Genomic DNA, 192,798 nt, shown 5'->3' with positions numbered 1-192,798 from the left:
AAACTTGGCCGCCAGCACCGTCGTGATCGCCGCCGTCAGCGTCGTCTTGCCGTGGTCAACGTGTCCAATCGTGCCCACGTTCACGTGCGGCTTGGTCCGCTCAAATTTCTCTTTTGCCATTTTCAATTCCTAAAGAACAAACCCGTGTCATGGTTTAAGGTCTGCACCACACTGCTGATTCGCCCCGCACGGGGACAGGGCGGCGCGTGATCGCAGACCGGCTAAAACTTTGTTGGCCGAGGGCAGGCCACCTGCGGTGACCTGCCCCCAACTTTCTTACTTCGCGCGAGCAGCGACGATGGCTTCAGCCACGTTGCGCGGTGCTTCGGCGTAGTGCTTGAACTCCATCGAGTACGTGGCGCGGCCCTGCGACATCGAACGCAGGGTCGTGGAATAGCCGAACATCTCGGACAGCGGCACTTCGGCCTTGATGGCCTTGCCGCCACCGACCATGTCTTCCATGCCCTGGACCATGCCGCGGCGGCTGGACAGATCGCCCATCACGTTGCCGGCGTAGTCTTCAGGCGTCTCCACTTCCACGGCCATCATGGGCTCCAGGATCACCGGGCTGGCCTTGCGGCAGCCTTCCTTGAAACCGAAGATGGCAGCCATCTTGAAGGCCATCTCAGACGAGTCCACGTCGTGGTACGAGCCGAAGTGCAGCGTGACCTTGACGTCGACCACCGGGTAACCGGCGAGCACGCCCGTGGTCAGCGCTTCAATGACGCCCTTTTCCACCGCGGGGATGTATTCGCGCGGCACCACACCACCCTTGATGGCGTCAACGAACTCGAAGCCCTTGCCGGCTTCGTTGGGTTCGATCTTGAACACCACGTGACCGTATTGGCCCTTGCCGCCCGACTGGCGAACGAACTTGCCTTCCGAATCTTCCACCGTTTTGCGGATGGTTTCGCGGTAGGCCACTTGTGGCTTGCCCACGTTGGCTTCCACGCCGAATTCGCGCTTCATCCGGTCCACCAGAATTTCCAGGTGGAGCTCACCCATGCCGGCGATGATGGTCTGACCCGACTCTTCGTCGGTCTTGACGCGGAACGAAGGATCTTCGGCTGCCAGACGTTGCAGGGCGATGCCCATCTTTTCCTGGTCGGCCTTGGTCTTGGGTTCCACGGCCTGTGCAATCACGGGCTCGGGGAAGACCATGCGCTCCAACATGATGATGGCTTCGGGATCGCACAGGGTTTCGCCCGTGGTCACGTCCTTGAGGCCCACGCAGGCGGCGATGTCGCCGGCGCGGATCTCTTCCACTTCCTGGCGGTTGTTGGCGTGCATCTGCACGATACGGCCGATGCGCTCCTTCTTGCCCTTGATGGGGTTGTAGACCGAGTCGCCCTTCTTCATCACGCCGGAGTACACGCGCACAAACGTGAGCTGGCCCACATATGGGTCGGTCATGAGCTTGAATGCCAAGGCAGAGAACTTCTCGTTGTCATCGGGCCGGCGGCTGGTGACTTCCTCGTCATCGTCCGTGCCCTTGACGTCTTCAATGTCCACAGGCGAAGGCATGAGTTCGATCACGGCGTCCAGCATGCGCTGGACACCCTTGTTCTTGAACGCGGTACCGCAGAGCATCGGCTGGATCTCGACCGCCAGCGTGCGCACACGCAGGCCGTGGGTGATCTCTTCCTCGGACAGGTCGCCCTCTTCGAGGTACTTGTTCATCAGCTCTTCGGACGCTTCGGCCGCGGCCTCGACCATCTTCTCGCGCCAGATCTTGGCGGTCTCAAGCAGTTCGGCCGGGATTTCCTGGAACTCGAACTTCATGCCCTGGGATGCTTCGTCCCAGATGATGGCTTTCATCTTGCGCAGGTCAACCACGCCCGTGAAGTTTTCCTCGGCTCCGATCGGGATCACGATGGGCACAGGATTGGCCTTCAGGCGCAACTTCATCTGCTCGACGACCTTGAAGAAGTTGGCACCGGTGCGGTCCATCTTGTTCACGAAGGCCAGGCGGGGCACCTTGTACTTGTTGGCTTGGCGCCAGACGGTTTCCGACTGGGGCTGAACACCGCCCACGGCGCAGTACACCATGCAGGCGCCGTCCAGCACGCGCATGGAGCGCTCCACCTCGATGGTGAAGTCCACGTGGCCGGGGGTGTCGATGATGTTGATGCGGTGCTCGGGGAAGGACATGTCCATGCCCTTCCAGAAGCAGGTGGTGGCAGCCGACGTGATCGTGATGCCGCGCTCCTGCTCCTGCTCCATCCAGTCCATGGTGGCCGCGCCATCGTGAACTTCACCGATCTTGTGGTTCACACCGGTGTAGAACAGGATGCGTTCGGTGGTGGTGGTCTTGCCGGCATCGATGTGCGCGGAAATACCAATGTTGCGATAGCGCTCGAGGGGCGTGATGCGGGACATGGAAATACTCCGAAAAGGGATCGAGCCCGCCACCCTTGAAACAAGGGATGCGGGCTCTCGGTACTGAATGCTCTAAGGGGCGGTGGCCCGGATCAGAAGCGGAAGTGGCTGAAGGCCTTGTTGGCCTCGGCCATGCGGTGCACTTCATCGCGCTTTTTCATGGCGCCGCCACGGCCTTCGGTGGCTTCAATCAGTTCGTTTGCCAGGCGCAGAGCCATGGACTTTTCGCTGCGTTTGCGCGCGGCTTCCTTGATCCAGCGCATCGACAGCGCCAGACGACGGACGGGGCGCACTTCAACGGGCACCTGGTAGTTGGCGCCACCGACACGGCGGGACTTCACTTCCACCATGGGCTTGACGTTGTTGATGGCGACCGAGAAGATTTCAACCGGGTCTTTGCCGCTCTTCTTCTCAATTTGCTCCAGCGCGCCATAAATGATGCGCTCGGCGACAGCTTTCTTGCCACCTTCCATGATCACGTTCATGAACTTGGAGAGCTCGACATTGCCGAACTTGGGATCCGGCAGGATTTCACGTTTAGGGACTTCGCGACGACGTGGCATTTTTTCACCTCATATTGCTTCAGTTGGCGCCTGGGCAGGCACCGCGGAGGTCATTGGAACCCCCACTTACTCGACCCACACGGACAATTCCGCGCTTCGGGTCACTACGCTGATTCACCGCGCCACGCGGGAAACAGCACCTTGAATTCGAACCAGGATTACTTGGCCTTGGGCTTCTTCGCACCGTACTTGGAGCGAGACTGCTTGCGGTCTTTCACGCCTTGCAAGTCGAGCGAACCGCGCACGATGTGATAACGCACACCAGGCAAATCCTTGACACGACCACCGCGAACCAGCACGACGCTGTGCTCCTGGAGGTTGTGGCCTTCGCCGCCGATGTAGGAGATCACCTCAAAACCGTTGGTCAGGCGCACTTTGGCGACTTTACGCAGAGCAGAGTTGGGCTTCTTGGGGGTCGTGGTGTACACACGGGTGCACACACCGCGACGCTGCGGAGAGTTTTCCATGGCCGGGCTCTTGGATTTGGTCTTTTCGACCTCCCGGCCGTGGCGCACGAGTTGATTGATGGTTGGCATTGGAAACGTCCCTAAACGTTTGAAAAAAGCGAAAACGGAAAGCTCTTCGGAAAATTCCGAAAAGCCGACTAATGTAGCACGGGGTGGGCGCCCTGGCAATTCAGGGCCACAGAAGGATCACTGGATCCAGAGGCGGATGGCGTCCCAGGCACGGCCAAACACACCGCTTTCTTCCACCGTGTCCATGACGACAAGGGGAATTTCGGCCACTTTCGTGCCGTTGGCCAAGCTCACGCGCAGCGTGCCCAGAGCATCACCCCGGTTGAACGGCGCCACCAGCGGGTCGGGGCGAACCACCTCGGTCTTGAGCTTCGAGCCTTCGCCCGCTGGAACAGAGACGACCACGCCTTCGGGACGCCCCAGGCGGACCTGTTCGGACTTGCCCTTCCAGACTCGCGGCGTGGCCACGGCGCCATCCGCAGGAAACAGGCGCACAGCCTCAAAGGCGGTATAGCCCCAATTCAGGAGTTTCTGGGTCTCTGCAGCACGGGCGTTTTCGCTGGACGCGCCCAGCAGGATGCTGATGAGACGGCGCTGGCCCTGCGCGCCCTCACCCAGACCCGGCACCTGACGCCGCGCGGTCGCGACCAGGCAATATCCCGCCGCGTTGGTGTGACCCGTCTTCAAGCCATCAACGCTGGGGTCGCGAAACAGCAGCAGGTTGCGGTTGGTGTCGTTGGTCGCAGGCGTGCCGGGATAGCGATAACGCTGGATCGCATAGTACGGAACGTACTGGGGGAAGTCGGTCATCAGGCGGTTGGCCAGGGTCGCCAGGTCACGGGCGGTGGTGGTATGCCCTGCCTCGGTGAGACCCTCGGCGTTGCGGTAACTGGTCGAGTTCATGCCCAGGGATTTGGCTTGCGCATTCATGAGTTCCACAAAGCGCTCCACCGAGCCTGCCACGCCTTCGGCCAAGGCCACGGTGGCGTCGTTGCCCGATTGCACGATCATGCCTTTGACGAGGTCTTCCACAGGCACCTGCATCTTCGGGTCGATGAACATGCGCGAGCCGGGCATCTTCCAGGCGCGCTCACTCACGGGCATGGTCTGCGTGAGGCTGATCTTGCCGGCCTTGAGCGCGTCAAAAACAATGTAGGCCGTCATCAGTTTGGTCAGTGAAGCGGGCTCAACGGACTGATCAGGGTTCATGGCGGCCAAGACCTGCCCGGACGTCACATCCATCAACAGATAGGCCTTGGCTGCCACTTCAGGGGCTTGAGGCATTTGAGCTGAAGCAGGCAACACCGAGCCTGCCATCAGACAGGCAGACAGAAAGAGAGAAGAGAGACGACGCAGCAAAATCCGGTCCTTAGAGGAGAGTCAAAAAAGAGAACCTGCGCAGCCTCAGGCGCGCAGGTGACGCAACACCAGTTCCCGCAACATCGGGAGCTGGCCGTGAAAAAAGTGGCCTCCGCCGGGCACCACCAGCACCGGCAACACCTGGGGTCTGACCCAATCCATCACACTGGACAACGGAACAGTATCGTCCCGCTCCCCATGAACGACCAAGGTTCGGGCGTGGAGTTCCGCAGGCACGGGCGCAGCATCGAATCGGCTGGCTGCTGTACCAATGAGCACCAGTCGCTGGATGTCGCGCGACGCGTGCAACCGCACGGCCGCATGGCTGGTGACGAAGGCCCCGAACGAGAAACCAGCCAGAAACAGCGGGCCTTCGGCGGCATGGGCGGCGACCACGGCCAACAGATCATCGAGCTCGCCCCGGCCTTCGTCGTACACGCCCTCGCTGTTGCCCACCCCCCTGAAGTTGAATCGCACCGCGGTCAAACCTGCCAGCACACAGGCTCGAGCCACCGTTTGCACCACTTTGTTGGTCAGCGTGCCGCCATGCAGCGGATGAGGATGCGCGATCACCGCCACGCCTCGCGAGGCAAGCTCGGGCCTGTCAATGGCCAACTCGATCTGCCCCGCAGGGCCTGGCATCGTCAGGACTTCCGTTTGGGCGTTCATGCTCCGTCCTCGGGGTCTGGATTCACCACGTGATTTGCATGCACTGGAAGTTCAGCGCCCCACATCGGCCGGCGTCACCAGCCGTTGCACCACCACACCGTCGCGCAGGTGCGATTGCACGATTTCGTCGATGTCGTGCTCGTCGACATAGCTGTACCAGACGGCTTCCGGGTAGACCACGGCGATCGGGCCACCGGCGCAACGGTCCAGACAACCCGCCTTGTTCACGCGAACCTTGCCCGCGCCCAGAAGGCCGAGCGACTTGGCCTGTGATTTGCAGCGGTCGAACGCCGCCTGCGCTTTGTGATCGGCACAGCAGGCTTCGCCTTTGTCCCGCTGATTGAGACAGAAAAAGATGTGGCGCTCGTAATAAGACTTGTTTTCAGTCATGAATCGATTTTAGAGGTGCGTGCGGGCGCAGACGCTGAACGGGACACCGCCAACAACCCGAACACGAGCGCGGCGAAGGGCCACAACCAGCCCAGCCATTGGGACAAGCCATGGAATCGGATGAAACGCCCCTGCTCCCAAACCTCCAGAGATTGGGCGAAATAGGGGCTGACGGGCGCGCCATTGAGCAGGCTCAACGACACCGCCAAGCACAACAGCATGACCACGTTGCACATACGGCGTGGCAGGGCAACAAAAAGCACTCCCGCAACCAGGGCCGCTGTCAGGCCGAGCTGGGCCTGCGGCGTGATCCATGCCCACGCATGGTCGGGACCGTAGGTCAGTGCGGCCGACAAGCCTGCCACGCACACGGCGCCACCCAGCAGCAAGCCGCAGAAAACCGTCCGACGGGTCCGCGAACGCATGTCGGCGTAGCCCATGAGCAGGGGTGCCAACACGCTCAGGCTGATGCAGAACGCCTCGGCCAGCGGACTCAAAGGTGCGGGCGCCAACTCACGCACGGGCACCCACTCCAGAAACGGCGTGTCGACCAGCAGCGCGGTGAGGCCCGACTCCAGCCGGTCCCAGACATGGCCCAGGCCGAACGGCACCGGCTGGGGGTACAGCAGGGCAAAAGGCCAGAGCGCCAGCAGGACGAGGCTCCCATGGGCCGAGGGCTCGAACCAGTTGGCGCGGATCTGGCTCCAGCGGCGCAGCGCGCCCAGGCGCTCGATCAGCAGCGCCAGCGCCACCCCCAGCGCTGCACCTGCCACATTCAAAACCAGATCCACATTCGACGACACCCTCATGGGCAGGTAACTCTGCAACATCTCCACCGTCAAGGACAGCAACGCCGGCAAACCCAGTGCCACCACCCACGACCAGTGAGAGGAACCGGAACGCTGCAAGGCGAGCGCCAACAGGAAGCCCAGCGGAGCGTAGCCCACCAGGTTGGAAGCGACATCGAAACCAGTCCAGTATTGGGGGAAAGGCGCCTGCAAGAACGCCAGCGGCACCACGCCTTGATCTCGCCAGCCGGTGAAGGGGTACAGGCTGGCGTACACCACCAGACAGGCGAACAGAAACGCCAGAGGCCAGGCGGATGAGCGCGCTTTCAAAGCGTCAGAAGGGCTTGACGACCACCAGGACCACCGCGGCCACCAGCAGGATCACTGGCGCCTCGTTGAACCAGCGGTACCAGACATGGTTGCGACGGTTGGCGCCTCGGGAGAACTGCCTGAGCATCACGCCGCAGGTGTGGTGATAGCCCAGCGCCAGCAGCACCACGACCAGTTTGGCGTGCAGCCATCCACCCAGCGCGATCTGATCGCCAAATCCCAGCCACAACCACAGACCCAACCCCAACGCGGGCACCGCCAGCAAACTGGTGAAGCGCATCAGCTTGCGTGCCATCAAGAGCAAGCGCTCACGTTCGGCCACGCTCTCGGGCGGCACCATGGCCAGATTCACAAAAATTCGGGGCAGGTAGAAGAGGCCGGCGAACCAGCTGGCCACGAAAACGATGTGAAAGGATTTGACCCAGAGCATGCGGTCAGTGTAGTGCGCACCGCAATCATCGGCAGGGCGCCGTCTGCGGGCTCCGCCAACTGGCAACCAAAAAAAACCCGGCCAGTTGGGCCGGGTTGGGAAGCCTTTTTGCTGTCACACACTAAGGCACCCGCTCAGGGAGGAAAAGCGGGGAGCCACCTTTCAGCGGCCCGCTGAAATGGTACACCAATAAAAACGGATATCCAACTTTGACCTGTCAACTTTGACACTGAATCTGCCATCAAGACGATGTAGGCCAATCGAGTTACATCATCTTGGCCAGCTCGAACATGACCGCTGTGCCCAGCGCCTCACGGATGTTCCCGCGCCCGACTTTGGCCATGGAAAGATGATCGAAGCCCGACATGTCGAACGAGCTGTCGTCGGGCGAGATTTCAATGAAGGGGAACTCGAAGACCTCGCGAAGCAGTTCGCGCCGGAAGAGATCGAAAACGTCGCCCTTGATCCCTGCGTCCACGACGATCAGGTTCGGCATTCGGCTGCGAATCGCGTCACGGGCTTGCTCGAAATCGACGACGCTGTCAGACAGGACACCAATCTCGCGCAGGGCGTCGCGCACATCGGCACGAATCTGCAGCGCTGGCGAAATCGTCAATACATAGATGCCGGAGAGCGACTTGAACATCGATGAGTGGTCATCGGAGAGCTCCACGGCGGAGATGCCATCCACGGCCTGGACGGTGCGCGTGAACATGGCCGTGAAATTCACACCATCGTCGGTGGTCTCCCGGGTGATTTCGATGCCGCCAGCGGTCTGTGCAATCTGACGGATGAGCACCCAGCTCAAACTGTCCAACATGGTGGAACTGGATGGCGGCAGGCCATCGTTGGACACGCGAACCTGCAAGCGAGCATGCCTGGGCCAGGCGTTCAAGTCCATGCGCACGTCGATGCGACTGCCAAACGGCAACCCCCAGTCGAGCACCGCGTTCACGAAGGTGTAGGCCACGGTGGGGTCCACCAGCACCTCCACCGACTTGAGCTTTCGGCGCAGCTCGATACCGAGCACGCTGAGTTCGTTCTTGCGCTCCTGCAGCACACCCTCGACCAACTGGGCCATGTCGACCTTTTCGTGCGACTGGCGAATGCGACCACCGTAGAAGCGGTTGATTTGCTGAGCGCTGATGCCGGCGACCTTCAAGCGTTCGGTGGGGATGCTCAGAGCCCGGTGTTCCAAGCGCGTGATGCGCTCCTTCGAAAGCAACAGATCGATGCTGTTTTGAAGCGCGCTGACGCCCTCGGTGACCTGGTCGGCCAAGCGCGCCACCAAGGCGGGCCAATGTTCGTCCAGTGACCAGGGCAAATCGCCCTGGCCGCCCGACTTCGCGGCGGCAGGCACGCTGGCAATGTTCTTTTTGACTGAAAGCATGGTCGATGAAATGGGGCTGCACGCGGGCTGAGACCCGAAAATATCACCATCGGGTCCGTGGGAACCGTAGGGAGGTACCAATCATTTCTTCTTACTGTGGAGTTCAACACAATGCTGCCGACTTTCAGATCGCCCAAGCGCGCGCACGACCCTGAGCAAGGGGACCGAGCGTCACACGCAACGGTTTGCCGTTTGCCACAATAGGCCGATGCACAACCCCGCACCCTACCCCTTCAGCCGCCCCCGTCGCCTGCGCCGGGATCCGTTCACCCGCGATCTGGTGCGGGAACATCGGTTGAGCCCGGCCGACCTGATCTACCCGGTGTTCGTGCTCGACGGCGCTGCTCGGCGCGAAGCGGTGGGCTCGATGCCGGGCGTGGAACGCCTGAGCCTGGACTTGCTGCTGCCGGTGGCGGAGGACTGTGTGGCGCTGGGCATTCCGGTGATGGCGCTGTTTCCGGTGATCGACCAGTCGCTGAAGACGCCCGACGGCCAGGAAGCGCTGAACCCCGACGGCCTGGTGCCGCGCGTGGTGCGCGAACTGAAAATGCGTTTCCCGCAGCTCGGTGTGATGACCGACGTGGCGCTCGACCCCTACACCAGCCACGGCCAGGACGGCCTGCTGGACGAGCACAACTACATCCTGAACGACCCCACGGTGGAGATCCTGGTGAAGCAGGCGGTGACCCAGGCCCAGGCGGGCGTGGACATGGTCGCGCCCAGCGACATGATGGACGGGCGCATCGGCGCCATTCGCGCGGCACTCGAAGCCAAGGGTCTGGTGCACACGAAAATCATGGCCTACAGCGCCAAGTACGCCAGCGCGTTCTACGGCCCGTTCCGCGACGCGGTGGGTTCGGCCGCCAACCTGGGCAAGGCCGACAAGAAGGTCTACCAGATGGACCCGGGCAATTCCAACGAGGCCCTGCGCGAGGTGGCGCTGGACCTGGCCGAGGGCGCCGACATGGTGATGGTCAAGCCCGGCATGCCTTACCTGGACATCGTGCGCCGGGTCAAGGACGAGTTTGCCGTGCCCACATTCGCCTATCAGGTGAGCGGTGAGTACGCGATGCTCAAGGCAGCGGCCATCAACGGCTGGCTGGACCACGACGCGGTGATGATGGAAAGCCTGCTGGCCTTCAAGCGCGCGGGTGCAGACGGCGTGTTGACCTATTTCGCGCGAGATGCCGCCCGGCTGCTGCGCGGCTGAACACACCCCATGCGCGTCTTCCACATCCTGCCCGGCTCGGTGAGCGAGTCCACGAGCCTGCCGATGGTGCTGCCCGAAAAGGGCTACGTGTGGATCGCCAGCGGGCGGCGCGAGTTCGAGTTGGAGCAGGGCGCCGTGCAATCCACGCTGCAGGTGCTGTGCGGCATGACGCTGGTGGACCTGCACACGGCCGACCTGCTCAACAACCAGTTGCCCTCGCACTACGACTACACCTCGCAGTACGACATCCTGGTGTTCCGCCGGCTGGCGGCCGGTCACAGCGAAACCGATCTCGCTCACCCGGGCACGGTCCTCACGCAGTCGACCAAGCGTGGCGGCCCGCCGGTGCTGCGGCGCATCGACACCAGCCCGGTGGGTTTCGCGGTGTTCGACCGCGTGTTGCTCACCGTGCACCCCGCAGGCTGCCAGGTGCTGGAGCAATACACCACCCGCCTGATGTCCGCCGCCAGCGCAGCCTCGCGCGCGGCCGGGGTGCACCTGCCGCCCAGCCCGGCCGACCTGATGCTGCGCATCGTCAACCAGATGGTGGATGGCTACCTGGATCTTCGGCGCGAACTCACGCGCCAGCTCGACCACTGGCAAACCGAACTGCTCCAACCCAAGGCCCGTTTCAGCAACTGGGGCTCGCTGCTGGACGCGCGCATCTCGCTGCACCAGCTCGACGAGATCTGCGAAGACCAGCGCTCGGCCATCCAGGACTGGATCGAAGCGATCGCCACCTGGGAACCGAACGACTCCATCGGCGGGCAACGCGGGCTGGAACTGCTCAAGGTGCGATCGCGCGATGTGCTTGAACACATCGAACGCGTGGTGCACCACGTGCGCCGGCTGGAGCAGAACGCCGAGACCGCGGTGCAGATGCACTTTTCGGCGCAGAGCAACCGCACCAACGACATCATGCGCACGCTCACCGCGCTCACCGCCATCTTCCTGCCGCTGAACCTGATCGCCGGCATCTTCGGCATGAACTTTGAGTTCATCCCGCTGGTTCACCAGCAGACCGGCTTCTGGTGGGCGATGGGATCCATGGTGTTGACCGCCGTGGTGCTCGGCGTGTTCTTCTGGCGCAAGCGCTACCTGGTGCGATCAGGGCGCTGATTCCCCATTCAGGGTGTGGGCACGCCAAACAGCCGGGCGCCGTTGTCCCAGGCGATGCGCCGCGCCACATCGGCAGGCAAACCGCCGAGCCAGGTGCGGTAGCCCTTCATGAGCTCGTCGTAATACAGCCAGCGCTGGTTGACCCAGGTGTCGGAGCCGATCATGAAACGGTCAGGGTATTTGAGCAGCAGCGCGCGCCATTCGGGACAAAGCTGACCATCGACACAGGTGAGCCCCGGGCGATAGGAAAGCTCACCCATCAGCCGTGGGTACCGCGCGAACAACTCGTCCACCCGGGCAGCGGGCGTGCCACCGATACCGGTGTGCGCCCAGATCAAACGAAAGCCCCCACGCTCCGCCGCATCGCGGGTCGCTGCCTCCAGTGGGGGCTGATCCGGCCTGGGGCGGCCCGGCGCCCGATCGGCGCTGCCAGTTCTTGTGTTCGCCATCAACAGGTCGATCGCCACGTCGTCCACATGCGCCAGCACCGCCAGGTCCTTCTCCTCGGCCAGCGCCATGAGTTGTTTGGCCACCGGGCCGTTGGCGTTCGCACTGTCGTACAGATGAAACTCACCCAGGCCACGGTAGGGGCCGGCCGGTGTGCCGCGCGCCAACTCGGTGTTCACCATGTCCACGATGGTGGGGTCGCGGAACCAGTTGCTGTAGTCGGCGCGGTTGCGGTAGAGGCGCACGAAGGGCACCACGGCCACGCCGGCGGCGCGGGTCTGCTCGCGCGCGGTGGCCAGGGCTTTGGTGCCGTCGTTGGGCCGCGAATTGGCCACGATCGCGCGCACACCGCTCTTTTGCATGCGCTCCAGCACATCGGCCAGAGGATGTGGGCAGCCCGGCGCGGGCGCGTCGTGGGTGCAGGCCTCGTCGTTGTAATGCAGGTGGGCGTCAAACAGGGGGCCGCTGTAGTCGGCCGCCGCTGCGGCCGTGCATACGGCCATCAGACTGCCGAGCAGACCGACGCGCCGCATCGCCGTTCAGCTCAGGTGCTGCGCGAAGAACGCCAGCGTGCGTTCACGCGCCAGCTTGGCGGCGGCCTCGTTGTAGGAGCCGCGCTGGTCGCAGTTGAAGCCGTGATTGGCCTCGTACACGTGCACCGTCACGCCCGGTTGCGCCTTCTTGAACACCTCCACCGTGTCCATCGGAATCCAGTGGTCCTGATCGCCGAAATGCACCATCACCGGCACGGTCGGCTCACGCGCGGCTTCGGCAGCCGCGGTCATGCCGCCACCGTAGTACGGCACGGCGGCCGACAGACCCGTGAGCGTGCAGGCCGCGCGCCAGGTGAGCAGGCCGCCCCAGCAGTAGCCGACGATGCCGACCTTACCGGCCTGGGCCGCGTGGTCGATCGCGGCCTGGATGTCGGCCATCACGCCGGGTGCGGGCAGGCCTTCCACGGCGGTCTTGAAGCCGAAACCGGCGTTCATGTCCGCCTCGGTGTAGCCCAGGTCCACACCGGGCTGGACGCGGTGGAAGGTGGCGGGTGCCACGACAAAGTAGCCATCGGCCGCGTAGCCATCGGCCACGGAACGGATGTGTGAGTTCACGCCGAAGATTTCCTGCAGCACGACCAGACCGCCTTTGGCTTTGGGGTTGCCTGCAGGCCCGGCCACGTAAGCCGGAACGGTGGTGCCGTCAGCGGCCTTGAGTTCGATCATGTGTCCCATGGGATATCTCCTGTTGTCGGTTGAGAAAATTCAAGTGCGCAGTTTGCGCGCCACGAAGTCGAGCCGGTCCTGACCCCAGAACAGCTCACCTTCGATCACGTAGCTGGGTGCGCCGAACACGCTGGCGTCGATGGCCGCTTGCGTCTGTTCGTCGTAGCGTACCTGCACATCGGACTGCTCCGACTGGCCCAGCCGAGCCGCATCCAGACCGCACTCGGCCAGCAAGGCCGCCAGCGTGCCTGTGTCGGCGATGTCGCGCTCCTGCGCCCACACGGCAGCGGTCACGGCACCGGTCAGCTTCATGGCCGCATCGGCGCCGTCGTGCATGGCCACCGCAGTGATCAGGCGCGCGGCCGGATCACCCGCCACAGGAAAGAACCGCGGCTCGGGGTTGAGCGGCACACCAAGCGCTTCGCTGAAGCGACGCAGCTCCAGCAACCGGTAGGCCTGGCGCTGCGGTGCGCGCTTGGGCAGCGGCAGGCCGCCGGAGAGCGGAAAGATCTTGCCCAGGTCCATGGGCAGCACGCGCACGGTGGCGCCGGTCTCGCGCACCAGGGCGGCAAAACGCTCGTGGCCCAGGTAGGTCCAGGGACTTTGCGGCGCAAAGAAGTAGTCGACTGTGTGACGCATGCGGATCTCCTCGCGCTGTTGTAATGGTTGTCTCGTGGCGAGCCCGTGTTGTACGCGATGCCACCACTTTCTGCAGGAGACGGGTTATGGACCAGATGAGTGGGCGGGTGCTGTTGGTCACCGGCGGCGGGCGCGGCATCGGTGCGGCCACGGCGCGGCTGGCGGCCTCGCAAGGCTGGGCGGTGGCGGTGAACTACACCGCGAACTCGCTGGCCGCCGACGAGGTGGTGCGCGGCATCCGCGAGCTGGGCGGCACGGCCATCACGGTGCAGGCCGACGTGGCCGATGAGGCCCAGGTGCTGGCGATGTTCCAGAAGATCGACGCCAAACTCGGCCGCCTCACCGGACTGGTGAACAACGCGGGCGTGGTCGATGTGAGCGCGCGGATCGACGAGATGAGCGTGGCGCGCTGGCGCCGCATGTTCGACATCAACGTGATCGGCTCGATGCTTTGCGCGCGCGAGGCGGTGCGCCGCATGAGCACGAAACATGGTGGCGCGGGCGGTGCCATCGTCAACGTGTCCAGTGCCGCGTCGCGCCTGGGTTCGCCCGGCCAGTACGTGGACTACGCCGCGGCCAAAGGCGCGATCGACGCCTTCACCATCGGCCTGGCGAAAGAAGTGGCCGCCGAAGGCATTCGTGTGAACGCGGTGCGCCCGGGCCTGATCGAGACCGAGATCCATGCATCCGGCGGTTTGCCCACCCGCGTGCGCGACCTGCAGCACCTGGTGCCCATGCAGCGCGGCGGCACGGCGGACGAAGTGGCGCAGGCCATCGTGTGGCTGCTGTCGGACGCGGCGAGCTACACGACCATGAGTTTGTTGGACGTATCCGGAGGACGCTGAAGATGACCAACACACACATCAAGTACTGGTGGGAAGACCTCGTGGTGGGCGAGACCCGCGACCTGGGCACCATCACCCCCACCGAAGAGGAAACGGTGGCCTTCGCGCGCCAGTTCGACCCGCAGCCCTTCCACCTCGACGCCGAGGCGGCCAAGGCGTCGGTGTTCGGCGCGCTCAGTGCCAGCGGTTGGCACACCTGCGCCATGGCCATGCGGCTGATGGTGACGAACTTCCTGCATGAGAGCTCCAGCCTGGGTTCGCCGGGTCTGGAAAGCCTGAAGTGGCTCAAGCCCGTGTTCCCCGGCGACACGCTGCGTCTGCAGCACACCATCCTGGAAAAGCGGCCCATGAGCAAGCGGCTGGACGTGGGCCTGGTGCGCACCAGCTGGGAGATGTTCAACCAGCATGGCGACAAGGTGCTGTTCATGGAAGGCTACGGCATGTTCAGAAGACGCGAGCCGGGAACCCCCTAGCGCGCTTGCTTCGCCAATCCCCGAAAGGCACTGTCACCGACGCGAAATGCATCATCTAGGGCACGCGAGGATCCGGCTTCGCCGGTCCCAGCGTGCGCGCCCCCTGAGGGGGACGCACGCAGCGCGGCGGGGGTGGGCCACAATCACTCATGGATTTCAAGCCGCTCATCACCCTGCTGGCCATCGTCAACCCGCTGGCGATCGTGCCCTTCTTCATCCACTACACGCAGGGCTTCTCGCGCAAGCAGCGGCGGCGCACGGTGCTGATCTCGGCGTTCAGCGCCTTCGCGGTGATCGCCACCTGCGCCATCATCGGCCTGCAGATCCTCGCGTTCTTCGGCATCTCACTCGCGAGTTTCCAGGTGGGTGGCGGCATGCTGCTGCTGACCTCGGCACTGTCCATGCTCAACGCGCAACCCGCCGAAGCCAAGACCAACGAACTGGAGGTGAGCGACGCCTCGGCGCGCGCCTCCATCGCGGTGGTACCACTGACGATCCCGCTGCTCACCGGCCCGGCCACCATGTCCACCGTGGTGATCTACGCCGACCAGGCCAAGACCTTCTTCCAGCACGCCGCCCTGGTGGGCTACGGCGTGGTGATCGCGCTGGCCACCGCCATCTGCTTCACGCTGGCCGAGCCGATCGCGCGTTTCCTGGGCCAGACCGGCATCAACGTGATGACCCGTCTGATGGGACTGATCCTGGCCGCCCTGTCGGTGGAAGTGATGGCCACGGGCCTGGTGAAGCTGTTCCCAGCCCTCGCGGGCTAGGATCTTTTCACTTCAACTTTTGTGTTTCGGCGCGAAACTCCGCCAGCACACCGCGCGCGTTCTTCAGGCCCCGCGCTTCGGCCGCGGCCACCCACTTGTCTTCCAGCGCGGCCTGCTTGGCCTTGACCTCACTTACGAAGGCGTCGCTGGCCATCTGGCGCTGCACGCCGGTGGTCTTCTGGATGTCGCGCGACGCCGCGTCGGTGCGGTCCCAGCCGGCGGCGAACAGGCGCGCCGCGGCCTCACCCGAGACCTTGTCGACCGCCGCCTTGTCGGTGGCCGACAGCGCGTCGTACTTGGCCTTGTTCATCATGAAGACAAAGCTGGTGTTGTAGAGACCGCCGGGGAAGGTGGTGGCGTACTTCACCATGTTCAGGCGCATCGACTGCAGCGACTCGTCGGGGAAGAAGGTGCCGTCCATCACGCCGGTGGACAGAAGCTCGAAGGATTCGGTGGCGGGCTTGAGCGTGGTGTTCCAGCCCATGAGCTTGGAGAGTTCGTTGATGTTGCCGCCCCCGATGCGGAACTTGAGCTTGCCCGCGTCGGCGGCGCTGGTCACCGGCTGCTTGACGGTGAAGATGATGCCCGGGCCGTGCGTGAACACCGCCAGCGTCTTGATGCCGCGGTGCTCGCCCAGCGGTGCGAAGTACTTGTCGTAGATGCGCTGGTAGGCCACCGAGGTGGCGGTGGAGCTGTCGCCCAGGAACGGGAACTCGGCCACCTGCGTGAAGATGAAGCGACCCGGCGTGTAGCCGTCCACCGTGAACGACACATCGGCCAGGCCATCGCGCACCGCGTCGAAGGTGCCGGGCGGCGCCGACACCGCCTTGGGCAGCAGGTTGCACTTCACGCTGCCCTTGCTCTCCTTCTCCACCGCCTCGCACCACTGGTTTTGCGCCATGGTGGCGCCGTGGGCGGGCGGCAGCCAGGTGGAGACGCTGAGCACGGTCTGGGCGCCGGCCAGGCCGGTGGTGGCCAGCAGCGTGGCGGCGATCGGGGCGCGCAGGAGGGTGAAGGGCTTGCGGGTCATTGTCTGTCTCCGGTTTTCTAGGCCGTCACGGCCGGTTGGGGGGAAGCGGTGGCGGCGTTGCGCTCGGCCTGGACACGGGCTTCGAGCAGGCGCCGGAAGGCGATGAGCGCGGCGTCCATGGCCAGCGGCATCATGGGCAGCGCGGGGTTGAGCTGGATGTTGCGGTGCTGCGCGGTGATCATGTCGCGGTCTTCGTTGAACGCGCCCACCAGGCTGTTGAAGATGCTCTCGGTCACGCTGTCGTCGCCCTCGTTCACCGGGTGCGACTGCTGGAAGAAGTAGTGCGTGGAGCTGGCGGTCTCGGGCGTGAGCGTCTGGCAGCTGTGCAGCCGCACCGAGGGGCCGGGTGCGTCGGGCGAGGCGCCGGTGGGCCGCCCACCCGAGTGCATGAGCAGCGTGCCGGGCAGCAGGAATTCGTAGACGAACCAGCGGTCCAGGTTCGTCTCGAAGTGGCGGAAGCGCTGGTAGAACGGCGGCGGGGGCACGTCGTTCACGTGGCGCGAGACCTTGATGCCCATCTGCGGCCAGTCGGCCGTGGCGCCGGGCACCGGCTCGATCACCGGGCGCGACTGCGCGATGCGGGTGGAGCCCCCGAGCGACTTCTCGTGCACGTAGCTCAGGTGCGAGAAGTCGAGCAGGTTGTCGCAAATCAGCAGGTAGGGCGTGTCGTAGTGCAGGTAGCCGGGCTTGTTCTGCCATTCGGGGCTGTCGCAGCTGAAGTTGTCGGGCAGCAGCGCTTCGTCGGCCCCCGCGGGGTCGCCCATCCAGACTAACACCCAGCGGTTCTTCACGGCCACCGGGTAGCGGCGCACGCGCGCCCTGGCCGGCACGATCTCGATGCCGGGCGCCTCCACGCACTGCCCCCGGGCGTCGAACTTCAGGCCGTGGTAGCCGCAGCGCACGCAGTCGCCCTCGCGCCGGCCCGCCGACAGCGGCGCGTGGCGGTGACAGCAGCGGTCTTCCAGCGCCACCAGCGCGCCGGCCTGGGTGCGGTAGACCAGCACCGGCTCGCCCAGCACGGTGCGGGTGAAGAGCTGCGGCGCATCGGCCGCGGGGATCTCGTGGTCCCAGGCGATCACATACCAGCAGTTGCGCAGCCACATGGCCTGCCTCCTTTCGTATCGGGACAGCCCATGCTAGGCCGGGAGGTACCGCACCCCGTCCCCTTCGAGGGGGATGGACAGGGTCTTCAGGCCAGCAGGCGGGCCAGGCCCATGCGGTCGGCGGGCAGGCCGGCCTCGGCCAGTTTGAGGTAGGCGCGCTTGCGCAGCGTCACCACGGTCGACGGCGCCACGTCGAGGTCGGCCGCGATGCCGTCGGCGCTGAGGCCGCAGGCGATGCGCGCGCACACGGCGCGCTCGCGCGGCGAGAGCGCGGGCGCCAGCCGCGCCAGGCGCTGCGCGGCCTGCGCCACCTGGGCCTGGCGGTCGGCCACCACCGCACCCACCTGCAACGCGGCCTGGTGGGCCTGGCGCAGCAGCGGCGCCAACGCCAGCAATTGACCGATCTCGTCCTGCCGGAACAGGCCCTGGCGGTCGTCGCGGTAGAGGTGGATGGCCTGCACCGCGCCGGGCGCGGGCGCGTGCAGCAGGGTGAAGCGCTCGGTGAGGCGCTCGCGCACATAGATGTCGTCGCGCCAGCCCGCCACGGGCAGCTCGTCGGCACGGCAGTGCAACACCGCCACCTCGCGCGCGGGGCGCCAGGCCACCTGGTCGGCGATGCGCATCACCGCGTCGCTGCGGAAGTAGCTGCGGCGGTAGATGGCGAAACACTCGGCCACCACGTCGCGGCCTTGCGTGTCCCGCGAGCTGCCTTCGACGAGCTCGGGGGTGTCGCGGCGGAAGGCCACGAGCGAGAGGTATTGCACCGGCACCACCGCCTGCACGGCCTGCAGCAGGCGGGCCGCGCTCAGCGGCGCGCTGGCCACCTCGAGCAGGCCCTGAACGACCGGCGCCGGCACGGCGAGGCCGGCAGCGGGTGTATCGAGCGTCCAGGTGGAGGGCATGGCGGATTCTTCAGCGCCGGGCCGCGAACCGCCAGCGGGCTAACCCTGTCGGGCCGGCGCGTCCGGGTACAGCCCCAACGTCCGCGCCTGCAGGCGCGCGAGGCCGAGCAGCGCGTCGGTGAACGGCGTGGGCACGCCGGTGAGCTGGCCGAGCTCGCGCACCACGGTCACCAGCGCGTCGAGCTCCACCGACTTCCTGGCCTGCACGTCCTGCAGCATCGAGGTCTTGAAGGCACCCAGCTTGAGCGTGACGGCGTGGCGGTCTTCGGGTTGCTGGTCGATCGGGATGCCGATGCGCGCGCCGATGGCCTTGGCTTCCAGCATCACGCTGCTGATGAAGCCGCGCACCAGATCGTCGCCCAGGATGCGGTCGGTGGTGGCGCCGGTGAGCGCGCTCACCGGGTTGACCGTCATGTTGCCCCAGAGCTTGTACCAGACGTCTTTCTGGATCTGCGGCGACACCGTGGCGTTGAGCCCGGCGCGCTGCAGCAGCGCGGCCAGCGCCGCCACTCTTTCGCTGGCCTCACCCGAGGGCTCGCCGATGATCAGGCCGTTGCCGAAGTGGTGGCGGATCACGCCGGGCGAATCAACCGAACAACTGGCGTGCACCACCCCGCCAACGACATGGCGAGCGGGCATGGCGCGATCGATCTCGCCGCCGGGATCGACCGACTGCAGCCGGGTGCCGGCGCGCTCGCCGCCGAAGCCGTTGAAGAACCACCAGGGCACGCCGTTCATGGCGGTGAGCACCACCGTGTGGCGACCGATCAGGGGTGCGATGCCGCGCGCCACGTCAGCCAATGCCGGCGCCTTCACCGCCACGATCACCAGGTCCTGCACACCGAGGGCCGCCGCGCTGGGCGAGGCCTCCACCGGCGCGCCGATGAGGCGCCCGTTCTCGTGCAGTTGCAGCCCATCGCGCCGCAGCGCGGCGAGCGTCTCGCCGCGGGCCAGTGCGCTCACGATGCAGCCCGTGTGCGAGAGCAGCACGCCGAGCCACCCACCAATGGCGCCGGCGCCCACGATGGCCACACGCTGGAAATCCAGGTTCGTCACAAGCTCACTCCAGGTAGCTGCTGTCCAGGCGATTCACCTGCCGCACCAGTGCATCGAACACATCACGGCCTGCGCCGTGCCGCGGGTTGAACTGCAGCGCGTCGCGCGTGCATTGTGCGGCCACCGCCTCGGGCACCGGCAGCGCGGCAGCGGCGCCCCCCATGCTGAAGGTGGCGAGCTGGATCTCGCAGGCGCGCTGCAGCGTCCAGAGGATGGCGAAAGTCTGCGGCACCGTGGCACCCCAGGCCAGCAAGCCATGGTTGCGCAGGATCACGGCCGGCTTGTCGCCAATGCTTACGAGCAGGCGCGGCGCTTCTTCGGCGTGGATGGTGATGCCCTCGAAGTCGTGGTACGCCAGCATGCCGTGCAGCTGCGCGGTGTAGAAGTTGGTCTGCTGCAGGCCGTCTTTCAGGCAGGCCACGGCCACGCCGGCGGTCGTGTGGGTGTGCATCACACAGTGCGCGCCCGGCAGGCCGTCGTGGATGGCGGCGTGCACCGTGAAGCCGGCCGGGTTGACGGGGTGGGCCGAGCCATCGAGCACCGCGCCCTGCAGGTTGATCTTGACCAGGTTGCTTGCAGTGACCTCGGCGTAATGAAGTCCGAACGGGTTGATCAGAAACTGCTTTTCAACGCCAGCCACCGAATCGGGCAGCCGCAATGTGATGTGGTTGTAGATCATCTCCGTCCAGCCCAGCATGGCGAAGACGCGGTAACACGCGGCGAGTTCGACGCGCGCGGCCCATTCGTCGGCGTGCATGCCGGCGGGCGCGGCGGTGGCGGGTTGCATGGCGGCGTTCATCGGTGTCTCCTGGTGATCGGTTCAGTACACGCTGCCCTTGGCGGGCGCCGGCACGGCTGGCGCATCGGCCTTGAAACGCGCGGCCAGTGCGCTGGTCTGGCGCGCGAGGATCTGCGTGTCCAGCCCCACGGCGACGAACACCGCGCCCAGCGCCAGGTAGTGGCGCGCCTGGGCCTCGTCCGTGGTGAGGATGCCGGGCGCCTTGCCCGCGCGCAGGATGCGGCGAATGGCGTCTTCGATGGCGGCCTGCACCTCGGGGTGGCCCGGGTTGCCCACGTGGCCGAGCGAGGCCGACAGGTCGGCCGGGCCGATGAACACACCGTCCACACCCGGCGTGGCGGCGATGGCGTCCAGCTGGGCCAAGGCCTCGCGCGTCTCGGCCTGCACCAGCAGGCAGACCTGGGCGTTGGCCTCTTTCGCGTAGTTCGGGTAGCGGCCCCAGCGCGAGGCACGTGCGCCGGCCATGCCGCGCACGCCACCCTGGCCATCGTCCTGCGGGTAGCGGCAGGCGCGCACCAGCTGGGCCGCCTGTTCGGGCGTGTCGACCATGGGCACCAGCAGGGTCTGCAGGCCGATGTCGAGGTATTGCTTGATGAGCGCCGTGTCGCCCAGCGGCACGCGTGCGATGGCGTGCGAGCCTGGGTAGGCCGCGATGGCCTGGGCCTGGGCCAGCAGGTCCTTCAGGCTGTTGGGCGAATGCTCACCGTCGATCAGCAGCCAGTCGAAGTCGGCGCCGGCGCAGATTTCCGCGCTGTAAGGGTTGGCCAGTCCGAGCCAGAGACCGATCTGCACACGGCGCGCGGCAAGGGCTTGTTTGAAGGCGTTGGTGGGGGTTTGCATGGTGAGAGGAAATTCAGACGAATTGGAATGTCAGGCAACCCAGCGGGCCGTAGTCGGCCTCGAACAGGTCGCCCGCCTTGGCGGCCACCGGCCGCGTGAACGAGCCGGCCAGCACGATCTGGCCAGCCCGCAGCGATTCGCCCCAGGGCGCGAGCTTGTGCGCCAGCCAGGCAATGCCCACGGCGGGGTGCCCCTGCACGCCGGCGGCCAGGCCCGTTTCTTCCACCACGCCGTTCTGTTTCAGCACGGCACCGCACCAGGGCAGGTCGGTGGTGAGCGGGTCGGCCTGGTAACGCGGGTCGCCCGCGCCCAGCACGATGCCGGCATTCGCCGCGTTGTCGCTGATGGTGTCGAACACCTTGCGCATGGCTTTGGTGTGGCGGTCGAACTGCTCGATGCGCGCGTCGATGATCTCGATGGCGGGGGTCACGTATTCGGTGGCGTTGATCACATCGGCCACCGTGACGCCGGTGCCCTTGAGCGGGGCCTTGAGCACGAAGGCGAGTTCCACCTCCACCCGCGGCGCGATGAAGCGGCTGGCGGGAATCTCCAGCACCTGCCCGGCCTGCGCGGTGAACAACATGCTCTGCAGCAGCGTGCCGAAATCGGGCTCGTCGATCTGGCTGGCCATCTGCATGGCACGGCTGGTCAGGCCGATCTTGTGGCCGATGACCTTGTTGCCGGCGGCGATCTGCAACGCGACCCAGGCGCGGCCGATGCGGTAGCCGTCCTCGACGGTCATGCCCGGGAATCGTTTGGAAAAGTGCTCGAGCGGCGCGCGTGTTTTCTCGGACCGGTCGAGCTCGGCGGCAAGTTGCTGGATGAGGGTGTCGTCGAGCATGGGGTCAGGTCCGGTTGAACAGCGGATGCAGCGAGCTGGTCTTGCCGTCGAACACCTCGTTGCCTTCGTCCACCTGCACGGTGATGCCGATCGGGCGCGCGGCGAGTTGCGCGGCAAAGTTCGTCTTGACGCAGGCCTGCAGCGCGTCGCCCACGCGCTGGTGCGTCACTGCGCTGCGGCCCTTGGCCATGCGCACGTTCATGTAGACGAAGGCGTAGTCACCACCCAGCCCGGTGGCCTCGCCCGCCGCACCACCGTCGGCCACGGCGCTGTGAGCGGCGGGGTAAGCCAGCACGCGCGTGCCGCCTGTTGGAAACACCTGTTTGTCCGTCTCGTCTCGCACGGCCAGCATGGCGTCGCACAGGGCGCGGCACAGCCGGCTCATGTCGATGCCGCCTTGTGCTTCGGGCTTGTCGAGGTTGGGGGTGTAGAGGATGACGAGGTGGGGCATGTGGTCAGAGTCGGGAGACGGCTTGGTAGCCCTTGGCAGCCGACGCCTGCGCAGCGGGAATGGCGGCGCCGGTCTGCGGCGTGAGGGGAAAGACGGCGTTGATCTGGCCGGTGCCGGAGGCGCCGAAGTAGGGCGTGATGACTTCGGCTTTGCCGGTGTAGTCGCTCCAGCCGAGCGCGCCCAACATCATGGCGGTGTCGTGCATGAAACCCTCACCGTGGCCCTTGGCGGCGTACTCGGGCAGCATCTCGCAGAAGGCTTTCCATTCGCCCTGCTCCCACATCTGCACGACGCGGCGGTCCAGGGTTTCAAGGAAAGGGCTCCATATCTTGAAGGCGTAATCGGGCGCCAGACCGTTCTGTGCAAAGCGGTGGCTGAGGCTTCCGCTGGCCAGAAAGGCAACGGTGCCGTCGTAGTGGTCTTCCACCGCGCGGCGCATGGCCCAGCCCAGGCGCACGCTGTCGTTGAGGTAGTGGGCCTGGCACAGCGCGGAAACCGAGATGGCCTTGAAGTGCTGGTCGGCGTTCATGTAGCGCATGGGCACAAGGGTGCCGTACTCGGGGCCGAGGGTGGTGGCATCGTGGGCGAGGGTTTCGACGCCATGCTCGTTGCACACCTGGGCCAGCAACTGCCCGAGCGCGGGATTGCCCGGGATCTCGAACGGCATGTTGCTGATGAAGTGCGGCAGTTCGTTGCTGGTGTAGCGGCCCTCGAAGTGCGGTGCGCAGTTGAGGTGGTAACTGGCGTTGACGAGCCAGTGGGTGTCGAACACAACGATGGTGTCCACACCGAGTTCGCGGCAGCGGCGGCTGATCTCTTTGTGACCATCGATGGCGTCCTGTCTTGTTCCCCTTCTGGGTCCGTCGAGTTCGCTGAGGTACATCGAGGGGACGTGGGTGACCTTGGCCACGAGTGCTAGTTTTCCCATGTCTTGTTCCTCCTTGCTGCTTGCTGGTTGCTCCGTGGTTTGAAACCCTGGGGCGCCCACCTCCGCGAATGTCCCCCGGGGCCTGCGGCCCCTCCTCCTTTATTTCGCTGCGGTGAACACCCCAGGGTTTCAAACCACTGCGGACCGCGTGTGCGAAAGGAAGAACGCACACACGCTGCTTCGGATCGAGCGGGCATGGCGCTCTGCGCAGCGAAACAAAGGGGGAGGCGGCTCCAGCCGCCGGAGGACATTCGCGGAGCAGAGCGCCATGCCCGCTCGATCCCGCCAACCCGATGGAGCGAAGGCATATCAAACACCCCAATGAGGAATGTGATGCGACCCCAAAGACACGGCCACGTTCTTCGGCTCCAGAAACACCTCATAACTCCAGGTCCCACCTTCGCGCCCCGTGCCACTGGCCTTGGTGCCCCCAAACGGTTGACGAAGATCCCGCACGTTCTGCGAATTGACGAAACACATGCCCGCCTCCACAGCGGCCGCCACTCGGTGCGCACGACCGAGGTTCTCCGTCCACACATAGCTGGAGAGACCGTATTGAATGTCGTTGGCCAGCTCGATCGCATGCGCCTCGTCACGGAACGGAATGAGACAGGCCACAGGGCCGAAGATTTCTTCTTGTGCGATCCGCATGCGGTTGTCCACATCGGCGAACACCGTGGGCCACACGTAGTTGCCTTTGGCCACGCGCGACGACAGTGCCGAAGCGTACGAGGGCCGGTCCAGCCCGCCACACAACAACGTGGCGCCCTCCTTCGGGCCCAGCTCGATGTAGCTGCGCACCTTCGCCAGATGCGCCTGGCTGATCATCGGGCCGACGATGGTTTTTTCATCGAGCGGGTCGCCCACGGTGATGCGCTTGGCGCGCTCGGCGAACTTCTGCGCGAAGTCGGCGTAGACGCTCTGCTGCACCAGGATGCGGCTGCCCGCCGTGCAGCGCTCGCCGTTGTTGCTGAAGATCATGAACACCGCGGCGTCCAGGGCTCGGTCCAGATCCGCGTCGTCGAAGATCACGAACGGGCTTTTGCCGCCCAGCTCCATGCTGAACTTCTTCAGGCCCGCGCTCTGCACGATGCGGTTGCCCGTGGCGGTGGAACCGGTGAAGGAAATCGCGCGCACGTCTGGGTGCGCGCACAGCGGCTCGCCCGCTTCCTTGCCCATGCCATGCACCACGTTCAACACGCCCGGCGGAATGCCCGCTTCCAGCGCCAGCTCGCCCAGGCGCGCAGCGGTCAAGGGACTGAGCTCGCTCATCTTCAGCACCGCCGTGTTGCCGAACGCGAGGCACGGCGCCACCTTCCAGGTCGCCGTCATGAAGGGCACGTTCCACGGGCTGATCAACGCGCACACCCCCACCGGATGGAACAACGTGTAGTTCAGGTGCGTGGGCGTGGGGTAGGTGTGGCCGTCCACGCGGGTGCACATTTCGGCGAAGTAGTGGAAGTTGTCGGCCGCGCGCGGGATCAGCTGCTTGCCGGTTTGCGAAATCACCTGGCCGCTGTCGTTGGTCTCGGTCTGCGCGATCTGTGGCACGTGCGCGGCGATCAGTTCACCCAGCTTGCGCATGAGCTTGGCGCGTTCGGTGGCGGGCAGCCCAGCCCATTGGGGGAATGCATCTTTTGCGGCCTGCACTGCCGCGTTGATCTCGTCTGCACCACCAGCGCTCACCTCGGCCAGCACCTCCTGGGTGGCGGGGTTGATCGTCTCGAAGGTCTCGGTGCTCGTTACGGACTTGCCATTGATGAGGTGCGGGATCGTCATGCGGACTCAAGGGGTGAGGTGATGGTGTTGACCAGGTCGCCGATGCCTTCGATGGACGTGACGATCACGTCGCCGGGCTGGCAGTCGACCACGCCGTCGGGCGTGCCGGTGAGGATCAGGTCACCGGGTTGCAGGGTCATGAAGGTGCTGAAGTACTCGATCAGCGTGGGCACGTCGAAGATCATGTCGCGCGTGTTGCCCTGCTGCGTGACCTGTCCATTGACGGTGGTCTGCAACGCAAGGTTCATGGGATCGGGCACGTCGGCCGCGTCCACCAGCCAGGGGCCGATGGGTGTGCAGGTGTCGCGGTTCTTCACGCGCAGGTTGGGGCGGTACCAGTTTTCCAGGTAGTCGCGGATCGCGTAGTCGTTGGCCACGGTGTAACCGGCCACGAAGTCCAGCGCTTGCGCCCTATTCACGTGCCGGGCGGTGCGCCCGATCACCACCGCGAGTTCACATTCGTAGTGCATGTGCTGCACGCCCGCCGGGCGCAGCGTGAAGCCGCGGTGGCCAGTGAGGCTGGCTTCGCCCTTGAGGAAGGCGAGCGGTTCTTCCGGCGCCTTGAAAGCAAGCTCCCTGGCGTGGTCGGCGTAGTTCAGGCCGAGCGCGAGGATGGTGCGCGGGCGCGTCGGCGGGTTGGGCACCAGCGGAGGCAACCACACCACCTCGTCGAAGGCCACGCGGCGGCCCTTGAGCGCGGGCGTGAGCAGTTCCAGCTGGCCGCCGGCCTCCACGGCGTTGTGGACCGCGCCGGCCCAGGCGATGCGGGCGTGTTTCATGCCTTCTCCTCCGCCTGGAAGCTGTGCACGACCGGCTTGAAGCCGGTGGCGCTGATCTCCACCGTGTCGCCGGCGTGCACCAGCGGCCGTGTGCCGTCCGGCAGGCAATCGCTGCCCAGCATCAGCACGTCACCCGTGCGCAGCGACATGAATTCACCCACGTCGGCCAGCAGCGTGGCGGCGTCGCGCACCAGCTCGGCCAGCGCCGTGGTCTGGCGGTGCACGCCGTTGATGCGCAACTCCAGATGCAGGTCCGACAGGCCCGCCAGCCCACCCAGGCGCTGCAGCGGCACACACTCGGGGCCGACCCCGAGAAAGCCGTCCACACACTGGAACTTCACCGGCGGGCGGTAGTAGCTGTCGTGCGCGATCGCCACGTCGTTGAACAGAACGGCGCCGACCACGCCCGTCTCGCCCACCACCAGCCCCAGCGTGGCGGCCACCACCACCGGCTTGCCGGCGGGCAGGGCGATGCTGTGACCCGCAGCGGTGAAGGTGTTGGCGGTCTTGATGTAGAGCACCGGCGCGCTCGGGGGTGCCTTGTAGGGGGCTTCGCTCATGCGCGGCGCCCACAGCGCGTGCTCGCGCTGGAAGTTGAGCAACGTGCCGTAAACCGTGCCCTCGGGCATCCAGTGGGTGTTCATTCGACGTCCTCCTCCAGCGCCTCGACCTCGTCCGGTTGCTCCAGGGCAATCACCTCGTCGAGCAGGGCATACAGCTGCGCCAGCCGCGCCTTGCCCAGGCGCTCCTCCATCCACGCGTAGTGCGACTCGATGGTGCTGGAGAGGCGCTTGACCAGCTTGAGCCCGGCGGGCGTGGCGCGCACCACTGTGCGGCGGGCGTCCTGCGGGCAGCGACCGCGCGCGATCAGGCCATCGCGCTCCATGCGCGTGAGCACACCGGTGAGGCTGGGACCGAGCAAAAAAGCCTCGCGCGCCACGCGGCCGGTTTCCACACCACCGGGCAGGCGGGCGTGTTCGCCGAGCACGCGCAGCACGCGCCACTGCTGGTCGCTCAGGCCGTGTTCGCGCAGGCTGGGCCGGGTGTGCAGCATCACGGCCTCGCGGGCTTCGAGCAGCAGGCGCGGCAGGTTGCGGTGGATGAAGGGGGTGGGCTCACTCATTTAGTTAATATGTTAAATGATTGCGCTGTTACACGTTTGAGGGTTTACCCGGCGGTGGGCCGCGCGGAGAATGCGCGCATGAACGCACTCACCTCACTGCTCGGAACCGACGTCCCCTTGATCCAGGCGCCCATGGCCGGCGTGCAGGGGGCTGCACTCGCCGTGGCGGTGAGCAATGCCGGCGCACTGGGCTCGCTGCCCTGCGCCATGCTCACGCCCGAGGCGCTGGAGCGCGAGTTGACCGCGCTGGCGGCCGGCACCACGCGTCCCTACAACGTCAACTTCTTCTGCCACACCCCGCCAGTGCCCGATGAAGCACGCGAAGCGGCATGGCGCGCCTGGCTGGCAACCTACTACCGCGAGGCAGGGTTGGACATCGACGCCGTGCCGGCCGGCCCGGGACGCGTGCCCTTCAACCGCACGGCGGCCGACCTGCTGGAGCGCTTCAAACCCAAGGTGGTGAGCTTCCATTTCGGCCTGCCCGACCTGGACCTGCTGGACCGCGTGAAAAGCTGGGGCAGCGTGGTGCTGTCGTCCGCCACCACGGTGGAAGAGGCGCGCTGGCTGGAAGCGTTTGGCGTCGACGCGATCATTGCCCAGGGCGCCGAGGCGGGCGGGCACCGCGGCATGTTCCTCACCGACGACCTCACCACGCAGATCGGCACCTTCGCGCTGCTGCCGCAGATCGTGGCCGCGGTGAACCTGCCGGTGATTGCTGCCGGCGGCATTGCCGACGCCGCTGGGGTGGCTGCGGCCATGGCGCTGGGCGCCTCGGGTGTGCAGGTGGGCACAGCCTACTTGTGCTGCACGGAGGCCACCACCAGTGCGCTGCACCGCGCCGCACTGCAAAGCGAAGCGGCGCACCACACAGCCCTGACCCACCTCTTCACCGGCCGCCCCGCGCGCGGCATCGTCAACCGCGTGATACGCGAACTCGGCCCGATGAACCCGGTGGCGCCCGCCTTCCCGCTGGCCGGCGCGGCCATGGCGCCGCTGCGCGCGCACTGGGAAGCCAAGGGCAGCGGTGACTTCTCACCGCTGTGGTCGGGGCAGAACGCCAGTGGCTGCCGCGAACTGCCGGCGGCGGAGATCACACAAGCGCTGAGGGAGGGCTTCAAGCGCCCTTGAAAGGTCGCCCGAACGCAGCCGCAGCCTCATGCCGGGCGACTCCCAGCGAAATAGGCATCGGGTCGGTCGACTAAGATCACGCTCCTGGAGAATTGCCAGGTTTGCTAGTGGAAGAACAGCGTTTGCGATGAACAGCACCTACGAATCGAAAAAAATCGACAGCCTGTTGCTTCTTCTTGTCGCCATCCTCAGTGTTGCAACACTGGCATGGATGCTGAATTACAGCCGATATGGAATAGATTTCACGGACGAAGGCCTCTATCTCATCTGGGCTGCCAACCCGCACCAGTACGACGCTTCAGTCACTCAGTTCGGGTTCATTCACCATCCCCTCTACCTTCTGCTGAACGGCAACATTGCCCACATGAGGCAATTCAATGTCGGCATCACGTTTGGACTGGCATTCCTGCTGTGCCTCGCGGTGTTCGAGGTCACCCGCAGCGGCGACATTCCGCGGTTTTCAAACCTGGTGTCATCACTCGGACTGGCCACCGCGTCGCTGGTGGTATTCAGCCTTTGGTTGGTGACGCCCAGCTACAACAGCCTCAATCTTCACGCCTTGCTGATTTCCGCCGTGGGTATCGTCTGGAGTTCCTCCTCCACGTCCCGCTTGCGATTCGCTGGACTCATCGTTCTGGGCATCGGCGGATGGCTCAGCTTCATGGCGAAACCCAGCACGGCGATGGCCTTGAGCCTCGTGGCTGTCATTTACTGGGCTGCACATGGAAAGCTCCGATTCAAGCACCTGCTGGTGCCGATCGCTGTGGCGTGCGCCTTGCTTGTGGTGAGTGCCTGGGCCATAGATGGCTCGATACTGAAGTTCAAGGAACGCATTTCAAACGGTCTGGCAGTCAGTAGCCTGCTGGATGGAGGCCACTCGATCAAAGAGCTCATACGCGTGGACGAATTTGCGTTCAACGACTTTGAGTGGCTGCTGTTCGTGGTGGCAACGGTCATGCCATGGGCCGTTGCGCTGGCGCTGCGGTCGGCGAAGACGCCGCTGCGGTGGATAGGCATCGTCGCGTCCCTGCTGCCCGTTTTCTATGTCGCCGTCGCCATTTCGGAGGCGGCTTGGCATGCCTCGCCGCTGGGGTCCAACGCCGGGCTGCTCTTTCTTTCCCTCTCGATGGCTTCAGTGCTCTACGTGACCTTTGCTGCACTCGCCCGACCACATGCCTTTCGTCTCTCCAGGGACCGCCTGGCACTGGTACTGCTGCTGCTGTCGCTGCCTTACTGCTTCGCATTCGGCACCAATGGCAACTATTGGTGGTCAGGAGCCTTTGCAGGCTTCTTCTGGCTCCTCCCTGGGCTGGTCTTGGTCAACTCGCTCGGAGAAGAGCACGATCCATCCTGTTTTGTCGCCCTGCTGGCGATGGCCGCGACGGCATTCAGTGTCCTGATGCTGGGTATGGGCATGCAGATGCCCTACAGGCAGCCTCAGCCCCTGAGTCTGAATGACCAAGTGATTGAGGTGGGTCAACCGGGTTCGAACCTGGTCCTTTCGAAGTCGTATGCCAGCTACCTGCAAGAGGCAAACCATGCGGCTCGGGCAGCGGGCCTGGTTTCGGGAGATCCCATGATCGACCTGAGCGGCCAGTCCCCAGGCATCCTGTATGCGCTGGGCGCTGAGAGCGTTGGACAGGCCTGGATGATCGGCGGCTATCCCGGCAGCGCCAACCTGGCCAGCTTCGTTTTAAAGTCCGTGCCGTGCGAGAAACTCGCCGCAGCCTGGATTCTGGCCGAGCCCGATGGACCGCGCAGTCTGCCAGGCGCTGTACTGGCAACGTTTGGGGCGGTGTGGGCAACGGACTACGTTCAAGTAGGATCCTGGGCCACCGCAGCAGGTGCTGGCGGCTATGCCCAACCCAGAGTGCAGCAGCTCTGGAAGCCTGCCCGCGACATGGGCCGCGCCGCCGCGGCCTGCCGCGCCGCTCGCCCTGGGATGGTGCCATGAAGAAGGTTGCGATTCTTCAGTCCAACTACATCCCCTGGAAAGGCTACTTCGATCTGATTGCGTCGGTGGATGAGTTCATCCTGTACGACGACATGCAGTACACGAGGCGGGACTGGCGCAACCGCAATCAAATCAAGACGCCACAGGGCTTGCAGTGGCTCACCGTGCCCGTGAAAGTCAAGGGCAAATACCACCAGAAGATCCGGGAAACCGAGATCGACGGAACCGAATGGGCGCACGAGCACTGGAAATCGCTGACCCAGAACTACCGGCGCGCCCCCCACTTCGAGGCCATCGCGGACTGGCTGGAGCCGCTGTACCTCGGTCAGCAGGAGAACCACCTTTCCCAGCTCAATCGGCGGTTGATCGAAGCCATCTGCGGCTACCTGGGCATCAGAACCATCCTGCGCAATTCGTGGGAGTACGAACTCGTTGAGGGGAAGACCGAGCGCCTGGCCAGCCTGTGCGCGCAGGCAAAAGGCCATGAATACGTCTCAGGCCCCTCAGCGAAAGACTACATTGACGAAAAAGTGTTTCACGATCTGGGCATCCGCGTGATGTGGTTCGAGTACGGCGGTTACGCCGAATACCCACAGCTCTGGGGACCATTCGCCCACAACGTGACCATTCTCGATTTGCTCTTCAACTGCGGCAAGGATGCCCAGCGCTACATGAGGTACGTCCAGGCATGAAACTTTCCTTTGTTGCGACCTTGTACAAATCGGCGCCGCATCTGGCGGAGTTTCATGCGCGCGCCAGCGAGGCGGCCAGACGGCTCGTGGGCGAAGACTACGAAATGGTGCTGGTCAACGACGGTTCGCCTGACGACAGCCTGGAGCTTGCGATCGAGCTGACACGAACCGACCCTCATGTCACCGTGGTGGACCTCTCGCGCAACTTCGGGCACCACAAGGCGATGCTGGCCGGTCTAGCCCAGGCGCGCGGGGAGCACATATTCCTGATCGACAGCGACCTCGAAGAAGAACCCGAGTGGCTGGCAGAGTTTGCGCAACTGATGGAGGTCGAAGCCGCGGACGTGATCTACGGCGTCCAAGAAACCCGCAAAGGGAACTGGTTTGAACGCTGGAGCGGCGAGCTCTACTACACCGTGTTCAACTACCTGGCCAACATCGACCACCCGCGCAACATCGTCACCGCCAGGCTGATGTCGCGACGGTACGTGGATGCACTGCTGCAGTTCCGCGAACGAGAGATGGTGATCTCCTGTCTTTGGGTCATCACGGGTTTCAAGCAGTGCGCCCACCCCGTGAAGAAGCACATGGGAAGCACCACCACATACAGCCTGGCCAAGAAGATCGAGCATGCAACCAACTCCATCACCTCGTTCAGCGAAGTGCCGCTGCGGATGATCTTCTACGTCGGGTTGATCATTTTTGCCGGGGCGCTGCTCTACGCGGGCTATCTCGTTTTCCACAAGCTGGTGCTGGCGACTCCCATGGACGGATGGACTTCGGTGATGGTTTCCATCTGGTTGCTCGGGGGCATGATCATTTCCTTTGTGGGGCTGATCGGCATCTACCTCTCCAAAGTTTTCTCGGAAACCAAACAAAGGCCTTCCACAATCGTCAGAGCAATCCATGGCCAATCCACCCCCCAACATTGACAACAGTTACGAGCAGTTCTATGCGAAGCGGGCCGGACTCAAGGTCTACCCCACCGAGTTCGTCGTGCGCACCTTTCTGGCCAACTATCCGGGGCTGAGTTTTCGCAAGCCCAAGGCGGGCGACCGGGTGCTGGACATCGCGTTCGGTGATGGACGCAATACCGTTTTTCTCTGCGACCAGGGCTACGCCGTGAGCGGTATCGAAATCACCGAGGGTATCGTTCGCCAGACCGGTGCGCGCCTCGCGAAGCTGGGCCATCAGGCAGACCTTCGCGTGGGCCGCAACAGTCACATTCCATTCGACGATGGCCACTTCGACCATGTCCTGGCCTGCCACTGCTGCTACTACTGCGATGAGGGCGAATCCTTTGCCGACAACATGAAGGAATACGCCCGCGTCATGAAACCGGGGGCCTGGCTGGTGGCCTCCGTGGCCAGCTGCGAGTCGTACATCTTCAAGGATGCCATTGCACTGGAAGACGGGTCGCTGCGCATTCAGGCCGATCCCTACGGCAATCGCGACGGTTACCGCCTGCAGGCGTTCTCCACCAAAGACCAGATCGAGGCCTTCCTCTCGCCCTGGTTCGAGCAGTTTTCATTCGGCTTCGCGGACAACGATTACTACGGGGTCTCCGAACGCCTGTTCTGGGTTGTGTGTCAGAAACGAGAGGGTTCATGACCATTCATTCTTCCTACCGTTGCACCGAGCCCGCCTGCGCCCGTGCACCCCTGACGCAACGGCCCGAAGGCCTGGCATGTCCCAATGGCCACTTCTTCGCCTTTGCGGCAGGCACTGACGTGCCCGTGTTCGCCAGCGAACCCGAAGGCGCAAACGAGTATTCCAGAGAAAACGCGGCCGAAGTCCATGACAACGCGCTGCGCTGGGTGTTCAACACCTTCCAGACCGACGAGGAGGGCCTGCGGGAGCGCCTGATCGCGCGCATTGGCCTGGAGAAAGGCCAGCGCGTGCTGGTCACTGGTGCCGGCGCGGGCAACGACCTTCCGTACCTGGTGCGTGCGCTGTCCGGCAAGGGCGACATCCACGCGCAGGACATCGCGAAGGAGATGTTGCTGGCCGGTGTATCGCGCTACCGCACTGAGTTGGCAGGTTCGGGCGTGGGACTGCATTTCTCGGTCAGCGATGCCACCAACCTCCCATTCGCGGATGGTTACTTCGACGCGGCGTACCACTTCGGCGGCATCAACCTTTTTCCGGACATCGCCAAGGGCATCGCCGAGATGAACCGCGTGGTCCGACTTGGCGGCAACATCGTCATTGGCGACGAGGGCCTCGCCCCCTGGCTGGTGGACACCGAACTGGGCCGCATGCTGGTCAACAACAACGCCCTCTATGCCTGTCGTGCCCCCTTGTCGGCACTGCCGGAAACCGCTCGCGCGGTGAAAGTGACCTGGGAACTCAGCAACTGCTTCTATGTGATCGAGTTTCAGGCCAGCACCGAACCGCTGCCCGTCAACATCGACGTGCCTCATCTGGGCAAGCGAGGCGGCACCATCCGCAGCCGCTACTTCGGACGCATGGAAGGCGTGGATCCCACCTTGCGCGATCGCATCTACGAGGAAGCCGAGCGGCGTGGCATGAGCCGTGTGGCCTTCCTCGAGTCGGCACTTCGTGCGTCGCTGAACCGGGATTGAGTTCGCGATGACACTGCTCAATACCTTTGTTGCCAAGAGTCTGCCGTTTCCGTGGCGCAAGAGGGGCCGAATCTTCGAACCGGGGGGTGATGATTTTTCCCACGGCTCGCATCCCTGCGCGATCCATATTGTGGGCGACCGCTATGTGGTGGCCTTCACGCGCCGTGACGAGCGACAGCGTTCCCACATTTTTCTTTCGAACGCCATCGTCTCCGACGGTCAGGTGGAACTGCAGGGCAAGCCCAAGGCCGCCCTGTGGCCGGGTGAACCTTGCCATTTCGACTGCGATGGCGCCATCAGTGTGTGCTTCGTCAAGCATAGGGGCGCCATTTACCTCTACTACGTCGGCTGGCAGAACCTGCCCGAAGGCCTGTGGATCTGTGACACCGGGCGGGCGAAGCTGGACGAAGGCGAGCTCACGCTCACACGAGAATTTGCCGGCCCCGTGCTCGGCCGCGACAAGAACAACCCGCTGTTCGCGGCGGCCACCGCCTTCCACGTCTCGGGCGACCTCTGGCAGACCTGGTACAACTCCGGCCTTCGCTGGGAAAAGACCGCGCAGGGCTGGAAGCACCACTACGGCATTCACTACGCGCATTCGAACAACGGCGTGGACTGGGTCTGCCACCCTGGCATGTGCCTGCCGTTCAAGGACGAATACGAATACGCCTTCGGACGTCCCAGCGTGATCCACCGGGAAGGAACGTATTTCATGTGGTACGCGCACCGCGCCACGCGAACCACCGACACCTACCGCATCGGCTTCGCCTCGTCCGTCGACGGCAGGCACTGGGAACGCCACGACGAACTCTCGGGCATCGACGTGGCGCCCACGGGATGGGACAGCGAAATGATCTGCTACCCCTGCGTGTTCGAACACCGGGGCCAGATGTACATGCTGTACAACGGCAACGGCTATGGAAAGACTGGCTTCGGTCTTGCCGTGATGGAGGAAACCCCATGAAGAAGATCCTGCTGGCGGGCAACGCCATCACCGCCGAAATCCTTTGCGCCTACCTGCGACAGGATGCGCGCTACGAGGTCGCCGGCCTCACCGTTGACGACGAGTTCGTGGCGCAGGGTGGGCTGGGCGAATTCCGCACGGTGGGCCTGTCGGCCGTGGCCGATGCGTTTTCGCCCGACACGCACCGCGTGATCATGGCCATGGGCTACAACGACCTCAACCGCGCACGCGAGGCCATGTTCGAACGTCTCAGGTCCATGGGCTACGGCGTGGAAACCTACATCCACCCCGACGCCCGCGTCTACACCGATCAGCCCGTGGGTGAAGGCAGCGTGGTGCTGCCGGGAGCAGTCATAGAGCCCTATGCGCGAGTGGGCGCCAACACCATGGTGTGGAGCAACGTGACCCTGGCTCATCACTGCAGCGTGGACGACCACTGCTGGGTGGCCGCGGGCACCGTGGTCTCCGGGCAAGCCAAGGTGCTGCGCAACACCTTCCTGGGTGTGGGCTGCACAGTGGTCAATGCCATCACGGTGGGAGAATTCAACGTGGTTGGCGCGGGAGCCCTGATTTCGCGCGACACCAAATCCCACTCGGTCCACCTCGCTCGCTCGGCCGAGCCCTTCCGTTACTCGTCGGAAGACTACGTAAAGCATTTCGGAATCTGAACATGAACAACAAACTCGCAGAGGTGCTCGCTGAAGTCTTCGGACTGCGTGTCCCAGAAATCCAGCCTGAACTTCAGAAGTCCGAAGTGGGTACCTGGGACTCACTCAAGCAAATGGATCTGGTGTTGTCCCTCGAGCGGGAGTACGGCATTGAGCTGGACATCCCCGACATCCTGCGCATGACCTCGGTGGCTGAAATCATGGCCGTCCTCAAGGACAAGGGAGTAGACCTTGGAAGTTGAGGGCGCCGTCGCGCTGGTGACCGGTGGGGCGCAAGGCCTTGGTCTGGCGATTGCGCGCCGGCTGGCGGACGATGGCGCCACCGTGGTGGTGGCCGACCGGAATCCCCAGGCACTGGCCGCCCTGGCAGAGGGGCTGGAAGGTGTGTCCATGGACGTGACCGACCCCGAGCAGGTCAGGACCGTGGTGGCGGGCATCGTGGAGCGCCACGGCCGCGTGGACATCCTGGTCAACAACGCGGGGGTGATCTTCAGCGAACCTTTCGTCAACGTCATGAATTCGGCCGGGATCATGCATGACTATGGCCGGTTCCGCGCTTCGCTCACCGTGAACCTCGACTCCGTGTTCATCGTCACCGCCGCCGTGGTGGAGCACATGGTCAAGCGCCGGACCAAGGGCGCCATCGTCAACATCAGTTCCATCAGCGCATGTGGCAACGAAGGCCAGACGGCCTATTCCGCAGCCAAGGCGGGGGTCAACGCCATGACCGTCACCTGGGCCAAGGAACTTGGCCGCTGGGGCATCCGTTCCAACGCCGTGGCTCCGGGCTTCATCGGCACCGATTCCACCCGCCAAGCCCTCAACGAGACCGTGCTCAAGCACATCCAGACCAGCACGCCGCTGCGCCGGCTCGGGCGGGCCTCCGAAGTCGCGCAGGCGGTGATCGCCCTGATCGAGAATGACTTCATCAACGGCACAGTGCTCGACGTCAATGGCGGCCTGACGATCTGACATGGTGCGTTTGTCTCCTGCGCAGTACGCTGCCGCCTGCGAACTCTACCTTGGCCATGGCGCGTACTTCCCGCTGATCGCAGCGGTGCTGAACAACGCACAGGACGGCGCGATTTACGCCGACTGTGTGGAGCAGCCTGCGCAGGTCTATGTCGAACACGCCTTCGGCTTTGCGCAAGTATTCGGCAGAACAGTGCCGGCGTTCGAACAAGCCCTGCAGCGCTACCTGCTGGTCGACAAACAGTTCCTGTCCGCGAAAGTGCGGCTCTACACGCCGTGCATCCCCGCATTTCTGCAGCGCAGCGAATGCCATGAACTGCGCTCCTGGCGCCAGCATTTCCAGCTCGATCCCAGCGGGACGGCATCTACCGGTGCCGCCGTGGGCACACCTGCGAGGGACGCAAGCCTGGTAGCGGCCGATGCCAGCCATGTGGACCTGATCGAGCAGGCATTTGGCGTCGTGGGCCGCTTCTGGCGCACGCGCGAAGATTTTGCCAACCACTCCAACGCCGTCCTGGCCCTGGTGGAGGGGCAGGCTGCCGCTCTCTGCTACGCCGCGGCGGTCGCCGGCGACAGGGCAGAGATCGACGTTCTCACGTTGCCCGCCTACCGGCACCTGGGTCTGGCCAAAGCTGCAGTGCGCATGTTCAACCAGCGCTGCCTCGCGCAGAATGTGATGCCGTTGTGGGATTGCTTCACCAACAACACCGCATCCATGGGCCTGTGCCAATCAGTCGGCTTCCTCCCACTCGGGGAGCCCTACCCGTTCTTCACCATCAACCGATAGACCTGCACATCAGCATGTCCGCGAAGCCCCTGCACCACCACAACCTGGCCCATCTGTTCGACGAGGTGCTGACCACCCACGCTGCACGACCAGCGTTGCATTACGCCGAAGCCGAACACTCCTTCAGCGAGTTGGGCAGTTGGATCGACTCACTGGCCGCGCTGCTTCTGTCCAAGGGCCTTCAGCGAGGCGACGTCATTGCCATCGGGCACGACAAACATCCCCTGTCGTACGCCCTCATGCTGGCCGCGCTGCGGCTCGGTGTGGCGTATGTGAACATCGACGTCGGCTCGCCCATCGCGCGCACTGCCCGCATTCTGCAGGTCAGTGCGCCCGCGCTGCTTTTCTACGACGACGTCGCGTGCCACGAAGCGATGGCCGAGCTGGCCACTGCGCAGGGCTGTGAACTGCTCTTGCTTGAACCGTCCATGCTGCCGACGACCGACGAGGCAGACCGTGAGCTTCAGTGCCAGTGCTCGCGCTTGGTGGACGGCGCAACCATCGCCTACATCATGTTCACTTCGGGGTCCACTGGTGTGCCCAAAGGCGTGGCCGTGACACACCAGAACGTGCTGCACCTCATCGCGTGGGGCCACGAGCGCTTCGGCATCACCGAGCGGGACAACTTCGCCAACCTGAGCCCCATGTATTTCGACAATTCGGTCTTCGACTTCTACGTGGGCCTTTTTTGCGGCGCCGCCCTGAGCCCCATCCCCCGAGATCTGCTCACCAAGCCCTATGAGCTCGTGCCTTACGTCAGCGCACGCGCCTGCACCATCTGGTTCTCGGTGCCCTCTGCGCTCATGTACCTCATGGCCATGAAAGCCATCGCGCCGGGGACTCTGACCCACCTTCGGGCCATCGTCTTCGGCGGCGAGGGCTATCCCAAGATCGAGCTGAAGAAGCTCCATGACCGCTTTGCGGGCCAGGCCACGCTCGTCAACGTGTACGGCCCCACCGAATGCACCTGCATTTGCAGTGGTCACACGCTGAGCGCAGAGGATTTTCTGGACCTGGAGGGCCTGCCCACGCTGGGTCACCTCAACCCCAACTTCGACCACCGCATCCTCGATGACGACGACCGCGACGCACTGGAAGGCGAGCTGTGCCTGATCGGCCCGAACGTGGCGGCGGGCTATTTCAACGACCTGGAACGCACCGCTGCGGCCTTCCACACGCTCACGGATGCCAACCGGTTCATGAAACGCATGTACCGCACCGGCGATCTCGTGAAAGTGGTGAACGGCCGGCTGCACTTCGTGGGCCGCAAGGACAACCAGATCAAGCACATGGGGTATCGGATTGAACTCGAAGAGATCGAGAACGCCCTCGTGAGACTGCCCCAGGTGGACCAGGCTGCCGTGGTCTACCAGCGCACCCAGGCCGCTTACGGCAAGCTGGTGGCCTACGTGGCCTCCACATCCGAGCTGGACGACAAGGCTCTGCTGAAAGCGCTTGGGTCCCTGGTCCCCGACTACATGGTGCCCGCGCGGCTCATCGTGCTGCCCAGGCTGCCGAAGAACGCCAATGGCAAGGTCGACCGGCAGCACCTGCGCTCCCTGCTCGACCAATGAAACGATGAGCAAGGGCACCTTCAGGTCGACGCTCGGACAGGTGTTCCGCTACGGCGTGGTCGGTGTGCTCAACAACCTGCTCGGCTACCTGATCTATCTGGTGGTGACCTGGCTTTGGCTCGACCCCAAGGTGGCTGTCACGCTTATGTATCCCATCGGGGCGGTGACCGCCTACTTCGGCCATGCAAAATACTCCTTCGCCTTCAGGGGTCGCACCTCACACGGACTCGCTCGCTACACACTGGCCCATCTGATCGGCTACGGGGCCAACATCGGCTTGCTTTTCCTCTTCGCCGATAGGATGGGCTATCCCCACCAGCTGGTGCAGGCGGCCGCCATTGTCGTGGTGGCCGGTATTCTCTTCCTCCTGTTCCGCTACTTCGTTTTCCCCCATCGGCCCAGGCCCAACTGAATTCGCCATGATTGTCTGCCCTTCCTGCGGCGCCCGAAACATCCATGCTGTGAATGGATGCACGCAATGCGGCTTCGTGCCCGCGCGGGTGGACGGCTTTCTGGCCTGGGCACCGGAACTCGCCAGGCACAACGACGGGTTTCGGGCAGAGAGCTTTGAAGGGCTGGCGCGGGTGGAGGCCGGCAACTTCTGGTTTCGCGCCCGCAACGACATCGTGCTGTGGGCACTGCGCAAGTACTTTCCGGACTTTCAATCCTTGCTGGAAGTGGGCTGCGGCACGGGATTCGTGCTCTCCGGCATCACCCGGGCATTTCCCCATGCCCGCACCGCAGGCAGCGAAATCTACACCGCAGGCCTTGGCTTCGCAGCCAGCCGGCTGCCCGGCGTCGAACTGATCCAGATGGACGCGCGCAAACTTCCCTATCTCGCCGAGTTCGACGTGGTCGCGGCCTTCGACGTCATCGAACACATTCTCGAAGACGAACTGGTGCTGCAGAATTTCCACCGCGCCATCAAGCCCGGGGGTGGCTGTGTGATCACCGTGCCGCAGCACCAGTGGCTCTGGAGCCCGGTGGACGAAGCCGCCTGCCATCAACGTCGCTACAGTGCCGGCGAACTGCACGCCAAGGTGGAGGCTGCCGGTTTTCGCATCGTGCGCAGCACCTCCTTCGTCACCCTCCTGCTTCCCCTGATGCTGGCTTCGCGCATCGCTGCGCGCCGTTCCGGCGAAGCTGGCGGCAGCGAAGCGCTCGCCCTCAACCCCGTACTCGACCGCGTGCTGGAGAGCATCATGCGCATCGAACGCTTCGCCATCAGATGCGGAATGTCGCTGCCCATCGGGGGCTCGCGGCTGGTGGTCCTTCAACGCAACGATTCGCCATGAGAAAACCCAAACCCGACACCATCCCGTTCAACTGGCCCCACATGACGGGCAAAGAGCTCTATTACATCGCCGAGTCGCACTTCCATGGTCGCTTGGCCGGTGACGGCCCTTTCACCAAACGCTGCCACGCCTGGATCGAACAGCGCACGGGTTGCCACAAGGCATTGCTCACGCACTCCTGCACCGCCGCACTGGAAATGGCCGCGTTGCTGCTCGACATTCAGCCCGGCGACGAAGTCATCATGCCCTCGTACACCTTCGTCTCCACCGCCAACGCCTTCGTGCTGCGGGGCGGGGTACCGGTGTTCGTGGACATCCGCGAGGACACGCTCAACCTGGACGAACGCCTGATCGAGGCAGCAATCACGCCGCGCACCCGCGCCATTGCTCCCGTTCACTATGCCGGCGTCGCCTGCGACATGGACACCATCATGGACATCGCCAGCCGCCACGGACTCAAAGTGGTCGAGGATGCTGCCCAGGGGGTGATGTCCAGCTACAAGGGACGCGCGCTCGGCAGCATTGGCGACTATGGAGCTTTCAGTTTCCACGAGACCAAGAACGTGATTTCGGGCGAGGGGGGTGCGCTGCTGGTGAACGACCCGGCGCAAGCGCTGCGTGCAGAGGTCATCCGCGAGAAGGGCACGGATCGCACACGATTTTTTCGTGGCGAGGTGGACAAGTACACATGGCAGGAGGTGGGGTCGTCGTTTCTACCAGGTGAATTGATCGCAGCGTTCCTGTGGGCACAACTGGAAGAGGCCCAGTCCATCACCGACGACCGGATGGCGAGTTGGAACCGGTACCACGCAGTCCTGGCACCTCTGGAAGCCCAGGGCCGGCTGCGCCGGCCTGTGGTGCCGGACGCCTGTCAGCACAATGCCCACATGTACTACGTCCTGCTCTCTCCGGAAATCGATCGGCAGGCGGTGTTGTCGTCGCTCAAGGAGAACGACATTTCATCGGTCTTCCACTACGTGCCCCTCCACTCGTCGCCCGCCGGGCTGCGATACGGACGGGTGCACGGCTCGATGGAGTTCACCGATGCCCAGTCGGCTCGACTCATCCGCCTGCCGCTCTGGGTAGGACTAACGCCGGAGCAACAAGATCGAATCGTGGATGTGCTGACTCGCGCGGTCTCTTGATCTTTTTGATTCATGAGCATTGCACTTGGGTCCTTCGTGCTCATGCCGAGTCCCTCTGTGCGTTGAGCCAGCGCTTGAGCCGCACGCCATTCGTCACCTGTTCCAGGTCGTGTTCGATGCTGGCAAGTTCGGCCTCCAGGGCACGCGTCTGATCGATCCGGTTCTGCAGCAGCGTGTTGGCGTTGGGTGAGAGGCCGTCAGGCAGATCGAACTCGTCGGCCAGCGCGTTCTGGCGGCCGGCTCGCTCGCGCTCCAGCTCGGCCACCTGGGCCTTGAGCAGCAGGGTGAGCGAAGCCAGACGCTCGTCTGAGAGCTTGTGCACCGCCGCCGGATCGGCCAGTTCAGCGCGGCTCTGGATGTGCAGCAGCGTGACGAGGTCGCGCTTTTCATAGGCGGCATTGGCCTCGCTCATCAGCGCCGTCTTGCGCAGGCGGGCCTGCGGATCGGATTCGCGGTCGGGGTGCAGGGCGCTGGCCAGCTGGCGGAACAGGCGGCGCAGCAGCGTGTCGGCGTCATGCTGTTCGGTCTGCCGCAGCACGGCGCCGGGTTTCTTGCGCTCGCGCTTGGCCTGGGCGGCCTCGCGCTTCTTGTCCTGCTGCTCTTCCTGCGCGCGGCGCAGGCGCGCCATGCCGGCGCGAAGCAACTGCTCGGCGCTGAGGTCCTGGCCTTCATCGTCCAGCGGTTCGCCCAACACCGACTCCAGCCGCGCGCGCAGGGCGTCGGCGGCGTCCTGCCGGATCTGGGCGAGCGTGCGCGGGCTGTGGCGGTCGTGCAGTTCACGCATGCCCTCGCTGCCCGGCCCGCTGGCCTCCACCAGCTGGCGCGCGATCTGGCAGAGCAGCGCTCGCGCCACGTCGGCCTGGCCCCGGCTGAGCTCCTTGCCCTGCAGGAAACCGTCCAGCGCCAACGCGAGCTCGCGCTGGCTCTGCGCCAACCGGCGGCGCAGCGGGTCGATGGCGCCATGCAGCTCCTGGCGGTGCAGCTGGCCCAGGGCGTCGAGCTCGGCGAGCTGGCTCTTGAGCTTGTCGATGCGGGTGAGTTGCAGGTTGTAGGCGCGGGCCGCCGCGGACAGGGGCTGCGCGCTGGGCGGCAGGACGAGCAGGGAGGCGGCAGGGCGGCGTGAGGGCATGAGGGTGTCGACTATATTGCCCAGCACCATGGCCAAAGACAAAACCCAATTCACCTGCAACGAGTGCGGCGGCTCCAGCCCCAAGTGGCTGGGCAAGTGCCCGCACTGCAACGCCTGGAACACGCTGGTGGAATCGGTGGCCGAATCCACCGCGCCGTCGAAGAACCGCTTTGCCTCGCTGGCCAAGACCGCCGAGGTCACCACGCTGGCCGACATCGACGCCACCGACGTGCAGCGCACGCCCACCGGCCACGACGAACTTGACCGCGTGCTGGGCGGCGGCATCGTGGAAGGCGGCGTGGTGCTGATCGGCGGCGACCCGGGCATCGGCAAGTCGACCCTGTTGCTGCAGGCGCTGGACTCGCTGCAGCGCGCGGGCGTGAAGACGCTCTACGTCACCGGTGAAGAGAGCGGCGCGCAGGTCGCATTGCGGTCGCGCCGGCTCGGGCTCGATGGCTCGCAGGTCAGCGTGCTGGCCGAAATCCAGTTGGAGAAGATCCTGGCCACGCTGGACCATGTGCGGCCGGGCATTGCGGTGATCGATTCGATCCAGACCGTGTACTCCGAGCAGCTCACCTCGGCCCCGGGCTCGGTGGCGCAGGTGCGCGAGTGCGCGGCCCACCTCACGCGTGCGGCCAAGGCGAGCGGCACGGCGATCGTGCTGGTCGGCCACGTGACCAAGGAAGGCGCGCTGGCCGGGCCGCGCGTGCTGGAGCACATGGTCGACACGGTGCTCTATTTCGAGGGCGACACGCACAGCAGCTTCCGCCTGATCCGCGCGATCAAGAACCGCTTTGGCGCGGTCAACGAGATCGGTGTGTTCGCCATGACCGAAAAGGGCCTGAAGGGCGTGAGCAACCCGAGCGCGATCTTCCTGTCGCAACACAGCGAGCCCGTGCCGGGCAGTTGCGTGATGGTGACGCTGGAAGGCACCCGGCCCATGCTGGTGGAGATCCAGGCGCTGGTGGACAGCGGCGGGCCTTCTCCCCGGCGCCTGAGCGTTGGCCTGGACCGCGACCGCCTCGCCATGCTGCTGGCGGTGCTGCACCGCCACGCCGGCGTGGCCTGCATGGACCAGGACGTGTTCGTCAACGCCGTGGGCGGCGTGCGCATCAGCGAGCCGGCGGCCGATCTGGCCGTGATGCTGGCCATCACCTCCAGCCTGCGCGGCCGGCCGCTGCCCAAGGGTTTCATCGCCTTTGGTGAAGTGGGCCTGGCCGGTGAGGTGCGACCGGCGCCACGCGGCCAGGAACGGCTGAAGGAGGCCGCCAAGCTGGGCTTCAGCGTGGCGGTGGTGCCCAAGGCCAACCTGCCCAAGAAGAACGACAAGTCCTTCGAAGGCCTCACCGTGCACGGCGTGGACCGCATCGAAGAGGCCATGGAGCTTGCGCGCAGCCTGGCCTGAACCCGCGCGGCCTGCGTACAAACCGCAGCGGCGCGCCCGCCGCGCCGAAGGACAATCGCCCCATGCAACTCAAGAAATATCTCGTTCCCCTGGGCTGTGCGGCCCTGTTGGTGGTGGCGCACCGCGCCTCCGGCTGGCCCGGCGTGGCCGCCGTCGGCGGCGGCTTGCTGATGTGGCTGCTGCTGCACGTCACCCGGTTGATGACGGTGCTCAAACGCGCCGCCCACCGCCCGATCGGCCACGTGGACAGCGCGGTGATGCTCAACGCCAAGCTCAAACCCGGCGTCACGCTGATGCACGTGATTGCCATGACGCGCGCGCTGGGGGAGCGCCTCTCGGATGAAGGCGCCGAGCCCGAGGTGTACCGCTGGACCGACAACGGCCTGTCGACGGTGGAAGCCGAGTTCAACCACGGCAAGCTGGTGCGCTGGCAACTGATGCGGCCCGACCCCGAGGCGTCACCCCCGGCACCGGACTCGACCAGCCCGGCACCGTAAAATCGCCGGTTGGGCGGCCTTTCCTGTCGGCTGGGCGCCCCTCACGAACAATCCAAAGGACCCCCATGAGCCCCATCGTTCCCTCGATGTCCGACCGCGACGGCAAGATCTGGATGGACGGCCAGATGGTGGACTGGCGCGACGCCAAGATCCACGTGCTGACCCACACGCTGCACTACGGCTGCGGTGCTTTCGAGGGAGTGCGGGCCTACAACGCGGTGGGGGGCACGGCGATCTTCCGCCTTGAGGAACACACCGAGCGCCTGTTCAACAGCGCCAAGATCCTGCGCATGAAGCTGCCCTTCACCATGGAAGAAGCCATGGACGCCCAGAAAGCGGTGGTGCGCGAGAACAAGCTGGAGAGCTGCTACATCCGCCCGCTGACCTGGATCGGCGACAAGAAACTGGGCGTTTCACCGAAGGGCAACACCATCCACCTGATGGTGGCGGCCTGGGCCTGGGGTGCCTACCTGGGTGAAGAAGGCCTGAAGCGTGGCATCCGCGTGAAGACCAGCAGCTACACCCGCCACCACGTCAACATCACCATGACGCAGGCCAAGGCAGTGAGCAACTACACCAACAGCATCCTGGCCAACATGGAAGTCACCGACGAGGGCTACGACGAGGCCCTGCTGCTCGATGCTTCGGGCTTCGTGAGCGAAGGCGCCGGCGAGAACATCTTCGTGGTCAAGAACGGCGTGATCTACACGCCCGACCTCTCGGCCGGTGCGCTCAACGGCATCACGCGCAACACCGTGTTCCACATTGCCAAGGACCTGGGACTGGAGATCGTGCAGAAGCGCATCACGCGCGACGAGGTCTACATCGCCGACGAGGCTTTCTTCACCGGCACCGCCGCCGAAGTGACCCCCATCCGCGAACTCGACCGCATCGAGCTGGGCAAGGGCGACTACGTGGGCAGCCGTGGCCCGATCACCGAGAAGATCCAGAGCGCGTTCTTCGACATCGTGAACGGTCGCAATCCCAAGTACGCCCACTGGCTCACGAAGGTCTGACCATGAACACGCCCAAGATCACCCCGGCCATCGAGCTCAAGGCCACCGACCTGAACGCCCAGGGCGGCGTGTTCTGCCCGAACAAGCTGGCCGACATGAAGCTCTGGAACAGCCACCCCAAGGTGTACCTGGACGTGGGCCACACCGGCGAGGCCAAATGTCCTTATTGCGGCACGGTGTACCGCCTGAAGGCCGGCGAGACGGTTTCACACGGACACTGATCCGGGACGGGTATCTGCCGGAAACGGCGCTTTGGTGCAGATAATGCGTGGTTCATGGCGGCCCTCGGGTTGCCCCAAGATCGCCACCTTTAGGGAAGTTTCATGATTCTGGTCACTGGCGGCGCCGGCTTCATCGGCGGCAATTTCGTGCTCGACTGGCTGGCCCAGTCGGCCGAGCCTGTCGTCAACCTCGACAAGCTCACCTACGCGGGCAACCTGGAGAACCTGGCCAGCCTGCAGGGCGACGCGCGCCATGTGTTCGTGCAGGGCGACATAGGGGACAGTGCCCTGGTGGCCCGGCTGCTGGCCGAGCACCGGCCGCGCGCGGTGATCAACTTCGCGGCCGAGAGCCACGTCGACCGCTCCATTCACGGCGCCGAAGACTTCATCCAGACCAACATCGTCGGTACCTTCCGCCTGCTCGAAGCGGTGCGCGCGCACTGGTCGGCCCTGCCGGCGGAGGAGAAATCCGCGTTCCGCTTCCTGCACGTGAGCACCGACGAGGTCTACGGCAGCCTGGCGCCCGACGCGCCCGCTTTCACCGAAACTCACGGCTTCGAGCCCAACAGCCCCTACTCGGCCAGCAAGGCGGCCAGCGACCACCTGGTGCGCGCCTGGCACCACACCCACGGTCTGCCGGTGCTCACCACCAACTGCAGCAACAACTACGGCCCCTTCCATTTCCCCGAGAAGCTCATCCCGCTGATGATCGTCAACGCACTCGCCGGCAAACCCCTGCCGGTGTACGGCGACGGCATGCAGGTGCGCGACTGGCTCTACGTGAAAGACCACTGCAGCGCGATTCGCCGCGTGCTGGAAGGTGGTCTGGTGGGCGAGACCTACAACGTCGGTGGCTGGAACGAAAAGCCCAACCTGGACATCGTGCGCACCGTCTGTGCCCTGCTTGACGAGCTGCGCCCGCGCACCGACGGCCATCCCTACGCGAGCCAGATCAGCTACGTGAAAGACCGCCCCGGCCACGATCGCCGTTACGCCATCGACGCGCGCAAGATCGAACGCGAACTCGGCTGGAAGCCCGCCGAAACGTTTGAGAGCGGCATCCGCAAGACCGTGCAGTGGTACCTGGACCACCCCGAGTGGGTGGCGAACGTGCAGAGCGGTTCTTATCGACAATGGGTGCAGGCGCAATACGAGGCCACGATCACCGCCTGAACCACGTTGCGCTACCGCATCGTGTGGGCCACTAGACATCCGCCCAATACAGAAAAACTTCACATCCATGGACCAACACAGCCCCGCACACGCAGACGAATTCGAAGACTCCATCGATCTTTTGGATGTGCTACTGACCTTGGCTGAGAACATCAAGCTCCTGTTGCTGGGACCTTTGATTGCAGGAGCGCTGGTGTACGGTCTGACATTCCTTCTACCGCAGAAATTTCAGAGTTCCGCAGTATTGCGATCGGAAGCAGAAGTCGCCTCCTACATGACCACCGCCGCGGTTCTCGACGCGTCGCTGGCCAATCTTGGCTTTTTGAAGGATCTGTCTGAGGAAGAAGCGGAGGAAGCCCGCATTGACTTGACCAAGCGCATCACAACCCATGTAGGTCGCAACGACAAACTTGTCACCCTGAATGTAATCGCAGACTCACCGGGAGCGGCCCAAGGCATGGCCAACGAAATACTCAAAAATACCTTCGCCGGTCTCAGACCGAAAGGTGCCGAGTTGAAGCGATTGGAAACTCAAAAGGCCGCTTTGGAGCAACAGATCAGCGAACTGCAGATTACAAGCAAGACTGCGCAGAGACTCCTGGATGAGTCCTCCCCCGCTGGGAACATGGGTCTTCTGGCTGAATCCATATCCAGTCTTTCTGCAGGCGGGATCCGAATGCAAGAAACGTTGCTTATGGTAGAAAAAAAGATCGCGGGTTTGACCGCTGAGGATTTGCTGCAGTCCCCGACCTTGCCCAAAAAACCTTCGGCGCCCAAGAAGGGCCTGACCGCCATTCTCAGCGCGGTCGGGATCGGATTCCTCTTACTGGTGTTTGTTCTCGCGAAGCATTTCTGGATAACTGCCAACACGCTGGAGCCGCATCGGCACCGTCTGGATGCCCTGAAGCGCACGTACGGACTTGGTCGATGAGTCTCGTCCTGCTCTTGGGGCGAAATGGGCAGCTCGGTTGGGAGCTCCAGCGAAGTTTGGCGCCGCTGGGTGAACTGGTCGCGTTGGACCGGCGCAGCACAGGAAGTGACGGTGGTTGTGGTGATCTCAACAATCTGGAGGGTTTGCGCGAAACGGTGCTGCGGCTGCGCCCCGACGTGATCGTGAACGCCGCGGCCTACACTGCCGTGGACAAGGCCGAGAGCGAGTCTGAGCAAGCGCGCGCCACCAACGCGCTGGCGCCGGGCGCGCTGGCACAGGCCGCCAGCGAAGTGGATGCCTTGATGGTGCATTACTCCACCGACTACGTGTTTGACGGCAGCGGCACCGCGCCATGGAGCGAGGATGCAGTCACCGGTCCTTTGAGCGTGTACGGGCAGACCAAGGTGGAAGGCGAGCAGCTGATCGCTGCGGCCGGGGTGCGCCACCTGATCTTTCGCACCAGCTGGGTCTACGCCGCGCGCGGCGGCAACTTCGCCAAGACCATGCTGCGGCTGGCGCAGGAACGCGACCGCCTCACCGTGATCAACGACCAGTTCGGCGCGCCCACCGGCGCCGAATTGATCGCCGACGTGACGGCCCACGCCATTCGCCAGACCCTGGGCAACCCCGCGCATTGCGGCACTTACCACCTTGCGGCAGCAGGCGAAACCACCTGGAACAGCTACGCCCGCTTCGTGCTTGACACAGCGCTTGTCCTCAAACCAGACCTCGCGATCAAGGCCCGGGAAGTTGCACCGGTGCCCACCAGCGCCTTCCCCACAGCCGCCCGTCGACCGTTGAATTCGCGCCTGGACACGGCCCGGCTGCGAAACAACTTTGGCCTCACGCTGCCCGACTGGCAGCGCGGCGTGCGGCGTATGCTTGCCGAAATTCTTTGAGACAAGACGCATGACACAACGCAAAGGCATCATCCTGGCCGGTGGCTCCGGCACCCGCCTGCACCCGGCCACGCTGGCCATCAGCAAACAGCTGCTGCCGGTGTACGACAAGCCGATGATTTATTACCCGCTGACGACGCTGATGCTCGCCGGCATCCGCGACGTGCTCATCATCAGCACGCCACAGGACACGCCACGCTTCCAGCAACTGCTGGGCGACGGCAGCGCTTGGGGCATGAACCTGCAGTACGCCGTGCAACCCAGCCCCGACGGCTTGGCGCAGGCCTTCATCATCGGCGCCGACTTTGTGGGCAACAGTCCCAGCGCCCTGGTGCTCGGTGACAACATCTATTACGGCCACGACTTCACCACGCTGCTGGCAGACGCCGACACACAGGCCCGCGGCGCCACCGTGTTTGCGTACCACGTGAACGACCCCGAGCGCTACGGCGTGGTGGCCTTCGACGCACAAGGCAAGGCCCGCAGCATCGAAGAAAAGCCGGTCAAGCCCCAAAGCAACTACGCCGTGACCGGCCTGTATTTCTACGACCAGCAGGTGGTGGACATTGCCAAGGCGGTGAAGCCCAGCGCGCGCGGCGAACTCGAGATCACCGCCGTGAACCAGGCTTATCTTGACCTCGGCCAACTCAATGTTCAGATCATGCAGCGCGGGTATGCGTGGCTCGACACCGGCACCCACGACAGCCTGCTCGAAGCCAGCCAGTTCATCGCCACGCTGGAACACCGGCAAGGCCTGAAGATCGCGTGCCCTGAAGAGATTTCTTGGCGGCACGGCTGGATCGACAGCGCCCAACTGGAAGCACTGGCCCAACCCATGCTCAAGAACGGGTATGGCCAGTACCTTGTACATCTTCTCAAGGACCCGGTACTCCGATGAAAGTCACTCCCACCGCCATCCCCGACGTGCTGATCATCGAACCCAAGGTGTTCGGGGACGAGCGCGGGTTTTTTTTCGAAAGCTTCAACCAGAAGGCCTTCAACGAGGCCACCGGTCTGGATGTGAATTTCGTGCAGGACAACCACAGCCGCAGTGCCAAGGGCGTGCTGCGGGGGTTGCATTACCAAGTGCCGCCACATGCGCAGGGAAAGCTCGTTCGGGTGATCCGCGGAAGCGTATTTGATGTGGCGGTTGATATCCGCCAAGGATCACCACATTTGGGCCATTGGGTGGGAATGGAACTCTCTGAAGAGAATCACAAGCAACTCTGGATACCGCCAGGCTTTGCCCACGGTTTTTTGGTGCTGAGCACGTCAGCCGACTTTCTGTACAAAACCACGGACTACTACGCACCGCAACATGAGCGCTGCATCGCCTGGAACGATCCCACCATCAACGTGCACTGGCCCGAAGGCGTCATGCCACTGTTGTCGGCCAAGGATCAACTGGGGATGCCGTTTGGCAAAACCAGGCTCTGAATTTTTTCCCTTTGCACATGAATCTGAATCAGAAAACCATCGCCATCGTCGGGCTGGGCTACGTGGGCCTTCCGCTTGCGGTCGAGTTCGGAAAGCACCGCACGGTGCTGGGCTTCGACATCGATGCACACCGTGTGGACGAACTCAGGCAGGGCCGCGACCACACCCTGGAATGCACTCCGCAAGAACTGGCACTGGCCAAACACCTCAGCTTCAGTTGTGATGTCGACAACTTGCAAGGAGCTGAGGTGTTCATCGTCACCGTGCCGACGCCGGTGGACAAAGCAAACCGACCAGACATGACGCCACTGATCAAGGCGAGCGAAACAGTGGGACGCGCCCTCAAGGCTGGAGATGTGGTGATATACGAATCCACCGTTTACCCCGGCGCCACCGAAGAAGTGTGCGTGCCGGTGCTTGAACAGGTCAGCGGTTTGGTATTCAACCAGGACTTCTTTTGTGGCTACAGCCCCGAGCGCATCAACCCGGGCGACAAGGTCAACACACTCACCACCATCCGCAAGATCGTTAGCGGCAGCACTCCCGAAGTGGCTGACGGGGTGGAATCCCTGTACCAACAAATCATCAAGGCCGGCACGTGGAAAGCCAGCAGCTTGAAGGTGGCCGAAGCCGCAAAAGTGATCGAGAACAGCCAGCGAGACCTCAACATTGCGTTCGTCAACGAGCTTTCGGTCATCTTCGATCGCATCGGCATCGACACGCTGGAGGTGCTGGAAGCCGCAGGCAGCAAGTGGAACTTCCTGCCCTTCCGCCCCGGCATGGTCGGTGGCCACTGCATTGGCGTGGACCCTTACTACCTCACGCACAAAGCCGAAGAGCTGGGCTATCACCCCCAGGTGATCCTGGCCGGCCGTCGCATCAACGACAACATGGCGCGCTACGCCGCACGAAGCATCATCCGGCGCATGCTGCGCAATGGGATTGACGTGGCCCGCAGCAAGGTCGGCGTGATGGGCATCACCTTCAAGGAGAACTGCCCCGATATTCGCAACAGCAAGGTGGTGGACCTGGTGCGGGAGTTGCAGGGCTGGAACGTGAACGTGGTTGTCACCGATCCTTGGGCAGATCCGGGGGATGTTGAGCGGGAATACGGCATCAAGCTTGGACCGCTTGACAGGGAGCACCCAGTCGACAGCTTGATCGTGGCAGTGGGCCACAAAGAATTTCGCGAACTTGCACCCGAAACCTTGCGCTCGATCTGCACGCGGCACGAGCTGCCCGTCATCGGCGATCTCAAAAGCCTCTATGACCGCCACGCCCTTGCAGAACAAGGGTTCGACGTTTTCCGCTTCTGAACCATTCCATGAAAAACTTTGCCCTCATCGGTGCCGCTGGCTATATCGCTCCACGCCACATGCGCGCCATCAAGGACACGGGCCACCATCTGGCCGTGGCTTACGACAACAACGACTCGGTGGGCATCATCGACAGCATCTCGCCCCAGAGCGAGTTCTTCACGGAGTTCGAACGTTTCCTGGAATTCGCGCACCAGCTCAAACGCCAACCGCAGACCGCACTGGACTACGTGGCCGTCTGCTCCCCGAACTACCTGCACCATGCCCACATCGCAGCCGGCCTGCGCCTGGGCTGTGACGTGATCTGCGAAAAGCCACTGGTACCCACGCCAGAGCTGATAGACGAACTGGAGCTGGTGGAAAGAGAAACAGGGCGCCGTGTGTTCAACATCCTGCAATTGCGCCACCATGACGCGATCCTCAAGCTCCGTGACAAGGTGTCTGCCGCTCCAGCGGACACCAAGTTCGACGTGGAGCTCACCTACATCACCTCGCGCGGAAAGTGGTACGCCGAAAGCTGGAAGGGCGACCCGCGGAAGGCGTTCGGCGTGGCGACCAATATCGGCGTGCACTTCTTCGATATGCTGCACTTCATCTTCGGCAAGCTGCAACGCAACGTGGTGCACCACAGCGGAGAGGCCAAAGCGGCAGGTTACCTGGAGTACGAACGCGCTCGCGTGCGCTGGTTTTTGTCGATCGACGCCAATGACCTGCCCGATGACGTCAAAGGCAAAAAAACCACGTACCGCAACATCGACATCAGTGGCGAGCAGTTGGAGTTCTCGGAGGGCTTCACCGATCTGCACACCACCAGCTACCGCGAGATTCTGGCAGGAAGAGGCTACGGCCTGGACGACGCACGACACTGCATCGAAACCGTCAACGTGATTCGGAGCGCAGGTGTCGCGCCTGCCGGGCCTGATTCTCATCCCTACGTTGCAGCGCTCCAGAGATGAGCTTCACCGTCCACCCAAGTGCAATCGTCGACGAAGGCGCGGTCATCGGCGAGGGTTCGCGCGTCTGGCACTTCGTGCATGTGTGCGCCGGCGCCCGCATTGGGGCTGGGGTGTCACTGGGCCAGAACGTGTTCGTGGGCAACAAGGTCTCCATTGGTGACCGTTGCAAGGTTCAGAACAATGTGAGCGTCTACGACAACGTGACACTCGAAGAAGGGGTGTTCTGCGGGCCCAGCATGGTGTTCACCAACGTGTACAACCCGCGGGCCTTGATCGAACGCAAGAGCGAGTACCGCGACACACTGGTAAGGCGCGGGGCCACCCTAGGCGCGAACTGCACCATCGTCTGCGGCGTCACCATCGGCGAATTTGCCCTGGTGGGTGCAGGAGCCGTGGTCAACAAGGATGTGCCCGCATACGCATTGGTGGTCGGCGTTCCCGCTCGACAGCTGGGCTGGTGCAGCCAGCATGGCGAGCAACTGGACCTTCCCTTGAGTGGCAACGCCAGCGCCACTTGCCCGCACACCGGCCAGCGCTACTTGCTGATTGACGGAGTCTGTCAGCTGACCCCTTGATAGTCCCTTTCGAAACAGCCCATGGAATTCATCGACCTCAAGACCCAGTACCAGCGCCTCAAGACAGAAATTGATGCAGGTATCCAGCGCGTGCTGGACCATGGGCAATACATCCTGGGACCTGAAGTGGCCGAGCTGGAGGAGAAACTAGCTGCTTACACCGGGTCGAAGCACTGCATCACCGTGGCCAACGGAACAGACGCGCTGCAGATTGCGCAAATGGCGTTGGGCATCGGGCCGGGCGACGAGGTGATCACGCCTGGCTTCACCTACATTGCGACCGCAGAAACGGTGGCCTTGTTGAGGGCCACGCCGGTGTACGTGGACGTGGATGCGCGCACCTGCAACCTTGACCCCGCCCTGCTTGAAGCAGCCATCACGCCCCGCACCAAGGCCATCATTCCCGTGAGTCTGTACGGCCAGTGCGCGGACTACGACGCCATCAACGCCATAGCTGCCAGGCACGGCATTCCGGTGATTGAAGACGCTGCGCAAAGCTTCGGTGCCACCTACAAGGGACGCAAGAGCTGCAACCTCACCACCATCGCCTGCGCCAGCTTCTTCCCCAGCAAACCGCTGGGGTGTTATGGCGATGGGGGTGCCCTGTTCACCAACGATGACGAGCTGGCTCGTGTCATGCGACAGATCGCTCGCCATGGCCAGGACCGCCGCTATCACCACGTTCGCGTGGGCGTGAACAGCCGGCTGGACACGTTGCAGGCGGCAGTACTGTTGCCCAAGCTGGCCGTGCTGGATGCCGAGATCGCGCAACGGCAAACCGTGGCCGAACGTTATGCCCGTCTGCTGGCGCCATTTGAAGAGGTGACCACCCCGGCAGTCATTGCGCACAACCAGAGCGCTTGGGCGCAGTACACCGTCCAGGTTCAAGGCCGAGAGGCGCGACAAGCGTTGATGAAGCAACGGAACATCCCTACGACGGTGCACTACCCTTTGCCGCTCAACCAGCAACCTGCAGTGGCCGACGCGAGTGCTCGGCTGCCTGTGGGCGACCGTCTGGCAAGTCTTGTCCTGAGCCTGCCCATGAGCCCCACGCTCACCGAACAGGATCAGCAGAGCGTCGTCGAGGCGCTTTGCTCCACGGCGGGTTGAAGACTGTGGTCCCGTGAAACGTCCACCCTGGCTGGAACGCCTGACCACGCGAGGAGGTGTGCTGCGTTCGGTGGCGGTGCTCGTGGGCGGAACTGCCTTTGCACACGCCATCACGGCGCTGGCATTGCCTGTTCTCACCCGGCTCTACAGCCCGGCCGACTTCAGCGTTCTCGCCGTTCTCGCCAGCGTGTTGGCGGTCATCTCCGTGGCCGCCTGCCTGCGCCTCGACGTGGCAATCGCTCTACCCGAATCCGACCATCAAGCCTTCGATCTGCTGGTGCTGGCATTGGCCTGCGCTGCGGGTGTGTCCATGATGTGTGGCGCCGTTGTGCTGTTCGCTCCCGGGTGGTTCGCGTCCACGATCGGGCGCCCGGACATCGAATCCTACCTCTGGATGATTCCCATCGGGGTGTTGCTGGCGGGCGCCTACAGCGCCCTGCAAAACTGGTTCGTGCGCGAAAAGCAGTTCAACCTGATTGCACGAAGCAGGGTGGTGCAATCTGGCGCCAGCGCGGGCACACAGATTGGCATGTCTGGGCTGGCAAGCGCTCCCATCGGCCTGTTGGTCGGCTACCTGCTGAACACAGGCGCTGCCTGTATCGGCCTGGGCTACCAACTGGTGCGGCAACAGCGAACGCGACGCAACGGACAAGGAATAAACGTGGCCCGGCTGAAGCAGGCCTGGAAAGACCACGACCGCTTTCCCAAATACTCCACTTGGGATGCACTGTGCAACAGCGCTGCCATCCAGGTGCCTGTGATCATGATTGCGGCTCTTGCCGCAGGGCCCGAGGCTGGCTACTTGCTGCTGGCCATGTCGGTCATCCAGGCGCCCATGTCCCTGTTTGGCACAGCCATCGGGCAGGTGTATCTTTCACGAGCGCCGCAAGCCTATCGCGACGGGCAATTGGCCAGCTTCACTAAGCAAGTCCTGGGCGGACTCATCAAGGCGGGCGTCGGTCCATTGCTTCTGATGGGTGCACTCTCGCCGTTCCTATTTGGTTTCGTGTTTGGCGAGGAGTGGGAGAGGGCTGGCGTGCTGGTGGCCTGGATGACGCCATGGTTTGTGATGCAGTTTCTGGCGTCACCTATTTCGATGGCTATGTACATCACGGGAAAACAGCAAACTGTCTTTCTGCTCCAAGTTTCTGGATTGGCATTCAGAGTAATAGCGGTATGGTTAGCCTCAAAACTACCCAATGCCCCTTTGACTGAAGCCTATGCTGTCTCTGGCACTACCTTCTATGCAGTATACCTCTGGCTTATTTTGCGATCTGTTAAAGACAAGACGTCACATTGTCCAACGTTGACGCCAAACGAAGAAACACACTAATTTCAATAGCACACGTGTTCCAACCGATGCAAACACAGAACAGAGGTACCCACTCACAGGCAAAGATATGGAAGTCTTCCGAATCTAGAATCCCTCTATTTGGATGGGGCTTATTGTATGCATTTTCATTGCATTATTGCTTGACGAAATACGCAAGTATTTGGTGGTCCGAATACGGATTTTCTGATTCTGGCTTCGACCCATGGAAATGGTCTGCAGCGATTCTTTCCATCATGCTTTGGTCCTCAGTTCTTCCTAAGAGAATCAAAAATCCGTCATCATTGTTTTTGATCATAATTTACCATTTTGTTGGCATTCCTGCATTGGTTGCAATCATCAGCTTAGAAAATATATACGGGGTTGATCGAAGTGGCCTACTTCCTTCACTGACACTTGGGTTCTTTCTATCTTGCATGGTGCATAGACGACGTCCTTCAGCCGTTTCGAATCGAAAATTCTCTTCATGGTTTCCAGTTGTTCTGACCGTAAGCTGGCTTCTTTGCTCAGTTTTTTTAATCGAAAACTTCGCTGGCATTATGCAATTTGAAGGACTTGACAACATATACGCCCAACGAGAGGCCGGGAGGGCGGAAGGACTCATGCAAGGTTATGCACAAACCTATTTTGGATATGTTCTCTCTCCTGCAATATTGGCATTCGGTCTTTACCAACGGCGCCCTCTGTATACCCTTATTGGCGTAGCAGGCGCATTGATTCTCTATGCGATTACCGCCGAAAAAGCGGTGGTGATGTATCCATTGTTTATCAGTGCCATGCTTGTGCTGATGCGACGACTTGCAAGTCATTCCGTTTCCGCAATATCCATAACAGCACTGTTTACATTGCTGTTAACCATGGCCGTTACCTTCCACCATCAATCGGCTGTTGCCGAGTTTATATCATGGTACCTTGGCACCCGGACGTTACTCATGCCCGGAATTTTCGTTGTTCACTACTGGGATCAATTTTCAATCGATGGAAATACATTGTGGAGTCAACTTAGAGGCTTTAATCTAATTTTCCAAACCCCTCCTCAGTATCTCGGAGATGAAAGATGGCCCTCACTGGGGCTTATTGTTGGAGAGTTGCACTTGGGCGTGCCAGCATTCAATGTGAATGCTAGCTTTATCGCCTCTGATGGCATTGCAAGTTTCAGCGCAATAGGCATATTGCTGGCCTTTTTGGCATTTTCCATTTTTCTTGCAACATTAGACTATGTGTCCTACGGCTTCGATCCAGTCCTACTTATTCCTTTATTAGTACCTCTCAGCTTAAATTTAACGAATGGGTCATTGTTTACTGCACTAACCTCTTTCGGAGGTTTGTTCTGGATCGTTTGCTTTGTTCTTTTCACAAAGAGAAAAGTTGGTGCGAGCAACGATTTTCTTCCCATTCAAACCCAACTGAAGCCATGAACATGGACGTACTTTCCACCAACCTAGAGTCTATTAATTGTCCGTGCTGCGGCACGAATTCCAATACTCCGTGGGGCGAAGAACTCGGTTTCTCAGTGGTTCGATGCATCGAGTGTCGGCTACTTTACGTAAATCCGATTTTGAAATCCAACTGCATTGATGTAGCGGTTCGGGAGGGATTGCACTCCATTGGTGGTAATCAACTAGACGTGCGAAGCAGACGCGTACCTAGAAAGATCCGCTACTACCAGTCCAAACTGAAAGTGATGTTTTCAGATTTATGGCAGTCAGGCAAAAGAATCGATTGGGTTGATGTGGGCGCCGGCTATGGCGAAACGCTGGAGGCAGTGCGGGATTTGGCCCCACCTGGCAGCGTCCTTGTCGGTGTTGAGCCAATGAAATACAAAGCGGAAATGGCTCGAAAACAAGGTCTTGAAATCAGAAACTCGTATCTTGAACCAGGCATGTTCCAAGCAGATGTCATATCGATAGTTGACATATTCAGCCACATTCCGGATTTTCATTCTTTTCTTCAAATCGTGACAAAAAACCTCAAAACAGGGGGTGAAATCTTTCTTGAAACTGGAAATCTGGCAGATCTTGCCCTTCGCAGCGAATTTCCGAACGAGCTTGGATTACCAGACCACTTGGTATTTGCAGGTGAGCCCCAAGTGAGACGATATTTGACCGAAGCGGGATTTGATGTGATTCAGATCAAAAAGCAGCGTGTCGACGGATTCTTATCTTTTTGCAAATCTGTCGTCAAGAAGTTACTCGGGCGACCTGTAGTTTTAGGCATACCGTATGCGTCTCACTACAGACAATTATTGATCAGAGCGCGGCTGCGCTCTTGATGACGCATCAATTTCAGACATAACATCCGAATCAATTCCTCAAAAGAGCCAATGAACATATTGCACGCCTGCCTTTCTAATTACTATGTTGACCAATTCTCCTATCAAGAGAATGAGATTGTTCAGCAAAATGTGATTGATGGGCACAACGTGAAGGTCGTGGCTTCGACGGAAACCTTTGGCGAAAATCGAGAGCTGGTGTATGTGAGTCCTTCCAGTTATATCGGAGGCGATGGGGCTGAAGTCGTTAGATTAGCGTATAGTCGCCTTCTTCCTCATTCCATCATGCGCAAGCTGCGCATTCACCCTGGGTTCATGAAACAGCTTCAAGCTTTCCAGCCAGAGGTCATCCTTTTTCATGGAACTTGTGGCTGGGAGCTCAATACAGTTGTCAAATACAAAAAGCAAAATCCAAGCATTAAATTATATGTTGACAGTCATGAGGACTTCAACAACAGTGCACGCACATGGATTTCAAAGTGGATGCTCCACTTTTTATACTACCGCACCATATTGCGGTGCAATTTGAAATGGATTGACCGGATTTTGTGTATCAACGTATCAGCCATGGATTTCCTCAGAGACTTCTACGGAGTTCCATCATCTCAATTAGAATTTTTTCCACTGGGAGGGAAAATTCTGGAAGATGCCGAGTACCTTGATCGTCGCAACTCAACCCGAAAAATTTATGGAGTCGAGGCGGAAGAGATCCTCTTTGTCCAGTCTGGGAAAATGGACAGCAGCAAGAAGCTCCTCGAATCGCTGCGTGCCTTTTCCAGCATCAATAACCCTCGTTTTCGATTCATCGCAGTTGGGCACATTCACGATGACATAGCTTCAGAAGCAGCGGCATTGATCAGCAGAGATCCGCGCATAGTCTTCGATGGATGGAAGTCGTCAGAAGAGTTGAGAGACCTACTTTGTGCCGCTGATGTGTACGTGCAACCAGGAACTCAATCGGCCACCATGCAGATGAGCCTTTGTTGCCGCTGTGCAGTCATGCTTGATGATGTACCCAGCCATCACCCATTTCTGGAAGGCAACGGTTGGCTGATTGGAGCCAGCTGTTCAATGGAGCAGGCCTTTGAAGAGGCCGGCAATCAGCCAGGAGGGCTTCATAACATGGGCGGGAAGTCTCACGCCATCGCCTCCCGCCTCCTGGACTACCGTTCGCTGGCCGCAAGGTTGTATCGGTAAACTCCTGCCCTTCGCCTCTACAACGACAGTCAGCTCACATGACCTCTGCCAGTACCCGCCCGTATCAAATATGCCGCCAATGCGCCATGGATACGAGCGACCCACACATTGCATTCGATGACGATGGCGTCTGTGAGTACTGCAACAACTTCAAGACAGAAATCCTGCCGAACTGGCACACGGGCGAACGCGGAGAAAAGGAGCTCGCGGCGCTGGCCGACAAGATTCGGGCACAAGGCCAGGGCAAAGACTTCGACTGCATCATCGGTCTGAGCGGCGGACTAGACAGTTCTTACGCCACCTATGTGGCCAAGGAAAAGATGGGGCTGCGGCCCTTGCTTTTCCATGTAGACGCTGGTTGGAACACCGACCAGGCCGTGGGCAACATCGAGAAGCTGGTGGACGGGCTGGGGCTCGACCTCTACACGGAAGTCATCAATTGGCAAGAGATGAAAGACTTGCAAGTGGCTTTTCTCCGGGCCGGGATCGCTGACCAGGATCTGCCTCAAGATGGCGCGTTCTTTTCGGCGTTGTACAAGTTCGCCAGAAAGCACCGCATCAAGTATGTGTTGACTGGCTCCAATTTCTCCACGGAATGCTGCCGCGAACCAGAAGAATGGGGCGGCTACCCGGGTATCGACACCGTGCTTTTCAAGGATATTCACCGCCGCTTCGGCCAGCGTGAATTGAAGACCTTCCCGCTGGTGGACATCCTGATCTACAAGTTGCTCTACCAGAAGGTGCTGGGCATGGAGGTGGTCAAGCCCTTGAACCTCGTGCCCTACATCAAGAAGGATGCTGAAGCCGAGCTGGAGCGCAAGTTCGGCTGGCAGCGTTTTCAGCACAAGCACCACGAGTCTCGCTTCACGCGCTTCTACGAAGACTACTGGATGCCGCGCAAGTTCGGATACCACAAGCGCCGGGCGCACTTCTCCAGCCTCATCCTCACGGGTCAGATGACGCGCGAGGCGGCGCTGGAGCGGTTGTCGCGGCCCGAGATGGACGAACACTTCCTGAAACAGGAGTTCGAGTACGTGGCCCATAAACTCGGGCTTTCCGTAGACGAGCTCCAAGCCATCTTCGATGGCGAAAACAAGACTTACCGCGACTACAAAAACAAGCGTTGGGCCATCGGCATCGGCGCGAGCGCGATGCGGATGCTGGGATTGGAAAGAAGGTTGTTCCGGTGATCCACATCGTTGACTACGGCGTAGGAAATGTTCAGGCATTTGTCAACATGTACAAGCGCTTGGGCATAAATGCCACCCGGGCGGCCAGCGCCAACGATTTGCTGTCAGCCAAGAAGGTGATCCTGCCCGGTGTGGGAGCGTTCGATCACGCCATGGAACTGCTCAACGCATCCGGCATGCGCGAGCCGCTGGACCGCTTGGTGCTTGAGCAGGGCGTGCCGGTACTCGGGATTTGTGTCGGCATGCAGATGCTGGCCGAAGGCAGCGACGAAGGATCGGAGACCGGCCTGGGGTGGGTGAAGGGACACGTGCGCAGCTTTGCCAGCCACGCCGCCTCTGCGGTTTTGCCCATGCCTCACATGGGTTGGAACGACGTCACCCCAGTTGCAAGCGCACCCAATGCGCTCTTCAAAGGGTTGGGGAACGATGCTCGCTTTTATTTTCTGCATTCCTACTATTTCGAGGCAGCAGAAGCTGCCGACGCCGTGGCGATGACCGACTATGGGTTCGAGTTTGCCTGTGCCGTTCAGCGCGGTCATGTCGCCGGCGTGCAATTCCATCCCGAGAAGAGTCACCACTGGGGCGCGGCGCTTCTCAAGAATTTCGCGGAACTCTGACATGCTGCGCCCACGCATCACGCCCTGTCTGTTGGTCCACCAGGGTGGTCTGGTAAAAACCGTTGAGTTCCGCGACGCCAAGTACGTTGGAGACCCGATCAACGCAGTCAAGATCTTCAACGAAAAAGAAGCCGACGAATTGGTGGTGCTCGACATTGACGCCACTGTGAACGGCGCTGAGCCGGACTACGGCATGATCGCCCACCTGGCTGCTGAATGCCGCATGCCGCTGTGCTACGGGGGTGGCGTGCGGACACCGGAACAGGCGCGCAAGATCATCGGGCTGGGTGTCGAAAAAGTGGCCGTGAGCGCTGCGGCGGTGGAAGACGCCACACTGCTTACCCGCATGGCCGAGGCGGTCGGCAGACAAAGCGTGGTTGCGGTGCTCGACGTGCGAAAGAAGTCCGGCCTGTTCGCCAAAGGCTACGAAGTGGTCACGCGCAACGCCACTCAAGTGCACAAGCAAGACCCGTTCGAACTGGCACGACAGCTCCAGGCTGCGGGCGCTGGCGAGATCGTGATCAACTCGGTGGACCGCGATGGCCAGATGAAGGGTTACGACCTTTCACTCGCCGTGAAAATGCGCCAGACCTTGCAGGTTCCCCTGACCTTTCTGGGCGGCGCGGGTTCGCACCAGGATATCGAGGCCTTGTTTCAGGCCTGCGGCGTGGTGGGCGCCTCGGCAGGCAGCCTCTTTGTTTTCAAAGGTCCGTACCGAGCAGTTCTGATCAACTATCCCCATCCTGCCCAGCGTGAAGGCATTTATCACGCTGGCTTGGCGACACACTCAACCAAGTGACGGCCCTCCGATGTTCAAAGACAAAACGCTACTGATCACGGGCGGCACCGGCAGCTTTGGCAATGCCGTGCTGCGTCGGTTCCTAAACTCCGATCTGCGAGAGATCCGTGTTTTCAGCCGTGACGAGAAAAAGCAAGACGACATGCGCAAGCATTTCAGTCATCCCAAGCTGAAGTTCTACATCGGCGACGTACGCGATAGACGCAGTGTGGCTTCAGCCATGCGCGGGGTCGACTATGTGTTCCATGCGGCTGCTCTCAAGCAGGTGCCATCGTGCGAGTTTCATCCCATGGAAGCAGTTCGCACCAACGTGATGGGTACGGAAAACGTGCTTGAAGCGGCCATAGCGGCCGGTGTTCGTCGCGTGGTTTGCCTGAGCACCGACAAGGCGGTATATCCCATCAATGCGATGGGCATCAGCAAAGCGATGATGGAGAAAGTGATGGTGGCCGCCAGTCGTAACCTGGAGGGCACGGGCACGGTGATTTGCGGTACCCGCTATGGCAACGTGATGGCGTCTCGCGGTTCGGTCATCCCGCTGTTCATCGACCAGGTGCGAACCGGCAAACCCATCACAGTGACCGATCCGGCCATGACGCGCTTCATGATGACACTCGCGGATGCGGTGGACCTCGTGATGTACGCCTTCGAGCACGGCAACAACGGCGACATCTTTGTACAGAAAGCTCCTGCAGCCACGGTCGAAGTTCTGACGCAAGCGCTGCTTCGACTCATGGGGAGACCCGACCACCCGGTTCGCGTGATGGGCAGTCGACACGGCGAAAAACTTTACGAGGCCTTGCTCAGTCGTGAAGAAATGGCTTGCGCAGAAGATCTTGGCGACTATTTCCGGGTCCCGCCGGACGGGCGCGACCTCGACTACGCCAAGTACGTGGACGAAGGCGAAGAGCGTTTGACCCGGGCGCTCCATGCCGACGAATACCACTCGCATAACACCACGCGCCTCGATGTTGAAGGTATGAAAGCACTCTTGCTGAAGCTTGACTTCATGCAGCGCATTTCGCGCGGCGACGTCGCCGTGGCTGAGGAGTGACTTCATGAAGGTGTTGATCACGGGAGCACAAGGCTTCATCGGAAAAAATCTTTCCCTGCACCTGACCGAGCGCAAGGATGTGGAGGTAGTGGCATTCACGCGCGATCAGCAAACAACGGACTTGCCGCGCTTGCTAGCCGGCGTGGATGTTGTGTTTCATCTCGCTGGCATCAACCGCCCGCAAGATCCTCAGGAATTCATCAGTGGCAACGCCGACCTGACTCACGCACTGTGCAGATCCATCTCGGAGAACTCGAACGCTGAATCGATTCAGGTGATCTACACCTCGTCCACCCAGGCTGCAAATGACAACCCCTATGGCCGCAGCAAGCTGGCCGCGGAGAACGCGCTGTTCGAGTTGCAGCGCCAGCACGGCACGCCAGTGCATGTTTTCCGCCTGCCCAACGTGTTCGGCAAATGGTGTCGCCCCAACTACAACTCAGCAGTGGCGACTTTCTGCCACAACATCGCTCGCGAGTTGCCGATTCAGATCAACGATCCGGCCGCTCCCCTGACGTTGGTTTATGTCGACGATGTCATCGCTCGCTTCATGCAGTTGATGGATGGCGCGGCCCCCGCGGTGGATGCTCGTGGGTTTGCCACGCTCACTCCGCAATACCTCACCACCGTTGGCGAGGTGGCCAGCAAAATAGCGGCCTTCAAGGCCAGTCGAGTCAGCTTGGTCACGGATCGCGTGGGCACTGGGCTGACCCGAGCATTGCACTCAACCTACGTGAGCCACTTGCCTCCCGAGGCGTTTTCCTACATCGTGCCTCGGCATGCGGATCCGCGCGGCGTTTTTGTCGAGATGCTCAAGACACCGGATTGCGGTCAGTTCTCCTACTTCACGGCGTTGCCGGGCGTGACGCGGGGTGGTCACTACCACCACAGCAAAACCGAAAAGTTTCTGGTGATCGAAGGCCAAGCGCGCTTTCGCTTCCGGCACATGCTCACAGGCGCAACCCACGAATTGCAAACCAGCGCCGACGTGCCGCAAGTCGTTGAGACTGTGCCGGGCTGGACGCATGACGTCACCAACACGGGGGAGAAGGACATGGTGGTGATGCTCTGGGCCAACGAAATCTTCGACCGCGAGCACCCGGACACGTTTGCGTCACCGGTATGAATGGAACCGTCATGAAAAAACTCAAGGTGATGACGGTCGTCGGCACGAGGCCGGAGATCATTCGCCTCTCGCGCGTTTTGGCGAGGCTGGACGACTACTGTGATCACGTGCTGGTGCACACAGGGCAGAACTACGACTACGAACTGAACCAGATCTTCTTTGACGATCTGGGCATTCGCAAACCAGACCACTTTCTTGATGCGGCAGGCGGTAGTGCAGCGGAAACCATCGGCACCATCATTGCGAAGACTGACACGGTCATTGCAGCGGAGGCGCCTGACGCAATGCTGGTCCTGGGCGACACCAACAGCTGTCTGTCGGTCATCTCTGCCAAGCGCCGCAAAGTGCCCATCTTCCACATGGAGGCCGGCAATCGTTGCTTCGACATGCGGGTTCCCGAAGAGATCAACCGCCGAATCGTCGACCATACGGCGGACATCAACCTCACCTACAGCAGCATTGCGCGTGAATATCTGCTTCGCGAAGGCTTGCCGCCCGACATGGTCATCAAAACCGGAAGTCCGATGGCCGAGGTGTTGGAGCACTACAAGCAACGCATTGACGCGTCGACCGTTTTGACCAAGTTGGGTTTGGAGCAGGAAGGCTATTTCCTGGTGAGCGCTCACCGGGAGGAAAACGTGGATTCAGACGCGCAGTTCGCCAAGTTGGTGGAGGTGCTCAACCAAGTGGCCCAGCATTACGGTCAGCCAGTGATCGTATCCACCCATCCCCGCACGCAAAAGCGGGTGGACAGTCGGGGCGCAACATTCCATCCACTGGTCAAACTTCTCAAACCCTTGGGCTTCACCGACTACAACCAACTGCAGATTCATGCTCGTGCGGTGTTATCGGACAGTGGAACGATCAACGAGGAGTCCTCCATTCTGAACTTTCCGGCACTCAACTTGCGCGAAGCGCACGAGCGCCCCGAAGGGATGGAAGAGGCGGCCGTGATGATGGTTGGTCTGGATTCGCTGCGGGTCATGCAGGGGCTGGCTATCCTGAAGGATCAACCGCGGGGGAAGCAGCGACTGCTGCGCCAAGTTGCGGACTACAGCATGCCTAATGTCTCTGACAAGGTCGTGCGCATCATTCACAGTTACACGGACTACATCAACCGCGTGGTCTGGAAAAAGTAGTCACGGGCATTCTTTGCACATACTGGTGGTCAGCCAATACTTTTGGCCCGAAAACTTTCGTATCAACGATCTCGTTCAGGAATGGACAAGGCGGGGCCATGCCGTCACGGTACTGACCGGCAAGCCCAACTATCCGTCAGGCCGCGTTTTTCCTGAGTACGAACAAAACCCAGATGGGTTTGGCACGTACCACCGGGCACGCATCATTCGAGTGCCCATGCTCGCACGTGCGCAAGGCTCGGTCCGCCTGCTCCTGAATTACATCAGCTACGTGATCAGCGCCTGCGCCTTGGGGCCTTGGCACTTGCGCGGCAATGCGTTCGATGTTGTCTTCGTCTTCGAACCGTCGCCTGTCACCGTCGGCATTCCGGCGATTGTGATGGGCAGGCTCAAGCGAGCACCCGTGGTGTTCTGGGTGCTTGATCTCTGGCCAGAGACCCTGTCTGCCATTGGGGTTGTGCGCTCTCGGCGTGTTCTGGGTTGGGTCGGGCGCCTGGTGTCATTCATCTACAACCGTTGTACCCTCGTGCTTGGCCAGTCGCGGGGTTTTCAAGCCAGCATCTCGCAATACTGCCGCGATTCCCGAAAGATTCGCTACTTCCCCAGTTGGTCAGAAGACGTGTTCGCCCAGTCCGATACAGCCCCCGCATCTGAAATCACTGCGGATGTAGGTGTATTCGATGTCCTTTTCGCCGGAAACATCGGCGAAGCGCAAGATCTGCCTGCCGTGCTGGACGCGGCGACCTTGCTGAAGGACAACCCAGGTATCCGGTGGCTGATCGTGGGTGACGGGCGCAAATCTGAATGGCTTCAAGATGAAGTGAGCCGCCGGGGCCTGGCGCAACAGGTCAAGCTGCTGGGTCGCCACCCGGTGGAACGCATGCCGTCCTTCTATTCCCACGCAGACGCACTGCTGGTGTCGTTGAAGAAGGACCCGGTGTTCAGCCTGACCATTCCGGGCAAAGTGCAGTCTTACCTGATGTCGGGTATTCCCATTCTGGGCATGCTTGACGGCGAAGGCGCTGATGTCATCCGAAGGGCTCAGGCTGGTCTGGTGTGTGGCGCGGGCGATGCTCGCGGTCTTGCAGATGCAATTCTGAAACTGGCGGCCATGGATCGCAGTGCACGCCTGGCGCTCGGCGCGAACGGTCGGCGATTTGCGAAACTGGAATTCGATCGTGAGATGCTGATGGACCGGCTTGAGCAGTGGCTGACAGAGGCCGTGGACATCCAACAAGAACGAGGGAGAGATCGATGACGGTGCTGGTCACAGGAGCCAGTGGTTTCGTGGGGCGCGCGTTGTGTCGGCGGGCCCTCGCCGTCGGCCTGAACGTGCGGGCCGCAATGCGAAACCCCCGTGAAGCCGTGGCGCATTTGGCCGCCATTGAAGTGCCCTCCCTGGACCACCAGACCGACTGGGCAATGGCGCTCGCGGATTGCCGCGCTGTGGTTCACACTGCTGCCAGGGTTCACGTCATGGATGAGGTGGCAATGAACCCTCTGACTGAGTTTCGTCGGGTCAATGTCGAAGGAACACTGCACTTGGCACACCAAGCTGCGGCAGCCGGCGTGCGGCGCTTCGTCTTTGTCAGTTCAATCAAGGTCAATGGCGAATCAACACCCGCAGGCGACCCCTTCACTGCCAACGATACGCCCGCCCCCCACGACGCATACGGCATATCCAAAATGGAAGCAGAACTGGGCCTGCGCCAAGTCGCCATCGACACCGGGATGGAAGTTGCCATCGTCCGCCCGCCCTTGGTCTACGGACCGGGCGTCAAAGCGAATTTTGCTTCGATGATGCGCGTGGTGCAGCGCGGCATTCCCCTGCCACTGGGCAGTATTACCTACAACCGTCGCAGCTTCGTCGCACTTGAAAACCTGGTCGACCTGCTCATCACCTGTATTGACCATCCCGCCGCCGCCAACCAGACCTTTCTCGTCAGCGACGGGGAAGACCTTTCAACCGCCGATCTGTTGCGCCGCCTGGGTCGCGCCCAAGGCACGTCGGCGCGGCTGTTCCCGGTTCCGCCTGCACTGTTGCAAGTAGGCGCCAACCTGTTGGGCAAAGGTGCCGTGGCGCAACGCTTGCTGGGCAACCTCCAGATCGACCTCAGCCACACCAGCAACACCTTGAACTGGACTCCACCCCTCTCGGTGGACGAAGGCCTGCGGCGTGCGGTGGCAGGACTCACGTCGTGATCAAACGCCTGTTCGACTTGGCGCTGGCGATCCCGGCGGCGCTGGTGCTGCTGCTGCCGGTTGCGAGCATCGCACTGACCGTGCGGCTCACGTCGCCGGGCCCAGCGCTGTACTGGAGCGACCGTGTTGGCCGCCACAACAGGATCTTCAAGATGCCCAAGTTCCGCAGCATGCGGATCGACACACCCGCCGTGGCCACGCATCTGCTGGCGGACCCGGCGAAGTACCTCACGCCGATCGGCTCCTTCCTGCGCAAGAGCAGCCTGGATGAACTGCCCCAGTTGTGGAGCATCATCAAGGGCGACATGAGCTTCGTCGGACCGCGGCCTGCGCTGTTCAACCAGCACGACTTGATAGCGCTGCGCACCGAGCACGGCGTGCACGAACTGATGCCGGGTTTGACGGGCTGGGCGCAAGTGAACGGCCGGGATGAATTGCCGATTCCGCAGAAGGTGGCGCTGGACGCCGAGTACCTGCGCCGTCAAACTTTGGCCTTCGACCTGCGTATTTTGTGGATGACGTTTGTGAAGGTGTTGCGTCGCGACGGCGTGACCCACTGAGAACAATGAACAACAGGGATTCGGAGAATTTCGCTGCGGCAGCACTGCTGGACATGCCGCGCCTCGCCAAACGGCTGGTTGCGCTGTCGGTAGACGTGTCGCTGTGCGTGCTGAGTGTTTGGCTGGCGCTGTGTCTGCGGCTGGAGCACTGGGTGCGGTTGGAACCAGTACACGGGTGGGCGATGCTGGGCGCGGTGCTCTTGGCCCTGCCGCTCTTCATGAGGTTCGGCCTGTACCGAGCCATATTCCGGTATGCAGGCTGGAACGCCATGGTCAGCCTGGCTCAGGCCATGGCCTTGTACAGCCTGTTCTACGCCATGTTGTTCACGGTCATCAGCGTGCCGGGCATACCGCGAACGATCGGTGTCATTCAGCCGATGTTGCTGATGGTCTTCGTGGGATCCAGCCGGGTCTTGGCGCGTTATTGGCTCGGCGGTTTGTACCGGTCCGTGTTGCACCGCAAAGAACTGCCGGGCGTGCTGATCTACGGCGCCGGCGCGGCCGGCCGCCAACTCGCGGCCGCACTTGCCCGCGGCACCGAACACCGGTTGCTGGGTTTTCTGGACGACGACGAGCAGCTGCACGGCAACAGCCTGGATGGGCGCACGGTATACCCACCTGCGGCCTTGCCCGAGCTGATCCCCGAACTGGGCGTGACCGATCTGTTGCTGGCACTGCCTTCGATCACCCACCAACATCGCCTGCAGGTACTGGACTCGTTGCGCCATCTGCCCGTGCACGTGCGAACCATGCCCGGCATGTCGGATCTGGCCGCAGGCCGCGTGAGTCTGAACGACGTGCGCGAGCTGGAGATCGAGGACCTGCTGGGTCGCGAGCCGGTGACGCCCGATGCGTCGCTGTTGCTGCGCTTGGTGCACGACAAGGTGGTGCTCATCACCGGCGCCGGGGGCAGCATCGGCAGCGAACTGTGTCGGCAGATCGCGGCCTGTCGGCCCCGCACCCTGCTGCTGGTGGAGAACTCCGAATTCGCGCTCTACCAGATCCACCATGAACTCACCGCCCTGGTGGGCAGCCAGATCGATCCGCTCGATACGGAAGAAGGTGACGTCGATGCACCCATGGCGGTCACGCTGGTGCCATTGCTCGCCTCAGTGCAGGACGAAGAGCGCATGGCGCAGATCATGCAGACGTGGCGGCCGCACGCGGTGTACCACGCCGCCGCCTACAAACACGTACCGCTGGTGGAGCACAACCCGGCCCAAGGGCTGCGCAACAACGTGTGGGGCACCCTGGTCTGTGCACGCAGCGCGCAAGCTGCAGGCGTGAGCCACTTCGTGCTGATCAGCACCGACAAGGCCGTGCGCCCGACCAACATCATGGGCGCGAGCAAACGCATGGCCGAACTGGTGCTGCAAGCGCTGGCGGCCGAGCCGGGTGTCACCACGTTCTCCATGGTGCGATTCGGCAACGTGCTGGGCTCCAGCGGTTCGGTGGTGCCCCTGTTCCGCCAACAAATCAAGGACGGTGGGCCGATCACGCTCACCCACCCCGACATCACCCGCTACTTCATGACCATCCCGGAAGCGGCCCAGTTGGTGATACAGGCTGGGGCCATGGCGCAGGGCGGCGATGTGTTCGTGCTGGACATGGGCCAACCGGTGCGCATCATGGATCTGGCGCAGCGCATGGTGGAGCTCTCCGGTCTGCAGGTGAAGTCGGCCCTCAACCCCACCGGCGACATCGAGATCCAGACCACGGGTTTGCGCCCGGGCGAAAAGTTGTACGAGGAACTGCTGATCGGCGACGACCCCCAGCCCACACAGCACCCGCGCATCCTGCGCGCCCGTGAAGACTTCCGACCCTGGAGCGAGTTTCAGCAGACCTTGCAAGTACTGGACTCCGCACTCGCCGCCCAGGACATTCCAACAGCACGTGCTCTGTTGCAGCGCTGCGTGCAGGGCTACAAGCCCACTGGGGAGGTCGTGGATTGGGTGCACCTCTCGGCTGTCCGTGACGCCGAACCATCGATCACGCGGCTCCAGCGCTGAGCGCGGGCAAAAAAAAGCCACCTTGCGGTGGCTTTTGAAAGTCCTTGAAGGGACGTCGTTGGGAGACCAGTTTCAAACGCGCTGAGCGACGTGTGGGATTTGCCGGGTCTGACTTCTTTGAGATGTTGTGACAGCAACGGACGCTATTGTGCGATGCAGCGGGCGGCTCGACCATCCCCAACATGGGGGAGTTGTGGATTTTCTGAATACAAAAGATGCAATCTGTTTGGGTAATTTTCACCAACGGAATGGGGTCGGACATTTGACCCGCCAAGCTCTGCGAATCCACAACAAAAACCCCCCACCGATGCCGGCATCTCAGAGCGGCAGCCGCACGACAAACCGGGCACCGCCGCCAGGCCGGTCTTCGCAGTGGACGTGTCCGCCATGCCGTTCAACGATGGTCTTGACCAGGGACAGGCCCAGGCCCACGCCGCCTTCGCGCTCGCTCGCGCCGGGCAAGCGGTAGAAGGCCTCGAAGATGCGGGTGCGCAGCTCGGGCGGCACGCCCGGGCCTCGGTCTTCAACCCACAGCACCGCGGCGCGCTGACCACCCGCCTGATCGATCGAGAGCCTCAAACGCACATCGGGGTCAGTCTCATCCACAGCCGAGGGGGCCGTGCTGTGCCCGTAGCGGCGCGCGTTCTCCAACAAGTTGCGCAGCACACGCCGGAGCAGTTTGGCGTGGCCTTGCACGATCGCGGGTGAGGCCCCAGGAGCAATGTCCAGGTCGGCGCCCGTGCGGGCGCACTCTTCGGCCGCCAGCCCCACCAGATCCACCTCTTCGGTCGATCCCAGCGCCGACACGTCGCTGGCGTCGCGCAGATCAAGTCGGCTGGCCAGCAAGATCTCGTCGATCAGCTGATCCAGCTCGTCGATGCTGCGGGCCATTTCACGGCGCTGCTGCGCGCTCACGCTGTCGTGCCCCAGCAGCTCCAGGCCCATGCGGATGCGCGCCAGCGGCGACCGCAGTTCGTGCGATGCATTGGCCAGCAGCGACTTGTGCGACTTCACCAGCGTCTGCACGCGCTCGGCGGCCGCGTTGAAGCGCTCGGCCAGAAAAGCCACCTCGTCCTGCCCTTGCACCGGCAGACGGGTGGACAGATCACCATTGCCCCAACGCTCCACGCCCTTTTGCAGGATTTCCAGTCGTTTGGTGAGACGCCGAACGATCGGGTAGGCGCCGGCCGCCACGGCCAGTGCCACGAAACCCAGCAGCCAGGCAAACCCGGTGGGTGTCTGCAGCCAGGCGGGCGCGCGGCGGCCCGGGTTGTTCGAGCCTTCGGGACGGTTGGGACGCGGCAACAACACGAACAGCTTCTGCCCGTCTTTCATGTTCACTTCGAATTCCCAGCCGCCGCCCGGAATACGCACGGCTCGTGCGGGAGCCTCACCAATGATCTCGCGGGTCGCATCGCGAACCACGATCGTGCGGGTCACCCGCGCGTCGCGCTCGGCGCGGTCGTCGTCCAATGCCTGCTGCCACAACCAGCCCACGACCAGCGTGAGCACCGTCACGGCGGCCACCACCGCGAGCCAGATTCGCAGGTAGAGCTTGGAGCCGAAGAATGCTTTCATTCCTGCTGTTTCGCAAAGACATAGCCCACACCGCGCACCGTGAGGATGCGTTTGGGGTCCTTGCTGTCGACTTCGATCGCATTGCGGATGCGGCCGATGTGCACGTCGATCGAGCGGTCGAAGGCTTCGAGCTCGCGCCCGCGCACCGCTTCCATGATCTGGTCGCGCGTGAGCACGCGCCCGGCTCGTTCGGCCATGGCCACGAGCAGGTCGAACTGGTACGAGGTGAGCTCGCACGCCTGACCCGACACCAACACGGTGCGTGCGTCGCGATCGATGTCCAGCGAGCCGAAGCGCATCACGGGCGTGCTGCGCGACACGCTGGCGCTGCCCGTTTCACCGCGGCGGCGCAACACGGCGCGCACGCGGGCCAGCAACTCGCGCGGCTCGAAGGGTTTGGGCAGGTAGTCGTCGGCACCGAGTTCCAGGCCGATGATGCGGTCCATCGGGTCACCCTTGGCGGTAAGCATGAGCACAGGCACGCGTGCCACGTCGCCTTGCAGTGCGCGGATGCGCCGACAGACTTCCAGTCCGTCGATGCCCGGCATCATGAGGTCGAGAATGACCAGTTCGGGCTGGATGAGCTGCAGTTGCTCCAGTCCCGCTTCGCCATCGGCGGCATGGGTCACCTCGAAGCCGGATTGGCCAAGGTACTCGATCACCATCTTGGCCAGACGGGCGTCGTCTTCAATCATCAGCAACTGGGATGTCATGGGCGTTTTTGTGGTGGCTTGGGACGGCAATCCCATAGGGTGGGGGCCGGGTGTGAACCCGGGTTGTGGAAGGCGTAAAGAAACGTGAACGCTGCGTTCACTCTGACGTGGTGCCCACCGGTGCCACACGGGTGGCCAGCCAGACCAGCAACAGCACGGGCACGCCGAGAAAGGCTGTAGCGGTGAAGAAAGTGGCGTAGTCGTACGCGTCAACGAACGCACCCGAGTAGCCCGCGAGCCACTTGGGTGCAAGCAGCATCATGGAACTGAACAGCGCGTACTGCGTAGCGGAGTAACTCACGTTGGTCAAGCCCGACAGATAGGCGATGAATGCCGCCGAGGCGACGCCCGCGCTCAGGTTGTCGGCGGAGATCACGAACACCAGTGCGGTCACGTCGTGGCCATGCCCGGCCAGCCAGGCGAAGAGCAGGTTGCTGGCCGCCGAGAGCACAGCACCCAGCATGAGCACGCGCATCACGCCCAGCTTGAGCGAGAGTGCACCGCCGATGAAGGCGCCCACCAAGGTCATGATCACGCCGAACACCTTGGTGACCGCCGCCACCTCGTCCTTGGTGTAGCCCATGTCCACATAAAACGGATTGGCCATGATGCCCATGACCACGTCGCTGATGCGGTAGACCCCGATGAGCGCGAGGATCAGCACCGCTTGCCTGCCGTAGCGCTTGAGGAAGTCGGCGAATGGCTCGACCAGCGCGCTGCGCAGCCACTCGGCCGCGTTCTTCGACGGTGGCAGCACCACGCATGTCGGCTCGCGCGAGAACAGCACGGTGAACACGCCCACCAGCATGCTCGCGGCCATCACCAGATAGGCCGTGGTCCACGCCGCCTGCTGGTACAACACACCGGGCGCGGCACCCGCCACGGCAGCCACCGGGGCCACCTCGGCACGCGCGGCAATCCAAAGCACACCGGCACCAGCCCAGATCATGGCCAGGCGGTAACCGGTCTGGTAGGTCGCGGCCAGGGCGCCCTGGTGGCGCACGTCGGCCGACTCGATGCGAAACGCATCCAGCGCAATGTCTTGCGTGGCTGAGGCGAATGCCACGGCCAGCGCGCACCACACCACCGTGGTCAGCCCCGTGCGCGGATCGGACAACGCCATGCCCACCAGCGAGGCCATGATGAGGAATTGCGACAGCAGCAACCAGCTGCGCCGACGCCCGAGCCAGCGCGTGAGAAACGGCAGCGGCAAGCGGTCCACCAGCGGTGCCCAGCACCACTTGAATGCGTAGGCCAGGCCCACCCAGCTCAGGTAGCCGATGGTCGTGCGGTCCAGCCCCGCTTCGCGCAGGCGAAAGCTCAGGGTGCCCAACACCAGCAGCAACGGCAGCCCGGCGGAAAACCCCAACGCGAACATGCGCAGGCTGGCCGGCTCCAGATACACACGCAGGGTTTCGCCCCAGCTCGGGCTGGGCTGCGGCGTCGGCTCGGCGGCCGACGGGGTTGTCACGGAAGTGGGTGGGGACATCGGCGGGCCGTTGAGAGGGTAGGGTTCGCTGGGTGGGCACACCCGCTTGGCTTTGACTATTATTCACGCATGTGTTTCATCTGCGACTTCAAGTCTGACCCATCCCCCTTGCCGCGGCCCGATCACGTCTGGTCGGCCCGTCGCGGCTTCCTGCTCGCGGGCACGGCAGCCGCTGTGGGCGGTGTGCTTCCAGCGGCCGCCCAGGTGGATGTAGGGCAGGCATCGGCCCTGCGCAACCTGGTGCCGGCCGAAGAACTCGAGAACGCTGCGAACCAGCAATACGCGCAGATGATGAGCGAGGCCAACGCCAAGAAACTCCTGCTGCCGTCCAGCCATCCACAAGTTCAGCGGCTGCGCAACATCGCACGCCGCATCATTCCGCATTCCTCGCAATGGAACAAACGTGCCGCCGGCTGGAAGTGGGAAGTCAACCTGATCCGCAGCGATCAGGTGAACGCTTTTTGCATGCCGGGCGGCAAGATCGCCTTCTACACCGGCATCCTGGAGAAGCTGCAGCTCACCGACGACGAGACCGCCATGATCATGGGCCACGAAATGGCCCATGCATTGCGCGAACACGCACGTGCCCGTGTGGCCAAGAGCAGCGCAACGAGCATCGGTCTGTCCATTGCCGCGCAATTGTTCGGGCTGGGCCAGCTCGGTGATGTGGCGGCCAACCTCGGCACACAGCTGCTCACGCTCCGGTTCAGCCGGGAAGACGAGACCGAAGCCGATCTGGTGGGTCTGGAGCTCGCGGCCCGCGCCGCCTACCAGCCGCGGGCCAGTGTGAGCTTGTGGCAGAAAATGACATCGGGCGGCGGCGGCGCCAACCTGAGTTTTCTCTCCACCCACCCCAGCGGCCCCAACCGCATCCGCGAGCTTGAAGCCAACGTGCCGCGGGTGCAGGGTCTTTACGAGCAGGCCCGCAAGGGTTGAACTGCCTCAGTTGAGCAGGCGTTCGGGATTGGCGTCGAGCTTGGAGAGCGCGTCGCGCGTGGCGCGCACCGTGAGCGCCTCTTCTTCGCTCGGCACCAGCAAACCCGCCTGCAGATACGAGGCGACACGCATTGACTGGATCAGGAAGCAACGACCACCATTGGTGACGAACAAATAGAGCTGGCCCCGCTGGCTGCGCCAGGCGAGCTGCACGCTGTTGAGCTTGCCGTTGTGGTCCAGGCCAAACCACGAACCGATCTGCAGCTCGATCGCCCACGAACGCATGGCCTCGTTGGGCTGGCTGCCGCCCTGGTTGATCACCTCGATGTTGCTGGCGTCCACGCCGGTGATCATCTCGATGCTCTCGTTGTTCAGGTCCAGGTCGCCCAGACCATCGGCCGGCAGGTAGTCTTCCAGGTTGGCCAGTCGATCGGACAGATTGTCCAGCTGCTCCTGCGAGATGGCTTCGGTGCGGGACATGAAGGCGTCGGCCAGCGTGTCGCTCACCGCCTTGATGTGCTGATCCTGCATGCCGGTGGTGAACCCCAGCAGTCCCATGCCTTGGCGCAGGCGCTGCAGCAGCGCCGGCAGCTGCTGGATCACGCGCGCGCGGTCGTCGCGGTTGGGCTTGGCGCTGGCCGCCCACAGCAGGTCGGATGCCACCTGCTTGAGCGCGCTGGTTTCTTCATGTCGCAAGCCGTACTTCACGCTGGACACGGCGAGCACGTCCACCCACACCTTGAACAGAAAGTCACGCACCTCGTCACGCACCGGTACGTCGTCGAGCAGCTTGCGCAACTCGATCGTGTACTGCACCGACAGGGTTTCCTTCTGCTCGACCTGCTGCGCCACGCTGACGAAACGGCTGGCGCTGCCCTGCTCGCTGAGGTAGGTCGACAAGAACTTCTGGAACTCGTCGAACACCAGCTGGAATACGCGGCGGCCCGTCTCCGGATACTGCTCGATCACCTGCACCACGCGCTTGATTTCGGCCTCCAGAGCGGTCGAACTCACGTTGGACTCGAAACCCATCACGCACGACCCCATGCGGTCAATCAGGCGGCGAGCCGGGTGCTGCAGAGCGCTGAAAAACTCAGGCTCGGCCAACGCCACGCGCAACACCGGGATCTGCAAACGGGCGAACCACACGCGCACGCTGGGCGGAATGCGTTCTTCGGCCAGGATGCTTTGGAACATCAGCGCCACCACCTCGATGGTGGCCTTCTCGGTCGGGGTGCCGGCGGCCTGCTTGAGTTCGGCTGTGCGTTGACGCAGGCTGGTGGCCGCCCTCTCCACATGGGTGGCGTCCATGTAGACAGCGCCTGGGCGGCTGTTGCCCGAGACGTAAAAACCCGCGCCTGCGCTGTCACCGGGCATCGCCCTCTGCATGGCCTGCTGCAGGCCGGGTGAGGGGGGCAGGATCTGGGTGGCTTCGAAGTCGCCACCCACCTTGTCGATCAGCATGCGCCGCAGCCGACCCACGACGCCCTGGGCACGCATGCGGGCGCGCGCCAGTGGCGAGGCGCTGGTCATCATGCGGGTCTCGTCCTGCACGCCCATGCCTGAAGAGCCTGTGGCACCCGAGCGGGCCCCGGCGCCACCGGTGGTCCCCACTTCACCCGGGTCTGCGCTCGGACCACGACCCTGACTCGAATCCAGACCGGTGCGAGCAGGGCGGAAACCGGCCCCACTCCTCGATCCCTGGTCTGCGCCAGAGGCAGGAACGCGGGCACCCACAGGACGGGACTGCGGCGGCACAGCGGGCGGGCCGTCCGTGCGGGTGCCGGGGGTGCGCCTGACGAGTGCCTGCAGGTCGATCTCTTTCATCACGCCACTGGCCACGAGAAACTCGTTGGCGGCCTTGTAGGCGTCGTGCAGCTTGGCGGTCATCACCGGCGCCAGTGCGTCCTGCACCAGGAGCCAGGCATCGCGGGTCATCTGTGTGTCAAGCCATTGATCCACCAGGATGCGGGCGGTCACATCGGGCAACAGCACGTCTCCGCGAGGCATCTCCTGGCGCTGCTCAAGATGCTGGATGCGCAAGCGCAGTTCGTTGAGTTCGGTGGACGATTTTTCCAGCACCTTCATGGCCAGACGCGACGCCATGATCTGGTCGTCGATGGCGCCCTCGGCCACCAGTTCGAGCGCGCCCGACATGCTGACGGGCTGGCCCGAGCTGGACACGCGCGGGAGCAAGGTGCGCTGCAAAGCCTTGCGGCTCTGGTTGAGCCAGGCGGTCTGGTTCTTCTGGAAGGCGGTCCAGGCATCGCGCCGGGCCTGGGTCTCGCGGGCCGGGCCCGGCTGGTCAAGGATGGAGGTCAGGCGCGTGTCGCAGGCCTTGACCATTTCGGGAAGGGCACGGCCCACATGAACCACGAAGAGTTCACGTGCCTGTTTGGCCAGGGATGAGACGTGCTGATCGGGTGACGACACAATACTTTCAGTATGACATGAAAGGATTTAGCCACCCGAGGCGAAACGGCTCTGCAAGGGTATGCCTGTACCGACGTTCGCGCTTAAACCACAGCGCCTGCGTTCGGGTCGTCCGGATCGCCTTCGTTCTTGCCGGTGGACTTGATCAAGTCCTCGCGCTTGATGCCCAGCCACATCGCCATGGCTGCACCGACGAACACCGACGAGTAGATGCCGAAGCAGATGCCGATGGTCAGGGCCAGCGCGAAATAGAACAGTGTCGGGCCGCCGAACAGCAGCATGGACAGCACCATGATCTGGGTGGAGCCGTGGGTGATGATGGTGCGGCTGATGGTGGACGTGATCGCATGATCGATCACTTGCTGTGGTGCCATCTTGCGCTGCTTGCGGAAGGTCTCGCGGATGCGGTCGAAGACCACCACCGATTCGTTGACCGAGTAGCCGAGCACGGCCAGCACGGCGGCCAGCACCGCCAGCGAAAACTCCCACTGAAAAAACGCAAAGAAGCCCAGGATGATGATCACGTCGTGCAGGTTGGCGATGATGGCCGAGACCGCGTACTTCCACTCAAAGCGGAACGCGAGGTAGATCATGATGCCCACGATCACCAGGCCCAATGCCTTGAGGCCATTGGCGACCAGCTCCTGCCCCACTTGCGGTCCCACGAACTCGGTGCGGCGCAGGGCCACGGTCGGGTTCTGCGCCTTCAACGCCGCCAGCACCGTTTCGCTTTGCTGACCCGATGACTGGCCGGCCTGCACAGGCAGGCGCAACAGCACGTCGCGCGAAGTGCCGAAATTCTGCACCGGCACGTCGGCGTAACCCAGCGATTCGATGACCTTGCGGACCGACTCCAGGTCGGCGGGTTGCTCGTAGGCGACTTCCATCACCGTGCCGCCGGTGAACTCGACCGACAGGTGCAGGCCGCGGGTGGTCAGGAAAAAGACGGCGAACAAAAAGGTGATGGCCGAGATCGCGTTCAGCACGATCGCGTGCCTCATGAACGGGATGTCTTTGCGGATGCGGAAGAATTCCATGCTGCGATTCCTCGTTCAGTCGGCCTTGACGGCAGGGGTCTGGTTTTCCGGACGCCAGACGGTGCCGATCGACACGGTCTTGAGTTTCTTCTGCCGGCCGTACCAGAGGTTGACCAGGCCACGCGAGAAGAACACCGAGGAAAACATGCTGGTCACGATGCCCAGGCAGTGCACCACGGCGAAGCCGCGCACCGGGCCCGAACCGAAGATCAGCAGCGCCAGGCCAGCGATCAGCGAGGTCACGTTGGAATCGAGGATGGTGCCCCAGGCGTGGTCATAGCCGGTGTTGATGGCCACCTGCGGCGAAGCGCCCCGGCGCAGTTCTTCGCGCACACGCTCGTTGATCAGCACGTTGGAGTCGATCGCCATGCCCAGCGCCAGCGCCATGGCGGCGATGCCGGGCAGGGTCAGCGTCGCTTGCAGCATGGACAGCAAGGACACCAGCAACAACAGGTTGAAGCCGAGCGCAATGCTGGAGAACATGCCGAAGAGTGCGTAGTAGATGCACATGAAGAGCACGATGACCGCGAAGCCCCACATCACGCTGTTGAAGCCCTTGGCGATGTTCTCCGCGCCCAGGCTCGGACCGATGGTGCGCTCTTCGACGATTTCCATGGGCGCGGCCAGCGAGCCCGCGCGCAGCAGCAGGGCGGTGTCGTTGGCCTCGACCGTGGTCATGGCGCCCGAGATCTGCACGCGGCCGCCACCGATTTCACCGCGGATCACCGGCGCGGTGACCACTTCGCCACGGCCTTTTTCAAACAGGATGATGGCCATGCGCTTGCCCACGTTCTCGCGGGTGACATCGCGGAAAATGCGCGCGCCTTTGGCGTCCAGTGTCAGGTGCACGGCGGCTTCCTGGGTCTGGCTGTCGAAGCCGGCCTGGGCGTCGGTGAGGTTTTCACCGGTCAGCAGCACTTCGCGCTTGACGACAACGCTTCGGCCTCCGCGTTCGGGGTAGCGCTCGGAGCCGAAGGGCACCGCACCGGTGCCGCGCTCGGCCGCCTGGCCATCGGTGGACTCGTCCACCATGCGCACTTCCAGTGTGGCGGTGCGGCCCAGGATGTCCTTGGCCTTGGCGGTGTCCTGCACGCCGGGCAGTTGCACAACGATGCGGTCGGCACCCTGCTGCTGGATCACCGGCTCGGCCACGCCGAGTTCGTTGATGCGGTTGTGCAGGGTGGTGATGTTCTGCTTGAGCGCCTGCTCCTGCACAAGGCGCGCGGCTTCGGGTCGCAGCGTGGCGATCAGGCGGAAGTCGGCGGTGTCGGTGAGCACCAGGTCGGGAAACTGGGTCTGGATCAGGTCGCTGGCGGCACCCAGGGTCTGGGCATCCCCTGCGCGCAACTCCAGGGTCTGGCCGTTGCGGCTGATGCCGCCATGGCGCACGCCCTTTTCACGCAGCAGGGTGCGCAGGTCGGCCACCAGCACGTCGGCGCGGCGCTCCAAGGCTGCGCCCATGTCGACCTGCAACATGAAGTGCACGCCACCGCGCAAGTCCAGACCCAGGTACATGGGCGAGGCGCCCAGCGACGCCAGCCAGGCCGGCGTGCGCGGCAACAGGTTGAGCGCGACCACGTGCCCGGCGTCGGCCGGGTCGGGGTTGAACGCCTTTTCCAGCGCGTCGCGCGCCTTGAGCTGGTCGTCGGTGCTGTTGAAGCGGGCCTTGACCGAGTTGGCGTCGAGCTGGATCAGTGCAGCTTCAACACCTTGCGTCGCCAGCGCCTGCTCCACCCGGGTGACGGTGCCGCTGTCGATCCGCACCGTGGAACGCGCTGCCGACACCTGGACGGCGGGCGATTCGCCGAACAGATTGGGCAGCGCATAGATCGCACTGATCAGCAGAGCGATCAGGATGATCGCGTACTTCCACAGCGGGTAACGGTTCATGGTGTGCCGGCCCTGGAGGCCGCAGGTGTGTCAGCGAGGTCGGGAGTGGAGGGCCGAAGCAGAAACGGGGCGAGAGGCCGCCCCGTCGCAGGAACTCAGACGTTCTTCAGCGTGCCCTTGGGCAGCACCTGAACCACTGCAGTGCGCTGCATCTGGACTTCCATGCCGTCGGCAAGTTCCACACCGACATAGATCTCACCGATCTTGGAGACCTTGCCGAGAAAGCCACCAGCGGTCACGACTTCGTCGCCTTTGGCCAGGGCTGCAACCATGGCCTTGTGCTCTTTCTGGCGCTTCATCTGGGGACGGATCATCACGAAATACAGCACCACGAACATCAACACCAGCGGCAGCATGCCCAGGATGGTGGATTGGGTGTCGCCACCGGCGGCGGCTTGGGCGTAAGCGGAGGAAATGAACACGGGCGGTCTCCAACAGGTTCGGGATCAAGAAAAGGCCGAGCGCCCGCGCGCCGCAGCAAGCGGCGCCCGGGCGCTGGAACACAACCGGCGATTGTATGCCGGGGGGTGTTGAAGAGCGATCGGCTGGGCGAGCGCTCAGGCGGCCTTGGCCAGACTGGCCTCGCCCGCTGGCTGACGCCATTGAGCCAGCAGACCATCGCGGCGCGAACGGGCCGCGGCCAGGTTGCGCTCCTTCACATGTCCGAAGCCCTTGATGTGCTCCGGAATGCGCGCGATCTCCGCCGCCAGGTCCAGGTTGGTGCTGTTGAGCCCGGACAGCACCGTCTCGATGTCGGCGCGGTATTCGCCGATCAGCGCGCGCTCGGTGCGACGTTCCTCGGTGCGGCCGAAGATGTCCAGCGCGGTGCCGCGCAGGCCCTTGAAGCGGGCCAGCCATTTGAACGCGGTGAACATGTAAGGGCCAAACGGCCGCTTGACCAGTTCGCCACGCTCGTTCTTCTTCGCGATCAACGGTGGCGCCAGGTGCACATGGAGCTTGAAATCACCCTCGAACTGGCTGGCCAGGCGCGCGTGGAAGGCCGGGTCGCTGTGCAGGCGGGCCACCTCGTACTCGTCCTTGTAGGCCATGAGCTTGAAGAGATTGCGCACCACGGCCTCGCTCAAGGTGGTTTTGCCCAATGGTGCCTCGGCCGCGCGCACGCGGGTGACAAAGCGTTGGTAGTCGGCGGCATACGCCGCGTTCTGGTAGCCGGTGAGGAATTCGACCCGACGTGCAATCAGGTCGTCGAGCGAATCGCGCCTCTTGAACTGGATCACCTGTTCACCGGAGCCGGCCTTCTGCCACAGCGCGGCCACGGCCTGCGGGTTGTGCGCGGCACGGCGGCCCCATTCGAACGCCGCCTTGTTCTTCTCCACCTGCACCGCGTTGAGCTCCATGGCGCGCATCAGTGCGTCCAGGCCCAGCGGCAGCCAGCCCTTTTGCCACGCGTAGCCCAGCATCATGGGGTTGGTGTACAGGCTGTCGCCCATCAGGCGCGTGGCGGCGGTTTCGGCGTCGAACGTCCCGACGGCGTCCACACCCAGGTTGCCCACCAGTGCGTCCACACAGGCCTGCGCCGGGTTCTGCCAGTCGGGGTTCTTCACGAAAGCCGCGGTGGGCGTGGCGCTCACGTTCAAGGCCACGTGGGTGCGGCCGGCGCGCAGGCGCTGCCAGGTTTCCTTGTTGGCGCTCACGATCGGGTCGCAACCGATGATCAGGTCGGCCGAGGCGGCCGAGACGCGCGTGGTGCGGATGTCGTCCTGTTGCGCGCCGATCAGCACGTGGCTCCAGGTGGCGCCACCCTTTTGCGCCAGCCCCGCCGCGTCCTGCGTGACGATGCCCTTGCCCTCCAGGTGCGCGGCCACGCCCAGCAACTGGCCAATGGTGATGACGCCGGTGCCGCCGACGCCGGCCACGATCACGCCCCAGGCTTCCGCGCCCAGCACCGGCAACACCGGTGCTGGCACGGCGCCGCCGGTCCATTCGGGCGCCGAGCCCTTCTTGTCCTTCTTGCGCAACTGGCCACCCTCGACCGTGATGAAGCTCGGGCAGAAGCCCTTCACGCACGAGTAGTCCTTGTTGCAACTGCTCTGGTTGATGGTGCGCTTACGGCCGAACTCGGTCTCCAGCGGCTCGACCGACAGGCAGTTGGACTGCACGCCGCAGTCGCCGCAGCCCTCGCACACCAGCTCGTTGATGACCACGCGTTTGGCCGGATCCACCAGGGTGCCGCGCTTGCGGCGGCGGCGCTTCTCGGTCGCGCAGGTCTGGTCGTAGATGATGACCGTGGTGCCCTTGATCTCGCGGAATTCCTTCTGCACGGCATCGAGCAGGTCGCGGTGCTGGATCGCAATGCCCTCGGGCAGGCCCTTCACGCTCTCGTACTTCTCGGGCTCGTCGGTCACGATGGTGATCTTGACCGCACCCTCGGCGCGCATGCTCTGCGCGATCTGCACCACGCTGTGGCCCTCGGGGCGCTCACCCACCTGCTGGCCACCGGTCATGGCCACCGCGTCGTTGTAGAGAATCTTGTAGGTGATGTTCACGCCGGCCGCGATGCTCTGGCGCACCGCCAGCAGGCCGCTGTGGAAATAGGTGCCATCGCCCAGGTTGGCGAACATGTGCTGGTCGTGGCTGAACGGTTGCTGGCCCACCCACGGCACGCCCTCACCCCCCATCTGGGTGAAGCCCACGGTGGCGCGGTCCATCCAGATGCTCATGAAGTGGCAACCGATGCCGGCCATGGCGCGCGAGCCTTCCGGCACCTTGGTGCTGGTGTTGTGCGGGCAGCCCGAGCAGAACCAGGGCTGGCGCTCGGCACCGGCCACGCCCTGCGTGAGCAAGGTCTGCATCGACTGCTCCTGCGCGGTCAGGATCGCGAGCTGCGCGTCGATGCGCGCCATCACGTCCTCGGGCACCTCGCCCATCTTCTTCAGGCGCTTGGCAATGGCGCGCGCGATGATGGCGGGCGACAGGTCGGCATTGGCGCGCAGCAGGGTGCGCTCGCTGGGGTTGGGCATGGACCACTCGCCGCCACTGAAGTCACCCTCGACTTCTTCAAATTTGCCCAGCACGTTGGGCCGCACGTCGGGGCGCCAGTTGTAGAGCTCTTCCTTCAACTGGTATTCGATGACCTGGCGCTTCTCTTCCACCACCAGGATCTCGCGCAGCCCGGTGGCGAATTCGCGCGTGGTCTGCGCCTCCAGCGGCCAGACCACCGCCACCTTGTGCAGGCGCAGGCCGATGCGGCGGCAGGTCTCGTCGTCCAGGCCCAGGTCCAGCAGGGCCTGGCGCGTGTCGTTGTAAGCCTTGCCGCTGGCGATCAGGCCGAAGCGGTCGTTCGGGCCGGCGATCACGTTGTGGTTGAGCTTGTTGGCACGGATGTAGGCCAGCGCGGCATACCACTTGAAGTCGAACAGGCGGGCTTCCTGGTCCAGCGCGTGGTCGGGCCAGCGGATGTGCACGCCGCCGGGCGGCATGACGAACTCGGGCACCACGATGTTCACGCGGTCCGGGTCGATGGTGGCGGTGGCGCTCGATTCCACGATCTCCTGGATCGTCTTCATGCCGGCCCACACGCCGCTGAAGCGGCTCATGGCGATGGCGTGCAGGCCCAGGTCAAGAATGTCCTGCACCGAGGTCGGAAAGAACACCGGCAGACCGCAGGCCTTGAAGATGTGGTCGCTCTGGTGCGCGGCGGTCGAACTCTTGGCCACGTGGTCGTCGCCGGCCACCGCGATCACGCCGCCCCAGGGCGTGGTGCCGGCCATGTTGGCGTGTTTGAACACGTCCGAACAGCGGTCCACGCCCGGGCCCTTGCCGTACCAGATGCCGAACACACCGTCGAACTTGTTGGTGCCGGGTGGCGCGAAGCCCAGCTGTTGCGTGCCCCAGAGCGCGGTAGCGGCCAGCTCCTCGTTCACCCCGGGCTGGAACACGATGTTCTGCGCCTTGAGGTAGGGCGCGGCCTTCTGCAGGGCCTGGTCGTAGCCCCCCAGTGGCGAGCCGCGGTAACCGCTGATGAAACCCGCGGTGTTCTTGCCCACCAGGGCATCGCGCTGGCGCTGCAGCATGGGCAACTTCACCAACGCCTGCACGCCACTCATGAAGGCGCGCCCCTGATCGAGCGCGTATTTGTCGTCCAGCGTCACGGTTTCCAGGGCGCGGCGGATGTGTTCGGGCAAGGGGGCGTTCATCGTTTTTTGTCTCCGTGTGGGCGGGTCGCCTCATGGGCGGTTCGTGGGCAAGCGGCACGCCGGATGGGCGCACCGCTCCAGTGTGGCGCACAGTGTATGCCCCGTCGAGCGACAGGTGTTTGCGTTTCATGCCCGTTTTATCGATGATTGAGCAACATTCTTTCTCATATGAGGCATCTATGGAAACACTCGACAAATTCGACATCACCATCCTGCAAGAACTGCAAAGCGATGGCCGCCTCACCAATGCCGAGCTCGCCCAGCGCGTGGGCTTGTCGGCAGCGCCTTGCTGGCGGCGTGTGCGCGCCCTGGAAGAGGCCGGGTTCATCCGGGGCTACCGCGCCGAAATCGACCGCGAAAAGATCGGTCTGGGCGTGTTGGCCTTCGTGCGCCTGGACGCGGACCGCAACAGCGGCGACGTCACGCGCAGCCTGGAGAACGCCATCCGCAACCTGCCGGAGGTGGTCTCCTGCCACTACATCAGCGGCTCGGGCACGTTCGAGCTGCAGGTGGTCAGCCGCGACCTCAACCACTTCAGCCAGTTCGCCCGCGAGGTGCTGATCAACCTGCCCAACGTGAAGGACCTGCACACCAGCTTTTCGCTCGGGGAAGTGAAGTCGGGCAGTGCACTTCCGTTGTCGCACCTGTTGGCTAAAAGTACGAGCACGGCAAAGAAGCCCGGAACTTGAACATTTTTGCAGCCATTCGTCCAAATATTTAGACCGCTGGGTAACAAAGTCGCCGTAAGTTGTTGAGATATGTGAGTTTTTTCCCATTTTCATCTTGCCATCAAACGTGTCGTTTCGTAACATTGGGCCACCAACCCCCGTGGAGCAGGTACCTGAAAGTGCTCAGCCCACACTTCTCACTTCCATCTGAAGGAAACGTCGTGAAAAAAGCCCTGCTGCTCAAGTCCGCCCTGGCCCTGGCCCTCGCCGCCCCCCTGCTGGCTTCGGCCGAATCGCAACTCGTGGTCGGCACCGGTTCCGCCACCGCCCGTCTGGACGTCCAGGTGATCATTCCGCGCGTGCTGTTCCTGGCCGTGGGCACCGGAGAAGCCGGCACCACCACCGATCCCACCATCGACACCCTGACCTTCGACTACACCCCCACGCCCGCCGCTGTGGGCTCGGGCATTGCATCGGCCGGCCAGAACGTGAACGTGCGTGTGCGTGGCAACAATGGCCAGATCGCCCTGACGGCCGCCACCACCGGTGCCCTGACCAACGCCACGGCGGACACCATCCCCTGGTCGGAAATCACCGTCTCAAGCGACCAGGTCACGCTGCCGACCCCGACCATTCCCCTGACCGGCACCGGCGCCGGCAGCAACGTCACGCTCAACACAGGCAAGGTCACCGACCGCACCGCCGTCTGGACCTACGCCTACCGGAACACCGCCGTGGTGGCACCCGGCACCTACGGCACGACCAACGGCCGCGTGACCTACACCGCCTCCATGCCCTGAGCCTCTGCGCAACAGCACCGCTGAAATGGCGGCTTCATCGCCACCATTTCCCACACGGAGGGTTTGCGCACAGCAACCCTCCGTGGCCATTTCAGGCCCAAACCCTGCACCGCAGACAGGGAAAGCCAGGGAGCTCAACCGGATTCCGTTGGTGACAATGACCCCATGAAGCGCGCCGCTCGCCCCAGCACCTTGAAAAGCTTAGCCAGCGCGTGCGTGGTGCTGCTGTGCTGCGCGGAAATGGCCAGCGCCCATGCCTGGTCGCTCACGGTCAATGCCGCCTCCCGCCGCGTATACCTGCACGTGGGCAATGGCACGTTCGAGGGCAACAACGGCACCGTCAACCTGGTGCAGGTCGCGGTGCCGTTCAACCTCGTGGGCAATGGCGCCGCCCAGGCAATGACCAGCAACAGCACCCAGAATCTCAGCCTGCAGGGTGACGGCTACAACACCTGTCCCACGCCCACCAGCCAGGTGATGATCGGTGCGTCCTACCGCCGCAGCAACGGGGGCAACGGGCCGGCCAGCGCCACCCTCAGCGTCACGTCACCGGCCAACCTGGTCAACGCCGCCGGCGACACCATCCCGTTCTCGCAGATCAGCTGGACCGTGTCCGCACCGGGCAGCGGCGTGCCCAACGTGATCCCGGCCGGCACCTTCAACGGTGGCACCCAGACACTCGCCACCGTGCCGGCCAACCGCTACATCGAAAACTGCCACACCTACAGCTACGCCAACAGCGCGGTCGTGGCCGCTGGCACCTACAACGGGCGGGTGACCTACACCCTCAGCAGCCCATGAGCATGCGCAGACGCCTAGCCACTGCGGCGGTCTGCGGGCTGATGGCCGCGTCCGCCTGGGCCAACCCGCACCGCCTGGACGACTCACTGAGCCACACGGTGCCGCCCAACGTGCAGATGCAGTGGCGTCCCGTGCCGCCAGGTCAGAGCGATGCCGGAGGGATGGAAGCCTGGCTGCGGGTGAACGTGCGCATCAATACCCGCGACTGGTCCGGGCGCAACGGCCGCGTCTACATGGTGCTGCCGCGAGACCAGGCGTCCAACATCGAGGCCGTCTGGACCACGCAAGGCCGCCTGCAACCCGGCCGGCTGGTGTCGGGCGAGCGCACCCTGGTGTACGCGGGGCAGTTGCCCGGCGCCGCGCTGGAAGACCAGTTGCAGGTGCGCCTGCGCTCCGGCCCCGACTGGCAGAGCAGCAGCCGCCGTCTGAATTTCCACTTCGAGCTGGACGTCGACTGAGCTTTCCGACATGACCGCTTTTCCGCCCTTCTTTCGCCGCTCCCTGAAAACCGCCTGTTTGCGAGCGCTGTGCGCCGTGGCCGCTCTCGGCGCCCCGCCACTGGTGCAGGCCCAGGGCTTCGCCGCCTACATCACCCCGCCGCGCTTTGAAGTGAGCGTGGCGCCTGGCGCCAATCTGCGTCAGGTTCTGGAAATCCAGCACGTGGGCCAGCAGAAGGGCAACTACCGCATCAGCACCAATGACTGGGTGCTGATGCCCGACAACTCGGTCACCTTCAGCGAAGAACTGACCGCCGACAGCTGCCGGCCCTGGGTGGCGATCGAGCGGCGCGAGCTGACGATCGAACCCGGCGCGCGCTACCGCTACCGTTTCGAAATCGCGCCGCCACCGGGCACACCGCCGCGCGAATGCCGTTTCGCGCTGATGGTGGAGGGCCTGGACCCTGCGCGCGTGCAAGGCGCCTTCAACTTTCCCGTGGGGGGCCGCATCGGCGTGATCGTTTACGCCGCCATCGGCGATGCGGCGCCCCAGCTGGAGATCGCCGGGACGCGCGTGGCCACCCTCAACGGCAAACCCACCGCCATGGTCGACGTGCGCAACCGCGGCAACGCACATGGACGCCTGGAAGGTTTCGTCAACGGCACCGACGCCAGCGGCGCGCGCTTCGAGATGTCGCCCGCCGACCTGCCCATCCTGCCCGGCGAGACGCGCGGCATCGCGATCGGCCCGGTGGTCGACGATGGCAAGCCCGCCCCTGACATCCGCTTCCCGCTGGTGATCAAGGGCAACCTCGAATGGGGCAAGAACCGCCTGCCGTTGGACGCGAGCTTCGCTCCATGACGGGGCCGGTGCCGCGCCCCACCCGCTGTCTGCTGGCCATCCTGGGTGTCTCCGCCCCACTGCTGACCGCCTGGGCGCAGACCACGCCCGCCACCCCGGCCGCCGCACCCGCGCCCGCCTATGTGGACCGGGTGATCGACAACCTTCCGCCCGAGCCGACGGACGATGCCGAGGCCTACCCTTACGACCGCGAAGGCTGGCCGCGCTTCCTGCGCCTGGAAACCCGCCTGGGAACCCAGCCGTTCGACCAGGCGCGCAAGACCCGCATCGGCTATGGCATCTACGGCCTGCTGGAAACACCCAACCACGGCACGCTCTCGATCGACGGCACCTACGCACCAAGTGACCGCAGTGGCACGCTCACGCTGCGCCAGCGCGCGATGCCGCTGGCCGGCGGCTGGCTGGTCGGCAACGAACTCGGCGTGATCAACCCACCCGCGCCCGGCATCACGCGGCTGCCCTCGCGCGTGTTCGTTCCCTCGGCCATCCTGCAGGGCGTCAGCACCGAATGGGAAAAGCCCGGCCATGGCGTGCAACTGCACGCCGCCACCGGCGAGCCCGGCCGGCTTGACTTCCTGCCCGCCAGCGGCTTGCGGCGTCTGCCGGGCCGACGCACCTCGTTCGGTGGGCAGTGGCGCATCAACGCGGATGACGCCCAGCCGCTTTCGAACCAGGGCTGGACAGTGGCGCTGCAACACGAGGACGCGCGCGGCGTTTCCAACCTGGATGTGCCGCTGCAAGCGGGTGACATCATCGACGCCAACTCCACCTTGCTGGCGCTGCGGCACGAAAGCGGGGAGCACCGCATCCAGGGCCAGGTGGTGAGCACACAGGCCAGCAACGTGGCCGGCACGCGCAGCGGCTTCTGGATCGACGGTGAGTGGGACGATGGCCCGCGCCGACACGGCGTGGGCGCCTACCGGCTCGACCCCGAACTCACCTGGGCGCAGTTGCCACTGGCCAGCGACATCATGGGTGCCTACGTGCGCTCGAGCTGGCGCACACGCCAGTGGTCGGCCGAAGGTTCGGTCGACTGGCTCGACTCGGCCAGCGGGCGCAGCGGCAGCGGCTACTACGCCACCGGCTCGGCGCGCTGGCGTCTCAACCGAGACCACACACTGGGCGCCGGCAGCACCGTGCGGCGCTTCAACGGCAACGCCTGGAGCACCTACGGCGACTGGCGCTTTCAGAACGGGTGGGGCACCAGCGGCCTGCGCCTGGAGTTCACCGCAGGCGACAACCAGGCCGACTCGCGCTGGCTGACCTGGGACCAGGACTGGCTCGCGCCGCAAGGCTGGGCCCTGTCCACCAGCCTGGGCACCGGCACCTATGCCGCCACGGCCAGCCAGCCGGAAGAAACGGCCTGGAGCGCCGCGCTCAGCGTGTCCGCCCCGCTGAGCAGCAAGGCCAGCCTGCGCGGCAACTTCAACACCGAGCGCAACAACGCCGGCCAGGAGCGCCACAGCCTGAACCTGGGGGCAAACTGGCGCATCGACACACGCTGGAGCCTGGAGGGCAACTTCAACCGCTCCACCGGGCGCAGCCGATTCAGTCCCTCGCTCGACCCGTTGGCGCCGCTGCCATTGGTGGTCCCCGAATCGGACCGCTCGTTCTACGCCGTGCTGCGCTACGAACTCGAGGCAGGCAGCCGCAACGTGCCACTGGGCGGCAAGGTCGCCGATGGGGGTGGTCGCATCGAGGGCACGGTGTACTTCGATGCCAACCGCAGCGGCACCCAGGAGGCCAGTGAAATCGGCGTGCCCAACGTCACCGTGTTCCTGGACAACCGCTATGCCGTGCGCACGGACAGCCAGGGCCGTTTCGAATTCCCGTTCGTGGCCAGCGGGCCGCGCACGGTCACCGTGCGCCCCGACACGCTGCCCCTGCCCTGGAACGTGGTCGATCAGGGCCAGGTGAAGGTGGACGTTCGCCTGCGCGAGAGCGTCTCGCTGACCATTCCGGTTCAGCGCAGCGAGTGACAGGGCGCGCGTTTTCGGGCTCGCGGCCCCGGCGGCCTACATGAAATGGGGATTCAAGTTCGGGGCTGGCAGGCCGATAGTGGGACATGTCCCGCTCATTGCGCCCCCTTCTTGCCTGCCTGACCTCCAGCGCGCTGCTGTTGGCTCCAGCGCCCGGCATGGGCGAGAGCGCGATGGCGATCCAGAGGAATGCAGGCGCATCGCTGGACTTCCGCATCATCATTCCGCCCATCATGCGGGTGCTGGAAAACAGCCACCCCCGGCAACTCGATACCTTCGCCGATGGCAAGGTGAGCGCCCAGCAACGCCTCGTGGTGCTGTCCAACATGAGGGGAGGGTTCTGCGTCTCGCTGCGGCGCGCCGCGCCCCAACTCGGCACATGGGAGCTGCAAACCGCCCCACAAAACGGCATCCAGCTCAGCCCGACGGCAGACGGCTACAGCCTCTGTGGCACCCGCCCGGGACGCTACACCGTGCTGCTGCAGCACCGCTTTGGCACCATTGACAGCAGCGCCAACGCCCTCAACTGGCCGGTGCAGACCGATATCTCGTCCATCTGAGCCCTTGCGCCGTGGCGGCTCATCCACGAAATCGGGTTTCGGGATGTAAGAACCACAGTCGCGCCCATGCACCCGTTACACGGGCCTAGGGGTGGGGTGCGCCAGCTTGTTCTGCACTTATTGCCCAGCGCGCCAGCGCGGCCTTGGCGCGAGCGACTGGAGCGACGTCCGAATCGTCGGCAGTCCAGTTGAACGGTTTGGGACTCCTGTCGAGGTGTTCGATGTGCTGCGCGATGGCTTGCTGAAGCTCGGCCACGCTGGTGAAACTATCCTGCCGGATCCCGTGCTCGGCGATGTCGCAAAAGAAGCGCTTGACCATGTTCAGCCAGGTGCCGTTGGCAGGGGTTGAGTGCACGACAAAGCGCGGGTGTTGGGCCAGCCAGGCCTGGACCTTGGGGCGCTTGTGCGTGGCCTGGTTTTCAACGATCAGGTGCACCTGCAGATGCTTGGGCGTCTTGCGATCGAGCAGGCGCAGGAACCTGAGCCACTCCTCGTGGCGATGCCGATCCTGGCACATCGAGATCACGGCATCTTCCAGCTTCCTGAGCGCGGCGAACAGCGTTGCCGTGCCATTGCGCCAGTGGCCGGGGTTCATGGTGCCGGCACGTTGGGAATGGGTGCCGTTGAGATTCTGAATCTGGCTCCTGTCGGCACTGCTGAGCACCAGCGCACGCTCGCGCGGGTTCATGTACAGCCCCACGATGTCGACCAGCGCATCCTCGAAACGAGGGGGCGTGTCCCGTGGCACCTGGGAAGTGCCGAACAAGTGCGGCTTGATGCCGTTGCGCCGCCACACCCGGCGGATGGTCGTGGCGCTCAGGCCCAGATGCGAGGCCAACGTGCGTGTGCTCCAGCGCGCGGCCGCAACCGGTTGCTCGTACAGCGTCGTGCTCAGGATGTGCGACTCCACCACGGAGGTCACGCTCGGTGCGCGCCCCGAACGCGAGGCGTCCTGCAGCAATGCCTGGACACCGCCTTCAATGAAGCGCCGTCGCCACAACGCCACCTGACGCCGGTCGAGCTTGACCTCGTCGGCGATGTCCTTGTTCTGCCAGCCTTGCGCCGCCAGCAAGATGACGCGGGCGCGCTGCTGCACGCGAGCCTCCACCCGCCTGCCCTTGGACAACGTGTGCAACTCGGACAAGGTCTTCGCATCCGGCTCGATCGCTTCGGCAACTCGCATCGTTTCAACCTCCTTGAAAAGCGGTCTGTGTCTGAGATCACAAGATCCATCAATTGAGGCGCATGCCACCAAATCACCCTGAGCGAGCGCGTCGAAGCAAGGTTCGATCCAACGCAATCCTCGTGGCTTAACTCAAAGCTCGTTACATGTCGCTCTCGCACCTGCCATAAGAATGGCAAAACCAGTGCGCGACTGTTCGGAAGCGCACACACACAACGAACTCAGGGTGTCCATTCATGTCGTGCCTCAACCACCAAACGTCCCAGCGCTTCATACGAGTGCATTCCATGCACCCGCATGGGGCCAGCCCCGTGACCAAACCCATTCGCAATGGGCATTGACATGGCACGCGCACGCGCCCGTCCAGCTGAAAGACCCCCACCCGCCGAAGGCGCGCCGGGCATCGTCGTCCCGCTCTACAACGAACACGACCTTGCACGCAGCCTCGCCCCGTGGGTCAACCTCACCCGACACCAGCAGACGGTAAAAGCCTGGCTGGTGTTCACCGATCTGAGCGTGCTCTGGCTCTGCTTCGTCGCCGGGCGGCTGCCCGCGTGGCTTCGCGACGAAATGAGCCTTTCGCAGGCCATGAACGTCTGGTGGGCCGCCAATGGTCACTTGCGCATCACGCTGTTCGCCGCCATTGCCCTGACCATGGTGAGCTGGATGTGGACCGTGCAAGGCCACTACTCCGCCCACCGCCGCAAACCCTGGTGGGACGAAACCCGCCAATTGATCCAGGTCATCGTGCTCGCGGCGCTGCTCGACGCCATGGTCATTTACCTCGCCAAGTGGCCGCTCTCTCGCTTGTGGACCGGCGCCACCTGGGGCCTCGTGCTGGTCTGCCTGCCGCTGGCCCGCCTGGCCATCCGCACCTGCTTGCTGCGCACCGGCCTGCTCACCCAGCCCTACGTGCTCATCGGCCATCCCGACGACGTTGAAAAAGCCGCGGCTGCCCTGGCCAGCGAACCGCTGCTGGGCTACAAGCCCGTGGCCGTTGTCTGCCCCGACCCCGGCGCGCGACTGGTCGAGCTCGGGGGTGGGCAGGTGGCCGCGCCCACCGCGCTCACCCCTGGCGTGCGCGAGTTCCTGGCCCAGCCCGGGCCCTACCAACTGGTGGGCGTGCTCGGCATTCGGGACAACAACTGGCTGCGCGAACTCGCGCAAGAGCTCATGCTCACCCGCGACGACCTTGTCATGGTGCCCGCGCTCGGCGGCCTGCCCATCTACGGCATGGAGGTCTCGCACTTCTTCAGCCATGACGTGTTGCTGCTGCGCGCCCGCAACAACCTCAACCGTCGCGGCCCGCAAGTGCTCAAACGCGCGCTCGACATCGTGGGCGCCGCCGCCCTGCTGGTGTTGCTGGCGCCGCTGTTTGCCTGGGTCGCGTGGCGCATCAGGCGTGATGACGCCGGCCCCGTGTTCTTCGTGCAAAAGCGCGTGGGTGTGGATGGTCAGCTGTTCGACTTCATCAAATTCCGCAGCATGGTGATGGACGCCGATGGCGCTCTGGAGCGCTGGAAAACCGAGAACGAAAAGCTCTACGTGCAATACCTGGCCAGCAACTTCAAGCTCGCCAACGACCCCCGCATCACGAAGATCGGCAACCTCATCCGGCGCACCAGCATCGACGAACTGCCCCAGCTCATCAACGTCTTGCGCGGCGACATGAGCCTGGTGGGTCCGCGTCCGCTGCTCGCCCGCGAGCTGGGCGAGTACGGCAACAGCATCGCCGCGTACGGCAAGGCCCGCCCCGGCATCACCGGCCTGTGGCAGATCAGCGGTCGCAGCACCAGCACCTTCCAGCACCGCATCAACATGGACCTCTGGTACGTGCGCAACTGGTCGCTCTGGTACGACCTCGTGATCATGCTGCGCACCGTGCGCGTCGTGCTCAGACAAGAAGGAGCCTGCTGATGCCAACCCGACCCCTCTCTCCGTGCTCCCCGTCTACCGCACAGACATGGCGAACGGAACCATCCACCGTGTCCGGATATTGCACAACACCATGCCCTCCCCATGAACGCCCCTGAAACCATCTACGTCGCAGGCCACCGCGGCATGGTCGGCTCGGCCATCGTGCGCCAGCTGCTCGCCGCCGGCCACCCCGCCAGCCACATCGTCACCCGCACCCACGGCGAACTCAACCTGACCGACCAGGCCGCCGTTCGCGCGTTCTTCGCCCGGACCAGGCCGCAACAGGTGTACCTCGCCGCGGCCAAGGTGGGCGGCATCCACGCCAACAACACATTCCCCGCCGACTTCATCTACCAGAACCTCATGATCGCGGCCAACGTGATCGAAGCCGCCTTCTGCAACGGTGTGCAGAAGCTGTTGTTCCTCGGCTCCAGCTGCATCTACCCCAGGCTCGCTCCGCAGCCCATGAGCGAGCAAGCCCTGCTCACCGGGCTGCTCGAAGCCACCAACGAGCCCTATGCCGTGGCCAAGATCGCGGGCATCAAGCTCTGCGAAAGCTACAACCGCCAGTTCGGCGCCAGCCACGGCGTGGACTACCGCAGCGTCATGCCCACCAACCTCTATGGCCCGGGCGACAACTACCACCCTGAAAACAGCCACGTCATCCCCGCGTTGATCCGCCGGTTCCACACAGCCAAGGTGTCTGGCGCGCCCGAGGTCGCCATCTGGGGCAGCGGCACGCCCATGCGTGAGTTCCTGTTTGTCGACGACATGGCCGCCGCCTGCGTGCACGTGATGAACCTGCCCAAGGCCAGCTACGAGCAACACACGCAGCCCATGCTCAGCCACATCAACGTGGGCTACGGGTCGGACATGACCATCGCCGAGCTTGCCCACAACGTCGCGCTCATCACAGGCTTCGCCGGCGACATCAGCTTTGACGCCACCAAACCCGACGGCACGCCCCGCAAGCTCATGGACAGCAGCCGCCTGCACAGCCTGGGCTGGCAAGCCAAAGTCGATCTGCCCTCCGGACTGGCCCTGACATACCAGGACTTCCTGCAGCAAACCGCCCAATGACGGAACCCAGCACCATGACCAAGAACCCGCCCGCCCCCAACGTCCAGCCCAAAGTCGCCCTCATCACCGGCGTCACCGGCCAGGACGGCTCCTACCTCGCCGAACTGCTGCTCGAAAAGGGCTACATCGTGCACGGCATCAAGCGGCGCAGCAGCCAGTTCAACACCCAGCGCGTGGACCACATCTACCAGGACCCGCACATCGACGACGCGCGCTTCCACCTGCACTACGGCGACCTGAGCGACACCAGCAACCTGATCCGCATCGTGCAGGAAACCCAGCCCGACGAGATCTACAACCTCGGCGCGCAAAGCCATGTGGCGGTGAGCTTCGAAAGTCCCGAATACACCGCCGACGTGGACGGCATGGGCACGCTGCGGCTGCTCGAAGCCATCCGCATCCTCGGGCTGGAGAAAAAGACCCGCTTCTACCAGGCCAGCACCTCCGAGCTCTACGGCCTGGTGCAGGAAATCCCGCAGAAGGAAACCACGCCGTTCTACCCGCGCAGCCCCTACGCCGTGGCCAAGCTCTACGCGTACTGGATCGTGGTGAACTACCGCGAGGCCTACGGCATGTACGCCTGCAACGGCATCCTGTTCAACCACGAATCGCCCCGCCGCGGCGAAACCTTCGTCACCCGCAAGGTCACGCGCGGCCTGGCCAACATCGGCCAGGGACTGGAGAACTGTCTCTACATGGGCAACATGGATTCGCTGCGCGACTGGGGCCACGCCAAGGACTACGTGCGCATGCAATGGATGATGCTGCAACAGGAGCAGCCCGAAGACTTCGTCATCGCCACCGGCGTGCAATACAGCGTGCGCCAGTTCATCGACATGGCCGCCAGGGAACTGGGCGTCACCCTGCGCTTCGAGGGCGAGGGCGTGAACGAACAGGCCATCGTGCAGTCGGTCGAGGGCGACAAAGCCCCCGCGCTCAAGCCGGGCCAGGTGATCGTGAAGGTGGACCCGCGCTACTTCCGCCCCACCGAGGTGGAAACCCTGCTGGGCGACCCCTCCAAAGCCAAAGCCACGCTGGGCTGGGTGCCGCAGATCGCGCTGCAGGACATGGTGGCGGAGATGGTGATCTCCGACCTGGCCGACGCACAACGCCACGCCTTGCTCAAGACCCACGGCTACGCCATCGCAGTGACCGGCGAACACTGAGCGCTGCCCCCTCCAGATGTCTGTTCCACACCCATTGCGCACCCCCACCCTCGGACTCTCGTCGATCGCCGGGCGCATTGCCTCGGGCGCCGGCGCCTACGGCTATGCGCAGGCGGTCAGCATCGGCACACAACTGGTGTCGCTGCCGCTGTTTCTGTACCACTGGGACATGGCCACCTACGGCTACTGGCTGGCACTGACGGCACTGCCCTTCTACCTGTCGCTGGCCGATGCCGGCATCTCCACCGCCTCGAGCAACCAGATGATCGGCCTGATCACACAAGGCCAGAAGGCGCGTGCCGCCGAGGTGTTTCAGAGCGCCGTGGCCTTTCTGTTGGCCGTCTCGCTGCTGGTGCTGCTCGTCGTCGGCGCCACCCTGCTGCTGCTCCCATCCACCGCGCTGCAAGCACCGCAGTGGAAAACGGTGCTCATGCTGCTGTCCATCAGCGTGGTGCTCGGCCTGTTCTGCAGCCTGGCCGAAGTGATCTACAAGTCCACCGGTGGCTACGCAGCGGGCACCTACCTGGTCACCACCGGCCGGCTGGTCGAGTGGGCAGGCGGCCTGACCGGCCTGGTGCTCACACAGAGTTTCATCGGGGTCGCCACCGCGGCGCTGCTGGCCCGTCTGGGCTACACGCTGCTCTGCATCTGGCTCAGCCAGCGGCGCACCGACTTCCTGCGCTGGGGCGTGCGGCGCGCCAGCCTGGCCGACATCCGGCAGGCCGCGGCGCCCGGCGCGCTGTTCTTCTCGCTCTCGCTGACCAACGCGCTGAGCCTGCAAGGCTTCACCTTGCTGGTGGCGGCCACCCTCGGCCCCGCCGCCACCGCCGTGTTCAACACCTACCGCACCCTCGCGCGGATCGTGGTGCAGATCACCAACGCCCTGAGCAACCCACTGTGGCCCGAACTCACCGCCCTCAAAGGCCAGAAGGACGACGGCGCCTTCTGGAAGCTCTACCGCAGAGCCAACCGCCTGGGCCTGCTCATCGCCGCCGCGGGGGCGCTGCTGGTGTACCTGGTCTCGCCCTGGCTGCTGGAGCTCTGGACCCACGGCCACATTCCCTTCACCGCCACCAGCATGGCGCTGTTCCTGCTCTATGCGGCCGTGTGTTCGGCCACCCAGGTCCCGCGCGTCGTGCTCATGGCCATCAACCGCCATGGTGGTCTGGCCTGGCAAAGCCTGGCGGCCGCCGTGGTCTCGCTCGGGGTGGCGTGGCTGGTCTGGGGCCGTGCCGGCATGGCGGGTGTGGTGGGCGCCATGTTGCTGGGCGAGGCCTTGGTCTGGCTCACCGCGACGCGCGCCGTGCACCGCCTGCACACCACGAAGGTCGTCCCATGATCATCGACCTGAATCACGCCTCGCCACCCGAGACCCCGCAGGACGTCGTCATCGTCGGCGGGGGCACGGTGGCCCTGTTGCTGGCCGTGCTGCTGGAACGCCAGGGCCAGCGCGTGCTGGTGCTGGAGACGGGCGGCGGCAGTTTTGAAGCGCCTGCGCAGGAACTCAACGACGCCTGCGTCATCGGGCGGGCCCACACCGGCATTGCCGTGGCCCGGGGGCGCGCCCTGGGGGGCACATCCAACCTCTGGGGTGGCCAGCTCACCGGCTTTGTGCCATCCGATTTCGAGGCCCGCGCGGGTGTCTCCGACGCTCCCTGGCCCATCACCTACGAGGACCTGCTGCCCTGGTACGAAGCCGTGGCCAAAGAACTGCGCCTGGCCGATGTGCTCGACGAACACACGCCGCAGGCGCACAAACTCTTCGGCGACGGATACCCCGACATTCCCGGCTTCACCCTGTTCCTCACGCGCTGGCTCAAGGAGCCCGCGATGGCCCGGTACTTCCATGAACGCCTGCAGAACGCGCCCGGACTCACCGTTTTGCTGCATGCCCATGCCACGGGCCTGGACCTGGCGCCCAATGGCGAGCGCATCACCTCGGTTCGTGTGGCGCGGGCCGACGGCACATCCACCGCCATCCGCGGCAAGCGTTTCGTGCTGGCCAACGGCACCATCGAGATCGCCCGCCTGCTGCTCGCCTGCGCGGCCGAACAGCCTGAGGCGCCCTGGGCGGACAACCCATGGGTGGGCGCCGGTTTTCAGGACCACCTCGAAATGCGCGGCGGCCGGGTGCACCTGCTGGACAAGCCCCGCTTCCTGCGCACCTTCCAGAACATCGTGCTGGGTGGCCACAAGTACCAGCCCAAGCTGCGGCTGAACACCGGCACGGGCGACGCCGGCGCCGACGCAGCGCTCAACGTCACCGGCTACTTCGCGTTCGAGTCCAGCATCAGCGAGCACCTGCAGCACCTGAAAGTGATGGTCAGGTCGCTGCGGCGCGGCGGGCTCTCGCACCAGGGTATGGGCGACATGCTGCGCCACCTCCGGGGCATGGGCAGCGCCTGGGTGCCGATGATCGTCCAGTACCTGCGGCACCACCGCATCTACAACCCGGCCGACCGGGGTGTCTGGCTGGTCATGCACGCCGAACAACTGCCGCGCAACGACAGCCGCATCACACTCGACCCCCAGCGAAAAGACCGCTTCGGCATGCCGCTGGCCGTGCTGGACTGGCGCATTGGCGGCCAGCCCGAGGTGCGCGCCATGGCCGCCTTCGTGCGTCGAGCCGGTGAAAGCCTGCAGGCGGCGGGGCTGGCGCGTGTGGAGATCGACGCGCTGCTCGACGCCGAGGATGCGCGCGTGCTGGAGCAGGCCACCGACACCTACCACCAGTGTGGCGGCGCGCGCATGGGCCACCACCCGCGCGACGGCGTGGTCGACAGCGAGCTGCGCGTGTTCGGCACCAGCAACCTCTACGTGGCGGGTGCCGCCGTGTTCCGCACCTCCAGCTACGCCAACCCCACCTTCACCGCCATGGCGCTGACGGCCCGGCTGGCCGAACGGCTGCGCCTCGAACCGGTGGCCGCATGACGATGGACAGCCACACCGACCTCATCTCGCAACGGCTGGGCTTTGGCTGCGGCCGGCTCAAGGGCGGCGTTGAGAAGGCCCAGGCCCTGCGGCTCGTGCATGCCGCGCTGGACCTGGGGATTCGCCACTTCGACACCGCGCCACCCTACGGCCTGGGCGCGTCCGAATCCGTGCTGGGCGAAGCCCTCAAGGGTCGGCCAGAGCCCGTTACCGTGTTCACCAAGGCGGGGCTCGCCCGCCCCGCATCGCCCGGCCTCATGCAGACGGCCCGGGCCATCATCAAGCCCCTGGCCCACCGCATCCCCGGGCTGCGCCACGCCGTGCTCAAAGGCATGGCCCACCGCGCCTCAGCCGCCAACTTCAACCCGGACTTCATCGCCCGGTCCTTCGAAACCAGCTTGCGCCTGCTGCAGCGCGAGCAGGTGGACGGCCTGCTGCTGCACGAGGCGCAAGCCCACGACACGCTGGCCCCCTTGAAGCCGCTGTTCGAGCGCTACGTCGCCCAGGGCCGCCTGGGCGCCTATGGCAGCTCGACCGGGGAAGCACGGGGCCGGCTCGTGCGCTTCGGCACGGTGCTGCAATACCGCTGCCCGGTGCCCGGCATGGACGAGGCGCCGCCCGCGCCCACCGACATCCTGCACGGCGCGTTCCGCTTCATTGCACCGGCCATCGCACAGCAGATGGCGCGGGACAGCCAGCTCAAGGACCAGCTGGCCAGCCTGCTGCCCGCCGGCACCGACCCCGCCGCGGCCACCGGCGCACTCGCCCTGGCCTACGCGCTGGACCAGTTTCACAACCGCCTGCTGTTCTCGACCAACCAGCCGCAACGCCTGGCCACCACGCTGCAACACGTCCGGCACGCCACGGGCTCGATCGAATGGCGGCCTGCGATGCAAGCCCTTCATGCGTCCTTCGCCCAGACAGGTGTCCCATGCGCGAATTGACCTCGAAGCTGTCGCTCTGGCTGTTGGGCGGCTCCATCTACCTGACCGGGTGGTACTACGAAGGCCCGGCGCTTCAGGCGGCCCAGATGGGGGCCATCAGTCTCCTGCTCCTGGCGGGCTTCTTGTCTGCGCTGTCCGGCGACACACGGCCCATCCGGCCCAGCCTGGTCGAATGGGTCTTCGCCATCGCCTTCCTGTTTGCCATGCTGGTGGCCTGGATGACAGGCAACGTGCTGTCGACGATGTACGGCGCCATGTTGCTGCTGGTGCTGGTGTCCGCCGGGTTTCTGGTCCGCCACCGTGGTGCGGCCGAGCTGATCGTCGTGTTTCGGTGGGCCTATGTGGCGCTCGTCGGCACGCTGCTGCTGCTGGAACACCAGGCGCTCTTCGAATCCCTCTCGGGCAGTGTGGAGTACGGCCTCGGACTGGTTCGCTACCAGCCGCTGGGCATGAACCCCAACCTGAGTGGTCTGGTCTACGGCGGTGGTGCCCTGCTGTTCTTTCAGCGCTATCTGGCCGCTCACAAAAGATCACAGAAAGTTTTCGCGCTGGCCATCGTGGCGATGTGCCTCTTCGTGTTGCTCGCCGCGTCGGCACGCGCCAGCATGCTGGCGCTGGCCGTCGCCGGCACGACGGGCGTCACCCTGATTGCCTTGCGCGGCTCCCGCCGTTCGCGCATGAGCCTGGTGTTGGCTGCGTTCATCGGCCTGATGGTCGTTCTCTACAAGTGGGCGGACATCAAGGACTACCTGTCGCTCATCCTGGACATCGACTCGCCCACGCGCGGCGTGGATTCGGGCGCCACCGGGCGCACCGACATCTGGCGGGCGGGCTTTGCACTGGTGTTCTCGGATCCGGTGCTGCTGTTCACGGGCCGGGGCATCCGCTCGGCCCTGCCGGAAGTCATCGGGTTTCCGGTCGAGAGTTCGTACATCAACCTGGCGCTGGAGCACGGGGTGTTCTTCGGCTCACTCATCACGCTGGTGTTCGTCGTCACCGCCTGCCGCGCGCTTCAACAGGGGCTCAAACCGGGCCAATCCCGGTACCAACTGTTCCTGGTGGGGCTGATGCTGGTCTTCATGCTGGCCCAGTCCTTCTTCAACCGCTACCTGATCGGCGTCGGCAATCCGTATTCGCTGTGGATCCTCGTGTTGATCCTGCAAGTGAACCTGAAGTCGATGTCTCCTGCGCCCATCGGGCGGAAAACCTTCTTCCCCCTGAACACCCATCGGACAGCCCGGATCGGATCCTGACATGACACGCAGACCCACAGACACCACCCTGATGCTGTTCATGGCAACCGCATTGATCACCCTGTCGCATCTGGACGCCTTCGTTCCGGACCCGCGCATCGCCACGGGCGGCGCCATCGGCAACTCGCTCTTCTTCTTTCTCTCGGGCTTTGGCTTGACCATGAGCTTGAATGCCACCGGCCAGGGCGCATCGACGCCCTCGCTGCTGGCCTACCTCAGGAAGCGTGTTCTGCGCCTGTACCCCGCCGTCCTCATCGTCGCCTGCGCGATGCTCGCGGTCGGCATGATCCGCATCACAGGCATCGCCGACCTCGCCAGGATCTTTGTCTGGCCCACGCCGTTCTGGTTCGTCTCGGCGGTGATGGTGTTCTACGTGCCGGTCTTCTACCTGGCACGCCTCAAGCCCGCGGGCATTGCCACCGCCATGGCGCTGCTGCTCATTCCCTACGCCGTCTTCTACAGCCAGCTGGACTTGTCGACCTTTGTCGTGGAAGGCGACGACCACTTCAAGTGGATCAACTACTTCGGCATCACCCTGCTGGGCTGCCTGGTCGCCCGTCTGAAACTGACGCCCACGTTCAACCTCTTCGCCATCGCCGCGCTGCTGATCTCGTTGCTGCTGTTCCTGGTCACCAAGCTCACGCTGTTCCGCTACGACATGGGTCACCTGCAGTTCGTGTTCCATGTGCTGCTGTACCCCATTGTCTATTTCAGCTTTCACCTCTTTGCATCCGACACGGTGCTCAAGCCCCTGCGGGCCACGCCCCTGTTCCCCGGCATTGCGCTCCTGGGCGGATTGACGCTGGAGATCTATCTCACGCAAACCGCGTGGATCCATTGGCTGGAAGCGCAGAACTACCCGTTCGGCCATGCCGTGCTCCTGACCCTGGCCCTGGTGCCCCTGCTGGTGTTCTCTCTCTTGACCCAATGGCTGTCCAACCGGATGACGGCGGGCGCATCGCGCCTGCTCCACCCTGCAACGGCCTGATGAACCGAAACGGCTCGACCTGACATGACCATCGTCTTCTGGCATTCCTACCTCATGTTCCACCAGGCCGCGTACATCCGCGAGCTGGCGAACATCCCCGGCAACACCGTGCACTGGTGCGTGACGCAGGACCTTCCCGCGCACTACCGTGACCGCGGCTACCCTCTCCCCGACACCGGCCAGGTCCAGGTCCACCAGGCGCCCACGCCCGAACAGATCAGCGAACTGGCCACGCTGCCCGACTCGGTGCAGGTGTTCTTCGGCCTGCGCGGTTTCGCGCTGCCACTGGCCGCCTTCAAGGCCAGCCTCGGCGCCCCGGTGCACCGTTTCCTGATGACCGAAAACCGCTACGAACCGGGCGTGCAGTTGCTGCCCCGCTGGCTCATCTACACCTGGGATGCGCTGCGCTACCGCCGCCACCTGCGCGGTGTGTTCTGCATCGGCCATTCGGGCCGTTACGGCGGCGCGCGTTTCTTCTCGGCCTGCGGTTACCCGCGTGAGCGCATCGTGCCCTTCGTGCACGTGGTGGACCGTTCGCCGTTGCCGTACACGCCGGTGTCGCGTGGTCACCTGCAAATGCTGTATGTGGGCCAGCTGATCCCACGCAAGCGCGTCGATCTTCTGCTGCAGGCCTTCAGCCAGCTCGATGTGCCCTCGGCCCACCTTCGACTGATCGGCCAGGGCCCGGAAGACAAGACGCTTCAAGCGCTCGCGACCCGGCTCGGCATCGCCGACCGGGTGAGCTTCTCTGCGAGCATGCCCAACGCCGAAACCGTCGCGGCCATGGCCGACGCCGACGTGCTGGTGCTGCCCAGCCGCTTCGACGGCTGGGGTGCGGTGGTCAACGAAGCCTTGATGGTGGGCACCCCGGTGATCTGCAGCAACCGCTGCGGGGCCAGCGACGCGATCGAGAACGGCCGCAATGGCTACGTGTTCGAGGCCGGCAGCGCCCCCGCATTGCTGGAGCGCCTGCGCAACTTCTGCGAGGACTTCCACTGGGACCGCGCCGAACTCGCGAGGGCCGAGTCCACCCACCTGGGCGGGCCGGCGGTAGCCGCCCGCTTTCAGCAACAGCTCACACGTCTGCTGGCACCGCCTCGGACGGCTCGGCGGCCCGCCGTGCAAGGCACGGCATCCACGGTGGTGAAGCGATGAACGTCGGCATTCTCACTTTTCATTTCAGCGACAACTACGGTGCCGCGCTGCAAGCCTATGCCTTGCGCCGCTGGCTGATGGAGCAGGGCCATCACGCCAGCTTCATCGACTACCGGCCGGCACACATCGAGCACGGTGGCCGGCTTTGCCTGCCCACGTCGCCCGCCCGTCTCAAGGCCAATCTGAAGGTGGTGTACCTGGCGGTGTCGTCGTTCATCAACGAGCACTTCGGCAACCGGGGCCAGAGGGAAAAGTTCGTCCGATTCAGGGAGCAGTTCCTGGATGTCAGGCGCGACGCCGCGCCCACCGACAACGGTGCATCGCTCGCCGCGGCGCAGGCCTACGACCTGATCGTGGCGGGCAGCGATCAGATCTGGAGTCCTTCCCAGCATTTCGGTTTTGATCCGAACTACTTTCTGGCCTTCGCCAGACGGTACCCAGCCAGAAAGATCTCCTACGCCGCCAGTTTCGGCAGAGACCGGGTGTCCGCGTCGGAAGCGGCCCAGCTGCCTCCGTTGCTGCGCAACTTCGATGCCATTTCCGTTCGTGAAGCCTCCGGCGTCACGCTGGTCGAGCGGGCCACCGGGCACAGACCGGCCAACGTGCCGGACCCGACACTGCTGCACAGCGACTACGCCGAGCTGACCGACCGGGCGCCGCCCGAACACGTCGATCCGTACATCTTCTGCTACGGCCTGCGCTCGCCCGACAACATCCGTCAAACGGCCGATCTGATTTCAAAGCAGCTGAGCTGCCCCATCCTCTCGCCGCACAACCCCCACCGGCGCTGGGTCGAGATCGGCGACACGGTCCACCCCGATCCCGGCGAGTGGGTCTCCTTGATCAGAAACGCGCGGTTTGTCGTGACCAACTCTTTCCACGGCACCGTGTTCTCGCTGTTGTTCAAGAAGCCCTTCATCGTGGCCGGGCTGACGGGAGACAAGGCGCCCGCCAATGCCCGTGCCATCCACCTGCTGCGGGCTGTCGGTCTGGAAAGCCGCTTTGCACCGTCGTTCTCGGCGCAGAACACCCAGGCGCTGATGGCCAGGGAAATCGACTGGGCCGACGTGGACCAGCGACTGGCGGACCTGCGACAGGCCGGCAACGCGTTTCTGAGCATGCAACTGAAGGCGGTGACCCCATGAGCCCCCTGAGCGATTTCGGTTCACTGCGGTACCGCAGCGACTTCACCGCCGCGGCCAAGCTGCGGCGATTCGCGTGGGAAGTGGTCTGGCTGCTGGCCTTCAGGCCCACCCCCCGCTGGGCGCTGCATGGGTGGCGGCGCTTTTTGCTGAGATCGTTCGGGGCCGAGGTGGGCGCCGGTTGCCGGATCGCGCCTTCGTGCCGTGTCTGGGCACCCTGGAATCTCGTCATGGGCGAGTTCTCCGCGCTCGGCGATGGCGTGGACTGCTACAGCATGGACCGCATCACCATCGGCTCCAAGGTCGCCGTCAGCCAGCGCTCCTTTCTGTGCGCCGGCTCGCACGACATCCGTTCCTTGTCCCGGCCGCTGGTCACCGGCCCCATCGTGATCGAAGACCACGTGTGGATCGCCGCAGAGTGCTTCGTGCATCCAGACGCGGTGATCCGGGAGGGCGCCGTCATCGGCGCGCGCTCCGTGGTGCTCAAGGAAATGCCGGCCTGGTCCCTCTGCGCGGGCAATCCCTGTCGAAAGATCAAGGACCGGGTGCTGAGGGACCGCCATGTTTAGCAAGCTCCTCAAGGTGACCGGCATCTTCAGCGAGGCCCTGCGCGACGCCGTCCTGTTCCTGCGCTTCAACTCGTACTCGCCGTTCGTGGACAAGTCCAGGCGCGCGTTCTACAAGATCATCATCGAGGCCCACACGATCGAGAAGGGCCTGTCCCTGCCGAATCCCAAGCTGCTGTTCGGCAAGGACAAGATCCGCTTCGTCATGAACGCGCTGTCGCGCTACGACATCCAGCACTCACCGGTTCCGGCCCACATGTCGCTGGGCGCCCTGGACGCCTATGTGAACTTCCATGCGAGAGCGGGCGCGTCCGACCCCCTGCTGGACGAGATCGCCGGCTACCTGAAAGCGTGGGAAGCCAGGCTGCCCAGGCCCTGGAAGGGTGGCACACGGAACTATTCGTTCAATGGCCTGCCGCCCAGCAACCTGCAGCACCTGATGGCCAGCCGCTCGAGCATCCGGACGCTCCACTCCGCCCCGCTGAAACCCGAACGGATCTTTGAAGCGATCTCGCTTGCACAGCTCGCACCCTCCCAGTGCAACCGCCAGTCCTCCCGGGTGCATGCCTACCAGGACCCTGCCCGCATCCAGGCGCTGCTCGCGTTGCAGGGCGGCTCGCGCGGCTTTGCGGAATCGGTCGGCAATCTGTTCGTGGTGAGCTCGGATATCTGCGCCTGGGGTGGCCCGGGGCAACGCAACCAGGCCTATGTCGACGGCGCGCTGTTTGCCATGTGCCTGATGTTTGCCTGCCGATCGATGGGCTGGGGCGCCTGCCCGCTCAACCTGGCCATCGACCACAAGACCGAATCGGCGATCCGCCGCGCCGGCGACATCCCGGCCGGCGAGCGACTCATCATGATGATCGCCTTCGGTGAACCCGTCGCACCGGACACCCGGGTGGCTTTCTCGCCGAGAAGGCCCGCGGCGGAAATCGTCACCTTTCATGCCTAGGAGGTTTCGATGAGCATCACCGCGATCATCCTGACGTACAACGAGTCCATCCACATCGAACGCGCCATCCGGTCCATCCAGGCGTTCACGGACCAGATCTGCGTGGTGGACTCCGGCTCCACCGACGGCACCACCGACATCGCGAAACGGCTGGGTGCCGAGATCCACACCCACGCCTTCGTCAACCAGGCCCGGCAGTTTCAGTGGGCCCTCGACACGCTCGACATTCATGGCGAGTGGGTGCTGCGGCTGGACGCCGACGAAATCATCGAGCCCGACCTCGCCCGCGAGATCACCGAGAAGCTGCCCCGACTGCCAGCCGGGGTGGTGGGCGTCAACCTCAAGCGCAAGCACATCTTCATGGACCGCTGGGTGCGCCACGGCGGGCGCTACCCCCTCGTGATGCTGCGCCTCTGGCGCCATGGGCAGGGCCGCATTGAAGACCGCTGGATGGACGAACACATGGTGGTCTGGGGCGGGCGCACGGTCACGTTTGACGGTGGCTTTGCCGACCACAACCTCAACGACCTGAGCTACTTCACGACCAAGCACAACCAGTACGCGACGCGCGAAGCCATCGAGGTGCTGAACCAGCGGCTGGACCTGTTTGCTCGCGACGACGCGCTCAACGCCCGCAGCGCCTCGTTCCAGGCCTCGTTCAAGCGCTGGGTCAAGGAGCGCCTCTACAACCGCATTCCCTTCACCGTCAGCGCCACCCTGTATTTCCTGTGGCGCTATGTCTTCCAGCTGGGCTTTCTGGATGGCCGCAGCGGGCTGGTCTACCACTTCCTGCAGGGTGGCTGGTACCGATTTCTGGTGGGCGCCAAGGTCATGGAGCTGGAGCGGGCCGTGGCCCACCTCCGTGACAAGGCAGCCATCTGCGCCGAATTGAGCCGGTTGACCGGACACAGGCTGGTGGCACGGAGCGCGCCCTTGGCGCCTTCGGACGTCAACGAAGGCCAGCTGGCGCCCCGACTTTGACCAAAGGATCCCCGTGCGCACCAACACCACGCTCCCGTTGACCCCGTGGGTGCTTGCAGCCCTGTGCCTGGCACCGGCATGGGCCCACGCCACGGTCCCGTTGATCTGCAAGGACGCCGCGACGCCGGATGGCGCCACCCAGGTGGGCGCGCTTCAACCCTTGTTCCGCGATTGCCCACGGATCGCTGACGTGGACTTCACGGGACGGGCCGACGGGAGCAAGTACTACGCCGCGTTCTATTCCACCCAGCCCAAGGACAGCAGCTTCTACGAGCAGGCGGACGATGGCGTGGTCATCAAGCGGGGGGGCCTGCTCACCACCGTGAAGATGACCTCCTACCCCGGACTGTTTCCGTTGCTGAGCGGCGCGCGGCCGTTCTACATCGAAGCCCAGGTCGCGACGTCCTCCAATCACCAGGACAATTTCCCGGCGGTCTGGCTCATGCCGATCGAACACAACCTCCGGATGGAAGACGTGTACGAAGGCGATCCGAAAAGTTTCGAGCGCTGGTTCGAACTGGACATCGACGAAGGCGGCTTCGGACCCGGTGGACACCACACCGCCATTTCATGGACCGGCATCTGGCCCAACTACAAAAAGATCCAGAACCCCAACCCGACCTCGAAGATCCCGCTGGACAGAACCCAGGCCAACGTCTTCGGCGTGTCGTACTCCCCCGACACCCTGACCGTGCGGTGGTGGCTGAACGGCAAGCAGGTGCTGCAAGCGACCCACCCCCACGTGCCCGAGATCGCGCGACGACAGAACTTCTACCTGATCGTGTCGGCGCAAAGCCACAAGAACATCAGCGACTACCAGATGAAGCTCATGGGCGTTCGCGCCTTCGTGGGTGACGCGGTGCAGAAAAGCGGCGGCGCTGCAACGCCCGCGGCGTCCATCAAAACAAAAGGCCCACCGTGAAACTTCTCTTCTATGGCATCAACTTCGCGCCCGAGCTCACCGGCATCGGCAAATACACCGGCGAGATGGCGCGGTGGCTGGCCCACGCGGGGCACGAGGTGCGCGTCATCACAGCGCCGCCCTACTACCCGGCCTGGAAGGTGAGCGCCGGCCACAGCGCCAGCCATTACCGCACCGAGTCGTGGCACGGTGTTGAAGTGATGCGAACGCCGTTGTGGGTGCCCAAGCAGCCGGGCGGCCTCAAGCGTCTGCTGCACCTGGCCAGCTTTGCGCTCAGCAGTCTGCCGGTGCTGTGGGCCCAATGGCGCTGGAAGCCCGATGTGGTGTGGGTGGTGGAGCCACCCTTGATGTGCGCGCCGGCGGCGGTGGCGTTTGCTTCCCTGCGGGGTGCCAAAAGCTGGCTGCACATTCAGGACTACGAGGTGGACGCCGCGTTTGATCTGGGTCTGATCAGGGGCCCCACGCTGCGCCGCTGGGTACAGGGGGCCGAGCGCTGGCTGATGCGCCGGTTCGACCGCGTGTCCACCATTTCCGGCCGCATGGTGGACCGTGCGCTGGCCAAGGGCGTGGCACCCGAGCGGGTGGTGCACTTCCCCAACTGGGTGGACATCAGCGGCATCACCCCGCTGGTCGCGCCCAGCGCCTACCGGGTCGAGCTGGGCCTGGCGCCGGGCGCCGTGGTGGCCCTGTATTCCGGCAACATGGGCAACAAGCAGGGGCTGGACATCCTCGCCGACGTGGCCCGGCTGCTGCAGGACGAGCCGCGCATCCAGTTCGTGCTGGGCGGCAACGGCTCGGGGCGGGCCGATCTGCAGGCGCGCTGCGCGGGCCTCACCAACGTGCGCTTTCTGGACCTGCAGCCGCTGGAGCGGCTCAACGACTGGCTGGGTTTGGCCGATGTGCACCTGCTGCCCCAACGGGCCGATGCGGCGGATCTGGTGATGCCCTCCAAACTCACGGGCATGCTGGCCAGCGGCCGCGCCGTGCTGGCCACCGCGTTGCCCAACACCGAGTTGTGCCGGGTGGTGGTGCAGGACGCCGCCTGCGGCCTGGTGGTGCCGCCGGAGAACCCGGCCGCCATGGCCGACATGCTGCTTGCGCTGGCGGCCGACCCGGCCCGTCGCGCCGAGATGGGCGCCAACGGTCGCCGCTATGCCGAAGCGGAGATGAGCCAGGACGTGCTCCTGCGCCGGTTCGAAACGCAGTTGCTGGCCCTGGTGCAGGGGAGCCAGCGTGAAGCCAGCTGCACGGCATCGCCTCGCCTGGGTGGCGAGCGTTTGAAGTAGGACGTTACATGATCGATCCATTCCACACGGACGCCCGGCCCCTGTTCGTGGAAACTGATTCCATCGGGCTGGCCCTCATGGTCATGGCACTGCCCCTGGTGACCACGCTGCCACACGCCTGGGACCACCCGCTTCGCCTGCCGGCCAGCCCCACACGGGCCTCGTGTTTGCCGGTAATCAAAGGTAACTTTTTCACCTCCCTTCAGAGCCGGCGGGGTGATGTGTCATGCGACAGGAGGTCATCATGAAAAGCAAACAATGGGCCCTATGGGGCCTTGGGATCATGGCGGCGGTGGCGGCCTTGCCGCTCCACGCGCAGACGGCCACCAACGCCGTCGCGACGCCCGCTTCGGTGGACGCGCGCAGCGCCGCCTCCCCCCTGAACCCGCTGAACGCCGTGGGCGCGGACTACCGCATTGCGCCCAACGACCTGATGGAGTTCAACGTGTTCGGCGTGCCCGACATGAAGCGCGATGTGCGCGTGAACGCGTCGGGCGAGGTCTCGCTGCCGCTCATTGGCCAGGTGCCGGTGGCGGGGCTCACGTCGCAGGCGGCGGAGCAGCTGATCGCCACACGGTACGAGGAGAAATACCTGATGGACCCGCAGGTGTCGCTCTTCATCAAGGAATTCACCACGAAGCGCGTCGCCATCGAAGGCGCGGTGCTGCGGCCGGGCATCTATCCGATGGCGGGCGAGCTCACCCTGTTGCGGGCCCTGGCCCTGGCGGGCGGCTTCGCGCCCTACGCCGACATCACGCAGATCGTGGTCTACCGCGGCGGCACCAGCGGTGCGCGCGAACAGTTCACCTACGACCTCGACAAGGTGCGCGCCGGCCAGGAGAAGGACCCGGACATCCGCTCGGACGACGTGATCGTGGTCCAGCGCAACGCCCGGCGGGCCGCCCTGAGGGATTCGCTTTTCAGCGACATCCTGAGCACGCTCAACCCGTTCAAATAGAGGTGCATCGCCATGGCCAACACCGACCGACACCCATTGCCCGCCGTGCCCGGCTCCCGCGACGCGATGGCCTCGCGCCGCGAATTCGCCCTGTCCGAGCCGATGCTTGTCCAGGGTGAACCCGGGACACTGGCGGAGGACCGCCTCGACATCAAGACGCTCTGGCGCGCTTTGGTCCGCAACAAGGGAACCATCGCGGGCATCGCCGCCCTGTGCACGCTGGCGGCCGGCGTGTACACGCTGCGCATCACCCCGCAGTACGAGAGCGCGGCCCTGCTGCAGATCGACCGCACGGCGCAAAAGGTGGTGAACTTCACCGCCGAGGTCGAGGTCGATGAAGGCCCTCTGGCCGATCAATTGCAGCTGCGCACGCAGATCGAATTGCTCAAGAGCCGCAGCCTGGCCGAACGGGTGATCGAAGAATTGGGCCTGTACAAGCCCGCTGCGCCCGCTGTCTCGCGCGCGGAGCCGGCCGATGTCGACGCCAGGGCGGTCAGTGGCGTGCAGCCGATCGACCAGGCCCTGGCCTTCGCTCGCCAGGGGTGGGGCCGGCTGCGCGACCTGGTGGCACCGCCGCCTCCCGACCCGGGCACGCTCAGCCGGGCGGCCACCGTGGCCCGGTTTCAGCAGGCGCTCAGCGTGGAGCCCATCCGCAATTCGCGCCTGGTGGAGATCCGGGTGCTCAACCCCGACCCGGAACTGGCCGCCGGCATTGCCAACACCATGGCCAAGGCCTTCATGGCCACCAACATCGAGCGCAAGAGGCATTCGTCCGTCTACGCCCGCGAGTACCTCGAAGAACAGATCCGCCAGACCAAGACCAAGCTCGAAGAAAGCGAACGCGTCATCAACACCTACGCGAAAAAGAACGAGATCCTGAACCTGGGCGACAAGGGCAGTGCCGCCACCCAGACTTTCGTGGACTTTTCCGCCGCGCTGACCAAGGCGGAGCAGGACCGCATCCGGGCCGAGACGCTGTACAACCAGGTGAAGCTCAATCCCGAAAGCGCGCCCCAGGCCGTGGTCAACGAGGCCATCCGCGCCTACAAGGAGCAGCGCGCTCGGCTGGAAGCCGACTACGCCAAGAACCGGTCCGTCTTCAAGCCGGACTACCCCGCCATGGTGGCGGCGCGGGCCCAGATCGCCGAGCTGGATGCGCGCATCAAGACCGAGGTGAACAACATCCTGTCCAGCATCGAGGGCCAGTACATCGCCGCCAGAAGAGCGGAAGAACTGATCAAGAGCAAGGTGGCGGGCAGCCGCAGCGAGGTGCTCAGCGTGCAGGACCGCAGCGTGGACATGAACCTGCTGAGCCGCGAACTGGACACCAACCGGCAGGTGTACGACAGCCTGCTGCAGCGCCTGAAAGAGGTGAGCGTGACCGCGGGGATCACCGCCAACAACGTGAGCATCGTGGACGAAGCTTCGGTGCCGCTGTTTCCGGCCACCCCCAATCTGAAGGTCAATGTCGGTCTGGGGATGATGCTGGGCCTGTTCCTGGGCATGCTGACGGCCTTGCTGCGTGAGCAGATGGACGATTCCGTGAAGCACGCCACCGAGATTGAAGCGCTGTACCAGTTGCCCCTGCTGGGTCTGATTCCATTCACCAAGCCGGGCAAGCGCAAAGAGCCCGTGGCCCTGTTGGCCCACCAGGAGCCGCGCAGCACCTTCGCCGAGTCCTACCGCTCCATGCGCACGGCGCTGCAGTTCAGCACGGCCGATGGCGCGCCCCAGCGCTTCATGGTGACGAGCTGCGGCAAGAGCGAGGGCAAGACCACCACGGCGCTCGCGCTGGCCATCAACTTCGCCCAGCTGGGCCAGAAGGTGTTGCTGATCGATGCCGACATGCGCAAGGGCTGGATGCACAAGATGCTCAACCTGCCCAACGAGCGCGGCTTGTCCAACCTGCTGAGCGGAGACCGCGACGGCGAAAGGTTGATCCGGGAAACCGCGGTGCCCAACCTGGCCGTGCTCACCGCAGGCCCCGTGCCGCCCGACCCGGTCGAACTCCTGATGGGCCCCAGACTGGGCGAGCTGTTGGAGAAGGCGCAAACCCTGGGCTACAACCAGATCGTGATCGACAGTCCACCGCTGCTGGGCATTGCGGATGCCATCGTGCTGGGCAACCAGATCCAGAACATCGTGCTGGCCGTGAAGGCCGGCGACACGCGCAAGGACAGCATCAAGGACGCACTGCGCCGCCTGCGCAACGCGGGCCTGGCACCCATGGGCATGGTGCTCACGCACGCTCGAAACGAGCACGCCGGCGACTACGCCTACGCGGCCTACTACGGCCATGGCTACGACGACGCGCGCTCGTCGCGCGCGGCCAGACCGGCTCCGGTCTCGAACGTGCCGCCGCTCCCGCTGGCGGCCAGCACCCGCATCGAGCCCACACTGGACCCGTCTTCTGCCTGACGCGAAGCACCGATGACGCCGCCCAACTGGAGCCGCCTGATGCCCGCGCTGCTGGACTTTGAACGCGCGCCCGGGCGCTACCGGGTGGCGCTGCGCGAGCCGCGTCCGCTGTTCGAGCACATCGCCAGCGTGATGCTGCTCGCTGCCGGGCGCCCGGTGGCGGGCCTGCCTGCGACGCCAACGATCGGGCCGGAGTTGCACCGCGCGGCGCGTTTTTTTGTGCGCACCGTGATGCTGCGCCCGGGCTCGGACCCCTTCACGCTGCTGGGTCTGAGGCCGGGTTTCGAGCCGGCGCAGTTGCGCCACCACTACCGGCTGATGATTCGCCTGACGCACCCGGACTTCGAGGTCGCGGGTGAGCGCTGGCCCGCCGACGCGGCCACGCGGATCAACCTGGCCCACGACCTGCTCTCGTCGGCGCAGCAGCGGGCGGACGGCACCTTGTCACCCACGGCCCTGGCCGGCGGTTCGATGCGTCCGCGGCCCCTGCTGCCCAGGCCCGCACCGTCACGCGAGAAAGCGGGCGTGCGTGGCTGGTCTGCCCGCGCCCGGCTGGCGCTGGCCAGCACGGGCGCCTTGTTCATGGCAGGCGCGTACCTGCTCATGGGGCCGAGGGGCCATGAGGGTTCCCTGTCGGTGCGCCGGGTGTCGCCGGACGGCAAGCCCGCCTCGACCCCGCCAGGGACCGAGACGCCGGAGCGGGAGGGGCCACCGCCATGATCGATCTGCACTGCCACATCCTGCCGGGCATCGACGACGGGGCGAAAACGATGGACGAGTCGCTGCAGATGGCGCGCATCGCCGTGGCCGACGGCATCCACACCCTGGCCTGCACGCCGCACATCTACCCCGGCATGTACATGAACGATGGCCCGGGCATCGCACATGCGTGCGCTCGCCTGCAGGCGGAACTGGACCACCATGGCATCGCGTTGAAGCTGGTGGTGGGCGCGGACGTGCACCTGGTGCCCGGCCTGATCGACGGGCTCAAGAGCGGGCGGGTGCCGACGCTGCACGGCTCGCGCTACTTCCTGCTGGAGCCCTCGCACACCACGCCGCCGCCGCACCTGGAAGCGTCGGTCTTCAACCTGATCGTTGCGGGCTACACGCCCATCATCACGCACCCGGAGCGGCTGACCTGGGTGGAGAGCCACTACCCGGTGTTCCAGCAGCTGATCGCGCAAGGTGCCTGGATGCAGGTGACGGCGGGGGCGCTGACGGGCGTCTTCGGCAAGCGCGCTCAGTACTGGGGCGAGCGCTTCCTGGGCGAAGGTCACACCCACCTGCTGGCCACCGACGCGCACTCCACCGGCCGGCGCTTGCCGCGACTGACCGAGGGGCTGGCCGTGGCGCGCCGCCTGGTGGGCGACCACGAAGCCAGCCGTCTGGTGACCGAGCGGCCGACCGCGGTGCTGAAAAACTTGTCGCCAGAGGGCTTTGAACTGCCGACAAAGGAAGCGGGCCGCCCTTCGATGATCGGCAGATGGTGGTCAAAGCGGTGACCCAGCGCTTGATCAGGGCTGGCAGCTGAAGCTGGCGGCGCTGTCCAGACTGCCACTGCCGTTGTAGCGCGCCACCTTCGGCCAGGGGCACAGGGGACGCGTGCGGTTCGCCGCCCAACCCACGGGTACTTCGGCGTTCACGCCACCCAGGTTGCCGGCACCGCGCGCCGAGGCCGTGACGCTGTCGGGCGTCACGCCGTGCTCCACCCAGTCGACCAGCGAAGCCAGCATGTCGAACTGGTCGGTGGCCGGGCCGCCCGAGCAGTGACCCATGCCCGGCACGAGGTACAGGCGCGCAAACGCATCGGCGTCCGCGTGGTTGGTGGCGACACCCCGGGCCCAGCTGGCGCTGTCGTCGGCCGAGAAGATCGGGTCGCTCACGCCGTGGTAGACCATGATCTTGGCGCCGCGGTCGCGCACGGCGGAGAGCTGCGTCGGATTGGGTGGCGTCATGAAGCTCATGGCCGACTCGGTGTAGGTCGCGTTGGTGGCGCTGATGGACGTGAACATGTCGTCGATGCTGCCGGTGAGCGCAAAGGCCGGCCCGTCAAAGGGGAGCGTGGCCGGCGGCACGGCGAAGATCACGCCCACGGCGCCCGAGTCCAGGTTCACCGGTGCGATGAACTCCCAGAATGGAATGCCGTTGGCGCCCAGGCCGGCGTCGTATGGAAAGCTGGCGTAGATCGGCGCGCCGGTGCTGGTGGTGGCGCCGCTGAAGATGGGCGCGATCGCGGTCTTCTGGGCGTCGCTCAGGCAGGTGCCGTCGCGCGCGCCGGGGCAGGTGAGCACGTCGGTGGCGAGCGAGAAATTGCTGCGGCAGGCCTCGACGTCCTGGATCAGGCCATCGGCAGCGCCATCGAGCGCATCGCATTTGGCCAGCACCGCCGCGGCTACCGTGGCGCGCTCGGCGTTGGTGAAACCCGTGGAGAGGTCGGCCAGGTTGGTGGCCACGGTGGCGTAGCGCTGGCCGCCGAAGATGTTGGCCACCGCCGCCTTGGGCAGGTTGTAGCCGGGCGCGCCGGCGAGGTAGCCGTCGTACTGCTCGGGCATGCGGGCAAAGGCGTTGAACACGTGGCGCCCACCGTTGCTGCAGCCACCAAAGTAGGAGCGGTCGGGCGCCTTGCCGTACGCACCGGCCAGCAGGCTTTTCGCCATCGGCGTGAGCTTGGCGGCCGCCTGGTAGCCATAGTCGAGCCGGGCCTGGGGATCGATGCCGAAGAACGGACCCAGTGCGCCGGCGTGGCCGGCATCCGAGCTCAGCACCGCGAAGCCCTTGTGCAATGCGTGGGTGAGCGGACCCCCGCCCGTGGCGCCGGTGGCGGTGACCACGTTGCCGTCGATGCCACCATTGCCCTGGTAGTAGAAGCGGCCGTTCCAGGCCAGCGGCAAGCGGATTTCGAAGGAGATCGCATAGGCGTTGCCGTCCACGGTGCTGGTGCGCTCGAACATCCTGCCCGTGACCAGGCAATGCGCCGGCACCGGCTGGCCGCCCACGGTCAGCGTGCCTGCGGCCACGTCGGTGCTCGCAGTGAGGGTCGTGTTCGCAAAACCGGCGAGGCGCGCTGCGAGGTCGGTGCAGTTGCCCACCAAGGCGCCGGGGGTGGCCTGGCTCAGCTGCGGAATCGCAGGCGGCGCGGCCGGCGGCGTGGGGGGCGGCGGGCCGTCCGAGCCGCCACCGCAGGCGACCAGACCCATCGCCGCGAGCAGCGGCAGGCGCGAGATGACAGCGTGCATGGAAATGTCTCCTTGTTGTGGTGTTGCCAGATAGTTAAGTTACTTATCTATCTATCTCCCCACATCCGGACAAACCCGAGGACAGCCATGCGGGACAATCCGCGCATGCCGCAACGACCCGCACCCGACGAGACCCCGGCCGGACATCTGTCCGAAGCCGGCCTGCAAGGCATCCTGGGCTACCAGATCGCCCAGGCCCAACTCAGCACGCTCGAGATCTTTCAGCAACGCATCGGCAAGCCGCACGACCTGCGGCCGGTGGAGTTCACCATCCTGGCGCTGGTGCACCACAACCCGGGCGTGAGCGCGCGCCAGCTCGCGCGCGCGCTGGCCGTCACGCCGCCGAACCTCACCAACTGGCTGGAGCGCCTGGAGCGGCGCGGACTGGTCTCACGCGAGCGCAGCGACACCGACCGCCGGACACAACACGTGAGCACCACCCCCAAGGGGGCCAGGATCGCGCGCGCGGCAGCCGACAGCGTGATCGAAGGCGAACGCGTGACCTACGACCACCTGAGCGTTGCCGAGCGCGCCATGTTGTTGGAGCTGTTGCACAAGGTGGCGTCGCGCCGCCCTCGCTGAGGGTTCACCGCTAACGAGGCACCAGCACCCACATCTGCAGCGGCTGCTTGAGCGCTGCCGCGGTGATGTAGGCCTCGTCGCTCCAGCCGCCCCAGCCCGTGAACAGGTCGGCGCGCACCGCGCCCACGATGGCGCCGCCCGTGTCCTGCGCCATCACCAGCTTCTGCACGTTGAGCGTGGGACCCGTTGACGCGAGCCACACGGGTGTGCCGTAGGGAATGCTCTGCGGATCCACCGCGATGGAGCGGCCGGGCGTGAGCGGAACGCCTTGTGCGCCACGCGGGCCGAAGCGCGCATCGAACTCGGACAACACTTCCTCGCGAAAGAACACGGTGCGCGGGTTGCTCCACAGCATCTCGTTCAGGCGCTGCGGGTTCTGCGCCGCCCAGGCCTTGATGGAGGCCCAGGAGGCTTCGCGGATCGCGCCCTGATCGAGCAGCCAGCGGCCCACACTCTGGTACGGCTGGCCGTTGTGCGCGGCGAAGGCCACGCGCACCTGGCGTGCCCGGCCGTCGGCCTCCACCACGTTGAGGCGACCCGAGCCCTGGATCTGCAGGATCAGCGCGTCGATCGGGTCGGCCAGCCAGGCCACGACGCGGCCCTGCAGCGCGGCCTGCGCGGCGGGCAGGGTGTCGATCTCCTGGCGGCTGTACCAGGTTTGCCCATTGCGCAGCCCGGCGGGGGGTGCATACAGCGGCGTGCGGTGGGTGGCGGTGGGCACGCGGCTGGCCGCCATGATCGGTTCGTAGTAGCCGGTGAGCAATCCGTCGGGCAGGCCGCCGTCGGGTTCGGTCACCCGGTAGGGCACGAAGCGGCGCATCACCCAGGCCTGCTGCTCGGCTGCGGTGGCGATGGAGAGCTGGCGCAGTTCCGCGCACGGACCGGCCTGACCCGGGGCCGGGCGTTCGCAACCGCGGACCCAGGCGTTCCAGGCCTCGTGCAGGCTGTCTTGTCCCCAGCCCGGCAGCTCGCTCCAGCGCACCGGCGTCCAGCGGCTCTTGCCGCGCTGGATCGCGGGGGGCAGGGCGCTTGCGTCGCCCGGCATGTCGGCCACCGGGGGGCTGGGCACCGTGACGGGCGCCGGGCCTCGCACCGGGCCGACCGCGCAGGACACCAGGCTTCCTACAATGGCCACGCTCGCCCCCACCTTCACGACCGCCCGAGAAACCTGACCGAACCGATCCATGACCTTGTTGTTGCTTGAAGCGCTCGGCGCGCTGGTGTTGCTGGTGTTCATCGTGTGGTGGACCATGTTTTCAGGGCGCAAGGGAGGCGAGCTGCCCGAGGACGTGGAGCGCCAGAAGCGCGACCCGCCCGAGGACCGCTGAGGCGCCGCGGGACGCTCAGGGCCGCAGCGCATTGGCCAGCTCCACGGCCGACTTCACGCCCATCTTGTCGAACACGCGCGAGCGGTGAACCTCCACCGTGCGCACGCTGATGTTGAGTTGATCGGCCACCAGCTTGTTGGGCAGGCCGGCGACCACGAGATCCATCACGTCACGCTCGCGGTCGGTGAGACTGCTCAGGCGCTGCTGCAACTCGCGCTGCACGCGCCGGCGGGCCAGCACCTGGGCCGACTGGTCCAGCGCCCGCTCCACCCGATCGACCAGCGCGTTGTCGGAAAACGGCTTCTCGCAAAAATCGAAGGCGCCGCGCTTGACCGCGTCCACCGCCGTGGCCACATCGGCGTGGCCCGACAGGAAGATCACCGGCATGGCCTCTTGCCAGGGCAAGGCCTGCAAACGCTCGAACAGGGCCAGCCCGCTCATGCCGGGCATGCGCACGTCGAGCAGCACACAGCAGGGCGTGGTGGGCTCGCTGGTCAAGGCGTGGGCGTCGCCCAGGAACGCCTCGGCGCTGTCGTACCCGTCGCTCACCAGCCGGCGCGTGCGCAGCAGCCAGGCCAACGCGTCGCGCACGCCCGCGTCGTCATCGACGAGGTAGATCTTGGCGTCGAGGTGCTGGGTCATGCGCGAATGATAGGTGAGCCACCCTGCACGGCAACAGGCAGCGTGAAACGAAAGATCGTCCCCCTCGGCAGGTTCGGCTCATGGGTCAAGGCCCCGCCGTGCTGCTCGATCACGGTGCGGCACAGGCTCAGGCCCAGCCCCATGCCTTCGGCACGGGTGGTGAAGAAAGGCGTGAAGAGCTTTTCCTGCACCTCGGCGCTCAGGCCCAGGCCGTGGTCGCTCACCTCGAAGGTGATCCACTCCTTGTGCTGCTCGCCACCCGGACGCCGGCCCGAGTGCAGCCGTGTCTGGTGCACCGCAATCCTGAGCACGCGCAGACCGGTGTCCAGCGACAGTTCGTCCTGGGCCATGGCCTGCATGCCGTTGCGCGCCAGGTTGAGCAACACCTGCTCGACCATGGTGCGGTCGCACTGCACCGACGGGCAACCAGGTGCGACGCCGATCTGCAGCTGGATGCCCTGCTTCTTGGCCTGCAACACCAGCAGGGGCTGGATGGCATCGATGAGCGTGCGCGGAGACACCGCTTCGCGCACCTGCTCGCGACGCCGCACAAAATCGGTCACGCTCTTGATCACACGCCCGGCGCGCTCGGCCTGTTCGCTGATGCGGCGCATGGCCTGCGAGAGGTCGGCCTGCGGCAGCGCACCGGCCGGCTGATCCAGCAGGTTGATCGCACCACTGGCGTAGCTCGATATCGCCGCCAGCGGCTGGTTGAGTTCGTGGCTGAGCAGCGAGGCCATCTCGCCCACGGTGGCCAGGCGGGCCGTGGCCTGCAGGCGCTCTTGCGACGTGCGGTTGAGGTCCTCCACGCGACGCTGCTCGGTGAGGTCGAGGATGGCGCTCATGAAGCCGGTCTGTTTGCCCTGGGCGTCGATCAGCGGGGCTTCGATGATCAGCACCGGAAAGCGCGTGCCGTCGGAGCGCTGGAACACCGACTCGTAACCTTCGCGCGGCAGCGTCTGTCCGGCCAGACGAACCAGCTGGCGCTGCTGGTATTCGTCCACCAGCTCGGGCGGCCACCAGGGTGCGGGCAGACCGGTGCCGATCAACTGTTCGGCGCTCAACCCCACCATTTCGCAGAACGCGGGATTGACGTAGGTAATGCGCCCGGTCATGTCGCGCGCGCGCAGGCCGGTCACCAGCGAATCTTCCATGGCCTTGCGAAACGCCAGCGCGTCGCCCACCTCCAGTTCGGCGCGCTGGCGCAGGCGGGTGTCGCGCGCGAGCAGGGCCAGCACGGCCAGCAAGGCGAGCGACAGCGCGCTCACCACGGCGGTGAGCACGTTGGGGAACAGACCACCCACCAGGCGCGGCCTTTGCAGCTGCAGGATCAGCGTGTGTCCCGGCAGCTCGAGCACCGCGTTGGCGCTGAGGGTGCGGCGCGTGCCGGGCACCATGCGGTGCAGCGCCAGCCGCGTGCCATCGGCGTCGTTGAACGACAGGCCGCGGCCACGCAACTCGTCACCATTGGTGAACTCGGCCAATATGCCAGGCAACGAATAGGTGGCCACCAGATACCCGTTGGGCACGCCCGATCGCACCACCGGCATGCACATTTCCATGAGCTCCATGCCCAGACCGTCGCGCATGGGCCAGAAGTAGCTGGACGAGTACGCCGGGCCCGACAGGCGCTGCGCGTCGTCGCAAGCCAGCTTCACATCGGCCACGGCGCGCGTGCGATCCAGGTAAGTGAAAACATCGCTCAGGTACGGCGTGTCGCGGTGGCTGATGAGGCGCTGTGCGGTGTCGCGCCACTCCAGCCGCACCAGCTCGCGGTGCTGCGACAGCAGCTCGGCGGCGGGCGCATTCCAGCTGTCGGCCGTGGGCGCCACGCTGTTGAGCGATTGCAGGGTCTGCACGTTGCGCACGAGCGCGTTGCGGATGTCGCCGACCACCGCCACGGCTTCCTGCTCCAGCGCCTGCTGGTCGCGTCCTTCCTCGTACTCGCGGGCCAGGAACACCAGCACCACCAACAGGACCAGCACGAGCAGCACCAGGGCGGCCCACAGGCTCCAGCGGCGCGAGCCGGGGTCGCTGTGTTCGTGCGGCGGGCCCTCGACGCTCAACCGGGTACCTTCGCCCTGCGGGCTGCGGTGCGAGCTTGCTTGGGAACGGCCCGGCGCGACGCTCATGCGCTTCAGAGGCGTCGGTGCTGCAGCGAAGGGAGTTGCTCGCGCACGCTGCGCAGCTGCTCGAAGTCCAGCTCGGCCATCACCACGCCCGGGCCTTCGGCCTGCAGGGCCATGACACCGCCCCACGGGTCGATGATCATGGTGTGGCCCCAGGTGCGTCGGCCGTTTTCGTGCAGGCCACCCTGCGCGCTGGCGATCACGAAGGCCTGGTTCTCGATCGCACGCGCGCGCAGCAGCACTTCCCAGTGCGCCTGGCCCGTGGTGTGGGTGAAAGCCGACGGCACCAGCAGCACATCGGCGGCCAGCATGCGGTAGAGCTCACCGAAGCGCAGGTCGTAGCACACGCTCTGGCCCACGCGCCAATGCTGCCCGCTGGCGTCGCGGCAGTCGAACACGGTGGGTGTCTCGCCAGCGCGCAACACGGACGCCTCGTCGTAGTGTTCGCGCCCGTTGTCGTATCGGAACAGGTGGATCTTGTCGTAGCGGCTGGCGCATTCACCGCGCGGGTTGTAGGCCAGCGACGCGTTGGCGGCGTGCGTGGGATCGTCGGTGGCCATCGGCAGGGTGCCGCCCACGATCCACATCTTCAGGTCGCGCGCGCAGTCCGACAGGAAATCCTGCACCTTGCCCAGACCGGGGGTTTCGGCCAGCACCAGCTTGTCTTCGTCCTTGGCGCCCATGAAGCAGAAATACTCCGGCAGCACGGCGAGCTCGGCGCCGGCGTTGGCGGCCTGGCGCAGCAGCCGCAGGGCATCGCTGAGGTTGGCGTCCAGGCTGATGCCGGAGACCATCTGGATCGCGGCGACCTTCAAGCGGCCTGGCGCCGGGGGTTGGTGAAGCAGTGTCATGGCGTGTCTTTCGGTGGGCCGCAATGCGCGAGCGGTGCGCTCGGGTCGATCAGCTTACTGCAGTGGGCGGGGCGGCGCGGCGGGCGGCTCGCGCTCGACCTTGGCCACCTGCGGATCGGCCCAGCTGCCGGTGATGTGGAACTGTTGCGTGCCGGCGCTCTGCAGCGGCTGGCGCAAGAGGAACTGCGCGAGGAAACTGCCCAGGCCGATGGCGGGGTTGATGGCGGTGGCGATCAAGGATGCGGTGCCTGCGTTGATCTCGGGCACCACCACCACCTTGAGGTCTTGCTGTTCGCGCGCCAGATCGGCCGTGCCTTCCATCAGCACGGCAGCGTTCACGCCTTTCATCTGCAGGTTGTTGGTGAAGAGCACGCCCTGCTCGATGCGCGCGTCACCGCGCACGAAGTCGAACGCGAAGCCGTCGGAGAACACGTCGCGGAAATCCAGCGCCAGGCGACGCGGCAGCGCCTGCAGGCTGAGCACGCCGAGCAGGCGGCCCGCGCCGGGTTCGACCTTGAGGAACTGGCCGCGTTCGAAGTCGGCTTGCAGCTGGCCCGAGAGCGTGGGGTAGTCCAGCGCCAGCGGCGAGCCGATCCAGCCGATGCTGCCCTCGATGTGGCCCTTGCCACCGCGCACCAGGCCCGGGCGGTTGAAGCGGGTGAGCAACGCGCCGGAATCGTCCACATCGAGCCGGAAGCTCAACGCCGTGCGGCGCTGCTCCTGCGGGAGGCTTGCCGCGGACAGCGGCGCCCAGTTGCCGGTGGCGCTCAGGCGGGCTTCGGGCACGCCGAGTTTGAGCTTGGTCAGCCGCCATTCGCCCGCGCGGGTCGGCCCCCCGCGGTTGATGGCCTCCACCTCGACGCGGCCCAGGCGGCGTCCGGCGTACTCCAGGTCCTCGACCGCGATATCGAGCGCGGGCACGCTGGTGGGCTGGCGCAGCAGCTGCTCCACGTCGGTGGCCGCGCTGGGCTCCAGCTTGAGGCGTGCCAGCCGCGCATAGATGCTGCCGGCGGTGTTGGTTCCGGACTGGCGCACTTCGACATAACCGTTGAGCTCGTCAGCAGTCACGTTGGCCCGCCACTGCGTACCTTCGCGCGAGCCGCCCACCACCACGCGGTTGAACGTGCGGCCTTCCAGCGTCAGGCGGTTGGCACGCAGCGCCAGCGTGGTGGGCAGGTAGGCCAGCTCGGCGTCCTGGTCGATCGCGCCCGGCGCGGTGGGCGCTGGCACGTGCACACCCGCATGGCTGGCCAACTGCGACCACGCGTCCAGGTCAAGCTGGTCGAACCGCAGGTTGCCCACCACGCCCGCCGCCGGCATCGGGGCCAGGTCACCGCCCTCCAGCCCCAGCGCCACGCTGCCGCGCAACACGCGGGGCGCCGGGCCGGAGATGTCGCGTTCATACTGCAGCGCCCCCAGCGGCGCCAGTGCCGAGCCCAGCTCCAGCGCGACGCGGTCGGTGCGGGCGACACCGTCCACCACCGTCAGCACCGCGCTGTCCAGTCGCAGCGGCAGGCTGGCCTCGGCCGTCTTGCCCAGTGGCGCGGGCAGGTTCAAGACCATGCCCTGCAGATGGCTGCTCACCTCCAGCTCGGGCATGCCGCCGCGAAACCCGAGCCGCGCCGTGTAGGGCGCGGAGCCCGAGGCGTTCTGGAACAGCCGCGAGACAGCACCCAGATCGCCGTCGCGCAAGCCCTCCGCACTGGCCACGCCCTGGCCATGAAACTGCAGACGCGCCGTGCCTTGCGGGTTGGTGCGCAAGCCGCCTTCGAATTTGAGATCACCGCCGAACAGGCGCGTGTTGCCCCCCAGCACGACGAACCCCTGCTCGGTGAACGCCAGGGTGCCGCGCGTGCGCGCCAGCAGCGGCGCGGCCGGGCTCATCTTCAAGTCGTTGCCTTCAAACTGAACTGTGCCCGCCACTGTGGAGGCCTCCAGTTTGAACAAGGGCAGCTTGAGGGCCAGCCCCACCTCGGCGGTGCCACCCACCTTGGCCTGGGCCAGGACGGTGTCGGTCATCGCATTGAGCGGCGAGGTTTGCACGAAGCCCAGCATGTCGCTGGCCAGCCCTTGTGCCTTGGCCTTGACGGTGAGCGTGGTGTCGCCGGCCAGATCATCCAGCTCGACCACGCCTTCGCTCAGACGCACACCACTGGCGCCCGCCAGCCCGGAGGTGCCTCCCGTCACTCTCAAGGTCAGGTGGTCGAGCACCAGTTGGCCCGAGAAGCCCCGCAGGCCCGCCCAGGGTGCGGAGCCGCTCGGCTGGAAACTGGCGGGCAGGTAGTCGAAATCCACGTCGCTCAAGTCGGCCGAGATGCGGAATTCGCTCGGCGAGGCCGCGTTCCGGAAGGGCATGCCGTCCATGTCGCCCTGCATGCGAAACGCCACCTGCCGGGCATGGCCGGCGCGCGCGGCTTCGCGCACATAGCGCCGGGCCTCGGCATCGATCGTCAGGGGCAGGTAGCGGTGCACCCGGGTGCCCTCGGCCCGGGTGAGGTTGGCCGTGAGGTCGAGCACGCCGGGAAAGCGCGACTTCGACGGGCTGGTGGCGGGGTCGCTGGTGTGCCACTTCACCTGGCCCGTGCCTTCGGCGTCGGCGTTGGCCATCGTCAGGTTGTCCAGCTGGGCCTCGATGCGGTCACCCTGCACCCGCCACGACGCGTCGGCCTCCAGGCTCTGCAGCGGGATGCGTGGCTCCTCGAACACGTCGGGCAGTTCGATCGAGCCGTCGGCCACGGTGACGCGCGCGCGCCCACCGTCCTGGGTGAGTGTGAAGTCGACCGTGGCCCCGCTGATGCCGGGTCGCCCGGGCAGCGGATAGTTGCCACGCGCCGACATCTGCCCGCTGGGTTCACCCGTGAGCGTCAAGCCCTGCACGCGCCCGCGCGCCTCGTAGGTGCCCTGCGTCCAGTCGATGGCGGCGGCGGGGCTCTCGTTGAGCGCGGTTGCAAGACCTTGCCAGCGCGCCGTGAATCCGTCCATCTGCCCCGCAGGCTTCAGCCGCTGCAGCAGATCGCGCGTGGCCTCGGGCAGCGGCAGGCGCTCGGCAATCGCCGCCAGCACCGCCAGATCGAGTTGCTCGGCGTTGAGCGCCACGCTGTTGGCCCGCTTGGGCTGGGCCGCGGTGTACTGCAGCTCCAGGCGCCCGCCCGGCCAGGTTTCGCCCTCGCGGGTTCGAAACCGCAGGTTCTCGGAGGTCACGCCAAAGCCGTCGGCGCTCCACTGCGCAGCCAGCCGGCCTTGCACGTTCTCCAGCGCCAGCGGGGGCAGCCGGGGACCGAGCTGGGCCTCCACGTTCTGCAGCGCCAGATCGGCCGTGACACCGGCCACCTGCCCCTGGTTCACCTGGGCCCAGGCGCGCAGTGCGCCCTGACCGGCGCGCACGTCCACACCCCAGTCGGACAGGTCCACATAGCTCCGCAAGCGCGCCACGTCCACGTGGGTGAAATCGGCAAACAGCTCGCCACTCCAGTCGTGCCACACAGGCTGCTCGGGCGCGCGATGGCCCAGGCTGATCAGGCGCTCGCGCATCTGGCCTCGCAGGCTGATGCGCTCACCCCATTCCGGCGGCGGCGTGGCGTCAACGCGCCAGAGGTGGGTGCGCGCGGTGTTGCGGGCCACGAAGTCGAGATCGCTCAAAGCCAGCGCGGGTTGTTGGCGCAGATCGTCGGTCCAGCGCACCGTGCCGTGCCGGATCACGAACTCGCTCTGCGAGAAAAACCAGTCGAGCGCGGCGTTGTCGCCTGGTTTTGGTCCGGACATGTCCAGCCCCGCCACCTCGATGCGACCTTGCGCGGTGCGGCGCACATCAAGCACCGGTGTCTCGATCACGACCTGCTCGAAGCCCCCTCGCCAGAGCGAGCGCACCGATACCGCCGTGCGCACCAGAGGCAACTGCAGCGCCACGCGGCCTTGCGCATCGATCAGCTGCACGTCTCGCAGCTCGAAGGAGGGCACCAGGGCCGGCAGAAAACCCAAGGCACTGCTACCCGATTCCGCCCGGATCTCACCGATGCGAACCGGAACTCCGACCGCCTGGGTCGCCCACCGCTCCAGGTCGGGGCGCCATTCGCCGATTCGGGGCACAATCGCGCCATTCAAACCGGCCCAGGTGAGTGCGAAAAGCCCCCATACACCCAACAGCAGCCACAGCAACAGACGGCTGGCCACAGCGAGTGTCTTGAGGGTTCTTGAGGCTCTTGCGTGTGACGCAGAGAAGGCACTGGGCGCCGGGCTTTGATGGTTCATGTCCAACGCAAATTATGACGGCCAGTCATCTCACGGGTTCCACCACGGGCGTTTCCGCTTTGTCATCAAATGTGAATGCATTGCCTGGCTTGACGCTGGCCGATCGCCGGGCGGACCACTCGCGTTTCGTGCAGCGCGTGCGCCGACGCTACCCCGACGAGCTCGTCTGCCTGCCCGACGGTGTCCCGGAACGCACGTCCATGCAGGCTGGCCTGGCCACCCTGGTCCAGCGCGGCCTGCCTCTGCCGGCGGCACTGCGGGTGCTGCGTCAGCTGGTGCTCGAGCGGCTGGTGGTGCTGGACTGCGAGCAGGGCGCTCCGCTGCAGGCGGTCACGCGGGCCGTGACCGAGCTGGCCGAGATCGCCCTTGATGTGGCCTGCGAGCTGGCCTTCCGCGAACTCGACGACCTGTTTGGCGCACCCCAGCACACGGACGCCCAGGGCCAGACCGTGCGCGCCCAGCTGTGGGTGGTGGGCATGGGCAAGCTCGGCGCGCGCGAGCTCAATGTGTCGAGCGACATCGACCTGATCTACGTGTACGACCACGACGGCGAGACCGCCGGCAATGCCCAGGGCCGCAACCGCATCAGCAACCACGAGTACTTCGGCAAGGCGGTCAAGCACATCTACAACACCGTGGGTGAGACGACCGAACACGGCAACGTGTTCCGCGTCGACCTCGCGCTGCGGCCCAACGGCAACTCCGGCCCGAGCGCGGTGTCGCTCGGCGCGCTCGAAGAGTATTTCCTGGTGCAGGGCCGCGAGTGGGAACGCTTCGCCTGGCTCAAGAGCCGCGTGATCGCGCCCGCCGCCTGCGTGGCGTCCGGCGGCGCCAACGCCCTGCGCGGCTCGGTGCTGCCCTTCGTGTTCCGCCGTTACCTCGACTACGGCGTGTTCGAGGCGCTGCGCACGCTGCACCGCCAGATCCGCGACCACGCGTCCAAGCGCGCCGCGGGCAACCCGGGGCGCGCCAACGACGTGAAGCTCTCGCGCGGCGGCATCCGCGAGGTGGAGTTCACCGTGCAGCTGCTGCAGGTGGTGCGCGGCGGCCAGTTCCCCGAGCTGCGCACCCGGCCCACGCTGGACGCGCTGCCGCGCCTGTGCCGCGCCGGCCTCATGCCGCAGGCCTCGGCCGATGCGCTGGCCGAGGCTTACCGCTTTCTGCGCCGGGTCGAGCACCGCATCCAGTACCTGGATGACCAGCAGACCCACGTGATGCCCACCCGCGACGACGACCTGGCCTGGATGGCGGCCACCATGGGTTGCGCGAACGTGTGCGAGTTCCTGCACACGCTGGACGCGCACCGCGAACTGGTCGCACAGGAGTTCGACACGCTGCTCGGCGGCCCCACCAAAGGAAACTGCAACGGCAAGGGTTGCAACGGCAAGAACGGCGTCACGCCCCGCAACTCGGTGGACGATCTGCACAGCGTGCTCGCGCAGTTGCCCGTGGCGTTTGCCAACAAGGTGGCGCAGTGGTGCGAACACCCGCGCGTGCTGGCGCTCAAGGAAGACAGCCGCATGCGGCTGGTGCGGCTGGTGCAGCGCACCGGTGCCTGGCTTGAAGAAGGCCGGGTGAGCGAAGAGGCCGCGCTGCGCATGGCCGACTGGGTCGAGCCGCTGCTGCGTCGAGACAGCTACCTCGCGCTGCTGCAGGAACGGCCCTCGGTGCACGAACGCCTGCTGCGCCTGCTGGGCGCGGCCAAATGGCCCGCGCGCTACCTGCTGCAACACCCGGGCGTGATCGACGAACTGGCCAGCCAGCAACTGCTCACCGACCGCTTCGATGCGGCCCAGTTCGAGGCCGAGCTCGAATCGCGCCGCGCCGCGCTGCACTCCACCGGCGAAGACGACGACGAAGCACTGCTCAACCTGCTTCGCCGGGGGCACCACGCCGAGGTGTTCCGCACGCTCGCGCGCGATCTGGAAAAAGTGCTCACGGTCGAGCAGGTGGCCGACGACCTGTCGGCCATGGCCGACTCGGTGCTGCGCCTGACCGCGCGCTGGTGCTGGGCGCGCCTGAAGAACCGCCACCGCGACGAGCCGGCGTTTGCCATCATTGGCTACGGCAAGCTCGGCGGCAAGGAGCTGGGCTACGGCAGCGACCTGGACATCGTGTTTGTCTACGAGGACGAGCACGAGAACGCCGGCGAGATCTACGCCGCCTTCGTGCGCAAGATGATCAACTGGCTCACGGTGAAGACCGGTGAGGGCGATCTGTTCGAGATCGACACCGCGCTGCGACCCAATGGCAATTCGGGTCTGCTGGTCACCAGCTTCCAGGCCTACACCAACTACCAGCAGCAACGCGGCAGCAACACCGCCTGGACCTGGGAACACCAGGCCATGACACGCGCGCGTTTTGTGCTCGGCGGCGTGGCGCTGGCCGGGCGCTTCGATGCGGTGCGCGAAGATGTGATCACCGCGCTGCGCGACGGTGATTCGCTGGCGCGCGAGATCGTGGCCATGCGCGAGAAGGTGCGTCAGGCGCACCCGGTGCGCGGCACCCGGTTCGATGTGAAGCACAGCCCCGGTGGCATGGTCGACGTGGAGTTTGCCGTGCAGTACCTGGTGCTGCTGCATTCGCGCACCCACCCCGAGTTGCGCCTCAACACGGGCAACATCAACCTGCTGCGACGCGCCGAGGCCAACGGTCTGCTCACGCCCGGCATGGGCGAAGCGGCGGCCCAGGCCTACCGCGAACTGCGCCAGATCCAGCACCGCGCGCGGCTGGACGAAGCCCCCACGCAGGTGGATGCGGCGCTGGTGGCGGAGTCCGCCGCCGCCGTGCGCGCGCTGTGGGACCACGTGCTGGGCCCGACCAGGAAGGCCTGACGCCCACCGGCTTCCCAGCAAAAAGCCCGTCTTGAAGACGGGCTTTTTGCTGGAGCGCGGTGCCCTCAGACGGGTGCAACGACAGCAGCAGGCGCCAGCGATTTGCGGAAGCGGTTGAGCTCCTGCACCGTCTTGAAGCTCTGCTCCATCAGCAGGCTCATGTTGTGCAGGATGCGATCGACCACGCGGTTCTCCCACACGGCATCAAAGTCGATCTGCTTGTCCAGCCAATGCTCCAGCCACTCCGGGTTGGGCAGGCGGCTCTGGATCGTGTCGTTGGGGAACAGGTCCTTGTTCACATGCAGGTTGGTCGGGTGCAAGGCTTGCGCGGTGCGGCGCGCACTGGCCATCAGCACGCCCACCTTGGCGAAGGCCACACGCGCCTCGTCGCCGAACTTGCCGATGGCGCGTTTCATGTAGCGCAGGTAGGCGCCGCCGTGGCGGGCCTCGTCCTGGCTGAGCGTGGCGTAGATCTTCTTGATGACCGGCTCCGAGTGCCATTCGCTGGCGCGGCGGTACCAGTGGTTCAGCCGGATCTCGCCGCAGAAATGCAGCATGAGCGTTTCCAGCGGAGGGGCCGGGTCGAACTCGAAACGGATGTCGTGCAGTTCCTTTTCGGTCGGCACGAGTTCGGGCCGGAAGCGGCGCAGGTACTCCATGAGCACCAGCGAATGTTTCTGTTCTTCGAAGAACCAGATCGACATGAAGGCCGAGAAGTCGGAGTCGTCACGGTTGTCGCGCAGGAACATCTCGGTGGCCGGCAGCGCCGCCCATTCCGTGATCGCGTTCATCTTGATCGTCTGTGCCTGTTCGTCGGTCAGCGCGCTGGCGTCGAACTGGTCCCAGGGGATGTCCTTGTCCATATCCCAGCGCACGGATTCGAGTTGTTTGAAGAGTTCGGGATAGAGCATGGTGGCCTTTCGGTACGGCCGCATTCTATGCGGCAGGGGTACGACTCCGCTTAAAAAGCGCTGAGCCGGGCAAGGGTTGGCTGCCAGTTCGGTCTCGTGGCGGTCGAGAAAGTTCCAGTGCTCATGCCGCCGCCACGTGGGCGTGCGCCCGCCAGCGGATCACGCCGTGCTGGATGTCCTGCAACCGCTCCATGGGGACGTACACCGGGCTGGCGCCAGCGGGCCGGCCACGCGGTGGCTTGTAGAGCGCCGGGCACTGCCCCCCTGCCCAGATTTCCACCCGTGGCGGCAAATACTCACGCAGCTGGGCGAGTGCGGCGCGCACCTCGCGCGGGTTCTGCGAGGCGGTGAAACCCAGCGCCACGATGTCGGCGCCGCTCTTGTTCACGGCGGTCACGATGTCGGGCAGCGGCGTCTGCACGCCCAGCGGGATCGTGTGGCAACCCTCCAGCACCATGAAGCATTCGGCCATGAGCAGGCCCAGACCGTGCACCTCGCCCGGCAGCGTGGTGAGCAGGATGCGTGGCGGCAGCGGTGCGCGGGCCTGCGCCAGCTGGCCCAGTGCCTGGCGCATCACCGACTGCACGATCTCGGTGTAGAGGTGCTCCTCGTACACGGCCAGCCCACCGTCGAGCCAGGCCTGGCCGACCTGCACATTCATGGGCGCGACGCATTCGGTGATCAGGCGCGCCAACCCGCGCTCCATCTGCACCTGGGCCAGGGCCTGACGCAGGCCGTGCGCGTCCTGGACGCGCAGCATCTGCATCCAGCGCTCGATGGCTTCGTCGCAGGCGACGGATGCCGCAGTGGCATCCGGTCGGCCGCTTGAGAGTTGAATCCGCTCGGCGCGCCACTGCGTATCCAGTGCAACGAGTTCTTCCAGCGACAGCACCACCACCCGCCCGGGCCGGTGCCCGGCATCGATGAGCCGGCGGATGTGGCGAAGGCGGATGAGCTGGTCGTTGTCGTATTGGCGCTCCCCCAGGGCATCGCGCGTGGGCATGGGAAAGCCATAGCGCCGCTCCCACACCCGCAGCGTGTCCTTGGACAGGCCGGTGTCGCGTTCGACATCCGCGATCGCGTGCCAGCCAGTGCTTTTGGTAGTTGTCATGGACAAATCATCCGATGTATTCGTCCGATTGGGAGTTTTGCGCCATGAATTTTGCGCTTGTCCACGGCAATGTCCGATTCTTCCAGCGCTGGGAGCATGTTCCGCCTGATCACCCGGGCTGTTCGACAAAAACCTTTCATGGGACATGGCCATTGAACAAATCGTCTAGACCAAATAGTGACCATGCAGTCACAATAAAACCGTTCAGTCTATTTTGATCCATTCCACCACCATGTGTGCCCCAGCTTCCCACCCGAAAAGCGCATCCGGAAGAGCCTGCCGGAACTTTCTGGCGCCCGCTTTTCTCTCAGCTTCACGGGCGGTCCACGGACTGACAACCGAATTCCGTTTTGCACTGCGAAGCCTGCCGGGTCCCCACGATCCGGCTGAAATCCCGAGGCGCTTCTCCTCCTCCTCCCTCCCTCCCTGGTTCGTTTCGGGGCGCTTCGCAGGCTTTTGTATCCCCACCTGCGCCACTGGCGCGCGCTGAGGTCCGACCATGTACACGGACCTCCGCGGCGCTTTCCCGGGCTCGGCTGCGCACACCGCCCGAGTGCCCCGCGTGGCCATCGTCGGCTCCGGCATCTCCGGGCTGGCAGCGGCCCACACCTTGCAAGGGCTGGTCGACATCACCCTCTTTGAAGCGGGCGACCATTTCGGCGGACACACCCACACGGTCGACATGACCCTGCCCAACGCGCATGGCGTGACCACCACGTTCGGCGTGGACACCGGCTTTCTGGTGCTCAACGAACGCACCTACCCCAACCTCCTTGCGCTGTTCGCCCAGTTGGGCGTGCCCATTGCCAAATCGGACATGTCGTTCTCGGTGCAGGCCCCCGGCGCGGCACCTGGCGGTGGCCCACTGGAGTGGAGTGGCTGCAACCTCTCCACGGTGTTTGCCCAGCGCCGCAACCTCTTGAACCCGCGCTTCCTGCGCATGCTGGCCGAGATCGTGCGCTTCAACCGCATCACGACCCGGCTGGCCGAACAGGGCGACGACTTGCGCGACAACAGCCCGCTGCTGCAATCGCTGGGCGACTTCCTGAAGACCCAGGGCTTCTCCGACGAATTCCGCGACTGGTATTTCCTGCCCATGATGGGCTGCATCTGGAGCTGCCCGACCGACCAGATGCTGGCCTTCCCGGTGGCCACCATGGTGCGCTTCTGCCACAACCACGGGCTGATCCAGGTGACCAACCGACCCCAGTGGTACACGGTGGCCGGCGGCGCTCGCCAGTACGTGCAGAAGATCACCGACCATATCGCCGACAGACGCTTGGGCACGCCGGTGCAGCAGGTGCTGCGCGACAGCCAGGGCGTGCGCGTGGTCACGCAAGGGCAGGTCGAGCGCTTCGATGCCATCGTGCTGGCCTGCCACAGCGACCAGGCCTTGCGTCTGCTCGGGGGTGAGGCGTCGGCCAACGAACGTGAAGTGCTGGGCGCCATCCGCTACCAGCCCAACCGCGCCGTGCTGCACACCGACAGCTCGGTGCTGCCGAAAAGCGAGCGCGCCTGGGCCGCCTGGAACTACGAGCGCTCGGCGAGCACCAGCGTGGAATCGGCCCAGGTCTGCCTGCACTACCTGCTCAACCGCCTGCAGCCACTGCCGGTGACGCAACCGGTGGTGGTCTCGCTCAACCCGCAGCGCGAGATCGCCGCACAGCACGTGGTGGGCGAGTACGCCTACGACCACCCGGTGTTCGACCTGGCCGCCATCCGCGCGCAGGTTCGTATCCCGACCCTGCAGGGCCAGCTCAACACCTACTTCGCCGGTGCGTGGACCGGTTACGGCTTCCATGAAGACGGCCTGAAGTCGGGCCTGCACGCTGCGCGGGCGCTGATCGATGCCCATCGGCTTGCTCCCCGGACGAACCCTGCCGATGCCCAGCGTGCGGCTTTGCCCGGGGTGTTTGCGTGAACACCGCGCCGGTGGCGCAGATCGGCTTTGGCCAGGTGCGCCACACACGCCACCGCCCGCAGCGCAACGCCTTTGCCTACGCCACCTATTTCCTGATGCTGCCCATGCGCAGCCTGCGCAGCCAGGGCCCCGGCGCGCTGGCGCGCAACCGCGCCGCGGCGCTCAGCTTTCATGACGCCGACCACGGCGATGGCCGCGCCGACAGCCTGCAGTGGCTGGACGAGTTGCTGGGACAACACGGCATCGAAGACGCACACGGCGAGGTGTGGCTGCACACCTACCCGCGCGTGCTCGGCTACACCTTCAAGCCGGTGAGCTTCTGGTACTGCCATCGGGCAGACGGCACGCTGCGCGCCGTGCTGGCGGAGGTGAACAACACCTTCGGCGAACGCCACTGTTACCTGCTCGATGCGCCGCACTACGGCCAGCCCTGCGAAGCCACCAAGGTGTTCCACGTCTCGCCGTTCTGCCCGGTGCGCGGGCGCTACCGGTTCGTTTTCATGCGCAGCAACCACCCAAGCCCGCGCACCGTGGCGCGCATCGACTACTTCGACGACGAGACCCTTGAGCAGCCCCTGCTCAACACCAGCGTGAGCGGTGAATTGCGGCCGCTGGATGCACGCAGCCTGCGCCGCGCGCTGTGGTCCTACCCCGCCATGACCTTCGGCGTCATGGCCCGCATCCATTGGCAGGCCGTGCGCCTGTGGATCCAACGCGCGCCTTTTTTCCGCCAACCGTCCGCGCCGGGCGAATTCGTCAGCGCCGCTCCCATGCCCGCGACTTCCGTGAACGCCGACCACCGCCATCCATGAACAGCTCCACCGCTTCCACCAGCCCCGCCGGTTTTCCCCTGCCGCGCAACGCACCGGCCGCCGCGCGCAACACGCTGCAGCTGCTGCAACGCCTGACACACGGCAGCCTCACGCTGCAACTGCCCGACGGCTCGGTGCAGCGCTTCGGCCAGGTCGACGGGCCACATGCGAGCATGAAGCTCAACAACTGGAGCGTGTGCTCGGCCGCGCTGAAGTCGGGCGACATCGGTTTTGCCGAAACCTACATTGCCGGCGACTGGACCACCTCCAACCTGCCCGCGCTGCTCTCGTTGCTGGTGGCGAACCGACGCGAGGTGGAGGACGTCATCTATGGCTCATGGCTGGGTCGCTTCGCCTACCGGATCAAGCACCTGCTCAACCGCAACAGCAAGACCAACAGCCGCAGGAACATCCACGCCCACTACGACCTGGGCAACGCGTTCTACGGTCTGTGGCTGGACGACACGATGAACTACTCGTCGGCCTGGTTCGAGAGCCCCGAGCAGACCCTGGAGTCCGCACAGCATGCCAAGGTGCGCCGCGCACTGCGCATGACCGATGTGAAGCCCGGAGACCGCGTGCTGGAGATCGGCTGCGGCTGGGGTGCGCTGGCCGAGAAGGCCACCACCGAGTTCGACGCCCACATCACCGGCGTGACCTTGTCCACCGAGCAGCTCGAATTTGCCCAGGAGCGCATGCGGCGCATCGGTCGCGAAGACCGGGCCGACTTGCGGCTGCAGGACTACCGCGACATCAACGACGCACCTTTCGACGCGATCTGCTCGATCGAGATGGTGGAGGCCGTGGGCCGCGAGTACTGGCCCACTTACTTCCAGACCGTCTCGCGCCTGCTCAAACCGGGCGGCAAGGCCTGCGTGCAAAGCATCGTGATCGACGACGCGCATTTCGAGCGCTACATCAAGGGCACCGACTTCATCCAGCAATACGTGTTCCCCGGCGGCTGCCTGCCGTGCCCGAGCGAGTTCCGTGCGCAGGCCGCCAAGGCCGGCCTGGAGGTGGTGGACGAACTCGCGTTCGGGCGGGACTACGCGCGCACCCTGGCCATCTGGCGCGAACGTTTTCTGCACGAGCAGGAACGCGTGCTGCAGCTCGGCTTCGACCAGCGCTTCTTGCGCATCTGGGAGTTCTACCTGGCGTACTGCGAAGCCGCGTTCGAGCAGGGCAGCACCGACGTGGTCCAGTACACCTTGCACAAGCCCACCTGAGGCCGCCGCCGTGAAACGCCGTGTCCTGCGCACCCTCCCCGCGGCCCTCACGCTGGCACTCTGCAGCCTCTCCGGGCTGCCAGCGGGCGCACAAGCAAACGCGCCCGAACCCACGCTGAGCGCGGCCTTGCAGGACAAAGCGGCGGTGGGCACGGCACGCCTGCGCTACTGGGGTTTCGACGTGTACGACGCGAGCCTGTGGGCGCTGCCGGGTTTCGACGCCCGCCAGTTCGAGAACCAGCGCTTCGGCCTGGAGCTGGCCTACCTGCGCGACTTCAAGGGCGCCGACATCGCCGAGCGCTCGATCGACGAGATGCAAGGCCTGGCCACCATAACGCCGGCCCAGGCCACGCGCTGGGCGCAGGCCATGAGCAGCCTCTTTCCCGATGTGAAGCGCGGCGACCGCATCACCGGGGTGCACGTGCCCGGCAGCGGCGCGCGCTTTTACTTGAACGGCAAGCTGCTCGGCGAGGTGGCGGACGACGCCTTCTCGCGCCTCTTCTTCGGCATCTGGCTTTCGCCCAAGACCTCGCAGCCGCGCATGCGCGAGGCGCTGATCCAGGGCCTGGGCGGAACGCCCCGATGAACCGTGCTCCGGCCTCTGCCCACGAACCGGCCGCTCGTTTCATGGGTGCCGGCGCCTGGCGCCGGGGACTTGGCTACGGCCTGCTCGGCCTGCCGCTGGCCTTCGTCGCGCTGCCGCTGTATGTGATCCTGCCCAACCACTACGCCCGCGAGTTCGGGGCACCGCTGGCCCTGCTCGGGCTGGTGCTGCTGGCCGCCAGGCTGGTGGACGCGGTGCTGGACCCCATCATCGGCCGCTGGTGCGACCGCCTGTTCGCGCGCTCGATCGCCGCCGTGCTCGGCGCCTCGGCGGTGGCGGCCGTGGTGCTCGCGCTCGGCCTGTGGGGCCTGCTGTTTCCACCTTCTTCGGTACGCGAGGCCGGCACCCCAGTGCTGCTGTCCTGGGCCGGGCTGTTGATGGCCATCACCTACACCGCCTACAGCGTGGTGGCGGTGGCGCACCAGTCGTGGGGCGCGCGGCTGGGTGGCAACGAGGCGCAGCGCAGTCGCGTGGTCGCGTGGCGCGAAGGCTTGTCGCTGCTGGGCGTGTTGATCGCCGCCGTGCTGCCGGCCACGCTGGGCCTGGGCGCGACCGTGTCCACCTTCGCCGTGCTGCTCACGCTCGGCTGGTGGGCCTGGAGCCGATCGGCCACGCCCATTGCCCTCAAGACCGCAGGGCCGTGCCAGCACCAGGGCGCTTCGCCCCTGCGCCAGCCCGCCTTCCTGCGCCTGCTCGCGGTGTTCGTGATCAACGGCACCGCCAGCGCCGTGCCCGCCACGCTGGTGCTGTTCTTCGTGCAGGACCGACTGCAGGCCTCCCCCTCGGTGGAGCCCGCGTTCCTGGCCACCTACTTTCTGTGCGCGGCATTGTCCATCCCGCTGTGGGTGCGGCTGGTGAGCCGCCTCGGGCTGGCGCGCACCTGGCTGGTGGGCATGGCGCTGGCCGTGGTGGTGTTCATCTGGGCCGCCACCCTGGGCGCGGGCGACGTTGTGCCCTTCCTCGTCGTCTGCGCGCTCTCGGGCATCGCCCTGGGCACCGACCTCACCCTGCCCAGCGCCATGCTCGCGGGCCTCATCGGCCAGTTGGGCGAACGCGGCCAGCGCGAGGGTGCCTACTTCGGCTGGTGGAGCTTCGCCACCAAGCTCAACCTGGCCCTGGCCGCCGGCCTGGCCTTGCCGCTGCTCGCGCTGTTCGGCTATGCGCCTGGCGCGCGCGACCCCGCTGCGCTGCAGACGCTCACCATCGCCTACTGCCTGCTGCCCTGCGCGCTCAAGCTGCTGGCCGGCGGCGCGCTCTACGCGCTCGTGATCCGGCCCGCACGCGCCGGCCTCGTCCCGCAAACCTCCATGCCTTCCTGAGACCACCCCATGCAAAGACGACTGTTGCTTGCCGCCGGCATCACCTCTGCGGCCGCCCTCGCGGGCTGCGCCGGCCCGCAGATCGGCCAATACGCCGGCGAAAAACCCGTGCTCGATCTGCGCAGCTATTTCAACGGCACGCTGGATGCCTATGGTGTCTTCACCGACCGCTCGGGCGCGGTGGTCAAACGCTTCACCGTGGTGATGGTCTGCAGCTGGAACGGCGACGACGGCGTGCTGGACGAGACCTTCAACTACAGCGACGGCAGCACCGGCAAACGCATCTGGCGCATGAAGCACCTGGGTGACGGCCGCTTCAGCGGCACGGCCGACGACGTGGTGGGCGTGGCACGCGGCGAACAGCGGGGCAATGCCTTCCGCTGGGGCTACACGCTGTTGTTGCCGGTGGGCGGCAAGCCGAGCGACGCCGGGCCGCCCCAAGGCGCGAGCGCCCCCTCGGGGGGCAGCGAAGTGCGCGCAGCGCCAAGCGTGGGGGCCTCCATCATTGAAGTGCAGTTCGACGACTGGATGTACCTGGTGGACCAGCGCGTGATGCTCAACAAGGCCGCCATGAGCAAGTTCGGCGTGCGCCTGGGCGAGGTCACGCTGTCGTTCGTGAAACGCGCGCCATGAGCGCAGCGCCGGGCCGCCCCAAGCCAGCTCGCACCGCAGTGCGCAGCACGAAGGTTGACCAATGAGCACGCCGTGCGGCTTCTCGCTCTTCCAGCCCATGAACCCACCCATCACCGACTGGCGCGGCCTGCGCGTGTGGCTGGTGGGCGCCTCCAGCGGCATCGGTGAAGCCACCGCCTCGGCCCTGCATGCACGTGGCGCGCAGGTGCTGGTGTCGGGGCGCAGACAGGAGGCTCTGGACCGCTTCGTGCTCAACCACCCCGCCCAGCACGGCGTGACGGCGCAAGCCTGGCCGCTGGACGTGACCGATGCCGCGGCGGTGACGACCACAGCCCATGCGATCCTGGCACAGGGGCCACTCGATCTGGTGGTGTACTGCGCCGGCCACTACCGCGAGATGCGCGTCACCGAGATGGACATGGCCGACCTCAAGCGGCACATGGACATCAACTACCTGGGCGCGCTGCACGTGCTCGACGCCATCGTGCCGGCCATGAGCGCGCGTGGCCAGGGTCACATCAGCCTCATCAGCAGCGTGGCGGGATTCCGCGGCCTGCCCAAGAGCCTGGCCTATGGACCGACCAAGGCCGCGCTGACCAACCTCGCCGAAAACCTCTATCTGGATCTGGAGCCCTTGGGCGTGGGCGTGAGCGTGGTGCACCCGGGCTTCGTGCAGACGCCACTGACCGCGCAGAACGACTTCACCATGCCCGCGCTGATCACGCCGGCACAAGCCGCGCAGGCCATGATCAATGACTGGGGTCGTGGTGTGTTTGAAGTGCACTACCCCAAACGCTTCACACGCTGGATGAAGCTCCTGCGCCTGCTGCCCTACCGCGCCTATTTCCCCGCGGTGCGCCGGGCCACCGGCCTGTGAACACCGACGCTGCGCTCAGTTTGGCTTCGTTTCGACAAAACTCGGGCGTTGATTCAGCTTCTCGGCCAGACGCGCCAGGTTGGGGTACGGCGTGCGCCAGTCGATCACCGGGAAGCGGAAGTCCAGGTAGCCCAGCGCGCATCCCACGGCCACATCGGACAGGCTCAAGTGGATGCCCGAGCAGAACGGCTTCTCGCCCAGGCCCTGGCTCATGCTTTTCAGGCTCGCCTCGATCTTGACCATCTGGCGGTCGATCCAGGCGCTGCAGCGCTCCTGGTCGGCGCGCCCGGGCCAGTTGGATTCGAGGCGGGCGAGGATGGCGGCGTCGAGCACACCGTCGGCCAGCGCTTCCCAGGTTTTCACTTCGGCGCGTTCGCGGCCTTGGGTCGGGATGAGCTTGCCCACCGGCGAAAGCGTGTCGAGGTACTCGACGATCACGCGCGAGTCGAACACCGCCTCGCCGCCTTCCATGACCAGACAGGGCACCTTGCCCAGCGGGTTGGAGGTGCCGATCTGCGTGTCGGCCGACCACACGTCTTCCTGGACGAAGTTGTAGTCCAGCTTTTTCTCGGCCATGACGACGCGCACTTTGCGCACGTAAGGGCTGGTGATGGCGCCGATGAGTTTCATGGAGGACTGATGGGTGAAGACGGTTGCCCGTGGGAACGCGATTTTAGCCAGCCCGGCCCCCGCTCCACCTGACAGGGTCCATCGAAAGTCCCCGCCTCCTACAATCGCCGGATGCGCCCGACCACTTCCTCTCCCTCCGCCGCCACCGCCTCGGCTGCCGCCGCCTCTGCGGCCCTGTCGCCCATTTCCGCCCTGTCCCCGCTGGACGGAAGGTATGCCGGCCGCCTGGGCCAGTTGCGCCCGTTCATGAGCGAACTGGGCTACATGCACCGCCGCGTCCAGGTGGAAATTGCCTGGTTCATTGCGCTGTCCGACGCCGGCCTGGCCGAATTCAAGCCGCTGTCGCCCGGCGCGCGCACCTACCTCATGGGTCTGGCGAAGAACTTCAGCGAGGCCGACGGCCAGGCCATCAAGGACATCGAGAAGGTCACCAACCACGACGTGAAGGCGGTGGAGTACTGGATCAAGTCCAAGTTCGAGGCGCGGCCCGAGCTGGAGAAGGCCGCCGAATTCGTGCATTTCGCCTGCACCAGCGAAGACATCAACAACACCAGCCACGCGCTGCAGCTCAAGGGCGGACGCGACGCCGTGCTGTTGCCCGCACTGGACGCCGTGATCACCAAGCTGCGCGAGATGGCCCACGCCTTCGCCGCCGTGCCCATGCTCAGCCGCACCCACGGCCAGACCGCCAGCCCCACCACGGTGGGCAAGGAAATCGCCAACGTCGTGGTGCGTCTGGCCGCCGCGCGCGACAAGATCGTCGGCGTGAAACTGCTGGGCAAGATGAACGGCGCGGTAGGCAACTACAACGCGCACCTGAGCGCCTGGCCCAACTTCGACTGGGAAGCCTTCAGCCGCAACGTGATCGAGCAGCCGGAGCCGCTCGGCCTGGGCCTGACCTTCCAGCCCTACAGCATCCAGATCGAGCCACACGACTACATGGCCGAGCTGTTCGATGCCATCGCGCGCACCAACACCATCCTGATCGACCTCTCGCGCGACATCTGGGGCTATGTGAGCCTGGGCTATTTCAAGCAGCGTTTGAAGGCGGGCGAGATCGGCTCGTCGACCATGCCGCACAAGGTCAACCCGATCGACTTCGAAAACGCCGAAGGCAACCTGGGCCTGTCCAACGCGCTGCTGCGCCACCTCAGCGAGAAGCTGCCCATCAGCCGCTGGCAGCGCGACCTGACCGACTCCACCGTGCTGCGCAACATGGGCGTGGCGCTGGGCTACGCGGTGCTGGCCTACCACTCGATGGGCGTGGGCCTAGGCAAGCTGGAACTCAACGAAGAAGCGCTGGCCGACGACCTGGACCAGGCGTGGGAAGTGCTGGCCGAGCCGATCCAGACCGTCATGCGCCGCTACGGCGTGTCGGGCGCCTACGAAAAGCTCAAGGAAGTCACGCGCGGCAAGACCGTGACCGCCGAGGCCCTGCACGATTTGATTCGCAGCCTGGAGATTCCCGAGTCGGAAAAGGAGCGCTTGCTGGCCATGACCCCCGGTAGCTACACCGGCAAGGCGGTGGAACTCGCTCGCCGCGTCTGACGCCGCAGACGCCCCGCACCAAGGCTTGACCTGCCTCAAACGGTCGGCAACACCACGCCCTTAGAGTCCTGCGAGCGCAAATCCCGCGCGACTCTGGAGCTGCTGGCCATGGCCATCGAACTGTTCAACGAAGATGGCCACGTCTGCCTGATGTTCACCCACCTCGCCGACGAGGGCGGCGAAGCGGTGCAGGCCAACCAGTTTCTGGTGATCCACGGCGACACCGGTGCGGTCATCGACCCCGGGGGCAACATGGCCTACAACGAGTTGCTGCTGACCATCGGGCGTTACTTCCCGCCGAACAAGCTGTCCGCAATTCTGGCCTCGCACGCCGACCCGGACATCATCGCGTCACTGGACCGCTGGATGACGAGCACCCAGGCCACGCTCCACATCTCACGCCTGTGGGAGCGCTTCGCACCGCACTTCTGCAAGCCCGGCAAGACGCAGGGTCGCATCGTCGGCATCCCCGACCCTGGCATGCGGATTGCGCTGGGCAGCAGCGCCCTGGTGGCCGTGCCAGCGCACTTCATGCACTCCGAAGGCAACTTCCAGTTCTGGGATCCGGTGAGCCGCATCCTGTTTTCCGGCGATCTGGGCGTGTCCATGGGCTCGTCGGCCGATGCCGCCTGCACGGTCACTTCGCTGGCGGGGCACATCCCGAAGATGGAAAGTTTTCACCGACGCTACATGGTGTCGGGCAAGGTGTTGCGCTTGTGGGCTCACATGGCGCGCACGCTGCCGATCCGCATGATCGTGCCGCAGCACGGCGCCCCGCTGGCCGGCGCGGCCGTGGGTGAGTTCATCGACTGGGTGAGCGACTTCAGCTGTGGCGTGGACCACCTGACCCAGGCCCACTACACCGTGCCGGCGTGAGCCGCCACGCCGAGGCTATCGGGCGCGCTCAGCGTAGCGGTTGAACCGCCAGGCATCGTCCTCGATCGTGATGCGCCGCCAGCTGGCGCGCTTCTCGCCAGGCGTCATCTCCGTCCAGCGCTGCACTTCGTCGAAGGTGCGGCCGCAGCCCTTGCACACCTCGTCGCCCTGGCTGGTGGAGCAGATGGCGATGCAGGGGGTGTCGGGCGTGGTGTCGTACCACGCCAGCCACGCCTCGCGTGCGGCGGCCGGCAAGGTCGCCTCGTCGGCCTCGGTCTCGTGGAAAAACACCATCAAGGCATACACCTCGGCCAGGGCGCGCGTGGGCTTGGCCAGCGAGATGCCGTCAGGCGAGGGTGAGCGCTCACGCCAGTGATTGATCGCGGCTTCGATGTCGGTGATGTGGATGCCGGCCATGGGTGGGTCTCTTGAGGGAGGCCGATCATAGCCAGATTGGCTGGGCCCGGAGCGTTGCGCGGGCGATCACGCACCGGGCGCTGTGGGAAGTGCGTATCGCGGCCCAGTGGCGCAGCCCGGTACAATCGCGGGCTTCGAAGGGGAGTAGCTCTCCGTTCCAGCGCAACATGGCCTCGTGCCTCGACCGCTGAACATTCGGTTTGTCGTCAATACGAAGCTTCCGGCTTCCGGCAACCCGGGCCTGGTGACCCTGTCACCCGGTCGAGCAAGACCTTTGATGGACTCTCTCCGGGTCGATCAAGGCACTGTCCTCCCCCTTCGCAAGCGCAGCAGCGCCCGCAGGCAAGAAAGACAGGCGCCAGTCGACCACGAGATGTCTCACGCCTTGCTCTTTTGAACATACGACAACGAGGAATTTATGGATTTCCTGACATCGCCTGCGTTCTGGATCGCCCTCGGGCAGATCATCATGATCGACATCCTGCTGGGCGGCGACAACGCGGTCGTGATCGCGCTCGCCTGCCGCAAGCTGCCTCCTGCACAACGCACCAAAGGCATCATCTGGGGCACCGCCGGCGCCATCGTCCTGCGCGTCATCCTCATCTTCTTCGCGATGACGCTGCTGGCCCTGCCGTGGCTCAAGTTCGTCGGCGCGCTGCTGCTCGTGTGGATCGGTATCAAGCTGATCGCCCCGGACGAGGACGGTCATGGCGATGTGGCCACCAGCGACAAACTGCTGGCCGCCATCAAGACCATCATCGTGGCCGACCTGGTGATGAGCGTGGACAACGTCATCGCCATTGCCGGCGCCGCCCAGAACGCCGGCGAACACTCGCTGTTGCTGGTGGTCCTGGGTCTGCTGATCTCCATCCCGATCATCGTCTGGGGCAGCCAGCTGGTCATCAAGCTCATGGCGCGCTTCCCGATCATCATCACGGCCGGCGGCATGCTGCTGGGCTGGATCGCCGGCGGCATGCTGGTGTCCGACCCAGTCCTGGCCAATCCGGACAGGTGGCAGTGGATGCTCAAGCTCCCGCAGAACGACATGGTGAAGTACGGCGCCTCGGTCGCTGGTGCCTTGTTGGTGCTGGCCATCGGCAAGATGGTGGCGGCGCGCCAGGCCAAGACGGCAGAGGTTCACTGAAAGCTCCCACCGCTGCGCCATGCCCTGCGGCGCTGCTATGCTGACTCCATGAAACTCATCGTCAAATGGCTGTTGGCAGCCTGCGCCCTGCTGCTGGTGGCCTACCTCTACCCGGGTGTGCAGATCCAGAGCTTCACCGCCGCGCTCATTGCCGCGGCGGTGATCGGTTTGTTCAACGTGGTGCTGCGCCCGGTGCTCGTGATCCTCACGCTGCCGGTGACCGTGATCACCTTGGGCCTGTTCCTGTTCGTGATCAACGCCCTGTTGTTCTGGGCTGCGGCCAGCCTCATGAACGGTTTTGGCGTCAACGGCTTCTGGGCCGCGATGCTGGGCTCGCTGATCTATTCCGCGTTCATGCTGGTGGTCGACGCGGCGGTCAAATCGATTTTTTGAAAGCCCCCGCGCTCTGCCCCAAGGCGGGTCCGGCGCGGCCTCGCCGCCCTCAGCGCTTGCTGTCTTCCTCTTCGCGCACGGTCTCGCGCAGCAGCGCTTCCACCTCGCGTCGGCGGCTGTCCACGATCGCCAGTTCCATTGAATCGGCGTTGCGCTGGGCCGCCGGCAAGGATTGCGCCGCCCGGAAGCGGTCCACCGCACCCGCGTAATCCAGATGCGCGGCGCGCGCCTCGGCCTCGGCTCGCACCGCACGCAACGACTGCCCCTGGGCCTGATAAGCCCGGGCCAGCGTCTGCCAGGCCAGCGCGTCGCGCGGCTGCAGCACCACCCAGCTTTGCAAACGGCCCACCGCCCGCTGCGGTTCCCCCGATGCAATCGCGGCCTGCGCGCCGAGCATCACGCCGGCGCGCGAACCGCTGCCCAGGGATCGGTCCCGCAACTCGGCCAACAAAGCGGTCTGGGCCGGCGTCACAGGCGTTGTGGCCGGCGACAGCAGCAGCTCCAGCATCAAGGCATCGGCCACATACCGGGCGTCGGGTGTCACCGCATCGCGCAGCTTCTGCGCCAGCTCCAGAGCGCGGTCTCGCTGACCCAAGCGCAAGGCCGAGAGGGCGGCCGCGTACCGTTCGCCCGGCGTCGCATGGGGCCCCTGCCCGATCTGCAACCAGCCGCGCATGCGGTCGGGTCCGTTTTCGGCCAGCACCCGGGCGCGAGACGACATGAGCGCGTGCACCGCCACGCTCGGGCCAGGCCGCCCGGCCACCGCAGGCAGGCTGGTGCCACCCGGGCCGAAGCCGGGCAGATCCAGCTTGAGGCCCGCCCCGCCAGCAGGCGCAGCAGGGCTGGATGCGGTCGCGGGATTGGTCGCCGGCGCAGTCGCAACAGGCCCTTGCGGCAGTCGCGCCCGCATGTCGGCGATGCGCTCACCACTCAGCGGGTGGCTGCGCAGATAAGGAAATGAACCGTCGTCGTTCAGCCGCGCAGCCTGCTGCAGCTTGTCGAACATCGTCACAAAGCCCTGGCCGTCGAAGCCGGCACCCGAGAGCACCCCGAAGCCCACACGGTCGGCCTCACGCTCCATGTCGCGCGAGAAGTTCAGCTGCGACTGCGCCGCCACCGCGGTGCTGCCCGCGATCGCCGCGCTCGCCACCTGCGTGTTCGACCCCGCCGCCAAGGCGCCCAGGATCATCGCGCCCATCATCCAGGGCGCCATGCGCTCCTCGCGCGTCATCAGGCGTGCGATGTGCCGCTGCGACACGTGGCTGAGCTCGTGCGCCAGCACCGAGGCCACCTCTTCCGGCCGATCTGTAACTGCCAACAAACCCAGGTTCACACCCAGATAACCACCCGGCAAGGCAAACGCATTGACCGTGCGCTCGCGCGAAATCATCAGCTCCCAGGCCATGCGCTCGGCCAGCTCCGGCGGCACGTCACCCCGCGCACGCGCCGAGCCCAGCAGTGGCTGCCACAGCGCCTGCAGGTAGTCCACCAGCAAGGGGTCGTCCAGGTAGTCCGGATCCTGGTAGATCGACCGCGCAATCCGGTCACCCAGCCGGCGCTCCGCCGAAATCGACATGCCCTCGGCGCCCCCCAGGCCGGGCAAGGCCGAGGCATTGGTCGAGTCGGGAATTCCCTGTGCGCTGGACAAGGCGGTCGGCAACAGCGTCGCCGAAGCCAGCATGAGCGCGGCCACGGACCATGGCCGAAGTCGACGCGGGGGCGTCAGGGTTGCCTGCCGTGCGGCAGAGGGAATGAAACGCATCGCCGTATGATGCCGCCAAGCCGCTCCGGTTCAGTCAAGCACGTGCAAAACACACCCATGTCCGTTACAAATCAGCCCCCGTCCGGCACGCTCACTCACTTTGATGCGCAGGGTCAGGCCCACATGGTCGACGTGGGCGACAAGGCCAACACCCGCCGCGTGGCCGTGACCGAAGGCCGCATCACCATGCTGCCCGAAACCCTGGCGCTGATCCAGGCCGGCAACGCCAAAAAAGGCGATGTGCTCGGCATTGCTCGCATCGCGGGCATCCAGGCGGCCAAGAAGACCAGCGACCTCATCCCCCTGTGCCACCCGATCGCCCTGACCCGCGTGGCTGTGGAGTTCGAGATCGAGCCCGCCACCCACAGCGTGCTGTGCCGCGCCACCGCCGAATGCACGGGACAGACCGGCGTGGAAATGGAAGCCCTGTCTGCTGTGTCGGTGGCCCTGCTCACCATCTACGACATGTGCAAGGCGGTGGATCGGGGGATGGTGATTGGGGGGGTGCGGTTGATGGAGAAGATGGGGGGGAAGAGTGGCGTCTTCACCGTTAGCTGAATTCCGCTCAAAACCGCTTACTTGTTCGTCTTAGTTGGGTGGACAGCTCCTTGAGCCGCTTCCCATTCCGCATAGTCTTTGGGCCAAGCAGCTTGAAAGCGCTCGGAGTGAAGTACCACTAGGTCGTAACGGGCGGCCATTGATGCTGCAGTGATCACCTGCTTGATGACACGCGGATCAGGGGCTGTCCGCAACGACTCCAGTGCTCCGGCAAGCAGTCGCTCTGCGTTCTCTGAAGTGGCCGGTGTCGTAACCACCTGAGCAATCAACACATGCGATTTGAAGAGAACGGTGTCCCGGGTGCGGTTGAGCGTGTCTTCCTTGTAGTAAGCCAACCGCCATTGCAAGGGCAAATAAAGTTGGCTGACTTTCAAGTAGTCCCAAGACACAAATGCCAACAGGGAAAGGAACGCAAAGGAGGCAGCTACCCAAGCCATTGGTTTGGAGCCCATCACGACACCAACCCGAGTGTCCGGTCCTGGTAGTGGCTGCTTTTCGTCGATCACCAAGAGCAATATGGCCTGAATAATCAGCATTTGAAACACGCCAAACCAAACTGGATACTCAACCATGCTGTGGAAAGCGATGGCCATCAATATCCCCCATCCAAGCTGTTTACGGGGCTCAATGGCCTTCCACGGTTTGATCTTGAAGAATGCAACTGTGGCAAGCCCCGAGCCGGTGATTGCGAAAGGCAGCCCCATCGTGACTGCCATTTGAAGAAAAATATTGTGCGCATTAGACATCTTTTCGCAGTAGCGAACGCCATCAAAGAGCGTGATGTACTGCGCGTACATCAGCTCACCCGCACCCCAACCCAGCCAAGGCTTCAAGCTGATCAAATGAAGCACATTCGCCCACACCACCTTTCGGCTGGAGCACCCGACGTCACCGCTGAAGCGCCCCAAGAGGTTTCGATCAATCGTGATGCCGCGCAATACTTCCAGCAACCAAGGCAAGAGCTGTGCAATCGCAAGGTAGAACGCGCTTAATGCCAAGGCGAGCATTACATGCGCTCTTCGTTGTGAAGGGCTCCAATAGATGACAACACAACAAAACAGAATCAGTTGAATCATGCCTGTTCTAGATGCTGTGGCGGCCATGGCGGTTAAAACGAATGCTCCCAAGGCGGTGGCAAGCACCGGCATCAGTTGGCGGGTTTTCGTCAGGTACCACAGCGCCCATACACCTGAAGCCAGCAAGGTAGCGAGCATGTTGGTCTGGTGCACATTGGCCGTCACATATCCAGGCGGCGTGAGCGCAATCCAGATACCGAAAAGTTCGTCGTAGTCAAAGTATTGGATCAAGGCCAGCAATGAACTCCCGACCGCAGCGACGACAAGACCCCAGGCGACGATCCAGCCGATCCAACCACGGATCCAGGGGAAGAGTCCGACAAGTAGCGCACCACAAGTCCAAGCAAAAATGTCCGGCAACATTGCAGGCAAGGGACCCGCCAGGATGGGCCAAAACCAGGGCGCTGCGACCAGCAGCGCCGCGAATAGCATCAGCAGACGTCGTGGGAGAGATCTGTCTGTGCTTACTTGGGCAGAGAAGGTTTCTGTGGCGTTCATGGATGCCCAGTAGTTGTTGGCGACTTGCGATCACCAACCATCGATAGGAAGCCAACCGACAGGTTGGGCAGTTTGCAGATCCAACAGAACGATCCAGTCGGTGTTGAGGTCTCCAACCAAGGGAAGATAGCCCAACCGATCTTCGGACAAACCGGTTGCCCGAACACCTCTGAGTAGCACATCCTTCGGGGTTGAGGCCTTCTTTTGGAGCTCGGAAAGCGGCTTGCTGGTCGAACGAAGTCGAATGGTCTGCATCTCATACTCAACCCATCGCGAAGGGCGAAAGGCGGGATGAAAACCTCGGATCGATTCCTGAACGCTGCTCAAATAGTCAGGGTCCGTGGGCGCAGAGAGGCGCACGCCCACAAAATGCGGCCCGGTCCACGAGAGCGTCTGTAGTGGAATGGGTGCCTCGGCAATTCGCGCAATGTCGACGTCCATAGCCTGTACAACACGAAATCGGTCGCCTTCAAACGCCAGATACACTGGACGCGTCTTTGCAATTTGAACCACCCCGTAACCGAGCGCTGTGAGTTGCACCGTAACGATCAGCGCAATATCGATGCGCCATTTGAGGTTGGACTTTTTAGTATCGAAAAGAACGAGGGTGAGCCCAGGCCCACAGACCAAATCGACCAACATCAGGACCACGAAGAGTCCGATTCCTCCAGTCAATCGATACAGCTCACCGGGAAACCACACCAGGAACACATAGGTTGCAACGCCCAGAACCCCCAAGAGGCTGATGCAGAAATGCACAAAGGCAACTCGGCTGGCTGCTTGTAGTCGTGCGGAGAGTGACATGGCTGTTTCAGGCAAAAAAAAGGAGCGCCGCAGCGCTCCTTGATTATCAAGCAAGGGTTACTTGCATTCGGCGGGTGCAAAACGGGCAGCCAGAGTACCTGCAGCCGCACCAGTGAAGCTGCCAGCATCAGCGCCCGCTACCATGCAGCGCCAAGCCACCGACTGGGCTGGTGGGACGAAAGCGGCCGTTGCGTCAGGCAGCGGCGTGCCGGCTGGTGCGTGAGGCGTGAGAATCACGGTGCCGCCACCTGCGGCGGGCGTGGTGGTGACGGTAATCACACCAGTTGCTGGAGTAATCGCAATACTGGCCACGTTACGTGTTGCAGAGGGGGGGGTGTAGCCATTGGAATAGCCGTTCGATGCCGAAGGAATGCCGGAAGCCAACACATCCTGAATATTTACCTTGGCAGCAGAGGCGCCCACCAAGCCTTCCGACACGCGAGCACGGACCGTGTAGTCCTGATAAGCCGGCAGAGCCACAGCAGCCAGAATACCGATGATGGCCACCACGATCATCAGTTCGATCAGGGTGAAACCTTTTTGCATGGAACGCTTCATTGAGAAAACTCCTTGGGGGTTTGGGTTGGGAACGCATGTCTATGAGCAGACGGCGTGCCAACCTGAACTGGAGTGTTTTTCGCGTCCTTTTTCACGCTTTACCGCCCCTCAGTGACGGTTTGTGACATCTGGTCGGTTGCTGACCGACATTTTTTGTCACCCTCGTCGACAAGAACCGTTTTTGTCACCTCGTCAGAGGTCGAACGTCTGCCCCGCGCTGAGCCAACGGATGTCGTGGTGCATGCTGTCTGCGCTCTGCGGCGCATCGTCGAAACGGCGGATCTCGTCCATGATCAGCCCGGTTTCGGCGGGCTTGGTGTGGGTGATGTAGATGGGGTAGTGCTGGCTGCGGTCGATCTGCGCCAGCTCTTCGGCCAACAGGCCAGGCGCCAGGTGCAGGCTGCGCCGGGCGAGCGCCTCTTCGCGGTCGCTGAAGGCCGTCTCGATCACCAGCAAAGCCACGGGCAACTGGTTGATGCGCTGCCAGAAGGCGGGGTTGCGTCCGGTGTCGCCGCTGAACACCCAATGACCCGAGGGCGAGGCGGCGGCAAAGCCGACGGCGGGCACGGTGTGCACGGCCGGCAGCACTTCGACCGCCTTGCCACACACCTGCAACACCTCCCCCACGGCAATGGGCACGAAGCGCATGAGCGGACGTTCGGCACTGGGGATGGCAGAGAAGTCGGGCCAGATCAGGTTGTTGAAGATGTGGGCCTTGAGGGCGGCGATAGTGCCGGGCAAGGCGTGCACTTGCAGGGGCTGCGCGCCTGCGGACAGCCGGCGGGCAGCCACGGCGTCCAGCATGAGGGGAAGCGACGCCACATGGTCGAGGTGCGAGTGCGTCAGCAGCACGTGGTCGACTTGCGCCATCTCGTCCAGGGTGAGGTCGCCCACGCCGGTGCCGGCGTCGATCAGAACGTCGTGGTCGAGCAGGAACGAGGTGGTGCGGCAACCGTGGGCAATGGCTCCGGAGCACCCCAGCACGCGTACCCTCATTGGCTGTTTGGCATGGTGTGGCCGGCCGAGCCGGTCCTGGGTTGCGAGGCTTGAATCGATTCGATGGATGTGTCACGCCGTCCCACGCGGGATCCAGCGGCAACTGCCTGCGCGAGGCTACCTTTCCGCGTACACGCGGTAAAGGACTTTTTTGGCATTTTGGTGGCGCGCGAGGTGACAGGGTTCAGCGCTGTGGGCATCCCATCAAGGCGCTGCCTGCCAGCGACAACACAAAGCCCTGAGGGAATGGGGCTCAGAGCGTGCTCAGGCGCCGTGGGCGTTCATGACGAAGGCGAGGCGTGCGGGGAATTACTGCTGCACGAACTGCATCTTGGTGCCGGCCAGTTCCAGCAGGTCACCGTGGCGCAGGTTGACCGCGTCGGTGCCGATGGGGTTGCCGTTGATGGTGGGCTTTTGCACGCCTTCGACCATCGCGACAACAAAGCCGTGCGGGCGGCGGGTGATGGCGGCCACGGCCACACCCGGTTTGCCGATGGTGGTGACGACCTTCACCAGAGGCACCTCGCGACCAGCTGCCGTGCCCGACATGACCTTGATGGCTGCATTGGCCACGACCATGGCCACCGTGGGCTCGGGGGCAACAACGGAGCCGGCGTTGATCACCATCGTCTTTTCGTGGCTCTCGCTGGCACCTTCGTGCACGAACTTGATCTTGTACTTGCCGATCTCGACCGTGTCACCGCTTTGCAGCTGCTGCTTCTTGATCGCCTTGCCGTTGACGTAGGTGCCGTTGGTGCTGTTGAGGTCTTCGAGGAAAACGTCCATGCCGGACATCTGCATGACGGCATGCTCACCACTGACGGCCAGGTTGTCGATCACGATGTCGTTGTAGGGACGGCGGCCCAGCGTGGTGCGGTCTTTGGTGAGTTGCACTTCCTTGATGACGACACCGTCGATGGAAACGATCATTTTCGGCATGGCCGACTCCTCTGGAACCTGTAGATTTGTTGGTCGAAGGCTGAATTACTTGCCCAGCATGCGCGAGAGTATTCCCTTGCGCACCGGCCTGGAACGAGCATACGCCAGTATCACCGATATGTTGTCCCGGCCCCCGCAGTCGTTGGCGGCGTCGACCAGGGCTTGGGCTTTTTCTTCCAGCGTGCCGGCGGTTACGAGTATGGCGGCGATGCGCTCGTCGCTCATCATGTCGCTGAGTCCGTCCGAACAAAAAAGGTAGAGATCTTCATCCTCTACCCGGTATTCGTTGACTTCGAGCAACACCGTGTCTTCCACGCCCAAGGCGCGCGTCACCAGGTTCTTGTGGGTCGCGTATTGGGCCTGCTCCAGTGAGATCAGGCCGGCATCGATCTGCTCTTGCAGCAGGGAATGGTCGCGCGTGATCTGCGTGAAGCTGCCTTCGCGAAGGCGGTAGCAACGCGAGTCACCCACGTGGCCGATCATGGCGCGTGTGCCCAGAAACACGCCCATGACCAGTGTGGTCCCCATGCCGGCGTACTGCGGATTGGAGTTGGCGGCGTTGAAGATGGAGCGGTTGGCGTTGTCGATGCAGATTTCCATGGCGCGGCGCAACTCGCGCACGCTGGCATCAACGCCGCCCTCGGCCATCCAGCGTCCCAACTCGGTCTTGATGAACGTGGTGGCCATGGCGCTGGCGACTTCGCCCGCGTTGTAGCCACCCATGCCGTCGGCCAACACCGCAATCTGGTTCTCGATATCGAGCGACACCGAATCTTCGTTGTTGTCACGAACCAGACCCGGATCGGTCAGACAAAAATACTCAAAATTCATAGAGGTCAAGTTATACCCGCAGAACGATGTTGTCTTTTCAGGAACCACGTGCCGAGTCGTGCTGCGGCGTGACAAGCGTGGCAGCCAGGGCGCTTTTTGCATCGCGCGGCAGGGCTTGTGTCGTTTCAAACATGTCCTCGCCGGCGTCCGCCGGGCTCGACGGCGGCAAGGCAGCCTCAGTCCCGGGTTGGGCACAACGCCGCAGCTGGGCGGCCAGTTCGGCACCCGTCTGGTAACGATCCCCCGGCGACTTGGCCAGGGTGCGTTCCAGCACGTCGGCCAGGGCCTGGGAGAGTTCTGGCCGCAGGCTGCGCACACTCGGCGCGGGCTGGTTGGCGATCTGGTACATCAGCGCGGCCATGGAGTCGCCCTTCAACGGCAACGCGCCCGTGAGCAGCTGAAACAGCATCACACCCAGTGAATACAGGTCAGAGCGGCCGTCCACGTGCAGGCCGGCGAGCTGTTCGGGCGACATGAAGCTGGGCGTGCCCAGCACCATGCCGGTCTTGGTCTTGCTCGAACCGGTGATGCGCGCGATGCCGAAGTCGGTCACCTTGACCGACCGGGTCGCTGCGTCGTACATGACGTTGGCAGGCTTGATGTCGCGGTGCACCACCTGTTGACGGTGCGCATGGTCCAGCGCGGCGGCCACCTGTTCGCCGATGCCGAGCACGGTGGACACCGGCAGCAGGTTGCCGGTGCGGGTGAACGCCACGAGATCACGGCCGGGCAGGAACTCCATGGCGATGAAAGCCAGGTCGTGCTCTTCACCGGCATCGAAGATGGTGACGATGTTGGGGTGTTGCAGCCGGCCCGCCGTCTCGGCCTCCCGGAAGAAGCGTTCGCGCACATCGACCAGTTCGGCGCCTTCGAATTCGGCACTGAGCGCCAACGTCTTGATCGCCACCGTGCGGCCGATCTTGGGATCTCGGCCCTGGTAGACCACGCCCATGGCGCCCTTGCCCAGCTCCTTCTCAACCTGGTAGCGCCCCAGCATGGGTTTTTCCACGCCGCCGTTGTCCAGCAACATCGTGCCACCCGGGTGCGAAGAGCCGCCCCCGAGCACCACCGTCTCCGACAGGTTCTTCGCTCGCTTCAAACGCCGCTGCACATCGGCATCGTTGCGGTCCAGCCTGGCCATGTGCTCGTACACCGCCTCGGCCTTGTTGAACTGGCGCTTGCGCTCGAAGTCCAGCGCCAGGTGCTTGAGGTTGTCCATCAGTGCGTCGCTGAAAGGCACGCGGCGCATGCGGTCGAAGGCCATGTCCAGCTGCCCCTGCCCCTGCAGCGCCAGGCCCATCATGCGGTTGGTCTCGGCCGACTCCTCGTCGGACTTCGCCTTGCCCGCCTCGGTGACCAGGAAACGGCGCGTGGTCAGCGCCAGATGACCGATGAGCAGGAGCGCCGCCGGAAACACCAGTTGCAGCCAGGTCGCCGCCACCGACAACAAACCAAACTCGATGCCCAGCAGCGCCACAAACAGCACCGCTGTGCAGGCTGCGCCCGCAGCCGCCGACAAGCGTGGCAGGACGCCCACGACGTAGCCGACGACCAGCAACAGCGCGCCGAGCACCGCCAGACCACCCCAGACCGGCTGCACGATGTGGTGACCACTGAGGATGCTGGAGGTGATGTGGGCCAGGATGGCGGCCGGCGACATGGCGGCCGCCACCGGCGTGGTGAACAAGGTGCCCACGCCAGCGGCGGTGGCGCCAATGATCACGATCTTGTCGGTGTACTTGCTGGCCGGGATGCGGCCAGAGAGCACGTCGTAGAACGAGTCCACGGCAAACGCGGGTTTGCCATCGCGATCGGGATAGAACTGCGGCAGCAGGCGGGCGGCGGCGTCGGTCGGGATCAGGTTGCGGCCCAGTTGCACGCCTTCGCCGGGCACCAACAGCATGTCCTTGGCCGTGAGGTTCAGGCTGTTGGCGGCCATGGCGAGGCCCATGGAGGGCACGGCAAAACCGTCGAACTGGACAAGCAAACCATCCTGGCGCACCGAGCCGTCGACATCGGGCAACTGATTGAGATGGCCAACGGCCCGAGCGGCTTCGCCAATGGCCGGCAACGGCTGTTGCGAACGCAGGGCGGGTACGCCAAAGGCAGCACTGTCGGCGATGGCGCTGCGCTGCGCAAACGCAGGCAGGGGTTGATCAACGCGGCCTTGCAACTCACCGAGCTCAAACACCGAGGGCATGATGACGTTGCCAGCGCGCGCCACGCTGGCCACCAGGCGGGCGTCGGAGTCGAGCTGTTGCTCGGCTTGGCCGATGAAGCCCAGCAAGCGTCGCCGCCCGTCCTCGCCGAGGTCGGTCAGTGGCGCGCTGCCTGCGGCCGATCCATCAAGCATTCCGCGCAGCTCGCGCAACTGCACCAGTCCGCGGTCGGTCTGAGGTTCGAAGAAGAAGGCGGTGTGAGCGACGGTCTTGGCCCGGGCGGCACTGAGCTGATCAATCAGCTGGGCGTGCACTTCGCGCGGCCATGGCCAGCGCCCGATGTTGGCGATGCTCTGGTCGTCGATCGCGATGATGGCAATGCGATCGCTGGGTTGCCGGGCCGTCTGGGTGCTGGCCACGTCGAAAAAGCGGCGCTCCAGCCCGCTGAAAAAATCGGTGGCGACGTGCAAGGCAAAGACAGACACGACGACCGACAAGCCCATGGCGGCGTCCGAGCGCCACAGAGGGCGTTTGCGCTTGGGCCGGCTCTGGCGTTGGCTGGTGGACACGGATGGGGAAGACCGGGTTGGTTTCAATGCGGGCTGCGCGACTCGCCATTCAGCGAGTCATCACATGGCTCATCGGGCATCTGCGACTGGCATTGAACCCAAGGTGTTGCATTTTGTTTCAAGGCGCGCGTTCGGAGCAAGCGGATCTGTGTGTTTGATGTCGCACACAAGCCGCGGACGAAAAAAAAGGCAACGCAAGCGTTGCCCTTTTCACGATGCGCGCCTCTGTTTACAGGAGCGCCTTCAGCAGCTTGGCCATTTCGGACGGGTTGCGCGTGATCGTGAAACCGCAGGCTTCCATGATCTCCAGCTTGGCATCGGCCGTGTCGGCGCCACCGGAGATCAGGGCACCGGCATGGCCCATGCGCTTGCCAGCGGGCGCGGTCACGCCGGCGATGAAACCCACGATGGGCTTCTTCATGTTTTCCTTGCACCACAGCGCGGCTTCGGCTTCGTCCGGGCCACCGATCTCACCGATCATGATGACGGCGTCGGTGTCGGGATCGTCGTTGAAGGCCTTCATCACGTCGATGTGCTTCAGGCCGTTGATGGGGTCGCCACCGATGCCCACGGCGCTGGACTGGCCCAGGCCGATTTCGGTCAGCTGTGCCACGGCTTCGTAGGTCAGCGTGCCCGAACGAGAGACCACGCCGATGCGGCCCTTGCGGTGGATGTGGCCGGGCATGATGCCGATCTTGATCTCGTCGGGCGTGATCAGGCCGGGGCAGTTCGGGCCCAGCAGCAAGGTGCGCTTGCCACCGGCGGCTTCCTTGGCCTTCATGCGGTTGCGCACTTCGAGCATGTCCTTGACCGGAATGCCTTCGGTGATGCAGATCGCCAAGTCGAGGTCGGCTTCGACAGCTTCCCAGATGGCCGCGGCAGCGCCTGCGGGCGGCACGTAGATCACGGAGACTGTGGCGCCGGTCGTTGACGCGGCTTCCTTCACGGAGGCGTAGATCGGGATGTTGAAGATCGACTCGCCGGCCTTCTTCGGGTTCACGCCGGCGACGAAGCAGTTCTTGCCGTTGGCGTATTCCTGGCACTTTTCGGTGTGGAACTGACCGGTCTTGCCCGTGATGCCCTGGGTGATGACCTTGGTGTCTTTGTTGATGTAGATCGACATGGTGGATTCCTTTTGGCGCGTGCGGGGTGTTAAGCGGCTTTGACAGCAGCCACCACTTTTTGAGCGGCATCGGCCATGGTGTCGGCGCTGATGATCGGCAGACCGGACTCGGCCAGCATCTTCTTGCCCAGCTCTTCGTTGGTGCCCTTCATGCGCACAACCAGCGGTACGTTGAGGTTGGTCGCCTTGCAGGCGGTGATCACGCCGGTGGCGATGGTGTCGCACTTCATGATGCCGCCGAAGATGTTGACCAGGATCGCCTTGACCTTGTCGTTCTTGAGCATGATCTTGAAGGCTTCCGTGACCTTCTCGGGGGTGGCACCGCCGCCCACGTCCAGGAAGTTGGCCGGCTCGGCGCCGAACAGCTTGATGGTGTCCATGGTGGCCATGGCCAGACCGGCACCGTTGACCAGGCAACCGATGTTGCCGTCCAGGCTGATGTAGGCCAGGTCGAACTTGCTGGCTTCGATCTCGGCCGGATCTTCTTCATCCAGATCGCGGTAGGCCACGATTTCGGGGTGGCGGAACAAGGCGTTGGCGTCGAAGTTGAACTTGGCGTCCAAAGCCAGCAGGTTGCCCTTGGAGTCGCAGTTCAGCGGGTTGATTTCCACCAGGGATGCGTCTGTGTCCATGTAGCACTTGTAGATCTTTGAGAAGATCTCCACCGCCTGGTCGACGGAAGCGCCAGTCAGGCCGATGGCGGCCGCGACCTTGCGGGACTGTGCTTCGGTGATGCCGGTCAGCGGGTCGATCATCTCGGTGATGATCTTCTCGGGCGTGGCGTGTGCCACTTCCTCGATGTCCATGCCGCCTTCGCTCGATGCGATCAGCGCCACCTTCTGGCTCGCGCGGTCGGTGACGAGCGACACATACAGTTCGTTCTTGATGTCGGCGCCGTCTTCAATATAGAGGCGACGCACCTTCTGGCCCTCGGGGCCGGTCTGGTGGGTCTTGAGCTGCATGCCCAGGATTTCGCCTGCAATGCGCTTGACGTCCTCAATGGACTTGGCCACCTTCACGCCACCACCTTTGCCACGGCCACCAGCATGGATCTGGGCCTTGACGACCCACACGGGGCCGCCCAGTTTCTGGGCGGCTTCGACCGCCTCCTGCACCGTGAAAGCCGGAATGCCGCGGGGCACCGGCACACCAAACTGGCGCAAGATTTCCTTGCCTTGGTATTCGTGGATCTTCATGAGGGCTCTCTCAGGAATGGGTAGAGGAATCGTCGACCGACCGCGGCGGGGGGTCGAAAAGCGGGGGCACTGAAAATCAGCAACCGGGAACTGTATCATGGTGCATCGCACCAATATGGCGCCCGACTTCGCGTGTCACGTCGCGGTTGTTGGACGCTCTCCTGAACCTTCACTGACAAGGCACCCCGGCCATGGCCAAGGTATTCATCGACGGCGAGGCCGGCACCACCGGACTTCAGATTCGCGAACGGCTGCAGCGCATGCCCGCCATCGAGGTGGTGAGCATCGCGCCTGATCGTCGCAAGGACCCGGATGCCAAACGCGAGCTCATGGCGCAGGTCGACCTCGTCATTCTGTGCCTGCACGACGATGCGGCGCGTGAGTCGGTGGCCATGATCGATGCGATGGTGGGTCACCAGCCCAAGATCATCGACGCCTCGACCGCGCACCGCACGGCTGCGGGCTGGGTGTTCGGCTTTCCCGAGCTCGCCGCCGACCAGCGCACCGCCGTGATCAGCGCGAACCGTGTGGCCAATCCAGGCTGCTATGCCAGCGGCGCCATCGCCATGCTGCGCCCCTTGATCGACGCCGGCGTGCTGCCGGCCGATCACCCGGTCTGTCTGCCGGCGGTGAGCGGTTACTCGGGTGGCGGGCGCACCATGATCGAGGCCTACGAGAAGGGTGAAGCGCCGGCCTACGAGCTGTACGCGCTGGGCCTGCGGCACAAGCACATCCCGGAAATCATGGCCTACACCGGCCTCACGCGCCGCCCCATCTTCATCCCGGCGGTGGGCAACTTTGCGCAAGGCATGCTGGTGGAGCTGCCGCTGCACCTGGACACTCTCCCCGGCCAACCCTCGCTGGCCGACCTGCACGCGATCTACGCGAAACACTACGCCGGCAGCGAGTGGGTGAGCGCCGAGGCCGCCAACGAGTCCGGCAAGCTCGACGCGCTCGCGCTCAACGACACGAACAAGCTCGAGATCCGCGTCTTTGGCAACGCGCAGGCACACCACGCCGTGGTGGTGGCGCGGCTGGACAACCTGGGCAAAGGTGCCAGCGGCGCCGCGGTGCAAAACCTGAAGCTGATGCTCGGTCTGTAAGGCGTCCGCGCAGCCTGTCGAAAGACCAGGTCTGCGTTCGTCGTGTGGGTGCATGGCCCCGACGTTTCTGGCGGAGCCACGCTCGACGAACGCCGAGGAGACTTCACATGGCCGCTGCGCAACGCTTGATCGACATCGCCCCGCCCAAGGCCACCCGCCGCGAATGGGTCGCTTTGGCCGTGATCGCATTGCCGTGTCTGGTCTACGCCATGGACCTCACGGTGCTCAACCTGGCCCTGCCCGCCATCAGTGCCGACCTGCAGCCCACGGCCGCGCAGTTGCTCTGGATCATCGACATCTATGGGTTCATGGTCGCGGGGTTCCTGATCACCATGGGCACGCTGGGCGACAAGCTGGGCCGCAGGCGCATGCTGCTCATCGGTGCTGCCGCGTTTGCGGCGGCCTCGGTGGCCGCCGCGCTGTCCACCACCGCCCACGCCCTGATTGCCACCCGCGCCCTGCTCGGCATCGCCGGTGCCACGCTGGCGCCTTCCACGCTCTCGCTGATCTCCAACATGTTCCGCGACGAACGCGAGCGGCGCGTGGCCATCGGCATCTGGATCTCCAGCTATTCGGTGGGGGGCGCGATCGGGCCGCTGGTGGGTGGCGTGATCCTGCAGGTCTTCGCCTGGCCAGCGATCTTCTGGGCCGCGGTGCCGGTGATGTTGCTGCTGCTGGCGGTGGGGCCGTTCCTGCTGCCCGAATACCGCGACGCCCAGGCCGGTCGGCTGGATCTGGGCAGCGTGGCGCTGTCACTCATGGCGGTGCTCTGCGGTGTGTTCGCGCTCAAACAGGCGGCTGAGGGCCACCTGGAGCCCTTGACCGGGGTGGCCATGGCCGTGAGCCTCGTGGCAGGTGTGACCTTTGTGCGGCGCCAACGCCGCATCGCGTACCCGCTGCTGGACCTCCAACTGTTTGGTCAACCCCGGTTTGCCGCAGCCATCTGCACGTACGCACTCACCTCGTTTGCCATGTTCGGGGTCTACATCTTCGTCTCGCAGCATTTGCAGCTCGTGCTGGGCCTGTCGCCACTGATGGCGGGCCTGTGCACCGTGCCCTGGGCGCTGTCCTTCGTGGTGGGCTCCATGCTCACGCCGGCGATCGCGCAGCGGCTGCGCGCACCACAAACCATCGTGGCCGGCCTCGCGGTGGCTGCCGTCGGCTTTGCCGCCATGGCGCAGGTGGACGGTCCTCATGGGCTGGCCTGGTTGATCGGGGGCATGGTGCTGATGGGGCTGGGCATGGCGCCGGTGTTCACGCTGGGCAACGACATCGTCATCAGCTCGGCGCCGCCCGAGCGCGCGGGAGCCGCTTCCGCGCTGTCGGAAACCAGCTCGGAGTTGTTGGGCGCCTTGGGCATTGCCGTGTTCGGCAGCCTGGCCACCAGCCTCTACCGCAGCGGCTTGCAGGCTCGGATGCCCTCCGGGATGTCGGCCGACGCGGTGGCGGGCGCCTCCACGCTGGGGGGTGCGCTCACCGTGGCCGAGGCCTTGCCCGCGCCAGTGGCCGAAGCCCTTCGCAGTGCCGCTCGCACGGCCTTTGTCGATGGCATGCAGGCGGCTGCATGGTTGGGCACGGCCATCATGGTCGTCAGTGCGCTGCTGGCCTGGCGCATGCTGCGCGGCCCGATCGCACCCGCCGTCGCCTCGCCTTCCAGGCCTGGATGAGGTCAGCTTTCGTCGTCGTCTGGCGTTGATCCACCGCGCACCACGCGCCGCACAGCCTCAGCACTGAAGCCGCGCGTGAGCAGGAAGCGCATCTGCTTGCCGTACTCGGCCGCGTCGCGTGGGGGAGCGCCGAATTTCTTGCGCCAGACCTCGTGGGCCCGCGCCTGTTCGGTGCCTTGCAGATCGGCCACCGCTTGCGCCACGGCCTCGGGGTTCAGGCCCTTGGCCTGCAACTCCTGGCGCACGCGCGAGGCGCCCAACTTCACAGAGCGCTGGTGCACCACGGATTCGAGCACGCGCTGTTCGTTGATGAAGCCCTTGGCTTCCAGCTCGTCCAGCGCCCGGGTCAGCTCGCCCGGCTCGGTTTCATGGGCAATGAGCTTGCGCTGCAGCTCGGCCCGCGAATGTTCGCGGCCCGAGAGCAGGCGCAACGCCCGGCCTTTGAGGGAAATCTGGTTGAAACCCATGTCAGGACCTCCGCCGGGCCGTCCCAAGGAGGGCCAGCGCCCCCTCGGGGGGCAGCGACGACACGCAGTGCGGAGCGTGGGGGCGCATCGCGTCACACGCTCACAGCTGACACCGTGAGCGCACCCCTCACTCGGCCAGCGGCGAGGTGTCGGCTTCGCGCGCCTTCTCGGCGGCTTCGGCCTTGGCAGCCTTCGCAGCTTTGCCGCCTTTGGCCGGTGCCGGCGCTTCTTCCACCGGCAGCAGCGGCACGCCCAGCTCGGTGCGCACCTTGTTCTCGATCTCCACGCGCAGCTCGGGGTTCTCACGCAGGAATTCGCGCGAGTTGTCGCGGCCCTGGCCGATCTTCTCGCCGTTGTAGGCGTACCAGGCGCCCGACTTCTCGACGACCCGATGCACCACGCCCAGGTCGAGGATCTCGCCCTCGCGGCTGATGCCTTCGCCGAACAGGATGTCGAACTCGGCCGTCTTGAAAGGCGGCGCGACCTTGTTCTTGACCACCTTGACCTTGGTTTCGTTGCCGATCGCGTCGTCGCCTTTCTTGATGGTGCCGGTGCGGCGGATGTCCAGGCGCACCGAGGCGTAGAACTTGAGCGCGTTGCCGCCGGTGGTGGTCTCGGGGCTGCCGAACATGACGCCGATCTTCATGCGGATCTGGTTGATGAAGATGACCATGCAGTTGGTCTTCTTGATGTGGGCGGTGAGTTTGCGCAGCGCCTGGCTCATCAGGCGGGCCTGCAGGCCGGGCAGCGAATCGCCCATTTCACCTTCGAGTTCGGCCTTGGGCGTGAGCGCGGCCACCGAGTCCACCACGATCAAATCCACCGCGCCGGAGCGCACCAGGCTGTCGACGATCTCGAGCGCCTGCTCGCCGGTGTCGGGCTGGCTGATCAGCAGGTCCTGCAGGTTCACGCCGAGCTTCTGCGCGTACTGGATGTCCAGCGCGTGTTCGGCATCGACAAACGCGCACTGGCCGCCGAGCTTCTGCATCTCGGCGATCACCTGCAGCGTGAGCGTGGTCTTGCCCGAGGATTCCGGGCCGTAGATCTCCACCACACGGCCGCGCGGCAGGCCGCCGACGCCCAGCGCGATGTCCAGGCCCAGAGAGCCGGTGGAGACGACCTGGATGTCCTCGATCACCTCGCCTTCACCCAGCCGCATGATGGTGCCCTTGCCGAACTGCTTTTCGATCTGGGCCAGCGCGACCTGCAGGGCCTTGGCTTTTTCGCTGTTGAGGGGGTTGGGCTTGACGGGTGCGTCCATGGGGGCTCCTGGGCTGGGTTGGAAGGGTTGGCAAGACCTGTGTGGTTGTGTACAGGCTGGATGCTTGAACAGCAGTTTACAGCCGGGTTGAAATCAAACAAGTCATTATTTGGTCAGTTTGCCTTATCATTCACGGATGCTGAAAAACACCCCGCAAACGCCCGCAGACGCCGACGACCGCTGGCGCGGCGGCCACCTCGGTCGGCTGATGGGCCTCGCGCTGCGCCGCTTCGACGAGCGCGTGCTCAGCCTTATGGCGCACGACGCCAACGTGCCGCTGGCGCTCTCTCACCTGGCCGCGCGCGCGCAGGTGGGCGCGGCGCACATCCACATCACCCGCCACCTGGGTCTGCACGGCTCGCGCCTGACCGAACTCGCGCACCAGGCCGGCATGAGCAAACAGGCCATGGGCGATCTGGTGACGCAGTGCGAGGCCTGGGGACTGGTGCGCCGCGAACCCGACCCGCGCGACGCCCGGGCCCGGCGCATCGTCTTCACCGACACCGGCCTGCTCTGGCTGGACGCCTTCCGCACGGCGGTGGCGCAGGCCGAGGCCGAGTTCCGATCCCAGGTGGGTGATGCGGTGGCCACCGTGGTGGCGTTGGGCCTGGAGGCCTACGGGTCGGAAGCACCCGGTGCGCGCGCGGCCGTGCCCCCACGGTAAAAGCCCGCCACCCGACAGGCTACGGCGTGGGGTATGAGACCTAAAATGGACCTGGCTCGAATCCCGCCCGCACCCGCGACGCGGCTCCATAACAATGCTGCCCGATCAGCACAGGAGACTTCCCCATGCGCATCCTGATTGCAGAAGACGACCAGGTCCTGGCCGACGGCCTGTTGCGCAGCCTGCGAGCGGCTGGCGCCGCGGTGGACCACGTGTCCAGCGGCAGCGAAGCCGACGCGGCCCTGATGACCAACAACGAGTTCGACCTCTTGATCCTCGACCTGGGCCTGCCGCGGCTGCACGGTCTGGAGGTGCTCAAGCGGCTGCGTTCGCGCGGCTCCACCCTGCCGGTGCTGGTGCTCACAGCGGCCGACAGCATCGAGGAGCGCGTGAAGGGACTGGATTACGGGGCCGACGACTACATGGCCAAACCGTTCTCGCTGCAGGAACTCGAAGCGCGGGTGCGCGCGCTCACCCGTCGCGGCATGGGCGGCAGCACCAACACCATCCGCCACGGCCCGCTCGAATACGACCAGGCCGGGCGCGTGGCCACCATCGACGGCAAGATGGTCGAGCTCTCGGCGCGTGAACTCGGCCTGCTCGAAGTGCTGCTGCAACGTGCCGGACGCCTGGTCAGCAAGGACCAGCTGGTCGAGCGGCTGTGCGAATGGGGCGAAGAGGTGAGCAACAACGCCATCGAGGTCTACATCCACCGCTTGCGCAAGAAGATCGAAAAGGGTCCGATCCGCATCGCCACGGTGCGCGGCCTGGGCTACTGCCTTGAAAAAATCGCCAGCTGACGGCCGGACTTTCAGCGAGCCACTGCCACCGACGGACAGCCGGCTGGCGCCAAGGGGGTTCGGCCTGTTCCAGCGCGAGCAACGCAGCCTGTTCGGGGAAATTCTCGACTGGATGCTCACGCCGCTGCTGCTGCTGTGGCCTCTGTCGCTGGCGCTCACCTGGTTCGTCGCACAGGGCATCGCCAGCAAACCGTTTGACCGTGCGCTCGAGTTCAACCTGCAGGCGCTGACCCAGTTCGTGGTGCGCGAGAACGACCAGATCACCTTCAAACTCAACGCGCAGGCGCGCGACCTGCTGCGCGCCGACGACAGCGACCTCGTGTACTACCAGGTGCTCGATCCGCGTGGAGATCTCATCAGCGGAGAGCTGGACTTCCCGCCCCCGCGCGACAACGAAGCACCCGAGCCCGGTCGCGTGCTGCTGCGCGACGACGTGGTGCGTGGCGACGAAGTGCGTGTGGCCTACACCTGGCTGGCGCGCCACGATCCCCAGCGCCTGGTGTTGATGCAGGTGGCCGAAACCAAAGGCAAACGATCGACGCTGGCCACCGAGATCATCAAGGGCGTGATGGTGCCGCAGTTCGTGATCCTGCCGCTGGCGGTGCTGCTGGTGTGGCTGGCGCTGGTGCGCGGCATCCGCCCGCTCAACGAACTGGAGCAGCGCATCCGCGCTCGCAAGCCCGACGATCTGAGTCCGATCGAGGAGTCGTTCATCCCGCAGGAGGTCGCGCCGCTGGTGTCGTCGATCAACGACCTGCTGACCCGGCTCAAGACCTCACTCACCACCCAGAAGCGCTTTCTGGCCGACGCCGCCCACCAGCTCAAGACGCCGCTGGCGGGCCTGCGCATGCAAGCCGAGCTGGCACAGCGCGAGACCGATCCGGTGGAGATTCGCGGCTCGCTGCAGCAGATCGCGCGCTCCAGCGCACGCGCCACGCACACGGTGAACCAGCTGCTCGCTCTGGCTCGCGCCGAGACCACCGGCCGCACGCTGCCCAGCGCGCGCATTGACCTCGCCAGGATGGTGCCCGACGTGGTGCAGGACTCGGTGCCCAAGGCGCTGGAAGCGGGTATCGACCTCGGCTTCGAAGGCCCGGACGACACACCCGACGACTGCTTGATGAACGGCAACCCGACGCTGCTGCAGGAAATGGTGCGCAACCTGGTGGACAACGCGATCCATTACACCGGGCAAGGCGGCGTGGTCACGGTGCGTGTGCTGCTGGACCGCTTCAGCGGGGTGCAGATCCTGCAGGTGGAAGACGACGGCCCCGGCATTCCGGAGAACGAGCGCGAGTTCGTGATGCAGCCGTTCTACCGGGCGCTGGGCACCAACGTCGACGGCTCGGGCCTGGGCCTGGCGATCGTGCTGGAAATCGCGCAGCAGCACGGCGCCACGGTGTCGATGGAAGACGCCCACCCGGAACGCAGCCGGCGTGGCCTGCGGGTGTCGGTGCGATTCACACCCACCAAGCCGCAGGTCGTGCAGGAATAGCGGGTCGGCCGTGATGCCGGCTCAGGCGGGCTTGTACACGTTGAGCTGCAGCTTCTCGCGCTCGATCGCTCGGGCCACGCCGGGCAATTCGGCGAAGCGCTGCACCAGCGCCCAGGTGGCCGGAAAATCCGCCGGGTTGATGCCGGCGTAACCGCCCCAGCGCAGCAGCGTGAGGGCGTATGCATCGAGCGCACCCGGACGTGCTCCCACCATCCAGGGTGCGGCTTGGGTGGCCATGGCTTCGATCTCACCCAGCAGACCGCGGTAGCTCGACGCGCCGAAGTCGCGGATCGCCTTTTGCGCGGCCTCGTCGTCGGTGAACTTGTGCGGCATGAACACATGGGTGAAGGTGGGGTGCACGGTGTTGTTCATCCAGGCCAGCGCCTGCAGGGCGCGGGCGCGCTCCAGGCCTGCAGGCGGCAGGATGCCGGCCATGGGCAGCTTCTCGTCCAGGTACAGCAGGATGGCCACGATCTGGGTGATCACCTCGTCGCCATCGACCAGCACGGGCACCTGGCCGCGCGGGTTCAACGCCAGGTAGTCGGGCGAGCGCTGCTCGCCCTTGTGCAGTTTCACCATCGAGGGCTCAAAGGCCACTTCGGCGAGTTCGAGCATGGCGTGCGGCACGAAGGAGCAGGCGCCGGGGGCGAAATAAAGTTTCAGGCTCATCGAGTTGTATCCAATCAAGTGTCAAGAATCCGGCGCCGGGCCGCCCCAAGCCGGATTGCGCCCCCTCGGGGGGCAGCGACCCGCGAAGCGGCGGAGCGTGGGGGTTAGTTCAGATGTGGGCTCAGCAGCCCCGCTATTTCAAACATGGTCACCTGTGGCTTGCCGAACACCGCCGCCAGCTTGGCATCGGCGTTCACGCGGCGCTTGTCGCCCGCATCCTGCAGGCCGTTGGCCTTGATGTAGTCCCACAGCTTTTTCACCACTTCGGGGCGCGAGACGGCGCCTTCGCCGATCACGGCAGCCAGCGCGGCGCTGGGCTGTTTGCCGGTGGCGGCCGTGGTCTTGCGCGGGGCTTTCGGCGTCTTCACGGCAGCGGTCTTCTTGGCCGCAGGCGCCTTCTTGGCGGGCGCGGCTTTCGCAGCGGCCTTCTTCGCCGGTGCGGCCTTGGCCGGCGCGCCGGCCGCCGTCTTGCGGGGTGGGAACTTGGACGGCGCAAACTCGAAGTTCACCTTGCCCGCCTCCTTGTCCCAGGCCAGGAAGGCCTTGAACGCGCGGCGCGTGCGCATGGAGACGAACTTGTCGAGCAGGTCGGTCTTGCCGGTCTCCAGCAGCTTGCTCATCTGCTCGCGCGCCACCGGTTGCTGCAGGATGATCTTGCCGCTCTTGAAATCGCAACTCGGCGTGGGCTGGGCCATCGTGGGCACCGATTTCTCGCAGACGTAGTTGCTGCCGTGTTCGTGCACGGCGCCGCCGCACTTGGGGCACTTGCCCAGCGGCTCGCTGCCGGTGAAGTCCACCAGCTCGCCGCTTTCCTCGCCTTTCTTGTCGTCCCCGAAGTCGAATTCGAGCTTCCAGTTCTTGTCGTCCTCGCTGTACTTGAGCACGATCTCCGCCACGAAGGGCCAACCCGCCTTGGAGCGGAAGCCATCGAGTGGGCCGATCTTTTTGTCGCGCAGGAGCTGTTCGGACTCGTCGGGCTCGAAGGTGCGGCCCGCCGGTGACTTGCCGAACGAAAAGCCGCAGCCTTCGCTGGCGCCGTCCTTGCCGGTGCAGGTGTAGCGGCGGTAGTTTTCCTTCACCACGCCACCGCAGTTGGGGCAGGGCGTGGACAGCGTGGCGTAGTTGCCGGGGATGGTGTCGCGGTCGTATTCCTTGGCCTTCTTGACCATGCGCTCGGTCATGGCCGCGATCTCGGCCATGAAGGCGGCGCGGCTGAGCTGGCCGTGCTCCATCTGCGCGAGCTTGTATTCCCACTCGCCGGTGAGCTCGGCCTTGGAGAGTTCTTCCACACCCAGGCCACGCAGCAGCGTCATGAGCTGGAACGCCTTGGCCGTGGGGATGATCTCGCGGCCTTCGCGGAACATGTACTTCTCGGTCAGCAAGCCTTCGATGACGGCCGCGCGCGTGGCTGGCGTTCCCAGGCCTTTTTCCTGCATCGCTTCGCGCAGCTCGTCGTCGTCGACCAGCTTGCCCGCGCCTTCCATGGCGCCCAGCAGCGTGGCTTCCGAGTAACGCGCCGGCGGTTTGGTCTTGAGCCCCTTGGGCTCCACCGTCTCGGTGCGCACGGTCTCGCCCTCGCGCACCGGCACCAGGTTCTGGCCTTTGTCGCCCTCTTTCGCGTCCGTCACATCTTCGGCGGCTTCCTTGCCATAGACGGCCATCCAGCCCGGCTTGACCAGCACCTTGCCTTCGGTCTTGAAGTGGTGGCCAACCGACGAGGTGATGCGCGTGGTGACCATGAACTCGGCCGACGGGAAGAACACCGCGAGGAAGCGACGCACCACGAGGTCGTACAGCTTCTGCTCGGCGTCGCTCAGGCCACTGGGCGCCTGCAATGTGGGGATGATGGCGAAGTGATCCGACACCTTGCTGTTGTCGAAGATGCGTTTGCTCGGGCGGATGTAGCCGTTGCCGAGCGCGGTCTGCGCGTGTGGCGCCAGGTGCTTCATGCCGCTGCCGGCCAGCATCTCGAAAGTTTCCTTCACCGTGGGCAGGTAGTCCTCGGGCAGGGCGCGCGAATCGGTACGCGGGTAGGTCAGGGCCTTGTGGCGCTCGTACAGGCTTTGCGCGAGCTGCAGCGTGGTCTTGGCCGAGAAGCCGAAGCGGCCGTTGGCCTCGCGCTGCAGGCTGGTCAGGTCGTACAGCAATCCGCTGGCCTGCGTGGTGGGCTTGCTTTCTTCCTTGACGCTGGCGGCCTTGCCGCGCACCGCCTCGGCAATGGCCAGGGCTTCGCGCTGGCTCCAGACGCGGTCGGCGCGCTGTTCCAGGTCGGCGTCCTCGCCGGTGGGTTTTTTCCAGGCCGGGTCGAACCACTTGCCGGGGTACTCGCCGGCTTCGGCCAGGAAGCTGGCGTGGATCTCCCAGTAGTCGCGGCTGCGGTGGGCGCGGATCTTTTCCTCGCGCTCGACCACGATGGACAGTGTGGGCGTCTGCACCCGGCCCACCGTGGTGAGAAAGAAGCCGCCGTCGCGCGAGTTGAACGCCGTCATGGCGCGCGTGCCGTTGATGCCGACCATCCAGTCGGCCTCGGAGCGGCTGCGCGCGGCGTCGGCCAGGCCCTGCATCTGCTCGTTGGTGCGCAGGTGCTCGAAGCCGTCGCGGATGGCCGCGGGCGTCATCGACTGCAGCCACAGGCGCTGCACCGGCTTGCCCAGGGTCTGGTAGCTGCCGCCCTTCAAGCCACCGGCGTACTGCTCGATCAGGCGGAAGATGAGCTCACCTTCGCGGCCCGCGTCACAGGCGTTGATGAGGCGGGCCACGTCCTTGCGCTTGGCCAGCTTGACCACCGCCGAGAGGCGCGACTTGGTCTTGTCGATCGGCTTGAGTTCAAAGTAGGGCGGCAGCACGGGCAGGTGGGCAAAGCTCCACTTGCCGCGCTTGACGTCGAATTCTTCGGGCGCGGCGATCTCCACCAGGTGGCCCACCGCGGAGGTGACCACGTATTGGTCGTTCTCGAAATGGTCATCGTGCTTGTCGAACTTGCCCGCCACCGGGGTGAGCGCACGCACGATGTCCTGGGCCACGGATGGCTTCTCGGCAATGACCAGGGTTTTGGCGAAACCTTCAGCAGTTTTCATCTCTACAATCAACTTTCCACGCGCGTGTACACGCGCACATGGGCACGCGCACACTCGCGCGCACCTGCATGAAACAACCTTACCAAATATTCCGGCCGTGACGAAAAGCCCCAAAAAGTCGAGCGCGCCCGCCGAAAAACCAGCCTTGGCCATGAAGCCGAATGGTGCCGGGCGGCGCATCCAGACGCGCAAGTCCGGCGTGCACGGCCGCGGGGTCTACGCCGTGGTGGACCTGGCCGAAGGCGAAACGCTCATTGAATATGTGGGCGAGGTCATCACCTGGGACGAGGCGCTGCGCCGCCACCCGCACGATCCGACCGATCCGAACCACACCTTCTACTTCCACATCGACGAAGAACACGTGATCGACGCCAAGCACGGCGGCAACTCGGCACGCTGGATCAACCACAGCTGCGCGCCCAACTGCGAAGCCGAGGTCGATGAGGGTCGGGTGTTCATCCGGGCGCAGCGCAACATCAAAGCCGGTGAAGAACTGTTCTACGACTACGGCCTGGTGATCGACGAGCCCTACACACCCAAGCTCAAGGCCGAGTACCCCTGCTGGTGCGGCGCCAAAAAATGCCGTGGCACCTTGCTCGCTCCCAAGCGCGCGGGCAAAGCGTCGAAGCTCGGCTGAACGGCCCATGGCCGACTCCCTGATCCGCCACGCCGAAGCCGTCTGGCAAGCGGTCGAGCCCACTTTGCCCGGTTTCACCGTCGAGGTGCTGCCCAGCATCGACTCCACCAGCAGCGAGCTCATGCGCCGCGCGCGCAGCGGCCTGATGGAGCCGGTGTTGCTGGCCGCCGAGGACCAGACCGCCGGGCGCGGACGGCTGGGCAAGGGCTGGCACAGCAAAGTGGGCCAATCACTCACGTTCTCGTTGGCCATGCCCCTGGCACCCACGGGCTGGTCGGGTCTGTCGCTGGCGGTGGGCGTGAGCCTGGCGCGCAGCCTGCACCCCGACGTGCGCCTGAAATGGCCCAACGACCTCTGGCTGCACCAACGCAAGATCGGCGGCATCCTGGTGGAGACGGCCAGCACCGGCGAGTCCGGTCAGGGCCAGCGCATGGTGGTGATCGGTGTGGGCATCAATGTGGCGCGGCCCGAGGTGTCCGCGGTGGCCGCGCTCGTGCCCGACGGTGCGGCGGTCACGGCCATGGCCCCGGCCGGCCTGGCCGAGGTGCTGGTGGGCATCACACCGGGCGAGGTACTCGAGCGCGTGGCGCCGGCGCTGGTAGGCGACATCCAGGCGTTTGCCTCGCAGGGGTTTGCCGCATTTGCCCAGCGCTTTGCACAGCTGGACGCCTTGCAGGGCCTGGCGGTGCAGCTCTCCGACGGCACGCGCGGCACGGCCTGCGGCGTGAACGACGAGGGTGCATTGCAGGTGCTCACCGAGCGCGGCATGCAGACGGTGACCAGCGCCGAAGTGAGTGTGCGCCCGTGCTGAGGTGGGTCATCTGGTTGCTGGTGCTGGCCAACGCGGGTTACTTTGCGTGGTCGCAGGGCTACCTGGACACGCTGGGCCTGAAGCCCGCGGAGCAACGCGAACCCGAGCGCCTGACGCAACAGGTGAAGCCCGAGGTCTTGCGCCTGCTGAATGGGCCCAGGGCCGAGGCCGCGCCGCCGCCGCCGGCCGCACCGGTGGCGCCCGCCGTGGCCGCAGCACCCGAGCCGGTCCCCGCACCCACACCCACACCCCCTGAACCTGCGCCCGTGGCTGCACCGCCGGTCGACAACGGCACGCGCGCGTGCTGGCAGGCGGGCGGCTTCACCGAAGCCCAGGCCGAATTGCTGCGCGCCGAACTGGTGCTGCTCGGCCTGCCCGCATCCGGCTTTTCCTTCACCGAGGTGCGCAGCGGTGGTCGCTGGATCGTCTACATGGGGCGCTACGACAACCAGCAGCAACTCGATCGCAAGAAAGATGAGCTGCGCGCGCTGGGGGTGACGTTCCGCGAGATCACGGCGGTCGGGCTGGCCCCCGGCCTGGCGCTCGGCACGTTCTCCACCGAAGCCGCCGCCCAGCAAGCGCGGCAGCAGACCGAGCGCGATGGCATCCGCACCGCCAAGGTGGCGCAGGAGCGCGCCGAGAGTGTGAGCACCAACCTGCGTCTGCCGTCGATCACCGAATCGCAACGCGCAGCCATCGACGCTCTGGGCGATGCGATGGCGGGCAAACGCCTGCAGCGCTGCACCTGAGCCCCTCCGCAGCGAGGGGCTCAGGCCCCTGCGGCGCGGTGCTGCGAGAGCTTGGAAAACCAGTCCAGCGCCTCGTTCCACAGCGGCTGGGCCTTGGGCCGGAAATAGCCCATGTGGCCCATGGCACCGAGGCCCGCGCGGCGGGAGTCGAACGTGACGCTGCGCACCTCGGCATTGCGGTAGCCGGCCATGAAGGCGTCTCGTGAGGCCGGCGGCGCCCAGGCGTCGTCCAGCGCATTGAGCGCCACGATGGGAAAACGCACCTCGTCAAAGCGCGCGGTGGTGGCTTGCATCGCCGGGTCGTCAAAAAAGTAGCGGGGGAAGCGGCACCACTGGCGCCATTGGCGGTACACGTCGATCGGCAGGTCTTCGCCCATGCCCAGTCGGCTCCACGGCAGGTAGCCATGCATGCGCGTCCACACGGGGCCCAGCACGCGCCACATGAAGAGCACGCGCAGGCGCTCCAGCGGCGGCATCCAGCCGTGCCACCCAGCGCCGGTGGCAAAGGTCCAGGCGCCATCCACCGCGCCCGGGTCGGGCAGCAGGCCCAGCGCATGGCCGCCGTAGGAATGGCCCACCAGGTACAGCGGCACACCCGGCTGGCGCATGGCTTCCACGGCCGCGGCCAGGTCCAGCCGGCCCCAGTCGAGGTAGTCCATGCGAAAGCCCTTCAGCGTGCTCGGGGCCGACTGACCGATGCCGCGGTAGTCCAGCGTGAGCACGTCGAAGCCGCGGCGCGCGGCGTGTTCGGCGAAGCGCTTGTAGAAACCCTGCGGCACCGCGGTCGCGCCACCCACCACCAGGTGGGCCTGCGGCGGCATGGGGCTGTGGTAGCGGTGCGCCACCAGCGGATAACCGTCGGCGGCGCTCAGGGTGAGGCGCTCGGTGCGCACCGCCTGGTTGTGGGCGTCGGTGGGTGGGAAGGTGTTCATGACGGTTCTCCGGTTCGTGCTGCCGTCGGGCCGCGAGCGGCCAGCAGCGACAACAGGGTTTGCGTGGCCAGGTTGATCGGATCGCTGCTCTGGGCCACCCGCGCCTGGAGCAGACCGCCTTCGTAGGTGGCCACGATCAGCGCGGCGATGCCCTGGGCCTGCGCGCGCGGCTCGCCGTGCTGCTCCAGCGCCAGTGCGATGCGCTCGCGCAGGGTGGCGAAGGCGCGGGCCAGGGCTTCGCGCAGGGCATGGTCGTCGGGCGTGCTCTCCAGTGCCACAGTGGCCAGCGGGCAGCCTGCATGAAAGCCGGTGCTGCTCAGACGCACGGTCGCGCCCTGCATCCACTGCCGCGCGGCTTCGATCGGATCGGCGTTCCTGGCCAGCAGGCCGTCGAGCCAGCCCAGCATGCGCACCACCACATCGTCGATGGCGGCCACCGCCAGCTCGGTCTTGCCGCCGGGAAAGTGGTGGTACAGCACGCCCTTGGGCGCGCCGGCCTGGGCCAGCAGTTCGGTCAGGCCGATGCCGTGCAGGCCGCGGCGGCGCAGGGCATCGGTCATGGCCGCGATCAGGCGTTCGCGGGTGCCGGGGGCAGCGGGTGTTTCGGCCATGCAACGCAATCTATAGACCGGTCGGTCTAGTGTCAACCGGGAGCTGTCGCGCACGTGCGCCCAGGCAATAAAAAAGCGCCCGAAGGCGCTTTTTTATTGCAAGTCAGCGTGCGCTTACTTGGCGACGACGCGAACCATTTCAAGGCACTTGTTGGAGTAGCCCCACTCGTTGTCGTACCAGCTCACGACCTTGATGAAGGTCTTGTCCAGCGCGATGCCGGCGTCCGCGTCGAAGATCGAGGTGCGGGTATCGCCGCGGAAATCGGTGGCGACCACCTTGTCCGTGGTGTAGCCCAGCACGCCTTTCAGGGCTCCCTCGCTCTGTGCCTTCATCTCGGCGCAGATCTCGGCGTAAGTGGCTTCGTTGTTGAGCTCCACCGTGAGGTCGACCACCGACACGTCGGAGGTCGGCACGCGAAAGCTCATGCCGGTGAGCTTCTTGTTCAGTTCGGGGATCACCACGCCCACGGCCTTGGCGGCTCCGGTGCTGCTGGGGATGATGTTTTCCAGGATGCCGCGACCGCCGCGCCAGTCCTTGTTGCTCGGGCCGTCCACGGTCTTCTGCGTGGCGGTGGCCGCGTGCACCGTCGTCATCAGGCCGCGCTTGATGCCCCACTTGTCGTTGAGCACCTTGGCAATCGGCGCCAGGCAGTTGGTGGTGCACGAGGCGTTGGAGATGATGGCCTCGCCCTTGTAGCTCTTGTCGTTGACGCCGTAGACGAACATGGGGGTGTCGTCCTTGGAGGGCGCCGAGAGGATGACCTTCTTCGCGCCGGCGTCCAGGTGCTTCTGGGCCGTGACCTTGTCCAGGAACAGGCCGGTGGACTCGATGACGACGTCGGCGCCAACCTCGTTCCACTTCAGGTTCGCGGGATCGCGCTCCTGCGTGAGGCGGATCTTCTTGCCGTTGACGATCAGGGTGTTGCCTTCGACGCTGACTTCCCCTTTGAAGCGGCCGTGCACGCTGTCGTACTGCAGCATGTAGGCCAGGTAGTCGGGCTCCAGCAGGTCGTTGATGGCCACGACCTCGATGTCGCTGAAGTTCTGGATGGCGCTGCGCAGCACGTTGCGGCCGATGCGGCCGAAGCCGTTGATGCCGATCTTGATGGTCATGTCTCGTCTCTCCTGGAAGGTTTCAAAAAAGGGGGAACAAACTCATTTCGCCAACACGGCGCGCACCGTGTCGGCCACATTCGCGGGCGTGAAGCCGAAGTGCTCGAACAGCACCGGGGCCGGCGCCGACTCGCCGTAGGTGTCCAGACCCACGACCGCGGCCACGCCGTATTTCCACCAACCGTCGGTGGAGCCCATCTCGACGGCCACGCGCGGCACGCCGGCGGGCAGCACCGAAGCCTTGTAGGCGGCGCTCTGGCGGTCGAAGGTGGTGGTGCTGGGCATGGAGACCACCCGCACGGCGATCTTGTGTTCCTTGGCCAGCAGCTCCTGCGCTTTCAAGGCCAGCTGCACCTCGGAGCCGGTGGCAACGATCACCGCCTGCGCCTTTTTCTTCAGACCCACTTCGCCAGGCTCGGCCAACACGTAGGCGCCCTTGCTGATGTCACCCAGGTCGCTCTTGGGCGCGTAGGGCAGGTTCTGGCGGCTGAGCAGCAGCGCGGTGGGGCGCGTGGCGTTTTGCAGCGCCACGGCCCAGGCCACGGCGGTCTCGGCGGTGTCGCCCGGACGCCAGACGTCCAGATTGGGAATCAGGCGCAGGCTGGCCGCGTGCTCGACCGACTGGTGCGTGGGGCCGTCTTCGCCCAGGCCGATGCTGTCGTGCGTGAACACGTGGATCACGCGCAGCTTCATCAGCGCGGCCATGCGGATGGCGTTGCGGCTGTAGTCACTGAAGGTGAGGAAGGTACCGCCGTAGGGAATGAAGCCGCCGTGCAGCGCCACGCCATTCATGATGGCGGCCATGCCGAATTCGCGCACGCCGTAGTTGATGTGGCGCCCGCCCTGGCCTTGCTCGTTCTTCACCACGTCGCCGGCCAGGTTGAAGCGCAGCGCGGGCGTGCTCTTGGTGTTGGTGAGGTTGGAGCCGGTGAGGTCGGCGCTGCCGCCCAGCAGTTCGGGCAGGGCGGCGGTGAAGGTTTCCAGCGCGAGCTGGCTGGCCTTGCGGCTGGCCACGGTCTCGGCCTTGGTGTGCGCGGCCACGGTGGCATCCACCGCCACCTGGGCGAAGTTCTTCGGCAAGTCGCCCTTCATGCGGCGCACGAACTCCTTGGCGAGCTCGGGGAATGCGGCCTTGTAGGCAGCGAACGTGGCGTTCCACGCGGCTTCCGAGGCCTTGCCGGCCTCCTTCGCGTCCCACGCGGCGTACACGTCTTTCGGAACGGAAAAGGGGGCGTGCGGCCAGTCGAGCGCTTCGCGGGTGAGCTTGATTTCCTCTGCGCCGAGCGGCTCGCCGTGGGCCTTGGCGGTGTTGGCGCGGTTCGGACTGCCCTTGCCGATGTGCGTCTTGCAGATGATCATCGTTGGCGCATCGGCCTTGTTCTTCGCATCGGCGATCGCGCGGTCCACGGCGTCGGTGTCGTGGCCGTCGATCGGGCCGATCACGTTCCAGCCATAGGCGGCAAAACGCAGCGCGGTGTTGTCGATGAACCAGGGCGTGACCTGGCCGTCGATCGAGATGCCGTTGTCGTCGTACAGCGCGATCAGCTTGTTGAGCTTCCAGGCGCCAGCCAGTGCGCAGGCCTCGTGGCTGATGCCTTCCATCAGGCAGCCGTCGCCCAGGAACACGTAGGTGTGGTGGTCGACCACGGTGTGGCCTTCGCGGTTGAACTCGGACGCCAGCAGCTTCTCGGCCAGCGCCATGCCCACTGCATTGGTGATGCCCTGGCCCAGCGGGCCGGTGGTGGTTTCCACGCCGGGGGTCACGCCCACCTCGGGGTGGCCGGCGGTCTTGCTGTGCAGCTGGCGGAAGTTCTTGAGTTCACCGATCGGCAGCTTGTAGCCGGTCAGGTGCAACAGCGAATAAATCAACATCGAGCCGTGACCGTTGGACAGCACGAAGCGGTCGCGGTTGGCCCACTGCGGGTTCGTCGGGTTGTGGCGCAGATGCCGGCCCCACAGGGCAACCGCCATGTCGGCCATGCCCATGGGCGCGCCGGGGTGGCCTGAATTGGCGGCTTGCACCGCATCCATGGCCAGGGCTCGGATGGCGTTGGCCTGGGTCTGTGGCGACACGGCTTGGGCGATGGGGGTGGGGGTGCTGGCGGTGTCGGACATGGGTGCTGGGAGGTGCAGGAAAGTGGGGGAAGGCGGGATCTGCGCGATGGCGCAAAACAACGGATTTTATCGGCCAGCCTGTCGCTGGCCGCGCTGTCCCGCATCGGGCTGGCGCGTCGGCCCATAATTCTTCAACGCGTGCGGCCCTGCGCGCCCGGCACGCGCACCCCCTGGCTCCCCATGACCCGACTCGCCACCGCACCTCCCCCCACCCCTCCCCTGGCCTCGGCCATGGTGCTTGCCGCCGGGCGCGGCATGCGCATGCGCCCGCTCACCGACGTCACGCCCAAGCCCCTGCTGGTCGTGCAGGGCAAGCCCTTGATGCAGTGGCCCATGGAGGCCTTGGTCACGGGTGGTTTCCAGCGCTTCGTGGTCAACACCGCGTGGCTGGGAGAACAGATCGACGAACACTGCGCGGCCTGGAGCCAATCCCGTCCGGGTTGCGACGTGGTGATGTCGCGCGAGGGCGCGGACTTCGGCTACGCACTGGAAACGGCCGGCGGCATTGCCCGCGCGCTGCCGCTGCTGGCCAACGTTTTCTGGGTGCTGGCGGGCGACGTGTACGTGCCCGACTTCGCCTTCAGCCAGGCCAGCGTCGACCGGTTCGAGGCCAGCGGCCTGCTCGCCCACATCTGGCTGGTGCCCAACCCGCCGCACAACCCGCACGGCGATTTCGGCCTGGGTCCGGACGGCCTCGCCATCGGCCGGGCCGATGAGGCCTACACCTTCAGCACCATCGGCCTGTACCGACGCGAATTGTTCGAACTGCCCTGGTGCGAGGTGCTGCCCGGCAACCCCCAAGGCACGGCCGAGCCGCTGGCGCCGCTGCTGCGCCGGGCGATGGAAGCGGGCCAGGTGAGCGCAGAAATCTACAGTGGCACCTGGGTCGACGTGGGCACGCCCGAGCGGCTCGAAGAGCTGAACAGTCAAAGCTGATTCCCTCGGACCGCAGGTGCTCGCCAAAAGTCAGAGAATGGCGACCATGGACTCCACCACCCACACCCACCTCTACGCCGAACGCCGCGCCCGCGTGGCCGCCTCGCTCGGCCCCGGCGGCATCGCCATCGTGCCCACGGCGCTGGAGCGCCCGCGCAACCGCGACACCGATTTCATCTACCGGCACGACAGCTACTTCTACTACCTCACCGGTTTCACCGAGCCCAACGCCTGGCTGGTGATCACGGCCGAAGGCGGCACCACGCTGTTTTGCCAACCGAAAGACCTGGAACGCGAAATCTGGGACGGCATCCGCCTCGGCCCCGAAGCCGCGCCCGAGCACCTGGGCGTGAGCGAAGCCTTTTCCGTCGCCGAGCTCAACACGCGCCTGCCCAGGCTGCTGGAAAACCGCCAGACCGTGTGGTACCCGTTTGCCACCCACGAGGGACTTGAGAGCAAGGTCAACGGCTGGTTGCAACCGGTGCGCGCGCGCGTGCGCTACGGCGCGCTGTGCCCCGAAGCGCAGCGCGACCTGTGTGGCGTGCTCGACGAATTGCGGCTGATCAAGGACGCCTTCGAGCAGGACACCATGCGCCGCGCCGCGCAGATCAGCGCCAAGGCCCACATCCGCGCCATGCAGCGCAGCGCGGCCATGCTGCGAGCCGGTCAGGACGTGCGCGAGTACCACCTGGATGCCGAGCTGCTGCACGCCTTCCGCGAGCATGGCTCGCAGTACCCGGCCTACGGCAGCATCGTGGCAGCGGGTGCCAACGCCTGCGTGCTGCACTACCGCGCCGACGCCGCGCCCATCCGCAGCGGCGAGCTGGTGCTGATCGACGCCGGCTGCGAGCTCGACGGCTATGCAAGCGACATCACCCGCACCTTCCCGGCCAACGGCAGATTCACCGGGCCACAACGCGAGCTGTACGACCTGGTGCTGGCCAGCCAGATCGCGGCGGTCCACGCCACCAAGGCCGGCGCGCGCTTCGTCGATCCGCACGAGGCCACCGTGGCGGTGCTCGCGCAAGGCTTGCTCGACGTCGGCCTGCTGGATGCGAACAAGGTGGGCAGCGCGCAGGACGTGATCACCAACCGCGACTACTTCCAGTTCTACATGCACCGCACCGGTCACTGGCTGGGCATGGACGTGCACGACTGCGGTGGCTACGTGGAGCCGTCCGAACTCGGCACGGTGAACGAGCGCAAGGACCCCTTGAGTGGCGAAACCATCAAGGACCGCCCCAGCCGCATCCTGCGCCCGGGCATGGTGCTCACCATCGAGCCCGGCCTCTATGTGCGCCCCGCCGAAGGCGTGCCCGAGCGCTTCTGGAACATCGGCATCCGCATCGAAGACGACGCCATCGTCACCGAGACCGGCTGCGAGCTGATCTCGCGTGGCGTGCCGGTCGAGGCTTCCGAGATCGAAGCGCTGATGCGCGGTTGAGGCCGTGCACGCTGTCAGCGTCAACCCGGTTGCCGCGCACGCCCTGCGCGTGAGTGGAGCCTTCTCGATCAGACGCCTCAAACACGTGCGTTGAAAGCCGTGCGCATGGAGTACAACGCAGCATGACTTCCCTTGCGGGCACCGCGCTGTGTCTCACCATGAATCCCTCGGTGGACGTGTCCACACACACCGATCGGGTCGTGCCCGCCGACAAGCTGCGCTGCGGCCCGGCCCAGCGCGATGCCGGTGGTGGAGGCCTCAACGTGGCCAGCGTGCTGCACAGGCTGGGCGGGCGCTGCAGTGCACTCTTCCCGGCCGGCGGCGCAGCCGGCCAATGGCTCACGCAGCATCTCGAGCAAGCCGGTTTGTCCGCGCGCGCGCTGCCGATTGCGCAGGACACGCGCGAAAACTTCACCGTGCAGGCCCAGGACACCGGCGCCGAGTACCGTTTCGTGCTGCCGGGTCCCACGCTGACCGAGGACGAATGGCAGGCCAACCTGGACGCGGTTGACCAGTGGGCCAGCGAGCTGAGCTTCGTGGTGGCCAGCGGCAGCCTGCCGCCCGGCGTGCCCGCCGACTTCTACGCCCGGCTGGCCCGCACGGCCCGCCAGCGCGGCGTGCGGCTGGTGCTCGACAGCTCGGGGCCCGCGCTGGCCGCCGCGCTGCAAGCCGGCGTGTTCCTGGTCAAGCCCAACCTGCGCGAATTGCGCGAACTCACCGGCCTGTCCCTGGCCACGGCCGTGGAGTGGCGAGCCGCCGCGCAGGCCCTGGTCGACCAGGGCCAGGCCGACGTGGTGGCCCTCACGCTGGGCGACCGTGGTGCGCTGCTGCTTTCGCGCGACGGTGCCTGGCGGGCCGAGGCCTTGCCGGTCGAGGTGGCCAGTTCGGTGGGGGCGGGCGACAGCTTCGTGGGTGCGCTGGTCTGGTCGCTGCAACAAGGAGACCCGCTGCCCCAGGCCTTCAGTTGGGCCATGGCCGCCGGGTCCGCCGCGTTGCTCACACCGGGCACCGGCTTGTGCCAGCCCCAGGATGTTCGCCGCCTGCAACCCCTGGTGCAGGTGGTTGCGGCCTGACCGCTCATGCATTCCGCACATTGCCCCTGAAAAAGTCAGCATCGCCACAACCGTTTACGCAGTTCTACCGACTAGGGTTTTCCCGGCCGCAGAATTAGAATGTGCAATTGCCTTTCACATAGCAAGATTTCAGAACGACCGGAGACAAAACCATGACCATGGACAACAGCCCAGAGAACAAGCGCGCCGAGCTGCGCCGTGCCGCCCTCGAATACCACGAGTTCCCGACGCCCGGCAAGGTGGCCATTGCCGCCACCAAACAGCTCACCAACCAGCGCGATCTGGCACTGGCCTACTCGCCCGGCGTGGCTGCGCCGTGTGAAGAGATCGTGGCCGACCCGGTCAATGCCTTCAAGTACACCGCCCGCGGCAACCTGGTCGGCGTCATCACCAACGGCACTGCCGTGCTGGGTCTGGGTGACATCGGCCCCCTCGCAGCCAAGCCGGTGATGGAAGGCAAGGGTGTGCTGTTCAAGAAGTTCGCCGGCGTCGACGTGTTCGACATCGAGATCGACGAGAAGGACCCGGCCAAGCTGGTCGAGATCATTGCCGCGCTGGAGCCGACCTTCGGCGCGATCAACCTCGAGGACATCAAGGCACCGGATTGCTTCTACGTGGAGCGCGAGCTGCGCAAGCGCATGAAGATTCCCGTGTTCCACGACGACCAGCACGGCACGGCCATCACGGTGGCGGCGGCCATGCTCAACGGCCTGAAGGTCGCGGGCAAGGACATCGGCCAGGTCAAGCTGGTCACCTCGGGCGCGGGTGCGGCGGCGCTGGCCTGCCTGAACCTGCTGCTCAAGGTGGGCCTGAAGCGCGAGAACGTGTTCGTCACCGACCTGGCCGGCGTGGTCTACGAGGGCCGCGAGGAGCTCATGGACGACGACAAGCGCCAGTACATGCAGAAGACCGACAAGCGCAAGCTCGCCGAGGTGATGGAGGGCGCCGACGTGTTCCTCGGCCTATCGGCCGGCGGCGTGCTCAAGCCCGCGATGGTGGCGTCGATGGCACCCAGGCCGGTGATCTTCGCGCTGGCCAACCCGAATCCCGAGATCGCGCCCGAGGACGCGCACGCGGTGCGTGGCGACGTGATCATGGCCACGGGACGCACCGACTATCCGAACCAGGTCAACAACGTCCTGTGCTTTCCTTACATCTTCCGCGGCGCGCTCGATTGTGGCGCGACCACCATCACCGACGAGATGGAGATCGCCGCGGTGCACGCCATCGCCGAGCTGGCGCAGGCCGAGCAGAGCGAAGTCGTGGCCGCGGCTTACGCCGGTGAGCAACTGGCCTTCGGCCCCGAGTACCTCATTCCCAAACCGTTCGACCCGCGCCTGATGATGAAGATCGCGCCGGCGGTGGCGCAGGCCGCGGCTGACAGCGGCGTGGCCTTGCGCCCGATCCCCGACATGGCGGCCTACCGCATAAGGCTGCAAAGCTTCGTGTTCGCCTCGGGCACCATCATGAAGCCGATCTTCTCGGCGGCAAAGACGGCGGCGCGCAAGCGCGTGGCCTATGCCGAGGGCGAAGAGGAACGCGTGCTTCGCGCCTGCCAGATCGTGGTCGATGAAGGCCTGGCCCGCCCCACCCTGATCGGCCGCCCGGCCATCATCGCCCAGCGCATCGAAAAATTCGGCCTGCGCCTGCGCGAGGAGCTCGACTACGACGTGGTCAACGTCGAGCAGGACAACCGCTACCGCGATTTCTGGCAGACCTACCACCGCATGACCGAGCGCAAGGGCGTGACCCAGCAGCTCGCGAAGATCGAGATGCGCCGCCGACTCACCCTGATCGGCTCGATGCTGCTGCACAAGGGCGAGGTCGACGGCCTCATCTGCGGCACCTGGGGCACCACCCAGCACCACCTGAAATACATCGACCAGGTGATCGGCAAGCGCGCCGGCGGCAGCCCCAGCACCGCGCAGGACGTGCGCATCTATGCCTGCATGAACGGCCTGATGCTGCCCGGGCGCCAGGTGTTTCTGGTCGACACCCACGTCAACCACGACCCCACCCCCGAGGAGCTGAGCGAGATCACGGTCATGGCGGCCGAAGAGATGCTGCGCTTCGGCCTGCAACCGAAAGCCGCCCTGCTGTCGCACTCCAACTTCGGCTCCAGCGACGAGCCCAGCGCCGTGAAGATGCGCCGCACGCTGGCCCTGCTGCGTGAACAGGCGCCGTGGCTGGAGGTCGACGGCGAGATGCACGGCGATGTGGCACTGGACGCCGACGCGCGCCAGCGCCTGATGCCCAACTCGACGCTCAAGGGCGCGGCCAACCTGCTGGTGCTGCCCAACATCGATGCCGCCAACATCGCCTACAACCTGCTCAAGACGGCCGCAGGCGGCAACATCGCCATCGGCCCGGTGCTGCTGGGCGCCGACAAGCCGGTCCACATCCTGACGGCCAGCGCCACCGTGCGCCGCATCGTCAACATGACAGCCCTCACCGTGGCCGATGCCAACGTTTCCCGTTGATGCATAGAGAAAAAGCAAGCGCTAACTTTTCCACACATCTCAGACGCTTGGATTTGCCTTCTTTTTCAGCAACCGCTTGCGTTTTCAGACCAGCTCAGGCACACTAGCGCGCTTGGAATACAGGGTTAACCCGCCCGCAACACTTCCCGCACAAGCCGTGTAAACGAATACTTTTGTGGTGTGTTGATGGCGGGTTGATTGCATCAGGAGCAGGGAATTTCATGGACCTGAAGCGGATCGGGGGTGCCAAGGGCGTGGCAACACGGGCCTTGGCTCTGGTTCTGACGGCATCGCTGGGCACCTTTATGGTGCAGGCTCGAACACCGCAAGACCAGACGCTTCCCGATACGAACGCCGCTGCCCTCGCCGAATCCGGCTTGCCCGCACAGGGCAGACAAGTGATGGAGCTGATCCGGCAAGGCGGGCCATTCCGGCACGAAAAGGACGGCACGGTGTTCGGCAACCGGGAGAGGTTGCTGCCGAGCCAGCGGCGTGGGTTTTACCGGGAGTACACGGTGCCCACACCGGGTTTGAGTCATCGGGGCGCCAAGCGGATCGTGTGCGGTGGATTGCGGCCCAGGATGCCTGATGCTTGTTATTACACCGAAGACCACTACAGCAGCTTCAAGCTGATCGTGCAGTGAGTCCTGGGTGATGTGAACGGTTTTTTTAACTTGACCTTTGAAAGAGACGCGGAGATGGACACGCCACTTCGTAACGTACGACCCAATATCGTTCAGTCGATTCGCGCCCACGGCGTGAAAGACCTGCAGGCCGCGGCCGAGCATTTGGGGCATCACTTCCTGTACGCCAACCTGGCCAAAGCCCAGAGCAAGCAGGACGTGCTGGAATTGATCGCTGCGCAATACACCTTGCCCTCGCACTTCGGCAAGAACTTCGACGCGCTCTACGACTGCATGACCGACATGGTTCACAAGTCGGGGCCGCAGACCGGGTTCATCGTGGTGCTGGAGCACATCCCTGCGCACGCCAAGTTCGACAAGGAAGCGCGCGAGCAGTTGCTGGACATCTTCCGCGATGCCGCCGACTACTGGTCGGACCGCAAGATCCCGTTTCGCTGCTTCTACTCCTTCTCGGTGGCACGCTCGCCCAAGGGCGAAGAGCCGATCGAGGTGCAGAGCGATGAGCCCATGCCCACGGACAAGATCCTGGACGTGAGCCCGATGGCGCTGCGCATGAGCAGCCCGTTCAACGCCGGATATTGGCTGGCCGCAGCCTGAGCCAGGCCCCACCCCCGCGCCGCGCCGTCGGCGCGTCACCCCCTCAAGGGGGCGATGCCTGAGGACCGGCGGAGCCGGACCCTCGGCATCCTGGGTTAAAAAGCCGCTGCGCTTGCAGCGGCTTTTTTATGCCTGCAGGATTTGGATCAGGCCGACGTATTCGCTCACCGGCACTTCTTCGGCCCTTCGCTGCAGGTCGAACTCACCAGCAAAGCCTTGCTCGTCGAGCCAACGGCCCAAGGTGTTGCGCAGGATCTTGCGGCGCTGGCTGAAGGCCACCTGCACCATCGTCGAGAAGCGTGCAATGTCGATCGTCGGAGGTTCGGCCAACGGGACCATGCGCACGATGGCGCTGTCCACGCGCGGCGGCGGGTCGAAGCTCTCGGGCGGCACGAACAGCACGTTGTCCATCGCATAACGCCACTGCAGCATCACCGAGAGGCGGCTGTAGTCGGACGTGGCCGGACGCGCCACCATGCGGTCGATCACTTCCTTCTGCAGCATGAAATGCTGGTCCTGAACCACGGACACGTGGTCCAGGAGATGAAACAGGATGGGGGTGGAGATGTTGTAGGGCAGGTTGCCCACCACGCGCAGTTTGGGCACTGCCAGTTGCGCGGCGAGCGCGCTGAAATCCACCTTCAGCACATCGGACTCCACCACCTGGAGCTGGGCATGTGCGCGCAGGCGCACCGCCAGATCACGATCCAGCTCGATGACCGTGAGGCGGCCCAGGCGCTCCACCAGCGGCTGCGTCAGCGCCGCCAGGCCGGGGCCGATCTCCACCATCGCGTCGCCGGGCTGCGGCGAGATGGCGTCCACGATGGCCTCGATGATGGCGCCATCGGTCAGGAAGTGCTGACCGAAACGCTTGCGGGCAACGTGCTTCATGCGCAGGCCGCCGAGGAAGCCTGCCGCATCACAGCTGGGGTGGTTCGCGGTACTCGACGTAGGCGCGACCGCGCACGTCCTGCACCCAGGTGCGCGCGGCCTCGTTGATCTTTTGCTCGCGCACCAGACCGCGCACCATTTCGCGCTGATCGCGCGCCGAGAGCGTGCTCTGCCGGCGTTCCTCCACGCGGATCAGATGCACGCCGAAACGCGACACCACGGGCGGAGACACCTCGCCCGGGCGCAGGCGCGCCATGGCGGCTTCGAACTCGGGCACGAACTGACCGGCTTGCGCCCAACCGAGGTTGCCGCCGTCTTTCGCGGAGCCGTCCTGGCTGTGTTCGCGCGCCAGGGCTTCAAACGTGACCTGTCCACTGACCAATTGCTGGCGATAACCGGCCAGCCGGGCCACCGCATCGGCCTCGCTGAGCTGCGGGCCCAGGCGCAGCAGGATGTGGCGCGCGCGGGTTTCGTTGACGGCGACATCGGGCAGTCCCGCCTGGCGCTTCTCGATCACCTTGAGGATGTGGAAACCCGCCGGGCTGCGCACCGGGCCCGCCACCCCGCCAGCGCTCAGCGAGCGGGTGGCCTCCACGAACAGCTCGGGCAACCGATTGGCCGGGCGCATGCCGAACTGACCGCCATTGGCGCGCTCGGGGCCATCGGAGAACTCGCGCGCCAGCTCGGCGAAATCGCCGCCCGCGCGCGCGCGATCGGCCACACCCTGGGCGCGTGCCTGCAGCGTCTGCACCCGATCGGGCGTCGCGTCTTCAGGCACTGCCACAAGCACCTGCGCCAGACTGAGCTGCAGGCTGGACACATCGTTGCTGCCCTGACGCTCGCGGATGAAGTCATCGATGTCGGCTTCGGTCACGCGCACCTTCGAATCCACCTCGCGCTCGCGCAGGCGCTGCAGCAGGATCTGGTTGCGCAAGTCGTTGCGCAACTGGTTGATGTCGACGCCGTCGGCCGCGACGCGGCGGCGGAATTCTTCCGGGGTGAGCTGGTTCTGCGCAGCGATGGACTGCTCGGCTTGCGCGAGCGACGCTTCATCGACGCGGATGCCGAGCTCCACACCGAGCTGCACCTGGGCGCGCTCGGTGATGATCTGCTCCAGCACCTGACGGGCGAGTTGGTCGCGTGGGGGCACGGGTGCCGATTGCTGGGTGAGCTGCTGCTCCAGGCGCACCATGCGCTGGCGCACTTCGTTGTTGGTCACCGGCTCGGAATTGACCAGCGCCACGATGAAATCGGCGGTGCGCGACGTCGAGGCAGCGGGGGCTGGCGCAGCAGGCACACGCAACCCGCTGGAAGGCCGCAGAGCCTGCGCGTGCACGGCCGCCGTGCCGAACAGCGAACTGCACAGCAACCAGGCGGCCAGGCGGGGGAAACGGGAAGAGCGGTCAGTCATATTGTTGGAACCGGCTGGGCGGGTTGATTTCTTCACGCAGGTATTGGTAGCGCGGCACGTTGTCTTTGAGGGTTTTCAGCGGGTTGGAGCCAATGCGGGAAAAGCCCGTGAACTCCAGCTGGAACAGGATACGCTGGTTGGCCACCGCGGTGCTGCGCTGCAGGCGCTCCAGCACGATGCGGCCGACCCAGCAGCCGGCATCGTACTCAAAGCCTGCCACGAGATCGACGACCTTGCGATCGGGCACGCTGTAGTTGATGCGTCCCACGCTGTACCACTGACCCGGGCCGAGCGCACGGCCTGGCACTTCGGTGCGCGCAGGTTCACCGAAGAGATCGTTGAGCGGCCACTGCCAGCCCACGTCGAACTGTTCGCTGCGGCCGCGCTGCAGGCGGTAGGCGGCGCTGAGCACGCGGAACTTGCTCGGCATGTAGCGGCCGCTGAGCGTGGTGCGCACCGATTCGCGGTTGCCCGGGCTGTACTGCACGTTGGCATCGGTCAGCCAGCGTGGGCTCCACTGCACACGCGCGGCCAGCAGGATGTCGCTCAGGCGCTCGTTGACCGGGTCGCCGCCGGACAGGCCGCTGGAGTTGGGCAGAAAGACGTTCTGGTCGCGGAACAGGTAACGCTGGGCCACGCCCAGGCGCACCACCTCGGCGCCGCTGTCGGGATCCAGCAGGCGGGAACTCACGCCCACCGTGAGCGCGCGGGTGTCGGAAATGCGGTCGTTGCCGCCGAAGACGTTCTCGCTGTAGATCGAGGCCAGGTTGAAGTCGTTGGCGGCCGAGTCGTAGTTGGGCAGCAGGCTCTGGTCGCGGTAGGGCGTCCAGGTGAAGAAGGCGCGCGGCTCCAGCGTTTGCGTGAAGCCGCGACCGAAATAGCTGGCGTCCCGCTCGAAGATCAGGCCGCTGTCCAGGCTGAGGGTGGGCAGCACGCGCGAGGCGCTGCGCGAGCCGTTGGCCAGGGCGTTGTCAAAGCTGTACTGCGTGGCGTGCAGCTGGGCGCGGGGCTTGATGAACCAGCCCGGCGCCTGAAACCTGCGGCTGATCTCGGCCACCGTCAGCGCGCGCGAACCGTTGGTTTGCCGGGTGAGCGAGGGGATCGACTGAAAGCGCGTGTACTCGGTCAGCACCGACCAGTCCACGCCGCTCACGTTGGCCACTTGTGCATCGTTGCGGCCATAGCGCACGGCCACCGACGGCAACCGGTCGTAGGGCGGGATGATCGGCGAGTCGATGTCCTGCAGTGTTTGCCAGGTGTAGGCGCCGGCGCTCACCGACCAGGGGCCCTGGCCCCAGCTGTACACCGCGTCGCTGGCCAACAGGCGGGTGGTGAGCGAGGCGGTGGCGCGCGGGAAGTCCCGCCAGTAGTCGTCGTCGCTGACACGGTTGAGGTTGAGGTACAGACCCGCCGAACCGCCAAACGCCAGCCCGGTGCCGGTGAGGGTCTGGTTGTGTTGCGCCGAATAGCCCCAGCGGTTGGCATCGCGCAGCTGGTCGGATGGCATGAAGGCACCCCGCACCTGGCCCGCGTAGGTGGGCTGCAGGTAGCGCACTTCGGCACCCAGGTCCACGCCGCGCTTGCTCATGAGCGTGGGGTACAGCGTGGCATCCAGGTTGGGCGCGATGTTGAGGTAATACGGCAGCGTGACTTCCAGGCCGCTGATGTTGTCGATGTTCAGCGTGGGCGGCAGCAGGCCGGACTTGCGCGCATCGGTGAGCGGGAAGGAAAAGTGGGGCCAGCCGAGAATCGGCACGCCCTTGAACTCCAGCACGCCATTCGTCGCCGTGCCCATCTCGTTCACGTTGTCGAACTCGATCTTCGTGGCGCGCACCATCCAGTCGGGCATCCAGCTCGCGCCGGGCGTGCGCGGGCAGGTGGAGTAGCGGGCGTCGTGGGCCACCGCATGGTCTTCGTCCAGAAAGTCAACGCGGCTGGCGTCTCCCGTCCCCTCGTTCTTGAGCAGGTTGAATGTGGGCTGGGTGAACGTGCCCTGGTAGGTCTCGACGTTCATCTGCAGCTCGGGGCCCTCGAAGCGGTCGCCGCTGCGGTTGATCAGCACGTTGCCCTTGGCCTGCGCCTCGTTGTTGCGCTGGTCGAGTTGCAGGCGATCGGCACGGATCACCGTGTCGTGGCGGCGCAGCTCGGCATTGCCCTCCACCGCCGTGATGCTGTCGGTCTGGCCCTCGATGCGGTCGCCCGAGACGAAGGTGGGTGCCTGCTGCTTCGCGTCTTCGGGCAAGGTTTCCAGCAGCATGCCGCTGGAACGCAGCGACACACCGGGCTGGGGCACTTCGTCACCGTCGCCCGACTGGGCCTGCGCCAGGCCGTGTGCACCCAGCGCGCCGAAGGCCAGCAGCGAAAGCAGGCCGCGCACCGCCAGCGCCACGGGGGCCGCCTTGAGACGGGGTTGCGCATGCCCAGCGGGCAATGCTGGGACACGGGGCTGGTGAGTACGGCGATTCAAGGGGAGGAAGTCGTTGACCGGGCCGATCAAAAGCGTGCGACAAGCCGCGGATCAGCACAGGGGGTTTGTAGAATCAACGGCCATTATCCACTGCGCGATCCCGCGCGCGGCCCATTGACAAGCGGCGCAAAGACACCCACCACCATGACCCTGTCCAACCCCGCCGTCGAGTGGGCCGATCCTCTACGTGAAGCCGCCTTTGCCGCCTGGTTGCGCCCCCTTGCCGAGCGGCTGGGCCTGATCCCGGACACCCTGCGCGCGGCTTCGGCCGACGCGAGCTTCCGACGCTACCTGCGCCTCGACTCGCAGGCCGGGCAGAGCTTCATCGTGATGGACGCACCCCCCGCGCACGAAAACTGCCAGCCGTTCGTGCACGTGGCCACGCTCATGCGCGAGGCCGGTCTGCTGGTGCCCGAGGTGCTGGCCTGGGACGAGCCGCAGGGCTTCATGCTGCTGGATGATCTGGGCCACCAGACCATGCTCGAGGGCATCGACCCGAACAACGCGCAAGCCAACCATGGGCGCTACATGCAGGCGCTGGACGCGCTGCTGGCCTGGCAACTGGCCTCGAAACCCGGCGTGCTGCCACCTTACAACGAAGCCCTGCTGCGCCGCGAGCTGCAATTGTTTCCCGACTGGTACCTGCAGCAGCACAAACAGTTTCAGTTGACCGACACGCAGGCCAACACCCTGCACAAAGCTTTCGACTCGATCGTGGCGCACAACCTCAATGCCCCGAGCGTCTATGTGCATCGCGACTACATGCCGCGGAACCTGATGCTGCCGCGCCATCCCGGCGAGACACCGGCACAACAACTCGGCGTGCTCGATTTCCAGGACGCGGTACACGGCCCCATCACCTACGACATCGCCAGCCTGATGCGCGACGCCTTCCTCACCTGGGACGAGGACTTCGTGATCGACGTGACCGTGCGTTACTGGGAAAAGGCGCGCAAGGCCGGTTTGATGGACTTTGAAGACTGGCACAGCGACTTCGGTGCTTTCTACCGTTCGGTCGAGTGGATGGGTCTGCAGCGCCATTTGAAAGTGGCCGGCATCTTCGCCCGGCTCACGCTGCGCGACGGCAAGCCCAAGTACCTCGCCGATGCGCCGCGCTTCATCGGCTACATCCGCCACACCGCGCACCGCTACCGGGCGCTTGGCCCCTTCCTGCAACTGATCGACGAGGTCGAGGGCCTGCAGGCCGCATCGGGCTACGCTTTCGGGCGGGTCTGAGCATGCCGCGCTTTCACTGCCCCGCGCCGCTGCTCGCCGGCCAGCGCCTGAGCCTGCCCGCGTCGGCCGCGCGCCATGTGCAGGTGTTGCGCCTGCAACCTGGCCAGACCATCACGCTGTTCAACGGCGAGGGCGGCGAGTGGAGCGCCACCATCACCCGGATGGGCCGCTCCGACGTGGACGTGAGCCTCGGCGCGCACCACGCCACCGAGCGCGAGCCGCCACGCGCGGTGCATCTGGCCATGGGCATGCCCGCCAACGACCGCATGGACTGGCTGGTGGAAAAAGCCGCCGAGCTGGGCGTGGCCAGCCTGCAGCCGCTGCACACCGCGCACAGCGTGTTGCGCCTGGCGGGCGAGCGCGCCACCAAGAAGCAGGCGCACTGGCAGTCGGTGGCGATCGCGGCCTGCGAGCAATGCGGCGGCAACCGCGTGCCCGCCGTGCAGCCGGTGAACGAGCTGACGGCCTGGCTCAAGACCTTGCCGACGGTCGACGCAGCCCAACCCGCGCTGCGCTGCCTGCTCTCGCTGGCCGAGGGCACCCAGCCTTTGGGTGTGGCGCTCGCGGCGGCGAAGACCGACACACCGGTGCTGTTCCTCAGCGGCCCCGAGGGCGGCTTGAGCCCGCAGGAAGACGCGCTGGCGCGCGCGGCTGGCTTCGTGCCGGTCACGCTGGGCCCGCGTGTGCTGCGCGCCGAAACCGCCGCGATCGCCGCGCTGGTGCTGGCCGTCAGCGGCGGCTGAAGAAGTCCCAGATCACGTCGTTGGCGACGATGGCCGTTGAGCCCTGTTGCCCGCCGAGCACCTTGCGCCCACCCGGCCAGGCGTGGCCACCGGTTTCCGTCACGCAGAGCCGGACTTCGCTGCCGCCGCGGCAGGGTGCGCGCGTCTCGCACCAGGCGCCGGGGACCTCCAGCACACGACGGGGCGCGGCCTCGCAACCGTTGAGCCGCGCCCATTTCGCCACCGTCTCGGGCACCGAGACGAAGTTCGCGTGGGTGGTGGAGGCGCTGCCCGAGCCGCCGTTGAACAGCACGCGGTCGTCGTCGCGCGCGTGGATGTGCAGCACCGAGATCGGGCGCGATGGTGCGCAGGCGGGCGAGCCGTCGGTGCCGGCCACGGCGGCGATCGCCGCGAAGGTATCGGCCATCTCGCAGGCCAGGCGGTACGCGAGCATGCCGCCGTTGCTCATGCCTTGCGCGAAGACGCGGTCCGGATCGATGTTCAAGCGCTGGCGCACATCGGCCACCACGGCGCGCACGAAACCGACGTCGTCCACGTTGCGCTCGCGTGCCTGGCCACAGCACAGGCCGGCGTTCCAGGTCGCGAGCTTGCCCGAGCGCAGGCGGCTGAAGCCGTTGGGAAACACCGCCACGTAGCCGGCCTGCTCCGCGTGCGAGATCAGGCCGTAGTAGCGGTCGTTGGCCTGGATCTCCATGTTCCCACCGCCGCCGTGAAAAGACAGCACCATCGGCATCGGCGTGCCCGCGCGGTAACGTGCCGGCACATGCACGAGGTAGTCGCGCGACAGGCCACCGTGCTGCAAGGTGAAGCGGTGTTCGCCGGCCCTCGTGATGGACTCGGGCACGGAAGCCGCGCCTTGCGAGGCGCCAGTGAGCGGAAACCCCGCTGCGCCCGCCATCAGAAAGGCGCCAAGCAGCCGGACCCAGCCCATGCGCATGTTCATCCTCGCACTCCCTTCAATGTGTGGATACGCCATCCTGCCCCGCGAGCGTGGCCCGCGCCAGCGCCGCCCTGGCCAGCAGGCGCGTGGAGTCCAGCGTGGGCAGCGGTGAATTCGCGTCGCTCATGATCAGGGGAATTTCGGTACAACCCAGCACCACGGCGTCGCAGCCTTCGTCCCGAAGGCGCGAGAAGACAGCCTGGAACCGGGCCACGCTCTCGGGCTTGAACACACCACAGACCAGTTCGTCCATGATGATGCGGTCGATCTCGTCGCGCTCCACCGCGCTGGGGCGCACCACCTGCAGGCCCAGGACCGCGAGCTTCTCGGGATAGACCTCGCTGTCGACCAGCCAGCGTGTGCCGGTGATGCCGATGCGCCGGTGGCCGCGCCTGGCGGCCGCCTGCGCCACCACTTCGGCGATGTGCAGCCAGGGCAGCGGCGAGCGCGGTTCGACGTGGTGAAACGCCTGGTGAATCGTGTTGTCGGGGCAGATCAGGAAATCGGCGCCGGCCGCCGCGAGCTTGGTCGCGGACCTCAGCATCAGATCGGCCACGCCGCGCAGGTCGCCGCGGTTCAGGCAGTCCACGTAGTCGGCCAGGGACAGTGAATGCAGGGAGATTTCGGGGTGCGCGTGAGGCCCGAGCAGGGCGGCGCCCTCGGTGCAGAGTGTGCGGTAACACAGGGCGGCGCCTTCGGCCGAACAGGCCACGATGCCAACGTGCAGGGTCATGAAACCGAGGGTAGCGAATGGACAGATGGGCACTATAGCCCTGCGCGCCAGACGCCCACCCGAAACGCCCCGCAGCGTCCTTGCGCGGCCTTGTATAAACAACGACTTATGAACAAGAACCTCTGGCTGCTGGCCGCCGCGCAAGGCCTGTTTCTCACCAACAACGTGGTCTTCATCGCCATCAACGGCCTGGTGGGGCTGTCGCTGGCGCCGCTGGGCTGGATGGCCACGCTGCCGGTGATGGGCTACGTGGTGGGCGGGGCGCTGTCCACACCGCTGGTGGCCCGCACGCAAAGCGCGTTCGGGCGCCAGGTGTCGTTCCAGATCGGATTGCTGGTGGCGCTGGGCTCGGCGCTGCTGTGCGCCTGGGCGGTGATGGACCGCAACTTCTGGCTCCTCGTGGCCGCCACCGTGGTCGCCGGTTACTACAGCGCCAACGGTCAGCTCTACCGCTTCGCCGCGGCCGAGCTCAGCACGCCAGCGTTCCGGGAAAAGGCCGTGTCGCTGGTGCTGGCGGGTGGGTTGGTGGGCGCGGTGCTCGGGCCCAATCTGGCCAGCCGCACCCGAGGCCTGTTCGACATGCCGTTCGTGGGCGCCTACCTGTCGCTGGCGGTGGTGGCCTTGCTGTCCATGGTCGCCATCGCCCTCATGCGATTCCCGCCGGTGCCCGCGAGAGCGGCGCACGCCGACGGCGGTCGACCCTTGAGCGTGATCATGCGCCAGCCCGTGTTCATCGTGGCCACCGCCGGCGCGGCCCTGGGCTATGGCGTGATGAACCTGCTGATGGCGGCCACGCCGCTGGCCATGCAGGTCTGTGGCTTCCCGTTCGAAGATGCGGCCCTGGTGCTTCAGTGGCACGTGATCGGCATGTTCGCGCCGGGCTTCTTCACCGGGCACCTCATCAAGCGCTTCGGCGTGCTGAGCATCATGGGCACGGGCGTGGCGCTCAACGTGGCCTGCGTTGCGATGGCACTCTCGGGTGTGGAACTGCACCAGTTCCTGATCGCGCTGTTCCTGCTCGGCGTGGGCTGGAACTTCCTCTTCACCGCCAGCACCACGCTCTCGCTGCAGTCGTACCGGCCGGAAGAAAAAGACCGCGCGCAGGCGGCCATCAACTTCTGCGTGTTCACCACCATGGCCCTCACCTCGTTCGCCTCGGGAGCCCTGGTGACCACGCAGGGCTGGCACTGGCTGAACATGGGCTCGCTGCTGCCGCTGGCACTCACCGCCATGGCCCTGGTCTGGCTTGCGTGGCGCGGTGGGCAAGCCCACAATCCGGCCTGAACACACACAACTCAAGGAGGAACGACATGGGACTGCTGGATTCTCTGCTGGGGGCGGCCACAGAGGCTGCGATGGGTTCTCGGCGCGATGGCAGCGTGGCACCTGCCGATGCCGCTGGCGGTCTGAACCCGCAACTGTTGATCACCCTGGTGAGCACCTTGCTCAACAACGCCGGCGGACTGCAGGGGCTGCTGGCCAAGCTGCAATCGGCCGGGCTGGGGGAGGCTGCTCAATCGTGGGTGGGCACGGGTGCCAACCAGGCGGTGAATCCCGATCAGCTCGGGCAGGCGCTCGGTCCCGACCTGATGGGCATGATCGCCGCCCAGTTCGGTGGCAACACAGCCCAAGCCTCGACGGCCCTGTCCGACCTCTTGCCGAGCCTGATCGATCAGCTCACGCCACAAGGCCAGGTGCCCGCCGACAACGGCCTGGGCGCACTCGGCGCCTTGCTCGGCGGGCAGGACAGCCCCGCGCCGGGCGATCTCATGGGCATGCTCGGCGGCTTGATGCAGCCGCGCCGCTGAACCCTCAGGCGGCCCGGGGCAGCGGGGCGAGCACGTCCAGCCACGCCTTGAGCGTGCCGAACACCGCCGAAGGGTCCGCTTCGTTGAAGATCTCGTGATACAGCCCCTCGAAGGCCTGGACGTGCACCTTGTCGCGCGGCGCGGCGGCCGCAAACGCGCGACTGCCCTCGGGCCTGACCAGGTGGTCGTCACCCGCGTACATGAGCAGGGTCGGCACGCTCCAGCGGGGAGCCGCCGCCAGCACGCGCGGCCCGTTGCTGTCGATGAAATGCGCCAGCCGCGCCGAGATGCGGTCGTGCACGCGGCGGTCCTTCTCGTAAGCCACCACCGTGGCCGGGTTGTGCGAAATCTTTTTCGCGTCCAGTCCGTTGGACAGGGTCTTGTTGGGTGCGAACCGGTACATCAGATCGATCAACCTGCGCTGTACCAGGCCCAGCCCGGCCTGCAGCGCGGGCGATGACAGCACCAGACCATCGACCTTGGCGATGCCGCGCTGCACGAAGGTGGCCGCCACCAGCCCACCCATGCTGTGACCCATGAGGATCAACGGGCACGCCCACGGCTCGGCGATGTGGCGGCGCGTGTCGTCCAGCACCTCGTCCAGGTCGTCCAGGAGCGCGTCGTCGTCGGGCAGCACGCCCTGGGCACCGCCCGAGTCTCCATGACCGCGCTGGTCAAAGGCGCGCACGCAGAAACCCCAGTCGTTGAGACGACGCGCCACCGCGTCGTAGCGCCAGGCGTGTTCGCCCAGGCCGTGCACGATGAGCACCACGCCGCGCGGGCGCCGGCGCATGGGCAGAGGCCAGTCGTACAGGGCCAGGTTGAGGCCGTCGCGCAGGGTGAAGGGAGCCTGGGTCGTGTCGGTCATGTCGGCACAGCGGTAGAAATGAAACGGGTCGTGCTCAGGGCATGCGCGCAATGACCTGCGCCACGGTGGCGGTCAGGCGTTGCGCGTAGTCCAGGTGCAGAAACTCGTTGGGGCCGTGCGCGTTGCTCTTGGGGCCGAGCACGCCGCACACCATCATCTGAGCGGTGGGAAAGCCCTTGCTGAGCATGTTCATGAGCGGAATCGTTCCGCCCTGGCCAATGGTGCCGCAGCCGGCGCCGAAGTGCGCCTGCGAGGCGTCCTGCAGGGCTTGCTCGAACCACGGCGTGGTGGCCGGCGCGTTCCAGCCGCTGGCGGCCCCTTCGCCTTCGAACGTGACCTTGGCCTGGTAGGGCGCGTTGTCTTCCAGCAGGGCCTTGAGTTCCTGCACGGCGGCCGGCGCGTCCACCAGCGGGGGCAGGCGCAGGCTCAGCTTGAACGCGGTGTAGGGCCGCAGCACATTGCCGGCGTTGCGCATCTCGGGGAAACCGTCGGCACCGGTGACGGACAACGTCGGCCGCCAGGTGCGGTTAAGCAGCGCGTCCACCGGATCGGTGGTGGTGGGCAGGGCAAACACGGTGGAGCCGCCGCAGTCGTGGTGCGCCCAGGGAAAACGCTTGTAAATTTCGTCACCCAGGATGGCGGCGGTGGCGCGCGCCTGCTCGATGCGCTCGGCCGGCACCTCGCAGTGAAAACTGGCCGGCAACAGATGCCCGGTGGCGCTGTCTTCGAGCCGGTCGAGCACCTGGCGCATGATGCGAAAGCTCGACGGCACCAGGCCCGAGGCGTCGCCCGAGTGGATGCCCTCGGTGAGGATCTCGACCTTGAGCACACCGCTGGCCATGCCGCGCAGGCTGGTGGTGAGCCAGAGCTGGTCGTAGTTGCCGGCGCCGCTGTCCAGGCAGATCACCAGGCCCACGTCGCCCAGGCGCGCGCGCAGCGCGTCCACGTAGGGCAGCAGATCGCCCGAGCCACTTTCCTCGCAGGTTTCGATCAGGCCGACGATGCGTGGATGCGCCGCGCCCTGGGCCTTGAGCGCCTGCAGCGAGGCGATGCTGGCGTAGACCGCGTAGCCGTCGTCGGCTCCGCCACGGCCGTAGAGCTTGCCGTTGTCGATCCTGGGCGTCCACGGGCCGAGGTCGCTGCGCCAGCCGGTGAATTCGGGTTGTTTGTCGAGGTGGCCGTACATCAGCACGGTCTGGCCGGACGCAGGTGCAGGCGTTCCGTCCTTGCCCGCGCAGGCAGGCACTTCAAAAAACAGCACGGGCGTGCGCGGCACGCCGTGGGCGTCGTTGAGCTGGATCACCTCGAGCGTGAGGCCCTCGACTTTCTGTGCCTGCACCCAGTCGGCGGCTCCACGCAGCACACGATCCAGCAGACCGTGGCTGGCCCAGTCGGGGTCGAACGCGGGCGACTTCGCCGGCACCGCGATGTAGCGCTCCAGCTCGGGGATGATGGTCTTCGTCCACGCGGATTCGATGTGGGCCTGCAGCGCCACGGGATCGAGCGGCGGCAGGGCGTGAGGCAGGCGGGCATTCATGGCGGCGGTCTCCAGGCGGGGCACCCCGCGAAGTCCGGGGCTCTACCCGCCGCAGTATAGGCAGAGCGGCACGTTCGTGCGCCTGCGAACGGCCATGCCCAAGGGCGCGCGCCGACTCAAACGTGTGCCGAGTCCGACAGGCGGAACACCCGCACCACCTCGGCCAGGCGGCTGGCCTGGTCTTTCAGGCTCTCGGCGGCCGCGGCGCTCTCTTCGACCAGCGCGGCGTTCTGCTGCGTCATCT

At 65.1% G+C, this 192,798-nt stretch carries 177 protein-coding genes and 1 pseudogene; 107 read left to right on the top strand and 71 right to left on the bottom strand.

The annotated features are described in order from the left end of the window. From V6M63_RS13670 to V6M63_RS13625, 10 genes are all read right to left on the bottom strand, one after another. Positions 1 to 120, bottom strand: a 120-nt coding sequence (locus V6M63_RS13670; protein ID WP_253194645.1) for a GTP-binding protein, incomplete at its 3' end; no start/stop codon positions are given. Positions 121 to 276: 156 nt separating this feature from the next. Beyond that, positions 277 to 2,379, bottom strand: coding sequence for an elongation factor G (fusA, locus tag V6M63_RS13665; protein ID WP_332742634.1), 2,103 nt, complete (start codon positions 2,377 to 2,379; stop codon positions 277 to 279). 92 nt (positions 2,380 to 2,471) lie between these two features. Then, entirely contained in the window at positions 2,472 to 2,942 is a 471-nt protein-coding gene (gene rpsG, locus V6M63_RS13660) for a 30S ribosomal protein S7 (RefSeq protein WP_056266870.1), read from the bottom strand. A gap of 158 nt (positions 2,943 to 3,100) precedes the next feature. Further along, the gene (rpsL, locus tag V6M63_RS13655; protein ID WP_056266875.1) at positions 3,101 to 3,478 is read right to left on the bottom strand and encodes a 30S ribosomal protein S12; all 378 of its coding nucleotides are present in this window, start codon (positions 3,476 to 3,478) and stop codon (positions 3,101 to 3,103) included. Positions 3,479 to 3,595: 117 nt separating this feature from the next. Further along, on the bottom strand, positions 3,596 to 4,735 hold the full coding sequence (locus V6M63_RS13650; protein ID WP_332742646.1) for a D-alanyl-D-alanine carboxypeptidase family protein: 1,140 nt from the start codon (positions 4,733 to 4,735) through the stop codon (positions 3,596 to 3,598). An 87-nt stretch (positions 4,736 to 4,822) separates the two neighbouring features. After that, complete coding sequence (locus tag V6M63_RS13645) at positions 4,823 to 5,446, bottom strand: alpha/beta hydrolase (RefSeq protein ID WP_332742624.1); 624 nt, start codon at positions 5,444 to 5,446, stop codon at positions 4,823 to 4,825. Positions 5,447 to 5,497: 51 nt separating this feature from the next. After that, the gene (locus V6M63_RS13640) at positions 5,498 to 5,836 is read right to left on the bottom strand and encodes a (2Fe-2S) ferredoxin domain-containing protein (protein WP_332742623.1); all 339 of its coding nucleotides are present in this window, start codon (positions 5,834 to 5,836) and stop codon (positions 5,498 to 5,500) included. Then, positions 5,833 to 6,954 (bottom strand): VanZ family protein, encoded by a 1,122-nt coding sequence (locus tag V6M63_RS13635; RefSeq protein ID WP_332742622.1) that lies wholly within the window; start codon positions 6,952 to 6,954, stop codon positions 5,833 to 5,835. The genes V6M63_RS13640 and V6M63_RS13635 overlap by 4 nt, the downstream gene beginning before the upstream one ends. Before the next feature lie 4 nt (positions 6,955 to 6,958). Next, a complete protein-coding gene (locus V6M63_RS13630) occupies positions 6,959 to 7,384 on the bottom strand; it encodes a CopD family protein (protein ID WP_332742621.1) in 426 nt (141 codons plus the stop codon). 265 nt (positions 7,385 to 7,649) lie between these two features. Then, the gene (locus tag V6M63_RS13625; protein WP_332742620.1) at positions 7,650 to 8,774 is read right to left on the bottom strand and encodes a hypothetical protein; all 1,125 of its coding nucleotides are present in this window, start codon (positions 8,772 to 8,774) and stop codon (positions 7,650 to 7,652) included. A gap of 208 nt (positions 8,775 to 8,982) precedes the next feature. On the opposite strand from V6M63_RS13625, the gene hemB reads away from it, so the two are divergent. Continuing rightward, positions 8,983 to 9,984, top strand: coding sequence for a porphobilinogen synthase (gene hemB, locus V6M63_RS13620; protein ID WP_332742619.1), 1,002 nt, complete (start codon positions 8,983 to 8,985; stop codon positions 9,982 to 9,984). A gap of 9 nt (positions 9,985 to 9,993) precedes the next feature. Beyond that, positions 9,994 to 11,103: a magnesium transporter CorA family protein gene (locus V6M63_RS13615; protein WP_332742618.1), complete on the top strand. Its 1,110-nt coding sequence runs from the start codon at positions 9,994 to 9,996 to the stop codon at positions 11,101 to 11,103. Between the two features lie 8 nt (positions 11,104 to 11,111). On the opposite strand, the gene V6M63_RS13610 is transcribed toward V6M63_RS13615, so the two are convergent. The 3 genes from V6M63_RS13610 to V6M63_RS13600 are packed head-to-tail and all read right to left on the bottom strand — an operon-like array spanning position 11,112 to position 13,409. Continuing rightward, positions 11,112 to 12,083 (bottom strand): amidohydrolase, encoded by a 972-nt coding sequence (locus tag V6M63_RS13610; protein WP_332742617.1) that lies wholly within the window; start codon positions 12,081 to 12,083, stop codon positions 11,112 to 11,114. A gap of 6 nt (positions 12,084 to 12,089) precedes the next feature. Then, entirely contained in the window at positions 12,090 to 12,779 is a 690-nt protein-coding gene (locus tag V6M63_RS13605; RefSeq protein WP_332742615.1) for a dienelactone hydrolase family protein, read from the bottom strand. 30 nt (positions 12,780 to 12,809) lie between these two features. Next, entirely contained in the window at positions 12,810 to 13,409 is a 600-nt protein-coding gene (locus V6M63_RS13600; protein WP_332742613.1) for a 2-hydroxychromene-2-carboxylate isomerase, read from the bottom strand. Between the two features lie 95 nt (positions 13,410 to 13,504). On the opposite strand from V6M63_RS13600, the gene V6M63_RS13595 reads away from it, so the two are divergent. The 3 genes from V6M63_RS13595 (at position 13,505) to V6M63_RS13585 (ending at position 15,497) form a co-directional block, all read left to right on the top strand. Beyond that, positions 13,505 to 14,254 (top strand): SDR family oxidoreductase, encoded by a 750-nt coding sequence (locus V6M63_RS13595; RefSeq protein ID WP_442909589.1) that lies wholly within the window; start codon positions 13,505 to 13,507, stop codon positions 14,252 to 14,254. A gap of 2 nt (positions 14,255 to 14,256) precedes the next feature. Then, positions 14,257 to 14,727 carry a MaoC family dehydratase gene (locus tag V6M63_RS13590; RefSeq protein ID WP_332742609.1) on the top strand — a complete coding sequence of 157 codons (471 nt, stop codon included), beginning with the start codon at positions 14,257 to 14,259 and terminating at the stop codon, positions 14,725 to 14,727. A 149-nt stretch (positions 14,728 to 14,876) separates the two neighbouring features. Further along, the gene (locus V6M63_RS13585; RefSeq protein WP_332742607.1) at positions 14,877 to 15,497 is read left to right on the top strand and encodes a MarC family protein; all 621 of its coding nucleotides are present in this window, start codon (positions 14,877 to 14,879) and stop codon (positions 15,495 to 15,497) included. A 7-nt stretch (positions 15,498 to 15,504) separates the two neighbouring features. Here V6M63_RS13585 and V6M63_RS13580 read toward each other — a convergent pair whose 3' ends face one another. From V6M63_RS13580 to hpaR, 13 genes are all read right to left on the bottom strand, one after another. After that, positions 15,505 to 16,527, bottom strand: coding sequence for a TRAP transporter substrate-binding protein (locus V6M63_RS13580; protein ID WP_332742605.1), 1,023 nt, complete (start codon positions 16,525 to 16,527; stop codon positions 15,505 to 15,507). 17 nt (positions 16,528 to 16,544) lie between these two features. Next, positions 16,545 to 17,630 (bottom strand): aromatic ring-hydroxylating dioxygenase subunit alpha, encoded by a 1,086-nt coding sequence (locus V6M63_RS13575; protein ID WP_332742603.1) that lies wholly within the window; start codon positions 17,628 to 17,630, stop codon positions 16,545 to 16,547. An 86-nt stretch (positions 17,631 to 17,716) separates the two neighbouring features. Then, positions 17,717 to 18,532 carry a helix-turn-helix transcriptional regulator gene (locus tag V6M63_RS13570; protein ID WP_332742602.1) on the bottom strand — a complete coding sequence of 272 codons (816 nt, stop codon included), beginning with the start codon at positions 18,530 to 18,532 and terminating at the stop codon, positions 17,717 to 17,719. Between the two features lie 39 nt (positions 18,533 to 18,571). Further along, on the bottom strand, positions 18,572 to 19,588 hold the full coding sequence (locus V6M63_RS13565) for a 2-dehydropantoate 2-reductase (RefSeq protein WP_332742601.1): 1,017 nt from the start codon (positions 19,586 to 19,588) through the stop codon (positions 18,572 to 18,574). Positions 19,589 to 19,592: 4 nt separating this feature from the next. Beyond that, positions 19,593 to 20,387 carry a class II aldolase/adducin family protein gene (locus V6M63_RS13560; protein ID WP_332742600.1) on the bottom strand — a complete coding sequence of 265 codons (795 nt, stop codon included), beginning with the start codon at positions 20,385 to 20,387 and terminating at the stop codon, positions 19,593 to 19,595. Positions 20,388 to 20,408: 21 nt separating this feature from the next. Then, complete coding sequence (locus V6M63_RS13555) at positions 20,409 to 21,227, bottom strand: aldolase/citrate lyase family protein (RefSeq protein ID WP_332742598.1); 819 nt, start codon at positions 21,225 to 21,227, stop codon at positions 20,409 to 20,411. Between the two features lie 13 nt (positions 21,228 to 21,240). Further along, a complete protein-coding gene (hpaH, locus tag V6M63_RS13550) occupies positions 21,241 to 22,068 on the bottom strand; it encodes a 2-oxo-hept-4-ene-1,7-dioate hydratase (protein WP_332742596.1) in 828 nt (275 codons plus the stop codon). A gap of 4 nt (positions 22,069 to 22,072) precedes the next feature. Then, the gene (locus tag V6M63_RS13545; RefSeq protein WP_332742594.1) at positions 22,073 to 22,519 is read right to left on the bottom strand and encodes a 5-carboxymethyl-2-hydroxymuconate isomerase; all 447 of its coding nucleotides are present in this window, start codon (positions 22,517 to 22,519) and stop codon (positions 22,073 to 22,075) included. A 4-nt stretch (positions 22,520 to 22,523) separates the two neighbouring features. Further along, positions 22,524 to 23,447 carry a 3,4-dihydroxyphenylacetate 2,3-dioxygenase gene (gene hpaD / locus V6M63_RS13540; RefSeq protein WP_332742592.1) on the bottom strand — a complete coding sequence of 308 codons (924 nt, stop codon included), beginning with the start codon at positions 23,445 to 23,447 and terminating at the stop codon, positions 22,524 to 22,526. Positions 23,448 to 23,756: 309 nt separating this feature from the next. Then, on the bottom strand, positions 23,757 to 25,226 hold the full coding sequence (gene hpaE, locus V6M63_RS13535) for a 5-carboxymethyl-2-hydroxymuconate semialdehyde dehydrogenase (RefSeq protein ID WP_332742591.1): 1,470 nt from the start codon (positions 25,224 to 25,226) through the stop codon (positions 23,757 to 23,759). Then, positions 25,223 to 26,005 carry a fumarylacetoacetate hydrolase family protein gene (locus V6M63_RS13530; protein ID WP_332742589.1) on the bottom strand — a complete coding sequence of 261 codons (783 nt, stop codon included), beginning with the start codon at positions 26,003 to 26,005 and terminating at the stop codon, positions 25,223 to 25,225. Before V6M63_RS13530 ends, hpaE begins: the two co-directional genes overlap by 4 nt. Then, positions 26,002 to 26,649, bottom strand: coding sequence for a fumarylacetoacetate hydrolase family protein (locus tag V6M63_RS13525; RefSeq protein ID WP_332742588.1), 648 nt, complete (start codon positions 26,647 to 26,649; stop codon positions 26,002 to 26,004). Before V6M63_RS13525 ends, V6M63_RS13530 begins: the two co-directional genes overlap by 4 nt. Next, positions 26,646 to 27,128 carry a homoprotocatechuate degradation operon regulator HpaR gene (gene hpaR, locus V6M63_RS13520; protein WP_332742586.1) on the bottom strand — a complete coding sequence of 161 codons (483 nt, stop codon included), beginning with the start codon at positions 27,126 to 27,128 and terminating at the stop codon, positions 26,646 to 26,648. The genes V6M63_RS13525 and hpaR overlap by 4 nt, the downstream gene beginning before the upstream one ends. A 78-nt stretch (positions 27,129 to 27,206) precedes the next feature. Between hpaR and V6M63_RS13515 the strand changes: the two genes are divergently transcribed. From V6M63_RS13515 to rffA, 15 genes are all read left to right on the top strand, one after another. Next, positions 27,207 to 28,256 (top strand): NAD(P)H-dependent flavin oxidoreductase, encoded by a 1,050-nt coding sequence (locus V6M63_RS13515; RefSeq protein WP_332742584.1) that lies wholly within the window; start codon positions 27,207 to 27,209, stop codon positions 28,254 to 28,256. Positions 28,257 to 28,383: 127 nt separating this feature from the next. After that, the gene (locus tag V6M63_RS13510) at positions 28,384 to 30,210 is read left to right on the top strand and encodes a hypothetical protein (RefSeq protein WP_332742582.1); all 1,827 of its coding nucleotides are present in this window, start codon (positions 28,384 to 28,386) and stop codon (positions 30,208 to 30,210) included. Beyond that, positions 30,207 to 30,902, top strand: coding sequence for a WbqC family protein (locus V6M63_RS13505; RefSeq protein WP_332742580.1), 696 nt, complete (start codon positions 30,207 to 30,209; stop codon positions 30,900 to 30,902). Before V6M63_RS13510 ends, V6M63_RS13505 begins: the two co-directional genes overlap by 4 nt. Further along, positions 30,899 to 31,834, top strand: coding sequence for a glycosyltransferase family 2 protein (locus tag V6M63_RS13500; protein WP_332742579.1), 936 nt, complete (start codon positions 30,899 to 30,901; stop codon positions 31,832 to 31,834). The genes V6M63_RS13505 and V6M63_RS13500 overlap by 4 nt, the downstream gene beginning before the upstream one ends. After that, on the top strand, positions 31,809 to 32,513 hold the full coding sequence (locus V6M63_RS13495) for a class I SAM-dependent methyltransferase (protein ID WP_332742577.1): 705 nt from the start codon (positions 31,809 to 31,811) through the stop codon (positions 32,511 to 32,513). Before V6M63_RS13500 ends, V6M63_RS13495 begins: the two co-directional genes overlap by 26 nt. Then, positions 32,510 to 33,487, top strand: coding sequence for a class I SAM-dependent methyltransferase (locus V6M63_RS13490; protein WP_332742575.1), 978 nt, complete (start codon positions 32,510 to 32,512; stop codon positions 33,485 to 33,487). The genes V6M63_RS13495 and V6M63_RS13490 overlap by 4 nt, the downstream gene beginning before the upstream one ends. Positions 33,488 to 33,494: 7 nt before the next feature. After that, positions 33,495 to 34,451: a hypothetical protein gene (locus tag V6M63_RS13485; RefSeq protein ID WP_332742573.1), complete on the top strand. Its 957-nt coding sequence runs from the start codon at positions 33,495 to 33,497 to the stop codon at positions 34,449 to 34,451. After that, entirely contained in the window at positions 34,448 to 35,119 is a 672-nt protein-coding gene (locus V6M63_RS13480) for an acetyltransferase (RefSeq protein ID WP_332742571.1), read from the top strand. Before V6M63_RS13485 ends, V6M63_RS13480 begins: the two co-directional genes overlap by 4 nt. A gap of 2 nt (positions 35,120 to 35,121) precedes the next feature. Beyond that, positions 35,122 to 35,361 (top strand): acyl carrier protein, encoded by a 240-nt coding sequence (locus V6M63_RS13475; RefSeq protein WP_332742569.1) that lies wholly within the window; start codon positions 35,122 to 35,124, stop codon positions 35,359 to 35,361. Next, entirely contained in the window at positions 35,351 to 36,091 is a 741-nt protein-coding gene (locus V6M63_RS13470) for an SDR family NAD(P)-dependent oxidoreductase (RefSeq protein WP_332742567.1), read from the top strand. Before V6M63_RS13475 ends, V6M63_RS13470 begins: the two co-directional genes overlap by 11 nt. Before the next feature lies 1 nt (position 36,092). Beyond that, a complete protein-coding gene (locus V6M63_RS13465; RefSeq protein WP_332742565.1) occupies positions 36,093 to 36,878 on the top strand; it encodes a GNAT family N-acetyltransferase in 786 nt (261 codons plus the stop codon). Between the two features lie 14 nt (positions 36,879 to 36,892). Beyond that, positions 36,893 to 38,452 carry an AMP-binding protein gene (locus V6M63_RS13460; protein ID WP_332742563.1) on the top strand — a complete coding sequence of 520 codons (1,560 nt, stop codon included), beginning with the start codon at positions 36,893 to 36,895 and terminating at the stop codon, positions 38,450 to 38,452. Positions 38,453 to 38,456: 4 nt separating this feature from the next. Then, positions 38,457 to 38,864: a GtrA family protein gene (locus V6M63_RS13455; protein WP_332742561.1), complete on the top strand. Its 408-nt coding sequence runs from the start codon at positions 38,457 to 38,459 to the stop codon at positions 38,862 to 38,864. 49 nt (positions 38,865 to 38,913) lie between these two features. Continuing rightward, positions 38,914 to 39,747, top strand: coding sequence for a class I SAM-dependent methyltransferase (locus V6M63_RS13450; protein WP_332742560.1), 834 nt, complete (start codon positions 38,914 to 38,916; stop codon positions 39,745 to 39,747). After that, the gene (gene rffA, locus V6M63_RS13445; RefSeq protein ID WP_332742559.1) at positions 39,744 to 40,892 is read left to right on the top strand and encodes a dTDP-4-amino-4,6-dideoxygalactose transaminase; all 1,149 of its coding nucleotides are present in this window, start codon (positions 39,744 to 39,746) and stop codon (positions 40,890 to 40,892) included. The genes V6M63_RS13450 and rffA overlap by 4 nt, the downstream gene beginning before the upstream one ends. 40 nt (positions 40,893 to 40,932) lie before the next feature. Here rffA and V6M63_RS13440 read toward each other — a convergent pair whose 3' ends face one another. After that, entirely contained in the window at positions 40,933 to 42,021 is a 1,089-nt protein-coding gene (locus tag V6M63_RS13440) for a hypothetical protein (RefSeq protein WP_332742558.1), read from the bottom strand. A 28-nt stretch (positions 42,022 to 42,049) separates the two neighbouring features. Here V6M63_RS13440 and radA point away from each other — a divergent pair, with 28 nt between their 5' ends. From radA to V6M63_RS13305, 27 genes are all read left to right on the top strand, one after another. Continuing rightward, entirely contained in the window at positions 42,050 to 43,426 is a 1,377-nt protein-coding gene (radA, locus tag V6M63_RS13435) for a DNA repair protein RadA (protein ID WP_332742557.1), read from the top strand. A 62-nt stretch (positions 43,427 to 43,488) separates the two neighbouring features. After that, positions 43,489 to 43,923, top strand: a complete 435-nt coding sequence (locus tag V6M63_RS13430) for a glycerate kinase (protein ID WP_332742556.1) — start codon at positions 43,489 to 43,491, stop codon at positions 43,921 to 43,923. 65 nt (positions 43,924 to 43,988) lie between these two features. Continuing rightward, complete coding sequence (locus tag V6M63_RS13425; protein WP_332742554.1) at positions 43,989 to 44,939, top strand: branched-chain amino acid transaminase; 951 nt, start codon at positions 43,989 to 43,991, stop codon at positions 44,937 to 44,939. 2 nt (positions 44,940 to 44,941) lie between these two features. After that, positions 44,942 to 45,160, top strand: coding sequence for a zinc-finger domain-containing protein (locus V6M63_RS13420; RefSeq protein WP_332742552.1), 219 nt, complete (start codon positions 44,942 to 44,944; stop codon positions 45,158 to 45,160). A gap of 102 nt (positions 45,161 to 45,262) precedes the next feature. Next, positions 45,263 to 46,333: a dTDP-glucose 4,6-dehydratase gene (rfbB, locus tag V6M63_RS13415; protein WP_332742550.1), complete on the top strand. Its 1,071-nt coding sequence runs from the start codon at positions 45,263 to 45,265 to the stop codon at positions 46,331 to 46,333. Between the two features lie 67 nt (positions 46,334 to 46,400). Further along, positions 46,401 to 47,264, top strand: a complete 864-nt coding sequence (locus V6M63_RS13410; RefSeq protein WP_332742548.1) for a hypothetical protein — start codon at positions 46,401 to 46,403, stop codon at positions 47,262 to 47,264. Then, the gene (rfbD, locus tag V6M63_RS13405; protein WP_332742546.1) at positions 47,261 to 48,163 is read left to right on the top strand and encodes a dTDP-4-dehydrorhamnose reductase; all 903 of its coding nucleotides are present in this window, start codon (positions 47,261 to 47,263) and stop codon (positions 48,161 to 48,163) included. The genes V6M63_RS13410 and rfbD overlap by 4 nt, the downstream gene beginning before the upstream one ends. A gap of 10 nt (positions 48,164 to 48,173) precedes the next feature. Continuing rightward, positions 48,174 to 49,061, top strand: a complete 888-nt coding sequence (gene rfbA / locus V6M63_RS13400) for a glucose-1-phosphate thymidylyltransferase RfbA (protein WP_332742544.1) — start codon at positions 48,174 to 48,176, stop codon at positions 49,059 to 49,061. Continuing rightward, on the top strand, positions 49,058 to 49,600 hold the full coding sequence (gene rfbC, locus V6M63_RS13395; protein WP_332742542.1) for a dTDP-4-dehydrorhamnose 3,5-epimerase: 543 nt from the start codon (positions 49,058 to 49,060) through the stop codon (positions 49,598 to 49,600). Before rfbA ends, rfbC begins: the two co-directional genes overlap by 4 nt. 17 nt (positions 49,601 to 49,617) lie before the next feature. After that, positions 49,618 to 50,916, top strand: a complete 1,299-nt coding sequence (locus V6M63_RS13390; protein ID WP_332742540.1) for a nucleotide sugar dehydrogenase — start codon at positions 49,618 to 49,620, stop codon at positions 50,914 to 50,916. 8 nt (positions 50,917 to 50,924) lie between these two features. Further along, positions 50,925 to 51,872 (top strand): Gfo/Idh/MocA family protein, encoded by a 948-nt coding sequence (locus tag V6M63_RS13385; protein ID WP_332742538.1) that lies wholly within the window; start codon positions 50,925 to 50,927, stop codon positions 51,870 to 51,872. Beyond that, a complete protein-coding gene (locus tag V6M63_RS13380; RefSeq protein WP_332742536.1) occupies positions 51,869 to 52,447 on the top strand; it encodes an acyltransferase in 579 nt (192 codons plus the stop codon). The genes V6M63_RS13385 and V6M63_RS13380 overlap by 4 nt, the downstream gene beginning before the upstream one ends. A 21-nt stretch (positions 52,448 to 52,468) precedes the next feature. Beyond that, positions 52,469 to 53,557 (top strand): DegT/DnrJ/EryC1/StrS family aminotransferase, encoded by a 1,089-nt coding sequence (locus V6M63_RS13375; RefSeq protein WP_332742534.1) that lies wholly within the window; start codon positions 52,469 to 52,471, stop codon positions 53,555 to 53,557. A gap of 13 nt (positions 53,558 to 53,570) precedes the next feature. Then, positions 53,571 to 54,890 carry a lipopolysaccharide biosynthesis protein gene (locus tag V6M63_RS13370; RefSeq protein WP_332742532.1) on the top strand — a complete coding sequence of 440 codons (1,320 nt, stop codon included), beginning with the start codon at positions 53,571 to 53,573 and terminating at the stop codon, positions 54,888 to 54,890. Between the two features lie 140 nt (positions 54,891 to 55,030). Then, entirely contained in the window at positions 55,031 to 56,305 is a 1,275-nt protein-coding gene (locus tag V6M63_RS13365) for a hypothetical protein (RefSeq protein WP_332742530.1), read from the top strand. Then, entirely contained in the window at positions 56,302 to 57,159 is an 858-nt protein-coding gene (locus V6M63_RS13360) for a class I SAM-dependent methyltransferase (protein WP_332742528.1), read from the top strand. The genes V6M63_RS13365 and V6M63_RS13360 overlap by 4 nt, the downstream gene beginning before the upstream one ends. A gap of 51 nt (positions 57,160 to 57,210) precedes the next feature. After that, on the top strand, positions 57,211 to 58,356 hold the full coding sequence (locus V6M63_RS13355) for a glycosyl transferase family 1 (RefSeq protein WP_332742526.1): 1,146 nt from the start codon (positions 57,211 to 57,213) through the stop codon (positions 58,354 to 58,356). Positions 58,357 to 58,394: 38 nt separating this feature from the next. Then, positions 58,395 to 59,546: an N-acetyl sugar amidotransferase gene (locus V6M63_RS13350; RefSeq protein ID WP_332742524.1), complete on the top strand. Its 1,152-nt coding sequence runs from the start codon at positions 58,395 to 58,397 to the stop codon at positions 59,544 to 59,546. Further along, positions 59,543 to 60,163, top strand: a complete 621-nt coding sequence (gene hisH, locus V6M63_RS13345) for an imidazole glycerol phosphate synthase subunit HisH (protein WP_332742522.1) — start codon at positions 59,543 to 59,545, stop codon at positions 60,161 to 60,163. The genes V6M63_RS13350 and hisH overlap by 4 nt, the downstream gene beginning before the upstream one ends. Beyond that, positions 60,084 to 60,962, top strand: a complete 879-nt coding sequence (locus V6M63_RS13340) for an AglZ/HisF2 family acetamidino modification protein (RefSeq protein WP_332742520.1) — start codon at positions 60,084 to 60,086, stop codon at positions 60,960 to 60,962. The genes hisH and V6M63_RS13340 overlap by 80 nt, the downstream gene beginning before the upstream one ends. Positions 60,963 to 60,972: 10 nt before the next feature. Next, a complete protein-coding gene (locus V6M63_RS13335; protein ID WP_332742518.1) occupies positions 60,973 to 62,016 on the top strand; it encodes a polysaccharide biosynthesis protein in 1,044 nt (347 codons plus the stop codon). A gap of 4 nt (positions 62,017 to 62,020) precedes the next feature. Further along, positions 62,021 to 63,142 (top strand): UDP-2-acetamido-2,6-beta-L-arabino-hexul-4-ose reductase, encoded by a 1,122-nt coding sequence (gene wbjC / locus V6M63_RS13330; protein ID WP_332742516.1) that lies wholly within the window; start codon positions 62,021 to 62,023, stop codon positions 63,140 to 63,142. Between the two features lie 11 nt (positions 63,143 to 63,153). Further along, positions 63,154 to 64,281 (top strand): non-hydrolyzing UDP-N-acetylglucosamine 2-epimerase, encoded by a 1,128-nt coding sequence (gene wecB, locus V6M63_RS13325; protein WP_332742514.1) that lies wholly within the window; start codon positions 63,154 to 63,156, stop codon positions 64,279 to 64,281. A 25-nt stretch (positions 64,282 to 64,306) separates the two neighbouring features. Next, entirely contained in the window at positions 64,307 to 65,539 is a 1,233-nt protein-coding gene (locus tag V6M63_RS13320) for a glycosyltransferase family 4 protein (protein ID WP_332742512.1), read from the top strand. Next, complete coding sequence (locus V6M63_RS13315; protein WP_332742510.1) at positions 65,536 to 66,483, top strand: UDP-glucose 4-epimerase family protein; 948 nt, start codon at positions 65,536 to 65,538, stop codon at positions 66,481 to 66,483. The genes V6M63_RS13320 and V6M63_RS13315 overlap by 4 nt, the downstream gene beginning before the upstream one ends. Then, positions 66,483 to 67,043 (top strand): sugar transferase, encoded by a 561-nt coding sequence (locus V6M63_RS13310; protein ID WP_332742644.1) that lies wholly within the window; start codon positions 66,483 to 66,485, stop codon positions 67,041 to 67,043. The genes V6M63_RS13315 and V6M63_RS13310 overlap by 1 nt, the downstream gene beginning before the upstream one ends. Before the next feature lie 5 nt (positions 67,044 to 67,048). Then, complete coding sequence (locus tag V6M63_RS13305) at positions 67,049 to 69,052, top strand: polysaccharide biosynthesis protein (RefSeq protein ID WP_332742509.1); 2,004 nt, start codon at positions 67,049 to 67,051, stop codon at positions 69,050 to 69,052. A 318-nt stretch (positions 69,053 to 69,370) separates the two neighbouring features. Here the strand turns inward: V6M63_RS13305 and V6M63_RS13300 are convergent, their stop codons facing one another. The 3 genes from V6M63_RS13300 to V6M63_RS13290 all read right to left on the bottom strand — a co-directional run bounded on the left by V6M63_RS13300 (position 69,371) and on the right by V6M63_RS13290 (position 72,832). Next, the gene (locus V6M63_RS13300; RefSeq protein ID WP_332742507.1) at positions 69,371 to 70,630 is read right to left on the bottom strand and encodes a HAMP domain-containing sensor histidine kinase; all 1,260 of its coding nucleotides are present in this window, start codon (positions 70,628 to 70,630) and stop codon (positions 69,371 to 69,373) included. Beyond that, positions 70,627 to 71,343, bottom strand: coding sequence for a response regulator transcription factor (locus V6M63_RS13295; RefSeq protein ID WP_332742505.1), 717 nt, complete (start codon positions 71,341 to 71,343; stop codon positions 70,627 to 70,629). Before V6M63_RS13295 ends, V6M63_RS13300 begins: the two co-directional genes overlap by 4 nt. 97 nt (positions 71,344 to 71,440) lie before the next feature. After that, positions 71,441 to 72,832, bottom strand: a complete 1,392-nt coding sequence (locus tag V6M63_RS13290; RefSeq protein WP_332742503.1) for an AmpG family muropeptide MFS transporter — start codon at positions 72,830 to 72,832, stop codon at positions 71,441 to 71,443. 69 nt (positions 72,833 to 72,901) lie between these two features. Here V6M63_RS13290 and V6M63_RS13285 point away from each other — a divergent pair, with 69 nt between their 5' ends. After that, positions 72,902 to 73,768: a M48 family metallopeptidase gene (locus V6M63_RS13285; protein ID WP_332742501.1), complete on the top strand. Its 867-nt coding sequence runs from the start codon at positions 72,902 to 72,904 to the stop codon at positions 73,766 to 73,768. A 6-nt stretch (positions 73,769 to 73,774) separates the two neighbouring features. On the opposite strand, the gene V6M63_RS13280 is transcribed toward V6M63_RS13285, so the two are convergent. The 5 genes from V6M63_RS13280 to V6M63_RS13260 all read right to left on the bottom strand — a co-directional run bounded on the left by V6M63_RS13280 (position 73,775) and on the right by V6M63_RS13260 (position 83,285). Then, complete coding sequence (locus tag V6M63_RS13280) at positions 73,775 to 76,201, bottom strand: DUF1631 family protein (protein WP_332742499.1); 2,427 nt, start codon at positions 76,199 to 76,201, stop codon at positions 73,775 to 73,777. Between the two features lie 83 nt (positions 76,202 to 76,284). Further along, the gene (gene secF, locus V6M63_RS13275; RefSeq protein ID WP_332742497.1) at positions 76,285 to 77,238 is read right to left on the bottom strand and encodes a protein translocase subunit SecF; all 954 of its coding nucleotides are present in this window, start codon (positions 77,236 to 77,238) and stop codon (positions 76,285 to 76,287) included. A 15-nt stretch (positions 77,239 to 77,253) separates the two neighbouring features. Next, positions 77,254 to 79,128, bottom strand: coding sequence for a protein translocase subunit SecD (secD, locus tag V6M63_RS13270; RefSeq protein WP_332742495.1), 1,875 nt, complete (start codon positions 79,126 to 79,128; stop codon positions 77,254 to 77,256). A gap of 95 nt (positions 79,129 to 79,223) precedes the next feature. Next, positions 79,224 to 79,550, bottom strand: coding sequence for a preprotein translocase subunit YajC (yajC, locus tag V6M63_RS13265; protein WP_056267079.1), 327 nt, complete (start codon positions 79,548 to 79,550; stop codon positions 79,224 to 79,226). A 135-nt stretch (positions 79,551 to 79,685) separates the two neighbouring features. Then, the gene (locus V6M63_RS13260; RefSeq protein WP_332742492.1) at positions 79,686 to 83,285 is read right to left on the bottom strand and encodes an indolepyruvate ferredoxin oxidoreductase family protein; all 3,600 of its coding nucleotides are present in this window, start codon (positions 83,283 to 83,285) and stop codon (positions 79,686 to 79,688) included. Between the two features lie 179 nt (positions 83,286 to 83,464). Here V6M63_RS13260 and V6M63_RS13255 point away from each other — a divergent pair, with 179 nt between their 5' ends. The 7 genes from V6M63_RS13255 (at position 83,465) to V6M63_RS13225 (ending at position 89,392) form a co-directional block, all read left to right on the top strand. Further along, complete coding sequence (locus tag V6M63_RS13255; RefSeq protein ID WP_332742490.1) at positions 83,465 to 83,974, top strand: Lrp/AsnC family transcriptional regulator; 510 nt, start codon at positions 83,465 to 83,467, stop codon at positions 83,972 to 83,974. Between the two features lie 200 nt (positions 83,975 to 84,174). Beyond that, a complete protein-coding gene (locus V6M63_RS13250) occupies positions 84,175 to 84,753 on the top strand; it encodes a hypothetical protein (RefSeq protein ID WP_332742488.1) in 579 nt (192 codons plus the stop codon). Positions 84,754 to 84,918: 165 nt separating this feature from the next. Continuing rightward, positions 84,919 to 85,554, top strand: coding sequence for a hypothetical protein (locus V6M63_RS13245; RefSeq protein ID WP_332742486.1), 636 nt, complete (start codon positions 84,919 to 84,921; stop codon positions 85,552 to 85,554). 2 nt (positions 85,555 to 85,556) lie between these two features. Continuing rightward, positions 85,557 to 86,012, top strand: coding sequence for a hypothetical protein (locus tag V6M63_RS13240; protein ID WP_332742484.1), 456 nt, complete (start codon positions 85,557 to 85,559; stop codon positions 86,010 to 86,012). Positions 86,013 to 86,022: 10 nt separating this feature from the next. After that, the gene (locus V6M63_RS13235) at positions 86,023 to 86,853 is read left to right on the top strand and encodes a hypothetical protein (RefSeq protein WP_332742482.1); all 831 of its coding nucleotides are present in this window, start codon (positions 86,023 to 86,025) and stop codon (positions 86,851 to 86,853) included. 8 nt (positions 86,854 to 86,861) lie between these two features. Next, positions 86,862 to 88,832 carry a carboxypeptidase-like regulatory domain-containing protein gene (locus tag V6M63_RS13230; RefSeq protein WP_332742480.1) on the top strand — a complete coding sequence of 657 codons (1,971 nt, stop codon included), beginning with the start codon at positions 86,862 to 86,864 and terminating at the stop codon, positions 88,830 to 88,832. Positions 88,833 to 88,918: 86 nt separating this feature from the next. Further along, positions 88,919 to 89,392, top strand: a complete 474-nt coding sequence (locus tag V6M63_RS13225; protein WP_332742478.1) for a hypothetical protein — start codon at positions 88,919 to 88,921, stop codon at positions 89,390 to 89,392. A gap of 85 nt (positions 89,393 to 89,477) precedes the next feature. Here V6M63_RS13225 and V6M63_RS13220 read toward each other — a convergent pair whose 3' ends face one another. Further along, complete coding sequence (locus tag V6M63_RS13220) at positions 89,478 to 90,575, bottom strand: IS630 family transposase (RefSeq protein WP_332742476.1); 1,098 nt, start codon at positions 90,573 to 90,575, stop codon at positions 89,478 to 89,480. A 342-nt stretch (positions 90,576 to 90,917) separates the two neighbouring features. Between V6M63_RS13220 and wbaP the strand changes: the two genes are divergently transcribed. The 19 genes from wbaP (at position 90,918) to V6M63_RS13125 (ending at position 112,736) form a co-directional block, all read left to right on the top strand. Next, on the top strand, positions 90,918 to 92,492 hold the full coding sequence (gene wbaP / locus V6M63_RS13215; protein WP_332742475.1) for an undecaprenyl-phosphate galactose phosphotransferase WbaP: 1,575 nt from the start codon (positions 90,918 to 90,920) through the stop codon (positions 92,490 to 92,492). A gap of 102 nt (positions 92,493 to 92,594) precedes the next feature. Further along, on the top strand, positions 92,595 to 93,572 hold the full coding sequence (fcl, locus tag V6M63_RS13210) for a GDP-L-fucose synthase (protein WP_332742473.1): 978 nt from the start codon (positions 92,595 to 92,597) through the stop codon (positions 93,570 to 93,572). Positions 93,573 to 93,586: 14 nt separating this feature from the next. Further along, entirely contained in the window at positions 93,587 to 94,738 is a 1,152-nt protein-coding gene (gene gmd, locus V6M63_RS13205; protein ID WP_332742471.1) for a GDP-mannose 4,6-dehydratase, read from the top strand. A 34-nt stretch (positions 94,739 to 94,772) separates the two neighbouring features. Further along, entirely contained in the window at positions 94,773 to 96,077 is a 1,305-nt protein-coding gene (locus tag V6M63_RS13200) for a lipopolysaccharide biosynthesis protein (protein ID WP_332742469.1), read from the top strand. Beyond that, positions 96,074 to 97,669 carry a GMC family oxidoreductase gene (locus tag V6M63_RS13195; RefSeq protein ID WP_332742467.1) on the top strand — a complete coding sequence of 532 codons (1,596 nt, stop codon included), beginning with the start codon at positions 96,074 to 96,076 and terminating at the stop codon, positions 97,667 to 97,669. The genes V6M63_RS13200 and V6M63_RS13195 overlap by 4 nt, the downstream gene beginning before the upstream one ends. After that, the gene (locus V6M63_RS13190) at positions 97,666 to 98,613 is read left to right on the top strand and encodes an aldo/keto reductase (protein WP_332742465.1); all 948 of its coding nucleotides are present in this window, start codon (positions 97,666 to 97,668) and stop codon (positions 98,611 to 98,613) included. The genes V6M63_RS13195 and V6M63_RS13190 overlap by 4 nt, the downstream gene beginning before the upstream one ends. Then, positions 98,601 to 99,866 carry an O-antigen ligase family protein gene (locus tag V6M63_RS13185; RefSeq protein ID WP_332742464.1) on the top strand — a complete coding sequence of 422 codons (1,266 nt, stop codon included), beginning with the start codon at positions 98,601 to 98,603 and terminating at the stop codon, positions 99,864 to 99,866. Before V6M63_RS13190 ends, V6M63_RS13185 begins: the two co-directional genes overlap by 13 nt. 1 nt (position 99,867) lies before the next feature. After that, the gene (locus tag V6M63_RS13180) at positions 99,868 to 100,854 is read left to right on the top strand and encodes an acyltransferase family protein (protein ID WP_332742462.1); all 987 of its coding nucleotides are present in this window, start codon (positions 99,868 to 99,870) and stop codon (positions 100,852 to 100,854) included. Positions 100,855 to 100,878: 24 nt separating this feature from the next. After that, on the top strand, positions 100,879 to 102,009 hold the full coding sequence (locus V6M63_RS13175; RefSeq protein ID WP_332742460.1) for a glycosyltransferase: 1,131 nt from the start codon (positions 100,879 to 100,881) through the stop codon (positions 102,007 to 102,009). Then, positions 102,006 to 103,154 (top strand): polysaccharide pyruvyl transferase family protein, encoded by a 1,149-nt coding sequence (locus V6M63_RS13170; RefSeq protein WP_332742458.1) that lies wholly within the window; start codon positions 102,006 to 102,008, stop codon positions 103,152 to 103,154. The genes V6M63_RS13175 and V6M63_RS13170 overlap by 4 nt, the downstream gene beginning before the upstream one ends. Further along, positions 103,151 to 103,720, top strand: a complete 570-nt coding sequence (locus tag V6M63_RS13165; protein ID WP_332742456.1) for a putative colanic acid biosynthesis acetyltransferase — start codon at positions 103,151 to 103,153, stop codon at positions 103,718 to 103,720. Before V6M63_RS13170 ends, V6M63_RS13165 begins: the two co-directional genes overlap by 4 nt. Continuing rightward, complete coding sequence (locus tag V6M63_RS13160) at positions 103,713 to 104,669, top strand: nitroreductase family protein (protein ID WP_332742454.1); 957 nt, start codon at positions 103,713 to 103,715, stop codon at positions 104,667 to 104,669. The genes V6M63_RS13165 and V6M63_RS13160 overlap by 8 nt, the downstream gene beginning before the upstream one ends. Positions 104,670 to 104,678: 9 nt before the next feature. Further along, positions 104,679 to 105,650: a glycosyltransferase family 2 protein gene (locus V6M63_RS13155; protein WP_332742452.1), complete on the top strand. Its 972-nt coding sequence runs from the start codon at positions 104,679 to 104,681 to the stop codon at positions 105,648 to 105,650. Positions 105,651 to 105,663: 13 nt separating this feature from the next. Beyond that, the gene (locus tag V6M63_RS13150) at positions 105,664 to 106,572 is read left to right on the top strand and encodes a hypothetical protein (protein ID WP_332742450.1); all 909 of its coding nucleotides are present in this window, start codon (positions 105,664 to 105,666) and stop codon (positions 106,570 to 106,572) included. After that, complete coding sequence (locus tag V6M63_RS13145) at positions 106,569 to 107,858, top strand: glycosyltransferase WbuB (RefSeq protein WP_332742448.1); 1,290 nt, start codon at positions 106,569 to 106,571, stop codon at positions 107,856 to 107,858. The genes V6M63_RS13150 and V6M63_RS13145 overlap by 4 nt, the downstream gene beginning before the upstream one ends. A gap of 244 nt (positions 107,859 to 108,102) precedes the next feature. After that, on the top strand, positions 108,103 to 108,816 hold the full coding sequence (locus tag V6M63_RS13140; protein WP_332742446.1) for a polysaccharide biosynthesis/export family protein: 714 nt from the start codon (positions 108,103 to 108,105) through the stop codon (positions 108,814 to 108,816). A gap of 12 nt (positions 108,817 to 108,828) precedes the next feature. After that, positions 108,829 to 111,234, top strand: a complete 2,406-nt coding sequence (locus V6M63_RS13135; protein WP_332742445.1) for a GumC family protein — start codon at positions 108,829 to 108,831, stop codon at positions 111,232 to 111,234. 12 nt (positions 111,235 to 111,246) lie between these two features. Beyond that, positions 111,247 to 111,954: a J domain-containing protein gene (locus tag V6M63_RS13130; RefSeq protein ID WP_332742443.1), complete on the top strand. Its 708-nt coding sequence runs from the start codon at positions 111,247 to 111,249 to the stop codon at positions 111,952 to 111,954. Next, positions 111,951 to 112,736 (top strand): tyrosine-protein phosphatase, encoded by a 786-nt coding sequence (locus tag V6M63_RS13125; RefSeq protein ID WP_332742441.1) that lies wholly within the window; start codon positions 111,951 to 111,953, stop codon positions 112,734 to 112,736. The genes V6M63_RS13130 and V6M63_RS13125 overlap by 4 nt, the downstream gene beginning before the upstream one ends. Positions 112,737 to 112,748: 12 nt before the next feature. Here the strand turns inward: V6M63_RS13125 and V6M63_RS13120 are convergent, their stop codons facing one another. Continuing rightward, complete coding sequence (locus V6M63_RS13120; protein ID WP_332742439.1) at positions 112,749 to 114,470, bottom strand: tannase/feruloyl esterase family alpha/beta hydrolase; 1,722 nt, start codon at positions 114,468 to 114,470, stop codon at positions 112,749 to 112,751. A 105-nt stretch (positions 114,471 to 114,575) separates the two neighbouring features. Between V6M63_RS13120 and V6M63_RS13115 the strand changes: the two genes are divergently transcribed. Beyond that, positions 114,576 to 115,052, top strand: coding sequence for a MarR family winged helix-turn-helix transcriptional regulator (locus V6M63_RS13115; protein WP_332742437.1), 477 nt, complete (start codon positions 114,576 to 114,578; stop codon positions 115,050 to 115,052). 10 nt (positions 115,053 to 115,062) lie between these two features. On the opposite strand, the gene mltA is transcribed toward V6M63_RS13115, so the two are convergent. Next, a complete protein-coding gene (mltA, locus tag V6M63_RS13110; protein ID WP_332742436.1) occupies positions 115,063 to 116,304 on the bottom strand; it encodes a murein transglycosylase A in 1,242 nt (413 codons plus the stop codon). Here mltA and V6M63_RS13105 point away from each other — a divergent pair. Beyond that, positions 116,237 to 116,380, top strand: a complete 144-nt coding sequence (locus V6M63_RS13105; RefSeq protein ID WP_164474137.1) for a hypothetical protein — start codon at positions 116,237 to 116,239, stop codon at positions 116,378 to 116,380. The two genes, mltA and V6M63_RS13105, sit on opposite strands and share 68 nt — an antisense overlap. A 15-nt stretch (positions 116,381 to 116,395) precedes the next feature. Here the strand turns inward: V6M63_RS13105 and V6M63_RS13100 are convergent, their stop codons facing one another. The 4 genes from V6M63_RS13100 to V6M63_RS13085 form a co-directional block, all read right to left on the bottom strand. Further along, positions 116,396 to 117,022, bottom strand: a complete 627-nt coding sequence (locus tag V6M63_RS13100) for a response regulator transcription factor (RefSeq protein WP_332742433.1) — start codon at positions 117,020 to 117,022, stop codon at positions 116,396 to 116,398. Then, entirely contained in the window at positions 117,019 to 119,154 is a 2,136-nt protein-coding gene (locus V6M63_RS13095; protein ID WP_332742432.1) for a two-component system sensor histidine kinase NtrB, read from the bottom strand. Before V6M63_RS13095 ends, V6M63_RS13100 begins: the two co-directional genes overlap by 4 nt. A gap of 5 nt (positions 119,155 to 119,159) precedes the next feature. Continuing rightward, positions 119,160 to 119,966, bottom strand: a complete 807-nt coding sequence (locus V6M63_RS13090; RefSeq protein ID WP_332742642.1) for a carbon-nitrogen hydrolase family protein — start codon at positions 119,964 to 119,966, stop codon at positions 119,160 to 119,162. A gap of 90 nt (positions 119,967 to 120,056) precedes the next feature. After that, a complete protein-coding gene (locus V6M63_RS13085; protein ID WP_332742430.1) occupies positions 120,057 to 124,250 on the bottom strand; it encodes a YhdP family protein in 4,194 nt (1,397 codons plus the stop codon). Between the two features lie 14 nt (positions 124,251 to 124,264). Here V6M63_RS13085 and glnE point away from each other — a divergent pair, with 14 nt between their 5' ends. Further along, positions 124,265 to 127,084, top strand: coding sequence for a bifunctional [glutamate--ammonia ligase]-adenylyl-L-tyrosine phosphorylase/[glutamate--ammonia-ligase] adenylyltransferase (gene glnE / locus V6M63_RS13080; protein ID WP_332742428.1), 2,820 nt, complete (start codon positions 124,265 to 124,267; stop codon positions 127,082 to 127,084). Between the two features lie 65 nt (positions 127,085 to 127,149). Here the strand turns inward: glnE and V6M63_RS13075 are convergent, their stop codons facing one another. Next, positions 127,150 to 127,995: a ferritin-like domain-containing protein gene (locus V6M63_RS13075; RefSeq protein ID WP_332742426.1), complete on the bottom strand. Its 846-nt coding sequence runs from the start codon at positions 127,993 to 127,995 to the stop codon at positions 127,150 to 127,152. A gap of 121 nt (positions 127,996 to 128,116) precedes the next feature. After that, entirely contained in the window at positions 128,117 to 129,106 is a 990-nt protein-coding gene (locus V6M63_RS13070) for a MerR family transcriptional regulator (RefSeq protein ID WP_332742424.1), read from the bottom strand. A 499-nt stretch (positions 129,107 to 129,605) separates the two neighbouring features. Here V6M63_RS13070 and V6M63_RS13065 point away from each other — a divergent pair, with 499 nt between their 5' ends. The 7 genes from V6M63_RS13065 (at position 129,606) to V6M63_RS13035 (ending at position 136,498) form a co-directional block, all read left to right on the top strand. Then, positions 129,606 to 131,027, top strand: coding sequence for an NAD(P)/FAD-dependent oxidoreductase (locus V6M63_RS13065; RefSeq protein ID WP_332742422.1), 1,422 nt, complete (start codon positions 129,606 to 129,608; stop codon positions 131,025 to 131,027). Continuing rightward, on the top strand, positions 131,024 to 131,839 hold the full coding sequence (locus tag V6M63_RS13060) for a DUF1365 domain-containing protein (protein WP_332742421.1): 816 nt from the start codon (positions 131,024 to 131,026) through the stop codon (positions 131,837 to 131,839). Before V6M63_RS13065 ends, V6M63_RS13060 begins: the two co-directional genes overlap by 4 nt. Beyond that, complete coding sequence (locus tag V6M63_RS13055) at positions 131,836 to 133,065, top strand: cyclopropane-fatty-acyl-phospholipid synthase family protein (RefSeq protein WP_332742420.1); 1,230 nt, start codon at positions 131,836 to 131,838, stop codon at positions 133,063 to 133,065. The genes V6M63_RS13060 and V6M63_RS13055 overlap by 4 nt, the downstream gene beginning before the upstream one ends. 10 nt (positions 133,066 to 133,075) lie before the next feature. Continuing rightward, the gene (locus V6M63_RS13050) at positions 133,076 to 133,651 is read left to right on the top strand and encodes a chalcone isomerase family protein (RefSeq protein ID WP_332742419.1); all 576 of its coding nucleotides are present in this window, start codon (positions 133,076 to 133,078) and stop codon (positions 133,649 to 133,651) included. A 41-nt stretch (positions 133,652 to 133,692) separates the two neighbouring features. Next, on the top strand, positions 133,693 to 134,988 hold the full coding sequence (locus V6M63_RS13045) for an MFS transporter (RefSeq protein WP_332742640.1): 1,296 nt from the start codon (positions 133,693 to 133,695) through the stop codon (positions 134,986 to 134,988). A gap of 9 nt (positions 134,989 to 134,997) precedes the next feature. Then, positions 134,998 to 135,621 carry a DUF3833 domain-containing protein gene (locus V6M63_RS13040; RefSeq protein WP_332742418.1) on the top strand — a complete coding sequence of 208 codons (624 nt, stop codon included), beginning with the start codon at positions 134,998 to 135,000 and terminating at the stop codon, positions 135,619 to 135,621. A 61-nt stretch (positions 135,622 to 135,682) separates the two neighbouring features. Continuing rightward, positions 135,683 to 136,498 carry an SDR family NAD(P)-dependent oxidoreductase gene (locus V6M63_RS13035; protein WP_332742416.1) on the top strand — a complete coding sequence of 272 codons (816 nt, stop codon included), beginning with the start codon at positions 135,683 to 135,685 and terminating at the stop codon, positions 136,496 to 136,498. A 15-nt stretch (positions 136,499 to 136,513) separates the two neighbouring features. On the opposite strand, the gene V6M63_RS13030 is transcribed toward V6M63_RS13035, so the two are convergent. After that, on the bottom strand, positions 136,514 to 137,128 hold the full coding sequence (locus V6M63_RS13030; protein ID WP_332742413.1) for a glutathione S-transferase N-terminal domain-containing protein: 615 nt from the start codon (positions 137,126 to 137,128) through the stop codon (positions 136,514 to 136,516). 111 nt (positions 137,129 to 137,239) lie between these two features. Between V6M63_RS13030 and purB the strand changes: the two genes are divergently transcribed. Then, on the top strand, positions 137,240 to 138,676 hold the full coding sequence (purB, locus tag V6M63_RS13025; RefSeq protein WP_332742412.1) for an adenylosuccinate lyase: 1,437 nt from the start codon (positions 137,240 to 137,242) through the stop codon (positions 138,674 to 138,676). Positions 138,677 to 138,784: 108 nt separating this feature from the next. After that, entirely contained in the window at positions 138,785 to 139,552 is a 768-nt protein-coding gene (locus V6M63_RS13020) for an MBL fold metallo-hydrolase (protein WP_332742411.1), read from the top strand. A 15-nt stretch (positions 139,553 to 139,567) separates the two neighbouring features. On the opposite strand, the gene V6M63_RS13015 is transcribed toward V6M63_RS13020, so the two are convergent. Next, positions 139,568 to 139,969, bottom strand: coding sequence for a DUF3717 domain-containing protein (locus tag V6M63_RS13015; protein ID WP_332742409.1), 402 nt, complete (start codon positions 139,967 to 139,969; stop codon positions 139,568 to 139,570). A gap of 418 nt (positions 139,970 to 140,387) precedes the next feature. Here V6M63_RS13015 and V6M63_RS13010 point away from each other — a divergent pair, with 418 nt between their 5' ends. Together V6M63_RS13010 and V6M63_RS13005 are read left to right on the top strand one after the other, a co-directional pair. Beyond that, positions 140,388 to 141,113, top strand: a complete 726-nt coding sequence (locus tag V6M63_RS13010; protein ID WP_056267228.1) for a TerC family protein — start codon at positions 140,388 to 140,390, stop codon at positions 141,111 to 141,113. 48 nt (positions 141,114 to 141,161) lie between these two features. Continuing rightward, positions 141,162 to 141,506 (top strand): phage holin family protein, encoded by a 345-nt coding sequence (locus V6M63_RS13005; protein ID WP_332742407.1) that lies wholly within the window; start codon positions 141,162 to 141,164, stop codon positions 141,504 to 141,506. A gap of 49 nt (positions 141,507 to 141,555) precedes the next feature. Here V6M63_RS13005 and V6M63_RS13000 read toward each other — a convergent pair whose 3' ends face one another. Then, positions 141,556 to 143,187 (bottom strand): M48 family metalloprotease, encoded by a 1,632-nt coding sequence (locus tag V6M63_RS13000; protein WP_332742405.1) that lies wholly within the window; start codon positions 143,185 to 143,187, stop codon positions 141,556 to 141,558. 138 nt (positions 143,188 to 143,325) lie between these two features. Between V6M63_RS13000 and moaC the strand changes: the two genes are divergently transcribed. After that, the gene (gene moaC, locus V6M63_RS12995; RefSeq protein WP_332742403.1) at positions 143,326 to 143,826 is read left to right on the top strand and encodes a cyclic pyranopterin monophosphate synthase MoaC; all 501 of its coding nucleotides are present in this window, start codon (positions 143,326 to 143,328) and stop codon (positions 143,824 to 143,826) included. A 17-nt stretch (positions 143,827 to 143,843) separates the two neighbouring features. Here the strand turns inward: moaC and V6M63_RS12990 are convergent, their stop codons facing one another. The 9 genes from V6M63_RS12990 to sucC all read right to left on the bottom strand — a co-directional run bounded on the left by V6M63_RS12990 (position 143,844) and on the right by sucC (position 154,575). Then, positions 143,844 to 145,400, bottom strand: coding sequence for a PglL family O-oligosaccharyltransferase (locus tag V6M63_RS12990; protein ID WP_332742402.1), 1,557 nt, complete (start codon positions 145,398 to 145,400; stop codon positions 143,844 to 143,846). Between the two features lie 30 nt (positions 145,401 to 145,430). Next, the gene (locus tag V6M63_RS12985) at positions 145,431 to 146,258 is read right to left on the bottom strand and encodes a hypothetical protein (RefSeq protein ID WP_332742400.1); all 828 of its coding nucleotides are present in this window, start codon (positions 146,256 to 146,258) and stop codon (positions 145,431 to 145,433) included. A gap of 3 nt (positions 146,259 to 146,261) precedes the next feature. Beyond that, positions 146,262 to 146,762, bottom strand: a complete 501-nt coding sequence (locus V6M63_RS12980) for a pilin (protein WP_332742398.1) — start codon at positions 146,760 to 146,762, stop codon at positions 146,262 to 146,264. Positions 146,763 to 146,954: 192 nt separating this feature from the next. Then, positions 146,955 to 147,758 carry a 3',5'-cyclic-nucleotide phosphodiesterase gene (locus tag V6M63_RS12975; protein ID WP_332742396.1) on the bottom strand — a complete coding sequence of 268 codons (804 nt, stop codon included), beginning with the start codon at positions 147,756 to 147,758 and terminating at the stop codon, positions 146,955 to 146,957. 309 nt (positions 147,759 to 148,067) lie between these two features. Continuing rightward, the gene (locus V6M63_RS12970; RefSeq protein WP_056267247.1) at positions 148,068 to 148,697 is read right to left on the bottom strand and encodes an FHA domain-containing protein; all 630 of its coding nucleotides are present in this window, start codon (positions 148,695 to 148,697) and stop codon (positions 148,068 to 148,070) included. A gap of 45 nt (positions 148,698 to 148,742) precedes the next feature. Next, positions 148,743 to 149,528: a Stp1/IreP family PP2C-type Ser/Thr phosphatase gene (locus V6M63_RS12965; RefSeq protein WP_332742394.1), complete on the bottom strand. Its 786-nt coding sequence runs from the start codon at positions 149,526 to 149,528 to the stop codon at positions 148,743 to 148,745. Between the two features lie 37 nt (positions 149,529 to 149,565). Continuing rightward, positions 149,566 to 152,256: a CHASE2 domain-containing serine/threonine-protein kinase gene (locus V6M63_RS12960; protein WP_332742392.1), complete on the bottom strand. Its 2,691-nt coding sequence runs from the start codon at positions 152,254 to 152,256 to the stop codon at positions 149,566 to 149,568. Positions 152,257 to 152,485: 229 nt separating this feature from the next. After that, entirely contained in the window at positions 152,486 to 153,379 is an 894-nt protein-coding gene (sucD, locus tag V6M63_RS12955) for a succinate--CoA ligase subunit alpha (RefSeq protein ID WP_305340449.1), read from the bottom strand. A 29-nt stretch (positions 153,380 to 153,408) separates the two neighbouring features. Beyond that, the gene (gene sucC / locus V6M63_RS12950; RefSeq protein ID WP_332742388.1) at positions 153,409 to 154,575 is read right to left on the bottom strand and encodes an ADP-forming succinate--CoA ligase subunit beta; all 1,167 of its coding nucleotides are present in this window, start codon (positions 154,573 to 154,575) and stop codon (positions 153,409 to 153,411) included. A gap of 191 nt (positions 154,576 to 154,766) precedes the next feature. On the opposite strand from sucC, the gene argC reads away from it, so the two are divergent. Continuing rightward, the gene (gene argC / locus V6M63_RS12945; protein ID WP_332742386.1) at positions 154,767 to 155,678 is read left to right on the top strand and encodes an N-acetyl-gamma-glutamyl-phosphate reductase; all 912 of its coding nucleotides are present in this window, start codon (positions 154,767 to 154,769) and stop codon (positions 155,676 to 155,678) included. Positions 155,679 to 155,785: 107 nt separating this feature from the next. Continuing rightward, positions 155,786 to 157,345, top strand: a complete 1,560-nt coding sequence (locus tag V6M63_RS12940; protein ID WP_332742384.1) for an MFS transporter — start codon at positions 155,786 to 155,788, stop codon at positions 157,343 to 157,345. Between the two features lie 2 nt (positions 157,346 to 157,347). On the opposite strand, the gene recX is transcribed toward V6M63_RS12940, so the two are convergent. Both recX and recA read right to left on the bottom strand, forming a co-directional pair. Then, a complete protein-coding gene (gene recX / locus V6M63_RS12935) occupies positions 157,348 to 157,812 on the bottom strand; it encodes a recombination regulator RecX (RefSeq protein WP_332742382.1) in 465 nt (154 codons plus the stop codon). A 127-nt stretch (positions 157,813 to 157,939) separates the two neighbouring features. Continuing rightward, a complete protein-coding gene (recA, locus tag V6M63_RS12930) occupies positions 157,940 to 159,073 on the bottom strand; it encodes a recombinase RecA (RefSeq protein ID WP_056267263.1) in 1,134 nt (377 codons plus the stop codon). A 136-nt stretch (positions 159,074 to 159,209) separates the two neighbouring features. On the opposite strand from recA, the gene V6M63_RS12925 reads away from it, so the two are divergent. The 3 genes from V6M63_RS12925 (at position 159,210) to V6M63_RS12915 (ending at position 162,032) form a co-directional block, all read left to right on the top strand. Further along, positions 159,210 to 159,737, top strand: a complete 528-nt coding sequence (locus V6M63_RS12925) for a MarR family winged helix-turn-helix transcriptional regulator (protein WP_332742376.1) — start codon at positions 159,210 to 159,212, stop codon at positions 159,735 to 159,737. Positions 159,738 to 159,862: 125 nt separating this feature from the next. Further along, positions 159,863 to 160,537 (top strand): response regulator transcription factor, encoded by a 675-nt coding sequence (locus V6M63_RS12920; protein WP_332742374.1) that lies wholly within the window; start codon positions 159,863 to 159,865, stop codon positions 160,535 to 160,537. 112 nt (positions 160,538 to 160,649) lie between these two features. Next, positions 160,650 to 162,032: a sensor histidine kinase gene (locus V6M63_RS12915; RefSeq protein WP_332742638.1), complete on the top strand. Its 1,383-nt coding sequence runs from the start codon at positions 160,650 to 160,652 to the stop codon at positions 162,030 to 162,032. A 21-nt stretch (positions 162,033 to 162,053) separates the two neighbouring features. Here the strand turns inward: V6M63_RS12915 and V6M63_RS12910 are convergent, their stop codons facing one another. Both V6M63_RS12910 and V6M63_RS12905 read right to left on the bottom strand, forming a co-directional pair. After that, positions 162,054 to 162,701, bottom strand: coding sequence for a glutathione S-transferase family protein (locus tag V6M63_RS12910; protein ID WP_332742373.1), 648 nt, complete (start codon positions 162,699 to 162,701; stop codon positions 162,054 to 162,056). 104 nt (positions 162,702 to 162,805) lie between these two features. Then, positions 162,806 to 165,778 (bottom strand): DNA topoisomerase III, encoded by a 2,973-nt coding sequence (locus V6M63_RS12905; RefSeq protein ID WP_332742371.1) that lies wholly within the window; start codon positions 165,776 to 165,778, stop codon positions 162,806 to 162,808. A 151-nt stretch (positions 165,779 to 165,929) separates the two neighbouring features. Here V6M63_RS12905 and V6M63_RS12900 point away from each other — a divergent pair, with 151 nt between their 5' ends. The 3 genes from V6M63_RS12900 to V6M63_RS12890 are packed head-to-tail and all read left to right on the top strand — an operon-like array spanning position 165,930 to position 167,975. Then, positions 165,930 to 166,415, top strand: a complete 486-nt coding sequence (locus tag V6M63_RS12900; protein ID WP_332742369.1) for an SET domain-containing protein — start codon at positions 165,930 to 165,932, stop codon at positions 166,413 to 166,415. Between the two features lie 7 nt (positions 166,416 to 166,422). Further along, positions 166,423 to 167,226, top strand: coding sequence for a biotin--[acetyl-CoA-carboxylase] ligase (locus tag V6M63_RS12895; RefSeq protein WP_332742368.1), 804 nt, complete (start codon positions 166,423 to 166,425; stop codon positions 167,224 to 167,226). Continuing rightward, positions 167,220 to 167,975 (top strand): SPOR domain-containing protein, encoded by a 756-nt coding sequence (locus V6M63_RS12890; protein WP_332742366.1) that lies wholly within the window; start codon positions 167,220 to 167,222, stop codon positions 167,973 to 167,975. The genes V6M63_RS12895 and V6M63_RS12890 overlap by 7 nt, the downstream gene beginning before the upstream one ends. A 20-nt stretch (positions 167,976 to 167,995) precedes the next feature. On the opposite strand, the gene V6M63_RS12885 is transcribed toward V6M63_RS12890, so the two are convergent. The 4 genes from V6M63_RS12885 to tkt all read right to left on the bottom strand — a co-directional run bounded on the left by V6M63_RS12885 (position 167,996) and on the right by tkt (position 172,746). Further along, on the bottom strand, positions 167,996 to 168,907 hold the full coding sequence (locus V6M63_RS12885; protein ID WP_332742364.1) for an alpha/beta hydrolase family protein: 912 nt from the start codon (positions 168,905 to 168,907) through the stop codon (positions 167,996 to 167,998). After that, the gene (locus V6M63_RS12880; protein ID WP_332742362.1) at positions 168,904 to 169,518 is read right to left on the bottom strand and encodes a TetR/AcrR family transcriptional regulator; all 615 of its coding nucleotides are present in this window, start codon (positions 169,516 to 169,518) and stop codon (positions 168,904 to 168,906) included. Before V6M63_RS12880 ends, V6M63_RS12885 begins: the two co-directional genes overlap by 4 nt. Before the next feature lie 114 nt (positions 169,519 to 169,632). After that, positions 169,633 to 170,631, bottom strand: a complete 999-nt coding sequence (gene gap, locus V6M63_RS12875) for a type I glyceraldehyde-3-phosphate dehydrogenase (RefSeq protein WP_332742360.1) — start codon at positions 170,629 to 170,631, stop codon at positions 169,633 to 169,635. 42 nt (positions 170,632 to 170,673) lie between these two features. Then, the gene (gene tkt, locus V6M63_RS12870; RefSeq protein ID WP_332742358.1) at positions 170,674 to 172,746 is read right to left on the bottom strand and encodes a transketolase; all 2,073 of its coding nucleotides are present in this window, start codon (positions 172,744 to 172,746) and stop codon (positions 170,674 to 170,676) included. A 180-nt stretch (positions 172,747 to 172,926) separates the two neighbouring features. Here tkt and V6M63_RS12865 point away from each other — a divergent pair, with 180 nt between their 5' ends. From V6M63_RS12865 to V6M63_RS12840, 6 genes and pseudogenes are all read left to right on the top strand, one after another. Further along, positions 172,927 to 173,682, top strand: coding sequence for a nucleotidyltransferase family protein (locus V6M63_RS12865; protein WP_332742357.1), 756 nt, complete (start codon positions 172,927 to 172,929; stop codon positions 173,680 to 173,682). A gap of 46 nt (positions 173,683 to 173,728) precedes the next feature. Then, positions 173,729 to 175,126, top strand: coding sequence for an aminopeptidase P N-terminal domain-containing protein (locus V6M63_RS12860; RefSeq protein ID WP_332742356.1), 1,398 nt, complete (start codon positions 173,729 to 173,731; stop codon positions 175,124 to 175,126). Between the two features lie 122 nt (positions 175,127 to 175,248). Further along, positions 175,249 to 176,199 carry a 1-phosphofructokinase family hexose kinase gene (locus tag V6M63_RS12855; protein WP_332742355.1) on the top strand — a complete coding sequence of 317 codons (951 nt, stop codon included), beginning with the start codon at positions 175,249 to 175,251 and terminating at the stop codon, positions 176,197 to 176,199. A gap of 152 nt (positions 176,200 to 176,351) precedes the next feature. Then, positions 176,352 to 178,679 (top strand): NADP-dependent malic enzyme, encoded by a 2,328-nt coding sequence (locus V6M63_RS12850; RefSeq protein WP_332742354.1) that lies wholly within the window; start codon positions 176,352 to 176,354, stop codon positions 178,677 to 178,679. 305 nt (positions 178,680 to 178,984) lie between these two features. Beyond that, complete coding sequence (locus V6M63_RS12845) at positions 178,985 to 179,323, top strand: ribonuclease domain-containing protein (RefSeq protein ID WP_332742636.1); 339 nt, start codon at positions 178,985 to 178,987, stop codon at positions 179,321 to 179,323. Between the two features lie 54 nt (positions 179,324 to 179,377). Then, a pseudogene (locus V6M63_RS12840) lies at positions 179,378 to 179,773 on the top strand (barstar family protein); the annotation flags it as partial. 273 nt (positions 179,774 to 180,046) lie between these two features. On the opposite strand, the gene rsmA reads toward V6M63_RS12840, so the two are convergent. From rsmA to V6M63_RS12825, 3 genes are read right to left on the bottom strand one after another with little or no spacing between them, the layout of a single operon-like run. Next, on the bottom strand, positions 180,047 to 180,811 hold the full coding sequence (rsmA, locus tag V6M63_RS12835; RefSeq protein ID WP_332742352.1) for a 16S rRNA (adenine(1518)-N(6)/adenine(1519)-N(6))-dimethyltransferase RsmA: 765 nt from the start codon (positions 180,809 to 180,811) through the stop codon (positions 180,047 to 180,049). A 28-nt stretch (positions 180,812 to 180,839) separates the two neighbouring features. Then, entirely contained in the window at positions 180,840 to 182,222 is a 1,383-nt protein-coding gene (locus V6M63_RS12830) for a peptidylprolyl isomerase (protein WP_332742350.1), read from the bottom strand. Further along, positions 182,215 to 184,611 carry an LPS-assembly protein LptD gene (locus tag V6M63_RS12825; RefSeq protein ID WP_332742349.1) on the bottom strand — a complete coding sequence of 799 codons (2,397 nt, stop codon included), beginning with the start codon at positions 184,609 to 184,611 and terminating at the stop codon, positions 182,215 to 182,217. Before V6M63_RS12825 ends, V6M63_RS12830 begins: the two co-directional genes overlap by 8 nt. Before the next feature lie 222 nt (positions 184,612 to 184,833). Between V6M63_RS12825 and V6M63_RS12820 the strand changes: the two genes are divergently transcribed. Beyond that, the gene (locus V6M63_RS12820) at positions 184,834 to 185,925 is read left to right on the top strand and encodes an aminoglycoside phosphotransferase family protein (RefSeq protein ID WP_332742348.1); all 1,092 of its coding nucleotides are present in this window, start codon (positions 184,834 to 184,836) and stop codon (positions 185,923 to 185,925) included. Between the two features lie 2 nt (positions 185,926 to 185,927). Beyond that, positions 185,928 to 186,668 carry a 16S rRNA (uracil(1498)-N(3))-methyltransferase gene (locus tag V6M63_RS12815; protein ID WP_332742347.1) on the top strand — a complete coding sequence of 247 codons (741 nt, stop codon included), beginning with the start codon at positions 185,928 to 185,930 and terminating at the stop codon, positions 186,666 to 186,668. On the opposite strand, the gene V6M63_RS12810 is transcribed toward V6M63_RS12815, so the two are convergent. Together V6M63_RS12810 and V6M63_RS12805 are read right to left on the bottom strand one after the other, a co-directional pair. Beyond that, on the bottom strand, positions 186,655 to 187,611 hold the full coding sequence (locus V6M63_RS12810) for an extracellular catalytic domain type 1 short-chain-length polyhydroxyalkanoate depolymerase (RefSeq protein ID WP_332742346.1): 957 nt from the start codon (positions 187,609 to 187,611) through the stop codon (positions 186,655 to 186,657). The two genes, V6M63_RS12815 and V6M63_RS12810, sit on opposite strands and share 14 nt — an antisense overlap. Positions 187,612 to 187,624: 13 nt before the next feature. Continuing rightward, positions 187,625 to 188,341 (bottom strand): aspartate/glutamate racemase family protein, encoded by a 717-nt coding sequence (locus V6M63_RS12805; RefSeq protein WP_332742344.1) that lies wholly within the window; start codon positions 188,339 to 188,341, stop codon positions 187,625 to 187,627. 108 nt (positions 188,342 to 188,449) lie between these two features. On the opposite strand from V6M63_RS12805, the gene V6M63_RS12800 reads away from it, so the two are divergent. Then, the gene (locus V6M63_RS12800; RefSeq protein WP_332742343.1) at positions 188,450 to 189,625 is read left to right on the top strand and encodes an MFS transporter; all 1,176 of its coding nucleotides are present in this window, start codon (positions 188,450 to 188,452) and stop codon (positions 189,623 to 189,625) included. Positions 189,626 to 189,651: 26 nt separating this feature from the next. Continuing rightward, complete coding sequence (locus V6M63_RS12795) at positions 189,652 to 190,149, top strand: YidB family protein (protein WP_332742341.1); 498 nt, start codon at positions 189,652 to 189,654, stop codon at positions 190,147 to 190,149. Positions 190,150 to 190,153: 4 nt separating this feature from the next. On the opposite strand, the gene V6M63_RS12790 is transcribed toward V6M63_RS12795, so the two are convergent. Together V6M63_RS12790 and V6M63_RS12785 are read right to left on the bottom strand one after the other, a co-directional pair. Continuing rightward, positions 190,154 to 191,017 carry an alpha/beta hydrolase gene (locus V6M63_RS12790; protein ID WP_332742339.1) on the bottom strand — a complete coding sequence of 288 codons (864 nt, stop codon included), beginning with the start codon at positions 191,015 to 191,017 and terminating at the stop codon, positions 190,154 to 190,156. A gap of 34 nt (positions 191,018 to 191,051) precedes the next feature. Next, on the bottom strand, positions 191,052 to 192,554 hold the full coding sequence (locus V6M63_RS12785; protein ID WP_332742337.1) for a M20/M25/M40 family metallo-hydrolase: 1,503 nt from the start codon (positions 192,552 to 192,554) through the stop codon (positions 191,052 to 191,054). Positions 192,555 to 192,798 lie beyond the last annotated feature (244 nt).

This window comes from Hydrogenophaga sp., from assembly GCF_036675665.1.
Lineage (GTDB): Bacteria > Pseudomonadota > Gammaproteobacteria > Burkholderiales > Burkholderiaceae_C > Hydrogenophaga.
Note: the sequence above shows the minus strand (reverse complement) of the source record. Positions and strands in the feature narration are given on the sequence as shown.

Bases quoted from the DNA above. Each gene is read 5' to 3' on its own strand.
- fusA (WP_332742634.1), bottom strand. From the start codon at position 2,379: ATGTCCCGCATCACGCCCCTCGAGCGCTATCGCAACATTGGTATTTCC.
- rpsG (WP_056266870.1), bottom strand. From the start codon at position 2,942: ATGCCACGTCGTCGCGAAGTCCCTAAACGTGAAATCCTGCCGGATCCC.
- rpsL (WP_056266875.1), bottom strand. From the start codon at position 3,478: ATGCCAACCATCAATCAACTCGTGCGCCACGGCCGGGAGGTCGAAAAG.
- V6M63_RS13650 (WP_332742646.1), bottom strand. From the start codon at position 4,735: ATGGCAGGCTCGGTGTTGCCTGCTTCAGCTCAAATGCCTCAAGCCCCT.
- V6M63_RS13645 (WP_332742624.1), bottom strand. From the start codon at position 5,446: ATGAACGCCCAAACGGAAGTCCTGACGATGCCAGGCCCTGCGGGGCAG.
- V6M63_RS13640 (WP_332742623.1), bottom strand. From the start codon at position 5,836: ATGACTGAAAACAAGTCTTATTACGAGCGCCACATCTTTTTCTGTCTC.
- V6M63_RS13630 (WP_332742621.1), bottom strand. From the start codon at position 7,384: ATGCTCTGGGTCAAATCCTTTCACATCGTTTTCGTGGCCAGCTGGTTC.
- V6M63_RS13625 (WP_332742620.1), bottom strand. From the start codon at position 8,774: ATGCTTTCAGTCAAAAAGAACATTGCCAGCGTGCCTGCCGCCGCGAAG.
- hemB (WP_332742619.1), top strand. From the start codon at position 8,983: ATGCACAACCCCGCACCCTACCCCTTCAGCCGCCCCCGTCGCCTGCGC.
- V6M63_RS13615 (WP_332742618.1), top strand. From the start codon at position 9,994: ATGCGCGTCTTCCACATCCTGCCCGGCTCGGTGAGCGAGTCCACGAGC.
- V6M63_RS13610 (WP_332742617.1), bottom strand. From the start codon at position 12,083: ATGCGGCGCGTCGGTCTGCTCGGCAGTCTGATGGCCGTATGCACGGCC.
- V6M63_RS13605 (WP_332742615.1), bottom strand. From the start codon at position 12,779: ATGGGACACATGATCGAACTCAAGGCCGCTGACGGCACCACCGTTCCG.
- V6M63_RS13600 (WP_332742613.1), bottom strand. From the start codon at position 13,409: ATGCGTCACACAGTCGACTACTTCTTTGCGCCGCAAAGTCCCTGGACC.
- V6M63_RS13595 (WP_442909589.1), top strand. From the start codon at position 13,505: ATGAGTGGGCGGGTGCTGTTGGTCACCGGCGGCGGGCGCGGCATCGGT.
- V6M63_RS13590 (WP_332742609.1), top strand. From the start codon at position 14,257: ATGACCAACACACACATCAAGTACTGGTGGGAAGACCTCGTGGTGGGC.
- V6M63_RS13585 (WP_332742607.1), top strand. From the start codon at position 14,877: ATGGATTTCAAGCCGCTCATCACCCTGCTGGCCATCGTCAACCCGCTG.
- V6M63_RS13580 (WP_332742605.1), bottom strand. From the start codon at position 16,527: ATGACCCGCAAGCCCTTCACCCTCCTGCGCGCCCCGATCGCCGCCACG.
- V6M63_RS13575 (WP_332742603.1), bottom strand. From the start codon at position 17,630: ATGTGGCTGCGCAACTGCTGGTATGTGATCGCCTGGGACCACGAGATC.
- V6M63_RS13570 (WP_332742602.1), bottom strand. From the start codon at position 18,532: ATGCCCTCCACCTGGACGCTCGATACACCCGCTGCCGGCCTCGCCGTG.
- V6M63_RS13560 (WP_332742600.1), bottom strand. From the start codon at position 20,387: ATGAACGCCGCCATGCAACCCGCCACCGCCGCGCCCGCCGGCATGCAC.
- V6M63_RS13555 (WP_332742598.1), bottom strand. From the start codon at position 21,227: ATGCAAACCCCCACCAACGCCTTCAAACAAGCCCTTGCCGCGCGCCGT.
- hpaH (WP_332742596.1), bottom strand. From the start codon at position 22,068: ATGCTCGACGACACCCTCATCCAGCAACTTGCCGCCGAGCTCGACCGG.
- V6M63_RS13545 (WP_332742594.1), bottom strand. From the start codon at position 22,519: ATGCCCCACCTCGTCATCCTCTACACCCCCAACCTCGACAAGCCCGAA.
- hpaD (WP_332742592.1), bottom strand. From the start codon at position 23,447: ATGGGAAAACTAGCACTCGTGGCCAAGGTCACCCACGTCCCCTCGATG.
- hpaE (WP_332742591.1), bottom strand. From the start codon at position 25,226: ATGACGATCCCGCACCTCATCAATGGCAAGTCCGTAACGAGCACCGAG.
- V6M63_RS13530 (WP_332742589.1), bottom strand. From the start codon at position 26,005: ATGAAACACGCCCGCATCGCCTGGGCCGGCGCGGTCCACAACGCCGTG.
- V6M63_RS13525 (WP_332742588.1), bottom strand. From the start codon at position 26,649: ATGAACACCCACTGGATGCCCGAGGGCACGGTTTACGGCACGTTGCTC.
- hpaR (WP_332742586.1), bottom strand. From the start codon at position 27,128: ATGAGTGAGCCCACCCCCTTCATCCACCGCAACCTGCCGCGCCTGCTG.
- V6M63_RS13515 (WP_332742584.1), top strand. From the start codon at position 27,207: ATGAACGCACTCACCTCACTGCTCGGAACCGACGTCCCCTTGATCCAG.
- V6M63_RS13510 (WP_332742582.1), top strand. From the start codon at position 28,384: ATGAACAGCACCTACGAATCGAAAAAAATCGACAGCCTGTTGCTTCTT.
- V6M63_RS13505 (WP_332742580.1), top strand. From the start codon at position 30,207: ATGAAGAAGGTTGCGATTCTTCAGTCCAACTACATCCCCTGGAAAGGC.
- V6M63_RS13500 (WP_332742579.1), top strand. From the start codon at position 30,899: ATGAAACTTTCCTTTGTTGCGACCTTGTACAAATCGGCGCCGCATCTG.
- V6M63_RS13495 (WP_332742577.1), top strand. From the start codon at position 31,809: ATGGCCAATCCACCCCCCAACATTGACAACAGTTACGAGCAGTTCTAT.
- V6M63_RS13490 (WP_332742575.1), top strand. From the start codon at position 32,510: ATGACCATTCATTCTTCCTACCGTTGCACCGAGCCCGCCTGCGCCCGT.
- V6M63_RS13485 (WP_332742573.1), top strand. From the start codon at position 33,495: ATGACACTGCTCAATACCTTTGTTGCCAAGAGTCTGCCGTTTCCGTGG.
- V6M63_RS13480 (WP_332742571.1), top strand. From the start codon at position 34,448: ATGAAGAAGATCCTGCTGGCGGGCAACGCCATCACCGCCGAAATCCTT.
- V6M63_RS13475 (WP_332742569.1), top strand. From the start codon at position 35,122: ATGAACAACAAACTCGCAGAGGTGCTCGCTGAAGTCTTCGGACTGCGT.
- V6M63_RS13465 (WP_332742565.1), top strand. From the start codon at position 36,093: ATGGTGCGTTTGTCTCCTGCGCAGTACGCTGCCGCCTGCGAACTCTAC.
- V6M63_RS13460 (WP_332742563.1), top strand. From the start codon at position 36,893: ATGTCCGCGAAGCCCCTGCACCACCACAACCTGGCCCATCTGTTCGAC.
- V6M63_RS13455 (WP_332742561.1), top strand. From the start codon at position 38,457: ATGAGCAAGGGCACCTTCAGGTCGACGCTCGGACAGGTGTTCCGCTAC.
- rffA (WP_332742559.1), top strand. From the start codon at position 39,744: ATGAGAAAACCCAAACCCGACACCATCCCGTTCAACTGGCCCCACATG.
- V6M63_RS13440 (WP_332742558.1), bottom strand. From the start codon at position 42,021: ATGCCCTCACGCCGCCCTGCCGCCTCCCTGCTCGTCCTGCCGCCCAGC.
- radA (WP_332742557.1), top strand. From the start codon at position 42,050: ATGGCCAAAGACAAAACCCAATTCACCTGCAACGAGTGCGGCGGCTCC.
- V6M63_RS13430 (WP_332742556.1), top strand. From the start codon at position 43,489: ATGCAACTCAAGAAATATCTCGTTCCCCTGGGCTGTGCGGCCCTGTTG.
- V6M63_RS13425 (WP_332742554.1), top strand. From the start codon at position 43,989: ATGAGCCCCATCGTTCCCTCGATGTCCGACCGCGACGGCAAGATCTGG.
- V6M63_RS13420 (WP_332742552.1), top strand. From the start codon at position 44,942: ATGAACACGCCCAAGATCACCCCGGCCATCGAGCTCAAGGCCACCGAC.
- rfbB (WP_332742550.1), top strand. From the start codon at position 45,263: ATGATTCTGGTCACTGGCGGCGCCGGCTTCATCGGCGGCAATTTCGTG.
- V6M63_RS13410 (WP_332742548.1), top strand. From the start codon at position 46,401: ATGGACCAACACAGCCCCGCACACGCAGACGAATTCGAAGACTCCATC.
- rfbD (WP_332742546.1), top strand. From the start codon at position 47,261: ATGAGTCTCGTCCTGCTCTTGGGGCGAAATGGGCAGCTCGGTTGGGAG.
- rfbA (WP_332742544.1), top strand. From the start codon at position 48,174: ATGACACAACGCAAAGGCATCATCCTGGCCGGTGGCTCCGGCACCCGC.
- rfbC (WP_332742542.1), top strand. From the start codon at position 49,058: ATGAAAGTCACTCCCACCGCCATCCCCGACGTGCTGATCATCGAACCC.
- V6M63_RS13390 (WP_332742540.1), top strand. From the start codon at position 49,618: ATGAATCTGAATCAGAAAACCATCGCCATCGTCGGGCTGGGCTACGTG.
- V6M63_RS13385 (WP_332742538.1), top strand. From the start codon at position 50,925: ATGAAAAACTTTGCCCTCATCGGTGCCGCTGGCTATATCGCTCCACGC.
- V6M63_RS13380 (WP_332742536.1), top strand. From the start codon at position 51,869: ATGAGCTTCACCGTCCACCCAAGTGCAATCGTCGACGAAGGCGCGGTC.
- V6M63_RS13375 (WP_332742534.1), top strand. From the start codon at position 52,469: ATGGAATTCATCGACCTCAAGACCCAGTACCAGCGCCTCAAGACAGAA.
- V6M63_RS13360 (WP_332742528.1), top strand. From the start codon at position 56,302: ATGAACATGGACGTACTTTCCACCAACCTAGAGTCTATTAATTGTCCG.
- V6M63_RS13355 (WP_332742526.1), top strand. From the start codon at position 57,211: ATGAACATATTGCACGCCTGCCTTTCTAATTACTATGTTGACCAATTC.
- V6M63_RS13350 (WP_332742524.1), top strand. From the start codon at position 58,395: ATGACCTCTGCCAGTACCCGCCCGTATCAAATATGCCGCCAATGCGCC.
- V6M63_RS13340 (WP_332742520.1), top strand. From the start codon at position 60,084: ATGTCGCCGGCGTGCAATTCCATCCCGAGAAGAGTCACCACTGGGGCG.
- V6M63_RS13335 (WP_332742518.1), top strand. From the start codon at position 60,973: ATGTTCAAAGACAAAACGCTACTGATCACGGGCGGCACCGGCAGCTTT.
- wbjC (WP_332742516.1), top strand. From the start codon at position 62,021: ATGAAGGTGTTGATCACGGGAGCACAAGGCTTCATCGGAAAAAATCTT.
- wecB (WP_332742514.1), top strand. From the start codon at position 63,154: ATGAAAAAACTCAAGGTGATGACGGTCGTCGGCACGAGGCCGGAGATC.
- V6M63_RS13315 (WP_332742510.1), top strand. From the start codon at position 65,536: ATGACGGTGCTGGTCACAGGAGCCAGTGGTTTCGTGGGGCGCGCGTTG.
- V6M63_RS13305 (WP_332742509.1), top strand. From the start codon at position 67,049: ATGAACAACAGGGATTCGGAGAATTTCGCTGCGGCAGCACTGCTGGAC.
- V6M63_RS13300 (WP_332742507.1), bottom strand. From the start codon at position 70,630: ATGAAAGCATTCTTCGGCTCCAAGCTCTACCTGCGAATCTGGCTCGCG.
- V6M63_RS13295 (WP_332742505.1), bottom strand. From the start codon at position 71,343: ATGACATCCCAGTTGCTGATGATTGAAGACGACGCCCGTCTGGCCAAG.
- V6M63_RS13290 (WP_332742503.1), bottom strand. From the start codon at position 72,832: ATGTCCCCACCCACTTCCGTGACAACCCCGTCGGCCGCCGAGCCGACG.
- V6M63_RS13285 (WP_332742501.1), top strand. From the start codon at position 72,902: ATGTGTTTCATCTGCGACTTCAAGTCTGACCCATCCCCCTTGCCGCGG.
- secF (WP_332742497.1), bottom strand. From the start codon at position 77,238: ATGGAATTCTTCCGCATCCGCAAAGACATCCCGTTCATGAGGCACGCG.
- secD (WP_332742495.1), bottom strand. From the start codon at position 79,128: ATGAACCGTTACCCGCTGTGGAAGTACGCGATCATCCTGATCGCTCTG.
- V6M63_RS13260 (WP_332742492.1), bottom strand. From the start codon at position 83,285: ATGAACGCCCCCTTGCCCGAACACATCCGCCGCGCCCTGGAAACCGTG.
- V6M63_RS13255 (WP_332742490.1), top strand. From the start codon at position 83,465: ATGGAAACACTCGACAAATTCGACATCACCATCCTGCAAGAACTGCAA.
- V6M63_RS13245 (WP_332742486.1), top strand. From the start codon at position 84,919: ATGAAGCGCGCCGCTCGCCCCAGCACCTTGAAAAGCTTAGCCAGCGCG.
- V6M63_RS13240 (WP_332742484.1), top strand. From the start codon at position 85,557: ATGCGCAGACGCCTAGCCACTGCGGCGGTCTGCGGGCTGATGGCCGCG.
- V6M63_RS13235 (WP_332742482.1), top strand. From the start codon at position 86,023: ATGACCGCTTTTCCGCCCTTCTTTCGCCGCTCCCTGAAAACCGCCTGT.
- V6M63_RS13225 (WP_332742478.1), top strand. From the start codon at position 88,919: ATGTCCCGCTCATTGCGCCCCCTTCTTGCCTGCCTGACCTCCAGCGCG.
- V6M63_RS13220 (WP_332742476.1), bottom strand. From the start codon at position 90,575: ATGCGAGTTGCCGAAGCGATCGAGCCGGATGCGAAGACCTTGTCCGAG.
- wbaP (WP_332742475.1), top strand. From the start codon at position 90,918: ATGGCACGCGCACGCGCCCGTCCAGCTGAAAGACCCCCACCCGCCGAA.
- fcl (WP_332742473.1), top strand. From the start codon at position 92,595: ATGAACGCCCCTGAAACCATCTACGTCGCAGGCCACCGCGGCATGGTC.
- gmd (WP_332742471.1), top strand. From the start codon at position 93,587: ATGACCAAGAACCCGCCCGCCCCCAACGTCCAGCCCAAAGTCGCCCTC.
- V6M63_RS13195 (WP_332742467.1), top strand. From the start codon at position 96,074: ATGATCATCGACCTGAATCACGCCTCGCCACCCGAGACCCCGCAGGAC.
- V6M63_RS13190 (WP_332742465.1), top strand. From the start codon at position 97,666: ATGACGATGGACAGCCACACCGACCTCATCTCGCAACGGCTGGGCTTT.
- V6M63_RS13185 (WP_332742464.1), top strand. From the start codon at position 98,601: ATGCGCGAATTGACCTCGAAGCTGTCGCTCTGGCTGTTGGGCGGCTCC.
- V6M63_RS13180 (WP_332742462.1), top strand. From the start codon at position 99,868: ATGACACGCAGACCCACAGACACCACCCTGATGCTGTTCATGGCAACC.
- V6M63_RS13175 (WP_332742460.1), top strand. From the start codon at position 100,879: ATGACCATCGTCTTCTGGCATTCCTACCTCATGTTCCACCAGGCCGCG.
- V6M63_RS13170 (WP_332742458.1), top strand. From the start codon at position 102,006: ATGAACGTCGGCATTCTCACTTTTCATTTCAGCGACAACTACGGTGCC.
- V6M63_RS13165 (WP_332742456.1), top strand. From the start codon at position 103,151: ATGAGCCCCCTGAGCGATTTCGGTTCACTGCGGTACCGCAGCGACTTC.
- V6M63_RS13160 (WP_332742454.1), top strand. From the start codon at position 103,713: ATGTTTAGCAAGCTCCTCAAGGTGACCGGCATCTTCAGCGAGGCCCTG.
- V6M63_RS13155 (WP_332742452.1), top strand. From the start codon at position 104,679: ATGAGCATCACCGCGATCATCCTGACGTACAACGAGTCCATCCACATC.
- V6M63_RS13140 (WP_332742446.1), top strand. From the start codon at position 108,103: ATGAAAAGCAAACAATGGGCCCTATGGGGCCTTGGGATCATGGCGGCG.
- V6M63_RS13135 (WP_332742445.1), top strand. From the start codon at position 108,829: ATGGCCAACACCGACCGACACCCATTGCCCGCCGTGCCCGGCTCCCGC.
- V6M63_RS13130 (WP_332742443.1), top strand. From the start codon at position 111,247: ATGACGCCGCCCAACTGGAGCCGCCTGATGCCCGCGCTGCTGGACTTT.
- V6M63_RS13125 (WP_332742441.1), top strand. From the start codon at position 111,951: ATGATCGATCTGCACTGCCACATCCTGCCGGGCATCGACGACGGGGCG.
- V6M63_RS13120 (WP_332742439.1), bottom strand. From the start codon at position 114,470: ATGCACGCTGTCATCTCGCGCCTGCCGCTGCTCGCGGCGATGGGTCTG.
- V6M63_RS13115 (WP_332742437.1), top strand. From the start codon at position 114,576: ATGCCGCAACGACCCGCACCCGACGAGACCCCGGCCGGACATCTGTCC.
- V6M63_RS13105 (WP_164474137.1), top strand. From the start codon at position 116,237: ATGACCTTGTTGTTGCTTGAAGCGCTCGGCGCGCTGGTGTTGCTGGTG.
- mltA (WP_332742436.1), bottom strand. From the start codon at position 116,304: ATGGTCCACCACACGATGAACACCAGCAACACCAGCGCGCCGAGCGCT.
- V6M63_RS13100 (WP_332742433.1), bottom strand. From the start codon at position 117,022: ATGACCCAGCACCTCGACGCCAAGATCTACCTCGTCGATGACGACGCG.
- V6M63_RS13095 (WP_332742432.1), bottom strand. From the start codon at position 119,154: ATGAGCGTCGCGCCGGGCCGTTCCCAAGCAAGCTCGCACCGCAGCCCG.
- V6M63_RS13085 (WP_332742430.1), bottom strand. From the start codon at position 124,250: ATGAACCATCAAAGCCCGGCGCCCAGTGCCTTCTCTGCGTCACACGCA.
- glnE (WP_332742428.1), top strand. From the start codon at position 124,265: ATGACGGCCAGTCATCTCACGGGTTCCACCACGGGCGTTTCCGCTTTG.
- V6M63_RS13075 (WP_332742426.1), bottom strand. From the start codon at position 127,995: ATGCTCTATCCCGAACTCTTCAAACAACTCGAATCCGTGCGCTGGGAT.
- V6M63_RS13070 (WP_332742424.1), bottom strand. From the start codon at position 129,106: ATGACAACTACCAAAAGCACTGGCTGGCACGCGATCGCGGATGTCGAA.
- V6M63_RS13065 (WP_332742422.1), top strand. From the start codon at position 129,606: ATGTACACGGACCTCCGCGGCGCTTTCCCGGGCTCGGCTGCGCACACC.
- V6M63_RS13055 (WP_332742420.1), top strand. From the start codon at position 131,836: ATGAACAGCTCCACCGCTTCCACCAGCCCCGCCGGTTTTCCCCTGCCG.
- V6M63_RS13045 (WP_332742640.1), top strand. From the start codon at position 133,693: ATGGGTGCCGGCGCCTGGCGCCGGGGACTTGGCTACGGCCTGCTCGGC.
- V6M63_RS13040 (WP_332742418.1), top strand. From the start codon at position 134,998: ATGCAAAGACGACTGTTGCTTGCCGCCGGCATCACCTCTGCGGCCGCC.
- V6M63_RS13035 (WP_332742416.1), top strand. From the start codon at position 135,683: ATGAGCACGCCGTGCGGCTTCTCGCTCTTCCAGCCCATGAACCCACCC.
- V6M63_RS13030 (WP_332742413.1), bottom strand. From the start codon at position 137,128: ATGAAACTCATCGGCGCCATCACCAGCCCTTACGTGCGCAAAGTGCGC.
- purB (WP_332742412.1), top strand. From the start codon at position 137,240: ATGCGCCCGACCACTTCCTCTCCCTCCGCCGCCACCGCCTCGGCTGCC.
- V6M63_RS13020 (WP_332742411.1), top strand. From the start codon at position 138,785: ATGGCCATCGAACTGTTCAACGAAGATGGCCACGTCTGCCTGATGTTC.
- V6M63_RS13015 (WP_332742409.1), bottom strand. From the start codon at position 139,969: ATGGCCGGCATCCACATCACCGACATCGAAGCCGCGATCAATCACTGG.
- V6M63_RS13010 (WP_056267228.1), top strand. From the start codon at position 140,388: ATGGATTTCCTGACATCGCCTGCGTTCTGGATCGCCCTCGGGCAGATC.
- V6M63_RS13005 (WP_332742407.1), top strand. From the start codon at position 141,162: ATGAAACTCATCGTCAAATGGCTGTTGGCAGCCTGCGCCCTGCTGCTG.
- V6M63_RS13000 (WP_332742405.1), bottom strand. From the start codon at position 143,187: ATGCTGGCTTCGGCGACGCTGTTGCCGACCGCCTTGTCCAGCGCACAG.
- moaC (WP_332742403.1), top strand. From the start codon at position 143,326: ATGTCCGTTACAAATCAGCCCCCGTCCGGCACGCTCACTCACTTTGAT.
- V6M63_RS12990 (WP_332742402.1), bottom strand. From the start codon at position 145,400: ATGAACGCCACAGAAACCTTCTCTGCCCAAGTAAGCACAGACAGATCT.
- V6M63_RS12980 (WP_332742398.1), bottom strand. From the start codon at position 146,762: ATGAAGCGTTCCATGCAAAAAGGTTTCACCCTGATCGAACTGATGATC.
- V6M63_RS12975 (WP_332742396.1), bottom strand. From the start codon at position 147,758: ATGAGGGTACGCGTGCTGGGGTGCTCCGGAGCCATTGCCCACGGTTGC.
- V6M63_RS12970 (WP_056267247.1), bottom strand. From the start codon at position 148,697: ATGCCGAAAATGATCGTTTCCATCGACGGTGTCGTCATCAAGGAAGTG.
- V6M63_RS12965 (WP_332742394.1), bottom strand. From the start codon at position 149,528: ATGAATTTTGAGTATTTTTGTCTGACCGATCCGGGTCTGGTTCGTGAC.
- sucD (WP_305340449.1), bottom strand. From the start codon at position 153,379: ATGTCGATCTACATCAACAAAGACACCAAGGTCATCACCCAGGGCATC.
- sucC (WP_332742388.1), bottom strand. From the start codon at position 154,575: ATGAAGATCCACGAATACCAAGGCAAGGAAATCTTGCGCCAGTTTGGT.
- argC (WP_332742386.1), top strand. From the start codon at position 154,767: ATGGCCAAGGTATTCATCGACGGCGAGGCCGGCACCACCGGACTTCAG.
- V6M63_RS12940 (WP_332742384.1), top strand. From the start codon at position 155,786: ATGGCCGCTGCGCAACGCTTGATCGACATCGCCCCGCCCAAGGCCACC.
- recX (WP_332742382.1), bottom strand. From the start codon at position 157,812: ATGGGTTTCAACCAGATTTCCCTCAAAGGCCGGGCGTTGCGCCTGCTC.
- recA (WP_056267263.1), bottom strand. From the start codon at position 159,073: ATGGACGCACCCGTCAAGCCCAACCCCCTCAACAGCGAAAAAGCCAAG.
- V6M63_RS12925 (WP_332742376.1), top strand. From the start codon at position 159,210: ATGCTGAAAAACACCCCGCAAACGCCCGCAGACGCCGACGACCGCTGG.
- V6M63_RS12920 (WP_332742374.1), top strand. From the start codon at position 159,863: ATGCGCATCCTGATTGCAGAAGACGACCAGGTCCTGGCCGACGGCCTG.
- V6M63_RS12915 (WP_332742638.1), top strand. From the start codon at position 160,650: ATGCTCACGCCGCTGCTGCTGCTGTGGCCTCTGTCGCTGGCGCTCACC.
- V6M63_RS12910 (WP_332742373.1), bottom strand. From the start codon at position 162,701: ATGAGCCTGAAACTTTATTTCGCCCCCGGCGCCTGCTCCTTCGTGCCG.
- V6M63_RS12905 (WP_332742371.1), bottom strand. From the start codon at position 165,778: ATGAAAACTGCTGAAGGTTTCGCCAAAACCCTGGTCATTGCCGAGAAG.
- V6M63_RS12900 (WP_332742369.1), top strand. From the start codon at position 165,930: ATGAAGCCGAATGGTGCCGGGCGGCGCATCCAGACGCGCAAGTCCGGC.
- V6M63_RS12895 (WP_332742368.1), top strand. From the start codon at position 166,423: ATGGCCGACTCCCTGATCCGCCACGCCGAAGCCGTCTGGCAAGCGGTC.
- V6M63_RS12885 (WP_332742364.1), bottom strand. From the start codon at position 168,907: ATGAACACCTTCCCACCCACCGACGCCCACAACCAGGCGGTGCGCACC.
- V6M63_RS12880 (WP_332742362.1), bottom strand. From the start codon at position 169,518: ATGGCCGAAACACCCGCTGCCCCCGGCACCCGCGAACGCCTGATCGCG.
- gap (WP_332742360.1), bottom strand. From the start codon at position 170,631: ATGACCATCAAGATCGGCATCAACGGCTTCGGCCGCATCGGCCGCAAC.
- tkt (WP_332742358.1), bottom strand. From the start codon at position 172,746: ATGTCCGACACCGCCAGCACCCCCACCCCCATCGCCCAAGCCGTGTCG.
- V6M63_RS12865 (WP_332742357.1), top strand. From the start codon at position 172,927: ATGACCCGACTCGCCACCGCACCTCCCCCCACCCCTCCCCTGGCCTCG.
- V6M63_RS12860 (WP_332742356.1), top strand. From the start codon at position 173,729: ATGGACTCCACCACCCACACCCACCTCTACGCCGAACGCCGCGCCCGC.
- V6M63_RS12855 (WP_332742355.1), top strand. From the start codon at position 175,249: ATGACTTCCCTTGCGGGCACCGCGCTGTGTCTCACCATGAATCCCTCG.
- V6M63_RS12850 (WP_332742354.1), top strand. From the start codon at position 176,352: ATGACCATGGACAACAGCCCAGAGAACAAGCGCGCCGAGCTGCGCCGT.
- V6M63_RS12845 (WP_332742636.1), top strand. From the start codon at position 178,985: ATGGTGCAGGCTCGAACACCGCAAGACCAGACGCTTCCCGATACGAAC.
- rsmA (WP_332742352.1), bottom strand. From the start codon at position 180,811: ATGAAGCACGTTGCCCGCAAGCGTTTCGGTCAGCACTTCCTGACCGAT.
- V6M63_RS12830 (WP_332742350.1), bottom strand. From the start codon at position 182,222: ATGACTGACCGCTCTTCCCGTTTCCCCCGCCTGGCCGCCTGGTTGCTG.
- V6M63_RS12820 (WP_332742348.1), top strand. From the start codon at position 184,834: ATGACCCTGTCCAACCCCGCCGTCGAGTGGGCCGATCCTCTACGTGAA.
- V6M63_RS12815 (WP_332742347.1), top strand. From the start codon at position 185,928: ATGCCGCGCTTTCACTGCCCCGCGCCGCTGCTCGCCGGCCAGCGCCTG.
- V6M63_RS12810 (WP_332742346.1), bottom strand. From the start codon at position 187,611: ATGAACATGCGCATGGGCTGGGTCCGGCTGCTTGGCGCCTTTCTGATG.
- V6M63_RS12805 (WP_332742344.1), bottom strand. From the start codon at position 188,341: ATGACCCTGCACGTTGGCATCGTGGCCTGTTCGGCCGAAGGCGCCGCC.
- V6M63_RS12800 (WP_332742343.1), top strand. From the start codon at position 188,450: ATGAACAAGAACCTCTGGCTGCTGGCCGCCGCGCAAGGCCTGTTTCTC.
- V6M63_RS12795 (WP_332742341.1), top strand. From the start codon at position 189,652: ATGGGACTGCTGGATTCTCTGCTGGGGGCGGCCACAGAGGCTGCGATG.
- V6M63_RS12790 (WP_332742339.1), bottom strand. From the start codon at position 191,017: ATGACCGACACGACCCAGGCTCCCTTCACCCTGCGCGACGGCCTCAAC.
- V6M63_RS12785 (WP_332742337.1), bottom strand. From the start codon at position 192,554: ATGAATGCCCGCCTGCCTCACGCCCTGCCGCCGCTCGATCCCGTGGCG.